The 178,714-nt window shown below is 59.3% G+C and carries 139 protein-coding genes, 7 tRNA genes, 1 other RNA gene and 1 pseudogene (1 of these 148 cut by a window edge); 98 read left to right on the top strand and 50 right to left on the bottom strand.

Annotated elements, in window-relative coordinates; translation table 11 throughout:
- Positions 1 to 648: 648 nt before the first annotated feature.
- Positions 649 to 1,018, bottom strand: a transfer-messenger RNA (tmRNA) gene (ssrA, locus tag QNJ86_RS02030).
- A 350-nt stretch (positions 1,019 to 1,368) separates the two neighbouring features.
- Between ssrA and QNJ86_RS02025 the strand changes: the two genes are divergently transcribed.
- Complete coding sequence (locus QNJ86_RS02025; protein WP_283830899.1) at positions 1,369 to 3,135, top strand: L,D-transpeptidase family protein; 1,767 nt, start codon at positions 1,369 to 1,371, stop codon at positions 3,133 to 3,135.
- Positions 3,136 to 3,140: 5 nt separating this feature from the next.
- Here QNJ86_RS02025 and ybaK read toward each other — a convergent pair whose 3' ends face one another.
- Both ybaK and QNJ86_RS02015 read right to left on the bottom strand, forming a co-directional pair.
- Positions 3,141 to 3,626, bottom strand: coding sequence for a Cys-tRNA(Pro) deacylase (gene ybaK / locus QNJ86_RS02020; RefSeq protein ID WP_283830898.1), 486 nt, complete (start codon positions 3,624 to 3,626; stop codon positions 3,141 to 3,143).
- 48 nt (positions 3,627 to 3,674) lie between these two features.
- The gene (locus tag QNJ86_RS02015; protein ID WP_283830897.1) at positions 3,675 to 4,289 is read right to left on the bottom strand and encodes a flavodoxin family protein; all 615 of its coding nucleotides are present in this window, start codon (positions 4,287 to 4,289) and stop codon (positions 3,675 to 3,677) included.
- Positions 4,290 to 4,401: 112 nt separating this feature from the next.
- Here QNJ86_RS02015 and murI point away from each other — a divergent pair, with 112 nt between their 5' ends.
- From murI to QNJ86_RS01970, 9 genes are all read left to right on the top strand, one after another.
- Entirely contained in the window at positions 4,402 to 5,328 is a 927-nt protein-coding gene (gene murI / locus QNJ86_RS02010; RefSeq protein WP_283830896.1) for a glutamate racemase, read from the top strand.
- A 12-nt stretch (positions 5,329 to 5,340) separates the two neighbouring features.
- Complete coding sequence (gene rdgB / locus QNJ86_RS02005) at positions 5,341 to 5,943, top strand: RdgB/HAM1 family non-canonical purine NTP pyrophosphatase (protein WP_283830895.1); 603 nt, start codon at positions 5,341 to 5,343, stop codon at positions 5,941 to 5,943.
- 35 nt (positions 5,944 to 5,978) lie between these two features.
- Positions 5,979 to 6,055: transfer RNA gene (locus QNJ86_RS02000), tRNA-Pro, on the top strand.
- A 280-nt stretch (positions 6,056 to 6,335) separates the two neighbouring features.
- On the top strand, positions 6,336 to 6,830 hold the full coding sequence (locus QNJ86_RS01995) for a MarR family winged helix-turn-helix transcriptional regulator (RefSeq protein ID WP_283830894.1): 495 nt from the start codon (positions 6,336 to 6,338) through the stop codon (positions 6,828 to 6,830).
- Positions 6,827 to 8,584: an ABC transporter ATP-binding protein gene (locus QNJ86_RS01990; protein ID WP_283830893.1), complete on the top strand. Its 1,758-nt coding sequence runs from the start codon at positions 6,827 to 6,829 to the stop codon at positions 8,582 to 8,584. Before QNJ86_RS01995 ends, QNJ86_RS01990 begins: the two co-directional genes overlap by 4 nt.
- Positions 8,585 to 8,590: 6 nt before the next feature.
- Positions 8,591 to 10,429: an ABC transporter ATP-binding protein gene (locus QNJ86_RS01985; RefSeq protein ID WP_283830892.1), complete on the top strand. Its 1,839-nt coding sequence runs from the start codon at positions 8,591 to 8,593 to the stop codon at positions 10,427 to 10,429.
- Between the two features lie 48 nt (positions 10,430 to 10,477).
- A complete protein-coding gene (locus tag QNJ86_RS01980; RefSeq protein WP_283830891.1) occupies positions 10,478 to 11,806 on the top strand; it encodes an MATE family efflux transporter in 1,329 nt (442 codons plus the stop codon).
- A gap of 187 nt (positions 11,807 to 11,993) precedes the next feature.
- Positions 11,994 to 12,581, top strand: coding sequence for a hypothetical protein (locus tag QNJ86_RS01975; RefSeq protein WP_283830890.1), 588 nt, complete (start codon positions 11,994 to 11,996; stop codon positions 12,579 to 12,581).
- A 134-nt stretch (positions 12,582 to 12,715) separates the two neighbouring features.
- Positions 12,716 to 13,690, top strand: a complete 975-nt coding sequence (locus tag QNJ86_RS01970; protein WP_283830889.1) for a helix-turn-helix transcriptional regulator — start codon at positions 12,716 to 12,718, stop codon at positions 13,688 to 13,690.
- A 30-nt stretch (positions 13,691 to 13,720) separates the two neighbouring features.
- On the opposite strand, the gene ligD is transcribed toward QNJ86_RS01970, so the two are convergent.
- Complete coding sequence (gene ligD, locus QNJ86_RS01965; protein ID WP_283830888.1) at positions 13,721 to 16,267, bottom strand: DNA ligase D; 2,547 nt, start codon at positions 16,265 to 16,267, stop codon at positions 13,721 to 13,723.
- Between the two features lie 137 nt (positions 16,268 to 16,404).
- Between ligD and QNJ86_RS01960 the strand changes: the two genes are divergently transcribed.
- Positions 16,405 to 16,478, top strand: a tRNA-Gly gene (locus tag QNJ86_RS01960).
- 92 nt (positions 16,479 to 16,570) lie between these two features.
- Here QNJ86_RS01960 and QNJ86_RS01955 read toward each other — a convergent pair.
- Together QNJ86_RS01955 and QNJ86_RS01950 are read right to left on the bottom strand one after the other, a co-directional pair.
- The gene (locus QNJ86_RS01955; RefSeq protein ID WP_283830887.1) at positions 16,571 to 16,816 is read right to left on the bottom strand and encodes a glutaredoxin family protein; all 246 of its coding nucleotides are present in this window, start codon (positions 16,814 to 16,816) and stop codon (positions 16,571 to 16,573) included.
- A gap of 329 nt (positions 16,817 to 17,145) precedes the next feature.
- Positions 17,146 to 17,221: transfer RNA gene (locus tag QNJ86_RS01950), tRNA-Arg, on the bottom strand.
- Between the two features lie 536 nt (positions 17,222 to 17,757).
- Here QNJ86_RS01950 and arcA point away from each other — a divergent pair.
- The 5 genes from arcA (at position 17,758) to QNJ86_RS01925 (ending at position 30,133) form a co-directional block, all read left to right on the top strand.
- On the top strand, positions 17,758 to 18,975 hold the full coding sequence (arcA, locus tag QNJ86_RS01945; protein ID WP_283830886.1) for an arginine deiminase: 1,218 nt from the start codon (positions 17,758 to 17,760) through the stop codon (positions 18,973 to 18,975).
- 197 nt (positions 18,976 to 19,172) lie between these two features.
- Positions 19,173 to 20,168 carry an ornithine carbamoyltransferase gene (gene argF, locus QNJ86_RS01940; protein ID WP_283830885.1) on the top strand — a complete coding sequence of 332 codons (996 nt, stop codon included), beginning with the start codon at positions 19,173 to 19,175 and terminating at the stop codon, positions 20,166 to 20,168.
- Between the two features lie 32 nt (positions 20,169 to 20,200).
- Complete coding sequence (gene arcC / locus QNJ86_RS01935; RefSeq protein ID WP_283830884.1) at positions 20,201 to 21,154, top strand: carbamate kinase; 954 nt, start codon at positions 20,201 to 20,203, stop codon at positions 21,152 to 21,154.
- A gap of 150 nt (positions 21,155 to 21,304) precedes the next feature.
- Complete coding sequence (locus QNJ86_RS01930; RefSeq protein WP_283830883.1) at positions 21,305 to 22,915, top strand: YfcC family protein; 1,611 nt, start codon at positions 21,305 to 21,307, stop codon at positions 22,913 to 22,915.
- Between the two features lie 483 nt (positions 22,916 to 23,398).
- On the top strand, positions 23,399 to 30,133 hold the full coding sequence (locus QNJ86_RS01925) for a SpaA isopeptide-forming pilin-related protein (protein WP_283830882.1): 6,735 nt from the start codon (positions 23,399 to 23,401) through the stop codon (positions 30,131 to 30,133).
- Between the two features lie 142 nt (positions 30,134 to 30,275).
- Here the strand turns inward: QNJ86_RS01925 and QNJ86_RS01920 are convergent, their stop codons facing one another.
- Positions 30,276 to 30,710, bottom strand: coding sequence for a GNAT family N-acetyltransferase (locus QNJ86_RS01920; RefSeq protein WP_283830881.1), 435 nt, complete (start codon positions 30,708 to 30,710; stop codon positions 30,276 to 30,278).
- A gap of 239 nt (positions 30,711 to 30,949) precedes the next feature.
- On the opposite strand from QNJ86_RS01920, the gene argS reads away from it, so the two are divergent.
- Positions 30,950 to 32,677, top strand: a complete 1,728-nt coding sequence (argS, locus tag QNJ86_RS01915; RefSeq protein ID WP_283830880.1) for an arginine--tRNA ligase — start codon at positions 30,950 to 30,952, stop codon at positions 32,675 to 32,677.
- Between the two features lie 55 nt (positions 32,678 to 32,732).
- Here argS and QNJ86_RS01910 read toward each other — a convergent pair whose 3' ends face one another.
- The 3 genes from QNJ86_RS01910 to QNJ86_RS01900 form a co-directional block, all read right to left on the bottom strand.
- Positions 32,733 to 34,790 (bottom strand): cation:proton antiporter, encoded by a 2,058-nt coding sequence (locus QNJ86_RS01910; protein WP_283830879.1) that lies wholly within the window; start codon positions 34,788 to 34,790, stop codon positions 32,733 to 32,735.
- Positions 34,791 to 34,953: 163 nt separating this feature from the next.
- On the bottom strand, positions 34,954 to 36,375 hold the full coding sequence (locus tag QNJ86_RS01905; RefSeq protein WP_283830878.1) for a sensor histidine kinase: 1,422 nt from the start codon (positions 36,373 to 36,375) through the stop codon (positions 34,954 to 34,956).
- Between the two features lie 2 nt (positions 36,376 to 36,377).
- Positions 36,378 to 37,127 carry a response regulator transcription factor gene (locus QNJ86_RS01900; RefSeq protein WP_283830877.1) on the bottom strand — a complete coding sequence of 250 codons (750 nt, stop codon included), beginning with the start codon at positions 37,125 to 37,127 and terminating at the stop codon, positions 36,378 to 36,380.
- A 214-nt stretch (positions 37,128 to 37,341) separates the two neighbouring features.
- Between QNJ86_RS01900 and QNJ86_RS01895 the strand changes: the two genes are divergently transcribed.
- Both QNJ86_RS01895 and QNJ86_RS01890 read left to right on the top strand, forming a co-directional pair.
- Positions 37,342 to 38,160, top strand: coding sequence for an ABC transporter ATP-binding protein (locus QNJ86_RS01895; RefSeq protein ID WP_283830876.1), 819 nt, complete (start codon positions 37,342 to 37,344; stop codon positions 38,158 to 38,160).
- The gene (locus QNJ86_RS01890; protein ID WP_283830875.1) at positions 38,150 to 40,252 is read left to right on the top strand and encodes an ABC transporter permease; all 2,103 of its coding nucleotides are present in this window, start codon (positions 38,150 to 38,152) and stop codon (positions 40,250 to 40,252) included. Before QNJ86_RS01895 ends, QNJ86_RS01890 begins: the two co-directional genes overlap by 11 nt.
- Before the next feature lie 95 nt (positions 40,253 to 40,347).
- Here the strand turns inward: QNJ86_RS01890 and QNJ86_RS01885 are convergent, their stop codons facing one another.
- The 3 genes from QNJ86_RS01885 to QNJ86_RS01875 form a co-directional block, all read right to left on the bottom strand.
- Positions 40,348 to 42,108, bottom strand: a complete 1,761-nt coding sequence (locus QNJ86_RS01885) for a hypothetical protein (RefSeq protein WP_283830874.1) — start codon at positions 42,106 to 42,108, stop codon at positions 40,348 to 40,350.
- A complete protein-coding gene (locus tag QNJ86_RS01880; RefSeq protein WP_283830873.1) occupies positions 42,105 to 42,659 on the bottom strand; it encodes an RNA polymerase sigma factor in 555 nt (184 codons plus the stop codon). Before QNJ86_RS01880 ends, QNJ86_RS01885 begins: the two co-directional genes overlap by 4 nt.
- A gap of 82 nt (positions 42,660 to 42,741) precedes the next feature.
- Positions 42,742 to 43,338: a flavodoxin family protein gene (locus tag QNJ86_RS01875; RefSeq protein ID WP_283830872.1), complete on the bottom strand. Its 597-nt coding sequence runs from the start codon at positions 43,336 to 43,338 to the stop codon at positions 42,742 to 42,744.
- Between the two features lie 288 nt (positions 43,339 to 43,626).
- Here QNJ86_RS01875 and QNJ86_RS01870 point away from each other — a divergent pair, with 288 nt between their 5' ends.
- Entirely contained in the window at positions 43,627 to 44,802 is a 1,176-nt protein-coding gene (locus tag QNJ86_RS01870; protein ID WP_283830871.1) for a 3-phosphoglycerate dehydrogenase family protein, read from the top strand.
- Here QNJ86_RS01870 and QNJ86_RS01865 read toward each other — a convergent pair whose 3' ends face one another.
- Positions 44,803 to 46,107, bottom strand: coding sequence for an MFS transporter (locus tag QNJ86_RS01865; RefSeq protein WP_283830870.1), 1,305 nt, complete (start codon positions 46,105 to 46,107; stop codon positions 44,803 to 44,805). It lies immediately after the preceding gene.
- A gap of 220 nt (positions 46,108 to 46,327) precedes the next feature.
- Between QNJ86_RS01865 and QNJ86_RS01860 the strand changes: the two genes are divergently transcribed.
- Both QNJ86_RS01860 and QNJ86_RS01855 read left to right on the top strand, forming a co-directional pair.
- Positions 46,328 to 46,855, top strand: coding sequence for a PadR family transcriptional regulator (locus QNJ86_RS01860; protein WP_283830869.1), 528 nt, complete (start codon positions 46,328 to 46,330; stop codon positions 46,853 to 46,855).
- 300 nt (positions 46,856 to 47,155) lie between these two features.
- Positions 47,156 to 48,571 carry an MFS transporter gene (locus QNJ86_RS01855; RefSeq protein ID WP_283830868.1) on the top strand — a complete coding sequence of 472 codons (1,416 nt, stop codon included), beginning with the start codon at positions 47,156 to 47,158 and terminating at the stop codon, positions 48,569 to 48,571.
- A gap of 20 nt (positions 48,572 to 48,591) precedes the next feature.
- Here QNJ86_RS01855 and QNJ86_RS01850 read toward each other — a convergent pair whose 3' ends face one another.
- The 4 genes from QNJ86_RS01850 to QNJ86_RS01835 all read right to left on the bottom strand — a co-directional run bounded on the left by QNJ86_RS01850 (position 48,592) and on the right by QNJ86_RS01835 (position 50,620).
- Complete coding sequence (locus tag QNJ86_RS01850) at positions 48,592 to 49,203, bottom strand: Fic/DOC family protein (RefSeq protein ID WP_283830867.1); 612 nt, start codon at positions 49,201 to 49,203, stop codon at positions 48,592 to 48,594.
- Positions 49,196 to 49,381: a hypothetical protein gene (locus QNJ86_RS01845; protein ID WP_283830866.1), complete on the bottom strand. Its 186-nt coding sequence runs from the start codon at positions 49,379 to 49,381 to the stop codon at positions 49,196 to 49,198. Before QNJ86_RS01845 ends, QNJ86_RS01850 begins: the two co-directional genes overlap by 8 nt.
- 108 nt (positions 49,382 to 49,489) lie before the next feature.
- Positions 49,490 to 50,431, bottom strand: coding sequence for a hypothetical protein (locus QNJ86_RS01840; RefSeq protein ID WP_283830865.1), 942 nt, complete (start codon positions 50,429 to 50,431; stop codon positions 49,490 to 49,492).
- Between the two features lie 24 nt (positions 50,432 to 50,455).
- Positions 50,456 to 50,620, bottom strand: coding sequence for a hypothetical protein (locus QNJ86_RS01835; protein WP_283830864.1), 165 nt, complete (start codon positions 50,618 to 50,620; stop codon positions 50,456 to 50,458).
- A 1,007-nt stretch (positions 50,621 to 51,627) separates the two neighbouring features.
- Between QNJ86_RS01835 and QNJ86_RS01830 the strand changes: the two genes are divergently transcribed.
- The gene (locus QNJ86_RS01830) at positions 51,628 to 52,788 is read left to right on the top strand and encodes a HipA domain-containing protein (protein WP_283830863.1); all 1,161 of its coding nucleotides are present in this window, start codon (positions 51,628 to 51,630) and stop codon (positions 52,786 to 52,788) included.
- Between the two features lie 287 nt (positions 52,789 to 53,075).
- Positions 53,076 to 53,840 (top strand): HNH endonuclease, encoded by a 765-nt coding sequence (locus tag QNJ86_RS01825; protein WP_283830862.1) that lies wholly within the window; start codon positions 53,076 to 53,078, stop codon positions 53,838 to 53,840.
- Positions 53,841 to 53,924: 84 nt separating this feature from the next.
- Here the strand turns inward: QNJ86_RS01825 and QNJ86_RS01820 are convergent.
- The 3 genes from QNJ86_RS01820 to QNJ86_RS01810 all read right to left on the bottom strand — a co-directional run bounded on the left by QNJ86_RS01820 (position 53,925) and on the right by QNJ86_RS01810 (position 56,321).
- Positions 53,925 to 54,010 (bottom strand) — tRNA-Leu (locus QNJ86_RS01820).
- 58 nt (positions 54,011 to 54,068) lie between these two features.
- On the bottom strand, positions 54,069 to 54,644 hold the full coding sequence (locus tag QNJ86_RS01815; RefSeq protein ID WP_283830861.1) for a DUF4230 domain-containing protein: 576 nt from the start codon (positions 54,642 to 54,644) through the stop codon (positions 54,069 to 54,071).
- Positions 54,645 to 54,737: 93 nt separating this feature from the next.
- Complete coding sequence (locus QNJ86_RS01810; RefSeq protein WP_283830860.1) at positions 54,738 to 56,321, bottom strand: NYN domain-containing protein; 1,584 nt, start codon at positions 56,319 to 56,321, stop codon at positions 54,738 to 54,740.
- Between the two features lie 238 nt (positions 56,322 to 56,559).
- Between QNJ86_RS01810 and QNJ86_RS01805 the strand changes: the two genes are divergently transcribed.
- Positions 56,560 to 56,636 (top strand) — tRNA-His (locus tag QNJ86_RS01805).
- 89 nt (positions 56,637 to 56,725) lie between these two features.
- Positions 56,726 to 56,801, top strand: a tRNA-Lys gene (locus tag QNJ86_RS01800).
- A 105-nt stretch (positions 56,802 to 56,906) separates the two neighbouring features.
- On the opposite strand, the gene QNJ86_RS01795 is transcribed toward QNJ86_RS01800, so the two are convergent.
- The gene (locus QNJ86_RS01795; protein ID WP_283830859.1) at positions 56,907 to 57,266 is read right to left on the bottom strand and encodes a hypothetical protein; all 360 of its coding nucleotides are present in this window, start codon (positions 57,264 to 57,266) and stop codon (positions 56,907 to 56,909) included.
- Between the two features lie 427 nt (positions 57,267 to 57,693).
- Between QNJ86_RS01795 and tig the strand changes: the two genes are divergently transcribed.
- From tig to thrS, 6 genes are all read left to right on the top strand, one after another.
- Complete coding sequence (gene tig, locus QNJ86_RS01790) at positions 57,694 to 59,184, top strand: trigger factor (protein ID WP_283830858.1); 1,491 nt, start codon at positions 57,694 to 57,696, stop codon at positions 59,182 to 59,184.
- A gap of 164 nt (positions 59,185 to 59,348) precedes the next feature.
- The gene (locus tag QNJ86_RS01785; RefSeq protein ID WP_283830857.1) at positions 59,349 to 59,987 is read left to right on the top strand and encodes an ATP-dependent Clp protease proteolytic subunit; all 639 of its coding nucleotides are present in this window, start codon (positions 59,349 to 59,351) and stop codon (positions 59,985 to 59,987) included.
- Positions 59,988 to 59,992: 5 nt separating this feature from the next.
- Complete coding sequence (clpX, locus tag QNJ86_RS01780) at positions 59,993 to 61,387, top strand: ATP-dependent Clp protease ATP-binding subunit ClpX (protein WP_283830856.1); 1,395 nt, start codon at positions 59,993 to 59,995, stop codon at positions 61,385 to 61,387.
- A gap of 127 nt (positions 61,388 to 61,514) precedes the next feature.
- Positions 61,515 to 64,196 (top strand): valine--tRNA ligase, encoded by a 2,682-nt coding sequence (locus QNJ86_RS01775; protein WP_283830855.1) that lies wholly within the window; start codon positions 61,515 to 61,517, stop codon positions 64,194 to 64,196.
- Between the two features lie 156 nt (positions 64,197 to 64,352).
- Complete coding sequence (locus QNJ86_RS01770) at positions 64,353 to 64,940, top strand: zinc ribbon domain-containing protein (RefSeq protein WP_283830854.1); 588 nt, start codon at positions 64,353 to 64,355, stop codon at positions 64,938 to 64,940.
- 192 nt (positions 64,941 to 65,132) lie between these two features.
- Positions 65,133 to 67,046, top strand: coding sequence for a threonine--tRNA ligase (gene thrS, locus QNJ86_RS01765; RefSeq protein WP_283830853.1), 1,914 nt, complete (start codon positions 65,133 to 65,135; stop codon positions 67,044 to 67,046).
- Positions 67,047 to 67,130: 84 nt separating this feature from the next.
- Here thrS and QNJ86_RS01760 read toward each other — a convergent pair whose 3' ends face one another.
- Positions 67,131 to 68,777: a cation:proton antiporter gene (locus QNJ86_RS01760; RefSeq protein WP_283830852.1), complete on the bottom strand. Its 1,647-nt coding sequence runs from the start codon at positions 68,775 to 68,777 to the stop codon at positions 67,131 to 67,133.
- A gap of 148 nt (positions 68,778 to 68,925) precedes the next feature.
- On the opposite strand from QNJ86_RS01760, the gene QNJ86_RS01755 reads away from it, so the two are divergent.
- Positions 68,926 to 69,252, top strand: a complete 327-nt coding sequence (locus QNJ86_RS01755) for a YbjQ family protein (RefSeq protein WP_283830851.1) — start codon at positions 68,926 to 68,928, stop codon at positions 69,250 to 69,252.
- Positions 69,253 to 69,321: 69 nt separating this feature from the next.
- On the opposite strand, the gene QNJ86_RS01750 is transcribed toward QNJ86_RS01755, so the two are convergent.
- Entirely contained in the window at positions 69,322 to 71,220 is a 1,899-nt protein-coding gene (locus tag QNJ86_RS01750; protein WP_283830850.1) for a sensor domain-containing diguanylate cyclase, read from the bottom strand.
- A gap of 155 nt (positions 71,221 to 71,375) precedes the next feature.
- Positions 71,376 to 72,290 carry a patatin-like phospholipase family protein gene (locus QNJ86_RS01745; protein WP_283830849.1) on the bottom strand — a complete coding sequence of 305 codons (915 nt, stop codon included), beginning with the start codon at positions 72,288 to 72,290 and terminating at the stop codon, positions 71,376 to 71,378.
- 284 nt (positions 72,291 to 72,574) lie between these two features.
- Between QNJ86_RS01745 and trxA the strand changes: the two genes are divergently transcribed.
- Complete coding sequence (gene trxA, locus QNJ86_RS01740; protein ID WP_283830848.1) at positions 72,575 to 72,883, top strand: thioredoxin; 309 nt, start codon at positions 72,575 to 72,577, stop codon at positions 72,881 to 72,883.
- Positions 72,884 to 72,996: 113 nt separating this feature from the next.
- On the opposite strand, the gene QNJ86_RS01735 is transcribed toward trxA, so the two are convergent.
- Positions 72,997 to 73,746 (bottom strand): MerR family transcriptional regulator, encoded by a 750-nt coding sequence (locus QNJ86_RS01735; RefSeq protein ID WP_283830847.1) that lies wholly within the window; start codon positions 73,744 to 73,746, stop codon positions 72,997 to 72,999.
- Positions 73,747 to 73,881: 135 nt separating this feature from the next.
- On the opposite strand from QNJ86_RS01735, the gene QNJ86_RS01730 reads away from it, so the two are divergent.
- On the top strand, positions 73,882 to 75,252 hold the full coding sequence (locus QNJ86_RS01730) for an MATE family efflux transporter (RefSeq protein WP_283830846.1): 1,371 nt from the start codon (positions 73,882 to 73,884) through the stop codon (positions 75,250 to 75,252).
- Positions 75,253 to 75,259: 7 nt separating this feature from the next.
- Here QNJ86_RS01730 and msrA read toward each other — a convergent pair whose 3' ends face one another.
- Positions 75,260 to 75,871, bottom strand: a complete 612-nt coding sequence (gene msrA / locus QNJ86_RS01725) for a peptide-methionine (S)-S-oxide reductase MsrA (protein ID WP_283830845.1) — start codon at positions 75,869 to 75,871, stop codon at positions 75,260 to 75,262.
- 240 nt (positions 75,872 to 76,111) lie between these two features.
- Here msrA and trxB point away from each other — a divergent pair, with 240 nt between their 5' ends.
- The 13 genes and pseudogenes from trxB to QNJ86_RS01665 all read left to right on the top strand — a co-directional run bounded on the left by trxB (position 76,112) and on the right by QNJ86_RS01665 (position 94,560).
- Entirely contained in the window at positions 76,112 to 77,089 is a 978-nt protein-coding gene (gene trxB, locus QNJ86_RS01720) for a thioredoxin-disulfide reductase (protein ID WP_283830844.1), read from the top strand.
- 1,117 nt (positions 77,090 to 78,206) lie between these two features.
- Positions 78,207 to 78,296 (top strand): annotated as a pseudogene (locus QNJ86_RS13860) (hypothetical protein); the annotation flags it as partial.
- 237 nt (positions 78,297 to 78,533) lie between these two features.
- Positions 78,534 to 80,981 (top strand): leucine-rich repeat protein, encoded by a 2,448-nt coding sequence (locus tag QNJ86_RS01715; RefSeq protein WP_283830843.1) that lies wholly within the window; start codon positions 78,534 to 78,536, stop codon positions 80,979 to 80,981.
- 169 nt (positions 80,982 to 81,150) lie between these two features.
- Positions 81,151 to 82,722 (top strand): InlB B-repeat-containing protein, encoded by a 1,572-nt coding sequence (locus QNJ86_RS01710; RefSeq protein WP_283830842.1) that lies wholly within the window; start codon positions 81,151 to 81,153, stop codon positions 82,720 to 82,722.
- Between the two features lie 213 nt (positions 82,723 to 82,935).
- Complete coding sequence (gene prfA / locus QNJ86_RS01705) at positions 82,936 to 84,009, top strand: peptide chain release factor 1 (RefSeq protein WP_283830841.1); 1,074 nt, start codon at positions 82,936 to 82,938, stop codon at positions 84,007 to 84,009.
- A 41-nt stretch (positions 84,010 to 84,050) separates the two neighbouring features.
- Positions 84,051 to 85,058 carry a N5-glutamine methyltransferase family protein gene (locus QNJ86_RS01700; RefSeq protein ID WP_283830840.1) on the top strand — a complete coding sequence of 336 codons (1,008 nt, stop codon included), beginning with the start codon at positions 84,051 to 84,053 and terminating at the stop codon, positions 85,056 to 85,058.
- A gap of 56 nt (positions 85,059 to 85,114) precedes the next feature.
- On the top strand, positions 85,115 to 85,948 hold the full coding sequence (locus QNJ86_RS01695; protein WP_283830839.1) for a purine-nucleoside phosphorylase: 834 nt from the start codon (positions 85,115 to 85,117) through the stop codon (positions 85,946 to 85,948).
- Positions 85,949 to 86,023: 75 nt separating this feature from the next.
- A complete protein-coding gene (locus QNJ86_RS01690) occupies positions 86,024 to 86,887 on the top strand; it encodes an MBL fold metallo-hydrolase (protein ID WP_283830838.1) in 864 nt (287 codons plus the stop codon).
- 215 nt (positions 86,888 to 87,102) lie between these two features.
- The gene (locus QNJ86_RS01685; RefSeq protein ID WP_283830837.1) at positions 87,103 to 88,026 is read left to right on the top strand and encodes a LysR family transcriptional regulator; all 924 of its coding nucleotides are present in this window, start codon (positions 87,103 to 87,105) and stop codon (positions 88,024 to 88,026) included.
- Positions 88,027 to 88,225: 199 nt separating this feature from the next.
- Complete coding sequence (locus QNJ86_RS01680; RefSeq protein WP_283830836.1) at positions 88,226 to 90,823, top strand: molybdopterin-containing oxidoreductase family protein; 2,598 nt, start codon at positions 88,226 to 88,228, stop codon at positions 90,821 to 90,823.
- Positions 90,824 to 90,827: 4 nt separating this feature from the next.
- On the top strand, positions 90,828 to 91,571 hold the full coding sequence (locus QNJ86_RS01675) for a 4Fe-4S dicluster domain-containing protein (protein WP_283830835.1): 744 nt from the start codon (positions 90,828 to 90,830) through the stop codon (positions 91,569 to 91,571).
- A gap of 33 nt (positions 91,572 to 91,604) precedes the next feature.
- Positions 91,605 to 92,924: a GntP family permease gene (locus tag QNJ86_RS01670; protein ID WP_283830834.1), complete on the top strand. Its 1,320-nt coding sequence runs from the start codon at positions 91,605 to 91,607 to the stop codon at positions 92,922 to 92,924.
- A gap of 205 nt (positions 92,925 to 93,129) precedes the next feature.
- Complete coding sequence (locus QNJ86_RS01665; protein WP_283830833.1) at positions 93,130 to 94,560, top strand: purine-cytosine permease family protein; 1,431 nt, start codon at positions 93,130 to 93,132, stop codon at positions 94,558 to 94,560.
- A gap of 24 nt (positions 94,561 to 94,584) precedes the next feature.
- Here QNJ86_RS01665 and QNJ86_RS01660 read toward each other — a convergent pair whose 3' ends face one another.
- Positions 94,585 to 95,505, bottom strand: a complete 921-nt coding sequence (locus QNJ86_RS01660) for a cysteine peptidase family C39 domain-containing protein (RefSeq protein WP_283830832.1) — start codon at positions 95,503 to 95,505, stop codon at positions 94,585 to 94,587.
- A gap of 341 nt (positions 95,506 to 95,846) precedes the next feature.
- On the opposite strand from QNJ86_RS01660, the gene serC reads away from it, so the two are divergent.
- Positions 95,847 to 96,929, top strand: coding sequence for a 3-phosphoserine/phosphohydroxythreonine transaminase (serC, locus tag QNJ86_RS01655; protein ID WP_283830831.1), 1,083 nt, complete (start codon positions 95,847 to 95,849; stop codon positions 96,927 to 96,929).
- A 71-nt stretch (positions 96,930 to 97,000) separates the two neighbouring features.
- Here serC and QNJ86_RS01650 read toward each other — a convergent pair whose 3' ends face one another.
- Both QNJ86_RS01650 and QNJ86_RS01645 read right to left on the bottom strand, forming a co-directional pair.
- A complete protein-coding gene (locus QNJ86_RS01650; RefSeq protein ID WP_283830830.1) occupies positions 97,001 to 97,333 on the bottom strand; it encodes a HepT-like ribonuclease domain-containing protein in 333 nt (110 codons plus the stop codon).
- Positions 97,323 to 97,610 (bottom strand): nucleotidyltransferase family protein, encoded by a 288-nt coding sequence (locus tag QNJ86_RS01645; protein ID WP_283830829.1) that lies wholly within the window; start codon positions 97,608 to 97,610, stop codon positions 97,323 to 97,325. The genes QNJ86_RS01650 and QNJ86_RS01645 overlap by 11 nt, the downstream gene beginning before the upstream one ends.
- A gap of 543 nt (positions 97,611 to 98,153) precedes the next feature.
- Between QNJ86_RS01645 and ilvD the strand changes: the two genes are divergently transcribed.
- The 14 genes from ilvD (at position 98,154) to QNJ86_RS01575 (ending at position 116,874) form a co-directional block, all read left to right on the top strand.
- Complete coding sequence (ilvD, locus tag QNJ86_RS01640; RefSeq protein ID WP_283830828.1) at positions 98,154 to 99,836, top strand: dihydroxy-acid dehydratase; 1,683 nt, start codon at positions 98,154 to 98,156, stop codon at positions 99,834 to 99,836.
- Positions 99,833 to 101,869, top strand: coding sequence for a biosynthetic-type acetolactate synthase large subunit (gene ilvB, locus QNJ86_RS01635; protein ID WP_283830827.1), 2,037 nt, complete (start codon positions 99,833 to 99,835; stop codon positions 101,867 to 101,869). Before ilvD ends, ilvB begins: the two co-directional genes overlap by 4 nt.
- The gene (gene ilvN / locus QNJ86_RS01630) at positions 101,866 to 102,351 is read left to right on the top strand and encodes an acetolactate synthase small subunit (RefSeq protein WP_283830826.1); all 486 of its coding nucleotides are present in this window, start codon (positions 101,866 to 101,868) and stop codon (positions 102,349 to 102,351) included. The genes ilvB and ilvN overlap by 4 nt, the downstream gene beginning before the upstream one ends.
- A gap of 322 nt (positions 102,352 to 102,673) precedes the next feature.
- A complete protein-coding gene (gene ilvC, locus QNJ86_RS01625; RefSeq protein ID WP_283830825.1) occupies positions 102,674 to 103,669 on the top strand; it encodes a ketol-acid reductoisomerase in 996 nt (331 codons plus the stop codon).
- Between the two features lie 89 nt (positions 103,670 to 103,758).
- Positions 103,759 to 104,949 carry a HipA domain-containing protein gene (locus tag QNJ86_RS01620; protein ID WP_283830824.1) on the top strand — a complete coding sequence of 397 codons (1,191 nt, stop codon included), beginning with the start codon at positions 103,759 to 103,761 and terminating at the stop codon, positions 104,947 to 104,949.
- A gap of 242 nt (positions 104,950 to 105,191) precedes the next feature.
- Positions 105,192 to 106,772 (top strand): phosphoglycerate dehydrogenase, encoded by a 1,581-nt coding sequence (gene serA, locus QNJ86_RS01615; RefSeq protein WP_283830823.1) that lies wholly within the window; start codon positions 105,192 to 105,194, stop codon positions 106,770 to 106,772.
- Between the two features lie 137 nt (positions 106,773 to 106,909).
- Complete coding sequence (locus tag QNJ86_RS01610) at positions 106,910 to 107,464, top strand: TetR/AcrR family transcriptional regulator (protein WP_283830822.1); 555 nt, start codon at positions 106,910 to 106,912, stop codon at positions 107,462 to 107,464.
- A 225-nt stretch (positions 107,465 to 107,689) separates the two neighbouring features.
- Entirely contained in the window at positions 107,690 to 110,344 is a 2,655-nt protein-coding gene (locus QNJ86_RS01605) for a molybdopterin-dependent oxidoreductase (protein WP_283830821.1), read from the top strand.
- 16 nt (positions 110,345 to 110,360) lie between these two features.
- Positions 110,361 to 111,161, top strand: a complete 801-nt coding sequence (locus QNJ86_RS01600; RefSeq protein WP_283830820.1) for a 4Fe-4S dicluster domain-containing protein — start codon at positions 110,361 to 110,363, stop codon at positions 111,159 to 111,161.
- A gap of 419 nt (positions 111,162 to 111,580) precedes the next feature.
- Entirely contained in the window at positions 111,581 to 112,111 is a 531-nt protein-coding gene (locus QNJ86_RS01595; protein ID WP_283830819.1) for a VOC family protein, read from the top strand.
- Between the two features lie 32 nt (positions 112,112 to 112,143).
- A complete protein-coding gene (locus QNJ86_RS01590; RefSeq protein ID WP_283830818.1) occupies positions 112,144 to 112,404 on the top strand; it encodes a hypothetical protein in 261 nt (86 codons plus the stop codon).
- 148 nt (positions 112,405 to 112,552) lie between these two features.
- Entirely contained in the window at positions 112,553 to 114,082 is a 1,530-nt protein-coding gene (locus tag QNJ86_RS01585; RefSeq protein ID WP_283830817.1) for a 2-isopropylmalate synthase, read from the top strand.
- Positions 114,083 to 114,388: 306 nt separating this feature from the next.
- Positions 114,389 to 115,873, top strand: coding sequence for an aldehyde dehydrogenase family protein (locus tag QNJ86_RS01580; RefSeq protein WP_283830816.1), 1,485 nt, complete (start codon positions 114,389 to 114,391; stop codon positions 115,871 to 115,873).
- 512 nt (positions 115,874 to 116,385) lie between these two features.
- The gene (locus QNJ86_RS01575; RefSeq protein ID WP_283830815.1) at positions 116,386 to 116,874 is read left to right on the top strand and encodes a DUF1269 domain-containing protein; all 489 of its coding nucleotides are present in this window, start codon (positions 116,386 to 116,388) and stop codon (positions 116,872 to 116,874) included.
- 120 nt (positions 116,875 to 116,994) lie between these two features.
- Here QNJ86_RS01575 and QNJ86_RS01570 read toward each other — a convergent pair whose 3' ends face one another.
- Positions 116,995 to 118,470, bottom strand: coding sequence for a helix-turn-helix transcriptional regulator (locus QNJ86_RS01570; RefSeq protein WP_283830813.1), 1,476 nt, complete (start codon positions 118,468 to 118,470; stop codon positions 116,995 to 116,997).
- A gap of 301 nt (positions 118,471 to 118,771) precedes the next feature.
- Here QNJ86_RS01570 and QNJ86_RS01565 point away from each other — a divergent pair, with 301 nt between their 5' ends.
- From QNJ86_RS01565 to QNJ86_RS01530, 8 genes are all read left to right on the top strand, one after another.
- Positions 118,772 to 120,094: an MFS transporter gene (locus QNJ86_RS01565; RefSeq protein ID WP_283830812.1), complete on the top strand. Its 1,323-nt coding sequence runs from the start codon at positions 118,772 to 118,774 to the stop codon at positions 120,092 to 120,094.
- Between the two features lie 84 nt (positions 120,095 to 120,178).
- Positions 120,179 to 121,330 carry a crotonobetainyl-CoA dehydrogenase gene (gene caiA / locus QNJ86_RS01560; RefSeq protein WP_283830811.1) on the top strand — a complete coding sequence of 384 codons (1,152 nt, stop codon included), beginning with the start codon at positions 120,179 to 120,181 and terminating at the stop codon, positions 121,328 to 121,330.
- A 45-nt stretch (positions 121,331 to 121,375) separates the two neighbouring features.
- The gene (gene caiB / locus QNJ86_RS01555) at positions 121,376 to 122,590 is read left to right on the top strand and encodes an L-carnitine CoA-transferase (protein WP_283830810.1); all 1,215 of its coding nucleotides are present in this window, start codon (positions 121,376 to 121,378) and stop codon (positions 122,588 to 122,590) included.
- 108 nt (positions 122,591 to 122,698) lie between these two features.
- The gene (gene caiC, locus QNJ86_RS01550; RefSeq protein WP_283830809.1) at positions 122,699 to 124,303 is read left to right on the top strand and encodes a crotonobetaine/carnitine-CoA ligase; all 1,605 of its coding nucleotides are present in this window, start codon (positions 122,699 to 122,701) and stop codon (positions 124,301 to 124,303) included.
- 175 nt (positions 124,304 to 124,478) lie between these two features.
- Positions 124,479 to 125,351: a MaoC/PaaZ C-terminal domain-containing protein gene (locus QNJ86_RS01545; protein WP_283830808.1), complete on the top strand. Its 873-nt coding sequence runs from the start codon at positions 124,479 to 124,481 to the stop codon at positions 125,349 to 125,351.
- Positions 125,352 to 125,419: 68 nt separating this feature from the next.
- Positions 125,420 to 126,865, top strand: coding sequence for an MFS transporter (locus tag QNJ86_RS01540; RefSeq protein ID WP_283830807.1), 1,446 nt, complete (start codon positions 125,420 to 125,422; stop codon positions 126,863 to 126,865).
- 47 nt (positions 126,866 to 126,912) lie between these two features.
- On the top strand, positions 126,913 to 127,191 hold the full coding sequence (locus QNJ86_RS01535) for a type II toxin-antitoxin system RelE/ParE family toxin (protein WP_283830806.1): 279 nt from the start codon (positions 126,913 to 126,915) through the stop codon (positions 127,189 to 127,191).
- A gap of 24 nt (positions 127,192 to 127,215) precedes the next feature.
- Complete coding sequence (locus tag QNJ86_RS01530; protein WP_283830805.1) at positions 127,216 to 127,539, top strand: HigA family addiction module antitoxin; 324 nt, start codon at positions 127,216 to 127,218, stop codon at positions 127,537 to 127,539.
- A gap of 124 nt (positions 127,540 to 127,663) precedes the next feature.
- Here the strand turns inward: QNJ86_RS01530 and QNJ86_RS01525 are convergent, their stop codons facing one another.
- A complete protein-coding gene (locus QNJ86_RS01525; RefSeq protein WP_283830804.1) occupies positions 127,664 to 128,449 on the bottom strand; it encodes an enoyl-CoA hydratase/isomerase family protein in 786 nt (261 codons plus the stop codon).
- Between the two features lie 445 nt (positions 128,450 to 128,894).
- On the opposite strand from QNJ86_RS01525, the gene fixA reads away from it, so the two are divergent.
- The 4 genes from fixA to QNJ86_RS01505 all read left to right on the top strand — a co-directional run bounded on the left by fixA (position 128,895) and on the right by QNJ86_RS01505 (position 132,493).
- Complete coding sequence (fixA, locus tag QNJ86_RS01520; RefSeq protein ID WP_283830803.1) at positions 128,895 to 129,653, top strand: putative electron transfer flavoprotein FixA; 759 nt, start codon at positions 128,895 to 128,897, stop codon at positions 129,651 to 129,653.
- A gap of 47 nt (positions 129,654 to 129,700) precedes the next feature.
- A complete protein-coding gene (locus QNJ86_RS01515; RefSeq protein ID WP_283830802.1) occupies positions 129,701 to 130,582 on the top strand; it encodes an electron transfer flavoprotein subunit alpha/FixB family protein in 882 nt (293 codons plus the stop codon).
- A gap of 313 nt (positions 130,583 to 130,895) precedes the next feature.
- Complete coding sequence (locus QNJ86_RS01510) at positions 130,896 to 132,197, top strand: FAD-dependent oxidoreductase (RefSeq protein WP_283830801.1); 1,302 nt, start codon at positions 130,896 to 130,898, stop codon at positions 132,195 to 132,197.
- Positions 132,194 to 132,493 (top strand): ferredoxin family protein, encoded by a 300-nt coding sequence (locus QNJ86_RS01505; protein WP_283830800.1) that lies wholly within the window; start codon positions 132,194 to 132,196, stop codon positions 132,491 to 132,493. Before QNJ86_RS01510 ends, QNJ86_RS01505 begins: the two co-directional genes overlap by 4 nt.
- A gap of 40 nt (positions 132,494 to 132,533) precedes the next feature.
- On the opposite strand, the gene QNJ86_RS01500 is transcribed toward QNJ86_RS01505, so the two are convergent.
- Entirely contained in the window at positions 132,534 to 133,790 is a 1,257-nt protein-coding gene (locus QNJ86_RS01500) for an MFS transporter (protein ID WP_283830799.1), read from the bottom strand.
- A gap of 273 nt (positions 133,791 to 134,063) precedes the next feature.
- Here QNJ86_RS01500 and QNJ86_RS01495 point away from each other — a divergent pair, with 273 nt between their 5' ends.
- Together QNJ86_RS01495 and QNJ86_RS01490 are read left to right on the top strand one after the other, a co-directional pair.
- Positions 134,064 to 134,636 carry a cupin domain-containing protein gene (locus QNJ86_RS01495; protein WP_283830798.1) on the top strand — a complete coding sequence of 191 codons (573 nt, stop codon included), beginning with the start codon at positions 134,064 to 134,066 and terminating at the stop codon, positions 134,634 to 134,636.
- 170 nt (positions 134,637 to 134,806) lie between these two features.
- Positions 134,807 to 136,492 carry an AMP-binding protein gene (locus QNJ86_RS01490; RefSeq protein WP_283830797.1) on the top strand — a complete coding sequence of 562 codons (1,686 nt, stop codon included), beginning with the start codon at positions 134,807 to 134,809 and terminating at the stop codon, positions 136,490 to 136,492.
- Between the two features lie 373 nt (positions 136,493 to 136,865).
- Here the strand turns inward: QNJ86_RS01490 and QNJ86_RS01485 are convergent, their stop codons facing one another.
- Complete coding sequence (locus QNJ86_RS01485) at positions 136,866 to 137,642, bottom strand: nitroreductase family protein (RefSeq protein WP_283830796.1); 777 nt, start codon at positions 137,640 to 137,642, stop codon at positions 136,866 to 136,868.
- Entirely contained in the window at positions 137,639 to 138,418 is a 780-nt protein-coding gene (locus QNJ86_RS01480) for an EFR1 family ferrodoxin (protein ID WP_283830795.1), read from the bottom strand. The genes QNJ86_RS01485 and QNJ86_RS01480 overlap by 4 nt, the downstream gene beginning before the upstream one ends.
- Before the next feature lie 104 nt (positions 138,419 to 138,522).
- Between QNJ86_RS01480 and QNJ86_RS01475 the strand changes: the two genes are divergently transcribed.
- Positions 138,523 to 139,182: a TetR/AcrR family transcriptional regulator gene (locus QNJ86_RS01475; RefSeq protein ID WP_283830794.1), complete on the top strand. Its 660-nt coding sequence runs from the start codon at positions 138,523 to 138,525 to the stop codon at positions 139,180 to 139,182.
- Here QNJ86_RS01475 and QNJ86_RS01470 read toward each other — a convergent pair.
- Entirely contained in the window at positions 139,095 to 139,502 is a 408-nt protein-coding gene (locus tag QNJ86_RS01470) for a pyridoxamine 5'-phosphate oxidase family protein (RefSeq protein WP_283830793.1), read from the bottom strand. The two genes, QNJ86_RS01475 and QNJ86_RS01470, sit on opposite strands and share 88 nt — an antisense overlap.
- A gap of 42 nt (positions 139,503 to 139,544) precedes the next feature.
- Positions 139,545 to 139,982: an OsmC family protein gene (locus QNJ86_RS01465; protein ID WP_283830792.1), complete on the bottom strand. Its 438-nt coding sequence runs from the start codon at positions 139,980 to 139,982 to the stop codon at positions 139,545 to 139,547.
- 228 nt (positions 139,983 to 140,210) lie between these two features.
- On the opposite strand from QNJ86_RS01465, the gene QNJ86_RS01460 reads away from it, so the two are divergent.
- On the top strand, positions 140,211 to 140,600 hold the full coding sequence (locus QNJ86_RS01460; protein WP_283830791.1) for a winged helix-turn-helix transcriptional regulator: 390 nt from the start codon (positions 140,211 to 140,213) through the stop codon (positions 140,598 to 140,600).
- A gap of 29 nt (positions 140,601 to 140,629) precedes the next feature.
- Here the strand turns inward: QNJ86_RS01460 and QNJ86_RS01455 are convergent, their stop codons facing one another.
- The 9 genes from QNJ86_RS01455 to aph(3')-VIIa all read right to left on the bottom strand — a co-directional run bounded on the left by QNJ86_RS01455 (position 140,630) and on the right by aph(3')-VIIa (position 149,811).
- On the bottom strand, positions 140,630 to 142,183 hold the full coding sequence (locus QNJ86_RS01455; RefSeq protein WP_283830790.1) for a PucR family transcriptional regulator: 1,554 nt from the start codon (positions 142,181 to 142,183) through the stop codon (positions 140,630 to 140,632).
- Positions 142,184 to 142,682: 499 nt separating this feature from the next.
- Positions 142,683 to 143,888: a site-specific integrase gene (locus QNJ86_RS01450; protein WP_283830789.1), complete on the bottom strand. Its 1,206-nt coding sequence runs from the start codon at positions 143,886 to 143,888 to the stop codon at positions 142,683 to 142,685.
- A 98-nt stretch (positions 143,889 to 143,986) separates the two neighbouring features.
- Positions 143,987 to 144,244 carry a hypothetical protein gene (locus QNJ86_RS01445; protein WP_283830788.1) on the bottom strand — a complete coding sequence of 86 codons (258 nt, stop codon included), beginning with the start codon at positions 144,242 to 144,244 and terminating at the stop codon, positions 143,987 to 143,989.
- A gap of 615 nt (positions 144,245 to 144,859) precedes the next feature.
- Positions 144,860 to 145,138: a hypothetical protein gene (locus QNJ86_RS01440; protein WP_283830787.1), complete on the bottom strand. Its 279-nt coding sequence runs from the start codon at positions 145,136 to 145,138 to the stop codon at positions 144,860 to 144,862.
- Positions 145,135 to 145,473 carry a cAMP-binding protein gene (locus tag QNJ86_RS01435; protein WP_283830786.1) on the bottom strand — a complete coding sequence of 113 codons (339 nt, stop codon included), beginning with the start codon at positions 145,471 to 145,473 and terminating at the stop codon, positions 145,135 to 145,137. Before QNJ86_RS01435 ends, QNJ86_RS01440 begins: the two co-directional genes overlap by 4 nt.
- Before the next feature lie 180 nt (positions 145,474 to 145,653).
- A complete protein-coding gene (locus QNJ86_RS01430) occupies positions 145,654 to 146,649 on the bottom strand; it encodes a hypothetical protein (RefSeq protein WP_283830785.1) in 996 nt (331 codons plus the stop codon).
- A gap of 34 nt (positions 146,650 to 146,683) precedes the next feature.
- Positions 146,684 to 147,934 carry a leucine-rich repeat protein gene (locus QNJ86_RS01425; protein ID WP_283830784.1) on the bottom strand — a complete coding sequence of 417 codons (1,251 nt, stop codon included), beginning with the start codon at positions 147,932 to 147,934 and terminating at the stop codon, positions 146,684 to 146,686.
- Between the two features lie 142 nt (positions 147,935 to 148,076).
- Positions 148,077 to 148,847: a hypothetical protein gene (locus QNJ86_RS01420; RefSeq protein WP_283830783.1), complete on the bottom strand. Its 771-nt coding sequence runs from the start codon at positions 148,845 to 148,847 to the stop codon at positions 148,077 to 148,079.
- Between the two features lie 211 nt (positions 148,848 to 149,058).
- Positions 149,059 to 149,811 carry an aminoglycoside O-phosphotransferase APH(3')-VIIa gene (gene aph(3')-VIIa / locus QNJ86_RS01415; RefSeq protein ID WP_283830781.1) on the bottom strand — a complete coding sequence of 251 codons (753 nt, stop codon included), beginning with the start codon at positions 149,809 to 149,811 and terminating at the stop codon, positions 149,059 to 149,061.
- A 551-nt stretch (positions 149,812 to 150,362) separates the two neighbouring features.
- Here aph(3')-VIIa and QNJ86_RS01410 point away from each other — a divergent pair.
- The 15 genes from QNJ86_RS01410 (at position 150,363) to QNJ86_RS01340 (ending at position 170,800) form a co-directional block, all read left to right on the top strand.
- Positions 150,363 to 150,698 carry a helix-turn-helix domain-containing protein gene (locus QNJ86_RS01410; protein WP_283830780.1) on the top strand — a complete coding sequence of 112 codons (336 nt, stop codon included), beginning with the start codon at positions 150,363 to 150,365 and terminating at the stop codon, positions 150,696 to 150,698.
- A 155-nt stretch (positions 150,699 to 150,853) separates the two neighbouring features.
- Positions 150,854 to 153,259 carry a molybdopterin-dependent oxidoreductase gene (locus QNJ86_RS01405; protein ID WP_283830779.1) on the top strand — a complete coding sequence of 802 codons (2,406 nt, stop codon included), beginning with the start codon at positions 150,854 to 150,856 and terminating at the stop codon, positions 153,257 to 153,259.
- A 10-nt stretch (positions 153,260 to 153,269) separates the two neighbouring features.
- Entirely contained in the window at positions 153,270 to 153,890 is a 621-nt protein-coding gene (locus QNJ86_RS01400) for a 4Fe-4S dicluster domain-containing protein (protein ID WP_283830778.1), read from the top strand.
- Positions 153,891 to 154,081: 191 nt separating this feature from the next.
- The gene (gene nrfD, locus QNJ86_RS01395; protein ID WP_283830777.1) at positions 154,082 to 155,323 is read left to right on the top strand and encodes an NrfD/PsrC family molybdoenzyme membrane anchor subunit; all 1,242 of its coding nucleotides are present in this window, start codon (positions 154,082 to 154,084) and stop codon (positions 155,321 to 155,323) included.
- Positions 155,324 to 155,622: 299 nt separating this feature from the next.
- Positions 155,623 to 158,727: a leucine-rich repeat protein gene (locus QNJ86_RS01390; RefSeq protein WP_283830776.1), complete on the top strand. Its 3,105-nt coding sequence runs from the start codon at positions 155,623 to 155,625 to the stop codon at positions 158,725 to 158,727.
- 18 nt (positions 158,728 to 158,745) lie between these two features.
- Positions 158,746 to 159,618, top strand: coding sequence for an InlB B-repeat-containing protein (locus tag QNJ86_RS01385; RefSeq protein WP_283830775.1), 873 nt, complete (start codon positions 158,746 to 158,748; stop codon positions 159,616 to 159,618).
- A gap of 314 nt (positions 159,619 to 159,932) precedes the next feature.
- Positions 159,933 to 160,400 carry a ribosome maturation factor RimP gene (locus QNJ86_RS01380; protein ID WP_283830774.1) on the top strand — a complete coding sequence of 156 codons (468 nt, stop codon included), beginning with the start codon at positions 159,933 to 159,935 and terminating at the stop codon, positions 160,398 to 160,400.
- Positions 160,401 to 160,416: 16 nt separating this feature from the next.
- A complete protein-coding gene (gene nusA / locus QNJ86_RS01375) occupies positions 160,417 to 161,631 on the top strand; it encodes a transcription termination factor NusA (protein ID WP_283830773.1) in 1,215 nt (404 codons plus the stop codon).
- A 22-nt stretch (positions 161,632 to 161,653) separates the two neighbouring features.
- Positions 161,654 to 161,929: an RNase P modulator RnpM gene (rnpM, locus tag QNJ86_RS01370; RefSeq protein WP_283830772.1), complete on the top strand. Its 276-nt coding sequence runs from the start codon at positions 161,654 to 161,656 to the stop codon at positions 161,927 to 161,929.
- Positions 161,930 to 161,946: 17 nt separating this feature from the next.
- Entirely contained in the window at positions 161,947 to 164,742 is a 2,796-nt protein-coding gene (gene infB, locus QNJ86_RS01365) for a translation initiation factor IF-2 (RefSeq protein ID WP_283830771.1), read from the top strand.
- A gap of 338 nt (positions 164,743 to 165,080) precedes the next feature.
- Positions 165,081 to 165,521 carry a 30S ribosome-binding factor RbfA gene (gene rbfA, locus QNJ86_RS01360; RefSeq protein WP_283830770.1) on the top strand — a complete coding sequence of 147 codons (441 nt, stop codon included), beginning with the start codon at positions 165,081 to 165,083 and terminating at the stop codon, positions 165,519 to 165,521.
- Positions 165,518 to 166,552: a DHH family phosphoesterase gene (locus QNJ86_RS01355; RefSeq protein ID WP_283830769.1), complete on the top strand. Its 1,035-nt coding sequence runs from the start codon at positions 165,518 to 165,520 to the stop codon at positions 166,550 to 166,552. The genes rbfA and QNJ86_RS01355 overlap by 4 nt, the downstream gene beginning before the upstream one ends.
- Complete coding sequence (gene truB, locus QNJ86_RS01350) at positions 166,549 to 167,562, top strand: tRNA pseudouridine(55) synthase TruB (RefSeq protein WP_283830768.1); 1,014 nt, start codon at positions 166,549 to 166,551, stop codon at positions 167,560 to 167,562. Before QNJ86_RS01355 ends, truB begins: the two co-directional genes overlap by 4 nt.
- The gene (gene ribF / locus QNJ86_RS01345) at positions 167,549 to 168,469 is read left to right on the top strand and encodes a riboflavin biosynthesis protein RibF (protein ID WP_283830767.1); all 921 of its coding nucleotides are present in this window, start codon (positions 167,549 to 167,551) and stop codon (positions 168,467 to 168,469) included. The genes truB and ribF overlap by 14 nt, the downstream gene beginning before the upstream one ends.
- Before the next feature lie 213 nt (positions 168,470 to 168,682).
- Positions 168,683 to 170,800: a sodium-translocating pyrophosphatase gene (locus tag QNJ86_RS01340; protein WP_283830904.1), complete on the top strand. Its 2,118-nt coding sequence runs from the start codon at positions 168,683 to 168,685 to the stop codon at positions 170,798 to 170,800.
- Positions 170,801 to 170,989: 189 nt separating this feature from the next.
- Here the strand turns inward: QNJ86_RS01340 and QNJ86_RS01335 are convergent.
- From QNJ86_RS01335 to selA, 3 genes are all read right to left on the bottom strand, one after another.
- A tRNA-Sec gene (locus QNJ86_RS01335) sits at positions 170,990 to 171,087 on the bottom strand.
- A gap of 128 nt (positions 171,088 to 171,215) precedes the next feature.
- The gene (gene selB, locus QNJ86_RS01330) at positions 171,216 to 173,174 is read right to left on the bottom strand and encodes a selenocysteine-specific translation elongation factor (RefSeq protein ID WP_283830766.1); all 1,959 of its coding nucleotides are present in this window, start codon (positions 173,172 to 173,174) and stop codon (positions 171,216 to 171,218) included.
- Positions 173,171 to 174,634, bottom strand: coding sequence for an L-seryl-tRNA(Sec) selenium transferase (gene selA / locus QNJ86_RS01325; RefSeq protein WP_283830765.1), 1,464 nt, complete (start codon positions 174,632 to 174,634; stop codon positions 173,171 to 173,173). The genes selB and selA overlap by 4 nt, the downstream gene beginning before the upstream one ends.
- A 177-nt stretch (positions 174,635 to 174,811) precedes the next feature.
- Here selA and QNJ86_RS01320 point away from each other — a divergent pair, with 177 nt between their 5' ends.
- From QNJ86_RS01320 to QNJ86_RS01310, 3 genes are read left to right on the top strand one after another with little or no spacing between them, the layout of a single operon-like run.
- A complete protein-coding gene (locus QNJ86_RS01320; RefSeq protein ID WP_283830764.1) occupies positions 174,812 to 175,978 on the top strand; it encodes an aminotransferase class V-fold PLP-dependent enzyme in 1,167 nt (388 codons plus the stop codon).
- A 29-nt stretch (positions 175,979 to 176,007) separates the two neighbouring features.
- Complete coding sequence (gene yedF, locus QNJ86_RS01315) at positions 176,008 to 176,622, top strand: sulfurtransferase-like selenium metabolism protein YedF (protein ID WP_283830763.1); 615 nt, start codon at positions 176,008 to 176,010, stop codon at positions 176,620 to 176,622.
- Positions 176,623 to 176,633: 11 nt separating this feature from the next.
- Positions 176,634 to 176,903: a putative Se/S carrier protein gene (locus QNJ86_RS01310; RefSeq protein ID WP_283830762.1), complete on the top strand. Its 270-nt coding sequence runs from the start codon at positions 176,634 to 176,636 to the stop codon at positions 176,901 to 176,903.
- A gap of 70 nt (positions 176,904 to 176,973) precedes the next feature.
- Here QNJ86_RS01310 and selD read toward each other — a convergent pair whose 3' ends face one another.
- The gene (gene selD, locus QNJ86_RS01305) at positions 176,974 to 178,062 is read right to left on the bottom strand and encodes a selenide, water dikinase SelD (RefSeq protein WP_283830761.1); all 1,089 of its coding nucleotides are present in this window, start codon (positions 178,060 to 178,062) and stop codon (positions 176,974 to 176,976) included.
- Between the two features lie 263 nt (positions 178,063 to 178,325).
- Between selD and QNJ86_RS01300 the strand changes: the two genes are divergently transcribed.
- Positions 178,326 to 178,714, top strand: the 5' portion of a protein-coding gene (locus tag QNJ86_RS01300) for a formate dehydrogenase accessory sulfurtransferase FdhD (RefSeq protein WP_283830760.1). Its footprint extends 364 nt past the window's final position; only the first 389 of its 753 coding nucleotides appear in the window; it begins with the start codon at positions 178,326 to 178,328; its stop codon lies beyond the right edge, outside the window.

The raw sequence follows: 178,714 nt of genomic DNA, 5'->3' as shown, positions 1-178,714 counted from the left end.
TTATAGTGTGTCGGTACTTTCGTAGGATTTATCGGCTTCCTCGGACGCTTGACACACTAAACACACTATTTTTCCAATCTACGCGTACAGAGAATTTTTTTCCCTATATATATCTATATACTTATTTTTTCTCTCGCGCGCATTAGTTCAAAAAAAGGTGTGTCAAGTGTGTCAGATGGTTGTACTCCCCGATGAACACGGGAAAAGTACCGACACACTAAAATTTTCGCAAGTGTGTCAGAAATCGACCACCTTCCCGTACTCCCCGATAAACTGGGGAAAGTTCTGACACACTATTTTTTCGCGATAGTGTGTCAGAACCCGAAATCGGACATGCCCGCCCCCTGCTGTACCCAGACTCAAGACCCGAACCAGCCGCCCGCAGGGCGGCCAATCCCAGCATCGAGCGAGAGCGAGATGCGCACCTGCATTCGCCTTTGCTTCTCTGGCGCTCTCAGAGGCGTTTTAAGGCACGAAAAAGCCCGCCAGGGTAACGGAGTACCCCAACGGGCTTAAAACGTCTTAAAACGCAAAATACAGCGTCATATGATTGCAACGCGAAATGGGAGCGCCCCTATCTGGCGCTCCCAAATCTATACACAAGCGCGAACTCATTCCGAAAGAAGAATAGTTCGACGCTTCCTACTCTGGTGGAGGCGCGGAGAATCGAACTCCGGTCCATACTACCTCGTCCATGAGGCTCTACAAGCTTAGTCGGCGCTCAGCATTCGGTCGCGCGCGGCCCGCCGACGGGCGTTGTGCTTCCTAGCCAGTTCAACCTTTGCCTGAGCCATACTGGCTACGTGCTCAAGCGCATTCCCCTGAGTTAATGCCGGACCAAGGGTCGGGGACATCCCAAGGCCGACAGCCAGGCGCTATTTAAGCAGCCATGGCGAGCGCCGGAGCGCTCTGAGTGTTATTCTTGCCAATTAATTTGACGTTACCCCTGTTTAACGTGGCGAGGAGACCACGACCTGCTCCTCATTTCAGACGTACCATGTCGAAACCAGTCGCCCCCAAAAGATTCGCGCGCGAGCATGTGTCCGCAGTGCGAAGGGGTAACGGCCCCACCTTGTCAAAGTTCCGCGCAACTAAGAGAAGGCCTGCGCGCCGCCGCGCCGGGGCGCTGCGGAACGTTCATTCTAGCCCGCACACGCGGTTTGTCAAGCGGCCTTTGATTCAGCGGTGGGTTGAACTTTCGGCATCCAGGCGCGTTCAGCGGGTGGTCGTGGGAATATTGTGGGCGTATGCATCAAACGGCGGCATTGAACCGTTTTGTTTACAAGAGTGTGACGACACTCTTGGTACAATGCAACAGATATTGACGTTTGGAACAGCATGCGAAATACGAGTTTATGAGAGCAGCACATGGACGATAAAAAGAAAACGAAACCAAAGCACGGTCGCCACGCCGCCCCGGAAATTCCGAAGGGCGAGCCCAAAGAAGAAAAGGTTACTGCGGCCAGTGCGCCCGTGACGAGCGCATCTGCTGCCAGCACACCTGTGACCAGCACGGCTGCTGTCAGCACGCCTGACGCGCTCAAGGATAAGGCCGACCAAGCCGCCTCGTCTGAAAAGGTGCCTGACGCAGGTAAGACCGCTGTCATGCCTCAACCGGTGCGCCCGGTGGGGACGCACCCGGGCGGCACGCAGTCGGCCGCACCGGGGTTCGTCCCCGCTGGTCCCATGCTGCCCGTGGACGTAGAAGCCGAGGCCACACGCGGGCATAAGCCCCTCAAGGTGGTCGGCATCGTGCTGGGCATTTTCGTGGGCCTGCTGCTTATTGTGTATGCGGCTGGCGCTGTCGTATTCATGGACCGATTCCTCCCGCGCACGACGGTGGGCGACATGGATGTGTCCTTCAAGTCGTCGGCCGAGGTGCAGCAGCAGCTGGCCAGCGCCATTGATGATTATGTGCTGAAGGTGAGCGGCCAGGGCTTTTCGCTCACGCTTTCTGCCAAAGATGCGGGCATGAAGCTGGATGGCAAGGCGGTGACTGACGCCATGCACGCCGACCTCAACCCTTGGGCATGGCCGCTCGAAATCACGCGTGCCCATGACGAGACGGAAAAAATTGCCGCTACCTACAATGAGAGTGGCCTTGGCGACGCGGTGCGCGCGGCGGTGGACGAATTCAACAAAACGGCCGAAGGTCCGGTGAACGCCACCATTGCGTTTAACGAAGCAAAAGCCGCGTTTGTGGTGCAGCCTGAAAAGGTGGGCACCGCGCTGGATTACGATGCGGTCATCAAAGCGGTCGATGATGCGGTGATTGCGCTCAACCCGTCCGTGAAGCTGACGGAGGCCGAGCTACAGCAACCCTCCGTGCTGTCCACCGACGCGAAGCTCGCGCACGCGACCGACAAGGCGAATACCATGCTCACGGCTGACATGGTGCTAACCATGGCGGGCTCCACAGCAGGGGAAGTGAACGCGGGGCTTATCGCTCAGTGGGTGCGCCTGGGGGAGGACCTTTCGGCGACGCTTGACGAAGGCGCACTGACGGCCTGGGTGGATGAGCTGGTGAACGCCTGCAACACGGTGGGCACCACGCGTACTTACACCCGACCCGACGGGAAGGTGATTACGGTCTCGGGCGGCGTGTATGGCTGGTCCGTTGATCGCGATGCGCTTCTCGGGATTGTGAAGGATGGCGTGGCGACGGGCCGCAAGGACACGGTGGAAGTACCGTGCACCACCACCGGAACCGCTTACAACGGCGCTGGTGCGCGCGACTGGGGCAACCGCTATGTGGACATTGACCTGGCTGAACAGTACGTGCGCTTCTATGACGAATCGGGCACTCTTATTTGGGAATCTCCCTGCATCTCGGGTATTCCCGATGGTGTTCATGATACGAATGTGGGTGTGTACTGGTTGAATGGTAAGGCTAGCCCCTCCAAATTGATTGGCTATGAGGGCAACAAGAAAATCTACGAGAGCACGGTGCAGTACTGGATGCCCTTTGTGGGCAATGCCATTGGACTGCACGATGCCGACTGGCAACCGGCCTTCGGCGGCACGCTCTACGCGAATGGCGCGGGCAGTCACGGGTGCGTGAACCTACCTCCGTACAAGGCAGCCGAACTCTACAACCTCATCCAGTCCGGCGATACCGTGGTGAGCCACTGGTAGGAGCGCTACACTACCGTGAGATCCGCATGCTCAAGTGGCACGATGCGCGCAAGGTCGACGGGGGACATTTCAATCTGACAGCCGATGCGGCCGCCCGAAAACGCAATGCGTTCGTACAGGGCGGCCGTTTCGTCTATGGTGGTGGGGAAGAGTTTCTTCATGCCGATGGGAGAGCAGCCGCCGTGCACGTAGCCGGTGAGCGGCAACAGTTCGCGTGACTTCACCATGGCCATCGCCTTCTCGCCAACGGCGGCTGCCGCTTTCTTGAGATCGAGTTCACAGGCCACGGGGATCATGAACACATAGTGCTCGCCCGATTTACCTTGGGTGACTAACGTTTTGAACACCCGGTCGGGGTCGAGCCCCAACATGCGCGTCACCTCCGTACCCGACAGCGCCTCCGGGCAGTCAAAGAACCGCGCCTCATACGCAAGCCCCGACGCATCAAGCGCCCGCACAGCATTCGTCTTATGGTCATGCTCCTTCGCCATGGAGGTCCTTTCGGGTGACGGGGTGGGTACGGAAGGGCTCGCTCGCTTTTAGCGGATGAAGTTCGTCATGATTTTTGGTTCAACCTCGGGCGCAGGAACTTGTGCGGTTGCCTTGAGTATCCAGGCCATGTTTTTGCCGAGGGTGCGCATGATTTGTAGGCCTTCCGCGTCTTGGCGCACCTGCTCGGCGCTTTGGCCGTGCACCATGGGCCAGTAATTCGACGACACCACCGGCATGCAGTTAATCTGGAAGTACTTGTTGATCTGGTCAAGCGCAGGCGTGGTGCCGGCGCGGCGGGCGCTGGCTACGGCTGCTGCGGGCTTGAAGCGCAGGCGCGCGGAGGCGGCGTAGAACATGCGGTCGAGCACAGCGAGCAGCGCGCCGTTCGCACCGGCGTAGAACACGGGGGTGCCCACCACCAGGCCATCGGCCGCTTCCGCCTTCTCGATGAGGCTGTTCACCACATCGTCGTCGAAGATGCAGCGCCCGTCGCCGCGCTTGGCGCAACCGCTGCAGCCGAGGCACCCGCGCAGGGGCTCGCGGCCGATCCAGGCGATCTCGGTTTCCACACCCTCCGCTTCCAGTGCGCTTGCCACCTCGGACAATGCGGTGTACGTGCAGCGCTTCTCGTTGGGGCTTCCGTTGATAAGCAAAACTTTCATCGTGCGCCTTCCTCTCTGTCTTGTGTTTTCTCTCATGTTCTAGATTAGCAGAAACTGTGGCAGCCCGGTGTCGATTGCAAACAAGAGGCATGCGCTTCGGTATACTGGCTGCATGGAAACTCAACAGACAACGCTCTCGCCGCAGGTCGCGGCTGCGCCCGAACCGTCGCTTCCCGCTTTCGACAACGCGCCCATCGGCGTGTTTGACTCAGGGTTCGGCGGCCTGACCGTGGCGCGTGAGATTGCCAAGGCACTGCCGCGCGAGTCCATTGTGTATTTGGGCGACTCAGCGCGCTGTCCCTACGGGCCGCGCTCGCTTGAGGAAGTGGACGGCTTCGTGCAACAGATTGGTGGCTGGCTCGTGCAGCGCGGCGTGAAGATGGTGGTCATTGCTTGCAATACGGCCACGGCGGCCGGGCTTGCGCATGCGCAGCAGACGTTTCCCGTGCCGGTCATCGGCGTGGTGGAGCCGGGCGCCCGCGCGGCGGCGCATGCCACGCGCAACAATCGAGTGGGAGTAATCGCGACGAAGGCCACGGTGGAATCGGACGCCTACACGCGCGCTATTCGGCACCTCGACGCGGGTATTACCGTGTTCTCCACAGCCACGCCGCGCTTCGTGGAAATTGCCGAGCAGGGCATTCGCATGGCCGAGGGGCCGCTGGAAAACTACACGTCGCTTGCGTCGAAGGTGTATATTCGCCCGGCGTTCGAGGAAATTGCGCGCGAATACCTGGAACCGTTGCGGCGCACCGAAGTGGATACACTCGTGTTGGGATGCACGCACTTTCCGCTGCTCAAGGCTCTTATTGGGAGCGTGATGGGGCGCGATGTGAAGCTGATCTCATCATCGACCGAGGCGGCGCGCGATGTGGCCGATATCTTGGCCAGCCGCGGCGCGTGTGCGAGCGTTGATCACGAGGCGCGCTACGAGTTTTTCACCACGGGAAACGACATCGACGAATTTCGCAGTTTTGGCAGCCGCGTGTTCCGCGAGCCCATCGACGCGGTGGCGCGCGTGAACTGGGCTGACGCGTAGGAGGGGGCACGTATGAAAACGGTGGTGCTAGCTACGAACAACGCGCACAAGGTGGCAGAAATTGCCACGGCGCTCAATTTCCCCGGTTGGGAGTTTCGCACGCTGCGTGAGTTGGGCATTGAGTCCGACCCGGCGGAAGATGCCGAAACGTTCGAGGGCAACGCGCGCATCAAGGCGCGCGCGGCGCATGAGGCGTCCGGTGGGCTTGCTGCGCTCGCGGACGACTCGGGGCTTGAGGTGGACGCGCTTAACGGCGCGCCCGGCGTACACTCGGCGCGCTATGCGGGCGAGCCGTGCGACGACGCCGCAAACAACGCGAAGCTGCTGGAAGCGCTGGCTAACGTGCCTGATGACGCGCGTACGGGTCGCTTCGTGAGCACGCTCGTGTTCGTGGACGAGGATGGCACCGAAACGGTGGCGCGGGGCACGGTAGAGGGTCGCATCGGCCACGAGGAGCGGGGAAGTGAAGGCTTCGGCTACGACCCGCTGTTCTTCCCGGACGTGTTCGGTGGCGAGCGTACCCTTGCCGAAGTGGGCCGCGACGAAAAGAACGCTGTCTCGCATCGCGGCAACGCCTTGCGAGAACTCAAAGCAAAGCTCGCTTCTCATCGCTAAACTTCTGCTATAATACCCTTCGCCGCATCGGCCGTCGGGGTGTGGCGCAGCTTGGTAGCGCGCTTGCTTTGGGAGCAAGATGTCGCAGGTTCAAATCCTGTCACCCCGACCACTTCAACGCAATCCGCTTTATCAAGTGTTGCACCTGATTTCGCCATGAAGTTTGGCAGTACCTCGTAAAATGAAGCGTATAAGCAACGCCCAGGTTGTGACAGCTTGGGCGTTTTCTTTTCCCCTTACACAAAACTCTAGAACAACATCCCTGCGCTTGAACGCACTGTGTCGTTCTTATGTTTCCACCGCTCTTTCATCAAAATAGTCCTCACAAAGACTAAAATACTCACTTGTAAGTCTCTGTAGGGACTAAATAAATAAAGAGGACGGTATCAACTATGAATGACGTAACGATGGAAAAGCGCCACGAAGAATTGATCATCCGCATGGGGCGTGCGTTAAGCCAGATGAACGGCGTATACGCAAAAGCTGAAAAACTCATGGGCTTGAATCCGTATGTGTCTAAAGTGCTCTATGCCCTCTCGTTCGGAGAAGGAATCACGCAGAGTGAGATATGCGATGCCTACGAGATGCCCAAGCAAACAGTCAACAACATTGTGAAGCGCCTCGTCGATAAAGGTTTTGCCGAGGTGCGTTGCGACGATGCGAACCGCAAGAGCAAGCCAATCGTGCTAACCGAAGAGGGGAATGCGTTTGCCGACTACGTCCTTGCACCCATGCTGCTGTTCGAAAAGAGGGTGCTGACCGATATGGGTGAGGAATCCTATACGAAGCTGATCGAACTCCTTGAAGAAGAAGCCGAAGCCATTGAGCGAGCAATCGCACAGGGATGTCTGCACAAAGACGCGGCTCAAGAGGCTTGGAACCTATGAAAGGCCTCTTCCGTTTTCTCAAGGGCTATAAGCTTGTCTGCGTGGGCGTAGTGATACTCATGTTTGTGCAGGTGGTGGCCGCGCTGTTCGTGCCGACACTTGTCGCAAGCATCGTTAACGACGGCATTGTGCCCGGAAACCTCGATCATGTGTTGACCTTCGGACTTGCGATGCTCGGTGCCGCCGTTCTCTCTGCGGTAGCAACGCTCGCCGGAACCTATGCCTCCGCCTACATTGCGACGGGCGTCTCCCGCGACATGGCGTGCGCGCTGTACGAGAAGGTTCATCGACTGCCTCATCTTGAGGTGGGACATTTCGGTGTGGCCTCGCTCATTACGCGAATCACCAGCGATGTGAACCAAATTCAGCAGGCGCTTCTCATCTTCATTGAGATGTTGCTGCCGGTGCCGTTCATGGTTGTCATTGGCATGGCGCTTATGTTCTCGAAGGACTCCGTGCTCGCTGCCGGCATCGTCGGTATTATGATCGTGATTATCATTGTCTTCCTCATTCTCTCGCGGGTCGTCATTCCCTATTTTGAAAAGCTTCAGCGCCAGCTCGACTCCCTGAACCGCACGGTGCGGGAGAGCATTGCTGGTGTGCGCATCATCCGGGCGTTTCGGCGCACCGAATGGGATAGGCTGCGGATGGAGGAATCTGCCGGAAACTACGCGGCAACGGCTATTAAGACAAACAGGATATTTGCCGTCGTTGTGCCCTTCGTCATGCTGCTGTTCAACGTGACGACATTCGCGATCCTGTTTGTGGGCGGCAACCAGGTGGCCGAGGGGTCCCTTGAAATCGGCGACATCATGGCGCTTGTGGAATACGCCATGCTCATTCTGGGCTACCTGCTGATGGGCGTCGCCATGCTCATTTTCATCCCCCAGGCGCAGGTGAGCGCGCGACGCATCAACGAAGTGCTTGAAAAAGAAGAGCCGCCTCTCGTCAAAGAGGGCGAAAACGAAGCCGCCTGCGACCGTCCTTCGCAAAAGCCACATGCCAGTAAAGGGCTATTGCCCGTGCCTCCAGCCGTTGAATTCAAGCAGGTTGGCTTTTCCTACGAAGGAGCCGAGAAACCGGTGCTCGAAAACGTGAGTTTCGTGGCAAACCCGGGCGAGACCACGGCCATCATCGGCGCGACGGGTTCCGGAAAATCCACGATCGCGAACCTTCTTATGGGCCTTTTTGAGGCAGGTGAGGGCGAAATTCTCGTCCACGGGAAGCCCCTCGCCTCGTACAACGTAGCGGCTTTACGCAAGCGGATAGGCTTTGTGCCGCAGAGGCCATTTTTGTTCAGCGGGACGATTGCCGACAACCTACACCATGGCTGCGCCTGCGCGAGCGAGCAGCAGATGCGCTCGGCGCTTGCCACCGCCCAGATAGCCGACTTTGTGGAAAGCTTGGAAGACGGGCGTGCTTCCCCGGTTGCCCAGGGCGGCGACAACTTCTCGGGTGGGCAGCGCCAACGACTTGCCATCGCGCGTGCGCTGGTGCGCCGCCCCGAGATACTCCTGTTTGACGACTCGTTTTCGGCCCTCGACGCAACCACCGACCTCAAGCTTCGCAGGGCACTCAAGAACGATACCCCGAACAGCGCAAAGATTGTCATCGCGCAACGGGTATCGAGTATTGCGGATGCCGAGCGCATCGTCGTGCTCGACGAGGGGCGCGTGGTCGGCACAGGAACCCACCAGGAGTTGCTTGAGACGTGCTCTGAATATCGCGCCATCGTTCAATCGCAGGAAGGGTAAGGGCTCATGACCGAAACAGCGGACACCACAGTGCTCAGCGCAGACGAAATGAGCGTCGAGAAGGCACAGAACCCGCGCGGAACGGCCAAGCGCTTTTTCCGCGACCTCATGCTGCAGAAGGGACGCCTGCTGGCTATCGCGCTCTGTCTGGTGGGGGCGGCGGCGTGCAGCGTGCTCATTCCCATCACCATTGGCGCGGCTATCGACGAGATATTCAGCGGCGTAAAACAGGCAATTGAGAACAAGACCGTGTTTCATGTTGGGTTCGAAACCATGGGCACGGTGCTGATTGAACTCATTGTGCTCTACGTGGTGAGCGCTGCGCTTACCTTTATTGAGGAATTCCTCATGGCGAGCGTTGCGCAGAACTTCGCGTTAAAGCTGCGGCAGGAAATGGCAGCCAAGCTGGAACGTCTTCCCGTGAGCTATTACGACGCCCACCAGCGCGGCGATATTTTAAGCCGCATGACCAACGACGCAAAACGGGTGGCCGACACCCTGCAAGAAGGCATCACGCAGTTCATCACCGCAGTGGTGACCATCGTCGGCGCTCTCGTTATCATGGTTGGCATCAGCATTGAGCTCACCTTCTGGGCGTTCGGCACCGTGGTTCTGGGGCTTGTACTCACCGCCGTCATATCGTCGGCCACCTACAAGGCGTACGCGAAAAGCCAGGAAACGCTCGGTTGTTTCAACGCCCAGATCGAGGAAGGCCTCACGGGCCACGCGACCATCCGCGCGTTCAACCTGCAGGAAGAATCTGCGGAAAAGACGCGAGCAGCCGCCGAGGCCTACCGTAAGGCCGGGCTCAAGGCACAGTTTCTCACCTACGGTGTCATGCCAGTTGTGCGCTTCGCAAGCCAGTTCGGCTACGTGATCATCGCCTTGCGTGGTGCCATGATGACCATGAGTGGAACCATCACACTTGGCGACATCCAGGCCATGCTGCAGTATGTCGACCGCATTTCCGAACCCGTATCCGAGTTCGCCTTCACCATCACGAGCGCCCAGGGAGCGCTCGCATCGGCCGAGCGCATCTATCAGCTGCTCGATGAGCAGGACGAACCCGATCAGCGGATCTGCGCCCGGGCACTTCCCAATCCGCACGGCAAGGTGGAGTTCGAGCAGGTGAAATTTGGCTACGATGCCAACACCTTGCTTTTCAAAGATGTGAACGCTGCTGTTAAGCCAGGCACCATGGTGGCCATCGTGGGTCCCACGGGCGCCGGAAAAACAACGCTCGTGAACCTTCTTATGAGGTTCTACGACCCGCAAGGTGGGCGCATTCTGGTAGACGGGGTGAACATCCGCACGCTGGGTCGCGACGAGCTGTATAGCATCTTGGGGATGGTTCTCCAGGACACGTGGCTTTTCAACGGCAGCATCGCCGACAACATCGCCTACGGCAAACCGGGCGCACCGCGTGAAGAGATCGAGCGAGCGGCGAAGGCGGCGCGCATCGACCACTTCATCAAAACGCTGCCGCAGGGCTACGACACCGTGGTTGATGACGAGCTGCTGCCGATGTCGGCGGGGCAAAAGCAACTTATCACCATTGCGCGCACCCTTCTGGTTGACCCGTCCATCCTCATCCTCGATGAAGCTACTTCAAACGTGGACACCCGCACAGAAGTCGCCATTCAGGAGGCTACGGCGCATCTTATGAAGGGCCGCACGAGTTTCGTGATTGCGCACCGCCTCTCAACGATTCGCGACGCCGATCTCATCCTTGTGATGGAGGCGGGCACCATCGTTGAGCAGGGGACGCACACAGAACTGATGGCGGCGGGTGGACGCTATGCCGAACTCCAGAAAAGCCAGGCGACGGCGTTGGTTGCCTCGTAAGTGAGCAGGGCGGGCAACGAGTTCCCGCACGAACGAAAGAAGGAAATCGTGGCTATCAAACTCTCGGATTCGTTTACCTATGGGCGGCTGGCCCTGTTCGCCGCGCCGTCCATTGTGATGATGGTGTTCGCGTCCATCTACAGCGTGGTCGACGGGTTGTTCGTATCGAACTTCGCGGGCAAGGACGCGCTCGCCGCAGTCAACCTGGTGTTTCCGCTGGTAACGGCGTTGGGCTGCATCGGCTATATGCTGGGCACCGGCGGCGCTGCGCTCGTGGCTAAAATTATGGGCGAAGGTGATGGCAAGCGCGCAAATAGGCTATTCACGTTCATATTCCTTTCTGCGGTGGTGCTTGGGATTGTGCTTTCGCTTGTGGGGTCTGCCTTCATGAGGCCGTTTTTGGGCCTCATGGGAGCGGAGGGTGAACTGGTCAATCTCTCCATTCAGTACGGCCAGATCCTTTTCTTTGCGTTGCCGTTTTTCATCCTCCAAAACGTCTTCCAGAGCTTTTTTGTAGCGGCGGAGAAGCCGCATATCGGCTTGGTCGTCATTGTGGCAGGCGGTGTGGTCAACATCGTGCTCGATTACGTGTTCATCGGCATGTTCGGGTGGGGCGTTGTTGGGGCTGCTATTGCGACAGCTGCGGGGCAAATTCTTGCGTCGGTGGTGCCCGTCATCTACTTTGCATCCAGCAAGACCTCGCGGTTGCGCCTGACCAAGCCCGTGTTCGAACTCCGCGCGCTTGGCAAGGCGTGTGTAAACGGCTCATCCGAGCTGATGACCGAGATTGCGGCGTCGGTTGTGGCTATGCTCTACAACTTCCAGCTTATGGCGCTCGCTGGCTCCGACGGCGTGGCTGCCTATGGTGTCATCATGTATGTGAACTTCATATTTACGGCCATCTTCTTCGGCTTTTCCATGGGGACGGGCCCCATCGTCAGCTACAACTACGGAGCTGGGCGGCACCTTGAACTGAGGGGGCTGCTGAGGAAGAGCCTGGTGATTGTGGGCGTTTTCGGCATCGCGATGTTCGGGCTGTCCCATTTGGTGGCAACCCCTCTGGTGAACCTGTTCGTCGGCTACGACGCCACGTTGGCGGAGATGACCCTCAACGGTTTCCTCATTTATTCGGTGGCCTTCTTGCTGATGGGGTTCAGCATCTATGGTTCCGCCTTTTTTACGGCACTCAACAATGGCCCTGTGTCCGCGCTTATCTCGTTCGTGCGTACGCTGGTGCTTGAGACGTCCACCGTCATGCTGCTGCCCATTTGGTTTGGCATCAACGGCGTGTGGAGCGCCATCATCGTCGCCGAATCCTGCGCACTCATTCTGACAACTGGCCTTTTGATTGCTTATCGCAAGAAGTACTACTATTAATCAACGGTTGCCCCCTCAAGGTTTTTATCCCGCCTATTTCTCATCAAGCCCCCGAACAGGGGCTTGATGCTGCTTGTTGTCATTTTCCCTGTGAAAAAGAAGCCGCAAGTTGGTTGAGTGTGGTCCTGTGCGCCCGCATTGTTGAGTGCGTTAGATAACTTGACGAACTTGAGAGGTGTGGTTTGATATGCGGCACAATGTGGCGACGGGGAAGTATGCGGGTGTGGTGGGAGTGGCGGGGCTTGCGGCGGTGTCGGCGTTGGTGGTGGCGCTGAACTACAAGGGCCTCAATTACACCATCAGCAACCATTCGGTGGTGACACCGCTTTCGACGGCGGCCTTTTGCCTGGTGGGAACCTTAGCGGCGCTGCTGATTGCTTTTCACCTGCTGGTGTATCTGCCCCAGAAGTGGGACGTGGGGAAGGGGTATCGCTTCGTGGCGGGGGCCTTCGGGTTGTCATTCATTGCGACGTGTTTGTACCCGAATGATCCAACGACGGTGACGCTGCATGACATTGCAGCATGGGGGATTGTACTCGCGGAGTTTGCGCTGATGGCGTATCTGCTGGTTCGCTTGTGGCACCAGTACGACGCGCTGCTGCGGATGGCGAACGTGCTCCTTGTAGCCCTCATGGTGGTGATGGCGTTCGTGGCGCTGTTCGAAAACGGGTTTCTGTGGAGCTATATTCTCATCTTCGAGCCGGGCATTGTTGCGCTGGTGTTTGTTCTCGATCTGCTTCTAATTTTGTGCCATCCACAAGGCGCACGCGCCTGATCTGGGGTAAGCTACTGGTGGTTGCCTTGCGCCGAAGACAAAAGAAACCGCACGTTGGTTGAGCGCACCACCGCGTGCCCTCACCATAGTGTTGCCAGCGCATTCGGTGCGGCATAAAGTAAAAGGATGACATCATGAGTTTTCGCGACAACCTACAGCACCTGCGCGCCACGCGCAACATGACGCAAGAGCAGCTGGCCATGCTTCTGGGCGTGAGCCGCCAATCAGTGTCGAAGTGGGAGGCCGAGCGTGCTTACCCGGAGATGGACAAGCTGCTGAAGCTATGCAGCCTGTTTGACTGTACGCTTGATGAACTGGTGCTTGGTGATGTGACGGAGCGCCCGGTTGACGCGGCGGCGCGCATGCCGTCTGCTGCGGCTCCGCAGGATGTGACGGGCTACGACGAGGCCATGCGCAGCTTTGCATGGAAGCTGGCGCTTGGGTTGGCCGTGGTGCTGATGGGGCTTGCGGTGGCGTTTTTTCTTACCGGTGTACTGCTGGCAGCTGATATCAATGTGACCGGTTACACGATGGCGCTCGTGTTCGTGGGGGCCGCTGCTGGGCTGGCGCTCATCGTGCCTGCGCTGCTTGAGCAACGGGCGTTTCGCACGGCGCATCCGTTTGTGGAGGACTTCTACACAGCGGAACAAAAAGCCCAGGCGTGCAACTCTTTCGCCACAGGGCTGGTGGCGGGCGGGGCTTTGGTCATGGTGGGTCTTGCGGTCACGGTGTTGCTCCAGACGAACGTGTGGTTTGCCAGCGCCGCATGTCTGACCTGTTTGGCTGCGGGGGTCTTTGTACTGGTACGTGGGTGGTTGCTCGGACGGCGCTGTGACGTGGGGCGCTACAACCACAGCGCGCTCAGTCGTTTAGGCGAGGCAGATATCGACGCCCTGGACGACGAAACACTGCAAGCGCACGCTCGCCGCGCTAAGCGCGAACGCGGCACGTATATTTTCACCATGACCGTAGCAACAGCGGTGGGCCTTGTGCTGCTCTTCGTGCCCCTCACCGCCGCCCAGCGCATGTTCTGGCTCGCCTGGCCTATTGGTGCCCTCATCTGCGTCGTCATCAAAGCGTACCGCACCATGAAGGGTGACGAGGCGTGATGCTGGCGGCGGAGAAAAGGCGCAAGCTTTTCACTGGAGCGATTGCTCCACGTCGAAGTAGCCCGCCCAGGGGTTGTCGCTGCGGGCGAGGCGCGCGAGCGCGTCTTCCATTGTGATGGCATCGGGGGCTACGCTGTCCAACTCGTCCCAGCTGAGAGGGAGGGATACGCGGGCGCCGGTGCGGGCGCGCAGCGAGTACGGGGCGATGCTCGTGGCGCCGCGGCCGTTGCGCATCCAGTCGATGAAAATCTTGCCGTTGCGCTTGGCCAGCCGCACGTTGCTCGTATAGCGGTCGGGCCACTTCTCAGCCATCACCTGCGCGATGCGCCGAGCGAAGTCGTGGAACGCATCCCACGACGCCTCCGGTCGAAACGGCACCACCACGTGGTACCCCTTGCCGCCGCTCGTCTTGAGAAACGTGGCTAGCCCTAAATCATCCAGGATGCCCTTGAGGTCGCGTACGCCGCGTCGCACCTGATCAAGTCCGAGGCCTTTGTCGGGGTCGAGGTCGAACACCATCATGTCGGGCTGCTCAAGCGTCTCCACGCGGCTGCCCCACAGGTGGAATTCCAGCGTGTCCATCTGTGCCTCGGACACAATGCCCACGGCGTCATCCACATAGAAGTACTTGTCATCTTCGCCATCGCTGCCGGTCACGTCGATGGTGTGGATGCCCGCCTCGTGCTGCCCCGGGTGCTTCTTGAAAAAGCACGCCGACCCGGCACCGCGCGGGCAGCGTACAATGCTTAAGATGCGCCCGCCTGCGTAAGGTAGCATCGCGTCGGCCACCTGCGCGTAGTAACGCACGACGTCCTCTTTTGTGATGTCCGGGTCCTCGAACAGCAGTTTTTCGGGGCTGGTGATAGTCACGCCGTCGATAACCAGCTCGCCGGAGCCCCGGCGCTTGGTAGCGTGGGAACGAGAAGAGGAAGAGGAGGCGGCCGCAGAAGAGGTCGCAGCAGAGGCCGCAGAAGCTGCGGCAGTGGTCGAAGTAGACAGAGGATTCTCCGTTCTCTCAGCGGGTGGAAGCGGTTGCTCCGCGTCGCCTGCGTCTTCGCGACGGACGTCGTGTGGGTCTTTGTCGATGCGCAGCCCCTGGTAGCTCGGGTGGCGCAGCTGGCCGTCGTCGGTCCACTCGGCGAACCGTACCTCGGCCACCAGTGCAGGTTCCACCCAGTGCGCCTCTTCGCCGGAGCGCGCACGCGGCGGGTTCGCAAACGGCGGCTTTGAGCGCTCAAGGCCCGCAAACTGTGTCAGCAATTCGCGCGCGTCATCCTCGCCGATGCCGGAACCGACGCGGCCCACATACACCAACGCGCCGTCCTCATACGCACCCAGCAGAAGTGCGCTCACACCGCCGGGCTTCTTGGCCGTGCGCGTCCACCCGCCTACCACGAACTCCTGGCGATGGTCGCACTTGAGTTTGATCCAGTCGCCCGACCGCCCGCCGCGATACGCCGAGGCGGAGCGTTTGCCCACCACGCCTTCCAACCCCAGTTTGCACGCAGCGTGGAAGCTGTCCTCGCCACGGCCCTCCACATGGGTGCTGAACCGCACGTCGTCGGGCGCGGAGGCCAGCACGTCCGCCAGCAAGCGCTTTCGCTCAACAAGTGGCCGTGCTCGCACGTCTTCGCCGTCGAGCGCCAGCAGGTCAAACACCATATACACGGGCTGCTTGCCTTCAGGGTGCTTGAGAAAGCCCTGCAGCGCCTGGAAATCTGAGCGCCCATCCTCGTCGGTGACCACGACCTCGCCGTCTAGTACCAGCGCGCGTCCCGCCGCCACGTCAAGCAGCGAGGAAGCCACGGTGGGGAAGTGGTCAGTGTAATTGTTTCCATTGCGCGTCATGAGGCGCATTTCGTTGCCTTCAAGAAACGCCACTATGCGGTAGCCGTCGTACTTCACCTCGTAGAGCCACGCGGCGTCGTCGGCCGGTGCCTCGCTCACAAGCTTCGCCAGTTCCACGTCCACCTGGTCGAAAGGGTTGCGCGCCACGTGTTCATCGTCGCCCGCAGTTATCTCGTCGCGCGTGCGCCCGCTCACCACGCTTGTGTCGAATTGAGAAATGCCTGCATCGTCCTGTACAAACTCGTCGCGCTCCTTGATGAGCAGCCAGTTGTCGTCCTTTTCGCCGCGGCGTGGCTTAATGTGCACAAGCACCCAGTCGCCTTTGAGGCGTCTCCCATGCAGAGTAAACTTGAGCTCGCCCGCCGCCAGCGCCTTGTCCACAGCGCCATGTGGCTCCCATGTGCCCTCATCCCAGAGCATCACCGTGCCGCCACCGTATTCGCCCTTCGGAATGGTACCCTCAAACGTGCGGTAGTCGAGTGGATGGTCTTCCACGTGCACGGCTAGCCGCTTGTCGTGTGGGTTGTACGACGGGCCCTTTGGAATAGCCCAGCTCAGCAGCACGCCGTCCCATTCAAGCCGCAAGTCGTAGTGCTCGCGCGAGGCCCAGTGGTGCTGCATGGCATACCGCAGCGGCGCATCCGCGGCGGGTGGTTCCGTGGCGTCGCCCGCAGGTTCCGCCGTGCGCTCAAAGTTCCGTTTGCGCTCGTATTCATCAAGCCGCGCCATGACGCCTCCACTTCCCTGTGCCTCGCCACGAGCGTCGTCTGCGCCCGCTACGCCGTACTTTTGGAGAATCTAGTGGAAAGTCTTACGGAATTTTGCGCGCCCAGCCCAATGTTGCGGTACAATAGCCGACGCGTTATGCGGGTGTAGTTCAATGGTAGAACTTCAGCCTTCCAAGCTGACCACGCGGGTTCGATTCCCGTCACCCGCTCCATCAAAAAACAAGCGGCCCCTCCACTTAGGCGGGGCCGCTTTTGCGTTGCGGTGGGGAAGAGGCTGGCAGATAGCCGAAGGAGCAGCGTTGAACTAGTCTGCCACTTTTCCGCGCAAGTAGGCAATGATGTCGTCGGATTCGTACATTGCTTTGCCGTTTACCACGAGGCAGGGAACTTGTTTTTTACCGCCGATGCGCACAAGGTCGTTTTGATTGCCGGGCTGCAACGTGTCGCGCGCGTCGAGGTTGATCTTATTCTCTTCCATGAAACGCAGCACTTTTTGGCAAAAGGGGCAGGATTTCTTGTAATACAGTAAGTGGTCTTCCAGATAGGCCATGGGCGTTCCTTTCCTCGTCGACCCGATGCTCGTCGACGATCTGTGCGAACGAAGTACTAATCATACGATAGAAACGGAGGACGAACGCCTTTTGCTGCCAAGTTGTTGCCGAGCGGTTTACTCTGTGAAGGTCGATGCTCATCAATGAGCCTCCGGTGAACAAGTAAAAGCGCCTTTCCTTGGCACCTCCCACGGTATCGCTACGGCAAACTTCAAGCAACCATTTTGAAATTTATGCTTGCCACCGCATCAAACAATGCTAAAATAACCAGTTTCATTAAACGCCAATAAAAACGCCCCGTCTTTGAGAAGGCGGGGCGGCAAAATTCTGGCGCGCCCGGCAGGACTCGAACCTGCAACCGACGGATTAGAAGTCCGTTGCTCTATCCATTGAGCCACGAGCGCGTGCGCTACGGTGCCTATTATACCTTAAAACGCACTCATGTGACCCGTCACCCGTCCCTGTGGCAAAACCGCGCGCCTCTTCGGAGAAACCGCACGTAGAAACACCATTTCAGCCACGTGCAACCTCCTTCCAACGCACAAAACACCCGCCGAAGCCTCACGCATGCCCCTCATCGTTGAGCATGATGCATCAGGAATGCATGTTTGCCATGGTTTATGCAGTCCCATTTATCAGCCTGCGCCCAACCAGGGCACAGGCCGGCTTTTCTCTGGCACAAAACAAGCCATTTTGCCTCGTCCATCACTCCACAGCACTAAAGCAAACATGAAGGAATTATGGAGAAAAGGAGTCACCAAACCTACCGTTCGCCGAAAAAAAGCCTGGTATAGAAGCCTCGTTGGTTTTGTTGCGGAATTGTGGTTGCAATTCGAATCGAACCGTGAGATTTTGGCCTCATCGAACAGGCATACGGTGCGCAACGGATGCGTTCGAGGCCGAACATCTGGAAAATGCATAAAAGAAAAGGAGGGTTGCAATGGCTGGTGTCAACGTTAAGAGCGAGATCAAGCCGCTTAAGCGAGTTTTGCTCCATCGACCGGGTAACGAACTTCTGAACCTGACGCCGAACACGCTCGAAGAGCTGCTGTTTGACGACATCCCGTTTCTGAAGGTAGCCCAAGAGGAGCATGACGCATTCGCCCAGGCCCTGCGCGACAACGGTGTGGAAGTCGTGTACCTCGAAGATCTTATGACCGAGGTGCTCGATCAGAACCCTGAGGTGCGCGAGCCGTTCCTGAAGCAATTCATCGAAGAGGCCGGCATTCGTACCGACCGTTATCAGAAGATCATCTTTGACTATCTAAACGACAACTACCCGAACAACAAGGACCTCGTGCTGAAGACCATGGAGGGCATCAACCTCACCGAGCTTCACACCGACAAGTCCAACAGCTTGGTTGACCTCGTGTCTGAGGCCTCCAAGATGGTGGTTGCCCCCATGCCGAACCTGTACTTCACGCGCGACAACTTCGCCATGATAGGCAACGGCGTGTCCATCAACCGCATGTATTCCGTCACGCGTAACCGCGAGACCATCTATGGCGAGTACATCTTCAAGTATCATCCGAACTTCAAGGATGTGCCGCAGTACTACAGCCGCTACAACACGTTCCACATTGAGGGTGGCGACATCCTGAACCTCAATGAGCACGTGCTGGCGGTGGGCATCTCCCAGCGCACCGAGCCGGACGCCATCGACGCGCTCGCGCACAACATTTTCAACGACGAAACCAGCCCCATCGACACCATTCTGGCGTTCTATATCCCGAACAACCGCGCCATGATGCACCTGGATACGGTGTTCACGCAAATCGACGTGGACAAGTTCACCATTCATCCCGGTATCATGGGTCCGCTCACCGTGTTTGAGATCACGCCGGAGGGCGAGGGCATTAAAGTAAAGGAAATGACTGAGCCTCTGGAAAAGATTCTTGAGAAGTACCTCGGTCTGCCCGTGGAGCTGATCCCCTGCGGCGGCGGCGACCGCATTGCGGCCGAACGCGAACAGTGGAACGATGGTTCCAACACGCTCTGCATTGCACCTGGCCTCGTTGCGGTGTACGAGCGCAACGACGTAACGAACAAGGTGCTTGAGGAAAAGGGCATCAAGCTGGTGGTCATCCCATCCGCCGAGCTGTCGCGCGGCCGTGGCGGCCCACGCTGCATGAGCATGCCCATCTGGCGCGAAGACTAAATGCGCGTCGGGCACCGGTTGACTCGGTTCGCCGAGCCGGCACCCTTTGCTTTCCAGACCAGGCCGGATGCCCTCTTAGGGGGGCATCCACCCCTGGCTTTGAGAAGGGGCGGGCGATTTTGACTTGGCGACGCCCGTCTGAACGTAACTGAAATACGAGAGACAAACTTGGCACAGAACGACGAAAGGAATGAATTATGCCCACGAGCCTGAGCGGACGCAACTTCCTGAAGCTGCTGGATTTCACCCCCGATGAGATCCGCTACCTCATTCAGTTGTCGAAGCAGTTCAAGAACTTGAAATTGACGGGTACCCCCCATCGTTACCTCGAAGGTAAAAATATTGTGCTTCTGTTCGAGAAGACCTCCACGCGCACGCGCTGCTCGTTTGAGGTTGCGGGCATGGATCTGGGTATGGGTGTGACCTACCTCGATCCCGGCAGCTCGCAGATGGGCAAGAAGGAATCCATTGAGGACACCGCTCGCGTGCTCGGCCGTATGTATGACGGCATCGAGTACCGCGGCTATGCGCAGGAGATCGTGGAAGACCTCGCTGCCAACGCCGGCGTGCCGGTGTGGAACGGCCTCACCACCGAGTTCCATCCCACGCAGATGATCGCCGACATGCTCACCGTGGAAGAGAACTTCCCCATGGGCATTGAGGGCCTGAAGTTCGTCTTCATGGGCGACGCCGAGAACAACGTGGCGAACTCGCTCATGGTAGTGTGCGCCAAGCTGGGCCTGCACTTTGTGGCCTGTGGCCCGAAGGAGCGTATGCCGAAGGCCGAGCTCGTGGACGAGTGCAAGAAGGTTGCGGCCGAGACCGGCGCCACCATCACGCTCACTGAAGACGTGAAGGAAGCCTGCACGGGCGCGCATGTCATCTACACCGATATCTGGGTGTCCATGGGCGAGCCGGACGACATCTGGGCCGAGCGCATCAAGCTGCTGGAGCCCTATCGCGTGACGAAGGAGGTCATGGCTATGGCCGCTCCCGACGCCATCTTCATGCACTGCCTGCCGTCCTTCCACGATACCAAGACCACCATCGGCAAGGAAATCGCCGAGAAGTTTGGCGTCACCGAGATGGAAGTTGAGGACGACGTGTTCGAGTCCAAGCAGTCCAAGGTGTTTGACGAGGCCGAGAACCGCATGCACACCATCAAGGCGGTCATGTACGCCACGCTCTCTTAAACACCGCGACGGTACGGAAAGGAGGCCAGTACATGGCTTACCAGAAAGGCGAAGGCAAGTCTGTGGTTATTGCTCTGGGCGGCAACGCCCTCGGTGATACGCCGCAGGAACAGCTTGAGCTGGTGAAGAACACCGCGTCCCACATTGTGGACATGGTGGCCGAAGGCATCAACGTTGTGGTGTCCCACGGCAACGGCCCGCAGGTTGGCATGATTAACAACGCGTTTGACTACGCGTCGGTGCATGACGGCAAGACGCCGGCCATGCCCTTCCCGGAGTGCGGCGCCATGAGCCAGGGCTACATTGGCTACCAGTTGTCCCAGGCCATCTTGAACGAAATGAAGCGCCGCGGCATCATGCGCTCCACGGCTTGCGTCATTACGCAGACGGTGGTCTACCCGGAGGATCCGGCGTTCCAGAATCCGACGAAGCCCGTTGGCGCCTTCCTCACTGAGGAAGAGGCCATGAAGCGCGCCGAGGAAACTGGCTATACCTATAAAGAAGACTCCGGTCGCGGCTGGCGTCAGGTGGTCGCGTCCCCGAAGCCCCAGCGTATTGTGGAATTTGACGCCATCAAAGACCTCATGGACGACGGCTACATCGTGGTGTCCACGGGCGGCGGCGGTGTTCCGGTCATCGAAAAGGACGACAGCTACCATGGCGTGCCAGCCGTTATCGACAAGGACCGCTCCAGCGCCAAACTGGCGGCGGACTTCAAGGCTGACATGCTGGTTATCCTCACGGCCGTTGAAAAGGTGTGCATCAATTTCAACACGCCGGAGCAGCAGGAGCTCGATTCCATGACCGTGGCCGAGGCCCAGAAGTACATCGAGGAAGGCCAGTTCGCTCCCGGCAGCATGCTGCCGAAGGTGGAAGCCTGCATCGAATTCGTTCAGCAGCATCCCGAGGGCAAGGCGCTCATTACCTCGCTCGAGCATGCGGCTGAAGGCCTGAAGGGCAAGACGGGCACTATTATTACCGCGTAAGTGTAAGGGCGGCGGCTGCGCCATGAGGCGCGTGGTCGTCGCTCGTAAAAGGGGTATCCGCGGGCCGGGCGGTTATGCTTCCGGTCGGCCCGTATGAATTTCTCGTTCGCCATTTTATCCGCCTCGATCCTTGTAGAAGGAGGGGTCCTCATGACCGAGAAAACGAAGGAAAAAAGCAGGAAGAAGCGATCAATTTCGTCATTTACCATCCTGGTACTCATTCTTATAGCGTTGGCCATAGTCACGCTGATCATGAGTTTTGCCGGTGTGGAAGGTGTCACGGGTGCGACGATTGCCGATGTAACAACCGCGCCGGTCAAGGGTTTCACCGACGCTTTGCCGGTGTGTTTGTTCGTCTTAATTTTGGGCGGCTTTCTGGGTATTGTTACGGAAACCGGTGCGCTTGATGCGGGCATCGCGGCGCTCGTGAAGAAGCTGAAGGGCAATGAGTTAATTCTCATACCCATTTTGATGTTCATCTTCTCCATTGGTGGCACGACGTATGGCATGTGTGAGGAAACGGTCCCGTTCTACCTGCTGCTGGCAGCAACCATGGTGGCTGCTGGTTTTGACAGCATCGTGGGTGCAGCGGTTGTGCTGTTGGGCGCTGGTTGCGGCGTGCTGGGTTCCACGGTGAACCCGTTTGCGGTGGGCGCCGCAGTTGACTCGTTGTCTGGCACGGGCATCGAAATCAACCAGGGCACTATCATTTTGCTGGGTGTTATCCTGTGGATTGTGACGCTGGCTATTTCTATTGTGTTTGTCATGCGTTACGCCAAAAAGGTGAAGGCCAACAAGGGCTCCACTATTTTGTCGCTGCAGGAGCAGGAAACCATGAAGGCCGAGTTCGGCGAAGCTCATCAGGATGCCGTTGAGGCTGAGAATGAGCCGGCCAAGAAGCTTTTGACCGGTCGCCAGAAGTGGACGCTCGTGGTGTTCGCGCTCACGTTTGTGGTGATGATTGTCAGCTTCATCCCGTGGGAAGACTTTGGCATTACTATCTTTGATGCCGGCGCGGCTACTGAAGAGGTTACCACGCAAGTGTCCGGTGACGACATTGCCGCTTCGTGGGACGATGCCAAGGTGGGTGGCGAGCTGACGTTTGACGGCACCGTGACCGGTACCGTTACCACCGAAGAGCAGATCAGTCAGGGTTGGTCGGCCTTCCTGACCGGCGTTCCTATGGGTCAGTGGTACTTCGACGAAGCTTCCACCTGGTTCTTGCTCATGGCTATTGTGATTGGTTTTATTGGCGGTCTTTCTGAGAGCCGCTTTGTGAAGGCGTTTATCAACGGCGCAGCCGACATGATGAGCGTTGTGTTAATTATCGCTCTGGCGCGTTCGATTACCGTGCTAATGGGTGAGACGGGTCTGGACATGTGGATCCTCGAGAACGCGGCGAATGCGCTGGCCGGCATGTCGGCTGTCATTTTTGCACCGCTTTCGTTCTTGCTGTACGTGGTGCTGTCGTTCCTCATTCCGTCGTCGTCCGGCATGGCCACCGTGTCCATGCCAATCATGGGCCCGCTGGCGAACCACCTTGGGTTCTCCACCGACGTGATGATTATGATCTACAGCGCTGGTAACGGCCTGGTGAACCTGTTCACGCCGACGTCGGGCGCCATCATGGGCGGTCTTGCGCTGGCGAAGGTGGAGTACTCCACCTGGCTCAAGTTCGGCGGTGTGCTGTTTGTAATCTTGGGTGTGGTGTGCGCCATCATCCTGACGGCAGCGATGCTTATCATACCCGGAGCCGCCTGACGCTTCGCGATATGATGGTACTTGGTGTGCGAGTAGCATCGCTGAGATAAGCCCTCGTAAAGCCCCTGCTTCGGCGGGGGCTTTTTGGTATTGAGGGGGAGGGAAATACCTGGTGCTATGGGAAGCAGGGTGTGTGGGTGGCGTTGAGCGCGCTGCGGTCGGTGGCTGTACGGGAAAAGTCAATGGTTGATCTGGGGTTCTAGTAATAATTGAACGCATTTTATTAGACATCCGGGTGGCATAAACTGAGCTGACTATCCTGCCGAAAGACCGCTCAAACGCAGCCGAAGGGAACTTGTATGCACCGCCACGCCGCCCGCAACGCTTTCTCACTCATCCTCGCATTCCTGCTGGTAATCACCTGCAATAACGCCATCCTCCAGCCGCTCGCGGCATACGGCGCTGGGGGGGGGGGCAGCTATTTCAATGCTTCCAAGCACAGAAGAAGGGGAAGGTGGGACGGAAGGGGCGCCTTCGCCCGATGTGGCTCCCGCTGACGATATGCCGGAAAGCGGTACCAGCGATGTGACCGAAGAAGGTACGGGGCCTCAGGGTTCGCACGAGGGGGAAGTTTCTCCTGAGCCCCCGTTATCGGAAAAGTCTGACGACCTCTTCGCTTCTGAGGAAGGAGCGCCCCTTGTTGAGCCGAATGAAAACAATCTGAATGAAGGCGAGGCGCAAGAGGCTGAGGTAGAGACGTCTGAACTTCCGTTCGACTTGGAGTCGGGGACGAACAGTGATCCGGACAAAACGCATGACCTCGACCAACTTCTTTTGGGCGTTGCTGCGTTTTCCTACCAAGACGTGCACGGTGTGTCCCACGACATATCAAACACGGGAACGGACGAGGCCCAGGTTTTTGATTTCTCCACCGTGCCGTTTGCCTCTATTGATAACCTGTATATGGAGGTTATTTTCAAAATTCTTGTCGATGATGAATCGCCGGACCTTACGCGAGAAATCAAGGCGGGTGACTACTATCGCTATGCGCTGCCGAGCATCTTTATAGTCGACGAAAACAAAGCGCCGCAAACCATTTATTCACCCCTTGGGTTGGCAATTGCAACGTACACCATTGAAAAGGATGACCAGGGAAAAGCGTTCTTCAAGGTGGTTTTCACCGATACGGTGAACCTTGACAAGGGCTACGTATCCATCTTTGGTGGGGTAGGTGCCACGTTCAAGCTGGATAAAGACCAACTCAAGGATACCGACACCACCCAGGTGCCGTGGCTTCTCCAAAATGGGGGTACAACCTATACGTTTAAGGTGCCTCCTACCTCACCAAAACTTGAGGGGATGGAAAAGCACGGCACATACAACAAGGACGACAATAGCATTACGTGGACTATCACAGTAGGAAGCGAGCCCGCATCTGCGGGCCTCGCTCTTAAAGGTATTACCGTCACAGACACCTTCGAAGAGAATGAACTAGCAGTCACAAGCGTGACCGGGCCCGATGGCGCGGAACTTGTTAAGCCCGCCGACGTGCACGGAGGCACCTTCTCCTATACCTTCCCCGACGATTCGACTGCGGTGGCGCCATATGACATCACGGTGAAAACCAAGGTGAATGAGGCGGTGCTGAACGCTACTGCGAAGAGTGAACAGCAGGTGGCAAACAGCGTGAAGATGGAATCACCTCAGAATTCTGAAGTTGTGGTGCCGCCTGAACAGGGAGCGGAAGCGAGTGTGACGGTACCACAGTTCGGTATTTCCAAGTCGGGGCAACCGCTGAACAGCAGCATTATCTCTTGGGATATCATTATCAATAAGGGCGGCGTTGGCGCGGCCCAAAACGTCGTGGTATTTGATCGGCTTGACGCACGTGCCACCTATCGGAATGGAACGCTGAAAGTTAATGATGTTCCTCTTGATAAGGTGTATGACACAACTCCCAATCCTGCGCCCAGTGGCACCTACGCCGTGAAAACTATCGAAACCCCAGATAATACGACGTTGTTGGAAATCCACTTCGACGGAGTGGTGAGCACCGAGCAACGTATCACGTTTGAGACGGACATCGCCGTTGATGGTGACAGCGATAAAAAGGTGGATATCACCTTCCCCAACCAGGCGTGGATGGCGTATGACTGGCCGACGGGCGGGCCCGGCCCGGGAGAAAACGATACCAAGTTCGATATCAGTACAAACTTCAACGTTGCCTACTTGGACAAGGACACACCCACGTATGATGAGCATACCGGCGTCATTGACTGGATCATCAAGCCTTCCACCCGCTCGGAGGACTATACGCAGGGCGTGATCACCGATGTGGTGGGACTTCAGGAAGATGGCACCTTCGACCAGGATCTTCTGCTGGATTCGGTTAAGGTTACGCACAAGGGAACATCTCTCACGAAGGACGAGTTGGTTACTGTTTTCTCCTTCGACCCAGACACCCACGCGATGAGGTTTACCTTCAAACGGGCGCAGTATGAACTCAACGACATCGAGATAGCCTATCAAAGCCAGGCGCTCAATTTCCAGCGCGAGAACGACAAAGATCACACTTATAGGAACACGGCGAATCTCGCGGTAACGGCTCCCGGACACACCTATGAGGCCGCGGATAGCGCCGAACGCACGTTCAAAAACGCCTTCCTCACCAAGACGAGCAACTACACCGTGGTTGATATGAAGGGCGAATCGACCGGGTACTTACATTATTACATCACGGTGAATGGTAACCAGATGCCCAACACAGAGTTAACCATGGCTGATGACTTGAAGGCGATTACAGCGCATGTTGTCGATTCATCTGGAGCTGAAAAGACAACGATTGATGCCTCGAAGTGGACTTTCGTCAACGGAGATGCAACCAATTCACAGGTTCCGTCTGTGAAGGTGACAAAGAAACAAGGCGACGCAAAGAGCGATGTCACGAGTGAATTTAAGACGGCTATTGACCAGTGGGTCGCCAACAAGGTCGTTGATTTCAGCGTAACGGGTGCGGCTGAGGCGTCGGCATGCTATATCATCGACCTTCCCCTCACGCTCGACAAGGCGGTTTTGCAAGCGCTCTATCAGAATGAATGGCTTGTTGACGGGTTCCGGATCTTGGTGAAAAACACTGTCATGGCCGACTCTGATGGCTACCTAGCCGACGGTGGGGCAGTGGCTGAGTGCATTGGCACGCAGGATACCCCCGACATTTCTGAACAATTCGCCGCAAAGTCGGTTGACGGTTCACGTCAAAAGGACGGGATTCTTGACTACCGCATCGCCCTCAACCCCAACGGCCTGCAGCTGACGAATGCTGTGGCCACGGACGAATTCGACGAGGCGCTTGAGATCGACCTTTCCACGGTGCAGCTGTACTATGCCGAACACGAGGGTGCTTTCATCAAGGACGGACATGGTGCCGCTGTTACAGCGGGGTGGAGCAAGGAGCTTGTCTATGATGCCACCAAAGACAAGGTTGTCCTTAAGGTGAAGTTGCCCGATGGTGCCGCGTCCTATGTGTTGGAATATCAGGCGAAGATAGTCGGCCCTGCCTCTGGCGGTAAGGTTACCAATACGGTAAGTGTTGTCATGGGTGACACGCCGTTGGGCGATGATACTATTTCTGCTGATGTCGATGCCAGTTCGTGGGGGTGGCTCACGCAAAAGGCCATTTACAAGCTGGTAAAGGTGGATGCCTTCAGCGGAGAAACGGCACCGCTGTCGGGCGTGCGCTTCTTCCTGTCAAAAGAGGACGATCAAACGACCATCCTTAAAACGGCGGTGTCGAACAAGAATGGTCTTGTATCGTTCTACGGCCTAGAGCCGAATACCGCCTATCACTATAAAGAAGATGTGGCCTCGGTGGGTGAAACGAAGTACCACACGACGGAGGGGTCGTTCACAACCGGAGCGAAGGGCACCACCATCATTCAGGGCCAGGACAAGGCGGTGAAGAACGCGCGCACGACGAGTAACGTGCCTGTTCAATTGAAGAAGACCTATGGCGAAATAAAAGGGCTTACATATCAGGGCGCTCGCCAGTCTACCTTTACACTCTCTTTGTATCCCAACGGGTTTGGGACGAATCCGAAGGTTCCGCTTGCGTTCACCAAGAATGCGGAAGGCAGCTATACCTATAACGCCTCGGGGCCAGTGACAGAGTTGCATGAAGCTGCTTCGGGCGATCTTACGATCAGCGGCTTGCCGTGGGGTGAGTATGGCCTTGAGGAAACGGCGACATCTGAGGGGTATACGCGCTACGAGGGTGCGAAGTACTTCAGTGTAGTTGCTCCTGGGCAGGTGGGGGAGCCGTGGAAAGTGAATTATGAGCCAATGGGCACCGCGCACGATGTAACCCCGGCTATCACGAACGCTCCCACCAAACTTACGGTAAAGAAAACCACGACCGCCCCCAGCCTTGAGGGTGTTGAGTTGAGCATCTATAAAGCAAACGCCGACGGCTCCCAGAGCGCCGAGAAAGCTAAGAACGCGTTTGATGGTGCCGAATTGAGTACGCGTATTGACGAAGCAAATCAAGTCTTCACCTGGAAACTCGATGGCATCCCGGCGGGGATGTATTGGCTTGTGGAAGATACCGGCCCAATCGACGCTACCTTGAGCAAGTTTGATCCCGTGAAGTTCACGGTGGATGCGTTTGGTAAGGTGTCAAAGGATGAGGGCATCGGCTCCGTCGAGGGTACTACCCTCACGGTGCAAGACAACCCCGCGCACGTGACGGTGAAGAAGCTCGACCAGTGGGGCGAAGGTGTTGCAAACGCTACGGTCAAGCTGCAGAAGTCTGATGGCGGTGGCGGATGGATGGACGTTTCTCAGGGAGAGTGGACTACCGCCACGGTAGATGAGGCCAAGGAGGGGCATACCTTTGCGGGGCTCGACCGCGGAGCGAAGTACCGCCTCATTGAAACTGTTGTTCCGATTGGCTACAAGACCGCGAACCACGAAGCTAGCCAGGTCATCGAGTTCACCATCAACGAGTACGGCAAGGCGACGCTGGTTGACCTGCATAATGGCTTAGCGCTTGAGGGTGATGCAGATAAAGGCGCCTTCCAAAATGTGGTTTTGGGCAACTCCTTCATTCTGCGCAACGAGCGTATTGTGGGTCATGCTGAGTTCTTCAAACAGGATTCAGAAAGCGGAAAGGCGCTGTCTGGTGCATCGTTTGACCTGTATCTCCAAGGTTCCGATGAGCCGGTGAATGCGGGTGGCCACTTCGTCTCAGGTGATGACGGCAAGGTGACTACCATTGGCTCTCAGCGTACGTTCAGTCGCACTATCGGCAATGCTAAGCAGGGTGATCAGATTCGCTGTGGCCTTCCTGCTGGCACGTACTATTTCAAGGAGGTAGCCACACGTAGCGACTTCTTGTTCGAAGGGGTTATGACGGAGCCGTTTACCATTCCCGAGAGCGGTGGGTATACCTGGCCTAGTTTGTCGGTGGTGGCGGTGCAATCGACCTCGGGTGATGCATTCCTTACCAACACACCGCTCAACGCCCAGGCGCACTTGGTGAAACAGGATAAAAATTCAACGGCGCTGATGGGTGCGACGTTTGAACTGCGTCCTGTTGTTGGCGGGGTGGAGCAAGCCGCTATCGATACGCGTACGACGGCGGCTGCGGGCACGCCGTTTGAGGGCGAAGATTCTAACCACAACCCGCATTCCGCTACGGCAACACAAGCTGGCGAGCTGTGGTTCCCCAACGTCCCCGCAGGAACGTATCACGTAGTGGAAACCATACCTGCGCCGGGCTATCAAGTGGACGGCACACATTATGAGTTCACTGTTGATCAAACTACACGCAATCAAACGATTGCGCTCAACGACGGAGAGCCGATACTCAACGAGTTGACCGAGCTTTCGTTCACAAAGACGGAACTCTTCAATGAATCCTGTTCGGACGATCCCAAGGCGGAACGGCCACTCGCAGGTGTCGAGTTCAGGGTGTATACCGATGAGTCGTGCCTTAATCCTGCACACCTTGCGGATGGATCGGAGGCTGTGACAACAAGTGCATCAGACGGAAGCGTGACCTTCCGCGGTCTTGAGGGCGGGAACACCTACTACGTGAAGGAAACCGTGACACCAGCGGGGCATGTACCGTCAGAGGTGCATAAAGCCGTGTTCGCGCCGAACGGCACGTTGTCAAGTTTCGCGCCTATTGGGTCATCTGGTGTCGTGAAAACTATTGTGAACGATGTCATACGCACCGATATCAGCATAAAGAAGGTGTCGGAGCTTGATCCCAACCAGGTGCTGCCGGGGTCGACGTATGGCCTGTATAAGTCCGTGGCGAAAGCAGGACCTCACCCACAGGGTGCTTCTTTGTCGGCGCAGGAACGCGCCGCTCTTCAACTTATCGCGGAGGCAACCACCGACCAAAACGGCATACTCACCTTCAAGGGCGTGCTCATGAATCAGGAGTACGTCATTCAGGAACGTGTGGCGCCCGATGGCAGCCTTGTGTCGAAGAACCCCATCAAAATTTCGTTTAAGGTGGGCGCTGGCGGTGCGCCAGAGCTCAAGAGCTTTGATGATGGCTCTGGCACGGCACAAATTGTGAACGGTGATATCGTGTGGAGGGAACCCCAAGTAGTGGTGGAGTTTCGGAAGGTCGATTCCGCAGGGAGGCCCCTCGCTGGTGCCAAGCTGCAGGTGGTTGACGAGAGTGACACGGTAGTGGAGGGCCCCTGGGTGTCAAGCGACACGGCGCATGTGGTAACGGGGAAGTTCGTTGCGGGTAAGGAATATCGCCTGGTAGAACTTGAAACTCCTGAAGGCTATGCGCTTGCTACTGACGTGAAGTTTATGGTAAGTGATACACCGGCGGCTTTTGGTGAGAACCGCGTCACCAAGGTTTCGATGACGGACAGGTCGCTCACGCCTCCGCCTAGCCCCGGCGGCCCGGATACCCCCGATCCCGATGATCCCGATAACCCGGACAATCCCGATAATCCCAGCGATCCGAGTGATCCTGACAACCCGGACAATCCTGACAATCCTGATCAGCCAAATACTCCTGGTGATCCGGACAAGCCTGAGAACCCAGAGAGCCCGGACAAGCCTGAGAACCCCGGTGGCCCGAGTACGCCGGGTACACCCACGCCTCCCGCTCGTCCTGATTCCTCTACGCCCGGTCAGCCGCCGCTTTTGGTGGGAACGGGGGACGCGCCCTGGGGTTTGCCTATTGCCGTTCTTGCCCTTGCGGCTGCGGCAACAGCCCTTGTTGCCTTCCGCCGCTTACGCCACCGATAGCGACAACCGTTCCTTCATAGGTTGACCGTAGGGCAAGGGTTCTACCCTTGCCGCTCGGCAAAAACAAACCTGCCAGGTCAAACGTAGTTGAAGGCAAGGGCAGAGCCCTTGTCCTACGGCAAACCTGGCAGGTGAAGGAAGCTTATAGACTCTTCTTCATCCAGATGTGTTCTACATGTTCGTCCAGTTCAATAGGGCCGTATTGCGTGTAGCCGGTGCGCTCGTAGAAGGGGGTTACGCGGCATTGGGCGTGGAGGTGCATCTCGGTGGCGCCCGCCTCGCGCGCCAGTCGTTCGGACTCGGCCAGCAGTGCCGCTCCCAGTCCCGCGCCGCGCTGCTCAGGCAGCACGGCCAGCCGGCCAAAAATCCAACGCCCAGGTTCTTCCGGTCGCTCGAAGTCGGGAAACGTCCGTGCGCAGCCAGCCAGCGCACCGTCGAGGTACGCGGTTACGTGTATCGTGCGCGCGTCCTCGTCAATGTCGTCAAACTCGTTTTCGAAGCCCTGCTCTTCCATAAACACACGCGTGCGCACGTGGCGTGCGTCGTCAAAGTTGCTCTGCGTAAACCGGATTTCCATAAAGCGCTTCTCCCTTCGTTTTGCGCGCTTACGATACCACAGAGGGCCCGTCGCCCGCTCAAGGAAACGGAGCTTGTGCAAGGTCGTGTGGATGTTTTCTGCATAAGGCTATCTGAGGGCGGTGGCCTGGGTAGCAGGTAGGGACGCGCCGCTAAAAAGATGGTAGAATTGTCCGGATTGCGTAGACGACAGAGCCGCCTGGCCACGGCGGCTGGTTTCCCGAAGGAAGATGGAAAAACATGCAGATTCGCGAAGAACTCGAACAGCTTATTAACGACGCCGTCGCTCAGGCGATGGCGGACGGCTCGCTTGCGCTTGACGAAGCCCCCGAGGCGGCTCTCGAGCGTCCGCGCGACGAGGCCAACGGTGACTGGGCATCCACCGTTGCCATGCGTTCGGCGAAGCTTGCCAAGAAGAATCCGCGCGAGATTGCCCAAATCATCGTGGATCATCTGCCCGAGAACAACCTCGTTCAGACGGCTGAGATCGCCGGCCCTGGCTTCATTAACATCCGCCTGAACCCGGCGGCGCTGCAAAGCGTTGTTGCCACCGTGCGCACCGAGAAGGACGACTTCGGCCGCGGCACCATCCCCGAGGGCCAGCGCAAGATTAACCTGGAATACATCTCCGCGAACCCCACGGGCCCCATGCACGTGGGCCACGGCCGTTGGGCCGCGCTCGGCGATGCCACGGCGCGCGTCATGCGCCACGCCGGCTACGACGTGTTCGAAGAGTTCTACATCAACGACGCCGGGACGCAGATGGACAACTTCGGCGAGTCGGTGGCCGTTCGCTACCAGCAGCTGCTCGGCCGCGACGTGGAAATGCCTGAGGCGTGCTACGCCGGCGCGTACGTGAAGGACATCGCGCAGGCCATCATCGACGAGGATGGCGATAAGTGGCTTGATGCCGACCCCAAGGAGCGCATGGAGAACTTCCGCGAGCGCGCCTACGCCTATGAGCTGGCCGAACAGCATCGCGTAACCGAGCGCTTCGGCACCACGTTCGAGTGCTGGTTCAGCGAGCGCAGCCTGTACGTGCCCGACGAGACGGGCAAGAGCGCGGTTGACCGCAGCCTCGAAGCCATGGACAAAAAGGGCTACATCTACGTCAAGGACGGCGCCACCTGGTTCAAGTCGAGCGCGTTTGACGACGAGAAGGACCGCGTGCTCATCAAGGCCAACGGCGAGATGACCTACTTCATGAGCGACGTGGCCTACCACTACAACAAGATGGAGCGCGGCTTCGACCACCTCATCAACATCTGGGGCGCCGACCACCACGGCTACATCGCCCGCTGCGAGGCCATGCTGGCCGCATGGGGCTGGCCCGGTGCGCTGGAAATCATGCTTGGCCAGCTGGTGAACCTGTTCCGCGACGGCGAGGCCGTGCGTATGTCGAAGCGCACCGGTGAGATGATCACGTTTGAGGAACTCATCGACGAGGTGGGCGTGGACGCCACGCGCTACCTCATGCTGGCGAAGTCCTCCGACCAGCCCATCGACTTCGACATTGAGGTGGCGAAGAAGAAGGACGCCTCGAACCCGGTGTACTACGTGCAGTACGCGCACGCCCGCATTTGCTCCATCCTGCGCAAGGCTGCCAATCCGGCCGACGCCGAGGCTGCCGAGAACGGCACGCTTTCCATGGATGAGCTGGCAGCGAAGGTGATTCCGGCCAACGTGGATCTGTCCCCGCTTACGCACGAGAGCGAACTGGCCCTCATGCGCAAGATGGACGACTTTGGCCCGCTCGTGGCGCAAGCCGCGCGCGACCGCGCCGCGTTCCGCCTGACGCACTACGCGCAGGACCTCGCGAGCCTGTTCCACTCCTTCTACACGAACTGCCATGTTATTGGCGAGGAAGAGTCCGTGAAGAACGCGCGTCTGGCCCTGGTGGACGCCGCTCGCATCGTGCTGGCCACCACGCTGAACCTGCTAGGTGTGAGCGCGCCCGCAAAAATGTAGTTACCGGTTTCGAAGAATTTCAGGTTCCGCCGGTTTCACGACTGGCGGAACTTTTTTATACGTTGTCCTCCAAGTCTACCTGCATGAGGTAGACGTTTTCGCGGAGGCGTTTGGCGGAGGAGCGGCAGAGGTCGCCTTCCTCGTAGCGGGTTTGGATGAACTCCAGTTCAAGGCGCAGGCCCTGGCGTACGATATCGACAGTTTTGTCGGCGGTGCGCGTAAGTGCGGTGATGGAGGGGTTCTGGTTTCGCATGAGCGTTATCGTGCGCTGGTATTCCATGATGAGCGCGCTTACATCTTCGGCCGGCTCGTCGCACTCGGGAGAGGTGAGCATGGCTTGTAGCTTGCCTACCAGGTATTCTGCCGCTTGCAGCTGCAAGGCGCGGATGGCCTGGGTGCGCTCGGTGGGGCTTACTCCCGGCAGGTCGCTCAGCAGGCGGTGCCACCCTGCACGTACGAGGGCGCGCAGGCGCAGGTACGCGTTTTGTATCGTCCAGCGCCCGGCGTGATGCTTCAGTAGATCTTCCACGCGCGAGAGGCGGCTCAAGTACTGATAGCCCACAATGGGGTAGATTTCCTCTTTTTCGATTAAGTCCAGCACGTAGGCTTGTTCCCAGGCGAGCGCGCGCAGACGCAGTGCCGTGTTGGGTTCGTCGTCCAGGTCGTTGCTGTCCTTAATGCGTGCGATACGCTCGTTGTACGAGTGGATGACCGTTTGTGTGGCTACGCGCGTCTCAGCGGTTTGGCGCGCGGCCAGCTCTTCGATGACGGCGCGCAAAATCTCAAGATTCACCTGCGTTTCATCGCAGCGTAGTTCCTCGTCAGTTGCGGGTTTTTTTGGTGCCAATAGAGGTACGACAAACGTGGCCAACAGCAGCGTGACCACGATAACACCGCAGGCCAAGAAAATGATAAGTTCGCGCTGGGGGAATGATGCCACCACATCGCCCACCATTTGCTCATTCGTCGCAATGTAGAGGGGAATGGTGAGCACCACGGCCAGCGTGATGGTGCCCTTCGGCCCGCCCAGCGTCATGACCAGTGCCGAGCGCACGTCGGTGTGCCAACTGGGACGCTCAGCGGCCGGCCGGCGACGTGCACGAATGCGCTCCATACTGAAAATCCACCCGAAGCGCACGACTACATAGATGAGTGTGATCAGCAGTACGTACCCGATGAGTACCGCGTTGTGAATGCTCACGTCGTCCCAGGTGCTCTGCATGGCTTTCGGCAACTGTGTCCCCAGCAGCACAAACACCACGCCATTGAGCGCAAAGGCCAGCACGCGCCACACGCTTGATGAAACAATGTTCATGCGGGATATGGAAGGCCCAATGGCGCGCGGCGAAATGATATTCACGAGCCCCGCTGCCACCACGGCCAAGATGCCGCTCGTGCCCAGCGCGTCAGCTACCAGAAATACAATGAACGGCGTGAACACCTCAAACAGCACGTGAAACGTCGTGTTCTCCAAGCCCCAGGAGCGCACGCGCTGCACGAACGCTTTACCGACCCAGCTTAGAAGAAGTCCTACGAGGATGCCGCCAAAGAAGCTCACGGCAAAATCGGCCGCAGCGTCTGCGAGCGAAAACGCCGTGCCTGCCGCGGCGGCAATGGCGAACTGGAAGATCACGATGCCGGATGCGTCGTTGATGAGCGATTCGCCTTCGAGGATGCTCTTGTTGCGTGCGCCAATGTCGGTGTCGCGCGAAAGCGACGCCACGGCTACCGCATCGGTGGGACCGAGTGCGGCACCAAGTGCGATGGCGGCGGCCAATTCGATAGAGGGTTCCAGCTTGTTCACCACCACGCCAATGATGAGTGCCGTCACAATCACCAGTCCAATAGCCAGCGATACCACCGGCCAGCGGTTCTTCCAGAGCGCGCCCTTGTCGACGTTTTTTGCCTCATCAAACAGAAGTGGCGCGATGAACAGGACCAAGAACAGTTCGGGGTCAAGGGTGATGTTGATTTGTGCGGGTGCGAGCAACGCAATAAGCAGGCCCAGACCAATTTGGATGAGGGGGGAGGAAATTTTCGGCACCAACTGGTCGATGACGGAAGACACCAAAACGGCTGCCAGTAAAAGAAGAGCAAGCACAAGTGCTTCCATAGGGTTCTACCTCCTGCCTTAAGGCTTGGGCGATGCGGGGGAGGCCTGCGTACAACGCGGACATTGCTATTGTACTTGACAAGCCCTCTTTAAGAGGCTTCGAAGAGGGAAGTTTCGCGACGGTTACATAGAGGTAGAATGTCAACGCCAGAGGCAGCAGGCGCTATACCAGGGGCAAGGAAAGTTCCACCGTGAAGCCGTAGTTTGGCTTGCTTTCCAGCTTGAGTGCGCCGTCGTGGACGCGCGCGATGCGATCGACCAGCACCAGGCCCAAGCCATGTTCTTCGCCGTAGGAGCCGGCGGCGCTGCGGGCCGTGCGGGCACGGGCAAGGCGCGCTTCGAGGGCGGCCAGTTCCTCAGGTGTGGCGCCAGCACCGTCGTCGGCCACGCGCACAAGAGCGTGGCCGTCCGCAACGTGTAGCGACACCGCCACCGTGCAGCCTGTCTCGTTGTGCACCCGCGCGTTCGCGATGGCGTTTTCTACCGCGCGCGTGAGCAGGCGCTCGTCGCCAAGCACCACGGCCTCAGCCGCATCTTCGGCCACATCCAGCTCAAGGGGGTGCAGCTCGTCCAGTCCACTGTTCACGTGCCCGGCCACCACGGTGCGCAGAAGGCGCGGCAGGTGCACGCGCTCAAGGTGGAGAGGCTGCAAGTCGTAGTCGAGTTTCGAGGCGGTGTTAAGATCGGTCACGAGGTCTTTGATCTTGAGTCCCTGTGCGCGGATGACCTGGGCGCTTGCACGCGCTTCGTCGCTTGTGGCCTCGCTGGAAGCAATGGCGTCTGCGTAGCCTAGAATCATGGAGAGCGGCGTGCGGATATCGTGCGAGATGCCGCGAATCCAGTTCGCGCGTGCGGCGTCCTTCTGTTCGATGATGCCGCTTGTCTCGGTGATTTGCTGGCCGATGTCGCGTAGGTCGCCTTTCAGGTGCAGTTCGGCCGCGCGGCCCTCTGACAGCGCGTCGAGCGCTTCGGCGATGGGCCCCACCGCATTTTGCGTGCGCCGCCGCGACACCACGTACATCACAAACAGAATAGCCAGATCAACGCTGAATATGAGCAGCACGTACAGCGGCAGATTCGTAATGGTGGAGGTGGGGAAGGTCAGGCTTTCGTGCCAGTATTCGCCCTTGGGAAAGCCCACCACCAACAACCCATCGTCGCGGTTCCAGAAAAAGGTGGGGTAGCCAGCGAGATCGGCGTAGTGCGCGGCCATGGCGATGTCGTTGGGTGTAAAGACGCGCGGCACCTCGGTCGGCACGCCGTGGGACCAGGCCACATTCCCGTCGCCATCCACCAGCAGCGCCCAGGCGTCCTGTTCAGCGAGTGTTTCGAGGCCCTTCGGAGCGAATATCCACGCGCCGCCTTCGTCACGCGAAAGCGCCGCATCCACGGCGCGCACCGTGGTGACGGGCGTGCCGTCGTTGTAGTGTTCGTTCGATTCCCGGTAGGCAATGAGGGCATACAGGAAAAAGTCCACCACCACAATGAGAAACGCGAGCGCCATAAACAGTAGCAGCTGCTTCGTGAAAAACCGCGCGAGGTTGGGTGCCGCGCCGCGTCGCTGTTTCTGGTTCGCCCGCATCATGACTAGCCTCGTTTTACCAGCTTGTAGCCGAGGCCCTTCACGGTAACGAGCGAGACGGGCTTCGACGGGTTCGCCTCAATCTTTTCGCGCAGCCGCCGGATGTGCGCCATGAGCGAGTTCTCGTAGCCAAACGACGTACCCCAGCACGCCTCGCAGAGCGCGTCGATGGTCACAATGCGCCCGGCGTTGCGCGCGAGTACGCTTAAGATTTCGTGTTCTTTGGCCGTGAGCAGCACCGTTTCGCCGTCGGCGCGCTCCACCTCGGCCGTGGCGAAGTTTACGCGGCTGGCGTCCAGTTCAAGCAGGGGGCTTTCCTCCGCGTAGCAGCGACGCAGCACAGCGGCGATGCGCAGCACGAGTTCCTGGGGTAGGAACGGCTTGGCGATGTAATCGTCCGCGCCCAGGGAAAGGCCGCTCACGCGGTCGAAAGGCTCGTCCTTCGCCGTGAGAAACACTGCGGGCACGCGCGCGCAGGCAGTGCGTTGCCGCAGGTGGGAGAGTAGTTCGAAGCCATCCATGTGTGGCATCATTACATCGAGTATAAATAGTTGGAAGGCGCGCTCCGCATCAGCTGCGCATGCGTCAACGGCCGCGAGCGCTTCCGCGCCCGAGTGGGCCACGCTCACGCAGGTGAAGCCCGCGCCGTGCAGGATGGCAGCCACCATGTCTGCCAGTTCGCGCTCGTCATCCACAATGAGAATGCGCTTGTCGCGCAAATGCGCGTCCACCATGCCAAACCCACCCGCTGTCATCCGCAGCCTCCTTCTCTCATGTCCACTAGTATGCCACACCTTCGCCCCGCTCCGCATGCCACGCCCCCACGTGTAAGGCAGCCGCAAGGTTGCGCTCCCTTGTAAGGAAAACGCAAGGTGGGCGCGGGTGGGGTGTAAGGACGGCTTCGTAGACTGGGGTGCGACGAACAAGACGAGTGCGCCCCGGCGGCGCGCCGACGAGAGAGGAGCGAACATGAGCAACGGCAAACACGGCGCGACGACCGTGGTTGAGGTGCGCAGCATTAGCAAGCGCTATGGCACGGAGGCGCGCAAGCGCGCGGAGGCGAACGTCACGCAAGCGCTCGACCGTGTGAGCTTCACGGTGGCGACGGGTGAGTTTGTGGGCATCATGGGGCCGTCGGGCTCGGGTAAGTCTACGCTGCTCAACTGCCTGGCCACCATTGACACGCCGTCAAGTGGCCAAATTGTCATCGGTGGGCGCACCATCACCGATATGCGCGGCAAGGAGCTGAGCGACTTCCGCCGCAACGACCTGGGCTTCATCTTCCAAGACGCGAACCTGCTTGATACGCTCACGGCTTACGAAAACATTGCGCTTGCGCTCACCATCCAAAAGACGCCCGCGCGTGAGATCGACACTCGCGTGCGCGAGGCGGCACGCACCCTCGGCATTGAAGATGTGCTGGAAAAGCACCCCTTCCAAATGTCGGGCGGCCAGCGCCAGCGCGTGGCGGCCGCGCGCGCCACGGTCACGCGTCCGCACCTGGTGTTGGCCGACGAACCCACGGGCGCGCTCGACTCGAAATCGGCTCGCCAGCTGCTGGAATCGCTTGAGCGTCTGAACGCGCAGGGTGCCACCATCCTCATGGTCACGCACGATTCAATGTCGGCAAGCTACTGCGGGCGCATCATTTTCATCAAGGACGGCCGCCTCTATGGCGAGCTACGCCGCCAGGGTGCCGACCGCGCGACGTTCCACCACCACATTGTGGGCGTAGTCACCGACATGAGCGACGCCGAGGGCGAGGAGGTGGCGGCTCATGCTTGCTAAGCTGGCCCTTGGCAACGTCCGCAAGTCGGTGGCGGACTTCGGTATTTACTTCCTTACTATCATGTTGGGCGTGGCGGTATTTTATGCGTTCAACTCCATGACCGCGCAGCAAGGCGTGCTTGCGTTTTCCGAGACGCAGGACAAAATGTTCAGCTTGCTGGGCATGGTCATTGGTGGCGTGTCGCTGTTTATTGCGTTTGTGCTGGTGTTTCTCGTGGTGTACGCGAACCGCTTTCTCATTCGGCGGCGCAAGAAGGAATTTGGCCTGTACCTTATGATGGGTATGCGCACGGGCGACGTGGTGAAAATTGTCGCTCTTGAGTCGCTCATCGTGGGTGCGGCATCGCTTGTGGTGGGCTTGCTTGTGGGCTTTGGGCTGTCGCAGCTTTTGCTGTACGTGACCTCGGCCCTGTTCCAGGCCGACGTAGCCGACGCCGCCGGGTTCGCGTTCGTGTTCTCGGCCGACGCGCTCGTGCAGACGGTGGCCGTGTTCGCTGTCATTTTCGTGATTGCGGCCGTGCTAAACGCGCGCACCGTGGCGAAGGCGAAGCTCATCGACCTCATGCACGCCGCAGGCAAGAGCGAGGACATGAAGCTGACCAGCCTGCCGCTTTCGCTCGTGCTGTTCGCTATGTCGCTTGTCATCATTGGCGTGTCGTACAAGCTGCTCATCGACAATGGCCTTATGGAACCGTCGCCCCAGTTCGCGGCCGCCACCGTGCTTGTGTGCGTTGGTACAGTGCTGTTCTTCTACGCGCTGTCGGGCTTTCTGCTGAAGCTGGTGCAGCTGGCGCGCCCGCTTTACCTGAGCGGTCTCAACATGTTCACGCTGCGCCAGTTGAATGCCAAGGTGAATACCACGTTTGCGTCGCTTTCTATCGTGTGCCTGGTGCTGTTTTTGGCCATTACGAGCGTGTGCGGTGGCATTGGCATTAGAAATGCGCTGGTGAGTTCGATCGACGCGAGTACGGCCTACAGTGCCACGGTGTCCACGAACTTCGGCAGCTACAACGACGAAACTGGCTTTGTGCCCTCCGACCTGGGCGAATTTGGTGAGTTCGCCAAGCAGCAAGACTATGACGCGGTGGTCGGTTTGCGCGCCAGTGCGCAAACCCTCGGGCTGGGCGACTTCGACGCGCTGGTGGAAGGCGCCGCGCAGGTGGATTTGCTGGTAGACCCGCAGGATGGCCTGACCATGGGCGATGTGGAGGCGGCGAGCGGCCTCAAGCTCGCCGACTACGCCGGATCGGCTGTGAATAGCGGCTACGAGAAGTTTCCCGTATACGTGATGAAGCTCTCGCAGGTAAACGCCGCGTTGGAACTGGCTGGCAAGCCTGCGCTCACGCTGGGCGCGGGGGAGTGTGCGGTGTTTAGCGACTCCGACCTCACACGCGGGTTTTATGAGCAGGCCATCGAGCGCGGTACGTCCCTTGACGTGAGCGGTCACGCGTTCGCGCTTGCGTCCTTCCATGGTGACACGCTGCAAACCACGCCGATTCCCATGAATACGGGCGCGGTCGTGGTGCCCGACGATGCCATACCTGCCGACGCGGCTCTCATCCAGACCATGCTGAATGTGCAGTGTGCGAATGACGAGGACATGACGGCGTTCGGCGAGATGATGACCGCCGTGTCCGACACGAACGAGCCGAACACCTGGCCCATCACCATGGCGTTCACCCGCGCCGACGTGTACGACCAGAGCATCGGCCTGTCCACGGTGGTGTCGTACCTGGCCATCTACCTGGGCTTCGTGTTGGTGGTGGCGTGTGCGGCTATCCTCGCCATCCAGCAGCTCTCCGACGCCTCCGACAGCGCGCCCCGCTACGCGCTGCTGCGCAAACTCGGCGCGCCTGAGGGCATGATTTCCGGGTCCATCTTCGTGCAGGTGCTTGTGTACTTCCTGTTCCCGCTGGCCCTGGCCGTGGCGCACTCCTGCTGCGCGCTTGTGGTGGTGACCGATGTGGTGGCGGTGTTCGGCCACCTCGACATCACCGAAATGGCCCTCATGTGCGCCGCCTGCTTCCTCATAGTCTACGGCGCCTACTTCGCCATAACCTACCTAGGAGCCCGCAAACTAGCACGAGGGTAGCGGCAGAAAAGTAATGACAACGAAGGCGGGCCTCTCACAAAGAGCCCCGCCTTCGCCCTACAATAGGTGACGCGCTTCGCGCTATCTATTGCGCCTCATTGGCTGCCAAGTAAAAAGGCTTGGGTATCCGGATCTGAACTGTTCGGCATGAGAATAAGGTTTTCATTGGCGAGAATATAGTTTGGCAAAACGCGCAATATGGTCAGTTCTACTGTGCCACCTGGCGCAATGGTGACGCGAAGAGGATTTTCGGACGGCAAAACATCACCCGTTGCTTCGAAATCTAAATCATAACCAGTATGCACAATTTCAATTGTTCCATCGTTGTTCCGTATGACGAATGAGTAAAGCGCATCTGGTGACAGCGGAACTGCCGCATTACTGTGGTTGGTTACTGTTATTGTTGTTGAGGTATAACGATGGTCTGCGCTTGTGAGTGTGCCGTCTTCGTTGTAGCCATATCCGAACACCTCTTGCGAGCACTTATTCATATAAGCAAGGCCGTTAAGCCACCTATGAATCACGGAAGTGCAGTCTTTAAGTGCCTTATCGTTTGGAATCGTATCAGAAAGCACGAGGGACGCTTCTTTCATAGTTAGCTCGGCTGATAATATGTCAAGCTTTCCACCTGAATAATTCGGGTCCTCGTAGCGATAGGTGAAAGATATCTCGTTATTCGGCGTGACGAGCACTTCTTTGGGCAGAATTGTGTCGACACGCTCCCCATCTACCTCGGTTGTTGCATGAAAGGTATCATTCATGCGCGGGGAAACCATGGCGGGTAATACTTCATCGGCGCGATCGTTTGCGTTATCGAGTGGGAGGGGGAAAGGGCTATCATCAGCCTCAACTATAATTCCGTAGAGCGACCTCGCTGTCGATAAACCTTCCGCTTCATCAGACGGGGCAATCTGAGTAGTCAAGCAAACGCCGTTTTCGTATGTTAAAGTTTCAAAATTGGCGGCATGAAGAACGATGACTTGGGTTGAAACGCTTCCATCATTAAACGTGACGGTTACGGTAAGTTTTTCTCCGTCGAAAAGATCAATGAGCGGCGACAAGGGGTCATCACCGGAATTAGCGGGGACTTCGCCCTCATTTGTCCAAAACCCGAAATTTGTCGCGCCCGTTGTAATGCCGGGATCATCGCTTGCTGGGATGTCGATGGTTGAACCCATAAGCTTTGCAAGGCTTATTTTGGGTACGCCGTTCACCTGCTTCTGGGCAACAAAGTCGTAGTTCGCATAATATTCACCAGTACCACGTGCGTGGGGTTTCCAGCTTGCCAATTCCCCTCTGCGAGGATCGTCAGGGTCGGTTGGAACATCCTCATACGTGACACGATAAAGTGCTCCGCTCAACAGGTTTGCCTGTACGCGTGCGATTCCCTCTCCTTCCACGTGGAAGAGACAGCCTGTGAAAAAGCCACTCATTTGATAATCGTCGCCGCCTTGGAATCGGTAGCCCAAATCTCGGTCGAATGCCACGATGTTGTCGGTGCCAGGGTTGAGGGGCGCGCTTCCGTCGGCTGCGTAGGCGCGCACTGCGAAGCCGCAACGTTCAGTCGCCTCATCCAGCGCAATGGTAGGGGAGTTGTTGAGTGAGGAAACGAGGGGTGTACCAGCAGCGATAAGAGCGCCAACCACAAGGCAAGCAGCAAGCGAAGGAATCCAGCGACGGGTACGAACAAGCTGGGATTCTCGCCGAGTTGGGCGCTTGGTTGGCGTTGAGGCCTTGCGATGCTGTTGCGAACCGGTTTGTTGCGCAGCATTGTATGCGCGTTCTTTCAACTCCGGTGTGGCAACGATGCTTTCTTGGAGGGCTGCATACTGTTTGCGGAAGTCTTGTTCGTTCATTCGTGCGCTCCTAAGTCGAGTCGGAGAGCTTTGCGTGCGCGGTGGAGGTGCGAGCGGACGGTGGCGGGTTGTTCGCCGGTGATCTGGGCTATTTCGTCGGTTGAGTAGCCTTCGTAGTAATGCAGATGCACGGCGGCGCGCTGCTTACCTGAGAGGCGGGTCAGTGCCTGCGCCAGCGCGGCGTTGGCCAAGTCGCCCGCGTTTGGCGCTGGCGGGGCGGGAAGTGCGGCGGCGGTTTCGTCGTCGTAGACAGCGCGCTGCTTGCGCCAAGGGCTGCGGTGGAGGTCAGCGCAGCAATTCATGGTCACGCGCAACAGCCACGCCTTCTCGTGCTCGTCGTCGGTGAAGCGCGGGGCCGCCTGATACAGGCGCATGAACACGGTTTGGAACACGTCTTCAGCGTCGGATCGGTTGTCCGTGCGGTTCACCGCCAGCCGCAGCACGGTGTCGCCCCACCGGCTGAGGGAGGCTTCAAGCAGCTCGGCGCGCGCGTCGGCCCCGGCGAGCTGACGGCGCGCCGATGGCTCGCCGGTTGTGTCCGTGTCGTACATATTCTCCTCCATTCCTGCCCTCAACACGGAGAAGCGCGCCCGATTGTTGCAGGAGCAGAAAAGAATTTTGAAGCAAGCGAAACTACGCGAGCGAGGCTCCCAACTGGAAGGCCTCGTCAAGCGCGGGGTTGCCGGCGATGGCGCCGGCTTCGTACACGCCGCCCACCAGCACGCGCCCTCGGTCGCGCCAGCCCATGCGCTCGCACAGCGTGACGTAGTAGGAAATGATGGGCGCGAAGTTGCGCTCGGTGTTTTCCTCAGCGGGCATGATAAGCACGCACTCTTTGCCGCCCGACTCAGCGGCTGCCGCTGCCGCTTCGGCACCGCCGGCTGCCGCGGCGCACATGCTGGCTTCCATGAGCGCGAACAGGCGGTCGAGCACGGCCTTCTCCTGCGCGGTGAAGCTCCAGCAGTACATCGGCGAGGCCAACACCACCACGTCAGCCGCGCGGTAGGCGGCATAGATGGCGTCCATGTCGTCCTTCTGCACGCAGGGGCTGTTCACGTCGGCGCCGCCACCCAAGCAGCCGCGACACGGCGCAATGTCCATCAGCGCCACGTCAAAGCGCACGACGGTGCTGCCCGTCTGTTCGGCCCCCTTCGAAAACGCCTCGACGAGCGCCGCCGTGTTGCCGTGTTTTCGTGGGCTTCCGTTCAGCACCAACACATTCTTCCCCATGCCAAGCCTCCTTGTGGTGAGCGGTCTCTGCTGAAAGATTGTAGCGCGGCCCCCTTCGCCCGGCGCGGGAATTTGTAAATCGCGCACGCGACGCGGGGCGAGCCTGCGGCGGTGCCGCCTCCGCCCACTCCCGGTGGGCGTGCGCTCGCGCGCTCGTGGCTGTTGCTGGTCGCGCGCGGGAAGGGGAGGGGGTATACTGCTCTAGCAGACTAAAGCGCCGCGCGTCATTCGCCCTGTGCCCGCGCCCCGCGCCCGCGCTGCCGCAGACTTCGAGAAGGAGAAAACACCATGCGCTTCGTTCACTGCCTGAACAACATTTCCTCGCACGGCACCGATTTGCTCACAGACGCCTACGAACTCACCGACGACCCCGCGAACGCCTCCGCTATTCTGGTGCGCAGCGCCGCCATGCACGACATGGAATTTGGCGATGAGCTGCTGGCCATTGCGCGTGCGGGCGCCGGCGTGAACAACATCCCGCTCGACCGCTGCGCCGAGGAAGGCATTGTGGTGTTCAACACCCCTGGCGCGAACGCGAATGCCGTAAAGGAAATTGTCTTGTGCGCGTTGCTGCTGGCCAGCCGCGGCATTGTGGAGGGCATCGAGTGGTGCCGCGCGAACGCCGAGGACGAAAACATCGCGAAGGCGGCCGAGAAGGCGAAGAAGGCTTTTGCGGGCCGCGAGATCATGGGCAAGAAGCTGGGCGTCATTGGCCTGGGTGCCATCGGTGCCGAGGTGGCCAACACGGCCCTTGACCTGGGTATGGACGTGTATGGTTACGACCCGTACGTGTCGGTGGGCGCAGCCTGGCGGCTCTCAAGCGCCGTGCATCACGTCACGAACCTGGATGACTTGCTGCGCACCTGCGACTACCTCACCATTCACGTGCCGGCCGTAGAAGGCACCATCGGCATGATTGACGAGCGCGCTTGCGACCTCATGAAGGAAGGCGCGGTGCTGCTGAACTTCTCGCGCGATACGCTGGTGAACAACGACGCAATGGCCGCCGCACTGGCGTCGGGCAAGGTGGGTGCGTACGTGACCGACTTCGCTGTGCCCGCGGTCATGCAGATGGAGCGCACCATTGTGTTACCTCACCTGGGTGCTTCCACGGCCGAGGCCGAGGACAACTGCGCCGCCATGGCCGTGCGCCAGACGATGGACTATCTGGAAAATGGCACTATCAAGAACTCCGTGAACTACCCGGCCTGCGACATGGGCCCGGTGCCGGAGGGCCTGCGCCGCGTAGCCGTGCTGCACGCGAACGTACCGTCGGTCATTGCCCAGGTCACAAACGTGTTTGGTGATGCGGGTGTGAACATCGAGAACATGACGAACAAGGCGCGTGGCGAAAACGCCTACACGATGCTCGATCTGGACGCCGGCACCCCCGGCCACCCCGACGACGCCATCGACCGCCTCTCCGCCATCGAAGGCGTCCGCCGCGTCCGCGTCGTGCGCTAACTAGCGGCCCTTCGACGCGATCTCGCCTGCTTCTATAGCTTCTCCATTTGCGACGACCCTGGGGCTCCCCGGGGTCGTCGCCTCTTTGATGCCAACAAGCGGTACCTTCGACTTCAGTAGTGTTACCCACAGCACACCGGCCACCACCATGGTGCCCGTAATAATGGCACCTATTCCCACTACGAAGTTCGGCCACGGCAGCACCGCGAGTGCCATGCCGACGCTACCGACGGCCGTATTGGCAAAGTTAATGAGCGAGGATGCCGCTCCCGTGTCGCCCTCCTGCTGGGATAGCAGAATGTTGGTGCTGTAGGGTCGTATGGCCGATTCGCACAGCGCAAACGCCAGCATTATGATGCAGAACGCCACCGGCGAGGCTTCGCCCACTGCCAGCATACTGATGCCGGTCGCGAGGGCCACACCCAAAGCAAGGGAGGTGAACTTCCGCGCACTCACAAACTTTGAGGCGAACATCCAGATGAGCGGCCCGGTTGCGGTGAACAGTGCCGCCACCGCGAAATAGGCGCTGTATTCCAACTCGCTCAGCCCGAAAAAGGAAATGTAGACATAAGACCCCACGGCGATGTAGGCCATGAAGGGTAGGTTAAAGAGGCCTGCCACCAGCAGAAACCAGGTGAATCCGCGGTTTTTCGCCACGGTGCCCAAGTGGATGAGGCTTGAGGCCACCGAGCCGTGCAAGCACTCATGGGGTGGCAGGGTTTCTTCAAACAGCAGCGCCATGACGCCGCAGAATACTCCCACAAGGCTGAGCAGCCAAAACGTCATGCGCCAGTCGGCCACCTGCAGTACGAGCGCCCCCAGCACGGGCGCGAGCACGGGGCCCACCACAAACATGACCTGCACAACCGAGAGCACCGTTTCGCGCTTTTCTGGCACCACGGCGTCTTTGACTACGGCGGTAGACACGGCGCCAACTGCTCCTGCGCCGAGGGCCTGCGCCACGCGAAACGCAATGAGTGCCCAAATGGTGGGCGCGAGGGCACACAGTGCGCTCGCTGCTGCGTAGGTGGCCACGCCGGCGAGCAACACGGGTTTGCGCCCCAAGCGGTCGCTTACCGGCCCAAACAAAAGTAGCCCCACGGCGAAAAACAGGAAATAGCCCACGAGCGTGAGGTTCACCGTGCCCGCATCGGCGTTGAAATGCTCGGTCATATGGGGAATGGCAGGGGTGTACATATCAAGCGACAGGGGAGTGACCAGGCCCGTAATCACCAGAAGCGCAATAAGCCCTGCTGGCCCCAACCGCCGCTGCGGCTGAACCAGCCACAAATTCATATTCGTCATAGCGCATAGCTCCTCGGTACTGCTTCGCTCACTTGAGCGTATCTTTCTCGTTTATAGTAGCTCATCACTCAACTAAAAGAGGGAACAAGCCCCGCACATAAAAAGTTTTGCCGGGAGAAGAAAGCGAGCGCGGAGGTGGTCGCTGCTGGCAGTGTAGAAAGAAAGCCCCTTTTCATGCGCTACTATCAGTGATAGTATTACAAGAGAAAGGAGACTGCTTATGGCGAGTACGTCAATTGAAATAATGATTTTAGGCGCGCTCATTGAGCGGCCGATGAGCGCATATGAGATGGATAAGGTGCTTGAAGAGCGCAATATTCGCCGTTGGATTCGCATTAGTTCGCCGTCGGTGTATCGCAACGTCATTCGCCTCTGTGAGGAAGGGTACACGGAAGGTACCCTGGTCAAAGAGGGGGAGATGCCCGAAAAAACGGTGTACACCATCACGGACAAAGGCCGAGAGCGCTTTGCTGTGCTGATGGAGGAAACGGCGGCCCTTCCCGCGCGCGTTGACTTCGGCTTTTTGCCCGTGTTGGCGAATATCTCTCTGGTGGACGAGAAGACCGGTCGGGCACTCATCGACGAACTGATTGAGACGCACCGCGCCACCGCCGAGCGGGTCGATGGCCTCATTCCCTCGTACGACCGTTTAGAAGCCCGCGCCACCATGGAGTTGTGTTCGGCGACCTACCGTCTCGTTGCCGAACACCTTGAGCACTTCAAGAAAGACCTGTACGGCACTCCCTAGCCCGAACGAATGTTTCACGTGAAACATTCGGACCGTTTAGATGAACCACAATCCTTTGTCTGAGCACCGTAGTCGCTACCTGTTGTCATCCTGAGCGGAGCGCCGAAGGCGCATAGTCGAAGGATCCCGTGCGGCGCCAGCAGGAAGTCTCCCGATTGGCACCGCTCGGGATCCTTCGACTACGCTCACTACGTTCGCTCCGCTCAGGATGACAATTTCAGAGACAAGCCGGATTTCTCCCGGCTTCTTTTTCAGATAGTAACTATCACTGATAGTAGTATAAACGATAGGAGAAAGTTCATGGAACATTCGCACCACCAAAAAACCGCACCCGCAGGATCCACCGTCGCGGTGCTTGCGGGGTTGGGCCTCAGCTTGTTTATGGCCGCGCTTGACGCCACCATTGTGAGCACCGCCATGCCGAAAATTGCTGGCACCCTGGGCAGTTTCGATCACTACACGTGGCCGTTCACCTCGTATTTGCTCACCTGTACGCTGGCGACGCTCTTATGTGGCGCTTGCGCCGCGTGCTTCGGGCACAAGCGGGTGTTCGCTAGTGGCATTGCAGTGTTCGCGCTCGCGTCGGTGGGCTGCGCGCTGTCGCCGAACCTCGATACGCTCACGCTGTGGCGCGCGGTGCAGGGCGCGGGGGGCGGCCTGGTGGAGGCGGGCGTGTTCATCGCGATGGCCGAACTGTTTGAGCCGCGCGTGCGTGGAAAGTACATGGGCATCATTTCGTCCATGTACGGCCTGGCCAGCATTGCCGGACCCCTTGCAGGCGGACTGATAGCCGATGTGATGGGTTGGCACTGGATCTTCCTGGTCAATGTGCCGCTTAGCGTGGTGGCACTCGTGCTGGTGGTGCGGTTTCTCCCGGGCAAACAGGTCTATAAAGCGCACGCCTTCGATCTTCCTGGAGCACTGTGCGCAACAGGCGCAGTAGTGCCGCTTACGTTGGCATTTAGCCTGACGGGAAGCGTGTTTTCCTGGTGGTCTGTACCGTTTTTTGGGCTGCTCGCGCTTGCGGGCGTGATGTGCGCGCTTCTTGTGTTGGTAGAGCGCCGACGCGAGCATGCCATTGTGCCTCTGCGGTTCTTCCGTCACGCGCAGATGAACGGCGCGCTCGTGTTGAGCTTCTGCTCGCAGTTCGCCTTGCTGGTGGGGGTTATGTTCATGCCGCGGTTTGTACAGGAGGGGATGGGGATGTCGTCGACCACGTCGGCGCTGGCCACCATCCCCATGACGCTTGCACTGGTGATTGCGAGCGCCTCGGCGGGCCGCGTGTTCGGCGCGTGTGGGAGAATGCGCGCCATCAGCCGCGTCGGGTTTCTCGTGCTGGGTGTTGGTGCGGTGCTTTTGTGTCTCGTGGGGCCATCCACCGGGATGGTGCAGCTTGCCTGTTCGTCGGCCGTGCTGGGGCTTGGCATTGGCATGAATATGCCCATGACGAACATCGCAGCCCAAACGGCAGTCGAGCCGCGCGACAGGGGAAAGGCGACGTCACTCGCTCTGTTCTTCCGCGGTGTAGGCGGCACGGTAGGCTCAGCCGCCTGCGGTGCCGCAGCTGGCACCTCGTTTGTCGACAGCGCACCTGCCGTATTCACCCTGTGCCTCGCCGCCGCCCTCATAGGCACCGCCGTAGCATCAACCCTCCCACGCTTTATTAAACACCAAAGCGCTCCACAACAAAGAGCCCATGAGGCGAGACAGGCGTGAGCGGTGCTAGCAAAATAATTTCAGCGTTTTTGAATAACGAGATCTAGTAACTGTTCTAAATGACTTGTGCTTACATGCATGGATTCTATATAGGCTTCGCATAATTCATCAGGATCTATGTCGTAGAGGTGCAGGTCCCAACCAGCGTTTCTTGCTAGCTGGTTAGCGAAAACGCGCTGCGCTCTCCCGTTGCCCTCCCGAAAAGGATGAAGGGCATTGATCTCGGCGCAGTAGTAAGCCATTTTTCTAATGAATTCTTCCCTGGTAAGTTCTTTGAGATATCGGTCAGCTTTAAGTTTGCCGAACAATTCATCGGAGTACGGGACGATGAACTCCGGGGCGCAAAACAAGCTGTTTCCCTTTGAAATAAAGCCCTTTGCTCGCACTTTACCCACCCATGGATAAATCTCTATAAAAAGAGCTTCATGAATCGCGCAGAGGTGATTGAGATCAAAGCTTCCGGGAATAGGGTGAATGTCAAGCTCGACAAGCTTTGCGCCGGTGATTGCTCGCTCAACGTCGGATAATTCTTTACGATCTCTAATCCCGAAATTGTTGACAAGGATATCGGTTCCAGAATAGAGATAGGAATCATCCTTATCATAAGAGTAATCGTACTCTCGGTCAGGCATACTTGCGGCCTAGCTTTTTGGCGTCCGTCACATAGCGTGACACCAGATCAGAAAAGGAAAACTCACCAGAAAGAACCTTCCGCAGATTATCTTTTTCAACATCTGTCATATAAAGTCCCTCAACTTCGAGTGAGCTTGAGGCTTCTTTGATGTGAGTTTCCATTTGTTGATCAATCATTTTTCCTCACTTCGTATCAAGATAATTCTACCAAAGAGACATGAGGAATACGTGACGAAAATCGAACGGTACAATGTTGCTAACGCTTCGATTTTAGAAGGGGGTGGGCTATTTTAAAGCCTTTTTTCGTCGATATTGTCGGGCACTTTTGGCTCGTTCTTGGCAATCCTTGGAACAGTACTTTTTCTTATCTTTTCTTTCGTTCTCGGCAGAGAAATAGCGTCCACAACGAGCACATACCCCCAGCTTACCTCGTGAAGCATCTTGACTAAGATCGAACCAAAATCTTTCAAGAGGATTTCTGAAAACGGGAGCAAATATCTTGGTATGGAGTTCATCCATTGCTTCTTTGCTTCTATAGGAAGGAGTCGACCAGTCGAATCTGATCCCGCGAGTGTACCAGCTTGTCATCGCCCTAAAGGTTTCAGATATCATTTTCAAGCAATCCTCTTTAGAAAATTTCCAAAAAAGGCTTGGACGAAGATGGTAGTACTCACTATGTGTCGGTTTTATATCTTCGATACGTAAGTCAACTACAAGACACTGCACCTCGCTCTTTCCGTAAGACTTCTTCAGCCAAAAAGAGTTCCAATATTCATCTGGAGTTTCTTCATACATCGCTTCCGGAGAAAAAGTATGCGCTGAGCTTCCAAGGTGTTCAGAATACCCTTTATGCATCCCACCCAGCCAAGGCCTGGTGACTCTAAACAGTTGATCCTTTTTCTCCCTAAGAGCTACTGAAATAAAAATATCAGAGTCAAGTACATTTACTTTAGCCCTTCCATCTACAACACCAATACATTTGATTGCAAAAGCAAGGTCGCTTGCTGCCTGTTGCCATAGCAGAGCATCCTCTTTAATTATCTCTTCAATTGGTTCGCCCATTTTAGCTGGCAATAGCGGTCCAATTTTTTCCGCAAGACCAATTATTTCTTCTCTTTTTCCAATGGCGAACGGCGATGGGTATAAAAATTCTGGAGGAAGAAGTTTGTCCCATTGTTCTTTTCCGCTCACCATAACGATATCCCCAGCTAATAAATTCCAATCCACAATGGGACTTATCAAATTTGCTAATTAGATATAAGAACCGAGGTCAGCATTTACGTCATCTATGGCACGATCCAAAGGTTCATATACAAAAGAAATGCTATTAGAATCGCGATGATAGTCTGCTTTAAAAGACGCTATCATTTGGCCAATACTTTCATCGAACCCAATTCTACGGATTTCTTTTTCCATGTGCTTCTCCAAAATATACTGCTAATAACACCTTTGCAGAGTACTTCAAATAATGTGAAATGTAAAAGAAGTTATGGGCACAACGGATTACTTCCCTTTGTGAAAAATGGAAGGCAAAAAGGAGGTGCTGATGAAGTTCGGGTTCAAATTTTCTTTCTTATTTGAAAGTAATTTTCGCATTACAAGTAAAGAGGATGAGAAAGGGGATAGCAAAGAGAAGCCAAAATTATCATTTCTAAAGTACTTTCTCGGATTAATCATTCCAATTTCGGTTAACTTTCTAGTACAAGGATTTCTTACACCTAATTGAGTTTCTTTCATGGCTACTCATATAAGACTTTTCGACAGCACCACCTAATTAAAAGTGTATCAATATTTCAAAATCAGAATTTTTGGTATAACGCCATCAGATCAGAAAGCTATATCCATAGATACGGACCTTTGGCAATCAATTATTAATCGATGCAGAGATTGTGAGTGGGTGGAAGAGTCTGCTAAACGTTTGGTCTAAGGGGGGGGGTCACTCAAGTACTACTCCCTGATAAAAGTAGACCTGGAATGACTAAGGAAGAGTAAGCATTTGATGAATTATGAAATAATCTGGTTGAGAGACAAACCTGAAACTATAGAACAAGCTTCTCAATGATTTTACGAAAAATGGAGCATCCCTTTAGAAGCATACTTAGAAAGATAAGCGTTGTAAAGGGATGGCGGGACGCTACTGTAGTATGTTTATTCAAACATGAACGAATACGCAATTGATATTTTATATCTTATAACGAACCACGCTTCATTTTATGAACACTACGGTTGGGAATATTTTTGCACGTCGTAAGATAAGGTAACCCTTAGCAAGACGAGACTATATGTTCACCGAGCGTAATAGCGCTTCGTGTCGTCTGAACAGCGAATTTTTAGACGAATGGTACAATTGAAGACAGAAGGAACCGTACTGAAATAGGTTTATCTAAACTGAGAGCACTCCGATAATAAGGAGAGTGGCGCTTATGAGCATTATTGAATATACCCTCATGAATAAAAATAGGCCGGTGCTTGATTTCCAGTACGACCTTGAAACGCATTCTATAGCCAAAATCACGGACATCCATCATCTTGACTTCGCGCCCCTCGCCATATTCAACCCTGGGGGCGAGGTTGAGCGAAAGCGAGTCAACGATTGGTGGAAAAATCGCGCCATACCTGCATCTCGTGCGCAGATAAACCAGCTGAAAGATAAGCTAAAAATTGAGAGCACCCTTGTTCTTGCGGAAAAAAACTTCGGGCTTTCCCTGTCCGATCGCTACTGGATAAATGATCCAGCTAATCCACAAAAGTGGGATGAAATCAATTTCTTCGACAATGACTTTTCCGACGATTTAGGACTCATTACGTTAGGGCAGGATTCTTCTAGCTGGAAAGACCACCCTGATTTGATGTCTCCTAATTCAACGGTTGACGGGGCGCTCGACAAGAAATGGGTTATTCAAGAGGGGAAAAGACTCCTGGTCAAAAGCGGTAGCGGCTTTATCAACCAAGAAGTGTATAACGAAGTTATCGCAACGCATCTGCATCGCCGTTTGTTGCAGGAGCAGGAGTATGTTTCTTACGACTTCTATAGTGAGGCCAACAGAATTTATTGTGCCTGCGAAAATATGCTCAGAGATGACGAAGAACTCATTCCCGCTTGGCATCTTATAACAAGCAATAAAAAGCCAAGCTCGATTAACGACTATCAGTTCTTGGTGAGTTGTTACGAAAAACTGGGGCTTGCGAACATCACTGAGACACTTTCCAAAATGTTTGTCTGTGACTACCTTTTGGGTAATTTTGATCGCCATTGGAGAAATTTCGGTGTTATTAGAAATGTCGAAACGCTGGAATTTACTCGGATAGCGCCCATTTTTGACACTGGAAATAGCCTCTGGTGCGATAAGCCCTCGTTGGATGCACCCATCGACTATGAATACGAAGCAAAACCTTTCGCTCATACAAAAGATCCAGAAAAACAGCTTGCCATTCTGCAAGACTACGCCTGGATTGATGCGAGCGCCTTGGAGGGCTTCGCTCAAGAAGCAGCTGAGATTTTGCGTCAAAACCCCAACATGCCACCAGCACGTATAAAGAAAATCGAAGCAGAACTTGAACGCAGGAGCAAAAGAGTGGTCTGAGTGGTGATACAGAACCTTTTTAAAAAATAGGCATTTAGTATAAGAAACACGGTAGTCAGTTCTGTACTGTTCGCTATTAACAACAAGAGGCAGGGCAAATGGATTTAACCTATTTAGAAGAACACTCAGTATTTATTGAGCTCACTAACCGAATACATGGTGGATATGGATGGGAATTTGGGACGTGTCTCTGGAGCCCATCGTGCTCCAGAGACGGTCGCGATCGCTGGAATGTGATGCGCGAGGTCCAACAGGGTGATCTAATAATCAGCTGTCTGAAAGAAGGTATGCAGCATTTTGCGGGAATCTCGATAGCTGGCGGCGGATACATCGAAACTGACGATGAGCCCACTATTCCCGGCAAATGGGCCAAAGAAAACGGGTATACACACTACTACAAGATTCCGCTAATTGGGTTTAGCGAATTTGAGAACAAGCTGGAACTAATGACATTCATTCAAGAAAGATGGGATAGCCTTCCAAAAGACTTCGATTCTTTTTATACCAAAAACCGAGGAGTAGCCCAAAAATATTTAACAAGAGTTCCTAAAGCAATCTTTTTCTTAATCAAAGAATACTTAGAAGAGAATGGGGTCGGATTATTTGACAACATTTTAATAAAAAATGAAGAAGACTCCCTGCCTGAAGAAATCTTGAAGGATTCACGACTTCCCAAGGTTACACAAACGGTCACAAGATGCGTAAGAGACACTAAACTTAGCAAAAACCTAAAAGACAAATACAAAAACGTGTGTCAGATATGCGGAAAGAGTATTTTATTGCCTAGTAAAAGGAGCTATTCGGAGGGCCATCATATACGCCCGCTTGGAGCGGGGCATAATGGTCCAGATGTGAGAAGCAATATAATGGTCCTATGCCCAACACATCATGTCGAATTCGACTACGGCTGTATAGCGATAAATCCCTCAAGTGGCCGAATAGAGCATATTGACTCATCTAACGAATACCACAATAGGCATCCTTTTTACGACAGAGAAGAGCTCGACAGAAGCTTTTTTGAGTACCATTATCAGTTTATCTTCCGGCACTAACAGCTGAAACAGTTGACTTAGATGGTGATAAAAGGTTTTAGGTTATTACACCTAATTAGAGAAACTAAAAAGTACCGTTTTTGATGGTGCGGGCGAAAGGACTTGAACCTTCACACCTTTTGGGTACCAGAACCTAAATCTGGCGCGTCTGCCAATTCCGCCACGCCCGCACGGCTGTGAGTGCGCTTCAAAAAAAGCGCAGCGAACATGATAGCAGAATGTGCGCGATTAGGCAGCGACGATTGAAAGCGTGTAGGCGCGCTCGCCCTGCGTGAAGGGGCGAAGGAGGTTCTCTACCAGGGTGCGTGCCTGTTCGTCGGCTTGGGTGAGCATGTCGGTTTGGTTTACTTTGCCCTCGGCGTCGGAGTGGGCGGCTTTCAGAGCCTCGGCGGTGTCCTGCTTGTTTTCCCAGTTGAATAGCGCGAATGTGGAGTCGTAGAACTCGAGCGAATCAGGGTCAATCTCAACACCGAGAAGCTGGGCGGCGGGCAGGCGTACGGTGATAGTGTGACCGTTTACATCGACGGAGGCTTGCGACAAATCGACGCCGGCGCGTATTTCGGCGTCATACACCATGGTGAAGCCCTTCTTATTAATGAAGTCTATTTCACCATTTTCGTAGCGCACGAGCCCGCGGTATTCCAGCTTTGCGGTGGCCAGCTCGCTCGCATTCGTCAGTTGTTCTTGGATGGACGTGGAACTCAGCTTGACACTGGGCTCGAACGCGCGCTGAAACGCCAGCGTACCAACCACACCCACGGCCACCAGCGCCACGGCCACCACTACGGCGAGCAGCTTCTTCATGAGATCCTCCTTGGATTGTCCTTTGCGGGGCAGGATACCACGGCAGGGGAGTGGCCCCTCCCGTTCAACAAGCCTTTGAAGGTGGCGCTGCGCCTACGCGAGGCGGGCGTAGAAGCGGCCGTCGCGCTGCTCGACGGTGATGCCATCCAGGTCAGCCACGTAGCTGCGGAGCTGCGGGTAACCCAAATCGCGCACCTTGAACGTGCGGAATTTGGCGCGCACGCGCTTGCCAAGGGCACCCAGCTCGGCACCCTCGGCGCCCGCATCGGCCACGGTCTGGCGAATGAACGCCTCGGCACCCGTGGCAGTGGAGGTGGCGGGGGCGACAGCGGCGGGAGCCGTTGGGGCTGCTTGGGGCTTCGCCTTGCCCGCGTTCGCCTTTGTGGTGCGGCGCTTTGGCGCGGCCTTGGGAGTGGGGGTATCGCTCGCCGTGTCGCGCTGTGCTTCGTCGGACGTCTTGCGAGGCTTCGCTTCGCGCGCCTCGTGCTTGGTGGTGCCGCCGCGTGACGCCGCTGCACGTTTGCGCGTAGCGCGGCCGGGGCGGAAGTCCACGGGCTCGCTTGCATCGCTTGCAACCCCAGTCTCAGCCGCAGGTGAAGGAACTTCCTCGGCAGGCTTTTCAGCTTGAGGAGCCGCCTTTGTCGCGCTGGTTTCTTTCGCAGTCTTCGGAGTTTCAGGCGCTGCGGGTGTCTCGGCCTCCTGCTTATCGGTTTTGTCGGCGGGCTTCAACGTGCTTGTAGTGCCGCGCTTGGCGCTCATATGGGTGGAGCGTCGCAGCCGCTTCTCACCAACTGTACCCGTACTTTCACGAGGCTGCTCGTTCGCCGCCTCGGACGCGGCGGCGTTCTCGCGCTCACTAGCAGGGTTCTCGCCAGCAGCAGCGACCGCTTCACCCGCAGCAGCTTCCGGTTCGCGCTCCGTACTCTTTTCCTCAGCCAGCTCCACCGTGACAGAGCTGCCGTCCTTCGTCACCACGACGCTCTCGAATTCATCCAGCAGCTTCTTCAGCTGATTCGTGCCGTAGCTGCGCACGTCGAAGTCGGGGTAACGCTTCAGCAGGCGGCTGCCCACCTCGCCAAGGCCAGTTGACTTACCATTATTCTGGTTGTCAGTGATGATGTTCACCACGGCCTGTTCAATCTCTTCAATAGAGGGGCCGGTGTTGCTCTGGCTATTTGCAGCCTGTCCGCCCTGGTCAGGCTTGCCCTTGCCGCGTCCGTTCTTGCCGTTACCCGGCAACAAAAGCTCCAGCGTGGTGAAAATGTCGCACGCCTTGCGGAAGGGGACGGGCGTTTTCTTCTCGCCCATGCCAATGACCGTGAGGCCGCTTTCGCGGATGCGGCTGGCCAGGCGCGTGAAGTCGCTGTCGCTCGATACGATGCAGAAGCCCTCCACCGACCGCGTATATAAGATGTCCATGGCGTCGATGATCATGGCCGAGTCGGTGGCGTTTTTGCCCTGGGTGTAGCCGAACTGCTGGATGGGCGTGATGGAGTTTTCCAGCAGCGCGTCTTTCCATTTGGCGTGCAGCGTGAGCGTCCAGTCGCCGTAAATGCGCTTATAGGTGACGGTGCCGTACTTCGACAGTTCGTCGGTGATGGGTTTGATGTATTTGGCCGAGACGTTGTCGGCATCTATTAAAAGGGCGAATCGTTTTTCTGAAGACTGTTTTTCCACGTGCCTGTGCTCCTCAAAGGTTGTGAGGGTGGGCGCCCCTGGCGCCTTAATAGGGTGGCCGGGCTTGCCCGCTGGCGCCGAAAAGGCGACCAAAACGGCGCGAAACGCGGCATTTCTGACGACAATACTACTCTAGAAGGGCCGATCAGCGCCGGATTGCAGCGATGCTGATACAATTTGTCCATAATCCCTCTTGCACTCGCCGCCCAAAATCCGTATACTTCCACCTTGCGCCTTGGTGGCTATAGTTCAGTTGGCTAGAACGCCAGATTGTGGCTCTGGAGGTCGTCGGTTCGAGTCCGATTAGCCACCCCAGCGCGCTTTTTGAAATTAGGGCTTGCAATCACAACTTGCATGCTTTAAGATAGCCCAGCGCTTTGCGCACTTTGACATAGTTTTCACTTGGACCGTTAGCTTAGTTGGTAGAGCAGGGGACTCTTAATCCCAAGGTCCGGGGTTCGAGTCCCCGACGGTCCACCATTTGAATTCTAGGAGGTCAGACACCATGTCTGGCCTTTTTTGTTGCTACGATGAAGGGCGCGCCGCGTCCGACGTCCCGGGCCCGTGCCCGCGGCCCGCACGCACCTACGCCACAAACCTCCCCAGCAAAAATCCCACCACCACGCATGCCGCGCCTAGCACCGCGGCGAACGCCATGAGCCGCGCATCGCGCTTCTCGCGGCGCACACGCTCGCGCTCGGCGCGCGCCTTCTCTAAGAAGTAGGAATACCCCTCGGACGTGATAACTACAATGGTGCCACGTCGCCCCTCGGTCTTCGTCGCCAGCGCGCCGCGCTCGATGAGTTCGGTTTGCAACTCATCGTCGGGACGGAAGGGGAAGGCGCAGCGATACACCAACTCACCCTCAACGCTGCACGTCGCACGTTCGTAGTCGATGAGGCGTCGAAGTTCGCGCTCCTGCGGTATGTTCAAAACGAGGGACACACGTAAGCCTTTCGGGTGGGTGAGAGGGGTCTTGCGCGGAAGGTTTTCTGTCGGTTTCCATGATAGCTGCTTGTGCGTCTGCGCGCTGTGGAGAATCGCCCAGATTCAATCAACGTTTCGGCGAAGGTTTCGCGCGCCTCACCGTACCCGTCGCACGCCCGCCACAGCGCCCGTCGCACGCGCATAATGCGACATAAACCCCTCCCGCACCCTCACATACGCCACGCCCTCCCGCGTCTTTCGTCGGTTCTTCGTGAACCTGCTTCCTCAACCGTCCCATATGTGCCATAATTCCGTTTCGGTGTGCTCAGAGCGTGCATCGGCGAAGATCAGGCGAAGCCGGCGCCAACGCGCTTTCGCAGGGCAGCCGCCGAGCGCGCCGCACGACGTCGCAAGGCGATGACAGGAAATGATGGAGGATAGTTACGTGGAAACAAAAGTTGAGGCATTGCAGGATAACCGCGTCAAAGTGACCGTTACCGTCGATGCCAAGGATATCGATACGCGCATCAAGAAGACCTACAAAGACTTTGCGCACAAGTACAACTTCCCCGGGTTCCGTGCGGGCAAGGCTCCCCGTCCAATCATCGACAACGCGCTCGGCGCTGAGGCGGTTCCCGCTACGGTGACCGACGACGTGGTGAACGCAACCTATCCTCTCGCTATCGACGACAACAACCTGTTCCCCGTGGCGAAGCCGAAGTTCGCCGAAGACATGGGTCTGGTTGAGGGCGGCAAGCCCTTCGAGTACAGCTTCGAGGTGGAGGTCAAGCCCGAGTACGAGCTGACCAACTACGAGCCCGTCGAGGTCAGCCTTCCGCCGGAGGGCGCGTCCGACGCGGAAATCGAGCAGCAGATTGAGGCGCTGCGCGAACATTATTATGACTACGAGGATGCCGCGGCGGCCACGAAGGTCAAGGAGGACAGCTTCCTCGACATCGCCATGAAGGCCACCGACGACGCCGGCGAGGAAATTGAGTCCATGACCACGGACTCGCGCCTCTATGGCCTGGGTGCCGGCATCCTGCCGCCCGCCTTCGACGCCGAGATCGTGGGTATGAAGAAGGGCCAGAAGAAGGAATTCTCCATCGACATGCCTGCTGAGCCGACCATTCTCACGCAGCCGCTGATGGGCAAGACCGCAAAGATCAACTTCGAAGTTGAAGTGAAGGTTGTCAAGAACAAGGTGCTGCCCGAGGTCACCGACGAGTGGGCCAAGGACACGCTTGGTTTCGAGGACGTCGCCGACCTGAAGAAGCGCATCGCCGAGTCCATCGTGCAGCAGAAGGAAGACGTTCTGCCCCGCATGAAGGAGAACCAGGCGCTTCAGGCGCTGGCCGAGCGCTTGGAGGGCGAAGTGCCTGAAGGCATGCTGGAGGATTCCGAGACCAGCCTTCTGCAGGACTTCTTCCAGCAACTGCAGAGCCAGGGCGTGAGCTTTGACGCCTACCTGGCCCAGCAGGGCATCACGGCCGACCAGTTCAAGCAGGACGTGAAGCAGCAGGCACAGGATATGGCGAAGCAGGACCTGGCGCTGGATGCGTGGGCCCGCCACTTCGACATGACGGTGACCGACGAAGACGTGGCCGAGGAATTCGTGAAGAGCGGCGTTGAGGACCCGAAGGCACTCCAGGCTGAGTGGCGCAAGAACGGCCAGCTGCACATGGTGCGCAGCGGCATCCTGCGCACGAGGGCCGCTCTTGACGTGGTGGAGAAGGCCGTCGTGACCGAGATGCAGCCCGCCACTGCGGAAGAAATCAAGGAAGAGAAGAAGTCGTCCAAGAAGACGGCTGCAAAGAAGACCACTAAGAAGGACGAGGCTGCTGGCGAGGAAGCTTCCGAGAAGAAGCCCGCCAAGAAGCCGGCTGCCAAGAAGGCCAAGAAGGACGAGGCCGACAAGGCCGCTGACGCCGAATAGTCGCTTGCACGGCGCGCGGCTGCATTCCCCCTGCGGGAGCGCCGCGCGCCTTGTCACTGGTAACGAAACGGTAGCTTGGCCTTGCACGGCAGCGAAACGTACCTCACTATGGCATATGACGATAGGAGCGGCCAAGGTGGCCGCAAGCGAAAGCGAGGCATACTATGGGTTTTGATACGAAAGCGGCTCTGATCCCTTACGTTATCGAGCAGTCCCCGCGCGGTGAGCGCAGCTACGACATCTATTCTCGCCTGCTCAACGAGCGCATCATCTTCTTGGGCGAGCAGATTGACGACAACGTGGCGAACTCTGTGGTGGCACAGCTGCTGCACCTGGAGAGCGCCGATCCCGAGAAAGACATCTCCCTCTACATCAACTCGCCGGGTGGTTCTGTCACGGCGGGTCTTGCCATTTTGGACACCATGAACTTCATCAAGTGCGACGTGTCCACCATCTGCCTGGGCGAATGCGCGTCCATGGCCGCCGTGCTTCTGAGCAACGGCGCCAAGGGCAAGCGCCTGTGCCTGCCGAACTCCATGGTGCTTATCCACCAGCCCTCCGGCGGCGCGCAGGGCCAGCAGACCGAAATTGCCATCGTGGCCGACTTCATGCTGAAGACCCGCAATCGCTTGAACAAGATTCTCGCGGACAACACGGGCCAGACGCTGGAGACCATCCAGGCCGACACCGAGCGCGACAACTACATGACCGCGGAAGAGGCCCTGGCGTATGGCCTGGTCGACCGCATCACCACGTCGCGCGCAACCACTGCTGCGAGCACCGAAGAGAAGAAGAGCGAATAACTTTCATGACGAACGACAGACACGAGGAGTTCGCGAACCCCGAGGACATTGCGTGTGCCTTCTGCGGCAAGCATCCGCACGAGGTGACTGCGATGATCTCGGGGCCGAACGGCATCTATATCTGCGACGAGTGCATTTCGGTGTGCGCGGATGCCATGATGCGCGATTTGGGCCTTTCCGTCCCGCCTGAGATGGCGGGAGGGTTTGGCTTTGAATCCGACGAGCCCACCGGCCGCCACGCCAAGCATGGCGCGGCCGACAACGTGATATTTGCCTCGCCCGATGAGCCCACGCCCGAAGACGTGTTGGCCGATTTGCCCACGCCGCACGAGCTGTACGCCGAACTCTCCGAGCACGTGGTGGGTCAGGAAGCCGCCAAACGCGCGCTGTCCGTGGCCGTGTACAACCACTACAAGCGCATCAGCTTGGGCGCGGACGCATCCGACGGCGAGGTGGAGCTGGCCAAGAGCAACATCATGCTTTTGGGTCCCACGGGTTCGGGCAAGACGCTTCTCGCGCAGACGCTCGCCCGCACGCTGAAGGTGCCGTTCGCCATTGCGGACGCCACCACGCTCACCGAGGCGGGCTACGTGGGCGAGGACGTGGAGAACATCCTGCTCAAGCTTATGACGGCGGCAGATTTCGACATCCCGCGCGCCGAGATTGGCATCATCTACATCGACGAGATCGACAAGATTGCGCGCAAGGCTGAAAACCTGTCCATTACGCGTGACGTGTCGGGCGAAGGTGTGCAGCAGGCGCTGCTCAAGATTGTTGAGGGCACGGAGGCGAGCGTTCCCCCTCAGGGCGGGCGCAAGCACCCCCAGCAGGAGCTTCTGCATATTGACACCACGAATATCCTGTTCATTCTGGGTGGCGCGTTCGTGGGCTTGGCTGATATCGTGGCCGATCGCGTGGGTAAGAGCAGCCTTGGCTTTAACGCTGAAATGCCCGAGAGCAAAAAGCACGCCGAGGCCGAACTTCTGGCCCAGGTGCTGCCCGAAGACTTGAACAAGTACGGCATGATTCCCGAATTCGTGGGCCGCATCCCTGTGGTGACGTCGCTCAAGGAATTGTCGGAGGAAGATCTCGTACGCATTCTCACCGAGCCAAAGAACGCGCTGGTGAAGCAGTACACGAAGATGTTTGAGTTTGAGGATGCAACGCTGGTGTTCGAGCCCGAGGCGCTTACCGCCATTGCGCATGAAGCGGTGGAGCACGGTACGGGCGCGCGCGGGTTGCGCTCCATCTGCGAACGCGTGCTAATGGACGTGATGTATGACTTGCCCGAGCACGAGGGCGCCACGTGCGTGACCGTGCGCGCAAGCGACATCACCGGTGAGACGAAACCCGAGATAGAGCCTGAGGACGCCCTTGAGGCTCAAAAGCAGAGCGCCTAAGTACGGGGTGTTTGCGTAGGTAAGATTGGGTGCGCGGCAGGCGCGCCATAAGAGGGGAAGCGGGTAGCGCGCGCAGGCGTCGCGCCCGCTTTTCGGTTCGAGAGACGCGAGGACGAAAGAGCAGGCCATGGCCGAGAACACGAACGAAACCAACGGCAAAAAGGTAGATTACGATTTCCAGGCGCATGAGCGCCCGCTGTTCGACGCGTGGATGAACGCGGGCTACTTCCAACGCACGCCCGAGCTGGGCGAAGGTAAAGGCCAGCCCTACACCATCGTCATTCCGCCGCCGAACATCACGGGCGTGCTGCACATGGGGCACGCGCTGAACGACACCATTCAGGACACGTGCATTCGCCGCGCGCGCATGCAGGGCCGTCCCGCGCGCTGGGTGCTGGGCACCGACCACGCGGGCATCTCCACGCAGACGAAGGTGGACAAGAAGCTGGCTGACCAGGGTATTTCGCGCTTGGAAATAGGGCGCGAGGCGTTTATCGAGGCGTGCTACGACTGGTATAAAGAGTACGGCGCCACCATTGTGAACCAGATCAAGGGCATGGGCTGCTCGTGCGATTACTCGGAGGAACACTTCACGCTGGAGCCTGCCTACGTGAAGGCCGTGCGGAAGCTGTTCGTGGACTGGTACCACGACGACCTCATCTACAAGGGTAAGCGCATTGTGAACTGGTGCCCGCACTGCACGACGTCCATCTCGGACGACGAGGCAGAATACGTTGATGAAAAGGGTCATCTGTGGTATCTGCGCTACCCCTTGACCGAGCCGGTGGACGGGCTTGAGTATTTGGTGGTGGCTACGACGCGCCCCGAGACCATGCTTGGTGACTCGGGTGTGGCGGTGAACCCGAAGGATGAGCGGTTCGCGCACCTGGTGGGCAAGACCGTGACATTGCCGCTGGTAGATCGCGAGATTCCCATCTTCGCCGACTGGCATGTGGATAGGGAGTTCGGCACGGGCTGCGTGAAGACTACGCCCGCGCACGATCCGAACGACTGGGCGATGGGCGAGCGCAATGGCCTTGAGCGCATCAACATCTTCGACGAGACGGCGCACGTAGTGGAAGGCTACGGGAAGTTCTCGGGCATGGATCGCGACGAGGCGCGCGAGGCCGTGGTGGCCGCGTTCGACGAGTTGGGCCTGCTTGAGAAGGTGGAAGAGCACGACCACTCGGTGATGACGTGCTATCGCTGCCATACGAAGTTGGAACCCTGGGAGAGTGAGCAGTGGTTCGTGGCCGTGGACGGCCTCAAGGAAAACGCCGCGCGTGTGGTGGAGGACGGCTCCATCCAGTTCCATCCCGAGCGCTGGCGCCAGGTGTATCTCGACTGGTTGGCGAACCTGAAAGACTGGTGCATCTCGCGTCAGCTGTGGTGGGGACATCGCATCCCTATGTTCTATTGCGACGCGTGCGGCTGGGAAGACGCCAGCGTGGAGGACATTGAGGTGTGCCCCGTGTGCGGCGCGCCGGTGCGCCAGGACGAGGACGTGCTTGACACGTGGTTCTCGTCACAGCTGTGGCCCTTCGCCACGCTTGGCTGGACCGAAGAGGGCATGGAAGCGCCGCAGATGAAGCAGGCGTATCCCACGCAGGTGCTATCCACGGCGCGCGACATCATGGGGCTTTGGGTGGCGCGCATGGTGATGGCATCGATGTACTGCACGGGTGAAATTCCGTTTGAGCACGTCATCATTCACCCGACGGTGATGGCGGCCGATGGTAAGCCCATGTCGAAGAGCCGCGGCAACGGCGTGGACCCGCTGCGCCTCATGGAGGACTACGGTGCTGACGGCATGCGGTTCGGCCTTTTGATGCAGGTCACAGGCGCGCAGGACCTCAAGTTCAACGAGGCGAAGCTGGAGAGTTCGCGCAACTTCGCGAACAAGATTCGCAACGCCGCGCGCTTTGTGATGATGAACCTCGACGACTACGAGCCGGGTGCCCCTGAGCCGGTGACGCCGGTTGACCGCTGGATCTTCTCGCGGCTGGCGGGCTTGGTGGCGCGCGTCGACGAGGCGTTCGCGAACTTTGAGTTCGGCGAAATTACGCGCGAATTGTATTCGTTCTTCTGGAACGAGTTCTGCGACTGGTACATCGAATTTTCGAAGGCGCGCCTTGCGGGCTCGCCTGAAGATCGTGCGGCGTGCCAGCGCAACCTCGTATTTGTGCTTGACCAGGCGCTGCGCTTGCTGCATCCCATCATGCCGTTCGTGACGGAGGAAATCTATCAGCAGCTGCCGGTGGACAAGACCGAAGCGCCGTACCTTATTGTGGCCGCGTGGCCAGACGCTGCGGCGCTTGCGCAGTACGTGGATGCGGATGCCGAGCGTGCCATCGACCTCGTGACCGAAACAGTGTCGGCCATTCGCTCGACGCGCGCCCGCTACGGCATCTCGCCGAAGACGGGCCTTGCCGTGGTCGCGAAGGTGGGGGAGAGCGACGTCGCGCTTCTGGAGGCGCAGCGCGGACTTATTGAAGGTATGGTTAACACCTCTTCGCTCACCATTGCCTCCGATGTGGAAAAGCCGGCCGAGTCAAGCGTGTCTCTGGCTTCTGGCCTGGAGGTATACATCGTGCTGTCCGGCCTGGTAGACTTCGACGCCGAGCGTGCCCGCCTGCAGAAAGAGCAGGCAAAGCTGGCCGCTGATGCGGGCAAGCTGGAAAAGAAGCTGAACAACCCCGGCTTCTTGGCTAAGGCCGCGCCCGAAATCGTCGAAAAAGACCGCGCTAAGCACGCCGAGCTGGCCGACAAACTCTCCCGCGTCGAAGCCCAACTGGCTGAACTGGGATAGGGATACACCACGGGGGCGCGCACGGCAGGTGAGCGCCCCCGTTTTTCTGCGCCGCTCATCCGTGCGTGGAGGCTTGCGGAAATTGCCTGAACGGAGACGTATTCGCAGGCAACTTTGCTATAATGACTGACCGTGTCGGCGCTGAGGAAGCGTGGCATGCCGGTTGTCGCTCGCGTGCGCGGGCGAACGGAGGAAATCGAGGTTGACATGAACGAACTGCTGTCCCAGCTGTGGACGCCCGAGCTGCAAGCCGCGTTCACCGTGGTTGTGGTGCTGCTCGTCATTTTGTATGTGCTGTCCATTGTGTGGGTTGTTCGCGACGCCTATCTGCGCGGCTCCTATTGGTATGTGTGGGCGGTTGTCGCACTCATTCCCTTGTTGGGCATTATTGCGTACTGCCTGCTGCGTCCGCCGCTGTTGCAGATTGACCGCGACGAGCAGGAGCTGGAAATTGCGCTCAAGCAACGGGAACTCATGAAGTATGGCGAATGCGCGAACTGCGGGTATCCCGTGGAGTCCGACTACGTGCTGTGCCCGAATTGCCATCAGCGCTTGAAGAACCTCTGCACGAACTGCAACCATGCGCTCGACCCGTCGTGGACCGTGTGTCCGTACTGCGCAACGCCGGTTGGCGGCAGCCCGGCGCGTCGCCGTTCACGAACGCAGCAGCCGCAGCAGGCGGCTTCCCAGCAGCAGAGGCAAGCACGGCAGCGCGCCCCGCAAGGTGAGCGCCCCGCGCACTAAAGCTTTGTTGTTCTGAGCCGCCTCGTTTTCGGGGCGGCTTTTTGCTGCGCTCGCTGCGGCGTTTGTTGAAATGGTGTGCGAGCGGGCCTTTCGGCTCTCTCGTGGCATACTGAAACGGTCGCGCACTCAAGACGCGACCGAACCGATCGTGCAGGCGCTTTGTGCGCGCCCGGCACAGAGAAAGGAACTAACATGAATATCGTACTTCCCGACGGCTCAAAGAAGGAACTCGCCGAGGGCGCCACCGTTGCCGACGTGGCCGCCTCCATCGGCGCCGGCCTGGCGAAGGCCGCGCTCGGTGGCAAGATTGACGGCGCGTTCGCCGATCTGGACACTCCCGTGACCGATGGCGCCACAGTTGAGATCATCACCGCGAAGAGCCCCGAGGCGCTTGGCATCATGCGCCACTCCACCGCCCATGTCATGGCTGAGGCCGTACAGCTGTTGTTCCCTGGTGCGCAGATTGCGTTTGGGCCTCAGACCGAAGACGGCTTCTTCTACGACTTCGAGCTGTCGCGCTCCATCACTCCGGAGGACTTTGAGGCCATTGAGGCCAAGATGGCCGAGATCATTGCCAAAGATGAGCCGTTTGTGCGCGAGGTGGTTTCGCGCGACGAGGCGGAAGCTATCTTCGCCGACCAGCGCTTCAAGCTGGAACATATCCGCGAGCTGCCGGCCGACGAGGACATCATCATCCGCCGCCACGGTGATTTCGTCGACTTGTGCTCGGGCCCGCATATGCCTTCCGCGGGCAAGATTGGCGCGTTCAAGCTCATGAAGGTAGCCGGCGCGTACTGGAAGGGCGACTCCGACCGCGAGATGCTGCAGCGCATCTACGGCACTGCGTTCTTCAAGCAGAAGGAGCTGGACGAGTATTTGCACAACCTGGAAGAGGCTGAGAAGCGCGACCATCGTAAGCTCGGCCGTGAATTGGGTATCTACATGATGGACCCCATGGCGGGCGTGGGCTTGCCGCTCTACCTTCCCAAGGGTGCGCGTGTCATCCGCACCATGCAGGAGTGGTTGCGCCGCGACCTCTACGAGCGCGGCTACGAAGAGGTCATCACCCCACACATCTACAATGCAGATGTGTGGAAGACCTCGGGCCACTACGGCTTCTACAAGGAGAACATGTACTTCTTCGAGATTAACGAGGGAGACGACGAGAATCCGCGCATGAGTGAGTACGGCGTGAAGCCCATGAACTGCCCGGGCCACGTGATGCTGTACAAAAATGAGCTGCATTCCTACCGCGACCTGCCCTTGCGCTACTTCGAGTTCGGCACCGTGTATCGCCATGAGATGAGCGGTGTAGTGCACGGCCTTCTGCGCGCTCGTGGTTTCACTCAGGACGACGCGCACGTGTTCTGCACGCGTGACCAGGTGGTGGACGAGGTTGTGGCCATCCTTGACCTTGTGGATCACATCATGACCACCTTCGGCTTCGAGTACACCGCCGAGATTTCCACCCGCCCGGAGAAGTCCATCGGCACCGATGATATGTGGGATCATGCTACGAACTCGCTCAAGGAGGCGTGCGCGCGCCACGGGCTGGAATACGAGATCAACGAGGGCGACGGCGCGTTCTACGGTCCGAAGATTGACATCAAGGTGAAGGACGCCATCGGGCGCACCTGGCAGTGCTCCACTGTACAGGTTGACTTCAACATGCCCGAGCGCTTCGAGCTGACCTACCGCACCGAGGACAACACCGAAGAGCGCCCCTGGATGCTCCACCGCGCTATCTTTGGTTCCATCGAGCGTTTCCTTGGCATCCTCATTGAGCACTATGCGGGTGCACTGCCGCTGTGGTTGGCTCCCGTGCAGGTGGCCGTGCTGCCGCTGGCCGACCGCCACAACGAGGCGGCTGCCGCGCTCGCCGCGCAGGTGAAGGCCGCCGGTGGTCGCGTGGAGGTGTACGATCAGAACGAGCCCATGCGCGTAAAGATTGCCAAGGCGCAGAGCCAAAAGATTCCCTACATGGCGGTGCTCGGCGACAAAGAAATCGAGAACGGCCAGGTGAGCGTCCGTGAACGTCACGAGGGCGATCTCGGCTCCTGGCCCGTGGAGCAGCTGCTCGAAAAGATTCGCGAGGCTGCTCTGTAGCAAACTGTTCGCTCAAACAAACGACTCCGGCATATGTTCGGGGTCGTTTGTTGTTGAAGGGAAAGGTGTCTATCAAAACAGCATTTAGGGGTACTTGCGCTTGCTTTTCATTTCGTCGAGCATGAGTTCAATCTCGTCCTCGCCGAGGCCCATGCGCTCGGCGGCGTGGCCAATCTCGCTCATGCGGCGGCGGTACTCGCGTACGACGCGCTCGGCAACGCGGCGGCGGTGCTCTTCACGGCGTGACTGGCTGGTGGATAGGCGCGGGCCGTCTCCATCGGGGTCGGCGTCGGTGGCCAAGGCACGGCGGGACAATTCCTGCGAGGCGTAGTCAAGCGCCTCGTCAATGGCGCGTTTGCGCGCACTGCGACGCTGTAGCAGCGCGGCGCGGTCCTGCCAGGGCATATCCTCTACGTCGCGTCCTTCACGCCGTGCCGCCAGGCGTTCCAGTGCTTCCTGGCGTGCAAGCATGCGTTCCAACTCCCAGTGCTCACGCAGAATGCTGCCGATATCGCGCGGGTTGTGGGCAATCTCGCGCACGGCCTCAATGGGTTTCGCGTCGGCCACGCGGTAGGTGAGCATACCCAACAGCGGCATGAGAAACACAGTGATGGCTCCCGCCGCCACCAGTACGCTTGCCGTCTCCTGCGGCATGGCACCTGCGCTCACGGCGACGGAGGTCACGGCCACAATAATAGGCAGCGCTGTTGTGCAGTACAGCGCGATGGTCAGGCGATTATGCGTGGAAATGTCGCGCGTTTCGGCGTGCGTGCTCAGCGATACGAAGATGGGCACGGTGCGCACCAGCAGCAAGAGCACGATGAACCCCACCAGCATTACCGGCTGCGCAAACACCGCCATGAGGTCAATTTTCGCGCCGGATACCACAAAAAAGAGGGGAATGAGAAACCCGTAGGCCACACCATCAAGTTTGTGCTCCAGCCCGTGATCGCCCTCGGGAATGAGGTAGCGCAGCACAAAACCCGCCGCAAACGCGCCAAGCACAATGTCGAGGTCGAACACAGCCGCCACGGCCACCAGGCCTACCAGCAGCAACACCACCACGCGCATCATGGTTTGCGACGTGCCGTCGGCGTTCTCCGAAAGGAAGCGAAACAGCCGGTGACCTGCTTTCTTGGCTTTCGCGGGTATTACGGCAGCGGTGATAGCAATGATGACGAATGCCACTAAAATGAGCATAGTCTGCCATTCAGCGCGTGCTGAAAGCAGCAAGGCCATGGCCAACACCGGGCACAATTCGCCCCAGGTTCCGTAGGCTAGAATGGATTCGCCCACGCGCGTGCCGGTGAGTTCGCGCTCCTTCAAAATAGGCATGAGCGTACCGAGTGCGGTAGTGGTAAGAGCAATGGCCACGGCTACAGCTTCCAGCTCATTGGTTTTCATCAGTCCAGCCGCAATTACCACGGCAAACGCAAGTGCAATTGATACTACCCATGTGGCAAAACCGCGTTTGCCCTGGGAACCCGTGAGGCTCTTGGGGTTTATTTCGTAACCCGCCAGCAGAAAGAGGAAGGCCAACCCTAAATCGGACAGTAATCCCACCGAATCCGTCAGCTCCACTGCGCCTATCATATGCGGCCCCAGCGCCGCACCTGCAATAAGGAGGAACACCGTTTCAGGAACAAGCTTGTTCGGTATGAGTTTCGCAACGATGGGGCTTGCCGCCGCAACCAGTGCGATGATGGCAAGTGAAACGAGATCAACCGTCATACAAAACCTTTCGTGCAAGTGTTAGCGCAGGTGAGTGGAATCATTCTACACCTTTAGCCGGGCTGTCAACGTTAAAGGAAGGGTACGTGTTTTGTGCGGTCGTGGTATGCTGAGTGCTATCCACTTTTCGAAACGAAGGAGTAGGTTCATGATTATTACCACCACGCCCACGGTTGAGGGATATCGTGTCACCGGGTATTACGGCATTGTATTTGGTGAAGTTATTACCGGTATTAACATTCTGCGCGACTTCGGAGCGGGCATTCGCAATATTGTGGGCGGACGTAGCGAAGGGTATGAACAAGAACTTTTGCAGGCGCGCGCCGATGCGCTGCAGGAGCTTGAACAGCGCGCGGCTGAAATGGGTGCGCATGCGGTCATTGGCGTGGACATGGACTACGAGGTGCTTGGCCAGGGCGGCAACATGATTATGGTGACCGCCTCCGGCACCGCCGTCACGCTGGCGCAGGCCTAACAGCGTGAAGGGCTGGCACCCCCTGCGCCAGCCCCGCTTGCGCAGGGGGTGCATGCACCCGAGCACGTCTTACCCCGCATCAATCGCGTAGCGTTTCTTCCCCAACTCCTTCGCCCGGTAGAGCTCCCTATCGGCGCGCCGATACAGCGTCTCGAAGTCGCTTCCCGCCGCTGGTGCCAGCGCCACACCCACGCTCGACGACACCTGGCATACCCCCGCGTCCGTCTCGATAGCGCACTGCAACGCTGCCACCAATTCCGCCGCCTTCCGCTTGGCGCACGCGGCGTCCGACACGGGCGAGAACGCCACAAACTCATCCCCACCAATGCGCCCGACCACGTCTTCGCGGCGGAAGTGTCCGCCCACGATCAGCGCAAACTCTTCAAGCACTTTATCGCCTGCACTGTGGCCCAGCTTATCATTCACCGATTTAAAGTCGTCGATATCCAGGATGAAGAACGCGTAGCTCCCATCCGGCTTATCGGCCAGCATCGCGCGAATATGCTCCTGCGTGGCTGCTTTGTTATAGAGGCCGGTCAGCGAGTCGCGCTGCATCTGCTCGATGAGTGCCTGTTCGCGCCGCTTCTCTTCGTCGATATTCTGGCGGTACACCAGCATGCGCAACGACCCATCATCGCTCCAGATGAACAAGTGGGCAGTGATGCGCATCCACACATACGACGCGTCGTTTTCGGCAATCATAAAGTCCAGCGTCAGCGTGTCTTCGCCGCGCTCGTAAGCCTGCTCTACTGATGCGGAGCTAAAGGTGTGCAGATAGCTTTCCCGGAACTCTTCCTTTATCTGCTTTTCCGCAATTATGATGAGTGCCTGGTCATACGGCATCTTCCCCGGCACACCCAGGCTTTTGAAATACTGCTCGGTGTCTTCGCTGGCCGCGCGGTTGTTAGTGATGTCCACTTCGTAAATGTTCTCGTAAATTTGCTCGGCCGCCTCCTGGAAGATGGACTTGTGCTCCTGCTCGGCGGCGGTTGTCTGCTTCACAATGAGGTCATTGTAGCGGCGGAAAATACTGGTGGTGGCAACCAGTACCAGCACAATGACCACGGCAATTACTCCTAGGGCTAGCAACAACTGCTGGGTTGTTTGCGCGGTCAGCGACGAGGTATCGTGATCCACTACCAAGAACCAATCGAGGTAGGGCACATATTGGGACACGAGGTAACCTGATCCGCCGGCCCCCGAATACCAGAGGCTCTGCTCTTCTGCGCGGTTGCCGAGCGCCTGATCGCGAAACTCCGCGAATGCCGTATCGGTGAACAGATTCGCCTGCTCAACGTCGCGACCGTCCGTCGACACCTTCACCGCGCCCTCGCCATCTACCAAGTACGCGTGTGTGTCGGTCTGTTCTTCATAGGAGGAGAAGAGCGTGCGCAAGTCGTCGATGTTGAAGCCCACGCCCACAATGCCGACGGTTGTGCCCTCATCGACAATACGGCAGTTGACGAATACGGTGATCTCGTTGCTCATGGCTTCGTCGTTGTCAATGTTGAGCGCATAATCCTGCGTGCCTTCCAGAAAATCGAAGTACCACGTGTTTTCAGGGTTGTTGCGCTCAAGCGTGCGATCAATGCCGTTGAAGTGGTAGTAGCGCGACGTGGCCGACGACGTGAGAAACACCGAGTCGAAGCCGTACTTGACGCGGTAGGTATCCAAGTACGTGCGCAGCGATTCAACGAACGCGGGGTCGTCGGCGCGCTGAAGTTCCTCGCGCAGGCTTTCTTTGAGAAGGCTGTCGTTGGCCATGGTAAGCGACACGTCAATGGGTTGCGTGAACTGGGCATCAATGGCGCGCGCGATACCCTCCGACGTCAGCAGCGACACGCGTTCGGCGTCTTGCTCGAAGGCCTCGCGGTTTGAGTGATAGCTGATGAAGGAGGTAACAACGAAGCCCAGTATAATGATGAGACAAATGAGCGCGTTGGCCCGCCAGGTGATGCACTTGCTCAAAGGCCTTGTCCTTCGCTTTCGCGTCTCTGCGCCTGTTCGACTGCGCACGGTCGTGCGGCGCCCGTAATGCTCGATCATAGCACGCTGCTCAACAGCCCTCATCGCACAGGCGGACAAAGCCTAGTCTCTGAACAAAAGGTTGAAGGGTGCAGGCGTTACTCTGTCAAGTAGCGCTCAAGTGCAGGCCAGACACGCCCCGCTTCCGCGTAACCCTGTTCGTAGAGCGCCATGAGTTTTGCCGGGTCGCGCTCCATACTGGCAACGGTAACCGGCTCGGGCGGACGCACCAAGAACAGCCACCCCTCGTCATGCATGCGAGGTAGCGCGCGGTAGAGACGGTTGTAGTCGTAATGGCGGTTGTGTAGCCGCTCAACGTAGAGCGGTGCGTCGGCATAGCGCTGGCGAAGGAGTGCCATCAGCTTGTTCGGCCCCTTCACGTAATCGGCGGCTTGCGTCAGCACCACAATGCGCTTTCTGGGCCCCGTGAGCAGCGAATAGAGAACCGGCACGCTGTCGCAGGTGCCGCCATCCAACAGGCGTTTGCCGTCCACTTCCACAATCTGGCTCACGAGCGGCATGGATGACGACGCAATAAGGTAGGGGAGGTCGGCAAGCGAATCGGTGAATTCGTGGTAGTCGGCTTCGCCCGTATCCAGGTTGCTCGACACGGCCACGAGGCGCATCGGCGAGGTGTCGAAACCCGCGTAGTTGAACGGCTCCAGCTTGTTGGGAATCACGTTGAAGCTGAAGTCGCGCCCGCAGGCGTTGCCCGTGCGCACGAAACTTTTCATGGACAAATAGCGCCAGTCGTCGCAGTACTTCACGTTGAGGTAGCACGCGCGCCCCAGCTCACCGGCCACATAGTTGTAACCGCAGAGCGCGCCGGCGCTCACGCCAATCACGCGTTCGCAAAACACCTTCTGATCCATGAGGAAGTCGAGCACCCCGGCGGTGAACTGCCCGCGCATAGCGCCGCCTTCCAACACGAGGTCGACGGGAAGGGTGGAACAGCCGCGCCACGCGGGTTCGTGCGTGGACTCGGGGGTGGGGTTTTTGATGTCGTCGCTCATGGAACCAATCCTTTCGCTTATGCAAGAGCAGTATAGCGCTAAGCCGCACGTTGCTTGTGGAGCGAGCATGAAGGAATGGCCGCGCGCGGTGCCGTTCGCGGGGTAAAAATGTCAGCACGCCCAAGATTCATGCGCTAAACCGTAACAATTTGATGCACAGTTGGGTAAAGCCGTTTACAATAGGCGCAGACCAAATGGCCGCGTCCACTGGATGCGACAAGAGCGGCACCGCAGGTGTTGCGAACGAGGCCGCGCAAGCGGCCGCCCGAAAAAGGAGGCTTCACATGAGCGAGGTTATTTCTTCCGCCGATTTTCAGTCCAAGGTGCTCGATGCGCAGGGTCCGGTGCTCGTGGACTTTTTTGCAACGTGGTGCGGTCCCTGCAAGATGCTGGCGCCCACGCTTGACGAGGTGGCGAACGAAATGGCTGGTAAGGCGTCCGTGTACAAGCTGGACATCGACCAGAGCCCGGACATCGCTCAGCGCTACGGTGTCATGAGCGTGCCCACGCTGATGGTGTTTGAGAACGGCCAGGTGAAGAAGCAGGCCGTGGGCGTGCAGCCCAAGCAGAGCATCCTGGCAATGCTGGCGTAAAGGAGCGCAGGGAGCGCGCAGGCGCTTCGCAGCGGCACTACAGCAACATCAAACTGAATGCACGGCACAGCGCCGGTCGCACATGCGGCCGGCGCTTGTGCGTTAGGTGCGTTTTAGCTGATCACCCAGGCGCGGTAGTGGTCCCAGCGACCGGTGGTGCTCGTGGCGGTTAAGAGGTAGCTTCCCACAATGAGTCGCCCCTCAATGCTGCGGCGGGCCGCTTCGGCGAACAGGGCAGGGGCGTTGCTGTGGTTGAGGTCGTCGGGGTCAACCGTGAGCAGGCATTCCAGGCAGGTGCTTTCTCGCTCGCTACCACGCACCCAGAGCGCCTGATTTTCGGGCTGGGGTGTGTCGACGACACCCTCCACCACCACGTTGGGCGTAGCTGCGTCCACCACCACGCCGTAGCGCCAGGGCTCTTCCACTAGAAGCGGCCAGAGGTCGGGTGTGCGGTAGTCAGCCACGTCGATGCGCGCGATGGCGGGAGCGCCGGGCCGCATGCCAGCCGCCGCCAGCTCTTCGGCGCAGGCGTCGAGGTCGCGCTGGCGGGCGAGGCGCGCGCGGACGGCCTGCAACTCAGCAATGCGCCGTTCCACCTCGTCAGATGTGCGTGCCAGCACCTCGTCCAAGTCGCGCACCGACAGCGTGCGGTAGCGCGCCAGTTCGCGCACCGGCACGCCCAGGCGGCGGTAGAAGGCAATTTCACCCGCATCAATGAGGTCGTGTAGCGTGTAGCGCCGGTAATCATTCGTGCGGTTGCGCCCGGCGCGCACCAGTCCCTCGCGCTCCCAGTAGCGCAGCGTGGAGGGCGCCACGCCCAAGTACCGCGCGGCATCGCCAATATCGTAGGAGGTGGGGTCCATGATGTGCTCCCTTTTAGTTTGAAGATTTGAAGGAGGCCTGCGGGCTCACCTTTACCTTAAAGCTACTTCAAGGTTTACAGTAACACGCGGCAAAAATGAAAGCAAATTGAGTGAAAGACCAGCGGAGATACTACCATGATTAAGAGAAGCATGTTGAAGGAGTACCTGCGCTACATCGTGCCGACGATGCTCACGTTCACGCTTGCCAGCGTGTACAGCATCGTCGATGGGATGTTCGTGGGACACGCGGTGGGAGACGCGGGCGTTGCCGGCATTAACGTGGCGTTCCCCCTTGTGGCGTTTGTTATGGCGGTGGGCACGGGCATCGGCATGGGCGGCGGCGTAATTTCGTCCATCGCGAAGGGCGCGGGAGACCACGCGAAGTCGCGGCGCGCGGTAGGTACGACGTTTGTCATGCTGCTGGCCTCGGCACTGCCGGTGATGGCGCTTCTGCTCTTTGCGGCTGAGCCCATTTGCCGCTTGCTGGGCGGCCAGGGTGTCACGCTTGCGCAGGCCACGGCGTACACCAGCGTGATTGCGTGGGGCGTGCCGTTCCAAATTTTTGTGACGGGCTGCACGCCGCTCATTCGAAACCAGGGGCGCGTGGGCTTCGCCATGGCGGTGCAGGTGTTCGCAGGCCTGATGAACGTGCTGTTGGACTACGTGTTTGTGATGGTGCTCGGCTGGGGCACGGCGGGTGCAGCGGCGGCCACAGCTGTGGCGCAGGCGGCGGCATCGGTGCCGGTCATCATATTCTTCCTCATGAAGAAAAACCGCATTGCGCGCGCCGACTTGCGCCCGGACTTCAAGATTGTGGGGCACTCGCTCAAGCTGGGCATGGCACCGTTTGGCCTGACGCTGTTGCCCGAGGCCACGGTGGTGGCCATCAACGTGAACCTGTCGACGTACGGCGGCGAGACGGCGCTCGCGGCTTACGCGGTGGTGTCGTATACCGCATGCGTCATCCAGATGCTCATTCAGGGCGTGGGCGATGGCTCGCAGCCGCTCATCTCCAAGCACTACGGCGCGGGCGATTTCGAGGGCGTGCGGCGGTTCAGGAATACGAACTACCTCATTACCATTTCGCTGGGTGCGCTGGGGCTACTCACCATGTATCTGCTGCGCCATCAGGTGCCGCTGCTCTACGGTTCATCAGCAGAAACGGCAGCTATTGTGGCGTATGCACTGCCCATCTTCTCCACGGCGTATGTGTTCTACGGGTTCACGCACGCTTCCACGTCGTACTTCTACGCGGTGGACGACGCGCGCGCGTCGAACGCCATCGTGTACAGCGAAGCCATACTGGTGGTGCTGGTGGTGTTCGGCATCGCACGCGTGGCGGGCGTGGATGGCATTTGGTTCTCGGTCACCATTGTGCAGATAGTGCTGGCCTGCATGGCCGGAGCGCTGATGCGCTACCGCCATCTTAAGCGGGTTGATGGGGAAGCGGAAGCGGAGGAACCTGCCGCTGTGTGCGAATCCGTACCTGTGCGCGAGGGCTGCTAGCGAGCCATTAGCGGGCTGCGGCCTCCTTCTGCGACGCGGCGCTGTCGTGCAGCCCTGCGCGCTGGGCAAACGCGTCGGCGCGCGAGATGTCAATGTGGCAGTAGCCACCCGGGTTCTTCTCCAGGTAATCTTGATGGTAGTCCTCAGCGGGGTAGAAGCCGTCGAGGGGCTCCACCTCGGTGACGATGGGTTTGCTGAGGCGCGCCTGCTGGCGGGCGACGGCCGCCTCGATGGTGGGCACGTCGTCGGGGTGCTGCCAGTAGATGCCGGTGCGGTACTGCGTGCCCACGTCGTTGCCTTGGCGGTTCACGGTTGTGGGGTCGATGGCCTCGAAAAACGCATCCAGCAGCACGCCCAAAGGAAGTATGGCCGGGTCGTAGGCGACGGCCACCGTTTCGGCGTGGCCCGTGTTCCAGTTGCACACATCGCGGTACGTGGGGTTTTCGGTGGAGCCGTTCGCATAACCCACCACGGTTGAGCGCACTCCCGGCAGGCGGCGGAGGTACGCCTCAAGCCCCCAAAAACAGCCTCCGGCCAGGTAGATCATCTGGGTCGTGCCCTCATGTGCCGTGCTCGCACAAGTGGGTGCATCCGTGGTGTCCGTCGTTTGCGTGTCCATAGCGTATCCTTTCTCTGGTCGCCCCATGGTAGTGCGCCTGCCGCGGCCGCGTCCCGGTCGCGCGGAACCGTTTCGCGCACGTTGCGCGCAGGTCGACCGCGGGGGCGTCCGCGGGCAGGTGTGACGCACGGCTTACCAATTACTGCGATTTTGGCGCAGACCAGCGGCTTTCTGGTAGCGATTCGGCGACGTGTTCTATACTGACTCCAAAGAAATCGGGTTTTCGACAGGAGGCTTCCCATGACAGAGGAAACCGCAACGAATGAGACGACGCCAGCCTGCAAAGCACCTGGTGCCACGGATGAAGTGATCGATGTTGCCGTTATCGGCGCGGGCCCGGCGGGCCTGACGGCGGGCCTGTACGCGGCGCGCGCCGGGCTGAACGCGGTAATGTTCGAGCGCATCTCTCCGGGTGGCCAGCTTGCGCAGACCGAGCATATGGAAAACTACCCGGGCTTCCCCGAAGGCGCGAACGGCTTTGAGCTGGCCTTCGCCATGAAGCAGCAGGCCGACCGCTTCGGCGTGAATCACATTGGCGAAGAGGTGCTGGGGGTGGATTTCACGCAGGACCCCAAGGTGCTCAAGACCGCCTTTAATGAATACCGCGCGAAGAGCGTGATCATTGCCACGGGCGCGCGTCCGCGCAAGCTGGGTCTGGAACTTGAGGACGAGCTGCAGGGCCGCGGCGTGTCGTACTGCGCCACGTGCGACGGCAACTTCTTCCGCGACAAAGAGGTCATGGTGGTGGGCGGCGGTAACACGGCCGCGGGCGATGCCATCTATCTGTCGCGCATCTGCAAGAAGGTGTATCTGGTGCACCGCCGCGACAAACTGCGCGCCACCGCTATTTACCACAAGCGCCTGGAAGATCTGCCGAACCTTGAGTTCGTGTGGAACGCCGTGCCGCGTAAACTGGTTGCTGACGAGGGCAAACTGGCCGGTGTGCGCGTGGAAGTGCTCACGACGGGTGAGGAACGCGACATCCCGGTTGATGGCGTGTTTGTGGCCGTAGGCACCGAGCCGAACACCGAGTTTCTGGAAGGCGCGTTGACGCTGGATGAAACCGGTTACGTGGTGGCTGACGAGACCGGCGCCACCGATGTCCCCGGCGTCTACGTAGCCGGTGACGTCCGCACCAAGGCTCTCCGCCAAGTAGTAACCGCCGTAGCCGACGGCGCGTTGTGTGCCGAGGAAGCCGCAGAGTATTTGGCCATTTAGTTCACAAAAAGTGTGACGCGCCGACGCGCGACCAACTACATCAAAAGCGCCCTCAATCACTATGACGAGGGCGCTTTCTTGTTCAACAATGCCCGGCAAAATAAGTTAACCCGCCTCACGTTGCACGAACTTCCCGCGAATTTGGCACAAAATCGCGTTTGTGTACGGATTTGAAATCCCAATATTAGGCAAGCAAAATAGCGAACAGGCGTTTCTTTAATGATAGCGAAAAGGTCGCGATTTCTAGGGGCACAAAATCCGTACTTAAACGGCGATCTCTGCCAATTTCTTGGGCGTTCATTGCGGTGCGAGCAATACGAGTAGGCTTTCTGGTTAATCGGCCCGCGGCGTAAAGCGGGGGGATGAGGAACACTTTTGGTGTACTAGAGAGCGCGCAGGCGCGTCACTGTTTGTGGAGAAAGTGTGGAGGCTCGCACGTTTTGGAAATGTCTTAAGTCACGGGGTGGGGGATATGATCTACCTGCGGGAATGGGGGATTGCGGGCTTGGTTCTGCCAGTGGTGAGTAAGATTGGCCGCTCTTCCCTTTCCCAAATCGCGTGCTACTATGCCGGATATATACCGCATGCAAGCGACGGACCGGGAAACGATGTCGCGCGGTGTAAAGGGACAATGTACAAAGGACAAGGGATAACCATGCGAAACCGAATTTCACGGTATGGCAGGGCAGCTTGCGTAGCTACGCTTACGCTCGCCCTGGCAGCCAGTCCACTACCTGCCTTCGCAGGTACCGCAGAATCCGAAAATCTCCGGGGGGGGGGGGCTTTCTGAGCCTTTAGCCGCCCAAGGAGACACCTCGGGCTCAAATGGGCCCACAAATTCTGAATCTCTTGCGACTACGGTCGCCCTTCTCGAGTCTCAAACCACAGGATCACTCCCTCTCGTTCAAGGAACCCCTAAAGCAACCCTTGGCACCTTTGTGTCCGAAGGCCTTGTTTTCGAAGTTAACGAAGATGGCACCACAGTTTCTCTTGTTGGCATCCATGCCACTGATCTCAAAAACATCTCCGTCCCTACCCAGGTGGTAAGCGGCTCTGACGTCTACACTGTCACGGCCCTCAAAAACCTCGCGGGGGGGGGGGGGGGGCTTTCACTGACTCTTCTGTAGAATCTCTTTCTCTTCCTGAAACAATCAAAGCTATTGACGACGAGGCCCTTAAAGGTTGCCCGTCGCTCAAGCATGTCCAGATAAGCCCCCGCAATGAGGGCTTTTCGTCGTTTGATGACATGGTATTCACCAAAGACTATTCGAAGCTCCTGCTCGTTCCCGAGGGCAAGGAGGGCGCCGCCCATATCCCCGATGAGACGAACTCTGTCCCTGCCTTGGGCATTTCCCGATGCCCCGGGCTCCTCGCCGTCGAAGTTGGGGAGGGCGGCGCCGCATTCTCGTCATACAATGGGATGCTGTTTTCGAAAGATATGAAAATGCTGGTTGCTGTTCCTGCAGGTAGGGGAACTTCGGTAGCAATTCCGGCAGAAGTGGAAACAATTGCTGCTGGTGCTCTGGCTGGGATCAAAAACCTTGCATCAATTACTGCTCTCGGTACCGTACATGACATTGACCCAAGCGCCTTTGTTGACGAAGTTAAAGCGAAAGCAGTTGTAGCAATTCCCGCAGGACGGGACTATGACATCCGCAAGGCTGTCTGGGAACAAGCTGGCTTTCAGAACTTCGCTGAGCCAGCCAAACCTGGCGCAACGGTGCAGCCTGACCTTACAGCGAATCCTGATGCTACCAGTGGGTTTGCTTTTACCCTGCTTGAAGACTTCACCCTTTCCGTCTCCTGGCAAGGCAAAGAAGATCCATCGGCCGACCTCGATATTCCGGCATTTGCTGAGGTTAACGGCGTACCTTATGGCGTAAGTACCATTGCTGAAAACGCCTTTGCTAACCGCGGCTCGCTCACCAGCGTTAAACTTCCCACAACCATCACCTCCATCAGCACTGCAGCCTTTGCTGGTTGTGCCAACCTCGCTACCATCGAGTTTCCCAACTCCTTGCGTAGCATCGGGGAGCGCGCTTTTGAAGCTACCTCTCTCAGGGACATTTGGCTTCCCACCTGCATTGAATCTATAGGCGCTCGTTGTTTTGCCTTCTGTGAATCCCTTGAGCGCATAGTAGCTTTCGGCATCCCCGAAGTTGCAAACGATGTCTTTACAGGGTGCTCGAATGTTTCGATGTATGTTCCCACCGGTTCTGAAAATTCATGGAACCCAGGTCTCCCTTCCGAGAACAACCACCTTCTGCCCTACGGCATTGCGCTTTCAGAAGAGCCTCTTACCATCGAAGCCGGCCAAGAAGCTGACTTGCTCGAAGGCGGCAACCTTCAAGCTCCCAACCCTGTAAAGGCCTCCTATTCCTACGCTGCCGCACCCTTGTCAGTAGATGCCGGTCGTGTGAGTGCTAAGAAAAAAGGCACCACCGATGTTACGACTGTCCTTACTCTTGATAATGTTGAACTCACGCGCGCAAGCCGCACGGTTGATGTGTCCCCGAATCCTGAGGGTGAACCCGACATTGCTCTTCTCAATTCAGAGGTGCCTCTACCTTCTGTTTATCTTTCCGATGCGGGTGCAACGCAGATCAGCGTTGTCGCTCCTTTTGCTGTCACCTTCGGCCAAGATGCCCCTTATGACGTAGTGAAAAATCCAACTTCTATTGAATCAACCGCCTTGTTCAAAAATAACTCAGAAGCTCCCGTGAGGCTCGCTCAGGTTGACTGCGGTCACCTCGCAGCAAGTACCTACCTTCTTGCGAACGATGGTGCTGAAAGTCTCGACAAGCAAAAGCTCTTTAGTCTTTATCCGCAAGGTGCTCCGGGTGAGGCTTTAGATTTCGGCTATGGAGCTAATATAAGTACGTTGTCTCCCACTAACAAAGATGCCTTTTTGATTCCGTCTGGCACTTCAGCCTCTTACTGTTTTCGCTTGAATCTCGAAGACGCCACGGTGAATCCTGGCGCCGCCGACAATGGCACCACGACGCGTCCGCTGGCCTCAGTGATATGTACCTTCGAGCGCTACACCGAGTCTTTCTATCTGAAAGACAACAACACGGGCACTATCTATACCCTTGCACAAGTCAAAGAACACGCCAACGACCTAGCAGAAAATCAGAGCGCCTCTCCCTATTGGAACCAGTATATGGGATACATCAACAATGATAATTCCTATGTTTGCCAGACTGTTTGGGATGATTCCACTTACGACGTTCGTGTTATCGGCATCAATCATGATGAGCTTTCTGAGCCGATCGGCGGTCGTACTGTAGCGGGCCTTACCTTCCAATTCAAGAATCTCCTTAATGAATCCTATGCGATGAATAGTGAATTAGATGGAGAAAACCCCACTAATGCTGGTGGCTGGGGTGCGAGTGAACTTCGTGCAAGGATGAATCCAGGTATTGATGAAAACATTGCCTATGGCTCCGATGATAATGCCATCTGGAGACAAGTTCCAATCGACCTGCAAGACAATATTGTAAAGGTTAAAAAGAAATTCAGCAGGAGTTCGGCTGGGGGTGCGGGCGATGTTGCCATCTCTGACGACAAACTCTTTCTTGCAACGCATTATGAGTATTCAGGAACGGTGTATAAAGACTGGGGAGGCTATTCGTGGCTTTTTCAGGAAGGGCCGCGTTATGAGTATTACACGACTTTGGGAGTCGTTGATGACTGGGATGGGGACGATCGCCTCAAAAAGCAGAGTCAAAAGAATGTTGCAATAACCCCATCGGCAGGCGTTATTTGGTGGGAGCGTTCTGTGTATCCAGGCTTCTCTACACGCTTTCTCTGCGTAAATTCGTTTGGCGGTCCTAGTGGTGGTAAGGGCGCTTCTACTTCTTATGGCGTGTGTCCTTGTTTCTGCCTCTGATCTGGTATTTGAACCTGCCGGGGCGACATATCCGGCAGGTTCTTTGCGGCAAAACTAAGCGAGTAATAAAGGACTTGTACGATTTGCCGCCTTCCACGCCTTGTACATCAGTATGTGTTTCCGCGGCCTTACGTCGGTTGTGGGATTGGAAGAAAGGAACGTGCCAGCTATGCCGAGCACGAGATATATAGTAAAGGTAAGCGCGCGGCAAACAGTACTTGCGCTCGTGTTCTTGCTTGTTCTCTCAGTATGTTTGGTGGCAGTAGTGCCCACTGCAAAAGCTAGTGCTGCGAGCGCCGAAGGCACCACCCTCGGCATTGTGGTTATTGATTCAAGTGGCACCCAAGGCGGACCTGATACGGGTAAGACAAAACTCGGTATTCGTGTAACTGACTCCGAAAATCCTATCAAAACAAATTATCTTATTACGCTGGATAGAAACGATGGCACGGATATTACTTCAACCGTAAACGTTACCTACAATTTGCCCTTGCCAAAGGTTGAACCGCCGACGCGAGAAGGGCATACCTTCCAAGGATACTATGACAATAAGTCTATGTATGGCATTAAATATTACGATTCCAACGGCGAGGGGGTTCGTGTCTGGGATAAAACTACCGCTGCCCCTCTTTATGCGCATTGGTCTGCTGACATGTACCACATTAGCTTTGATCCTTGTAATGGCGATTTTATTGAAGTGGTTCCAACTTACTATGGAGCCCAGCTATCTAAGCCTTCTCGCGACCCGGAGCGAATTGGCTATACCTTTGACGGTTGGTATGTCGATGGTAAAGATGGTGTGAAATGGGATTTTTCTTTGCCTGTCACATCGTTTTTCTCATTGTCTGCTCATTGGATTCCTGATTCTTACGACATCTCTTATGATCTTGCGGGAGGTACTGCCACTGGTAGCAATCCCGAAACGTACACTATTGAAACAGATGACTTCACCTTGTCGGAGCCCAAGAAAACCGGCTACACGTTCGACGGATGGTCGGGCACTGATCTTTCAGGAGTTCAGAAAAGCGTCACGGTAACTAAGGGCTCTACCGGTAAAAGGAATTACACCGCTCAATGGACTGCCAAAAGCTATCGGGTTACGCTCGACCGAGATGGTGGCAAGGACGGCGACTTTTCAACCACTGCTACGTACGATTCCGCCATGCAGCAGGTGGCGGTTCCAAATAAGGATGGCTACACCTTCGCCGGTTATTTCGATAACAAGGGCAAACAGTACTACGACGAGGAAGGAAAGAGCAAAGCTAATTGGGATAAGGATGCTGAAAACGTTACGCTTAAGGCTCGCTGGACTTTGCAGATAAACTGTACGTTCCCAAGCAATGCTCTTGTTCAAGTGGATGCCTCGGGTAAGGTTACGGGGCAAAATCTTGAGTTCTCTTCCTCTACGGTTGAGGATCTTAAAGTAACGACGATAGCAAGCGTGCAAGATGCAAAGGCACCTTCTCTGTTCGCAAACGGAGTTATTCCTGCTGATCTTCGCATTGTGCTCACTCCTTCAAAGAACCTTGGAAATGAGGTAAAAGTTCCGCTCACCTCAACGGGGGAGGTCATTTCCCAGGGAGGTTGGACTATTGCTGCTGGGAGCACGAGTACGCCGACCAAATTCGCAGTGGCTTTTAGCCTTTTTCTTCCAAGTAGTACTCAGTTGAACTACTTCCCTGATAGTCAGGTTTCTCTCGCGAGTCTCTCTTACGAGGTAGTTGCTGCCAACGCTTCGTAAGTTCACCATTTTAACTGCGGCAGGGGTGCATGCTAGCCGTGCTTTCGCAGGCGCGCCTTCTATTTGGGGGCGCGCCTGCTGGCTTTCGCAACACCCCCGCTGCGGTGGGCGAATTTCGTGCTTCGCGCGAAGGGGCTGCGCTGGGGGGCGCTCTCTGATATCATGAACCAGTTACCCTAATTGCGCGCGAGAATTGTCACGGAGGATACTCCCATGCAGGAAACGGACATGCGAGAGAAGCTTGAGAAAATCATCCAGGCCTACGAGGACCTTCAGGCTCGGATGGGCGACCCGGCCGTGCTGGCCGACCAAAAAGAATACAACCGCCTGGCCAAAGAGTACGCGAGCCAAGGTTCGCTTGCGAAGCGGGCGCAGGAATATGTGCAGGCGGCCGACGACTTGGCCGCGGCTAAGGAGATGCTTTCGGACCCCGATATGAAGGAGTTCGCTCAGGAGGAAATCGCCGAGATTGAGGCGAAGCTTCCCGCGCTTGAAGAGGACATCAAGTTCATGCTGATCCCGGCCGACCCGGCCGATGACAAGGACATTATCGTGGAAATCCGCGCGGCAGCCGGCGGCGACGAGGCGGCCATCTTTGCGGGCGACCTCTATAAAATGTACGAGCGTTTCGCCGCGTCGCAGGGCTGGAAGACTGAGACCATGGACGTGTCGGCCTCCGAAGCGGGCGGCTTCAAGGAAATCCAGTTCAAGGTGAAGGGCGACCACGTGTACTCGGTCATGAAGTTTGAGAGCGGCGTGCACCGCGTGCAGCGTGTTCCCAAGACCGAGAGCCAGGGCCGCATACACACCTCCACTGCCACGGTGGCGGTGCTGCCCGAGGCCGACGAGGTGGAAGTGGAAATCAACGAGAACGACCTGCGCATTGACGTGTATCGCGCTGGCGGCCCGGGTGGTCAGTGCGTGAACACCACCGACTCGGCCGTGCGCATCACGCACCTGCCCTCTGGCCTGGTGGTTCAGTCGCAGGATCAGAAGTCGCAGCTGCAGAACAAGATTGCTGCTATGGCCGTGTTGCGCGCGCGCCTGTACGAGAAGATGCTCGCCGAGCAGCAGGCTGCCGAAGGTGCCAAGCGCCTGGCGCAGATCGGCTCGGGCGACCGCTCGGAGAAGATTCGCACCTACAACGGCCCGCAAGACCGCGTGACCGACCACCGCATCGGCTACAACGGCACCTACAACGGCGTCCTGTTGGGCGACGGCCTCAGCGACGTAGTAACCGCCCTGCAAGCCGCCGACCGCGCCGCAAAACTTGAGGCGGCGGTGTAGGTTTCGGCGATTTACTACGCCAACCTGTGAGGTTTTTTACTGTGGCTGAAACTGACATCTGGACTATTCGGGCTGCCCTGGAGTGGACGGTGGGGTATCTTGAGCGCAAGGGGGACGAGAGTCCGCGGCTTTCGGCGCAGTGGTTGCTGTCCGAGGCGTGCGGGCTTTCGCGCATTGAGCTGTATGCGAACTTCGATCAACCCCTGTCGCTCGAAGAGCGCGACGTGCTGCGCGGTTTTGTGACGCGGCGCGGCAAGGGGGAGCCGCTGCAATACATCACAGGGGAGACGGGTTTTCGTCATATCACCGTGAAGGTGCGCCCGGGCGTGCTTATCCCGCGCCCTGAGACTGAGGTGCTGGTAAGCGAGGCGCTGGCGCTGCTGCCCGCCGCTCCGCGTCCGCGGGCGCGCGACGAGGAAGTGGAGGCGTTAGCTTCTGAGGAAGCGCCTGAACATGAGGGGGCGGAAGAGGTCGCCGAGGCGGATGCCTCCGCTGCTGCCCCTGGTTCCGTGCCTGAGCCCGACCCCCTGCTGGTGGCCGATATCTGCACGGGTTCCGGCTGCATTGCTTGTTCCATTGCCTACGAACACCCGCTTGCACGCGTGGTGGCCACCGATCTCGCGCCCGAGGCGGTGGCGCTTGCGCGCGAAAACGCGACCGCGCTCGGACTGGAAGAGCGTATCGACGTGTTGGCGTGTGACCTGGGCGAAGGCATTGATGCCGCGCTGCTGGGAACCTTCGACCTCATTGTGTCGAACCCGCCCTATGTTCCCACGGCGGTGCTCGCCGACGTGCCGCGCGAAGTGGCCGACTTCGAGCCGGCGCTCGCCCTCGACGGCGGTGCCGACGGCCTTGCTATCTTCCGCCGCCTTCTGCCGTTTTGTGCCCGCGCGCTCAAGCCGGGCGGCGCCTTCGCGTTCGAGCTGCACGAAACCTGCCTTGACGACGCGGCTGCCCTCGCCACCGCTGCGGGTTTTGATCACGTACGCGTGGTGGCCGACCTCGCGGGCCGTCCCCGGGTGCTTGTTGGCCGGCGCGCGGCGTGCTAGCGCTTGCGCTACAATAGCAACTATGAGATATCGTCTACTGTTTCAAGGAGCGAAGCATGCCCGAACATAACGTGCTGAAAGAAAACCTGGCCGCCTCCGCCCGCGTCCTGCGCGAGCGCTTGGGTGCGCGCCAGCCGGAAATCGGCCTCATTCTGGGTTCGGGCCTGGGCCCCTTGGCCGAGCGCATCGAAGATGCCGTGTACGTACCTTTCGGCGAGGTTCCCCACATGAAAACAAGCACGGCCACCAGCCATGTTGGCCGTTTCGTGTGCGGCACGCTTGCCGGCAAGACGGTGCTCGCGCTGCAGGGTCGCCTGCACGGCTACGAGGGCAACACCGCGCAAGAGGTGGCGTATCCCGTGTGGCTCATACACGAACTGGGCGTGGGCACGCTCATCACCACGAATGCCGCCGGCGCCATCAACGAGAGCTACCAGGTGGGCGATTTCTGCCTCATGGTGGACCATATTAACTTCACGGGCCGCAACCCCGTGGCGGGCACCGAGCCCGATGGCCTAGCGTTCCGCTTCTTCTCCATGCTTGATGCCTATGACCCCACGCTGCGCCAGCTTGCGCGCAAAGTAGCCGATGAACTGGGCGTACGTGTGCAGGAGGGCGTGTATCTGGGGCTGCTGGGCCCCAGCTTTGAGACGCCGGCCGAGATTCGCGCGTTTCGCGCGTGGGGTGCCGACACGGTGGCCATGAGCGTGTGCGAGGAAGTGATCGCCGCGCGCCACGTGGGTATGCGCGTGCTGGGCATGTCGCTTGTGAGCAACATGGCGTGCGGCATTGAGGGCGCCTCGCCCACCGACGAAGAAGTGCTCGACGTGGCGAAAACGCGCGAAGAGGACTTCGCCCGCCTGGTCACCGGCATAGTTGAGCGCCTGTAGGCGCGGAAAGTGGGGAAGTGGTAGTGCGCGTAGCATTCAAAGAGGTGTCTGAAGGTGCGGGCTAACGGGTTGCACATGCAGCCTGAGGTGGCTGCGGACGTGGCGCGCCTTGAGCCAGCCGCGTCCGTCGCGCCTGGTCACACGCTGCGTTTGCACGTGTTCGCCAGCGGAAGCCGCGGCAACGCCACCGTGGTGGAAGATGCCACTACGGGCGCGGGTGTGCTTGTAGACTGTGGCATTTGCAAGCGCGACTTCTTCACCCGCTGCGACGAAGCGGGCTTTGACCCGGCGCACCTTGCGGCCATCCTGGTGACGCACGACCACACCGACCACACGAAGGGCCTCGGCGTGGTGCTGCGTGGCCTGGCAAAAGAGGGTGTGGAACCCGTCGTGTACGTGGACGATGCCGTGCGCGCGGCCAGCAGCGAGTTGAACACGCTGGAGGGCAAGCACGACCTGCGCCCGCTGCATGCGGGCGACGCGCTTTCGCTCGCCGGTATGAGCGTACACGCGTTTCGCACCTCGCACGATGCCGCGTCGTCGTGCGGCTTTCGCTTCGAAGCGGCCGATGGCGACGTGGTGGGTTTCGTCACCGACACCGGCATTGTGACGGGCGAGGCGCACGAGGGCCTTACCGGCGCGCGCCTGCTGGCGCTCGAAAGCAACCATGATGTGCAAATGCTTAAGGACGGCCCCTATCCCTATCCTGTGAAGCGCCGCGTGGGTTCGGACGTGGGTCACCTGTCAAACGTCCAGGCCGCCGAGGAACTGGCCGCGCTTCTCAGTGCCAAGCTGGAACAGGTGGTTGCCATGCACATTTCCCAAAACAACAACACCTACCGTCTGCCCGTTGACACGCTGTCCGCCGTCATCAAACGCGAAGGCCATACCGCCTGCGTGCAAGCCGCCTACCAGTCAATGCTGGTCAGCGTCAGCTAACGCACACCCTTCAGTAATTTCGCCGGCACAGCGCCTCAATCACTCCCAACCATGACCTGTTTTCCCTGTTGAACCGCCGGGCGCGCTCGCGTACCATGGCGTCCTCCCGCTGTAGCGTTTTGTTTACAGCGGCTGGCAGAAAATGCGACGGCCTGCGTGGCGCTTCGGTTGTTAAGATGCAGAGGGAGAGGGGCCGTGGTTCTAAGGGGGAACCCATGCTGTTGGACGATATTGAGATTTTCTTAGCGCTGTCAGAAACAAAAAGCCTCTCGCAGGCGGCCGAGCGGCTGTACATGTCGCGTCCGGGCCTGTCGCAGAAGCTGGCGAACATTGAATCCCGCTATGGCGCAAAGCTCTATGAGCGCACGTCATCGGGTGTAGTACCCACGCCGGCGGGCCAGATTGTCACAAAGTTCGCCAAGAAAATATCCGTCTTGGAAAGCGCACTCGCCGCTGAGTTGGCGGCGGCCGACGAACACTTCGACAGCACCATTGAGGTGGGCATGAGCTTCGCTGACGGCGTGACGTTGCTCCCCGCACTGGTGCGCAAGTTCCACGACGTGCACCCCGAGGCGCTTGTGCACCTGGACGCCGGCTACGAGCCCGAACTCATGAAGAAGCTCAAAGAAGGCAAGCTCGACTTCGCCCTCTTGGAAAACCAGCCCATCGAAGACGAGATATCGCGCGAGACGCTGGGCTACAAACGCCTGCGCTTTTGCGCGCCCGACAAGCCTCCCTACAACTCCACGCCTCAGCCGGTGAAGGTGGAAACTCTGCTCGAATGGCCCATGATCATTTATGAGTGGAACTCGGGGCGTCATATGGTGGGTAACCGTCACTTCCGCGAGCGTTACGGCATCTCGCTCACCGACCACAATATGGTGGCGCGTTTCGACACCCACGAGGCCATGATGAACGGCGCGAAGGCGGGGCTGGGGTGGGCCACGGTGCCCGACTGTATCTACGAGCGCTATCGCAACGAACCGGGCCTCATCTGGTTCAAAGTAGATACCGACCCGATGCGCTATCCGGTGGATTTGGCGTGGCACACCGGGCGGCTCATGTCGCCGCTTGCGCTGGAATTCAAGGACTTCATCCGTGACAACGTGCCGAAAGGCTACTTCGGCACAAACGAGTGAGATGCCGCGCCTGCGCATTCCCATGGACACTGCCGCCGTCAACGCAACTTGACGGCGGCAGTGTCTTTTCTCTTCCTGTACATCCTTCTTACACCACCTGTAAGCAATCGTTTCAGCGAATCCGCAGATGAGAGCCTTGCGCGCTCGGGCGGCGCTCTATGCTTGCCCCACAGTCCAAGCCAAGGTACAAGGAGGAGCGATGGACAAGCAAGGCATCATTGATGCAAGCAAGAAGCGGCGCGAGGGCGAGCGCATCTTCTACACGTCATGCCCGGCAAATGGGTGCTGGGATTCCGCCTGCGTTCTGAAATGCCACGTGAAGGATGGCGCCATCAGCGCAATCGAACCCGACGACTCCGTCAATGCGAACGACAGCCGCGAAGATTGCGGTTGGGAAAACATCTGGAAGGGCAACGTGCAGATGCGCCCTTGCGCCATGGGTCATTCCTGGAAGAAGGAACTCTACGCCGAGACGCGCCTTCTGTATCCCATGAAGCGTGTGGGCGAAAAGGGTGCGGGCAAGGGCTACTTCGTGCCCATCAGCTGGGAAGAAGCGCTCGACACTATCGCGGAGAAGATGGTGGAGATTCGCGAGAAGTATGGCCCCTACGGCATCTTCCACTCGCAGTATCCCAGCTTCGAGAAGAACGGCTTCCCGCTGGCTCCCTGGTGGGAGGCAGGCTTTGGCGCGTGGGGCGAGCACTCCACGTCGGGACATGCCGCTGGCGAGATGCTGCACCTCGGCGTCGACCTGTCGAAAACGGCCAAGGGCCTTTCCGACGCGTTGCCGGGCTTTGAGGCAAGCGACCTTTTCAACTCCAAGCTCTTTATTATGTGGGGCATGGATCCGGTGGTGGCGTGGTTTGGCCCCACGTCGTACTACATGCAGCTGGCGCACGAGTACGGCTGCAAGACCATTGTCATCGACCCGCGCTACACCCAGTCGGCTGAAATTCTGGCTGACCAGTGGATTCCCATTCGCCCCGGCACCGACCTTGCCATGATGCTGGCCGTGGCGCAGGTGCTCTACGAGGAAGACCTGATTGACCATGAATTCGTGGACGCGTGGGTTGACCCGGAGGGCTTCGAAGAGTGGCGCGCCTACTGCATGGGTGAGGGCGAAGACGGCATCAAGAAGACGCCTGAGTGGGCGGCTCCCATCTGCGCCGTTCCGGCCGAGACCATTCGCGAGTTCGCGCGGCTCTATGGCACCACCAAACCGGTCCATTTGCAGTACTTCTATTCCTGCGCCAAGCGCCACATGGGCGACTACAGCGCTACTGCCTCCATGTTGTTGCAGGCCATGACCGGCAACATCGCGTGCGCAGGTGGCTGCCAGACGGGCGCCTGCCTGCCTACGCCGGGTCGCGTGCCCGCGCCGCTTGCCGACTTCGGTCGCAATCCTGGCAATTACAAGGTGCCCGTGCTGTTCAACAACAACTGCCTTACGGAGATTTTGGCCTGCCAGAAGGACTACTGGGAAGGCCGCATGAGCGAAAGCGAATTCCGTCATCGCATTGGTTCACCCACCAACGACGCGCCGCTGCCGAACGTCCAGATGATCATCTTCGAAAACAATTACGCCAACAACCACTCCAACGTGAACAAGCGCTTTGCGGGCATGGCCTCCACGGAGTTCAACTGGGGTTTCCAGTGGCACCTGAACCAGCCTACGGCGGAACTCTGCGACATCATTTTGCCCGCCCCGGTGTGGCAGTTCGAAGGCATGGATGAGTATATGTACGGCCACCAGCGCTTCGTGAGCGGCCCCAACGGCATGCGCAACTACTTCACGTTCTGCGCGCGCGGCGTCGAGTTCCCGGGCGAGGTGCGCTCGAAGGAGTGGGTGTGGACCCAAATTGCCAAGCGCCTGGGCGACGACGTGGTCAAAGGCTACAACCCGCGCATGGCCGACGTGGACGTGGAGCACTGGGTGGACGCGCAGGAGGCAATTTATAAGGAAGCGTTCGAGAAGTGGGCCAGCAACGAAACGCTGATGGCGTATCTCGGCTACGACAAGCCGCCCACCTGGGAAGAATTCAACGCGAGCCCCGTTGTGCGCACCGAGATTGACGTGCCGTACTACCCGTTTAAGACCACGCTTGAGCGCGGTGCGAGCCCCTTCGACACGCCGACCGGCAAGATTGAGTTCTCTTCCAATTATGTGAAAACCCACGACATGACCGAATCGCGCTGGCGCGGCCAGATTGAGCCCATGCCCGTGTGGAGTCCCAGCTACGTGGAGGGCGACATCGGCTCGGCATCCAACGACGGCTTCTACAACCCGAAGGTGAAGGACTACCCGCTGTCGCTCGTGTCGCCGGTGTCCATCTATCGCCAGCATTCGAGCAACGACAACAACCCCTTCATGCGCGAGGATTGCTACCGCCACGCCGTGTGGATCTCGGGCGTGGACGCCCAGGCGCGCGGTATCAAGGACGGCGATATCTGTCGCGTGAGCAGCGACCGCGGCGAAGTGGTGCTGACGGCTTACGTCACAAACCGCATGATGCCCGGCACGGCGGCCGTTCACCACGGTGCGTGGTATCAGACCGACGGCACATCCGCCGAGATGAACACCTATGGCCAAGACATGCGCGGCACGCCGAACATTCTGCTTGACGACAGCCATCTGCCCCACATTCTGGGCGCGCTAATTACGGCCGGCCTGGTGGAAGTGGAGAAGATTGCCGACGGCGACGCGGAGGGCTTCGGTGGAGAAGCCGAGCGCGGTGGCATGCGCGGTGCGCAGGTGGCGTTGAAGCTGCGCCAGGCGCTCGGTGAGGGGAAGGAGTAGCACCATGACCCAGTACGGATTCTTTTTCGACATGAATCGCTGCTATGCCTGCCAGGCGTGCAGCATTGCGTGCAAGGACTGGAACGGCCTTGAGCCGGGCGCGGAGAAATGGATGACCGTGTATGAATGGGAAAGCGGCACGTTTCCCAACCTGCGGTTGCATTCGCTTGCGTTTCCCTGTGCGCACTGCGAGGACCCGACGTGCGTGAAGGTGTGCCCGACGGGTGCGCTCTACAAGGAAGATGAGTTCGGTGCAGTGCTGGTTGATCAGGATAAATGCGAAGGCTGCCGGGCGTGCTACGATGCGTGTCCCTACGGCGCGCCGCGCTTTGTCACCGATGAGCCTAACTGCAAGATGAGCAAGTGCACCATGTGTGTCGACCGTTTGGCGGAAGGTCAGCAGCCCGCGTGCACGATGAGCTGCCCGCTGCGTGCGTTTGATTTCGGCCCACTTGATGAACTTATTGAAAAGTATGGCGACGTGCGCTACTGCGAAGGCATGCCCTCGCCCGATACCACGCACCCGGCGTTTCTCATTTGGAACCCGCGGGAGAAGCAGCCGCTCGTGCCCTACAACGTGGACGAGGCTATCGCGCTTAACCAGCAGCGTGGTGACTTGGGCACGCTGTTCGAAAGCGAGGAAGACCTGCACACCTTCGACGAGGGAACCATTCGCCGCAACGAGCTGCGCATGAAGCACGCATCAACCATCGAACTCATGCGCGCCTCGCGAAACGATATGGCATAGGTTGGGGAATAATCAAATGAAAGGGGAAGTGTTATGGAGTGGATAGGGGTTGCCGGCATCGTTGTCGGTCTCGTATTCTTCGTTGTTGCGGCCATGAAGGGGTGGAACGTCCTTGTTACGTCCATTGTGACCGCCATCATTATCGCGCTCACCAACGGCATGGACATTGCCGCGGCTATGGTGGGCGGGGAGTCGTCCTACGTCACGGGCCTTGCGGGCTTCGTGCAGAAAAACCTGCTCATCTTCATGGGCGCCGCCATTCTGGGCGAATATATCGACAAGTCGGGTGCGGCGCGCTCCATCGCCACCGCCATCATGAATAAGGTCGGCACCAAAAGCCCGTATCTGGTGCTGCTGGGTATTGCCGCGGTGGGCGCCATTCTCACGTACACCGGTATCTCTATGTTCGTGGCAATGTTCGCGCTCATTCCGCTGGCGCGTCCGCTGTTCAAGGAATGCAACATTCCGTGGCATCTGTTCTGCGCGGCGTGGTCGCTGGCGGCGTGCTCGTTCACCATGGCTATGATTCCGGGTGTGCCTGCCATCGCCTGGATCAACGCTGCCAACGGCTGCGGTGTGTCCCTCACGGCGGCTCCCATCATGGGTATCGTGGGTTCGCTTATCGCCATTGTGGTGTCGTGCATCTACATCAAGTTCGCGCTCAAGCGTGCTCAGGCGCGCGGCGAGGTGTACGAGGCTCCCGCTGGTGAGGTTGCTGTGGACGAAGGGAAGGCCACGCCGAACCTGTTCGTTGCGCTGCTGCCGCTTATTCTGCTGATTGTCATTATCATTGGCGGTTCGCAGCTGGGTATGGCGAACGTGGTGTACATCGCCATGATTGTTGCCGTGGTTGCTTCCATGATTGTGTTTAACAAGTACATCGACAGCCAGCGCGACGTCATGGGTACGGGCGCCAAGAACTCCCTTGGGCCAGCGCTGTTCACCTCCGCTGCTGTTGGCGTGGGTACTGTGGCTGCTGCTTCTGTGGGCTTTACGGTCATCTATGAGGCCATTTTCAACATGCCGGGCGGCACATATGTGTCTGCTGCCACGATGGCTGCGGCGCTCGGCGGCATCATGGGCTCCGGCTCGGGTGCGGTGGGCATCATCGCGGGTAACTTCCTCGATCCCTACCTGGCCACGGGCGTTGACCCGGCGGCGCTCGCCAAGATCATCGCCACGTCGGCCACCATCGGCGGTGCACTGCCCAACTCGGGCGCGATGTTCGGCATGCTGGCTGCCATGGGGCTCAATCATAAGAACTCCTACAAGCACATTGCCGCCATCTCTATCGGAGCAGGTCTGTGCGCCCTCGTTGTCATGATTGTAATGGCGAATCTGGGGATTGTTTAAGTTCCGCCGGCCTGCCGGCCTGCGGAACTGCTCGACGCTGCGGCCACCCGTGGCACCCGATCTTCGCGCGATCCCGGGGACTCACGTACAAAGTACGCTTCGTCCCCGCGATCCCACGAACCTCGGGCACCACGGGTGCCCTCGCTGACTTACTGGCGCCAACAAGGTAGTACTTGCGTCAAGTAAAGGGGAAAAGGGGAATCTTATGAAGGAATCGCTGTTCGAGCGTGTGCCGGAGAGTGAGCGGCTGGCGTGGCCCGACATTGCGTCCATCTTGTCCGGGGTGGTGTCGAGCCTTTCCAAGCTGATGGGCGGCGGCATCGTGGCGTTCTACGCGGGGTGTGCGCTCGGCGGGGTGGCTATGGCTATCACGTTCGTGCTGAGTTTCGTGCTGACCTATCTGGTGGGTAAGATCACCTTTCGCGAGGGGTTGCCGAACAACGTGGTGTCGCGGCTCTACATCTTTGGAACGAAGGGCTCAGCTGCAGGCTCGCTCGTGTGGATATTTCTGCTGGTAGGTGTCCTGGCGGTGGGTACTGTGCAGCTGGGCAACGCCATCTTGTTCGCATTCGGCTGGAGCGAGGACTGGATGCGTTGGGCGCTGTTTATTGGTATCTCGTGCGTGTGGGTGTTCATGGCGCTGTTTGGTACGAAGGTTATCGCGCGCATGAACGCGGTGTTTGTGGTGGCGCTCTTCTGCGTTATGGGGTATGTGGTGTATCTCATTGCAGCGAATGGCCAGATGGGAGACGCCCTCACGCATGGCGTGCTCATTCCGGGCGTGGGGGAAGGCGAGGGGTTTGCCTACGGGGTGAACTACGCCATCATGACAAGTGGCCTTTTGGCCCTGTTCGCCGCCGACTTCACGCGCTTTGCCCGCCGCGAGCGCGACCTTGTGCCCATCTCACTGGTGGGAAGCCTCTTCGCCGTAATTACTTACCTGTTTGGTGCGCTCATCACGTATTTTGGGTTCGAAAAGTCCGTCGAATACTTTTCGGGGATGGGCTACGACGCCACTGGTGCGGCGCATGCGGCCATCACGAATCCCGGTGTGTCGCTGGTGCTGGCGGCGGGCGGCGTGGGGCTTGCGATCATTTGCCTGTCGCAGATGAAGGTGGAAACCTCCAATTCTATCGGCGGTGCGAACGCGGTGTCGAATTTGTTTGACTCGCTCTTTGGCGTGAAGCTGAAGTGGCCCGTTGCTGTGGTCATTGCCAATGCGGTGGGGCTTGTGTTCATTTTGGGCGGCATCCTCGATCAGGTGAACGCGTTCATGAGCTTCGGCAGCATTCTGACTATCAGTTGGTGTGTGTTGCTGATAACCGACTACTACCTGGTGCGCGGGCCGCTGCATATCGGCGCGCGCGGCATTCCGCTTGAGGCTGTTGAGCGCGTGAACTGGCGCGGCGTGACCACGCTTGCCCTGGTGAGCGTTGTGAATGGTGTGCTGTACGCGACGGGTGTGGTGGCTGTGCCGTTTCTGACGACGGTGCCTTTGACGGTAGTGGTGTATGTGACGCTCAGTTGGTGTGCGCGCGATAAGGTTCGCGCCGCCGACGCTGAGCGCCTGGCGGATTTTGTAAAACAGGGCGAAGTTTTGGAAAGCGCGACGGATGAGGTTGCTGAAACGGCTTGATGCGAAAGCGTGTACGGTTTCTTTCTACTGCACTTGCGCCGTGCTGTAGGCCCAGAGGTTGGAGCTGACTGAGAGGACTTCGTCGAAGGTCCAGTGGCGTTCGGTGCGTTCGATGCTGCCAGGGTCGTTCACGATGAGTTTGCCGTGGCGGTCGATGTCAGTGATCACAATGCAGCACGGGTGGCTGCCGAACGCGCCGCCGCTCACTACGCAGATGATGGGGTGGCCGGTGTTTATCTGCCGGCGTACCGCCTGCTCAGAGGCTTCCACCGGGCGTGCGGCCAGGCCGAGTGAGACGGCACCGTCGGTGAGAAGACGCGTGGGGTCGGGCTCGTCGGCAAACCCAGCGCTTTGGACAAAGGAGGCCACTTCCACAGGCCCCGTCGCGCGGTCACCCGTTACGGCGATGCGCGTCATGGCCAGCGCGAGCGGCGCGGAACCAGCGGCTCCCAGCGTGCTTTCGGCGTAGGGACGGTCGGCCCACTGGGGGTCTACCTGGTAGAGCTGGGGCACGGTGCCCTGCTCCCAGGCCGATGAGGGGGTGCTGTGTACCACGACATCATCCGAGCGCGCCTGCAGCACGCCACCTTCGGCAAGTGCTTCATCAACGCTTCCGGTAAAGCGCTCGGCTATGCCAATCCCCGCGAACGCGGCAGCGAGCGCTACCACTGCCATAAGCATAACTGCCACCAGGATGCGCAGCGGCTCGACCTCGGAGAGGGTGGGCGTGTCATCAGGGGAGGGAACGTCATGAGCATGCGCAGGGGCCACAGTGCCACTCGTGGGGTAGGGTGCCACACGCCTGCGGGGGGAGTGCGGCTCGGCTGAGTAGCGCACGCCGCCTACACGGTCGGGCAGTACGTGGCGCTCGGAGGCGTACGGGTCGTGGCGGCTGCCGGAATTGGCGCGCTGGGCCACAAAGTAGGGAAGCCCTCGGTAGGTCACGCCCCGCCTCCTTTCTCGCTGTGATGGGTGGCGCGTCGCGGGAGTTCGCGCGGCGCGGTGGTTTATGGGGTGCGAGATGGGAGTGTATGCGTTGGCGAGGCGCGCCCCATCGGAGCGGGGCTAACCGTTTCCCGGGCATGTCCGACTAGTCAGCGAAACGACACGCGCGACGACGGGCCGTCATCTTCGGGCCGTCCGCTGATCTTTTTACGCGCCGCCGCGCAGGAGGGCTGCGCGCATAGTACAATGCGTCCCACGAACAGCCTCAACAGCCGACGACCGCGCACCCTTGGTGGCGCGCGCCGGGCACGCGGGGCACCGCACGAGAAGAAGGAGCGCGCATGGCCAGGGTGTACAACTTTTCAGCAGGTCCCGCCGTCTTGCCCGAGGAGGTGCTGGCTGAGGCCGCGTCCGAAATGCTCGACTACGCGGGTACGGGCATGTCCGTCATGGAGATGAGCCACCGCTCCAAGGCGTTCGGCGAGATTATCCAGAACGCTGAGGCTGACCTGCGTGAACTCGTGGGTATCCCCGACAACTATAAGGTGCTGTTCTTGCAAGGTGGTGCCTCGCAGCAGTTCGCCGCCGTGCCGATGAACCTCATGAAGAACCGCGTGGCTGACTACCTCATCACGGGTTCGTGGGCGAAGAAGGCCTTCAAGGAGGCCAAGATCTACGGCGACGCCCGCGCCATCGCCAGCAGCGAGGACGAGACGTTCTCCTACATTCCCGACTGCTCTGACCTGGACGTGTCGCCCGACGCCGACTACGTTTACATTTGCGAAAATAACACCATCTACGGCACGAAGTTTCACACACTGCCGAACACCAAGGGCAAGGACCTCGTGGCCGACGTGTCGTCGTGCTTCCTTTCCGAGCCGGTTGACATCACCAAATACGGCGTCATGTACGGCGGCGCGCAGAAAAATATTGGTCCCGCTGGCGTGGTCATCGCCATCATCCGCGAGGACCTCATCACGGACGACGTGCTGGAAGGTACGCCCACCATGCTGAAATGGAAGACGCAGGCCGACGCCGATTCACTCTACAACACGCCGCCCGCCTACGGCATCTATATCTGCGGCAAGGTGTTCAAGTGGCTGAAAGCCCAGGGCGGCCTTGAGGCCATGCAAGCGCGCAACCAGGAGAAAGCCGCGCTGCTCTACGACTTCCTCGACCAGAGCACCCTCTTCAGCGGCACGGTGCGCAAAGAGGACCGCTCCCTCATGAACGTTCCGTTCGTCACGGGCGACGCCGACCTCGACGCCGCCTTCGTAGCTGAAGCCAAAGCCGCCGGCCTAGAGAACCTCAAAGGCCACCGCAGCGTAGGAGGCATGCGAGCCAGCATCTACAACGCCATGCCCAAAGCAGGAGTAGAAGCCCTCGTACAGTTCATGGACAAGTTCGAACAGGTGCATAAGTAATTACCATAAGAAAAGAAGGGGGACGACGTTCACGCATCGCCCCCCTTCGTATTCTCTGAGTAATCTATCTGCTAAGTAATAATCTTTTCAAGCATCTCTTTCAGTGCAGGAAAATCGTCCGACACCGTTGCGTACACATCCTCCATGCGCAACGTCTGATACTTATGCGCGGCAACATCCCTGAACCCTGCGATTGCTTTCCAAGGTACGTGCGCATTCTTGGCGCGAAAATCGTTGTCGAGGTTCTTAACCAGTTCACCAATATTAATAACGGTCATGCAGACCGCGCGTTTACGCATTTCATCAGCGAGAAAAGAATCCAAATCGATGCCATCCATCAGGCTGGATGCGATGGCAATTTCGCTCAGCATCTTTTGAAGGACCTGCTCGTTTTTACCGTTCATAGAGCGTGACCGTTTCGCCTATTTCAAGGAAGGAATCCTCGGGAAGTGGTGCATGCAGAAGATCAACTGGCACGCCAAGTTTCTCTTCGAGCTGCATACGAAGAGAGGAAATCGTAAGAAGCGAAACCGCAAGTGAAGTGAACTCTACCAGCAGGTCAACGTCGCTCGCGTCGGTTTGGTCGTTGCGCGCATACGAGCCAAAGAGGTCAATCTTCCTCACAGGATAATCGCGCACCGTTTCGCTTACATTCTTGGTAATAGTAGGTATGTCAAGCATCTGCACACCCTTTCACGTAGCAACAATACGATCATACCATATCAGCCCACACGGAGAGGGCGGCCGTCGTTTGTTACGGTACTGCTTTTCACGAAAGCGAACTCCTTTCGTGTGAATTTCGCGCGGGGTAGTTTGATTGTCAAACTTTTTGTTGCGTGGTGGGGGTTAAGGGGTATACTAACCCCCAACAACTTCATACGAAATGCGTTGACGAGGACAGTAGGGACTAACCCATCTTCAGAGAGCCGGCGGGTGCTGCGAGCCGGTGGTGGGCGGCCTGAACGCCACCTCCGAGCAGTTCGGTGCGAACGTTGCGCGACGTCGACGGACGATCTCCGGCGGCGCGCGGAGCAAGTAGTCTGAACCGGCGACTCCGTTATCAGTCCGATCGAGCACGACCGCTGCGGCACGCTGTCGCAGGGTACGTTCGTTGCTCCCTTCCTTCTGAGGTCCTGGTGCAGGCTATCTGCGGCGGGATTTTTTTATGGGCAGAATCACCCGAGCCCCTGTTCGGGGGCGCGGTAGAGAGAAAGGATCGGACGCATGCAGCGAAGAAGCGAAGCGGTAACCACCGGTGTCGCGCGCGCACCGCACCGCAGCCTGCTGAAGGCCGACGGCATCACCGACGAGGAACTGACGCGGCCCCTCGTTGCGGTGGTTAACTCGCGCAACGACATCATTCCAGGTCACAACAACCTCGACAAAATTGCCGAAGCCGTGAAGGCGGGCATCTACATGGCCGGCGGGGTGCCGTTCGAGATTTCCACCATTGGCGTGTGCGACGGCATCGCCATGAACCACGAGGGCATGCACTATTCGCTCGTGTCGCGCGAGGTCATCGCCGACAGCGTGGAGTGCGCGGTGCAGGGCCACGCCTTCGACGCCATGGTGTGCATCCCGAACTGCGACAAAATTGTGCCGGGAATGCTTTTGGGCGCGCTGCGCGTGAACATTCCCACGGTGTTTGTGTCGGGCGGCCCCATGCTCGCGGGCAAGCAGCCAGGTGGGTGCGGCCCCACGACCGATCTCAACACGCTCTTCGACGGCGCGGCCGCCGTGCAAAACGGCACCATGACCGAGGCCGAGCTCAAGTACTACGAGGACACCGCGTGCCCCACCTGTGGCAGCTGTTCTGGCATGTTTACGGCGAACTCCATGAACTGCCTGTGTGAGGCGCTCGGCATTGCGCTGCCGGGCAACGGTACCATCCCGGCGGTGTACTCCGAGCGCATTCGCCTGGCGAAGCATGCGGGCATGAAGGTGATGGAACTCTTGGAGCAGGGCATGTGCGCCCGCGACATCGTGAGTGCGGCGGCCATCCACAACGCCATGGAATGCGACATGGCCTTCGGCGGCTCCACGAACACGGTGCTGCACCTCACGGCCATCGCGCGCGAGGCGGGGCATCCCATCACGATGGACGACTGGGACGCGGCAAGCGCGCGCACCCCACATCTTGTGAAGTTGCAGCCCTCCGGCCCGCGGCCGCTGTCCGACCTCTACGAGGTGGGCGGTGTGCCGGTGGTCATCGCCGAGCTGGACAAGCTGGGCCTCATTGACTGCTCGGCCATCACGTGCATGGGGAAGATGGGTGAGTACCTGGACTACATGGCGGCGCACTGCGCGGGCGCCGACGGCGATGTGGTGCGCGCGTACGACAATCCGTTCTCCCCGGTGGGAGCCCTGCGCGTGCTCCACGGCAACCTCGCGCCCGACGGCGCCATCGTGAAGAAGTCGGCCGTCGACCCCTCCATGCTCACCCACACCGGCCCCGCGCGCGTGTTCAACAGCGAAGAGGAAGCCTGCGCGGCCATCAACGCTGACGCTATCAAGCCGGGCGATGTCGTGGTCATCCGCTACGAAGGCCCCAAGGGCGGCCCCGGTATGCGCGAGATGCTCACCCCCACATCCTCCATCGTGGGCATGGGCCTGTCCACCAGCGTGGCGCTCATCACCGACGGCCGTTTCTCGGGTGCGACGAAAGGCCCGGCCGTGGGCCACGTGAGCCCCGAAGCCGCGGCGGGCGGCCCCATTGCGCTCATCGAAGAGGGCGACTCGGTGACCGTGGATATCGAGGGCGGCGCGCTCACGCTGAACATTGACGACGCGGAACTTGAGCGCCGCCGCGCCGCGTGGCAACCGCCCGCACCCAAGCACAACCACGGCGTGCTCGCGAAGTACGCCAAGCTGGTCTCTTCTGCAGATAAGGGGGCGTATGTGTCATGACGAACTCACACAAGACTTCAGAAGCCGGCGCGTCGCCCGCCAAGCGCACGCAGCAGCCCGCACCGAAGCCCGGTGCCACGGCGGCAGCCGTCGGCGCGCCGCGTGGCCTCGGCAGCAAGAACCCCAAGCAGGGCCACACCATGACTGGCGCGCAGGCTGTGGTGGCCTCGCTTGAGGCTGAAGGCGTCGACCTCGTGTTCGGCTACCCGGGCGGCCAAGCCATCAAGATTTACGACGCGCTTTACGACTCCACCCAGATCACGCACGTGCTCGCGCGCCACGAGCAGGGCGCCGTGCACGAGGCCGACGGCTATGCGCGCGCAACCGGCAACGTGGGCGTGGCCATTGTGACCAGCGGCCCCGGTGCCACGAACACGGTTACCGGCATTGCGACTGCCTACATGGACAGCGTGCCGCTGGTGGTGGTCACCGGCCAGGTGCCGCGCGGCGTCATCGGCACCGACTCGTTCCAGGAATCCGACATCGTGGGCATCACCATGCCCGTTGTGAAACACAGCTATCTCTTGCAAACGGTGGAAGAACTGCCCTCCACGTTCCGCGAGGCGTTCCATATTGCTAAGACGGGGCGTCCCGGCCCGGTGCTCATTGACATTCCGTCGGACTTGGCGTCCGAAGAACTGGTGTTTTCGTACCCCGACGACGTGAACCTGCCGTCGTACAAGCCCACGTATCGCGGTAACGCGAAGCAGATAAGGCAGGCGGTGGCGCGCATCGAACGCGCGGAACGCCCGGTAATCTACGCGGGCGGCGGCATCGTGTCGTCCGGCGCGGCCGATGAACTGCGCGCGCTCGCGGAAATCATGCAAATCCCCGTGGTCACCACGCTTATGGGCAAGGGCGCGTTTCCCGCGTCGCACCCGCTCAACCTGGGTCCGGTGGGCATGCATGGCTCGAAGTACGCGAACCTCGCCATGACTGAAAGCGACCTCATCATTGCGGCGGGCGCGCGCTTCTCCGACCGCGTGACCGGCAAACTTTCCGAATTCGCGCCGCACGCCGACGTCATCCACATCGACATCGACCCGGCCGAAATTGGCAAGGTGCGCGCCGTGCAAATACCTATCGTCGGCGACCTCAAAGGCGTGCTCGGCGGCGTGGTGGCGCAGCTGCGCAAGGAGAGCGCGCAGCCAGCCACCGAGAAGTGGGTCGCACAGATTGCCGAGTGGTGCAGCCGCTTCCCGTTCTACCACCACGCGGTGGGCGATAGTCCGGACGAAATTGTGCCTGAGCTGGTCATGCGGACGCTGTCTGAGCTGCTGGACCCGCAGAAGAGCATCGTGGTGACCGAGGTGGGTCAGCACCAGATGTGGGCGGCGCAGAGCATCGACCGCGAAGTGCCGCGCTCGTTCATTTCCTCGGGCGGCCTCGGCACCATGGGCTTTGGGTTCCCGGCGGCCATCGGCGCGGCCATCGGGTGTCCCGACAAGCAGGTGGTGTGCGTGGCGGGCGACGGATCGTTCCAGATGAACAGCCAGGAAATGGCCACGGCCGCTATCCACGGCGTGCCGGTGAAGGTGCTCATCATGGACAACCGCTGCCTTGGCATGGTGCGTCAGTGGCAAAAGCTGTTCTACGACGAGCGGTACTCGTCCACGCTGCTGGACGCCAACCCCGATTTCGTGAAGCTGGCCGACGCGTACGGCTGGGCGGGCGAGCGCGTGGAAGATCCGCACGAGGTGTCCGCCGCGCTTGAGTGCATGTTGGCTGCTGAGGGCCCGTATCTTTTGGATGTGGCCATCGCGCGCGACCAGAACGTGTATCCCATGGTGGCGCCGGGTCGCGCGCTCGACGACGTGATGGGGGCCATCGACGTGGCGGTGGGTGCCGTGCGCACCGATGTGCCCGCGCGTGATGTGCACGTGGCTGGCATGGAACCTTCGCCCTGCGCGAAGGTGGATGCCCAGTTCGGCGGCCGCTGGAAGAGTGACCCGAACGACACGGCCCCGCGCGAGGGCGAGGAGCCGCTGACCGACGCGCCCGAAGACGACGGCAGGGAAGGGGGAGCCCGATGAAACACATTCTCTCGGTCTTGGTGGAAAACAAACCCGGCGTGCTCTCGCGTGTGACCGGCCTCATCTCGCGGCGCGGCTTCAACATTGAGTCGCTGTCGGTGGGCCCCACCGAAGACCCTACCATGTCGCGCGTAACCGCCATCGTGAAGGCCGACGACGTGGCGTATGAACAGATCACCAAGCAGTTACACAAGCTCATCAGCGTGCACAAAATCACCGACCTCACCGACGAGGGCGCCATCGAGCGCGAACTGGTGCTGTTCAAGGTGAACGCAAGCCCCGACCGCCGCAACGAAATCATCGAGATAGCCAACATCTTCCGCGCGAAAATTGTCGACGTGGGGAAAAGCTCGCTCATGATTGAAGCCACCGGCGACGAGGACAAACTCAAAGGCCTCGAAGACCTCTTCCGCGCCTACGGCATCAAAGAAATCACCCGCACCGGCAAAATTGCGATGTCAAGAAATAGTAAGGACGTTTGATGTACCTCTTGTCATCCTGAGCGAAGCGCCGAAGGCGCGAAGTCGCGACGCGAAGCTAGTCCCGTAGGGGAAGGATCCCGAGCGGCGCCTAGGTTTGTCATCCTGAGCGGAGCGCCGTTAGGTGCGTAGTCGAAGGATCCCGAGCGGCGTCAGCCGTGAGATTTCCTGCTATCGCCACCCGGGATCCTTCGACTTCGCTCACTGCGTTCGCTCCGCTCAGGATGACAACCTGCATGTAGCGCGCAGGTTGAACCGTAGGGAAAGGGCTCTGCCCGTGCCGCGCAACCATAGTAAACCCAGCCAAACAAGAAAGGACTTAACCATGGCTGTTACGATCTACCACGAAAACGATGCGAATCCCCAGCTCATCCAGTACAAGAAGGTGGCCATCATCGGCTACGGCAGCCAGGGGCATGCCCATGCGCTCAACCTGAAAGACTCCGGCTGTGACGTGCGCGTGGGTCTGCGCGAGGGCTCGTCGTCGCGCCAGGCCGCCGAGGAAGCGGGCCTCAAGGTGATGAGCGTGGCCGACGCCGCCGAAGAAGCCGACCTTATCATGATCCTCACGCCCGACGAGACCCAGGCCGCCACCTACGAGGCCGACATCGCCCCGCACCTGAAGCCCGGCGACACGCTGGCCTTCGCGCACGGCTTCAACATCCACTTCGGCTACATCACGCCGCCCGCCGACGTGGACGTCATCATGATTGCGCCGAAGGGTCCCGGCCACATGGTGCGCCGCGTGTTCACCGAGGGCGCGGGCGTACCGTGCCTCATCTGCGTGCAACAGGATGCCTCTGGCCAGGCCAAAGACGTGGCGCTCTCCTACGCGTGGGGTATTGGCGGTGCGCGCGCCGGCGTCATCGAAACCACGTTCAAGAACGAAACCGAAACCGACCTCTTCGGCGAGCAGGCTGTGCTCTGCGGCGGCGTGACCGCCCTCATCAACGCCGGCTTCGAGACGCTGGTGGAGGCGGGCTACCCGCCCGAGATGGCCTACTTCGAGTGCTTCCACGAGATGAAGCTCATCGTGGATCTTATGTACGAGGGCGGCATGGCGAACATGCGCTACTCCATCTCGAATACCGCCGAATACGGCGACTACTACGCCGGCCCCCAGGTCATCACCGACGAGGCGAAGGCCGCCATGAAAACCATCCTCGCGCGCATCCAAGACGGCAGCTTCGCCCACGAGTTCATGGAGGACTCCAAGAACGGCCAAGCCTGGCTCAAAGAGCAGCGCACCGCCCACGCCGAGGCTGAAATCGAACAAGTAGGCGAAAACATCCGCGGCATGTTCACCTTCGTCCCCCGCTAGGGTTCAGCGAGCCTGCGGATTCAAGACACTTCCATGGCACGCCGACGGCGGGTGCGATCGTGCGCCCGCCGTCGTGCTACAATGCCTGCATGATTCGCAGTACCGACATATACGAGCTTCGCCTCTTTGACCAGCCACTCGCGCGCTTCTCGTTCGGCGAAGACGAGCCTGCCCTGCTGCACGAGTACGACGAGGCGAATGCGCAGCTGCTGCCCGCAGGGTTCCACGCCACCAACGAAGGGCTGTGGCGCTGGCTCTCGACGCGCGCCATCCCGCAGAATCGGCGCTTCGCGACGGAACTCTGTCGTTCGCTGGGCCTTTCGGTGAACGACCGCAGCGGCATCCTTGCGGTCAGCCGCGGATTATCGCTCAACGATTCCTACTGGATTGTTCCGCAAGACTGCCGCGACACCTTCGCCGAATGTAATTTGTACGAGAACGATTTCTCGTCGGTGCTGGCAGCGGTGGCCTACACGGGCGTGACCAGCGACCTTCACGGCCTCACGCCCGCAACGCCGGAACTCACCACGAACGGCAACCTGCGCAAGGCGTGGCGCATTGAGCCTGATGGTACGCGGCGGCTCTACAAAGGCAGCACCGACGTGCGTGCGGAATACGGCGAAGCGCGTGCAGAATTCCTTGCCTCCCAGGTGGCGGAAGCCATGGGGCTTTATGCGGTGCACTATGGCCTGACCAAGTGGAGCACCGCGTCGGCGGGCGTGTGTTCCACGTGCGACTGCTTCTGCACTACGGATGTCTCCTACGCGCCACACGCGCTCGCGTTCGGGCACGCCTCCTACGCCGCGGCGGCGAAGGACTACCTGCGGTGGGGGATTGACCACTTCGAGCGCTACGCTTCCATGATGGTGTTCGACGCGCTCATCTACAACACCGATCGCCACCTGACGAACTTCGGCATCCTGCGGGATAGTCACACCGGCGAGCGCCTTGAATGTGCTCCGGTGTTTGACAACGGCCGGTCACTCTTCTTCAACCTGGCCTTTGACCAGGTGGATTCCTTCGCGAATGAAGCGGCGTTTGTGCTGCCCTCGTGGCCGCAGGTAACCTTTGACGAGCAGGCGCGGCGACTGGTGGGACCCGTCCAGATCGAACAACTGAAGCGCCTCGCGTCCTTCGAATTCACCAACTGCGAAGCCCACCCCTTCCCGGATGCCTTCCTCGCAGGTCTTTCAACCTTCATTCGCCGCCGCGCCGAAGAACTTGCTTCACTCCCCCCAGTATCGCGTGAAGCCCTGCTCGAGGTCGCGCGCCAAGCCTAATTCACTCTTATGTGTATCACAGGTGCTAGTATCATTCTGAAAATTGGCATTATTGGAATATTTTCCTTCTAAAAAATGGCAAGGGCGGTAAGGCTGATGCTTTTATCACCGCTCGCGCGCGGGTTTCGGGGAATTTCTTTGCTTCCCTTCGCGCGTCGGGCGGTTTCGCCGTATCATACATACGCGCGTCCTTTGTGGCGCGTTATTACTGACAACAGAACAGTCCGAAGGTGGTTGCAAGTATGACGAAGAAGGTGCTGGTGGCCGAGAAGTTGGCCGATGCTGGCGTTGCGGTGCTGCGCGACAAGGGCTTTGAAGTGGACGTGAAGCTGGATATGGCGCCGGAAGAGTTGATCGCGACCATCCCTGGCTACGACGCGCTTATCGTGCGTTCGGCGACGAAGGTCACGCGCGAGGTCATCGAGGCGGGGAAGAAGCTGCGCATCATCGGCCGCGCGGGCGTGGGCGTGGATAACGTGGACGTCGACGCCGCCACGGACTGTGGCGTTATTGTGTGCAACGCGCCCACCTCCAACATCGTGAGTGCCGCCGAGCACACCATGGCCCTCATGCTGGCGTGCGCGCGCCACGTGGCGCAGGCGAACGCGTCCATGCACGCGGGCAAGTGGGAGCGCGGCCAGTTCACCGGCGTGGAGCTGTACGAGAAAACGCTTGCCATTTTCGGCCTCGGGCGCATCGGCGGCCTGGTGGCGGAGCGGGCGCGCGCCTTCGGCATGAAACTCATCGGCTACGACCCGTACTGCAGCCCCGAGCGCGCCGAGCAGCTGGGCGTCACGCTCTACGACGACGTGGACGCCATCGTGCCGCTGGCCGACTTCATCACTGTGCACCTGCCCAAGACGAAAGAAACCATCGGCATGTTTGGCCCCGAGCAGTACGCGCGCATGAAAGACGGCGTCATCCTGGTGAACGCGGCGCGCGGCGGCATCTACAACGTGGATTCGCTGGCGGACTTCTTGGCCGCGGGCAAGATTGGCGCTGTGGGCCTTGACGTGTACGAAAGCGAGCCGTGCACGGAAAGCCCGCTGCACGAGTTCTCGAACGCCATTCTCACGCCTCACCTGGGCGCCTCCACGAAGGAAGCGCAGCTGCGCGCCGGCGTGCAGACGGCCGAGTACGTGGCCGCGGGCCTGGCGGGCTCCATCGTGCCCACGGCCGTGAACATGGCGCCCGTGCCGCCTGAGGTCATGGACGCCGTCGGCCCGTATGTCCCCGCGTGTCAGATGATGGGCAGCATGCTCGCGCAAATTCACGGCGAAGTGCCTCAGTACCTGAAGCTGACTGCGGCGGGTGCGCTTGCGGGTGCTGATCCGTCCATCCTGGTGGCGGGCACGGTGAAGGGCCTGCTCTCATACCAGGGCCGTGCCACGGTGACCCCCGTGAATGCGGATGCGGTAGCAAAGCGCCATGGCATCAAGGTGGAAACCCAGGCGCGCCCCGACGCCGACGGCTACGCGTCCACGGTGTCGGTCATGGCCGACGGCACGGAGGTGGCCTGCACGCTTGGCGACGCCGCGCAGCATGCGCGCCTCACCTCGCTTTTGGGCTACAAGATTGACATCGCCCCGGGCCGCGAGTCCCTCATCTTCGAATACGTGGACGCCCCGGGCCGCATTGGCGTCATTGGTACCATCCTCGGCGAAGAGGGTATCAACATCACTACCATGCAGATAGGCGCCAAGCCCGAAGAGCAGCACGCGCTCGTGTACGTGAACGTGGAAGGCGAAGTGACCGACACCGTCCTCGCCAACCTCCGCGCCGGCGTCACCAATCTCAAAAACCTCTGGCACGTGAAGCTGTAAGCGCACTGTTGCACACGCACGCTTCCGCAACCTACGCAAAACACGAACGGCCTGGCCATGCGGTCGGGCCGTTCCTTCTTTACCCATGGTAAAATGAGGGCAGCAGGCACGGGGAGACGGCACAAGGGGGCGCGGGCATGAGTGCGAACGATGCGATTGAGCGCAGCTTCAAGAAGCTGTTGGAAACCACGTCCTACGAAAAAATCACCGTTTCTGCCATCTGCGAAGATGCCGGCGTGTCGCGCAAAACGTTCTACGTGCGCTACCGCGACAAAGAAGCCATCGTGGAAAGCCTCTTCGACCAGCATGTCATGCAGCCGCTTCGCAACTTGAACGAGTTACTTTCGCGCGACAGTGCGCGCAAACTCGACTCGCTCTTCTACGAGAAAATGTACGAGTCGTTGTTCGACGAGCGCACGTACTACGAAAACCTCGTGGGCCCTCTGCGCGGTCACGACGACACCTTCATCCGCGTGGTGACCAACGCCATCTACGCGTTCAACAAAGATCTCATTCCGAAAATTGGGTATCGGGGCTCCACGGTGACGGCCGACTACATCGCCTACTTTTTCGCCTCGTCGCAGGCCATGTTCATGCAGAAATGGATCTCCGACAAAATGGTGCTTTCGCCCCATGAGTTGGCGGAACTCTACGGCAAAATGACCTCTTCCTTCTGGCGCGATTTGGCGTAAGCGCCCTTGCGTTGGCCCCTGCGCGTTGGCCCTCGGCGCTGGCCCTCGCGCGCCTACCAAGGAAACACTCACGCGGTTTTGTAACCCATCCCTTCACAGGCGGGCTCAAGTGGTCCGCCCGCTCTCGCACCTTGCCCGCTCTGGGAATGGCGCGCGCCCTTTCTGCACCTCATCATGAGGATATCGAGGCTCCCGCACCGGGGGCTTGGCGAGAAAGGAGAGCAGATGAAGGAAGGGAACACCGACGCGAAGGCAGTCGTCTGCGCTGAGCAGGAAATCACCACGCTGCAAAGCATCGCGTGCGGCGGCACGGGAGGCGAACTCACCGCGGTCGACGCGAAGGACGGCAAGATTGTTCGCATTCGCCCGTACCGCATCGACTCACGCTATACCCCTGAGGAGCTGGCCGGAAGCCTGTGGGAACTTGAGGCGGACGGCAAAACGTTCACGCCACCCATGAAGTCGGCGCCGAACTACTTCGCGCTGGCCTACAAAAACCGTGTCTACTCCAAAAACCGTGTGCGCTACCCGCTGAAGCGCGTGGACTGGGAGCCGGGCGGCGACCCCGCCAAAATCAACGCCGCCAACCGCGGCAAGTCAAAATTCGTGCGCATCACCTGGGACGAAGCACTCGACATCCTGGAAGGCGAACTTCGGCGCGTCATCGACACCTACGGCCCCATGTCGGTGCTCTGTATCGGTGAGGACGGTCACCGCGAGTCGAAGGACCTGCACGCAGGCGGCGGCATGCACGCCACGCTCATGAGCAAGCTCGGCGGCTACACGCGCGAAACGCGCACGCCCGACTCGGTGGAGGGCTGGTACTGGGGCGCGAAGCACGTGTGGGGCTCGGGCTCCAACAAGGGCCTCGGCATGATTGCGCCGCCGCAAACGGGCTACAACAGCTGGAACATCATCAAGGACATCACCGACTACACCGACCTCGTGTGCTTCGACGCCGGCGACTGGGAACTCACGCAAAACTACGGCAGCCAGTTCTGGTCGCGCCTGCTGAAGTTCTGGGAGGAAATCGGCAAGGAATTCGTCATTGTCGACCCGTTCTGCAACTATACGGCGGTCTGCCACGAAACCATGAAGTGGATTCCCATCCTGCCGAACACCGATACCGCGTTTGACTTCGGCGTCATGTACGTGTGGATTACCGAAGGCCTCTACGACAAAGACTACGTGGACACGCACACGATTGGTTTTGAGAAGGTACGCGCCTACGTGCTGGGCGAGGACGAAGAAGGCGTGCCGAAGACGCCCGCCTGGGCCTCTGAACGCTGCGGCGTGCCCGAGTGGACCATCAAGGCGTTCGCGCGCAACGTGGCCAAGAAGGTGACCTCGCACGCGCACTTCAGCAGCGGCAGTGTGAAAACGCCGTACTCGCACGAACCGGGCCGCACGGGCGCGTATCTGCTGGCCATGCAGGGCCTCGGCAAGCCGGGCGTGCAGCAGCTGCACCTGAACGCGTCATCCATGGCTAAAGAAAACATCGCCCGCTCCACGTCCGCGCCGTTCTCATCCATCAACCAGTGCCGCATGTTCTACCCCAACGCCCAGTCCATCCCGCGCACCATGATTGCAAGCGCACTGCAAACGGGCAAGGCCACCTGGTGGGGCAGCCCGTGCATCGTCTACGTTGACACGGCCGAACAGTTCCAGGAATTCAATTACCCGGCACCCGCCGAGCAGGGCGGCACGAAGGTGCACCTGCTGTGGTCGGAGAAGCCCTGCAACATGAACTGCTGGGACGGCGGTTTCAACTACCAGGATGCCATCCGCACCAACGAAGTGGAGTGCTTCGTCACCAACCACCAGTGGCTCGAAAACGACAGCTTGTTCGCCGATCTGGTGTTACCGGTGACCACATGCCTGGAAGACAACGACTCCATGGGCTCCAGCATGATTGTGAGCATGCGCCACGCGGGCCTCACCCCGCCGGCCTGCGAGCGCGTGGGCGAGTCGAAGAGCGACTTCGAAATTGCGTGTGAACTGGGCGAGCGCTTCGGCGTGCGCGAGCAGATTGACCTTGGTATGACGCAAGACGAATGGATCAAGTACGGCTTTGACCAGTCGCGCCTGACCGAGGAAATCACCTGGGAAGAATACCAGGAGAAGGGCTACTACTTCCCGAAGCTCGACCCGAACTGGAAGCAGTTGCCTCCGGGCATGCGCCAGTTCTACGAAGATCCCGAGAACTTCCCGCTCGACACGCCTTCCGGCAAGATTGAGTTCTGGTCGCAGGCGCTGGCCGACAACTTCCCGGACGACAAGGAACGCCAGCCCATGGCGAAGTGGATCACGGGCGGCCCGGCCGAAGAGGGTTGGACGCACGACGAAAGCCTGTGGGGCGAGCGCTGCAAGGACTATCCGCTGCTCATCACCGCAAACCCGGCGCGCTTCCGCGTGCACGTACAGGGCGACGACATCAAGTGGTTCCGCGAGATTGAAACCTGCAAGGTGAAGGGCCCGGACGGCTACCTTTACGAGCCCATTTGGATGGCGCCGGCCGACGCCGCCGCACGTGGCATCACCGACGGCGACATTGTGAAGCTGTACAACGAGCGCGGCATTGTGCTTACCGCCGCCCGCATCTCCGAGCGCATCATGCCGGGTTCGGTTATGGTGAATAAGGGCTCGCGCGTTGACCCCATCGCTCCGCACATCGACCGCGGCGGTGCGATTAACCTGATCAGCCCCACGAACCAGGTGTCCAAGCACTGCAAGGGCTTCGCGGTCACGGGCTATTTGGTGGAAGCGGAAAAGCTTTCGCAGGACGAATACGACGGCTGGAAGCGCGACTATCCCGAGGCCTTCGCCCGCGATTACGACCCGGCTATCGGCATCAATTACAACTCCTGGGTTGTGGAATAGGAAGGGGAGTCAAACCATGAAAGCATTTCTCGTTGATGTGAAGAACTGCGTGGGGTGTCACGATTGCCAGATCGGCTGCAAGGACGAACACTGCGGCAATACCTGGATGCCCTACACGCTGCCTCAGCCGGAGGTGGGTCAGTTCTGGTGCAAGGTCAACCAGTACGAACGCGGCAGCCGCCCGCACGTGAAGGTGACGTATCTGCCCGTCATGTGCCAGCACTGCGAAAACGCGCCGTGCATGAAGGCCGCCAAGGATGGCGCGGTGTATCGCCGCGACGACGGGCTTGTGCTCATCGACCCCGTGAAGGCCAAGGGCCAAAAGCAGATTGTGGACGCTTGTCCCTACCACGCGGTGTTCTGGAACGAAGAACTGCAAGTGCCGCAGAAGTGTACGGGCTGTGCGCACCTGCTTGACGGCGACGAGCCCATCAAGGTGCCGCGCTGCGTGGATAACTGCCACGTGAACGTCATCATGTTCGGCGAAGAGGAAGACCTCGATCTGGAGGGCACCGAGTTTTTGCATCCCGAATACGGCACGAAGCCGCGCGTGTTCTACCGCGGGCTGCCGAAGAAGTTCATTGCGGGCACGGTGTATGACCCTGAGGCGAAAGACATTATCGAAGGCGCGGTGTGCACCGTCACCGGCGAGGCGGGCACCTTCACGGCCGAAACCGACAGCTGGGGCGACTTCTGGCTGCGCGAACTGCCCGATGCCGACTGGACACTCACCATTGAGGCGGGCGGCAAGAAGAAGGTTATGGACGTGAGCACCAAGGAGAAAGACTTGGGATTGGGCGACATCGCGCTCTCCTAGTTTGTTCATGAAGAGTCATTGCTGAATTACGGGCGGTGCCGCGTGCCTGGAGCGAAGCGGGTGGGCGGCACCGCCACAAGAGAAAGTGAGGTAAAACGCATGTGCTTCAGGCCCGCGGAAGTTCAAATGAAGACGTGTCCCGCCTGTGGGGCCACGAATAAACCCATTGCGACGGCGTGCGAAAAGTGCGGCGCCGATCTACCCACGGTGAAGACCGATTTTGACGCTGACCAGGCATCACTCGATGCAGCAGCCGCTCCCAAGCCCCCGGCGTCTCCTGCTGCCCCCCAAGCGCCGAGCGCGCCGGGTGCTCCAAAGGCCCCTGGCGCCCCCACACCGCCACGGGCTTAAACCATCCACCTTAAAGCCTGCGGCGCGCCGGAGGGGTGCGCCGCAGGCGGTATCGAAAGGGGAACCCCATGCACGAAACGCTTCTGAACAAATACGGCATCAAGCAGCTTGGCTACTACGTGGAAAATCTCGAAGAGGCAGCTCAGGCGTTTGCTGAGACGCTGGGTGCTGGACCTTTTTTCGATCTTGGTGTGTCCGAACCAACGGTTCTCGAATACCGCGGCGCACCCAGCACCATGCGCAGCCGTTGCGCACTCGGCCAGCTGGGAGATATGCAAATCGAACTCATTGAGGTGCAAACCGACGAGCCCGACGTCTACAAGGAGTTGGGCCACTACGGTTTGCACCATTTGTGCATATGGGCTGATGACGCTGACGAAGTGGCGCGTCAGATGAACGCGCAGGGTTTAGAGACAGCCCTGTTCATGGAATCCGGCGCGGGCTTGCGCGTCTACTACTTCGATTGCCGCGAAACGCTCGGCAGCTTCCTTGAAGTGAACGCCCCCATCGAACAGCTGTGGCAGGGTATCAAGGCCCAGGCCGACACCTGGGATGGCACGCGCCCCCTGCGCACCATGGCCGACCTCATGGGCCGCTAGAACTTGGTTCGGGTTGCGAAAGGGTGGGCGTGATGGAGAAGGTGCCTGAGGTGGCGGTGTGTGGTATTGACCGCGAGCGGGGGCTTCTTCTGGGGGCCGATGGCCAGGCGTTTCGCGAGTGCGAGTCCAACACCTGGGTAGACGTGGGGGAGGAACGCCCTGGCGTGGTGTACCTCGGTACGGGACGCCATGGCGGCGGCATCGTGTTGCGCCCGCTCTTTGTGCGGGACGCAGGCGGGTGGCGTAATGCGTCGACGGGCGCGCGGCCCCCTGCTGGCGTGGCACTACCTTAAGCGTAAGAGTTCTGGTGAAGAGAGCGTCCAGTAAGGGCGTTCTCTTCGCGTTTTTCCGGGGCGTACGAGTGAATTTCCATGGTAGCGGTGGGCTGTTTTGCTATGATGATCAAAGTAATTACCAGCTATCGCGAAAGGACGTACGCACATGACGCGCAAGATTCACATCTTCGACACCACGCTGCGCGACGGCGAGCAGTCGCCGGGCGCTTCCATGAACACTGAGGAGAAACTGGTTGTCGCGCGTCAGCTACTCCGACTGAACGTGGACGTGATTGAGGCGGGCTTTCCCATTTCAAGCCCGGGCGACTTTGAATCTGTGCGCCGCATCGCCGAATTGGCCGGTGACCAGGCTGTTGTCTGCGGCCTCACGCGCGCGGTGGAGAAGGATATCGACTGCGCGGCCGACGCGCTCAAGTACGCGAAGCGCCCGCGTATCCACACGGGCCTCGGCGTGAGTCCGAGCCACTTGCGCGACAAGCTGCGCATCACCGAGGACGAATGCATCGAGCGCACCATCAAGTGCGTGAGCTACGCGAAGAAGTACGTGGAGGACGTGCAGTTCTACGCCGAGGATGCGGGCCGCTCCGACTACGACTTTCTCGTGCGCGTGATCCAAGCCGCCGTGGACGCGGGTGCCACCGTGGTGAACATTCCGGACACGACGGGCTACTCGCTGCCTGAGGAATTCGGCGCGCGCATCAAGTACCTGATGGAGGGCGTGCGCGGCATCGAGAACGTCACCGTGGCGGTGCACTGCCACAATGACTTGGGCATGGCCACGGCGCTTGCCATGGCGGGCGTGAAGAATGGTGCCACGCAGATTGAGTGCACTATCAACGGCCTCGGCGAGCGCGCGGGCAATACGGCCATGGAAGAAGTGGTCATGGCCATCAAGATGCACGAGGAAGAACTGGACGCCCACACCGATATCAACACGCGTGAATTCGTGAAGGCAAGCCGCCTGGTGTCCTCCATCACCGGTATGAACGTGCAGGCCAACAAGGCCATCGTGGGCGCAAACGCGTTCGCGCATTCCTCCGGCATTCACCAGGACGGCGTACTGAAGAAGCGCGACACCTACGAGATCATCGACCCGGCCGACGTAGGCGCGGGCGCAAGCCAGATTGTGCTCACCGCGCGCTCAGGTCACGCGGCGCTCAAGCATCGTCTGGAAGAACTGGGTTACGAGCTTGAGGGCGAGGCGCTTGACCAGGTGTATGAGGCCTTCCTCAACTTGGCCGACAAGAAGAAGGAAGTGTACGACGAGGACTTGGAAAGCCTCATCAACGAGCGCGACCGCAACGAAAGCGCGCTCTACACGCTGGAGTCGGTGCAGATCAGCTGTGGCTTCCCGCTTACGCCCACGGCCACGCTTACGCTCAAGGACGCCGAGGGTGAGACGCGCACGGTGTGCGAGTACGGCACCGGCCCGATTGATGCGGTGTACAAGGCCGTGAACAAGATCATCGAGGTGGAGAACGACCTCGCCGAATTCTCCGTGCAGTCCGTGACGCGCGGCATCGACGCGCTTGGTGAAGTGACCGTGCGCGTGACCGCCGAGGGCGGCAAGGTGTACACCGGCCGCGGCGCCGACGGCGATATCATCGTGTCGTCCACGAAGGCGTACCTGAATGCCCTCAACCGTCTGCTGTTGGACAAGCAGGAGGGGCGCTAGTTGACAGCTGGTTCTCGCTTGCCATAATGGTGCAAGACAGAAAAACGTTCGACGTTTTTGCGGAGCGGAATTGCTTATGCGATTCCGCTCTAGTTTTTTGTGGGGCAAGGTTTTATTCAAGTCATCCTTAACCGCTCAAACTCAATTGCTACCTCATTAGCAGCGTTTCCTGACCGTTGACGGAGTTCCATAAAACGACGACTGACACAGCGCGCGCCCGCACGTATGCTGAGGGCGTTGGCTCCCCTTGAGAGCCGCGAGGTTGCACGCGGCGGAACGTCCGCCGCAGGATGAAAGGACGCACGCATGGAAAATCCTGCCCAGAAGTCTTACCAGCTCTATATCGGCGGCGAGTGGCGCGACGCCTCGGACGGCGGTACGCTTGACGTGTTCTGTCCGGCCAACGGCGAACAGCTTTCCACCATTGCCGACGCGACGAAAGAGGACGTGGACGCCGCGGTCGATGCAGCGTGGAAGGCGTTCGAGACCTGGAGCAAGACCGACAAGGCAGAGCGCGCCATCATCCTGAACAAGGTCGCCGACCTCATCGAAGAGAACTCCGAGAAGTTCGCGCTGTTGGAGTCGCTCGACAACGGCAAGCCCATCCGCGAGACGCGCGCCATTGATGTGGCGCTGTCGGTTGACCACTTCCGCTACTTTGCCGGTGTGCTGCTGGCCGATACGGGTGAGGCCGACATGCTGCCTGGCAACATGATGTCGCTCACGCTGCACGAGCCCATCGGTGTAGTGGGGCAAATCGTGCCGTGGAACTTCCCGTTCCTTATGGCCGCGTGGAAGTTGGCACCGGTGTTGGCGGCCGGCGACTGCACGGTGTTCAAGCCCTCGTCTACGACGTCGCTCACGGTACTTGAGCTGGCGAAACTTACGGAAGGTATCATTCCTGCGGGCGTGTTTAACGTCGTGACGGGCCGCGGCTCGAAGTCCGGCCAGTACATCCTCGACAACCCGCGCATCAGTAAGCTGGCGTTCACCGGCTCTACCGAGGTGGGTCGCGACGTGGCTCGCGCGGCGGCCGAGCGCCTCATCCCGGCCACGCTGGAGCTGGGCGGCAAGTCCGCGAACATCATCTTCCCCGACTGCAAGTGGGATATGATGCTTGACGGCATTCAGCTGGGCATCCTGTTCAACCAAGGCCAGGTGTGCTGCGCCGGCAGCCGTATCTTCGTGCACGAGGATATCTACGATAAGTTCGTCGAGGACGCGTACCGTGTGTTCGGCAACGTGAAGGTGGGCATGCCCTGGGAGGACGACACCCAGATGGGCAGCCAGATTGACCAGAACCAGATGAACAAGATTCTCGACTACATTGAAATTGCCAAGCAGGAAGGTGGCCGCGTGCTCTGCGGCGGCGAGCGCGCCACGGAAGGCGAGCTGGCCAAGGGCGCGTTCTTGAAGCCCACACTGCTTGAGGTGCCGAACAACTCCTGCCGCGTGGCGCAGGAAGAGATCTTCGGCCCAGTGGCTGTGGTCATCAAGTTCAAGGACGAGCAAGAAGTCATCGACATGGCCAACGACTCGGTGTACGGCCTCGGTGGCGCCGTGTGGACCCGCGACATCAACCGCGCCTTCCGCGTGGCTCAGGGCGTGCGTACAGGCCGCATGTGGGTGAACACCTACAACCAGATTCCCTCCGGCGCCCCGTTCGGCGGCTACAAGGAATCCGGCATCGGCCGCGAAACCCACAAGATCATGCTCGAACACTACACCCAAACCAAAAACATCATGATCAACCTCGGCGAAGAACCAAGCGGCTTCTACCCGGAGAAGTAGGGGAAGGCAAGCAAGAAGAACAAACAAAACGGGCAGCCGAGGCTGCCCGTTTTTGCTGAGAGGGTGGCGTGTCGCAATGAAAAGAGTGACGCGCTATCGCGCAAGCTATTGAGCCAAGAGAGGATACCCTTCCCATCTGGCGTAATTAATAGCGCGTAAGCGCGTCACCTCATGTTACACGGGGGAGGAACAGAGGAATCGAAACCCCTTCGTCCATGGTGGAGCGCGGATTGGCAGAAAAGTCGTTTTAGGTACGGATTTTTCAAAAGCTCATTAGAGAAACCCCAGGTCAATTTTTCCGCGAAGCCATCGATGCAGCGAAATTGGGCGAAAATCCGTACCTAAGGGCGATCTCTGCCATTTTAGGTTGGTGGACTGCCAGTTAAGGTGGTGTTGGGGACAACGTGGCAACATACCGGTGGCGGGCTGGCGGCAGATGGGGGTTGTGCTCGTGGTTGCCACCCTGGGGGCTTTACGCTGAAAACTCGATTAAACCAGCGAAAGGAGCCTGCATGAGTACGCTTGTTGTGCTTGGATATCCGAGCGAGGCGGAGGCCAAGTCCGCCTACCAGAAGATTCTCGACCTCGATAAGGATCTCATCGTTAGCCTGCAATCCGTGGCCGTGGTGGCGCGCCGCGCCGACGGCAAGTATGACGTGGTTACCCCCGGCTCGAAGGTGGGCACCTCAGCCGTGTGGGGCCTCTTCTGGGGCGTGTTGTTCGGCCTGCTGTTCTTCGTGCCTATCATCGGTGCGGCGCTCGGCGCTGGCATTGGCGCGCTCACGGGCCTCATCGTGAAGCGCGGCGTGGACAACGACTTCCAGGATCGCGTGCGCAACCTGCTGTCCAACGATGACAGCGCGGCCGTGTTCATGGTGGTTGACGAAATGACCACCGACAAGTTCGTCCAAGCCATCAAGCCCTTCGGCGGCGACGTCCTGCAAACCTCCCTCTCCTTCAAAGACGAGGAAGAACTCAAGCACGCCCTCTTCAAGGAATAGCGCACCTGCGCACCAGAGCCCCCGGCGCTCACAGCGACAGCGCCGCCAGTGCTCACATGCTTACCAAACGAAAGGAGGCCCGCCACCCGGCGAGCCTCCTTTCGCGTTCCTCAAGCGCCCCTAAAAGTCGCTTCGTTGCATGTTGAGGTAGTTTAACAACTCGCTTCGCTTGTGAATTTGCATCTTGTCGTAGATGTGGCGGATGTGCGTGTTCACGGTGTAGGGCGAAATAACCAGCTTCACCGAAATGGTGTTGGTGGCATACCCGCGCGCGATAAGGCCCAGAATCTCCAGCTCACGGGCCGACAGCGAAAACTCCTTGGCCACTTCCGCGCAAATCTCGTCGATCTCGGCTTTCGAAGGCGGCGCAGCCGTCAGCGCCAAAATGCTGAACTCCTGGCGCACCAGTGGAATAAGCAGCGCCGCCAACACGCACACCAGCACCAGGCACGTCTCAGGCGTAATGGCGAACGCCACGTCGGGCGCGTGCTCATACGCCACCGCCAGCGTGTTGCCCACCGCAATACCCGCGCGCACAAACCCACCCGAGAAGCTAAACGCCAGCGCCGGCGAGTTGTACCCCTTCGACGTCAAAATACCGAAGTACATAATAAGTAAGATTTCAAAGATGGATGAAATGCCCAGCGCCATAATAAAGGCGGGGAAGTACAGCGCCTCGTCGGCCAAAAACAGCGAGAACGCCACAATTTCCAATGCCAGCAGCCACGGGTACAGCTTGAAGATGTTCACCTTGTCCTTGGACGCGCGCGAAATGCCTGCCAGCACCAACATAATCACCGCGCCACACAGAATGCCAATGGTGAAGCTGGACACCTGCGTCGGCAGAACCTGCCAGGGAATGATGGCCGCCAAAAAATACGCAGCAACCGAAGCCACAAACGAGATGGCACACACGGTGACCATGCTCTTGAGTGCGCCCTGCGAAGCGTTTTTCGGCAGCAGCGGCGGGAACGAGCGCTCGCCATCGCGCCGCGCCAGCATAAGCAGCGCGCCGGAGGCAAGCGGCAACAGCGCCGTGAACACCGTGGACACATAAGGTGGCAACACCAGCGCCAAACCCACGCACACCAGCAAGGTGATGCCAAACGTCGTCCCAATATGCTTAATAGTGAATTTCGCCTTCACGCACGCATAGCGCTCGCCCCAGAGAATCCACAGCGCCGCCTCCGCCGCACCCAAAATAAAGGACAGTAGGTACGCCACGCCCGGCACCTGAAACGAGAACGGCGTCAAACACAGCACCAAGGTAGCCGCCGCCGCAAGGGCGGGCGCCACCCACGCAATCCATCCGTACGACGACAGGTGCCGCTTGCGCCCCAGTACCAGTGCAATAAGAAACAAAAACAGTACCGTGGCACCCAAATTAACAAGCCACGAAATAGTCACGCGCTCATCGAGTAGTTCCGTTTGCACGAACATGTGCGGCACGAACCAGAGCGCGTAGTGCCATGCCAACAACAGCGCGAAGCCAACATATTTAACAGATGGCTGCGTCACAAACGCGATCCACGACCCACCCGTCGCGCCCTCGCGCCCGCTCTTTCCCCCGGACTTCCCCTCCAGTGCTTGATCCATAGTGCGCCCACCCTTCCTGCTTGGTTGTGCGATGGATAACGATGCTTACGACCTGCCCCGATTTCTCCCGCGCGGTGCAAAGAAGACCCGCGCTACTCATTGGTAAAAAACTATCACCAAATCCTCGGTAATGCCTCACAAAAAAGTAAGTATTCGGTTGTTCGCGCCGATTTTGCGATGGCAAACCACCCCTCGGCGAGCAGTATGCGCTCATCGGCCCGGAACCCGCTTCCCACGGCACCCCGGGCGCCGCCAAGGGGAAGTGTGAAACCGGTGAACTGCAAGGAGAAAGGAAAGCGCAATGTCACTGCTTGCCAAGAGCAAGGGTGAGGTCACCTATAAGGACCTCTCAGGGGTCCATAAGTGGTTCCTCATCATTCTCGTGTCCATGGGCTCATCCATTATTTACACGCCCGTGTATCTGAAGAACGTGTTTTACGAGCCCCTTATGCAGGGTCTCGGTTGCACGAATGCAGACCTGGGGGCGCTGCTGTCGTGCTACGCCATCGCTGCGGTGGTGTGCTATCTGCCCTCGGGCATTCTCGCGGATAAGATTCGCATGCGCACGCTGTCGTGGGTAGGTTTCGGCGGCACGGCGGTGCTCACGTTTGTCTACGCAATGCTGCCTTCACTCGCGCTGCTGTATGTGCTGTTTGTGGGCTTCGGTATTACCTCCATCCTCATCTGGTGGGGCACACGCTTTAAGATTGTGCGCCTGTGCTGTGCTGAGGATGAATACGCCTCCAAGATTGGCACAAGCTACTCCATCTATGGCGCGGCGGGCCTCATCATCGGCCTCATCAACGCCGCCATCGTGTCGGCCATTCCGGTGCCGTCTGAGGGTATTCAGGTGCTGCTGGTGTTCCTGGGCGTGCTCATTGCCATCCTGGCGGTGCTGTCCTTCCTGTTCATCCCCAACTTCAAGGGCGAAATTGACCCGAACGCGAAGCTTTTCAGCCTGGGCGAAGTTGTGCAGGCCATCAAGCACCCCGGCGTTCTGTGGGCCTGCCTTGCGTACTTCTGCGTGTATACGGTGTATCAGGGCGTCACCTACACCACGCCGTTCATGACGACGTGCTTCGCCGCCCCGGTGTTCATCGTGTCGGTTGTGGGCCTTATCCGCACCTACGGCATTGGCCTGATTGCAGGCCCCGTGGCTGGCCTGTTCGCCGACAAGCTGCTGAAGAGCCCGTCGAAGTCCATCCTACTCTTCTTCGCCGCCGCCGCCGTGGTGCTGGCCGCCTTCCTCGTGCTGCCGCGCGACGCGGGCATGGTAGTGGCTGTGGCTGCGCTCATCGTGGTGCTGGGCTTTGTCACCTACGGCGCGTTCTCCATCGGTTCGTCGCCGCTCACTGAGGCCAAGGTGCCCATGTCCATCTTCGGTACGGCCTCCGGCATTCTGTCCGTCATCGGCTTCATGCCCGACGTGTTCGTGCACACCTGGTTCGGCGGCATGATTGATGCCCAGGGTGAAGCCGCGTTCAACACCATCTTCCTCGTGCTGATTGCGTTCGCGGTCGTGGGCTGCTTCTGCCTGGTCATGACGCGCCGCTCCATGAAGAAGAACGAGGCCCTGGAAGCCGCCGCTCCCGCGAGCGACGAGGCTGTGGCCGCCGCCAAGTAACAGGGCCGGCGCGCCCCACGCGCCCATATTCGGATTGACAGCGGGGAAAGGCCCCGTTGGACCATCGCCAAAAGGAGGATCGTCATGGATTTCAAACTGACGGACGAGCAGGAGCTTATCGTTGACAGCTACCGCGAGTACATGGAAAGCGAGAACTGGGAAACGTACTTTCATGAGTGCGACGAAAAGCACGAATACCCGCTGCGCTGGGTGAAGGGTCTGTGCGAGCTGGGCTTCGACCAGATCATGCTGCCGGAGAGCCACGGCGGCCTGGGTCTTGAGCAGCCTTGCGTCACGCTCATGGCCGTGTATGAGGTGCTCGGCCGCTACGGCGCCCCCACTTACGTGCTCTACCAGCTGCCCGGCTTCGAAACCGTCATCCGCGAGGGCACCGAAGAGCAGATTGAAGCCGTGCTGTCCACGCTGGGTTCCGGCGAGCAGATTTGGAACTCCGCCTGCACCGAGCCGGGCGCGGGCTCTGACGTGGGAGCGCTCCAGACCACGTACAAGCGCGAGAACGGCAAGATTTACCTCAACGGCACCAAAACCTTCATCACGTCGTCCGCCGGCGTGAAGTACCTGGTCATCATGGCGAAGAACGCCGACGACGAGACCATGTTCACCGAGTTTTTCCTCGACATGTCCAAGCCGGGCGTGCGCCTGTCGCCGCTCACCAAGCTGGGCCTGCGCATGGACAGCTGCTGCGAGGTGTACATGGATAACGTGGAGCTTGAGGAAAAGGACATCTTCGGCAAAGAGGGCAACGGCTTCATGCGTGGCGTGTCCGACTTCAACTTCGAGCGCTGGCTCGTGGGCGCCTGCGACTACGGCACTGCCATCAGCGCGTTTGAGGACGCTATGGCGCATGCGAACACCCGCATCGCGTTCGGCAAGCCCATCAGCCGCTTCCAGCTGAACCAGCTCAAGATCACCGAGATGTGCATCAAGCTGACGAACATGAAGAACATGCTGTACGAGGCCGCCTGGAACGCCGACAACAACGACGGCAACTTTGACCCGGCCGCAGCCGCCATGTGCAAGTACTACTGCGCCAACGCCGCCTTCGAGGTGACCGACGACGCCATGCAGATCATGGGCGGCATCGCCGTGGCCTCCGAGCACCGCATCAACCGCATCTGGCGCGACCTGCGCGTGGACCGCGTCTCGGGCGGCACCGACGAGATGATGGTCCTGGCCACCTCCAAGGGCGCCTCCATCAAGTACAAGCAGAAGTAAGCAAGCGTACGCACTGTCATCACCACTACTATAGGAGGAATCATCATGGCACTTCCCACTGAAAAGCCGTCTTATGGGCCCCTCGATGGCGTGAAGGTTGTGTACTCGGCGGTGGAACTGGCCTGCCCGAAGGCGTGCGACTTGCTCGCCGACTGGGGTGCCGACGTCGTGTGGCTTGAAAACACGGGCGCGGGCGACACCATCCGCGACACCCCCTACGTCAAGCAGGCCGAGCGCCGCAACCAGCGCTCCGTGGCCCTGAACTACTTCTCCGACGAGGGCAAGAAGATCCTGTTCGAACTCGTGAAGGATGCCGACATCTTCATGGAGGCCTCCAAGGGCGGCACGTACGCCAAGCACGGCGTGACCGACGAGGTGCTCTGGGAGATCAACCCGAAGCTGGTCATCGTGCACGTGTCTGGCTTTGGCCAGGAAGGCGACATGAAGATGGTCAAGCGCGCCGCCTACGACCTCACAGTTATGGCGTACTCCGGCTACATGTCGCAGAACGGCACGCCTGAGCAGCCCATGAACCCGGGCCCCTACGCCGGCGACTACTTCAACACGCTCATGATTGCCTCTTCGTCGCTGGCCGCGCTCTACCGCGCCGCCAAGACGGGCAAGGGCGAAAGCATCGACCTGGCCATGTACGAAACGCTGCTGTCCATTGGCCAGTACTACCTGGTGGACTACCTGAACGAGGGCATCAAGTGGCCTCGCCCCGGCGCCCGCAACCAGAACCTCTGCGGCATCGGTGAGTACCAGTGCAAGGACGGCTTCTTGGGCATTTGCCTCTACGGCGTCGACCAGAACAAGTACTTCCTTGAGGCCATTGGCCTCGGGCATCTGTGGGGCACCGAGGACATCCCCGAGGACACGAGCGGCCTGTGGCTTTCGAACCCGCATGCCCGCGAGATCGAAGACGCGTTCGAGAAGTACTGCGCCGAGCGTTCGAAGTACGACATTGAGGAAGACTTCGCGGCACACCGTATTGCCGTGCAGGTAGTCATGGAGTTCGAGGATCTCGTGAAGGAAGAGCACCTTGAGAAGCGCGGCGTGTGGCAGGAGTGGGAGACGGCCGACGGTGAGGTGTTCAAGGGCCTGGGCGTGTTCCCCAAGTTCAAGAACAACCCTGGTCAGATTTGGCGTCCCATGCCTCCGCAGGGCGGCGACACGGTGGACGTGCTGACGAAGCTGGGTTACACGCGCGAGCAGATCGACGAGCTGGCGGCCGCCGGCGTCGTGAAAATCGCCGAATAAGTAAGTGGGGAGGGCTGGCTTGTCGCACGGCGGCGGGCCAGCCCTTTTCGGGTGGCGAAGGTGGCCGCCCGTGCGCTGCGGCGCAGGTTGTACGAGCGGAAGGGGAGGGTGAGTGACGTGTGTGACATCGTGGGGAACGAAACGGTAAGAAGCCTCTGGGAGGGCCTTGTTGCCACCTGCGGTGAACGCACGTTTTTGCTGTTCCGCGACCGGTCGGGGGCAACGCGCGAATTCACGTATGGCGCGTTTGACCGCCTGATCAATCGGGCTGCCAACGTGTTTGTGAGCCTGGGGGTGCAGCGCGGCGAGCGCGTGGCAGTGCAGCTGTGTACGTGCCCCGAGTTTCTGCTGTGCCTGTTTGGCCTCGCCAAGATTGGTGCCGTCATGGTACCCATGAACGAGCAGTACCGCGCCGAGGAAGCGGCCTACGTGCTTGAGCGCACGGCTGCCTCACGCGCGGTGATTGAGCCGAAGTTCCTCGACTTGTACCGCACCGTGTGCCACGAGAACGACGTGTTGCCCCAGGGGTTGCTGGTGGCACGTGTCGATGACGAGGGCGTAGAAGGGTGCGCAGCCGCGCGCGAGGCGCTTGCTAAGGATGCGTCGCTGCGTGATTTCGCCGCCTTGCTGGGTGCAGCGCACGAGGACCTTGACGAGATGCGGGAGTTGTCTTCGGACGATCCGGCTGAGATTATCTTTACCTCTGGCACCACCTCACGTCCCAAGGGCGTGGTGCTGACGCATGCAAACCTGCTGTTCAGCGGCTTGTACGGCGACTGGGAGACGGCGCTGCGCTCCGACGATAGGCTGCTTACCACCATGCCAGCGTGCCATTCCAACTTTCAGCTTGCGGCGCTCATGCCGGTGCTCACGGCGGGCGCGACGCTCATTGTGGTGGAGAAGTACAGCGCGAGCCGCTTCTGGTCGCAGATTCGCGAGTTCCGCGCCACCCTCACCCAGTGCGTGGCCATGATGCTGCGCACGCTTCTGCTGCAGCCGCCAACGCCGCAGGATCGCGACCATGTGCTGCGCGACATTCTGTACTTTTTGCCGGTGTCCGATGCCGAAAAGGAAGAGTTCGAGCGCCGCTTCGGTGTGACGCTGATGAACACGTACGGCTCCACCGAGACGATTGGTTGGGTGCTCACCGACCCGCCCACGGGCCCGCGTCGTTGGCCGAGTGTGGGGCGTGTGGGGCTGGGCTACGAGGCGCGCATCGTGCGCGATGACGGCACGGAAGCCGCACCCGGCGAGGTGGGCGAGATTCAGGTGCACGGCGTGCCGGGGCGCACCATCATGAAGGAGTACTTCGACGACCCCGCCGCCACGGCGGCGGCATTCGGCGCAGACGGGTGGCTGCGCACGGGCGACAAGGGCTACGTGGATGAGGACGGCTGGTTTTTCTTCGTGGATCGCAAGGCGAACATGATCAAGCGCGCCGGTGAAAACATTTCCACCACCGAGATTGAAAACGTGCTGGTGGGACACCCCGCTATCGCCGAGGCTGCCGTCATCGGCGTCCCCGACCCCATTCGTGACCAGGCCGTCAAAGCGTTTGTCCTCCCGCGCGAGGGTGCCACGATAACCAAAGACGAAGTGATTGCCTACTGCGAAGAACATCTCGCCAGCTTCAAAGTCCCCTCGTTCGTAGAGATCGTCGATACCTTCCCCCGCACCTGCTCGATGAAAATCGAAAAGAAGTTGTTGCGCTGATCTGCCGATCAGCGCAACAGGTCGACGCTGCGGCTTCCCGTAGCACCCGATCTTGGCGTTTTTTCGCTTACCCTCACGTGCAAAAGCGCGCTCGGCCGCGAAACACGCCAATCTCGGGCACTACGGTAACCCTCGCTGACTTTATTGGACCTGTAAGAGATGTAAGGAGAATCCCATGGCTATCAGTACTGAGATTGTGGGTAAGGAGTTTGGGCCGTTTGTTCGGGAGTATACGTTTAAGGATTTGGAGATTTGCGCGCTCGGTTGCAACGCGGGGTTCGACGGGCAGACCGACCTTGAGTATGTTAACGAGCACGACGCGGCGAACCCGCAGCTGAAGGTGCTGCCCATTTTCGGTGTGCCGCTGACGGTGCACGAGGAAATGACGCGCACGCTCGATTACGGCTACAACTACGACGGGTCGCTGCACTATGGCTTTGAGATTCGCTTGCACGCGCCCTTCAAGATGAACGACCGTGTGGAAACGTTCGTTACGCAGGACGCGCTCTACGATCGCGGCGAGGGGCGCGGATGCCTCTCCAAGCAGACGGGGCGCTCGTATTCGTCGGATGGCACGCTGCTCTGCGAGACCGAGACCTGGGACGTGTGCATCTACGATGGCGGCTGGGGTGGCCCCAAGCCCCCGAAGGACATCGTGGAGATGCCTGATCGCGCGCCTGATGCGGTGGTGGCCGAGACCATGCCGCTCAACATGCCGCTCATCTATCGCCTGATGGGCGACTGGCACCAGCAGCACATCGACTTCGCCTACACCGAGCAGACGGGCCTTGAGCGCCCCATCGCGCACGGCGTGAGCCTCGGTGGCTTCACGATGCGCCACATCATCAGCTCGTTCTTCCCGGGCGAGCCCGAGCGCATGAAGCGCTTTAAGACCCGCATCACCTCGCCGGTGCTGCCCGGAACAAAGCTTGAAACCCGCATGTGGAAGGTGGGCGAGAAGGAAATCCGCTTCCAACTGGTAGACGCCGACGCCGACGAAACAGGCGCCAAGCCACACCTGAACTTCGGCATCTGCGAGTGGGAATAAGCGTTCCGCCGGCCTGACGGCCGTCGGAACTGCTCGACGTTTTATCAACCTGTGAAAAAGGGGACAAAATGAGCGATGTGAAGCATCTGACACAGGTGAGCAGTCCACCGATGGGGGAGGTGGCTGACGGGGCCAAGCAAATCGCTGATGGTTTGGTGGATGTCTCCAAGCGCGTGGTGAAAAAGACGCTTGACGACGTGTCCATGACGCCCTTCTTGCGCAAGATCACGTTCTTTGCGAGCGGCGGCGCGTTTCTCGACGGCTACGTGCTTTCGCTCATCGGCGTGGCGCTCACGCAGATTGTGCCCGCCTTCGCGCTCACCACCGAAGAGAGCGCCGCCATCGGCGCATCGGTGCTCGTGGGTATCTTTTTCGGCACCATTTTGGGCGGCTATGTGACCGACCGCATTGGGCGGCGCATCATGTTTATTGCCGACGTGGTGGCAATCTGTCTGCTGTCGCTCTGGAGCGTGCTCGCCCAGGCGCCCTGGGAGTTGGTGGCCGCACGCTTCCTCATTGGTATGTTCATTGGCGCAGACTATCCCATTGCCACCTCGCTCATCGCTGAATTTGCCCCCAAGAAAAGCCGCTCCATCAACATGGGTATTGTGTCGGCCGCGTGGTACCTCGGGGCTACCGTGGCAGCGGTCGTGGGCTACGCGCTCTATAGCGTGGAAGATGGCTGGAAGTGGATGCTTGCTTCGCCCATCCCCATCTGCGTGTTTCTGCTTATCGGGCGCAGCAAGGTGCCCGAGTCGCCCCTGTGGCTGATCGAGCGCGGGCGCACCGAAGAGGCGCATGCGGTTATGGAGCGCGTTTACGGTATGGACGTGGAAATTGAGCGGCCCGACCCTACGGTCAAGCGCATGACGGTGTTTGAAATCTTCCGCGGTGGGTATCTCAAGCGCATTGTGTTTTTGGGTGTGCTTACGCTCTGCCAGGTGGCACCCATGTATGCCATCTACACGTTCGGCCCGGAAATCATGACGGCGTTTGGCCTGGGCGCGGGCCATGAGGCCATCCTCGGCGAGAGCGTTGTGAGCCTCTTTTTCCTCATTGGGTCTATCCCGGCTATGTTCTGGCTGAACTCCATGGGCCGTCGTCCGCTGCTCATTCGTTCGCTGGCGCTTATGGCAGTGGGCCTGGTCATTTTGGGGCTGTTTCCCGACGCGCCGGTGTATGTGGTGGTGCTTGCGTTTGGCTTGTACGCATTTTTTAGCGGTGGACCAGGCATTTTGCAGTGGCTCTATCCCAACGAACTCTTTCCCACCGAAGTGCGCGCCAGCGCTGTGGGCATCGCCATCGCGTTTTCGCGCATCGGCACGGTGATAGCCACCTACGGCACGCCGCTGTTTTTGGCCACCTTCGGCGTGGGTCCCACCATGTTGGTCGCAGCGGGCTTGGTCATCCTTGGACTGGTCCTCTCAATAGCCATGGCCCCCGAAACCCGCGGCAAAACCCTCCAAGAAACCAGCTCCCTCACCACCCCCGACACCCACCCCGAAAACGCGTAACAATAGTAACGTTTGACAGTAACAACGCAACGCGTTACTATCGCTCTATGATAGTTTCCTTTGCAGATGGAGATACGGAAAAACTCGCATCGGGTAGGCGAGTTCAGCGCTTCGTTCCCTTTGAACGGGTGGCGCTGCGCAAGCTTCGTCAGCTTGAAGTAGCCACGGTGCTGGATGACTTACGCGTGCCGCCGGGCAATCGCCTTGAGGCCCTCAAAGGAAATCGCGCAGGTCAATATAGCATCCGTATCAACGATCAATTCCGCCTGTGTTTCGTTTGGACGGACGCGGGCGCGCAACATGTGGAAATCGTCGATTATCATTGAGCGCAGTAGGGTGAGGTGAAGAGCATGAGTGAGGTGAAAAGTAGGGAGGTGCGGCTCGATCCGGTGACGCCGGGGGAGTTGCTCCAGGAAGAATTTTTGAAGCCACTGGGTATTTCGCAGTATCGGTTGGCGAAGGAGATTGGCGTTCCGGCGCAGCGCATCGGGCAGATTGTGCTCGGGAGGCGCAGCATCACGGCTGATACCGACCTTCGACTGTGCCGCTTTTTTGGTTTGTCGGAGGGCTACTGGCTGCGGGCACAGGCAGCGTATGATACCGAGGTGACTCGCGAGCGCCTTGAGCCGGAGCTTAAGAAGATCAAACCTTGGTCGCGTGCCGCGTGCTGGTAAAATTTGATTAACGAGAGCGTGCACCAAAAAGCCCCCGGTCCTTGAGGATGGGGGCTTTTTGGTGGGTGGGGCTCCTTGGCGAAGGGGAGCCCTGACGGGGGATGGGAAAGGAGAGGAGGGGTGGTTACTTGCCGATCCAGTTGGGCTCGCGCTTCTCAACGAAGGCTGCGGGGCCCTCAATGCCGTCGGCGGTCTTCTCAAGGAAGCGGTAGGCGGCATCCGAGTAGCGCATGGCGTCCTCTTCGGACATCTGGTCGGCGGCGTGCACGATGTACTTCGTCCACTTCAGAGCCAAAGGCGCGTTCTTCAGGCAGGCCTCGGCCAGCTCGATGGCCTTGTCCATAACCTCTTCGGCCGGCACAACATAGTTGATGAGCCCAAGCGCCTTGGCTTCGTCAGCCTTGATCTTCTTGCCAGTGAGCAGAAGTTCCATGCAATCCTTGCGGTTGATGTCGCGGGCGAGGCGCACAAGACCGCCGGTGGAGGCGATGATGCCCAGACCCACCTCGGTGCAGCCGAACTTGGCGCGCTCGGAGGCCACCACCATGTCGCAGGACAGCGCGATCTCCATGCCGCCACCCGCTGCGGAGCCGTTGCACGCCGCAATGACGGGCTTGGAGCACAGGCGCGCGGTCAGGCCGCCGAAGCCATGCTCAGTGACGGTCTGGCACTCGCCGCCCTCAGAGAGTTCGGAGAGGTCCTCGCCCGCGCAGAACACCTTGCCGGTGCCGGTGACGATGATCGCGCGCACCGCCGGGTCGGTCTCGGCGTTGTTCATGATGTTCTCCATGGCCTTGGAGGTGACGCCGTTAAGCGCGTTTGCCACCTCGGGGCGGTTGATGCGGATGATCAGAAGACCGTCCTCACGAAGCTCGGACACCACGGTGTCGGTACCAAAGTAATCTGCCATTAGTTCCTCCTTGACGGTTCAGCTTCCCAGCGAGCGGCGTTCGCGCCCGCGGCACTGGAACTATCATGCGCCTCGCGCGCTGGGCGCGCATCGCAAGGCGGGCAGTATCTCGATGATACCGAAAAAGGGGGCATCGCAAGAAAAGCAGTAGGGAGGTCATGCGATGCTTGTGACCGGGGGTTTTGCCGATGTGCCCTGCTCAGGTGGCGTGTAGGGGTTGCGTGGCACATTCGCACTCACTATGCCCTGTTCCCGGCATCGCAAAACGGCAGGTCGGGCATAGTTAATTCATAAGTAACCGCAGGTTCACAGGCATTTTGCGATGACGGCGCGGCGGGCGCACGGCATAGTGCACTCAACGCGTCGGGGCCGCACGCTCAGCGAACGATCCCGGCACCTTATACCAGTCAAGCAAGCATAAGGAAACGAGAAGGGAAAGGTTAGCATGAACATCGTTGCTGCTTTCAAGGTGGTTCCCGACGACCAGGACATCCAGGTGGCTTCCGACCGCAGCCTGGACTACTCCAAGGCCAAGGGTATTGTGTCCGCCTACGACCTGAACGCGCTGGAGGCCGCGGCCCAGCTGGCCGCCGCTGCGGGCGATTCGAAGGTGGTTGCCATCACGGTGGGAGGCGCCGACATCGACGACTCTAAGCTGAAGAAGAACGTGCTCGCCCGTGGCGTGGACGAACTGTATATGACCGCTGGGGATGCAACCGCGAATCTCGACGCCAACGCGACTGCTGCGGCCCTTGCTGAACTCGTAGGCACGGTGGGTGACTTCGACGTCATCCTCTGTGGCGACGGCTCGGCCGACAACTATGCGCAGCAGACCGACGTGCAGCTAGCCGCGCGTCTGGGCCTTCCGGTGGTGAACGGCGCCACGAAGATCACGCCGAAGGAGGGCGCGCTTGAGGTGGAGCGCACGCTGGAAGATGTTGTGGAAACGGTGGAAGTGCCGCTGCCGGCTGTGGTGTCTGTGTCGCCCGACATCGCCGTGCCGCGCATCCCGGGCATGAAGGACATCCTGGCCGCTGGCAAGAAGCCCATGAACGTGGCCGCCGCGGACGGGGTCTTCGACGCGAAGATTGAAGTGGTATCCTGCCAGGCTCCTGAGCAGGCCGACCGCAAGCTTGAGATTCTCGACGCCTCGGCCGACGGCGCCATCGAACAGTTCGCCGCCGCCCTCAAGGCCGCGCTGTAGCATTCCCGCATCCATCCGTCGCATACAGAAAGGGAGAGTTGATACCCATGAAAGCACTTGTTATTGCTGAGCGTCAGGACGCCGCGCGGGAGCTCGCCGCCGGTGCGCGCACCATGGCCGACGAGGTTGTGCTCGTTTCCTTCGGCGAGGCCCCCGAGGCCGTTGCCGACAAGATTGCCCGCATCGCCGTTCCCGAGGGTGCCGTCCTTGACGACGCAGCCGACACCGTAATTGCCGTGTTCGACGCCGAGCATCCGGGCGTGGTTCTGGTTGAGCCCACGCGCCACATGAAGACCATCGCCGGCAAGCTGGCCGCACACGCGGGCGCCTCGGTCATCACCGACGTCATGTCCTTCGAGGGCGGTGCGAAGAGCCTCTACTTCGGCGGCGTGGCCGAGCGCGTGCAAAAGCCTGCGGGTGACGTGGCTTTCTACACCGTGTCCGCTGGCGCGTTCGAGGGTGCTGAGGCCTCGGGCGCGAACGCTGTGGAAGAGGTGGCCTGGGTGGCTCCGGCCAACCCGGTGAAGCTGCTTGCGTCCAAGCCCATCGAGAAGAGTGGCGTGGATTTGTTCAAGGCTGACGCTGTGGTGGCAGCCGGCCGTGGTTTCACCGAGGAAGCTGACCTTGACCTGGCTCGTGCGCTCGCCGACAAGCTGGGTGGCGGCCTTGCGTGCTCGCGTCCGCTTACGGAGGGTGTGAACTGGCTGCCGACCGAGCTTTACGTGGGCGTGTCCGGGCTCATGCTGTCGCCGAAGGTGTATGTGGCGGCTGGCATTTCTGGTCAGATGCAGCACATGGTTGGTTGCAACCGCGCGGGCACTCTGTTCGCCATCAATAAGGATAAGAACGCGCCGGTGTTTAAGCAGTGTGACTACGGTCTGGTGGGTGACGTGAAGGACGTGCTGCCGGCTGTGGTGGCGGCTCTGTAGGACCTGGATCAACCTGTCCGGGGAGACTCCCGGCATGCCCAGTCGCTCAGACAGTCCTCGCTTCGCTGCGGCGACGCGAAGCTAGTCCCTTTAGGGAAACTCGCTTGGTGGGCACGCCGGGAATCTCCCCTCGATTGACGATGTTGCTGCTTTGTTGCCCTGAACATTCGGTGGTCGCAAAGCGGTGCATTTTGTCATCCTGAGCGGAGGCCGTTAGGCCGTAGCCGAAGGATCCCGTGCGGCGTTAGCGTGAAAACTCGCAGGCTCAGAATGGCGAAGAGAGTATCACTGCAAGGAGAAAGGAAAACCCAAGATGTCTGAAACTGATTTCGACATCATCGTGGTGGGATCGGGGTGTGCAGGAGCGGTGGCTGCTTATGTGGCAGCGAGCGCTGGTAAGTCTGTTCTGGTGGTGGAGCGCGGCAACTTTGCGGGCGCTAAGAACATGACCGGCGGGCGTATCTATTCCCACTCGCTGAAGAAGGTGTTCCCGAACTTTGAAGAGGAAGCACCCCTTGAGCGTAAGATCACGCATGAGCGCATGGCGTTCATGGATCCCGCGGCGCAGATGGCTATCGACTTCACCTCGCCGGAGCTTGCCGAGGAAGGGAAGGACTCCTACTCGGTACTGCGCGGTCCCTTCGACCAGTGGCTGGCGGAGAAGGCCGAAGAGGCGGGTGCTGAATACATCTGCGGCATCGCGGTGGAAGAGCTACTGAAAGACGAATCTGGCAAGGTGTACGGTGTGCGTGCGGGTGAGGATGAAATTACCGCTCAGGTGGTTATCCTCGCTGAAGGGTGCAACACGGTGCTCGCCGAGAAGTGCCTTGGCAATCCGCGTCCCAAGCCGTCGCAGATGGCGGTTGGTATCAAGCAGGTGTATGAGTTGCCGGCCTCCCAGATTGAAGACCGGTTCCTCGTGCCTGAGGGCGAAGGTGCGGCTATGCTCTTCGTGGGCGACTGTACGCATGGCAATGTCGGCGGCGGGTTCCTCTACACGAACAAGGACTCCATTTCGCTCGGCCTGGTGGCTACCATCTCGCTTGCGGCCGATGGTGCGAACGAGACCCCGGTGTATCAGATGCTTGAGGACTTCAAGAATCACCCGGCGGTGGCGCCCATCATCCGCGGGGCGAAGCTGGTGGAGCACTCCGGACACATGGTGCCCGAGGGTGGCTATGACATGGTACCCACCTATGTGTTCGACGGCTGCCTCGTGGCCGGTGAGACGGCGGGCCTTTGCATGAACATGGGCTATCAGGTGCGCGGCATGGACTTCGCCGTTGCTTCTGGCCAGATGGCTGGCGAGGCAGCGGTTGCGGCTATCGACGCTGGTGACACCTCAGCCGCTGGCCTTGCCTCCTACAAGAGCGCCATGGAGAACTCCTTCGTCATCAAAGACCTTGAGACGTTCCGCCGCTGGCCCCACACCATGGAGAGCTGGTCGAGCATGTTCACCGACTACCCCGTTATGGTGAAAGAGATATTCAATGCCATGTTCTCAGTAGACGGCGCGCCTCAGCAGCCTCTCATGAAGCGCATGATGCCTATCGTGAAGAAGCGCGGGCTCTTCAAACTTGCGGGAGAAGTGCGGAAGGCGGTGAAGTCGCTGTGAGTACGGTTAAAGAAATCACGGTCAATGTTGATGAGTTTCTCGCCCTTGATAAGTACGAGGTGGACGAGGAGAACGCTCACATCGAGTTAGTGGAAGACCCCGACACCGAAGAGTTTCTGAAACTCGTGCGCGTGTGTCCAGCGGCGCTCTACAAGATTGACGAAAACGGCGCGAAGTCCTTCGACTACGCCGGCTGCCTCGAATGCGGCACCTGCCGCATCGCCTGCGGCGACACCATCGTCAAAAAGTGGGAAAACCCCCAACCCACCATGGGCGTAGAATACCGCTTCGGCTAATAGGTTCCGTCGGCCTTCCAGGTTCGGGAGGCCGACGTAATTATTTGATTTCGGAAGGCGCCTTGTCTGTGTGCGAGGCGTCTTCTTGCGTCTGCTCCCGTTTCCGTAGGCCCCACCAGTACAAACCGAGCATGATGGCGGCGGCTGCGCCGGTGAGGGCGACGATGCCTACGACGAAGTTTGGCCATTCGAGGGTGGCAAGCACTGTGGCTACCGAGGTCAGAATGCTGTACGAGAAGTTTGAAAACGACGACGCGGCTCCCACGCGGTTGGGCGGCTGGTCAAGCAGCACGACGAAGGCCATGGGGCGCACGATGCCCTCGGCAAGCGCGTAGGGTACAAACGCCAGCAGAAACAGCACGGGCGAAATCATGCCGAACGCGGCCAGCAGCACAAAGGACGCTGCGGTCAGGCCAACGCACAGTTTCAAAATAGTGCGCACGGAAAAGCGCTTCGACAGCGCCACATACACATAGGGCGCCGCAATAGTCACGAGGCATGCGGCAGCGTAGATGCAGCTGTATTCCAAATACGACACGGCGAAGAAATCCAGCAGCACGTACGACACCACGGCGATGAACGCGAAGTAGGGCATGCCTGCTATGCCCATGAACAGAGCAAGTGCCATAAATGAGCGGCTGCGGCCGAGCGTGCGCACGTCGCTTACCATCGTGCGAAGCGACGCCAGCACGCCGGGTCGCTCGGCACCGTCTTCGTGCGGGTGTGTCTCGGAAATCAGCAGCGACAGCACAAAGCCCAGCACACCGCACACGGCCAAGAATTCGAAGATGCCGCGCCACTCGGCCAAGCTCAAGAGTAGCGTTCCTAAAAACGGCGCAACTGCAGGTCCAATAATGATGAGCGATTGCAAGCTGGTCATGGCAATTTGCAGGTCGGGGCCTTCGTAGGCATCTTTGATCATGGCCGTCTCAATGGTTGACACCGCGCCATAACCCAGCGCCTGCCCGATGCGAAACGCCACCAGCAATTCCACGGTGGGCGCGATGGCGCACAACACCGATGACGCAGCGAACAACCCACATCCTGCCACGAGTACGGGCCGTCGCCCGAAGCGGTCGCTGATGGGCCCCGCTAACACCACTCCCACGGCGCAGAACACGAAGAACACAAACACCGTGAGGTTCAAGTACGCCGCCGACACGCCAAACGCGCGCTGCATGCTGGGCAGCGCCGGCACGTACATGTCGATGGACAGGATAAGCAGCAGGTTAATGGACAGCGCGCACACGAAAAACGAATGCGGCCCCAAATGCTTTTGCGGATGCGTGAGTTGCACAAGTTCCCCTTCTCAAGCGTTGTGACCCCAGATCACGGGCCGCGCAGCAGTATAGCACCGCCCGCCGGCTGCATCGCACCGTGCGTGCGCGTGTTTCAAATTGAGAAAGGGGAGGGGTGGCGCGTGTTGCGTGCGCCACGTGCAGGCCCCGTGCGGCTCCACCTTCGCCCCCCTCCGCCGTCTTTCCGCCATCAAACGCCGTTTCAGAGCGCGCATGGCCTCGAAAAGCGCGATAATAGCAGCCATACGAAAACGCCGACGAGGGGAGCGCTCATGGAAGAGAATCGCCTGGGGAAGAAAATTGTTACATTGCGCGAGGCGCACCATCTGTCGAGCCAGGACTTGGCCAGCCGTTGTGGGCTTGACCTGGAACTCATTGAGGGTCTTGAGGCGGGGGAGGTGCCCGCTTCGCTCGCGCCGCTCATCAAGATCACGCGTGCGCTCGGGGTGCGCCTGGGCACGCTCATGGATGACGACGAGGACTTGGGTCCGTCCTACATCGACGCCGCACAAATGGCTGAGGTTGAGCGTACCACCAGCTTGGAGACCACTTCGGGCGGCGACCTCAGCTACTTCAGCCTGGCTGCCGGCCGTCCGTCGCGCCACATGGATCCGTTCATCATCACCGTCACGCCGTCCGGCGAGATGGATCACGAACTGGTGGGCCACGAGGGCGAAGAGTGGCTCTTTGGCATGGAAGGCGCCATCGAGATTGAGTACGGCCAGGAAACCTACGTGCTCCATCCCGGCGAAAGCATCTACTACGACTGCATCGTCCCCCATCAAGTCCGCGCTCACGACGGCCAAAACGCGAAATTCCTGGCTGTGGTCTATACTCCGATCTGACGATCGGAGTATAGACTCGACGCTGCGGCTGGCTGCAGCACCCAATCTTCGCGCGATCCCGGAAGCTCACGTACCGAAGTACGCTTCGCTTCCGCGATCCCACGAATCTTGGGCACTGCAGCCACCCTCGCTGACTTTGCCTGACCTGCGAGTTTGAAAGAAGTGATCCTATGACCGATACCCCCGCTCCCATCCCCGGTTCGCCCGATTATCCGTTGCATTCGGAGCTTACCATTGGGGCGTACTTCAAGCAGCAGGTGGCTCTTGACCCTGATCATGAGTTCGTGGTGTACCCCGACCGCATGCTGCGTTGGACCTACAAGGACTTCGACGAGCGTACGGACAACCTGGCGCGCGGCCTTATCGCCATCGGTTTCAAACCGGGCGATCATCTGGGCGTGTGGGCGCGCAACATTCCCGACTGGCTCACGTTCATGTATGCCACGGCCAAAATAGGCGTGGTCATGGTCACGGTGAACCCCATCTACAAGAGCCACGAGCTGGACTACGTGCTGAAGCAGTCCGACATGAAGGCCCTCTGCGTCATCGACGCCTACCGCGACGTGGACTACCTGCAAATCATTCGCGACCTTGTGCCCGAAACGCTCACCCAGCCGCGCGGCTACCTGAATTCGGAGACGTACCCCTTCCTCAAGCACATCATCTACATGGGGCCGGAGAAGCACCGCGGCTGCTACAGCGTGCCCGAACTCATCCTGTTGGGACAGCACGTGCCGGAAAGCGCGCTTGCGGACGCCGCCGCGCAGTTCGACAACAACGACGTGGTTATGATGCAGTACACCTCCGGCACCACGGGCTTCCCGAAGGGCGTCATGCTCACGCACCGCAACATCCTGAACAACGGCTTCTACATTGGCGAAGGTCAGAAGCTGGGCCCGGACGATCGCGTGACCCTGCCGGTACCGTTCTTCCACTGCTTTGGGTGCGTGCTCGGCGTGATGGCGAACCTCACGCACCGCTCCACCATGATCATCGTGGAAGACTTCGACGCGGGTCTTGTGCTGCAAGCCATCCATAAGGAGCGTGCGACTGCCGTCTACGGCGTGCCCACCATGTTCATCGCCGAGCTTAATCACCCCGACTTCGACACGTTCGACCTCACCAGCCTGCGCACAGGCATCATGGCTGGCAGCCCGTGTCCGCCGGAGACAATGCGCGAGGTCATGGACAAGATGTACATGAAGGAAATCACCATCTGCTACGGCCTCACCGAAACGAGCCCCGTGTTCACACAGACAAGCGCCGACGACGACATCGAGCACAAGTGCGAAACGGTTGGCCGCAAGCATCCGCCGGTTGACGTGCGCGTGATTGACCCCACCGACGGCCACATCTGTGGCGTGGGTGAGCCGGGCGAGCTGTGCTGCAAGGGCTACAACGTGATGAAGGGCTACTACAAGATGCCCGAGGAGACGGCGCGCGCCATCGACGCGGACGGCTACCTGCACTCCGGCGACCTGGGCACGGTGGACGAGGACGGCTACTACCGCGTGACGGGCCGGATCAAGGACATGATCATCCGCGGCGGCGAGAACATCTACCCGCTTGAGGTGGAGAACTTCCTGCTCACCATGCCCGGTGTGCTCGACGCCCAGGTGGTAGGCATTCCCGATGCACGTCTTGGGGAGATAGTGGGTGCCTTCATCCGCGTGCGCCCCGGCTACGAAGACATGACCGAAGAGGACGTCCGCGCCTTCGCCATCCCCCGCATCGCTCGCTACAAGGTGCCCAAACGCGTGTTCTTCGTGGACGACTTCCCCATGACCCCGTCGATGAAGGTCCAAAAGTTCAAGCTGCGCGAAATGGCCGAAGAACTGGTGAAAGCAGGGAAGTAACAAGGAGGGGGCTGCAACAACAGCCCCCTCCTGCTTTGTAAAAATGTGACGCGCTTACGCGCTACCGAATACACCACAAGATGGTCGCCCTCCCTATCACTATGACGAGGGCTCTTCCATGTATCATAAACCTCACTAAAAAGGTTATCTCTGTAGGGGCGCTTCACGAAGCGCCCTCTCCGCCGTCAGGCGGAGAATTCAACCCTGACCTGCGTTTTCGCGCTTCGCACGAACGGGTGCACTGGAGTGCACCCCTACGGAGGTTATGCTTCTTGCAAGACCTCGCCTACTAGTCAGTCGACCCGCGTCGTAAGGTAAGGGATGACGGGTAACCTCGTGGCGTATTAGCTAGCGCGATAGCGCGTCACACTTATTACAACATCCTCACGCTGGCGGGTTCTTTGGGGGCGGTGCGGTGGTAGCGGACGGCGGGGTGGCCTAGCACGAGGGTGGCTACGACGTGCTGGCCCCGGTGCAGGCCGAGCATGCGGCGCAGGCTGGGGGAGAAGCGCGTGGCGGTGGCGAAGAAGCCGCTGTAGAGGACACCGAGGCCGCACGTCTCGGCCATGAGTGCCATGTTGGCGGCGGCAAGCGAAGCATCCACGGTGTCTTTCGCCACCACGGCAAGAGCCACGGGCGCGCCTTTGAAGAAGAAGTGCTCGTCAATCTCCACGCGCGCCACCGATGCATTGAAGCGCTTCACAAAGGGGAACAGCCTCCTGAACAGGCGCACGGCCACGCGCTCAACCTCGGGTAGCGCGTCGCGCAGCACGACAAATTCCACGTCTTGGGCGTTGCCGCCAGTGGGGGTCACGCGCCCGGCTTCCACAATGCGGTCAATCACGCCCGCGTCCACGGGGCGCGCAGCGAACTGTCGCACGCTGCGGCGCGCCTTGAGCGCCAGCGCCAGCGTGTCGGCATCCACCCTCACCGGTCCGTGTAGCTCCATAGGCTCTTCGTCAAACCCGGTCATCGACACGGCACCCTTCGGGCAGATGGCCACGCAGTGTCCGCACATGATGCACTGCTGCGACACCACGTGCGCGACGCGCTCTTCTACCACAAGGTTGTTCATGGGGCAGTCGCGCTTGCAAAGCCCGCACCCGATACACGCCTCCGCGTCAATCAGCACTTCGTGCGTGCGCTTCATTGAGCAGCCTCGTTTCCCCAGCACAGCGCGTCGTCCATCACGTAGTGGCGGTGGCGGCCCTGCGACACCTTCTTATACTCGATGGCCGAGGTGGGGCAACCGCCGATACACGCCATGCAGTGAGTACACGACCCCTGCCATACGGGGCGTCCGCCTTCGTAGCGGATGTTGTTCAGCGGGCAGCGCGCGGCACAGCGCCCGCACGAGATGCACGCGTCCGACACAGTGAAGCCCTTGTCGTGCACGTAGAATCGGTAGAAGAGCGGGTTCACCGGGCCGCTTTCCAGTTTCCCTACCATAGTGGCCGGCTCGGCGGGGAAGCGTTTGCCCGCGCTCACCATTTCAGCCAGGCGCGCGATGCGGGGGCGCGCCGCTTCCATAAGGGCACGGCACTCTTCCTCGCTCGGCGTTGGCCCCAGGGCCAGGTAGTTCTCCGGCATAGCCACGCCCGCAAGCCCGCGAAACGTGAGCCCTATCCGCCCGCACAGCCCCGCGGCATACGGCGCCGCGTTGCCCACGCTTCCGCCGCAGGTGAGCACGAAGTACGCCTCGCGCGAACCCTCGAAGCGCGCCTTCTCCATCCACTCTTCCACCAGCCGCGGCACGCGCCACGAATACGTGGGCATCACGAACACCCACGGCCGCTCGGAGGTAAAGGTGCCCGCCGTCCCGTCTTTGATCTGCCGGTTGATGGACACCAGTTCATCGCCCAGCTGCTCGGCCATCTGCACCGCTGCCCGCTGACTATTGCCGGTACCGCTAAAGTAGAGAATCATGGCGCTCCTTCGATACTTCCGTTCGTCAATGTGAGACATACTGTATCATAGGGGCGTGAGCACCTGAACCCATCGACGTGAGACAAAGGGAGCGCTTCTGTATCATGGATAGGAGAAAAGTGGCGAACCAGCAGGTCAAAGACCGCCTTCTTGATGCGCTGTTGGAACTGGCGCAGGAAAAGGATCTCTCGCAAGTGAAGGTGACCGAACTGGTGGCGCGCTCCGGGGTGGCACGCGCGTCGTTCTACCGCAACTTCACGTCGGTGGAGGACATCGTCGACTACGGCATCCAGCGCATGGCGCGCCTCTACCACGAGGGCATGCCGGCCGATGCCGCTCCCCGCAGTCGCGAAGCCGTGCTCTACCAGTTCCGCTTCTATCGCGAGCATGCCCCCATCGTGCTCGCGTTTCACCGCGCGCATGCCGCCACCACACTGCTCGATGTGCTCACCGAGTGCAAAATTGCCGAAGCAGGTGATATGCCCGCGCGCTCCATCAAACGCTACGAGCTGTACTACTTTGCCGGCGCGTTCTACAACATGTTAGTGTGCTGGCTCGAATCCGGCATGCAAGAAACCCCCGAAGCCATGGCCGACGAATTCCTCCGCATCGCCGCCGGAAGCACGTCACGCGAAAGCGCCTTGCGACCGCCCAACGCGCTACCCCGCGTGCAGCTCTATGCCAAACGCTCGCCCGCGTGCGCGCCCGGTGTGACGGAGTACACCTCTTCCACGTGGATGAAGCACACGCCCTTGCTCGTATAGTCGTACCCCATTGAACTCAGGATGGCCTGCACTTGCGCGGCCACCTGCTCGTAGCGCGGCCCCTCGTTTTCATACGTGACGGTGCCCTTCACCTGAAAGCCGCCCTCATCATCCCAGACCGACAGCGCAACGTAGGGGTTCGCCTGCAGATTCGCCAGCGACTTATTCAGGTACTGGTCAGATACCATTACCGTCTCGGCGTCCATCGCCTGCTTCATGCTTACCGGCACCACGTTTGGCACCCCGTCAGCGCACGTGGAGAACGCGGCGGCGTAGGCGTTGTTGATCATGTCCTGGCATTCTTGCGACATATGAGCCATGATGTCCCCTTTCCTTTGGCGGGCCCTCCGTCCGCTCTGACCTTAGTCTACGACGATTTCCGTGCGCAGGGGTACGGGATTCTTCAGACAGTCACCAACAGGGCAGCGCTCTTCGGCCAGGGCGGCAAGTTCGCGCAGCTGTTCCTTGTCGGAGCCCGACAAACGCAGCGTAACGCGCACCTCTTGCAGGCCGTTGCGCACGTCGGGGGCCTTCCCCATGAAGCCGTCGGGGTCGAGATCGCCTTCCACGTCCACGCTCACGCCGGAAAGTTCCACGCCTTTCATCTGGGCGAATATCATGGTGGCGATGGTCTGGCAGCCGCCGAGCGCACAGAGCAGCCCCTCGACGGGGTTCATGCCAGTGTTTCCGCCGCCCGACTCGACAGGCTCGTCAAACGTGATGGTGAAGCCGCGGCTTTCGGCTTTCGCCTGCAATGCAGTTCCCGTGCTCACCACGGATACCTTCGATGTTTCAAGCATGGTGTGCTCCTTTCCTTGCCGCCGTGTGGCGGCCTTGTTTCAAGATAGGCCAAGGATACGGCGGCTACCCGCGCGAGAGAAGTCGTCCGCAAAATGTTGAGCCACTAAAAATGTTTTGAGTAACTTCACGAAGACAAGAAAGCGCGCTAAGGTGGAGAAGGTGGCTGTTGTGCCATTGCAGGGAGTGCGGCCAGGTGGTGCAACCTCGCGGGGAAGGGGAGTGAAAACATGGCCTATCAGCGCAAACTAGAGAAAGATATCCGGTGCCCGTTGGAGTACGGGCTTGATGTGTTCGGCGGCAAGTGGAAGTCGCGCATCCTTTGCGTGCTGTCGGATGGCCCCTTGCGCTACAGCGCGCTGCGCGACGAGATGGCCGACGTGAGCGACGCCGCGCTCGCAAGCGCGCTGAAGGATTTGGCGCATAGCGGCATGGTGGCGCGACGCCAGTACGAGGAAATTCCACCGCGCGTGGAATATATGCTCACCGAAAAAGGCGCTTCCACCATTCCCGTGCTCCAGCATATCTGCCACTGGGCCGGCCAGTATCACCGCACCTGTGACGACGCCGCGCCCACTCGCTGTCAACGCTGCGACTATCGGGGCGGCAGTGCGGAATAGGTCGCTTGCGATACGCCCGCAGAGGTGCTCTAGCCCGCAAGCAGCTTGCAGGAGAGGTGGACGCGCAGCACATCCACGTTACTTGTGCCGAGGTTTTCCAGGTCAAGGCCTGAAATGGCCTTGATGCGCTTCAGGCGATACGCCAGGGTGTTGCGGTGGATGAACAGCGCTTCGGCGGTGCGTGTGGCGTTGCAGCCGTGTTCGAGGTAGGCGAGCGCGGTAGACACGTGTGCGGTGCCGTCGCGCTCATCGGCCCGCGCCAGGGCGACGGCGGCGGGGTCAAGCAGCCACACCACATCGCCGCCTTCGTCGGTCAGTCGACGCCGCGCATCTTCGAACCAGCAGTCGTCGTAGAAGCCCATGGCCGTGGCCAAATAGCGGTCGGTCTCGTAGGGTTTTATCTGTTCGTAGGCGAAAGCGGCCTGGTCGGCGGTGGTGCGCAGGCGCGAGAAGTCATCCGACAGCGACGAGAACCCGGCGATAAAGCGCAGCCCTTCCGGCCCACCAGGCAACAACCCTGCACGAAACTCTGTTAGCGGATAGTCAACGTCGCGCGCAATCATGAGGTGTGCGCCGTTGTCTTCGACAAACTGGGCATGCGGGTACAGCTCGGCGATGCGCCGCTCGGCTTGCAGATGCGGCCCCAGCTCACCCGCCCCCTCCGCGCCCGAAAAGCACACCGCGTAATGCGGATCTCCTACGCTCCATCCCAGCTCAGCCAGACCATATTCCAACACGTGCGGTCGCACTGCATTGCCGGCCAGAAGTTCCTGAAACGGGCCCAGCGCCGAGTTCGCAATCTGAGGGTAGGCACGCCGCGGCAAAATGAGCGCCAGCAAGTCGCCCACGTAATCGGCCAGCGCCAGATCAGCAGGACCCAGTGGCGCGTTCACATCCACTAGCTCAATGCAGCCGTGATATTCGCCCTCCACCAAAAGGTTGCGCACTAAATAGGTGCGCCCGCCCGTTTCCGCGTCGCTCACTATATACGCGCGCTCGCTGCTGAACGCGTTCTCCGCGCTGCGCATCCACGTATCGAAGTACACCTCGGTGGGGCACACGCCCGTCTCAATGGCCGGGGACCAAAACGGGTCGCGGAAATCATCTGGCAGCCGCCCGGCCGTTAGCACGAAGTACAGTGCCGAATCCGACAGCATGAGCGGGTTTGCGAACATGGTGGCCACCATGTCGAACACCTCTTGCAGCGGCGCATCACGCGCCATGGTGGAAAGCACGGCCTCCGACCAGGTGTCAAGCCGCATGCGATACTCCAACAAACGCGTCAGCAAGTCGCGCGCATCTGGCAGGTCGGGCGCATCGGGAAGAAGTAGGGCGGGAAGGCCCCGCGTGTCACAGGAGGCGCTCGCGCTGCGCACAAGGAAGGCCCCACCGGCCTCAAACACAGCGGCGTTCAGTGCGATAAATTCGTCATACTCAATAATGAAAAGGCTTGTTGCGCGTGGGAAACTCTTGGGGCCAAATATCTCAACGCGGTCGAGATCGAGCGTGGCATTGTGCACAAAGCGCTCAAGAGGGTGCAAATTGGCCAGTTCGGCGGACACCAGGTCCAGGTTGAACAGCATGACAACTCCTTTTGGCGGCAAAGGCCCTCGTAAGCCGTGCGCGCAATTGATGCGCGCTTCCTGCGGGCGAGCGCACGCTCAGGCGGGTAAGCGGCGGCACCTTCGGCAACAAATCGGCAACGCGGCGTTTTCTGTACCTCTACTTTTACGCGTTCTATCAGCGATGATGTTTATGATTGTACAAAATGCACAAAGCGAATCGGTGGTTTTTTGGGCAAGCGAACGATGACGGCGGTTACCGGGCTGCGTAGACTGTGCGCCGTCATTTTCCACCATCATGAAGCATCGAGACGTATCAGCGTGGCATACAAACATGATTCTATGCATCCTTGGATTTCCTCTCAAATATCAGGGTTTCCGCAGGTGATGAACGTTGTTCGTATGCCATCACCCAGTCGCGAAATCCCGAATCGGCTCGTGTATGAGCGGATATTTTCCGCCGCAAAAGTTGTAAATTCGGTTGTAAACCTCGCGGATTTACAACTTCGTACACTTTAGCTTACGCGGCACCATCCGTCATGCGGAGCATGTCGCCCCTCACGTCCTCGAATCCAAGGTGGGTGTACGTGTTGTATGTCACGCTAATGTCTGAGTGCCCCATGATGTACTTGAGCTTCGCGGGGTCCATCCCCTTTCGAGCCATCTTGGAGCAGAACGTGTGTCGGCAGACATGCGGGGTAATCTTGGGAAGCTCCTTCTTGTAGATGCTATTGTGCTTACGGAGAGAGAGTTGGAAGTACTTTTCCCAATGCATCGCAACCTTCGGCATGCCGTTTTTGTCCAGAAGCAGGAATCCGCTCACCCCGTCAACGACGGGCTCGGCGGGTGGGTTGGCACGCTTTTGAAGGATTGCCTTGAAGCATTTCTTGACTTCCTCGGACATGGGTACGTATCGCTCGCCGCTTTTCGTTTTGGGGCGTTCGATGTAGTACCTCATATCGCTGCCCCTCTGCAGCTGCTTGCTGACGCGGATGCTTCCGTTTTCGAAATCGAGGTCAGATTTTGTGAGGCCGCAGAACTCCGAGATGCGCAGCCCCGTGTTGAAGAGGATGTAGAACGCTTCGTAATATCGCGAGTAATGCTTATCTCCCTTGATGAAATCGAGGAACCTGCGCTCGTCCTGTGGTGACAAGGCCTCGCGCGCAATGGAGTCGTTGACAAGCACGGTGGCGAGCTCGAAGTTGAACGGGTTGCGCCTGATGAGGTCGTCTTCCTCCGCAAGCTGGAAAGCTGGGCGAAGTACTCCTCGAATGCAGTGAATCGCACTGTAGCTTTTCCCGAGCTCGTCTTGAAGATAGATGAGCCAATTCTTCGCGTCGAGCGTCGTTATATCGCCGATTTTCCTGCTTCCGAACTCGTCCCTGGCAAGAAAGTTCATAACCGTCTTATAGCCCGCGCGCGTAGTCGGGCGCACCGCCGTCTTAGTCGCGACGTACTTTTCAACCAATTCGAGAACGGTCATCCCGCTTGGTGCAACGCGGTCAAACAGATCGCGTTGCACCTGCTTCTCGATTTCGCGGAGGCACGGCCCCGACTTTTTGCCCTTGGGAGGGAGGTCGTGCGTGGTAAGCGTCCACGAGTACTTGTACTTCGTCTTGCCTTTCACGTCTTTGAACTTGAAATAGTACTGGCCGTTCGGGCGCTGCCCCTCTCCTTGGCGAAGGATGCGCCCCTTGCTGTCTTTCCTCGTGGGCACTCTTGTCACCTCCTCTCCTTATGGATGCGCCCCGATGCTACTTCGCTGGTGCATCGGGGCGCATAATTGCTAGTGGTACGGGCTACGTTGAATGACTTTCGAGATTCCTAGGGACGATTCGTGCTCCAATGCATTCTGTTCCAATACAGCAGGTCGCACGCGAAGTAATAGCGACGTGAGGAGTCGCCGTTCAAGGTGAGGAACGTGGGGCCGACGCCGTTGATTCCGTCCACCATCAGCTGCAGAAGCCCGTTTCTTCCGAGAAACTTCACTGCATCCTCCTCGCTCACAACCAACATGGAACTCCCAATCATGTCGTATGCGGAATTCTCGTACGCATTTTCGGTGCCTTGCTGTTCGTTCATTCGAGCCTCCTTTTCACTCGGCGTTGCTTGCAACGCAATTTCATTACGAGCCGAGATTAATTGCGTCGCCATGTATCCGCAAATCGAGAAAAGCCTGATAAACGAGCATTTCTGTTTGCATCCATTCATAAATGAGGAGAAAAAAGTCGATGCGATTTTTCAAGATTCATAAGGCCTTCACGTGCGCGTTTTGCCGCATTCCAGCATCTCGCTTCGCTCGATGCCCGTGGGTTTATTTGTACGAAGTACGCGGGCGGTGGGCATGGGGGCTGTCGGCTATGCCGACCGCAGCGCAAGCTGCGTCAGCCCCCCTTATGCCCTTTTGCCGTTTTTGCCCCCGAAGCGTAGAGCGGAGGGGGCAGCGGCGGTTTCGCCTCGTTTATGCCGCGAAGCGGCGGCGAACCACCGCGCTGAGATTCATCGATCAGCTTTCGCAATCCGCGCAGTTTGCGAAAGCGGCGCGTTTCCCCTTCGTTTATGTGCGGTCATTCGGCGCTCGCTTTCGCGGCGCGAAGCCCTGCGCGACGACGTTTCGCAAGCTGCGCTTAGCGCGCGGCTGAGCGAAAAAAATATAGGGTGCGGCGATTTCTCGCCGCACCCATGGGGTACGAATGGCTAGTGAATCTCGGGGGCGGGCAGGATGGACCAGCTTGTGCCGTAGGTTTTCAATCCCCATACGTGCAGGCAGAGCTCGCCGTCGTAGAACACCGGCTCGTCGGTGTGGTGCATGAGGAAGCTCGGGTCTTGCACGATGTACCACTGGAAGATTTCCTCCCAAGGCGCCCAGCTGCCGCCCACCAGTTCCATGGGGCGGTAGGCCATCTCGTTGGCGAGCACCATGCCGCCGCAGGTCTCCGCGAGGTCGGCGTACGTCTTTATCCCGTGGTCGCTCACCGCGCGCCTCCTTCCAGCTCCTCGATGACGCGCACGACGCATGCGCGGATGAACCGCAGCTCCCTGACCGTGATGTGCATGGAGAGCATGTCCGCGTCGAGCTCCACGCGCCCGAACTCGTCCACAAAGCGCCACTCCATCACGTTGTCGATGCACCTCAAGGTGCCCTCGAGCCCCTCCCTGTCCTCGAGCGGCTCCTTCCTGCGCATCGCGTTCCTCTCGCGCTCGAGCTGCTTGGCCTTCGCCGCGCTGATGCGAGCCGTGCGCTTGAGAACCTGAATACGCCACTCCGTCTCTTCCTCGATGCTGAATTTGTCCTTATCCTTATCTTTCATGTTCAGCACCTCCCTTCGCGCGACCTCCCCGATGCCGCAGGCATACTCACGGCGCAAGACGTGATCTGCTGCGGAATCGGGGATCAGGGCGCGACGGGCGCAGCACGAAAACGAAAAGGCCGCACCCGAAAGCGGATGCGGCCAGTACGGTCATGTTGGGGTTGCCCGATGGGCGGCTTGCTAATCCACCTCTATGCCCTCGGCATCGGGCGCGTCCCACGTGAAGCCCGCGTGCCCCTCGTTCACGACGGTGGCGAGGCCAGAATACCCGCCAAAGGTCGTGTCGAGAACCGTCTGCGTGGTCGAGTAGTTGGGCGAGTACAGCCCGATGGCCTCGTCGGAAGTCGCAAAGGCGCTCTCGGGAATCTCGGCATCGTTGTGCCAGCCGTAGTCCACCAGCACGCGGAAGCGCGTCTTGGGGCTTTCGAGGTCTGTCGTATCGCCAGCCTCTATCTGGTAGAAGCTGAATCGGGGTGCCGCGAAGCGGATTTCCTCGCCCGATGCGACGTTGCCCGAGCCGTCGGTTTCAAGGGCGAGCGTGTAGGGCTGCGGCTGTGGCTCCTGATACTCAGCCGCCTCGTTGAACGCCTGACCCTCGTTGGCGATATCGAGAGAGTTCTTCGTGTTGTCCAGTGCGGTTTGGAACTCCTCGATGGCCGCTGCGCGCTCCTCCTCGGGCACGGCCTCGATGCCGTAGGCTCCGTAGCTGTTCATGGAATCGTAGGTTCCCGCGTCAGCCTCCGCTTTCAGGGTGTCGTAGCACTGCTGCCACGCCTCGATGGCTTCGGCAGTGCTGTCGATTGCCGCCTGCTTCTCGGCCTCGAACACCGCCTTGTCCTGCTGCTTGGCGAACTCGATTATCTCCTCGTCGGAAAGCCCGTTCAGGTCGGCGAAGGTCACGCCGTCGCATTGGTATGCCGTCACGTTGCCGTTGCCGTCGAACGCGAGGATGCGCTCGATTTCCACGTCCTTCCCGATTTGCTCGTCACCGTCGTACTGCATCCAAACGCCCGCCTGCGCGAACGCCTGCGATGCGGGCACGGGCTCGCTCGCACTGCTGGCTGCACCGCCCGCACCCTCGCCCGAGCCGCCGCACCCGACCAGCCCGAGGCCAGCCACGGTTACCGCGCCAACCCCGAGCAGCTTCAAGACGTTTCTTCTCGTGTATTGCCTCATGGATGATTCCCTCCTTTTCGTGTATTGCCTTAGGCTACGAACGCTCCGCCCGATTTTTTGCCGCCAGAATCAGACCCGCCGAAACAAGTAGCAGAGCAAGAGCAGGCAGGCCGATGAGCGCGAACGTGCCGTCGCCCGTCTGGGGAAGCTCGTCCTGCGCGCTTTCCTGAGCGGAGCCCTCGTTCGCATCCGCCGACCCATCGGGTCGGTCGCCGCCCTGCGGCTTGTCCCCGCCCGTCTGCGGGAGCTTGGCGATGGGCTCGGTCTTAGTCTGGCCGCATGCCGCGCAGGTGTACGTCCTCACGCCCTCGGCGCTCTCGGTGGGCTCCTTCGTCACAACGCCGCCGTCCCAGATGTGCCCCGTTGCGGCAAGCTCCTGCGACTGCTCGGCTCCGCAGATTGCGCAGGTGCGAATCTGCTCGCCGCTCTCCGTGCACGTGGGCTCGGCCACCGTCTGCCATTCTCCGTAGGTGTGCTCGTCGCCGTCGATGGCGTGGAAATCGACCACGTTAACGCCGACTTCCTGCCTCCAGTCCGCGTACTCCTCGGCAGCGGTGCCCGTGTACCCGATGATGCAGCCACCCAGAATGGGCGTGCCTACGAACTCGGTGACCGACTTGGGCACCCACACGTATTCGAGGCTGCCGCATCCGTTGAGGAACGTGGCGGGAATCTGCGCCACGCCCTCCTCGATATATACGGTTTCAAGGCTGTCGCAGCCGTAGAACTGCGCGTTGCCGCCGCCCCATTCAGAGCCCGCGGGGATGGTCACCGAGACGAGGCTGTCGCAGTCGATGAACACGTCCGAACCCCATGTCACGTTCTCGGGCAGTTCGATTTCCGCGAAGCCCGCTCCGCCGAACGCCACGTTTTCCACGCGCTCCAAGCCGTCGTTCAAGTACACCTCGGTGAGCGAGGGGTTGTCGGCGAACGCACTCACGCCAATCGTTCTCACGGTGGAGGACATGGTCGCCTTCTGCAGGCTGGCGTAGCTCACGCCGCCTCGCGTGGTGAACGCCATGCTGGGCACCTCGGTCACACCTTCGGCAACCATGACCTCCTTGACCTGCGCGGCGTACGGCTCCCATTCGTAGGCCCCGCCCGCGCTTATCGGGGCTATGTCCTCGGAAAGCGTGAGCACGCCCGCATCGTCCAGCGACCAGCCGTCGCCGCCCGCCACCTCCACGGCGTACGCGGGGCGCGCCGCCAGAAATAGCAGCAGGGCGCATGCCGCGAGCAGCGCCGCAAAACGCGCCGCTCTTCTCGTCCGTTCGGTTTTATCCATTGTTCCGCTCCTTTGCGCTTGCTGTATACGGTGCTCGAAAGTGGTGGCAGCCGCCATACGGGCTACTCCACATAGGCTGCCCGCTGCATGGATCGTGGCGAAAACCGCCATGATCCATGCAGCGGGGTTCGACGGCGGGCCGCTACCGCTTGCCCATCGCGTTGGCAATCCAGTCGAGGTTGCTGCTGGCGCTTGCGGTGTTTGCGTTTATCTGCTGGGCTTGGCTGAGAACCTGCCCCTGCATGAACAGATTGCCTAGCTGCAGCATGTTGCCGATGCGCTGCTGGTTGAGAATCTGCTGCTGCCCCTGCTCCATACGGCGCTGATGCCGCTCTGTCTCGTAGAGGTTGACCATCTCCTGCACGGTGCTCGCGCGGTGGTTGCGCACGGCGGTAAGGAAGAAGTCCACGGCGTCGATGTTGTCGTAGTCCATCGGGTACCACGGCGCGACTTCCGCAGCCCAGCGCTGCTGCACGGCGAAGATTTCCTGCTTCGTCTGCTCGATACTCTGCGCGAGCGCTTGGTTGTTGGCCTCCACTTGCGCGTTGCTCTGGTCGATGGTGGCGTTCTTGCGCTCTCGCCCCTTGTCAGCGGACTTGGAAATGACCCCGTACAGAACCGCGCCGATGATGGCGGATAGCACGAGATTGACGATGTTCCAAACCATCACCTGAAGCTCCATGCCGCCTGCCGAGAAGAACGGGATGGTTATCGGGTACGTGATGGCCTTGAGCGGCGTGCTGGTGATGAGCGCGAACGCGATGAGGAAGCCCGCCACGGCGTAGAGCACGGGGTGACGCTTGGTCTTCTTCTCCGTCTTGGCAGCGAACTGCGTGCTCAGCTGGTTGATGCGGTTCTGCAGCCCCACCACGCGGTGCATCAAATCGTGCGCCGTGGCGACTCCTGATAGCAAATCTTCTTGGGATGTACTGTATAAAGGATGGTTTACACTATCTACTATATTACATCGACTGACGACTCATTTGTGGCAACGTGACAGCCGGCAGAGGAAAGGAGACACATATGCAATGGGGCATGGCACATTGGGAGGTGGTCATGCCTCGCCTTATTTGGTTTCCCGACAAACAGGAAGCTGTTTCACTTGATTTCGATAGAAATAAAATCTAAAACATCTCATCTAATAAAATGTAATAGTTAATTTTTTTATAATCCGGTTCAAGTCCCAACATGTTAAAAAAGAATTTTTCATAATCAGAATCAGGATAATATTCTCGAATCTCTCTGACACAAAATGCTATATCCAACCATTTGTCTGCAACTCCGCATCTTGCCAAATCATAAAAATATATTCCATCATCAGATACAAAAAAATTAGCGCTCATATCTCCATGAGAGAGACACAGTTCTTCTTGAGGTTGATTTTCGCAAAGCCACTGATATAACGTCATTGGATCATCAAATTCTGTTGTGTCTTCCCAATTCGATACATCAATATCGGCAATTCTGTTATCCAAAAGATATTTTAGTTCTTTTAATCGAACATCTATTTTGGATGAAAATGGGCAGTTTCTTATATCTATTGCTTGTAGCTGATGAAGTGCGTTTACCAAGCACTCAATATATTTTATTGGATGATCAATAAAGCAATCTATGTGTTTCCCTCTTAACTCACTCATGATCAAATATTCTGAATGTTCTCGTACTCCGTATTCGATTACATCTGGTACTTTCAGTTTATCGGATAACCACATCATCATCTCAGCTTCTCTTTTCACGCTGTATGTGGTTTTTGAAAATATATCGTCAATTTTTTTCAGATAGCATACAGTATTTTTAAGCTGGCATTTATATACTTCTGCCGGAGACATACCCTCTGAACATTTTCCCAGAATTTGAATTTCATCGATATATCTCACTTTAGTTACCTCGCAAAATCAGATTTATCAATCCATGGAAACTTCTAAAATTATAGCATGAAAAGAAAATCGGTTTCAAGTTGTCCTGATCCTGCGGTGTAGTTATATTAAAAGGGCGCACTTGATCCCCACCTTGCGGGCGGTGGTACTGCCTGCGGCAGTCGTGCGCTCTACGAGGGGAAAACGGCTGCCTTTTTCAGCAGGTAGCGAAGTATCAAGAAACCGGCTTCGCCTTGCGGCATCCTTGACACTTCCCCTGCACAGTGCTGCTGACCAACCAAGAGGGGTTGACACCCCTCTGCTTTTTTAAAACCGTATTGAAATGCAAAAGAACCCCTTGAAAAATCACGTATTGGCTCCCCATACGCTCTAACCTTTCTCTCGCCCTACGGGGCTGACTCACCCCAACAAAGTGCTCGGCGCAGCTTTTGCTGCGCTTCTGTTTTCTTAGTTAAACTATATAGGCATAAAATAGCCTATGCGAGCTATTATAACCGACAAGAATCGCCCATAGGATTCAAGGCAACTTGATTTTGATGGGCGGTGACCGCATGAGATACTTTGAGATAGGCCAACGCATCAGGCGATACCGCAAGGCGTGCGGACTTTCACAGGAGGCGTTGGCGGGAAGGGTCGGCATCTCCGTCACGCACATGAGCCATATAGAGACTGGAAATACGAAGCTGAGCCTGCCCGTGCTGGCGAAAATCGCCGAAGAGCTTTCGGTAGGGACGGACGCGCTTTTAACGGACGAATCGAAGCCCGACAAGGCGGCGCTTTCGGCGGAAGTGCGGGAGATTCTAGATTCGTTCGAGGCCGACGAACTGGCCGTGGCAATTGAGGTTCTGCATGCGCTCAGAAACGCGCTCGCGAAGCAACGCGACTAGGGGGCGTTTCACGCAATCAGATTTGCACCCGCCAAAAGTTGTAAAAAAGTTGCACAGGGCTCAAAAGATAAGGGCAAACCGCTCATTTATGAGGCGGTTTGCCCTTATTGTCAGATGTTGCCGTGACAACTGCATATGACGAGAAGGAGGACTGCATGGAGCTAACGAGGCGTGGTTTCCTCAAGGGTTCGCTTGCTGCCGGCGGTTTGGCTGCGGCAGGCATGCTCGCGACGGACGGCTGGCTTGCCCCGCAGAAGGCGTACGCGGGCATTGGCCCGGCGGGCGAGACGAAGGTCGCCTACGACGAAGAGCACATCGCGTGCACGTACCATCAGGAGCACTGCGGTGGCATGTGTCCTTTGCGCTGCACGGTGCGTGACGGCCGCCTGGTTAAGGTAGAGCCGAACCACTGCGTGGACGACCGCTACGAGACGATCTGCCTGAAGGGCATCTCGGAGGTTCAGCACATCTATGGTGCGGGCCGCGTGCAGACGCCCCTCAAGCGGACCGGCGAGCGCGGCGCGAACGAATTCACGCAGGTGAGCTGGGACGAGGCGCTTGACGACATCGTGTCCCAAATCAAGGAAATCCAGAAGCGCGACGGCAAGGACGCCGTTATGGTAACGGCCTCAAGCGAGGCGAACATGCCCTTCCTTGCGGCGCTTTTAGGCGCGCAGACCGGTGGCAACACCGGCATTGACGTGGGCACGGGCAACGGCCTTGACCCCGCCATCGGCTTCGGCGGCGGCTACGCCATGGCCACGGGCGAGGCGCGCGATTGGGTGAACTCCCGCATGGTGCTTACCGTGGGTAGCAACTTCTGCGAGTCCAGCCTGCCGCAGGTACGCCTGTTCTTCGAGGCCAAAGAGGCCGGCGCGAAGATGGTGGTGGTCGATCCGCACTTCTCCACCACGGCGGGCAAAGCTGACGAGTGGGTGCCTATCGAACCCGGCACCGACGCGGCGCTCTTCCTGGCTATGACCAGCGTTGTGCTTGATGAGGGGCTGACCGACGAGGCGTTCATGACCACGCACACGTCGCTGCCGTATCTGGTGGACGACAAGGGTGCGCTCGTGCGCGACCACGCCGAGGACCCGGCCGCCGAAGAGCCCGAAACGGGCGAGCAGAACCCCTTCTTTATTATAGATGCCGCAACCGGCCAGGCTGTGCCCTATAACCAGCCGGGCGTCACGCCAAAGCTTTCCGGCACCGCCGAGGTCAAGGGCGCGAAGTGCCGCACGGCCTACGACCTTTTGGTGGAGGGCCAGAAAACCTACACGCCCGAATGGGCCGAAGGTATCACGCATATTCCCGCCGACAAGATTGTGGAGTTGGCACGCGCCTATGCGAAGGGCCCGTCGTCCATCGCGCTGGGTTGGGGCGGCAACGACAAGATTGGCAACGCCGACATCGCAGGTCACGCGGCTGCAGTGCTTGCCGGCGTGACCGGCAACATCTGCAAGCCTGGCGCGAACATTGGCGTGTTCGTGGGTGGCTGCTGGAACGGCCGTTCCACGTCGCTTGGTGCATGGGAGTTGCCCGAGGATATGACAACCGCCACCGACGAGATGGCCGCCTACGACATGCGCGAAAAGCCCAACAAGGTGAAGGCGTACATCTGCTGCGGCGATATGATGGCGCAACACTTCGCCAACATGGCCAAGACCGAGGACTGGGCGCGCTCACTTGACCTCATTGTGTCCATCGACCCCTACTTCACCGAAGGCGCGAAGTGGGCCGACTATGTGCTGCCGGCCACCACACGCTTCGAGCTGGATGCTCCCGTGGGCAACGCCAAGGTGGGCTACAACCAGCTCGTGCTGCAAAACAAGGTGATCGACCCGCTGTTTGAGGCCAAGACCGACTTCTGGATTCAGAAGGAATTTGCGAAGCGCCTTGGCGTGGACGACGCCCTGCCGAAGGATTCGGTCGAACTAGTGGAAACCATTCTCTCTGGCGCGGAAGACCCCGAGATCAGCACACTCACGGTGGACAAGATCAACGAGCACAACGGTGCCTGGCCGCTGCCCGGTATTGAAGAGCCGCGCCAGGAATACGCCGACTTCGTCTTCGACACGCCGTCGGGCCGCTTGGACGTGTACTACGAAAACCTCGCCCCCTACGGCCAAGCGCTTCCCCAGTGGGAGCCGCCGCTTGAGGCCTACGCCGACAACCCGAAGCGCGCCGACTTCCCGCTGCAGCTGGCGAACGTGCGCACGCGCTTCCACATCCACAACCAGTTCAACGATGCGCTGTGGATTCAGCAGTACTTCGAGCCCACGCTTGATGCCAACCCGGCCGACCTAGAGGCACGCGGCCTGGCCACCGGCGACACCGTGGAGGTGTTCAACGACCGCGGCAGTTTTGCGGTGTGCGTGCACGGCAACCCCGCCATCCGCTCGGGTTCGGTGCGCCTCGTGGAAGGTGCCACGGCCGATTACCTGGTGCGCGGCAACATGCAATCCGTCACGAACGACGCGCAGGTGGAGCGCGGAAGCGAGCTCATGTGTGGGCCCGTCATTCCGTTCTCCGACACGCTCGTCGAGATCAAGAAAGCGTAGGTGATTCGCCATGACGAAACTGGCCATCGCCATTAACCTCAACCGTTGCGTGGGGTGCCACACCTGCGCCAACGCCTGCAAGATGCAAAACAACGTGCCCATGGGCATGCTCTGGAACCGCATTCTGACGAAGGATACCGATGTCATCGACGGCGCGGTGGGGGAGTATCCCAACCTCAAGCGCGTGTATCTGCCCGTGCAGTGCCAGCACTGCGAAAACGCCGCCTGCCAAAAGGTGTGCCCGACCGGTGCCACGTACAAAGACGAAAAGGGCCGCGTGGAAATTGACTACGACAAGTGCATCGGCTGCCGCATGTGCATGGCCGCCTGCCCGTTCAATGCCCGCGTGTTCAACTGGACCGACCCGGTGCGCGAACCCGACTGCAACTACGGTGACTCGCGCGTGCCCGTGCGCGGCAAGGGCGTGATGGAGAAGTGCACGCTGTGTAAGGAGCGCACGGACGACGGCGACATGCCCATGTGCGTGCGCGTATGTCCCGCCCGCGCTCGCACCTTCGGCGACCTCGACGACCCCGAAAGCGACATCTCCAAACTCGCCCAATCCACCGAAGCCCACCACCTACTGGAAGAAAAGGGCACCAGGCCCCAACTCTTCTACATCGGACTTTAGGTTCCGTCGGCCTGACGGCCGACGGAACTGGTCGACGCTGCGGTCGCCCGCAGCACCCGATCTTCGCACGATCACGGAGGCTCACGTACCTTGCGTACGCTTCGCCTCCGCGATCCCGCGAATCTCGGGCACTGCGGGCACCCTCGCTGACTTACTACGCCAACCAGTGGGTTATGGAAGGAACTACTATTATGCAGTTAACGAATACTTATAAAATCGCGTTTGTGGTGCTGGGCGTGTTGGTGGCGCTTGGTGTGGGCGCGTATGTGTACCAGTTTATCGGCGGCCTCGGCGTCACCGGCATGTCGAACGGCACGTCGTGGGGCCTCTACATTGCCAGCTTCATGTTCTTCGTGGGCCTGTCGGCGGGCGGCCTCATCGTGGCCTCGTCCGCGTCCATCTTCCATGTGGCTGAGTACAAGAAGGTGGCGCTGCCGGCCATTATCGTGTCGCTCATCTGCATCTGCATCGCCGGCGCATTTGTGCTCATCGACCTCGGCGGCATCGTGCGCATCTTAAACCTGTTCGCGTCGCCGAACTTCATCTCGCCGCTTCTGTGGGACATCTGCGTCATCACAACATACCTGGTCATCAACCTGATCTACCTGTATTTCATGACGTCGAAGAAGCCGGGCGCGAAGGACAAGGTGGCCATCGTGTCGCGCTTCGCCCTGCCGGTTGCCATCCTCGTGCACTCCGTGACCGCGTGGATCTTCGGCCTGCAAATTGCGCGCGAGGGTTGGTACTCCACCATCATGGCGCCGCTCTTTGTGGCATCGGCCATGGACTCGGGTCTCGCGCTTTTGCTGCTCGGCCTTCTGTGGATGAACCGCGCGAAGGTGTTCGCCACCTCGAAGAAGCTCATCGCGAACCTGGCGGGCCTGTTGGCCGTCTGTATTGCGGTTGACGGCTACATGGTGGGTTGCGAGGTGCTCACCATGGCGTATCCCGGCACCGAGCACGGCATGGCGGTGTTTGGCGAAATGGTGTCCGGTGCCACCGCACCGTTCTTCTGGATTGAAGTTATCGTGGGCGTCATCATTCCGTTCACCATCCTTGTGTTCGCGAAGAACCGCCGCCGTACGGGTTTGGTGGCGCTGGCGTGCGCAGGCGTGGTGGTCGGTGTATTCTGCAAGCGCATATGGCTCTTGTTCACCAGCTTTATCTATCCGAATGTGTCCGGCGCGCCGGGTCTCATCTCCGGCTCAAGTTCCACGCGCGGCGTATTCGGCATGGACGGCTGGGCCGTGGCCAGCTCCTATATGCCCACGCTCCCCGAAATCCTCATTGTGGTAGGCATGATAGCCCTCGGCATCCTGGCCTTCCTTATCCTGAGCAAACTGCTCCTCACCTACAACCCCGCCCAAGCCGAAGCCGACGACGCCGCATGCGTCTGCGAGGTGGAAGTAACAAAGCAACCGTCCGCGTTGTAGAAATGTCTGGCTGCGCGCGTACTGCGTATCTGTGAAGTGCGCGCGCAGTATAGAGTGCCCAATAAGTTTTCAAGCAGGGATATCCTTGGCATTGTTTACATATTGTTCTGAAAGAACAGGGGCTTGCTTTATGAAAGACGCCCCTTCCCAAATTGCCTCCAAAGACTATACTGTTTATTATATTCATCATTTTGAGGAATAGAGGTCTTGCCCATTACTGAGAGCGAGGTTGGGAAAAATGCTGCGCAGTTTCGGAAATAGTCTGCTAGGCAAGAGAGTTGCTATAGCGACGCTTGCACTTGCTCTTGCTGTTGGCATGGTTCCTGTCTCGACGTCAGAAGCTCGCGACGTTGAAAATCTCGCGGGGGGGGGGGCTTTTAAGTAGCAAATCTGTTGCGGATGGTGTGACGCGGTTTCACGAACAAGCATCCGCCAGTGTTTCACTCGCTCAGTATTCTCAGCCTGCCGCTGGCGAGATTCGTTCCTGTGGTTTTACATTCCGCGTGCTTCCTGATGCGGAGTCTGTTGCGTTGGTGGGTTGGTATGGCGAAACGCTTGAAAGCGATATCGTCATTCCCTCCTGTGTTTCGAGCGGTTCTGATTCATACGCCGTTACAATAATTGGAGATCCCGCAAAACAAAACCTTTTCGAGGGCGCACCTATCGAATCCATTTCTATTCCAGCTTCTGTGGAAACTATCTTGGATGGAGCGTTTTCAGGATGTTCTTCGCTCTCATATATCACTGTTTCATTGGATAACGAAAACTATGCGTCCTACGATGGTATGCTGTTCTCGAAGGACCTTTCAAACCTTCTGTTCACTCCCGAAGGTAAAAAGGGTGTTGCCTATATTCCTAGCCAAACTGTCTTAGTTGCGGCTGAAGTTTTTTCCCAGTGTTCGGGACTTATCTCCGTCGAAGTAGAAAAGAGTAGCGTCGCCTTCTCTTCCTGGAATGGCATTCTTTACTCAAAGAATAGGGAAAACCTCGTAGCATGCCCTCCGGGCGTAGGTGTTTCGGCGGTAATTGCTACGCAGACACATGCGATTGCCCCGGGTGCTTTTAGTGGATGCTCTCTTACATCAATTATTGTATTGGGTGATTTGAATGAGATTTCTCCCGAGGCGTTTGACAATGCTTCTAAAGACACAGTTGTGGCTCTTGTGGGCTCGGAAGGCCATCAAGAGGCAAGGGGGATTTGGGAAGATGCCGGCTTTTCGCGGTTCTCCAACTCTGCATTACCAGGCGATCTCTCCTTGCAAGGTCGTTTTAAAGAAAGTGATTCCACGGCCGAGAATAAGGGTCTCACTAGTTATGGCCTTTCATTTACGTTGCTGGATGATTACACCCTTTCCGTTTCATGGATGGGTCCGGGTGAGCCTGCCGACGATTTGATAATTCCTGCTTCGGCTCAAGTTGGAAGCGTTTCCTATCGTGTCTCATCTATTGCTCCCAGAGGTTTTGCTGGGTTGTTGTCACTTGAATCTCTCAAGCTCCCTGAGGGTATAGCATTGATCGGAGAGGGCGCGTTTGCGGGCTGCTCGAACTTGGCTTCTATTGAATTCTCTCAGGGTCTGATGGAGATTGGGGAGCGAGCTTTCGAAGCAACGGCACTTGCAGAGGTGTGGATTCCAGACTCGGTTGTGGCTATCAAATCTCGCGCTTTTGCATCCTGTAATTTACTTACGCGTGTTGTCACCCTCGGTTCACCAGAGGTTGCAGTTGATGCTTTTGTTGAGTGCTCGAATGTTTCACTCTATTGTCCGCAAGGGTCCGAAGAAGTTTGGAAATCGACCGAATTGACAGCGGGTAGTACTGTTCAGCCTTTCGGAATTGAACTTGCTAAAGAGTCACTTATTCTTATGGTTGGTGAAGAGGGAGATCTTTTCGAAGGAGCATTTCTTGAGCTACCCGAAAACGTCGAAATTATCTATTCTTATGCTGCTGCGCCCTTGTCAATTGACGCCGGTACGACACGAGGGAAGGCTCAGGGTTCGACTGATGTTGTAGTAACGCTTGCACTGGATGGGATTGAAATTGCCCGCAGCTCACGATTTGTTGAGGTACTACCAAGTTCACAGGCAACAACCGAAACCATTTCAGTAAGAAATTCATCCCTTTTACCGTCGGCTTATCTCATTAGCGCTCGTGCTGTTCAACTCAGCGTTACGGCTCCTGTTGTGGTGACGTTTGGAGACGGGGAGGGGTATGACGTCGCTAATCCAACGGCGAGTGTAACTTCAAGCAGTCAGTTCGAAAATTATTCGGATTTTCCAGTTGCTATGGAAAGCCTCACCTGTGTTGACGCTGGTGCTACTGAAGTGCTTGAGGCGAAAGCAGACGCTTCGGATATCACTGCACAGAACCTGTTTAGTCTCTATCCGAAAAAAGATGATTCTAAAGCTATTTCTTTTGGCCTTGGTCCTACGGTCAGCAGTGTACAACCTGGTCAGGGTGATTTTGTTATAGCTTCTAACAGTTCGCTCGAATGCACCTATCGCTTAAATCTGAATAACGCGAGCGTAAAGGTTGGGGCTGCCGATTACGGTATGAGTGTCAAACCCCTTGCTACTGTTTCATATATGTTTAAACGAGATGGCGGGGGTGGCACTGAAGAGGATGTTTTCTATCTCAAAGACTCGAAATCGGGAGTTGTGTATAGCATTGCTGACGTGAAAACTCACGCTAACAGTATTGCGGAGTATGGAAGCGAGTCTCCCTATTACCTTATGTACGCTGAATACCTTGCAGACGAAACTGCTTATGAATGCAAGACCGTTTGGAACAAAGTTGCGTACGATGTTCGTCTTGTTGGCATCAATCATGACATTTTGACGACCCCTGTTGATAGGAGAACAAAGGCTGGCCTCACTTTCCAATTTGTCAATCTTCTCGAATCAATATATCCCATGAACGGTTCAAACTCCAATTCGGGGGGATGGGGTTCGAGCGCATTGCATGCAAGTATGAACGATGGCGAGATTTGGGATATGGTTCCATCCGAACTTCGAGACGCACTTGTTCAGGTCGAGAAAAGCTATGGCAGTGAAAGCACTTCTACCAGCTCTTCGGTCAGCGTTTCTCATGACACACTCTTTCTCATGACCTATTACGAATACACCGGAGCGGTATTTGATGGATGGTCGAAGTATCGTTGGGTTACAGAAGAAGGCTATCGTTATGAGTACTATCAAAATAAACCCATTCAGACAAGCGGCCCTAATAGCTTGATGGAGAAAGGGAAGCAATTGACACCGGATGATAATACAAGTTGGTGGATGCGTTCAGTCCGGCCAAACTTCCCAGGTGATTTTATGGGAGTGTACATCAATGGTGACCTGGGTCTGAGCGGAACACGTTCAGCGTCTACGCCCTGTGGCGTGTGTCCCTGTTTCTGCTTCTGATTGCGCACGGGTTTTGAGATGGGCACTGCATTTATCATCAAACGAGCAACAAGAGAAAAAGCACTTTGCATAATGAAAGTGCTCATGGCTTTTATTGTTGTGGCATGTTTGTTGATGTTGACTGTACCGAGAAGCGCCTATGCCAATGCTTCGCCAGGGAAAACACAGCTGGGCTTGCGTATTACCGACTCATCGAAATCCCAAGGGTCGGCTGAGGATGGTCAGCCAGGGTCAACCTTGCTTGGCATCCGCGTCACGACGTCTTATGTTTCTGTGTGTGTTCAGTTTGCTAGTAACGGAGGCTCCGAAGTAGAATCTCAGACAATTCGAAAAGGCGATCAGGCTGTCGAGCCGGCAATACCACAGCGCGACGGATACACGTTCTCTGGCTGGTTTTCAGATGCTCTTCTCACGGAACGGTATGACTTCGGTTCTGCAGTTGCGGGGGATATGGTGCTCTATGCAAAGTGGGATGCCGTTATCTCGTGCAAGGTTCCAGCTGCGGCCGAAATACTGATTGACGCGACGGGTCGGATATCCAGCGAGAGCATGTCTTTTACGTCTTCATCAGTTGTGCCCTTGGAGATAAGTGGAGCCGTTAGTTCTGTGCGAAGTGGAGCCTCTTTGCTCATACCTCACGATACTGATAGAGCTGCTGTTCAAATTGTACTTACTCCCGATAAAGAAGGGACCAATGAGGTGATGGTGCCCTTGGACACAGCGGGCAAGGTAGTAGCACTTGGCTTCGTTATTCCGGAGCGTCAAGGCGACCAGTTGGGCGCGCTTTCCGTCTCTTTTGGATTATCTTTGCCCCAGAGTGCGAGTATATCTTATGTTGTTAACCCTCTTGAAATTTCAGCGGTAGAGTATGTTGTAAAGATTCTCGAATAAGAGCACCCTTCAGCTTCAGCATTTTGCGCTTTCTTAGGGTCGTAATCTTCCTCTGTTTAAATGTGGTGAGATTGCGAGTGGCCTGGTGGGGTCACTAGGCAAGCGGGGCATAATATGGTATAAATTGCAAAGCAAAGCGCACGGGATGGGGCTTTAAGCAGGTGCGCACCATACTTTCGAAACATGAGAAAGTGGGCTTGTTCCCGCTTTCTTTGTTTGTAAAGGGTAGTATGCCGCCTTTCAGGAGACATACTACGCAGCACAATGGCACGGCGTTGCGCGGGAAGGCGCAACGGAGGCGAGAGGAGACGGACGTGCTCAGCAAGAAGGAACAGCAGCTGCTCGACGCGCTGACTCCCCGGGCTGACCAGGAGGGCGTAGAGCTGGTGACCGTGGAGGTGGTGGGTGCGAAGAAGGCGCCGACTATCCGCGTGTACATCGACACGGCTGACGGCGTGAGCTTCGACGAATTGTCGGCAGCCCAGGCGTGGATCAACGACCTCATGGACGAACTTGACCCGTTCCCCGGTGCCTATACGCTGGAGGTTTCTTCGCCCGGCATTGACCGCCCGCTGCGCACCGCCGAGCACTTCATGCGGTTCGTTGGCGAGACGGCCGTGGTGAAGTCTGCGCCGCAGGATGGCCGCAGCACGTTCACGGGAACTATCGTTTCGGCCGATAGCGACGGGGTAGTCCTCGCCGTTGACGGCGGAGACGTGCGCATTGCGATAGATGACATTAAACGCGCCCATCTCAAGGGCACGATCGATTTCAGCTCTTAGGAAAGGACGAGTAGACGTGGCAACTTCAGAACTGATCGAGGCTTTGCAGGCATTGGCCCACGAGCGCAAGATCGACGAGTTCTACCTCATCGAGCGCTTGGAGCAGTCGCTGGCCAAGAGCTACGAGCGCATCCTCGACCTCGAGTGGGATGCCCGCGTAACCATCGACCGCCAGACCGGTCGCATCTACGTCTACGAGCTGGTGCCCGTAGGCGAGCCCGATGAAGAAACCGGCGAGTACGCCGAATTTGAGGAACGCGACGTCACGCCGGCCGACGTGAGCCGCATCGCCGCGCAAAACGCCAAGGGTGTCATTGCGTCCATCGTGCGCGAGGCGGGCCGTCAGTCCATCTACGAGGAATTCTCCGATCGCGTGGGTGACCTTGTGACGGGCACAGTGCTGCAGGGCACACCGGACTTCACCATCATCAAGATTCGCGACGGCGTGGAGGCGGAACTGCCGCACTACGACCAGAAGCGCAACCCGAACGAGCGCAACGAGCGCCCCTCAAACGAGCACTATCGCCACAACCAGCGCCTGAAGATGCTCATCATTGAAGTGCGCGACCCGAATTCCGACGCGCCGAAGATGCGCGGTGAGCAGGCACGTCCTGCTATCGTGGTGTCGCGTACGCACCCGGACCTCATTCGCCGCCTCTTCGAAATTGAAGTGCCGGAAATCTACGAGGGCCTGGTGGAGATCAAGTCCATCGCCCGCGAGCCGGGTGCGCGCTCCAAGATTGCCGTCGCGTCGCGCGAGACGAACCTTGACCCGGTGGGCGCCTGCGTTGGTCCCAAGGGCAGCCGCGTGCGCATGGTGGTTGAAGAGCTGCGCAACGAGCGCGTGGACGTCATCCAGTGGAACGAGGACCCGGCCAGCTACGTGGCCAACGCCCTTTCGCCCGCAAAGGTGACCAACGTTCTCATTGATGAAGATAACCATTACGCCACCGTGGTGGTGCCCGACGACCAGCTGTCGTTGGCCATTGGCAAGGAGGGCCAAAACGCCCGTCTGGCCGCGCGCCTCACGGGGTGGCACATCGATATCAAGAGCGCGTCGTTTACGGGCGAGCCGCTGGTCAACGGCGATAACATGCTTATCGACGAAGACGCGGATGCCGAAGATGAGGCGCTGTGCGGTTACGTGAGTGAAGACGGCGTTCGCTGCCGCAATCACGCACGGCCGAACAGCCGCTACTGCGGTGTTCACGCGGATCTCGACGAGGCCTAAGGACTACGGGGTAGAACGCACCATGGCGGAGACAACGAAACGGCAGCGCAGCTGCATCGCATGTGGAAAGCAGGCCGGCAAGACCGAGCTGTTCCGCATCGTGCGCGGCCCGGACGGCTTCGCCGCGTTCGATAGCACGGGCCGTGCACCGGGGCGCGGGGCGTATGTGTGCTCCCAGGAGTGCTTCGCCACCGCATGCAAGACCAGGAAGCTTGAACGGGCGCTGAAGACGAAGCTCGATCACGAGGATTTGGAACGAATCGCAGCCGAGGTGTCTTCGGCGCTGCGCGAAGCGTAAAGGAAGAGGAGTGGTATATGGCCAGCATGCGTGTACATGAGTTGGCGAAGGAATTCGACATGACGAGCAAGGAATTGCTCGATAAGCTGCATGATATGAAAATCCCTGCGAAGAGCCATGCGAGCATGCTCGCCGATGCCTACGTGGCCAAGATCAGGAAGAACTTAGAGCCCGAGATCAAACAACGTGCGGGCCAGCTTGAAGACGAAGAAGCGCGCAAGCTTGCTGAAGAGCGTGCCGAGGCCGAGCGCAAGAAGGCCGAAGAAGAGCGTGCCCGTCGCGAAGCGGTAGAGCAGGAGCGCGCCGCTCGCGAAGCGGAGCGCGCCCGTCGCGAGGCTGCCGAGGCGTCGGGGGAGGCCCCGGCGGAAGGCGAGGGTGGCGGCGGCGACAAGCCCACCAAGGCTCCCGTTGCCTCCCCGTTCGAGAGCCTGGCCAGCCAGATTGAGAGCGAGAAGGAGCGCGTGGCCCGCGAGGCCGCCGAGGCGCGCGCCCGTGCTCGCGCCGCCAAGGCTGCGGCCGAAGTGGCGAAGAAGCAGGCCGTGGAAGAGGCGCTGCGCCAGCGCAACAGCAAGGGCAAGAAGAGCACCACGCAAGCGGCACCGAAGAAGCCCGCTCCCGTGCTGGGTGCCAAGAAGGCAGCAGGTGGCTTTGACTCGCTGCTTTCGCAGATTGAGGCCGAAAAGCAGCGCATTGAGGCTCAGAAGAAGCAGGGCGGCAACGCGCAGGCTGGTCGCGGTGCGGGTGCTGGTGCAGGGGCTTCTGCTAATGCGCCCCGCAAGGGTGGCAAGAAGGGTCGCGGCAAGGCGGCCGGTTTCGAGCAGGTTGTGCCGGAGCTTGAGCAGCAGCGGGCCACGGGCGAAGATCGCTACGCCCAGATGGCTGTGCAGGCAGAAAAACTGCAGCGCGACAAGGTGCTTGCCGAAGCCCGCGCAGCCGTGGCAGCTGCCACCTCGCATGAGGGCGAAGGCCGCCGCAAGAAGCGCAAGGAGAAGCGCGAGGCCGAAAACCGCGAGCGCTTGGAGATGGAGGCCATTGAGAAGGGCCTCGACCCCACGCTCGTGCTGGACGATTCCGTGGTGGAAATTCCCCAGGGTACGACCGTGGCCAAGTTCGCCGAGCTTCTGGGCGTGCAGCCGAACGACATCATCAAGCGTTTGTTCCTGTTGGGGCAGGTGCTTACGCTCACGCAGTCGATGGCTGATGACATGATTGAACTTATTGCCGATGACATGGGCCGCAAGGTGCGTGTCGTGTCGCCGGAAGAGGAATACGCGGTGGTCTACCACGACCGCGACGAGGACTTGAAGCCGCGTCCGCCGGTGGTTACCGTCATGGGTCACGTCGACCACGGCAAAACCTCGCTTCTGGACGCCATCCGCGACACGGGTGTTGCCGCAGGTGAGGCGGGCGGTATCACGCAGCACATCGGTGCTTCCGTGGTGGAAATTGACGGCAAGCAAATCACCTTCATCGACACGCCGGGCCACGAGGCCTTCACGGCCATGCGTGCGCGCGGTGCGCTTATTACCGACGTTATCGTGCTGGTGGTTGCCGCCGATGACGGCGTTATGCCGCAGACCATTGAGGCTATCAACCACGCGAAGGCGGCTGAGGTGCCCATCGTGGTTGCCGTTAACAAGATTGATAAGCCCGGTGCGAACCCTGATCGCGTGCGTCAGGAACTTACCGAGTACGGCGTTATCCCTGAGGAATGGGGCGGCTCGAACATGTTCGTGGAGGTGTCGGCCAAGCAGCGCTTGCACATCGACGACGTGCTGGAAACCATCATTTTGCAGGCTGACGTGCTGGAACTGAAGGCTAACCCCGATGCTGAGGCCTCTGGCTTCGTCATCGAGGCAAACCTCGACAAGGGCCGCGGCCCCGTAGCCACCGTGCTCGTGCAGCGCGGCACACTGCACCCGGGCGACGTGGTGGTGGCTGGCACGTCCTACGGACGTGTCCGCGCCCTCGTTGACCCGCGCGGCAAGCACGTGGATGCCGCTCTGCCGGCCGACCCGGTGGAGATTCTTGGCCTCAACAGTGTGCCGGTTGCCGGTGACGAATTCCGCGTGTTCGAAGACGAGCGCGACGCCCGCAAGCTGGCCGAGGAACGCGCGCTGCGTGCCCGCTTGGCCGAGCAGGATGCCAAGAGCCACATGAGCCTGGACGACCTGTTCAGCCGCATTGAAGAGGGCAAGCAGACGGACCTTAACCTCATCGTGAAGGCCGACGTGCAGGGCTCCATCGAGGCGCTGCGCGACGCGTTCGACAAGATGGATCAGTCCGAGGTGCGTATTAACATCGTGCACTCCGCCGTTGGCGGCATCACCGAGACCGACGTCACGCTGGCCTCCGCCTCCGACGCCATCATCATCGGTTTCAACGTGCGTCCCACGGGCAAGTCGAAGGTGCAAGCCGAGAAGGAGAAGGTGGACATCCGCCTGTACCGCGTCATTTACCAGGCCATCGAAGAGATCAACGCAGCGCGTGTGGGCTTGCTGTCTCCCGATATCGTGGAGGTGGACACCGGCATCGCCGAGGTTCGCGAAACCTTCAAGGTGCCGAAGGTAGGCACGGTTGCCGGCTGCTACATCACCGAGGGCGAGATCAACCGCGACGACAAGGTGCGCATCGTGCGCGACGGCACCATCATCTTCGAGGGCACCATGGCGTCGCTGCGTCGCTTTAAGGATGATGTGAAGTCGGTGAAGCAGGGTTACGAATGCGGTATCGGGATTAACAACTTCCAGGACCTTAAGGTTGGCGACACGATTGAGGGCTACCAGGTGAAGGAAGTCGAGCGCACCGAGTAAGTTCAACCCGAAGGTTTACGAGCTGCCCCGCGGATCTACCTGCGGGGCGGTGAGGTGGGTGAGGGTCAACCTGGTCCGCGAAGCGTCCGGCACTACTCAGTCGCTCGGACAGTCCTGAGCTCGCACGAAGCGTCCACTGGACGCTTCGGCTCGTGCGGAACTCGCTTGGTGAGCAGTGCCGAACACTTCGCTGCGGCACTTTCTCAAACCTCGCCCGTCTCGCTTTGAGGCAACTCTGTGGTTACCGATCAAGCAGTTTGTGGCGAGTAAGCTATTCGCGCGGTAAGCTGGCGGTGGACAAATTGCCCTCTCTCTAAAAGAAAAAAGGAGGCTCCATCATGAAGCAGAGTTCTTCTAATCGTAAAGTTAATGAGCAGGCGCGGGAGGTTATTGCGAGTATCCTGCTGTTTGAAATTTCTGATCCGCGGCTGGAACTTGTTACGGTGACGGGCTGTGAGGTTAGTTATGACCGCAGCGTGTGTAACGTGTTTTACACCACGGAGCCTGAGCGCTATGAGGATGTGGCGGCAGCGTTTCAGAAGGCGGCGGGGCGTATTCGGTCGCTGATGGCGAAGAAGTTGTCGTGGCGCGTGGCTCCGGAGTTGCGCTTCTTGCTTGATCAGAGTGTCGATCAGGCCGAGCGTATCGCTTCGGCACTTCAGCGCGACGCGCATCGCAGCGCCATTGTTGCGCCGACGGAAAGTGATGTGCCGGCCGATGCCGATCCGTTCGCTGAGCGCGAAGCTGAGGTCACGCAGGCTAATGGGGAGGGTGCATGAGCGTCACGCCACAAACCAATACCGATTTACCCGCGCTCGCTCGCATCTTGGGCGAGCGCGACAACTTTGTTATCTGTGGGCACGTAAGCCCTGATGGCGATTGCATTGGCTCGCAGCTGGCGCTTATGTTTGCGCTGCGCTTGCTCGGCAAGACGGCCACGTGTCTGTTGGCTAAAGACGAACCAATTGACGTACGCCTGACGTTTTTACCGGGATCAGATGAGTTTATTCCGGCGGCGGCGTTTCAGGGGGTGCCGTCCACGTTCATTGCGGTAGATGTGCCGCTTAAGGAGCGCATGAACTCTGCGGCGGGGCATATTTTGGATGCGTGTGAGTTCTCCGTCACCATCGACCACCACGCGGTGGACGAGCGCATGACCGATCTCGCGTATGTCGACCCGGCCATCGCCTCCACAACAATGCTCATCTGGGAACTGGCGGGGCTTTTGGGGGTTGAGCGTGACGCGCGTATCGCCCAGTGCTGCTACACCGGCCTGGTTACCGACACGGGCCGCTTCCAGTATCAGAACACCGATGCGCCGGCGCTTGCGGCGGCGGCGCAGATGGTGGAAGCGGGAGCCACGCCGGCTGACGTGTCGCGTCACATTTTCCAGAGCCGTTCGCTTCCTTCCATTGAGTTGGAGGCGCTTGCCATTGAGCGCATGCATTTAGGCGCGCATGGCGCGTATGCACTCAGCTGGATTGAGCAGGCTGACTACGCGCGCACGGGTGCGGTCAAGGCCGACGGCGAGCCGCTCATTGATGTGCTGCGTTCGTTGCGCGGCGTACGTGTGGCGTGCATGTTGCGTGACCAGGGCGACTCGGTGCGCGGTAGCTTCCGCGCTAAAGATGATACCGATGTGGCGGCGCTGGCACGCACGCTCGGTGGCGGCGGACACCGCGCTGCTGCGGGCTTTACGGTGTCGGGCCCCATGGTGGCTGCCGTGGCGCGCATTGAGGATTTGCTGACTGAAATGCTAGAGGAATCGGCGGATTCTTCTGCGCAGAACACAGGGGAGCACGCGTCGTGAAACGAGGGTCATCGGGGCTCTCGCTTGTCGTGGGCGTTAACAAACCAGCAGGCATGACCTCGCACGATGTAGTGAATCGCTGTCGGCGCATTTTCGACGAGCGGCGCGTCGGTCACACGGGTACGCTTGACCCGATGGCCACGGGCGTTCTGCCTATCTGCGTGGGACCAGCTACGCGCCTGGATGCCTACCTCACTGGCCACGACAAGCGCTATCGCGTGCGCATCGCCTTTGGCGCGGCTACCACCACCGACGACGCTGAGGGTGACATCATTCGCACGGGCGAAGTTCCCGCGTGTGTGCTTGACCCCGCCTTTGCGACGTCGTTTGTGGAAGGCCTGGTGGGGGCACGCAAACAGCTGCCGCCGGCGTATTCGGCCATCAAGGTGGAGGGCCGGAAGGCCTGTGATGCCGCACGTCAGGGCACTATTATCGATCTCGCTCCGCGCGACATTGTGGTGCATGAGGCGCGCCTGCTCGCCGTGCGCGATGTGGGCGACGATTCGCCCTATCCCTCGTGGGATGTGGAATTCTTTGTGTCGAAGGGTACCTACATTCGCTCCCTTGCGCGTGACGCGGGGGTGGCCGTGGGGTGTCCGGCGCACGTGGCGGCGCTTGAGCGCACCCAAATTGGGTTGCTGCGCTTAGAAGAGTGCGTCACGCTGGAAACGCTTGCTGAGCAGGGCCCGCAGGCGGCGCTCGATCCGGTGCGCCTACTGGGGGTGCGCTTCATCTATGCCGATGGCGCGCTCACGGCGGCGGTGCGCAACGGTAACCCGTTGCCGGCTGATGCACCGCTGTTCGAGCGCCGACGTGCGGGGATGGCGCTGGAGTTGTGCGCGTGTACGGCGGGGGTGCGCGAAAGCTGCACGCCGCCTGAGGACGGCGAGGTGGTGGCCGTGATAGGGGAGAATAAGCTCGTGGCGCTCTATGCCTACGAGCAGAACCGCGACGCGTATCGCGCGCGGTGTGTGTTTCAGACAGGGGTGTCTCGCGGTGGAGATATATAAGGTAGAAGACGGGTTCGACTCCGTGTTCTTCGCGGGGTCGTCGTGCGCGTTTGGTGTGTTCGATGGTGTGCATCGGGGGCATCAGTTCCTCCTTGCGTGCGCGCAAGAGACGGCGGCCGCATCCGGCGGCAAGGCGGTGGCGCTCACATTTGACGTCGATCCCGACGAAAAGCTGCATCCCGACCGCCTCAAGAAACTCATGACCAACGAAGAGCGCTTGGCCGCCCTTGCTGCAACCGGCGTTGATGCCGTGGCGGTGCTGCCGTTCACGCCCGAGTTCGCCGCTTCAACGCCCGATGAATTCCTTCAGCGCACCTTCGACGGCACGCCACCTGCGTATTTGCACGTGGGATCTGACTTCCGCTTCGGTGCGAAGGCGGCAGGCACCGTGCGCGAGCTTGAAGCGTGGGCGGTCCACACCGGCACACAGGTATGCGCGCACGATTTACAGGGGGCCGACGGCGCGCCCATCACGGCCACGCGCATTCGCCTTCTTCTGGCCGAAGGAAACATTGAGGAAGCGAACCGCCTACTCGGACATCCCTACTTCGTGACGGGCACGGTGCAGCCGGGCCGCGGCGAGGGGGCCGACCTCGGCTTCCGCACGGCTAACCTCGTGATCCCTGATCAGCTGCGTGCACTCGGCGATGGCGTGTATGCCGCCTGGGCCACGGTGGATGGCGAGCGCTACAAGGCCGCGGTCAACGTGGGGGTGGCAGCTACGTTTGCCGACCGCGCGACGGCCACCTGTGAGGTGCACCTGCTGGACTTCGACGGCGACCTCTACGGACGTCCGGTCAAGGTGGAGTTTCTTCACTGGCTGCGGGCCATGCGCGCCTTCGACAGCATCGACGAACTCATTGCCACCGTCAAAGGCAACATTCAGTGGGTGAGGGATAACCTCTAAGCCGCTCTCAGACACCGCGTCAACAATTCGGTGTCCGTTTGGCGGCGCAGCAGGGCTTCGTCTCCAAAAAATCTCGGTTTCCCCTTCACATTATCTGCGAATACCCTAAAATGGGGCAGTTGCGATCTTCTCACCACGATGCCGGGTGAAAAGGCCGCATCGCCAGTATTGGACGAAACAAGGAGGATACACGTGACTACTGCAGTCGCTTGGATGGCTCCCATCTGTGCCGTCATCGGCATTTGCATGGCGGGCTATCTCGGTTCCTGGGTGCTCAGGCAAGACCCCGGTCCCGACAAGATGAACAACATTTCGCTGAAGATTCAGCAGGGCGCCAAGGCGTTCCTCATGAGCGAGTACAAGTTGCTCATCATCTTTATGATTGTCGTTGCTATTGTAATGGCCATTTTCCTGTCGCCCATCACGGCGCTTGCGTTTGTGACCGGCGGCATTATGTCGGCTGCCGCGGGCTATGTGGGCATGCATGTGGCCACGCGCGCGAACACCCGCACGGCGCACGCTGCCGAGGAATCGGTGGCCAAGGCGCTGAACATCAGTTTCAAGTCGGGCCTCACTATGGGTCTGTGCGTGGCGTCGTTCGCCCTGCTGGGCCTGTCGCTCTGGCTCATTGCTATGGTGTTTGGCCTGGCGTTTGGCGTTGACATCAACCAGCAGCTGGCCGACCTTATGCACACGAACATCGGCATGGTGGAAGGCTTCGCCACCGGCGCTTCCGCCGTGGCACTGTTTGCCCGTGTGGGTGGCGGCATCTACACGAAGGCGGCCGACGTGGGAGCCGACCTCGTGGGTAAGGTTGAGGCGGGCATTCCCGAGGACGACCCGCGCAACCCGGCTACCATCGCCGACAACGTGGGCGACAACGTGGGCGACGTTGCGGGTATGGGCGCCGACCTGTTCGAGTCCTACACCGGCGCTATCCTGGCTCCCACCATCCTCGCTGCCACGTTTGGCGCGCTGGGTGGCTACTTCGCCACGGGCGACTTGGTGTGGGCGCTTGTTACGCCGGTCATCATCGCTGGTTGCGGCATCATCACGTCCATCATCGGCCTCTTTGCCGTGCGCGCCAAGGAAGGTGCGGAACTGCACAAGGCGCTGAACCGCGGCACGTACGTGGCTGCTGGCATTGAAATTGTCGTGATCTTCTGCCTGTTCTACGTGTGGAGCACGCAGTCCACGGAAGCGCAGCCGCTGTGGCTGTTCGGCTCCGTGCTGTGCGGCCTCATTGCGGGCCTGGCCATTGGTAAGATCACCGAGTACTTCTGCTCCGACAAGTACAAGCCGGTGCACAAGATTGCCGACGCGGCCGACACCGGTGCGGCGACGGTTATCATCGAGGGCATTGGTACGGGCATGCTGTCCACCATCGCTCCCATTATCCTGGTGGCGCTCGCTATCATTGGCGCCTATACGTTTGGCAACATGGCCTTCCCGGCGGCTTCCGCTGAGGGTGGTATTGCGGTTGGCCTGTTCGGTGTGGGCCTGGCTGCTACGGGCATGCTGTCGAACACCGCTATCACTATTGGCGTGGATGCGTACGGCCCCGTGGCCGACAACGCTGGCGGCATCGCTGAGATGGCGGGTCTGCCCGAGGAAGTGCGCGACCGCACCGACGCGCTTGACGCCGTGGGCAACACGACGGCCGCTATCGCGAAGGGCTTCGCCATTGCGTCTGCGGGCCTGTCGGCTATCTCGCTCTTCGTGTCCTACCAGGCCACGATGCACCATGCTATTCCGAACTTCGAGTTGACGCTCACCGACCCGCTCATTGTGGCTGGTATCTTCATTGGTGCCATGATGCCGTTCATGTTCGCCGCCCTTACCATGGGTGCGGTGTCGCGTGCGGCTCACGCCATGGTGGAAGAGGTGCGCCGTCAGTTCCGCGAGATCAAGGGCATCATGACCTACGAGGCCGAGCCCGAGTACGACAAGTGCGTGGCTATCTCCACGTCGTCTGCACTGCGCGAAATGATGCTGCCGGGCTGCCTGGCTGTGGTGGTGCCGGTGCTCATTGGCTGCTTCAACCCGGCTATGCTCGGCGGCTTCTTGGCCGGCGCGGTTGCTACGGGTATGCTCATGGCTATCTTCATGTCGAACGCCGGTGGCGCGTGGGACAACGCGAAGAAGTACATTGAGCAGGGCTATCATGGTGGCAAGGGTTCCGAGGCTCACAAGGCCGCCGTCGTGGGCGACACCGTGGGCGACCCGTTCAAGGACACCTCTGGTCCGTCCATGAACATCCTCATCAACCTCATGACCATCGTGTCTCTGACGTTTGCTCCGCTGTTCATCGCCGTGCAGGCCATGTTCTAAATCGCGCAAGCACGTAACGTTTGTTGTCAAGAACCCCTGGCGGTGTGCCGGGGGTTCTTGTTGTTGAGTGGATGCTTGTTATAAGTGCAGACGGCAAGGGTAGAACCCTTGCCCTACGTTCAACCTATGAAAAAGAACGTGCTGTGAATGCAAACACGCCACCCGGGGAGGGGCGGCGTGTGGAGTGAGTGGCGGAGACGTGTGCGAATCGAACGCACCCGAGACGTTCTGCACGCCCCGCAACGGCTTTGAAGGCCGCGGGATCCACCAGGAATCCTTCCATCTCCTTATAACAAACGCGAACGACCAAAAGGCCGTCCGTTTTTGTGGTTCACCTATGATACTGCATTTCCGGCGTGTCCACGGGGATTACACGATCCGTCATCATGCTGTCGCTGTGGTGCACGTCGCGCCGTTAGGTGCGCTTGGGACCCAGTTCGCGCTCGTCGCCCACGCGGCGGGTAACACCTTGGGCATCGAAGTGCTCCAACAGGGGAATGGCGTACTTGCGGCTGACCCCGAGGGCATCACGTAGCTCAGCCGCCGTCGCACGGGCGTACGTGTGCAAGAAGGCAACCGCAGCATCTTCAAGCGCGGTATAAGCAGCGGTGCCGAATACGAGGCTGGGGCTGACGCGGTGGATGCGCCCTGCTTTTTCAAGTGCGCTGAGTGCGCGTCGGGCTGCAGATGCTTCGACACCTGCTTGAGTGATGAGGTCGTCAACGCTGGGCGGCGTTGATCCTGCGTCGGCGAGGAGGCTGATCAGGGCCGCGGCTGCTTGCTCTTCGAGTTTGCGGGCGCCGGCGCCCGCTTTGGGGTGTGCGATGAGGCCGTCATCTATCATGACCTGGCCTGCACCGAGCGCGTCCTGCACGAGCGCTTCGAAGCACGCTTCAGTCAAGCGCGTGGGCAGGCGATCGAGCAGGGCTCGCTTCGAAAGGCCGGGTGCGGTGGGTTGCTCGGCGTGGAAGCGCAGCAGTTCGTTTTCCAGGGCGGACGTGTGCTTTTGGAGTAGGCCGCGCGTTGTGTAGTAAGCGTCTGGTTCCGTGCTCAGTCGCGCGAGCGCACCGGCAGCGTGACGGTCTTCTAACCGACGTGCGGCTGCATCTTCGGAGATGCTTGCTGCACGCGCCACCTCGGCGGCAGTGACGGGCGTTTTCTGCTGCGCGAAGGCGGCATCACACGCAGCTTCAACATCACCGGCAAGCAGGGCATCCAAGAGAGCCTGCTCGCCTTCGCGTAGGGTGGTGCGTCGGCGGGGGTGTGGATGCAGCACGATGCCGCCACCCACCACCTGCACCGGCGTGAGCGAGCGCATAACGAAGCGATCGCCCGTCGATACGGGCAGTGGTTCGTCCAGGCGAACCTGCGCGAAGGTGGCGCTGCCGGGAGCCAGTTCCGCCAGTCCGTCCATGAAGAGCACGCGCCCCAGTACCTCCGCCGTACCATGGGCAATGCGCATGCGCGTCCCGGTGGCGAGGGGTGTGGCGTCGCCCTCGGTACCCAGATAAGTCACTTGAGCGTCGAAGCGATCGGTCGGGCGCAGGGTTTCCGGTGTGGTGAGCAGCATGCCGGGACGCACATCCTCGGTGCTTACCGCACCCAGGTTTACCGCAACGCGGTTACCGGCTTCGGCGCGCTCTACTGCCTGTCCGTGCGTTTGAACGCCCCGGACGCGAGCGCGGGGGCCACCGGGTAGCGCTTCCAGTTCGTCTCCCGGTGTAATGGCGCCACTCCACAAGGTGCCGGTGACCACGGTGCCCGACCCCTTGATGGAAAACGACCGGTCGATGGGCAGCCGCGGCGTCGTGGCATCGTGCGCGCGCGTGAGCCCCTGCACGGCCCGCGCTAGTTCGGCGCGCAGGTCTGCGAGTCCCTCTCCGGTTCGGGCTGATACGGGTACGAGCGGAGCGTTCGCATAGGGCGTGGACGCCAGGTACTCCCGGACTTCCTCGGTAATGAGTTCGACCCAGTCTGCATCCACGAGATCGGTTTTGGTGAGTGCTATCACGACGCGCTCAATGCCCAGCAGTTCCAGCACCGCGAGGTGTTCAGCGGTTTGTGGCATGACGCCGTCGTCGGCCGCAATGCAGAGCAGCGCCAGGTCAATGCCGGTGGCACCCGCTATCATCTGGCGTACAAAGCGCTCGTGACCAGGCACATCCACTACGCCAAGTACCGTGCCATCATCCAGCTCCAGGCGCGCGAATCCCAGCTCGATGGTAATGCCGCGACGCTTCTCTTCGGCCAAGCGGTCGGGGTCGGTGCCGGTAAGCGCTTGCACGAGCGTCGATTTGCCGTGGTCAATGTGCCCGGCCGTACCCAAAATAAAGTGCGGGGCGGTCTGCGCCAGGGTATTCACCTCGCGTGTCATGCGCCCACCATCTGAAAATACTCGGCGAAGGCGGCGGCAAGTTCGGCAACTTCTCCCTCATTCAACAGGGTGCGCGCGTCGCAGAGAATCGCGTCTTGCTTGATGCGACAGACCACCGGCACGTCGCGTCCCGCCACGAGGTACCGCTCGCAGTCCTGCGCGCTGCCGCGGAGAAATTCCACGCGCGCGGCGCAGGTGGGAATGTCGCAGAGTGGCAACGCCCCGCCTCCCGCGCGAGCCACCTCCGGCACCACACTCACGCGCGCCGCCTCGGCCGGCACGGCGTCGACAAGAGCGCATGCCACGGCTTCGGCGCGCTGCTGCACGTCCTCAACTGGCTCGGCCAGCATGCGCAAGGTGGGAATTTCGCGCAGAGCGCGTTCCTCGTCCAGATACAAGCGCAGCGTGGCCTCCAAGGCGGCGAGTGTCATCTTGTCCAGGCGCAGCGCGCGGGCGAGCGGGTTTTTCTTCAGGCGCTCAATAAGGTGCTTCGAGCCAGCGATGATGCCCGCCTGTGGCCCGCCAAGCAGCTTGTCGCCCGAGAAGGACACCAGGTCACAGCCCGCAGCCAGCGATTCTGCCACCGTTGGTTCCGCGTACGCGCCGAAGCACGGCAGGTTCAAAAACGCGCCCGAACCCTGGTCTTCGTACACCAGCAGTTCCTCAAAGTCCGCGCCCGCTGCCGCCTCGCGTCGTCGTGCGTTTTCGGCGTCGGCCAGGGCGCGCAGCTCCTTCACGCCCACGCTCTCCGTGAAACCCACCACGCGGAAGTTCGAGGGGTGCACTTTCAGCACCATGGCCGTGTTTGGCGTGATGGCGGCCGCGTAGTCGGCCACGTGTGTCTTGTTGGTGGTGCCCACCTCGCGCATGAGGGCGTGGGACTGCGCCATGATGTCGGGCACGCGGAACGACCCGCCAATTTCCACCAGTTGCCCGCGCGACACCACGGCCTCGCGTTCGGCGGCGAATTCGGCTAACACCATCATGACGGCGGCTGCGTTGTTGTTGACGGCGAGCGCAGCCTCCGCGCCGGTGAGCTGGCAGATGAGGTGCTCCACGTGGCTGTGACGGCTCCCGCGCGCCTGTGTGGCGGGGTCATATTCCAACGTGGAGTAGCTGGCCGCTACCTGCGCGACGGCCTCAACGGCGGCAGGCGCAAGGGGGCTGCGGCCCAGGTTCGTGTGCACGATAACGCCCGTGGCATTCACCACGCGTCGCAGTGAGGGCCTCTCAAGCGCCAGCGCCCGCAGCCGCACGTCGGCCATGAGGGCGTCCTTATCAACTGCGGCCACGGTGCCCGTAAGAATGCCCGTGCGCACCGCATCCACCGCCTCGCGTGCGCACGCAACCACCCTCTCGCGTGGCAGACGCTCCGCGAGCGCCTTCACGGTATCGTGCGAGAGCACTTCTTCAATCTGCGGAAGGGAACGCAAGAGCGCACGCTGGTCTGAACTGGGCATGAACAGGGCCTTTCTCACAGGGGAGGCAAGTAGTGCGGCCTCCTCGCAGGTTCGCATCCCCCGATTATACCAGCACCGTGTTGCCTTCACGTTGTCCGCACGGTCACGGCTGTCCATTCGCGCGCGAAGGGGATGCGCTATACTGCGCTTTTGAATAAAGAAATGAAAGCGGGACGTATGATTTACTTCGATAACGCGGCAACCACCATGAAAAAGCCCCCTGAGGTGGTGCAAGCTGTCGTGGAGGCGCTGCAATCGTTTGGCGGGGTGGGGCGCGGGGTGCATGGCGCGTCGCTTTCGGCGGGCATGGCGGTGTATGAGGCGCGCGAGGCGGTGGCACGGCTCTTCGGTGCGCCGTCGGCTGCGCGTGTGGCGTTCTGCTCGAACGCGACCGAGGCGCTTAATGTTGCTATTGCGGGGTTAGTACGTCCTGGTGAGCGGGCGGTGACCACGGCCGCGTCGCACAACTCGGTGTTGCGGCCGCTCTACCGCGCTCGTGCGCAGGGCGCTGACGTGGACATTCTGCCCGTGGCTCCCGACGCCTCCATCAACTACGACGCGCTGGAAGCGCTGCTTGAGCGCCCGACACGGCTTTTGGTCGCAACGCATGCCTCCAACGTGACGGGCGACGTGTACGATATCGAACGCATGACGCATCTTGCTCACGCTCACGGGGCGCTGCTGCTGGTTGATGCGGCCCAGACGGCGGGCGTGGTGCCGCTTGACATGGGCACGATGGGCCTTGACCTGGTGGCTTTTACGGGGCACAAGAGTCTGTTTGGCCCCCAGGGCACGGGTGGGCTATGCGTGGGCGAAGGCGTGGAAGTGCCGCGTTATAAGGTGGGCGGTTCGGGCATCAAGAGCTATGACGAGGAACACCCTTCCACCATGCCGGAGCGCTTGGAGGCGGGTACGCTGAACGGCCACGGCATTGCCGGTTTGGCGGCAGGTATCGCGTACCTTGAGCGCGTGGGGCTTGACGCGGTCGCCACACAGACGCACGCGCTGGTGGAACGCTTTGAGGCGGGCGCTCGCCAGATTGAGGGCGTGCGCATTCTGGGAGGTCAGGCCGACAGCGGCCGTTGCGGCATTGTGGCGCTCAACGTGGGTGACGTGGATTCTGCGGTAGTGAGTGCTGCGTTGAACGCGGATTTTGGCATCTGCACGCGGGCGGGTGCCCACTGCGCGCCGCTCATGCACCAGGCCCTCGGCACGATGGATCAGGGTGCCGTGCGCTTCAGCTTCTCGCACCTGAACACGATGGATGAGGTGGAGGAAGGGCTACACGCGCTTTCTCAGGTGGCGGCCGCGGTGCTCAAGGATGAGGCGCGCGCAGGGGTATAATGGAGCGCACCAAACGAAAGGAATCGCACATGAAGATTATCGATGCGTTCGGCATGCAGTGTCCGAAACCGCTCGTGCTGGCCAAGAAGGAAATCGACGGCGGCTGTCGCGAACTGGCGGTGCAGGTGGACAACGAAACGGCCGTGAAGAATCTCACGCGCTTGGGTAGCAAGACGGGGCTTGCGGTGTCAACCGATGTGATTGAGGGCGGCTGGCTCGTGTCGTTTTCCGAGGGCGACGGCGCAGCGGTACCGGTGGAAGCGCCCGCTCCTGCCGCTGCTTCTGCCTGTGCGGTTGGCGGCGGTTGTGGCTACGCGGTGTTCGTGGGCAAAGATCATGTGGGCGAAGGCGATGGTGAACTGGGCTACAACCTCATGAAGATGGCGCTGTACACGCTGTCCGAATCCGACGAGGTACCCGCTTCGCTTCTGTTTATGAATTCCGGCGTGAAGCTGGTGGCTGGCGGCGAGCAGCAGATTATCGATAGCGTGAACACGCTCATCGAGAAGGGTACTGAGGTGCTGGTGTGTGGCACCTGCCTGGATTTCTACGGCCTGAAAGAGCAGTTGGCGGTAGGTGAGGTATCCAACATGTACGATATCCTTGAGCGCATGCACGAAGCCGCCAAGGTCATCACGCTCTAAGGCGCGCCCCCGTGGAACCTTCTGCTTCCTTTTATGTGATAGCGTTCGAATCGACGCACGCGGCCATGGCGGCCAACAAGGCCCTTGCGGCCGCGGGCTGTGCCTTCGCGATGATTCCCACCCCCCGCGAAATCAGCGCCGGATGCGGCATGTCGCTCCGCTTCGCCGCCCCAAGCGATGCCGAAGCCCAAGTGACGGCCCAAGGAGTAAGCGAAGCGCACAGCCTCGCCGCACTCTACGCGAAAGAATACTCCGGGTATCGGCTAATAGAGAAATTGTAGGGAAGAAAAAGGACGCAGGAAATGTATCCCTTCCTGCGCCCTTCACTGATACTTTAAATGGTCACGCTCACTATTCCGCAAACGCAATCTTTCCGGCTTCGCCTTCTACGACGCGGCCGATGAGGGCGGGTGCACGGCCGCTGCGGCGCTCGAATGCCTGCTCAAACGTGTGCGCTGCCTCGGGCGGGATGGCAACTAGGAGGCCGCCCGATGTTTGCGGGTCGCACACCACGGCCAACCTGTCGTCGTACTCGGTATCCGAAAGCGCTCCCTTTTCCACATAGCCCTCGGCCTGATCCATGATGGCGAACGCGCGGTTGGGGCGGCAGTAGGCGCTCGCTAATTCCAGCACGCCGTCGAAGAGCGGCAGGGCATCGAAGTCCACCACGGCGGCGCAGCCGCTTGCTTCCAGAAGTTCGTGCAGATGCCCGGCGAGACCAAAACCCGTCACGTCGGTAGCTGCATGCACGCCCGATTCCGCCAAAGCTGCAGCACCGGCGGCGTTCAGTTCCATCATCGACTCCACCACCGGGCGCAGCTCCGCCTCGGTGCGCAGGTCGCACGCGCGCGCCGACACCATAATGCCCGTGCCGAGTGGCTTGGTGAGGTAGAGCAAATCTCCCACCTGCGCGCCCGCGTTGCGCACGATGTGGTCGGGGTGTACGGTGCCAAACACGGTGAGGCCGTACTTCGGCTCCGCGTCGTCGATGGTATGGCCGCCTGCGACAAACGCGCCCGCCTCGCGCACGGCATCGGCCCCGCCGCGCAGAATTTCGCTTGCCACCTCGGCACCCAGCGCCACGTCAAGCGCCAGCAGGTTCAGCGCCACGTGCGGCGTTGCGCCCATGGCGAACACGTCGGAAAGCGCGTTGGCTGCCGCGATACGCCCGAACTCATACGGGTCATCCACAATAGGTGTGAAGAAGTCCACGGTGAGCACAGCCGCCATCTCGTCGGTGAGCTTCCATACGGCCGCATCATCGCTCGTTTCGAACCCGAGCAGCATACGCTCACGATCCATAGCCGGCTGCCCACCTGCCGTAACGCCCGTCGCAGCCAAAGTATGCAGTATCTCGTCGAGGTCGCCCGGACCCCACTTAGCCGCTCAACCACCCTTAGAGGTAAGCTTGGTCAACTTAATGCGCTCAAGTTCGTCCATAGTAACTCCTTGTCGGCGCCCGCCCTGGGGTGTGTTTGTTTTTCGCCAGTATAACAGGAGCGCCAGCGTTGTCGTATGAACGAAAGCGCGCTGATACCGTCTACCGACGGGTGCATCGGATGGTGGGGCCCAGTGAGGTGGTGTGCAGGGCCTCGTGATAACATCAAGCTTTTCACTGGGGTATACGCGAAAGGGTGGTCATGCGAGGTAAAGGTGCTGGTAAATCCATGGTTTGCATGATGTGTGAGCGGAGCTGAGCAGCCGTGGCGCGCGTTGAATTTTGTCCGCCGTGTTCGTCTGAGACGGCTGAACGGCCTATTCGCATCATTTTGAACGACACGCTGGTGGCCGTAAGCCAGGGGAGTCCCTATGGGTTGCGCGAGCTTGCGGTGGGATATCTCCTGTCGGAGGGGCTTATCACCGACCGCGAGCAGCTGGTGAAGGTGATAGAAGACGCGCAGGGCGCGGCGGTCCACGTTACATCCTGTGAATGCGTGCGGGAAGGGTACGTGCCGCTGCACCGTGTGACCTCGGCCGGTTGTGCGCAGTCGGCCGTGCTTGCGGCCGGGAACCCAGCACGCCCCGCATCCTCACTCAAGCCAAGCATCACCTTCAACGCCGACGCGCTTCTCTCCTGCATGGACGAACTCTG

This window comes from Gordonibacter faecis (assembly GCF_030077735.1).
Lineage (GTDB): Bacteria > Actinomycetota > Coriobacteriia > Coriobacteriales > Eggerthellaceae > Gordonibacter > Gordonibacter faecis.
Note: the sequence above shows the minus strand (reverse complement) of the source record. Positions and strands in the feature narration are given on the sequence as shown.

Coding starts and splice junctions, on each gene's coding strand:
- QNJ86_RS01815 (WP_283830861.1), bottom strand. CDS start 54,644: ATGAAGAAGCTGCTCGCCGTAGTGGTGGCCGTGGCGCTGGTGGCCGTG.
- QNJ86_RS01430 (WP_283830785.1), bottom strand. CDS start 146,649: ATGAGGCAATACACGAGAAGAAACGTCTTGAAGCTGCTCGGGGTTGGC.
- serC (WP_283830831.1), top strand. CDS start 95,847: ATGGCCAGGGTGTACAACTTTTCAGCAGGTCCCGCCGTCTTGCCCGAG.
- QNJ86_RS01400 (WP_283830778.1), top strand. CDS start 153,270: ATGACGAAACTGGCCATCGCCATTAACCTCAACCGTTGCGTGGGGTGC.
- QNJ86_RS01525 (WP_283830804.1), bottom strand. CDS start 128,449: ATGGCAGATTACTTTGGTACCGACACCGTGGTGTCCGAGCTTCGTGAG.
- QNJ86_RS01990 (WP_283830893.1), top strand. CDS start 6,827: ATGAAAGGCCTCTTCCGTTTTCTCAAGGGCTATAAGCTTGTCTGCGTG.
- selA (WP_283830765.1), bottom strand. CDS start 174,634: ATGCCCAGTTCAGACCAGCGTGCGCTCTTGCGTTCCCTTCCGCAGATT.
- QNJ86_RS01435 (WP_283830786.1), bottom strand. CDS start 145,473: ATGAAAGATAAGGATAAGGACAAATTCAGCATCGAGGAAGAGACGGAG.
- clpX (WP_283830856.1), top strand. CDS start 59,993: ATGACGAACGACAGACACGAGGAGTTCGCGAACCCCGAGGACATTGCG.
- QNJ86_RS01730 (WP_283830846.1), top strand. CDS start 73,882: ATGATTAAGAGAAGCATGTTGAAGGAGTACCTGCGCTACATCGTGCCG.
- QNJ86_RS01755 (WP_283830851.1), top strand. CDS start 68,926: ATGATTATTACCACCACGCCCACGGTTGAGGGATATCGTGTCACCGGG.
- QNJ86_RS01770 (WP_283830854.1), top strand. CDS start 64,353: ATGCCGGTTGTCGCTCGCGTGCGCGGGCGAACGGAGGAAATCGAGGTT.
- yedF (WP_283830763.1), top strand. CDS start 176,008: ATGAAGATTATCGATGCGTTCGGCATGCAGTGTCCGAAACCGCTCGTG.
- QNJ86_RS01735 (WP_283830847.1), bottom strand. CDS start 73,746: ATGGACCCCACCTCCTACGATATTGGCGATGCCGCGCGGTACTTGGGC.
- QNJ86_RS01470 (WP_283830793.1), bottom strand. CDS start 139,502: ATGGCTCATATGTCGCAAGAATGCCAGGACATGATCAACAACGCCTAC.
- msrA (WP_283830845.1), bottom strand. CDS start 75,871: ATGGACACGCAAACGACGGACACCACGGATGCACCCACTTGTGCGAGC.
- QNJ86_RS01605 (WP_283830821.1), top strand. CDS start 107,690: ATGAAGGAAGGGAACACCGACGCGAAGGCAGTCGTCTGCGCTGAGCAG.
- QNJ86_RS01460 (WP_283830791.1), top strand. CDS start 140,211: ATGGCCTATCAGCGCAAACTAGAGAAAGATATCCGGTGCCCGTTGGAG.
- QNJ86_RS01860 (WP_283830869.1), top strand. CDS start 46,328: ATGGCGAGTACGTCAATTGAAATAATGATTTTAGGCGCGCTCATTGAG.
- QNJ86_RS01865 (WP_283830870.1), bottom strand. CDS start 46,107: ATGACGAATATGAATTTGTGGCTGGTTCAGCCGCAGCGGCGGTTGGGG.
- QNJ86_RS01715 (WP_283830843.1), top strand. CDS start 78,534: ATGCTGGTTGCTGTTCCTGCAGGTAGGGGAACTTCGGTAGCAATTCCG.
- nrfD (WP_283830777.1), top strand. CDS start 154,082: ATGCAGTTAACGAATACTTATAAAATCGCGTTTGTGGTGCTGGGCGTG.
- QNJ86_RS01585 (WP_283830817.1), top strand. CDS start 112,553: ATGACGCGCAAGATTCACATCTTCGACACCACGCTGCGCGACGGCGAG.
- QNJ86_RS01785 (WP_283830857.1), top strand. CDS start 59,349: ATGGGTTTTGATACGAAAGCGGCTCTGATCCCTTACGTTATCGAGCAG.
- QNJ86_RS01455 (WP_283830790.1), bottom strand. CDS start 142,183: ATGCTGTTCAACCTGGACCTGGTGTCCGCCGAACTGGCCAATTTGCAC.
- QNJ86_RS01535 (WP_283830806.1), top strand. CDS start 126,913: ATGATAGTTTCCTTTGCAGATGGAGATACGGAAAAACTCGCATCGGGT.
- caiB (WP_283830810.1), top strand. CDS start 121,376: ATGGCACTTCCCACTGAAAAGCCGTCTTATGGGCCCCTCGATGGCGTG.
- QNJ86_RS01895 (WP_283830876.1), top strand. CDS start 37,342: ATGAGCAACGGCAAACACGGCGCGACGACCGTGGTTGAGGTGCGCAGC.
- QNJ86_RS01880 (WP_283830873.1), bottom strand. CDS start 42,659: ATGTACGACACGGACACAACCGGCGAGCCATCGGCGCGCCGTCAGCTC.
- QNJ86_RS01355 (WP_283830769.1), top strand. CDS start 165,518: ATGAGCGTCACGCCACAAACCAATACCGATTTACCCGCGCTCGCTCGC.
- QNJ86_RS01595 (WP_283830819.1), top strand. CDS start 111,581: ATGCACGAAACGCTTCTGAACAAATACGGCATCAAGCAGCTTGGCTAC.
- thrS (WP_283830853.1), top strand. CDS start 65,133: ATGAATATCGTACTTCCCGACGGCTCAAAGAAGGAACTCGCCGAGGGC.
- ilvD (WP_283830828.1), top strand. CDS start 98,154: ATGCAGCGAAGAAGCGAAGCGGTAACCACCGGTGTCGCGCGCGCACCG.
- QNJ86_RS01515 (WP_283830802.1), top strand. CDS start 129,701: ATGAAAGCACTTGTTATTGCTGAGCGTCAGGACGCCGCGCGGGAGCTC.
- QNJ86_RS01695 (WP_283830839.1), top strand. CDS start 85,115: ATGCCCGAACATAACGTGCTGAAAGAAAACCTGGCCGCCTCCGCCCGC.
- QNJ86_RS02015 (WP_283830897.1), bottom strand. CDS start 4,289: ATGAAAGTTTTGCTTATCAACGGAAGCCCCAACGAGAAGCGCTGCACG.
- QNJ86_RS01475 (WP_283830794.1), top strand. CDS start 138,523: ATGGATAGGAGAAAAGTGGCGAACCAGCAGGTCAAAGACCGCCTTCTT.
- QNJ86_RS01670 (WP_283830834.1), top strand. CDS start 91,605: ATGGAGTGGATAGGGGTTGCCGGCATCGTTGTCGGTCTCGTATTCTTC.
- QNJ86_RS01855 (WP_283830868.1), top strand. CDS start 47,156: ATGGAACATTCGCACCACCAAAAAACCGCACCCGCAGGATCCACCGTC.
- QNJ86_RS01710 (WP_283830842.1), top strand. CDS start 81,151: ATGCCGAGCACGAGATATATAGTAAAGGTAAGCGCGCGGCAAACAGTA.
- argF (WP_283830885.1), top strand. CDS start 19,173: ATGCCCACGAGCCTGAGCGGACGCAACTTCCTGAAGCTGCTGGATTTC.
- QNJ86_RS01590 (WP_283830818.1), top strand. CDS start 112,144: ATGGAGAAGGTGCCTGAGGTGGCGGTGTGTGGTATTGACCGCGAGCGG.
- QNJ86_RS01650 (WP_283830830.1), bottom strand. CDS start 97,333: ATGAACGGTAAAAACGAGCAGGTCCTTCAAAAGATGCTGAGCGAAATT.
- ybaK (WP_283830898.1), bottom strand. CDS start 3,626: ATGGCGAAGGAGCATGACCATAAGACGAATGCTGTGCGGGCGCTTGAT.
- QNJ86_RS01775 (WP_283830855.1), top strand. CDS start 61,515: ATGGCCGAGAACACGAACGAAACCAACGGCAAAAAGGTAGATTACGAT.
- QNJ86_RS01610 (WP_283830822.1), top strand. CDS start 106,910: ATGAGTGCGAACGATGCGATTGAGCGCAGCTTCAAGAAGCTGTTGGAA.
- QNJ86_RS01445 (WP_283830788.1), bottom strand. CDS start 144,244: ATGAACGAACAGCAAGGCACCGAAAATGCGTACGAGAATTCCGCATAC.
- QNJ86_RS01675 (WP_283830835.1), top strand. CDS start 90,828: ATGACCCAGTACGGATTCTTTTTCGACATGAATCGCTGCTATGCCTGC.
- QNJ86_RS01760 (WP_283830852.1), bottom strand. CDS start 68,777: ATGACGGTTGATCTCGTTTCACTTGCCATCATCGCACTGGTTGCGGCG.
- QNJ86_RS01825 (WP_283830862.1), top strand. CDS start 53,076: ATGCAGCATTTTGCGGGAATCTCGATAGCTGGCGGCGGATACATCGAA.
- QNJ86_RS01685 (WP_283830837.1), top strand. CDS start 87,103: ATGCTGTTGGACGATATTGAGATTTTCTTAGCGCTGTCAGAAACAAAA.
- QNJ86_RS01410 (WP_283830780.1), top strand. CDS start 150,363: ATGAGATACTTTGAGATAGGCCAACGCATCAGGCGATACCGCAAGGCG.
- QNJ86_RS01540 (WP_283830807.1), top strand. CDS start 125,420: ATGAGCGATGTGAAGCATCTGACACAGGTGAGCAGTCCACCGATGGGG.
- arcA (WP_283830886.1), top strand. CDS start 17,758: ATGGCTGGTGTCAACGTTAAGAGCGAGATCAAGCCGCTTAAGCGAGTT.
- QNJ86_RS01320 (WP_283830764.1), top strand. CDS start 174,812: ATGATTTACTTCGATAACGCGGCAACCACCATGAAAAAGCCCCCTGAG.
- QNJ86_RS01530 (WP_283830805.1), top strand. CDS start 127,216: ATGAGTGAGGTGAAAAGTAGGGAGGTGCGGCTCGATCCGGTGACGCCG.
- QNJ86_RS01680 (WP_283830836.1), top strand. CDS start 88,226: ATGGACAAGCAAGGCATCATTGATGCAAGCAAGAAGCGGCGCGAGGGC.
- caiA (WP_283830811.1), top strand. CDS start 120,179: ATGGATTTCAAACTGACGGACGAGCAGGAGCTTATCGTTGACAGCTAC.
- QNJ86_RS01580 (WP_283830816.1), top strand. CDS start 114,389: ATGGAAAATCCTGCCCAGAAGTCTTACCAGCTCTATATCGGCGGCGAG.
- QNJ86_RS01465 (WP_283830792.1), bottom strand. CDS start 139,982: ATGCTTGAAACATCGAAGGTATCCGTGGTGAGCACGGGAACTGCATTG.
- QNJ86_RS01835 (WP_283830864.1), bottom strand. CDS start 50,620: ATGGAAAAAGAAATCCGTAGAATTGGGTTCGATGAAAGTATTGGCCAA.
- QNJ86_RS01480 (WP_283830795.1), bottom strand. CDS start 138,418: ATGATTCTCTACTTTAGCGGTACCGGCAATAGTCAGCGGGCAGCGGTG.
- QNJ86_RS01890 (WP_283830875.1), top strand. CDS start 38,150: ATGCTTGCTAAGCTGGCCCTTGGCAACGTCCGCAAGTCGGTGGCGGAC.
- QNJ86_RS01955 (WP_283830887.1), bottom strand. CDS start 16,816: ATGGCCTATCTGGAAGACCACTTACTGTATTACAAGAAATCCTGCCCC.
- ilvN (WP_283830826.1), top strand. CDS start 101,866: ATGAAACACATTCTCTCGGTCTTGGTGGAAAACAAACCCGGCGTGCTC.
- QNJ86_RS01405 (WP_283830779.1), top strand. CDS start 150,854: ATGGAGCTAACGAGGCGTGGTTTCCTCAAGGGTTCGCTTGCTGCCGGC.
- prfA (WP_283830841.1), top strand. CDS start 82,936: ATGCAGGAAACGGACATGCGAGAGAAGCTTGAGAAAATCATCCAGGCC.
- QNJ86_RS01845 (WP_283830866.1), bottom strand. CDS start 49,381: ATGATTGATCAACAAATGGAAACTCACATCAAAGAAGCCTCAAGCTCA.
- QNJ86_RS01340 (WP_283830904.1), top strand. CDS start 168,683: ATGGCTCCCATCTGTGCCGTCATCGGCATTTGCATGGCGGGCTATCTC.
- rnpM (WP_283830772.1), top strand. CDS start 161,654: ATGGCGGAGACAACGAAACGGCAGCGCAGCTGCATCGCATGTGGAAAG.
- QNJ86_RS01930 (WP_283830883.1), top strand. CDS start 21,305: ATGACCGAGAAAACGAAGGAAAAAAGCAGGAAGAAGCGATCAATTTCG.
- QNJ86_RS01830 (WP_283830863.1), top strand. CDS start 51,628: ATGAGCATTATTGAATATACCCTCATGAATAAAAATAGGCCGGTGCTT.
- QNJ86_RS01690 (WP_283830838.1), top strand. CDS start 86,024: ATGCAGCCTGAGGTGGCTGCGGACGTGGCGCGCCTTGAGCCAGCCGCG.
- QNJ86_RS01665 (WP_283830833.1), top strand. CDS start 93,130: ATGAAGGAATCGCTGTTCGAGCGTGTGCCGGAGAGTGAGCGGCTGGCG.
- ligD (WP_283830888.1), bottom strand. CDS start 16,267: ATGGCGCGGCTTGATGAATACGAGCGCAAACGGAACTTTGAGCGCACG.
- QNJ86_RS02025 (WP_283830899.1), top strand. CDS start 1,369: ATGGACGATAAAAAGAAAACGAAACCAAAGCACGGTCGCCACGCCGCC.
- trxB (WP_283830844.1), top strand. CDS start 76,112: ATGACAGAGGAAACCGCAACGAATGAGACGACGCCAGCCTGCAAAGCA.
- QNJ86_RS01970 (WP_283830889.1), top strand. CDS start 12,716: ATGAGTTTTCGCGACAACCTACAGCACCTGCGCGCCACGCGCAACATG.
- QNJ86_RS01570 (WP_283830813.1), bottom strand. CDS start 118,470: ATGGATCAAGCACTGGAGGGGAAGTCCGGGGGAAAGAGCGGGCGCGAG.
- QNJ86_RS01425 (WP_283830784.1), bottom strand. CDS start 147,934: ATGGATAAAACCGAACGGACGAGAAGAGCGGCGCGTTTTGCGGCGCTG.
- QNJ86_RS01900 (WP_283830877.1), bottom strand. CDS start 37,127: ATGACAGCGGGTGGGTTTGGCATGGTGGACGCGCATTTGCGCGACAAG.
- QNJ86_RS01495 (WP_283830798.1), top strand. CDS start 134,064: ATGGAAGAGAATCGCCTGGGGAAGAAAATTGTTACATTGCGCGAGGCG.
- QNJ86_RS01875 (WP_283830872.1), bottom strand. CDS start 43,338: ATGGGGAAGAATGTGTTGGTGCTGAACGGAAGCCCACGAAAACACGGC.
- QNJ86_RS01645 (WP_283830829.1), bottom strand. CDS start 97,610: ATGCTTGACATACCTACTATTACCAAGAATGTAAGCGAAACGGTGCGC.
- QNJ86_RS01545 (WP_283830808.1), top strand. CDS start 124,479: ATGGCTATCAGTACTGAGATTGTGGGTAAGGAGTTTGGGCCGTTTGTT.
- QNJ86_RS01485 (WP_283830796.1), bottom strand. CDS start 137,642: ATGAAGCGCACGCACGAAGTGCTGATTGACGCGGAGGCGTGTATCGGG.
- ilvC (WP_283830825.1), top strand. CDS start 102,674: ATGGCTGTTACGATCTACCACGAAAACGATGCGAATCCCCAGCTCATC.
- QNJ86_RS01745 (WP_283830849.1), bottom strand. CDS start 72,290: ATGAGCGACGACATCAAAAACCCCACCCCCGAGTCCACGCACGAACCC.
- QNJ86_RS01565 (WP_283830812.1), top strand. CDS start 118,772: ATGTCACTGCTTGCCAAGAGCAAGGGTGAGGTCACCTATAAGGACCTC.
- QNJ86_RS01600 (WP_283830820.1), top strand. CDS start 110,361: ATGAAAGCATTTCTCGTTGATGTGAAGAACTGCGTGGGGTGTCACGAT.
- selB (WP_283830766.1), bottom strand. CDS start 173,174: ATGACACGCGAGGTGAATACCCTGGCGCAGACCGCCCCGCACTTTATT.
- rdgB (WP_283830895.1), top strand. CDS start 5,341: ATGAAAACGGTGGTGCTAGCTACGAACAACGCGCACAAGGTGGCAGAA.
- infB (WP_283830771.1), top strand. CDS start 161,947: ATGGCCAGCATGCGTGTACATGAGTTGGCGAAGGAATTCGACATGACG.
- fixA (WP_283830803.1), top strand. CDS start 128,895: ATGAACATCGTTGCTGCTTTCAAGGTGGTTCCCGACGACCAGGACATC.
- QNJ86_RS01850 (WP_283830867.1), bottom strand. CDS start 49,203: ATGCCTGACCGAGAGTACGATTACTCTTATGATAAGGATGATTCCTAT.
- rbfA (WP_283830770.1), top strand. CDS start 165,081: ATGAAGCAGAGTTCTTCTAATCGTAAAGTTAATGAGCAGGCGCGGGAG.
- ilvB (WP_283830827.1), top strand. CDS start 99,833: ATGACGAACTCACACAAGACTTCAGAAGCCGGCGCGTCGCCCGCCAAG.
- QNJ86_RS01620 (WP_283830824.1), top strand. CDS start 103,759: ATGATTCGCAGTACCGACATATACGAGCTTCGCCTCTTTGACCAGCCA.
- serA (WP_283830823.1), top strand. CDS start 105,192: ATGACGAAGAAGGTGCTGGTGGCCGAGAAGTTGGCCGATGCTGGCGTT.
- QNJ86_RS01510 (WP_283830801.1), top strand. CDS start 130,896: ATGTCTGAAACTGATTTCGACATCATCGTGGTGGGATCGGGGTGTGCA.
- trxA (WP_283830848.1), top strand. CDS start 72,575: ATGAGCGAGGTTATTTCTTCCGCCGATTTTCAGTCCAAGGTGCTCGAT.
- QNJ86_RS01985 (WP_283830892.1), top strand. CDS start 8,591: ATGACCGAAACAGCGGACACCACAGTGCTCAGCGCAGACGAAATGAGC.
- QNJ86_RS01385 (WP_283830775.1), top strand. CDS start 158,746: ATGGGCACTGCATTTATCATCAAACGAGCAACAAGAGAAAAAGCACTT.
- murI (WP_283830896.1), top strand. CDS start 4,402: ATGGAAACTCAACAGACAACGCTCTCGCCGCAGGTCGCGGCTGCGCCC.
- arcC (WP_283830884.1), top strand. CDS start 20,201: ATGGCTTACCAGAAAGGCGAAGGCAAGTCTGTGGTTATTGCTCTGGGC.
- QNJ86_RS01920 (WP_283830881.1), bottom strand. CDS start 30,710: ATGGAAATCCGGTTTACGCAGAGCAACTTTGACGACGCACGCCACGTG.
- QNJ86_RS01995 (WP_283830894.1), top strand. CDS start 6,336: ATGAATGACGTAACGATGGAAAAGCGCCACGAAGAATTGATCATCCGC.
- QNJ86_RS01490 (WP_283830797.1), top strand. CDS start 134,807: ATGACCGATACCCCCGCTCCCATCCCCGGTTCGCCCGATTATCCGTTG.
- argS (WP_283830880.1), top strand. CDS start 30,950: ATGCAGATTCGCGAAGAACTCGAACAGCTTATTAACGACGCCGTCGCT.
- QNJ86_RS01910 (WP_283830879.1), bottom strand. CDS start 34,790: ATGGAAGCACTTGTGCTTGCTCTTCTTTTACTGGCAGCCGTTTTGGTG.
- QNJ86_RS01975 (WP_283830890.1), top strand. CDS start 11,994: ATGCGGCACAATGTGGCGACGGGGAAGTATGCGGGTGTGGTGGGAGTG.
- QNJ86_RS01885 (WP_283830874.1), bottom strand. CDS start 42,108: ATGAACGAACAAGACTTCCGCAAACAGTATGCAGCCCTCCAAGAAAGC.
- QNJ86_RS01575 (WP_283830815.1), top strand. CDS start 116,386: ATGAGTACGCTTGTTGTGCTTGGATATCCGAGCGAGGCGGAGGCCAAG.
- QNJ86_RS01905 (WP_283830878.1), bottom strand. CDS start 36,375: ATGATGCGGGCGAACCAGAAACAGCGACGCGGCGCGGCACCCAACCTC.
- QNJ86_RS01870 (WP_283830871.1), top strand. CDS start 43,627: ATGCGCTTCGTTCACTGCCTGAACAACATTTCCTCGCACGGCACCGAT.